This is a genomic window from Albidovulum inexpectatum (assembly GCF_002927635.1).
Classification (GTDB): Bacteria; Pseudomonadota; Alphaproteobacteria; order Rhodobacterales; family Rhodobacteraceae; genus Albidovulum; species Albidovulum inexpectatum.
On the sequence record NZ_PRDS01000002.1, the window covers coordinates 283,806 to 454,586 of the forward strand.

158 protein-coding genes, 4 tRNA genes and 1 pseudogene (1 of these 163 cut by a window edge) are annotated in these 170,781 nt (G+C 63.8%); 64 read left to right on the forward strand and 99 right to left on the reverse strand.

Translation table 11 applies throughout. The features are described from left to right. The 6 genes from uvrA to LV82_RS04685 form a co-directional block, all read right to left on the reverse strand. On the reverse strand, nucleotides 1-712 hold the 5' end (the start) of the coding sequence (uvrA, locus tag LV82_RS04655; RefSeq protein WP_104069545.1) for an excinuclease ABC subunit UvrA. It extends 2,147 nt beyond the left edge of the window; the window shows 712 of its 2,859 coding nt (coding positions 1-712); its start codon is at nucleotides 710-712; its stop codon lies beyond the left edge, outside the window. A gap of 201 nt (nucleotides 713-913) precedes the next feature. Beyond that, nucleotides 914-2,308, reverse strand: coding sequence for a dihydrolipoyl dehydrogenase (gene lpdA / locus LV82_RS04665; protein ID WP_104069547.1), 1,395 nt, complete (start codon nucleotides 2,306-2,308; stop codon nucleotides 914-916). Nucleotides 2,309-2,399: 91 nt separating this feature from the next. Then, nucleotides 2,400-2,972 carry a DUF924 family protein gene (locus LV82_RS04670; RefSeq protein WP_104069548.1) on the reverse strand — a complete coding sequence of 191 codons (573 nt, stop codon included), beginning with the start codon at nucleotides 2,970-2,972 and terminating at the stop codon, nucleotides 2,400-2,402. A 74-nt stretch (nucleotides 2,973-3,046) separates the two neighbouring features. Next, a complete protein-coding gene (locus tag LV82_RS04675; protein ID WP_104069549.1) occupies nucleotides 3,047-4,402 on the reverse strand; it encodes an MFS transporter in 1,356 nt (451 codons plus the stop codon). 79 nt (nucleotides 4,403-4,481) lie between these two features. After that, entirely contained in the window at nucleotides 4,482-5,543 is a 1,062-nt protein-coding gene (gene queA / locus LV82_RS04680; protein WP_104069550.1) for a tRNA preQ1(34) S-adenosylmethionine ribosyltransferase-isomerase QueA, read from the reverse strand. Beyond that, nucleotides 5,540-8,821, reverse strand: coding sequence for a YhdP family protein (locus tag LV82_RS04685; protein ID WP_146065122.1), 3,282 nt, complete (start codon nucleotides 8,819-8,821; stop codon nucleotides 5,540-5,542). Before LV82_RS04685 ends, queA begins: the two co-directional genes overlap by 4 nt. A gap of 118 nt (nucleotides 8,822-8,939) precedes the next feature. Between LV82_RS04685 and bcp the strand changes: the two genes are divergently transcribed. The 4 genes from bcp to LV82_RS04705 all read left to right on the forward strand — a co-directional run bounded on the left by bcp (nucleotide 8,940) and on the right by LV82_RS04705 (nucleotide 12,371). Next, on the forward strand, nucleotides 8,940-9,401 hold the full coding sequence (bcp, locus tag LV82_RS04690; protein WP_104069552.1) for a thioredoxin-dependent thiol peroxidase: 462 nt from the start codon (nucleotides 8,940-8,942) through the stop codon (nucleotides 9,399-9,401). Beyond that, complete coding sequence (locus LV82_RS04695) at nucleotides 9,398-10,237, forward strand: ferritin-like domain-containing protein (protein ID WP_104069553.1); 840 nt, start codon at nucleotides 9,398-9,400, stop codon at nucleotides 10,235-10,237. Before bcp ends, LV82_RS04695 begins: the two co-directional genes overlap by 4 nt. 300 nt (nucleotides 10,238-10,537) lie before the next feature. Continuing rightward, nucleotides 10,538-11,845: a M23 family metallopeptidase gene (locus LV82_RS04700; protein WP_104069554.1), complete on the forward strand. Its 1,308-nt coding sequence runs from the start codon at nucleotides 10,538-10,540 to the stop codon at nucleotides 11,843-11,845. Further along, the gene (locus LV82_RS04705) at nucleotides 11,835-12,371 is read left to right on the forward strand and encodes a polymer-forming cytoskeletal protein (RefSeq protein ID WP_104069555.1); all 537 of its coding nucleotides are present in this window, start codon (nucleotides 11,835-11,837) and stop codon (nucleotides 12,369-12,371) included. Before LV82_RS04700 ends, LV82_RS04705 begins: the two co-directional genes overlap by 11 nt. 59 nt (nucleotides 12,372-12,430) lie before the next feature. Here LV82_RS04705 and LV82_RS04710 read toward each other — a convergent pair whose 3' ends face one another. From LV82_RS04710 to LV82_RS04730, 5 genes are all read right to left on the reverse strand, one after another. After that, nucleotides 12,431-13,234, reverse strand: a complete 804-nt coding sequence (locus tag LV82_RS04710; RefSeq protein WP_104069556.1) for a DUF2189 domain-containing protein — start codon at nucleotides 13,232-13,234, stop codon at nucleotides 12,431-12,433. A gap of 135 nt (nucleotides 13,235-13,369) precedes the next feature. Then, on the reverse strand, nucleotides 13,370-14,497 hold the full coding sequence (gene prfB / locus LV82_RS04715) for a peptide chain release factor 2 (protein WP_104069557.1): 1,128 nt from the start codon (nucleotides 14,495-14,497) through the stop codon (nucleotides 13,370-13,372). Between the two features lie 92 nt (nucleotides 14,498-14,589). Then, on the reverse strand, nucleotides 14,590-17,145 hold the full coding sequence (locus LV82_RS04720) for a penicillin-binding protein 1A (RefSeq protein ID WP_104069783.1): 2,556 nt from the start codon (nucleotides 17,143-17,145) through the stop codon (nucleotides 14,590-14,592). 80 nt (nucleotides 17,146-17,225) lie between these two features. After that, nucleotides 17,226-18,431: an N-acetylmuramoyl-L-alanine amidase gene (locus LV82_RS04725; RefSeq protein WP_104069558.1), complete on the reverse strand. Its 1,206-nt coding sequence runs from the start codon at nucleotides 18,429-18,431 to the stop codon at nucleotides 17,226-17,228. Continuing rightward, complete coding sequence (locus LV82_RS04730) at nucleotides 18,428-19,585, reverse strand: pyridoxal phosphate-dependent aminotransferase (RefSeq protein WP_104069559.1); 1,158 nt, start codon at nucleotides 19,583-19,585, stop codon at nucleotides 18,428-18,430. The genes LV82_RS04725 and LV82_RS04730 overlap by 4 nt, the downstream gene beginning before the upstream one ends. 125 nt (nucleotides 19,586-19,710) lie before the next feature. Here LV82_RS04730 and LV82_RS04735 point away from each other — a divergent pair, with 125 nt between their 5' ends. Both LV82_RS04735 and LV82_RS04740 read left to right on the forward strand, forming a co-directional pair. Next, nucleotides 19,711-20,454 (forward strand): DsbA family protein, encoded by a 744-nt coding sequence (locus tag LV82_RS04735; protein ID WP_104069785.1) that lies wholly within the window; start codon nucleotides 19,711-19,713, stop codon nucleotides 20,452-20,454. Between the two features lie 114 nt (nucleotides 20,455-20,568). Then, nucleotides 20,569-22,602 (forward strand): ASKHA domain-containing protein, encoded by a 2,034-nt coding sequence (locus LV82_RS04740; protein WP_104069560.1) that lies wholly within the window; start codon nucleotides 20,569-20,571, stop codon nucleotides 22,600-22,602. An 18-nt stretch (nucleotides 22,603-22,620) separates the two neighbouring features. On the opposite strand, the gene LV82_RS04745 is transcribed toward LV82_RS04740, so the two are convergent. From LV82_RS04745 to hemA, 4 genes are all read right to left on the reverse strand, one after another. Further along, on the reverse strand, nucleotides 22,621-24,432 hold the full coding sequence (locus tag LV82_RS04745) for an ABC-F family ATP-binding cassette domain-containing protein (protein WP_104069561.1): 1,812 nt from the start codon (nucleotides 24,430-24,432) through the stop codon (nucleotides 22,621-22,623). 46 nt (nucleotides 24,433-24,478) lie between these two features. Next, the gene (gene ispG, locus LV82_RS04750; protein ID WP_104069562.1) at nucleotides 24,479-25,603 is read right to left on the reverse strand and encodes a flavodoxin-dependent (E)-4-hydroxy-3-methylbut-2-enyl-diphosphate synthase; all 1,125 of its coding nucleotides are present in this window, start codon (nucleotides 25,601-25,603) and stop codon (nucleotides 24,479-24,481) included. A gap of 74 nt (nucleotides 25,604-25,677) precedes the next feature. Continuing rightward, complete coding sequence (locus tag LV82_RS04755; RefSeq protein ID WP_245873068.1) at nucleotides 25,678-26,943, reverse strand: helix-turn-helix domain-containing protein; 1,266 nt, start codon at nucleotides 26,941-26,943, stop codon at nucleotides 25,678-25,680. Nucleotides 26,944-27,073: 130 nt separating this feature from the next. Further along, nucleotides 27,074-28,297, reverse strand: coding sequence for a 5-aminolevulinate synthase (hemA, locus tag LV82_RS04760; RefSeq protein ID WP_104069788.1), 1,224 nt, complete (start codon nucleotides 28,295-28,297; stop codon nucleotides 27,074-27,076). Between the two features lie 200 nt (nucleotides 28,298-28,497). Between hemA and LV82_RS04765 the strand changes: the two genes are divergently transcribed. Then, on the forward strand, nucleotides 28,498-29,880 hold the full coding sequence (locus LV82_RS04765; protein WP_104069563.1) for a M20/M25/M40 family metallo-hydrolase: 1,383 nt from the start codon (nucleotides 28,498-28,500) through the stop codon (nucleotides 29,878-29,880). Between the two features lie 111 nt (nucleotides 29,881-29,991). Here the strand turns inward: LV82_RS04765 and LV82_RS04770 are convergent. The 7 genes from LV82_RS04770 to LV82_RS04795 all read right to left on the reverse strand — a co-directional run bounded on the left by LV82_RS04770 (nucleotide 29,992) and on the right by LV82_RS04795 (nucleotide 34,421). Further along, nucleotides 29,992-30,068 (reverse strand) — tRNA-Asp (locus LV82_RS04770). A gap of 40 nt (nucleotides 30,069-30,108) precedes the next feature. Continuing rightward, a tRNA-Asp gene (locus tag LV82_RS04775) sits at nucleotides 30,109-30,185 on the reverse strand. Between the two features lie 267 nt (nucleotides 30,186-30,452). Continuing rightward, nucleotides 30,453-30,528 (reverse strand) — tRNA-Val (locus LV82_RS04780). A 54-nt stretch (nucleotides 30,529-30,582) separates the two neighbouring features. Further along, complete coding sequence (locus tag LV82_RS14750) at nucleotides 30,583-30,795, reverse strand: hypothetical protein (RefSeq protein WP_146065123.1); 213 nt, start codon at nucleotides 30,793-30,795, stop codon at nucleotides 30,583-30,585. 123 nt (nucleotides 30,796-30,918) lie between these two features. Further along, nucleotides 30,919-30,993: transfer RNA gene (locus LV82_RS04785), tRNA-Val, on the reverse strand. A 200-nt stretch (nucleotides 30,994-31,193) separates the two neighbouring features. After that, the gene (gene lon, locus LV82_RS04790) at nucleotides 31,194-33,599 is read right to left on the reverse strand and encodes an endopeptidase La (protein ID WP_104069564.1); all 2,406 of its coding nucleotides are present in this window, start codon (nucleotides 33,597-33,599) and stop codon (nucleotides 31,194-31,196) included. A 213-nt stretch (nucleotides 33,600-33,812) separates the two neighbouring features. Further along, nucleotides 33,813-34,421: a helix-turn-helix transcriptional regulator gene (locus LV82_RS04795; protein WP_104069789.1), complete on the reverse strand. Its 609-nt coding sequence runs from the start codon at nucleotides 34,419-34,421 to the stop codon at nucleotides 33,813-33,815. A 114-nt stretch (nucleotides 34,422-34,535) separates the two neighbouring features. On the opposite strand from LV82_RS04795, the gene LV82_RS04800 reads away from it, so the two are divergent. Continuing rightward, on the forward strand, nucleotides 34,536-35,021 hold the full coding sequence (locus LV82_RS04800; protein ID WP_104069565.1) for an autoinducer binding domain-containing protein: 486 nt from the start codon (nucleotides 34,536-34,538) through the stop codon (nucleotides 35,019-35,021). A gap of 11 nt (nucleotides 35,022-35,032) precedes the next feature. Here LV82_RS04800 and tgt read toward each other — a convergent pair whose 3' ends face one another. Then, the gene (gene tgt, locus LV82_RS04805) at nucleotides 35,033-36,163 is read right to left on the reverse strand and encodes a tRNA guanosine(34) transglycosylase Tgt (protein ID WP_104069566.1); all 1,131 of its coding nucleotides are present in this window, start codon (nucleotides 36,161-36,163) and stop codon (nucleotides 35,033-35,035) included. A 116-nt stretch (nucleotides 36,164-36,279) separates the two neighbouring features. Between tgt and LV82_RS04810 the strand changes: the two genes are divergently transcribed. The 4 genes from LV82_RS04810 (at nucleotide 36,280) to LV82_RS04825 (ending at nucleotide 39,096) form a co-directional block, all read left to right on the forward strand. Beyond that, nucleotides 36,280-36,645 carry an SUF system Fe-S cluster assembly protein gene (locus LV82_RS04810; protein ID WP_104069567.1) on the forward strand — a complete coding sequence of 122 codons (366 nt, stop codon included), beginning with the start codon at nucleotides 36,280-36,282 and terminating at the stop codon, nucleotides 36,643-36,645. Between the two features lie 63 nt (nucleotides 36,646-36,708). Beyond that, nucleotides 36,709-37,083, forward strand: coding sequence for a HesB/IscA family protein (locus LV82_RS04815; RefSeq protein ID WP_104069568.1), 375 nt, complete (start codon nucleotides 36,709-36,711; stop codon nucleotides 37,081-37,083). A 76-nt stretch (nucleotides 37,084-37,159) separates the two neighbouring features. After that, on the forward strand, nucleotides 37,160-37,903 hold the full coding sequence (gene tpiA, locus LV82_RS04820; RefSeq protein WP_104069569.1) for a triose-phosphate isomerase: 744 nt from the start codon (nucleotides 37,160-37,162) through the stop codon (nucleotides 37,901-37,903). Between the two features lie 5 nt (nucleotides 37,904-37,908). Beyond that, the gene (locus LV82_RS04825; protein WP_425427728.1) at nucleotides 37,909-39,096 is read left to right on the forward strand and encodes a cytochrome P450; all 1,188 of its coding nucleotides are present in this window, start codon (nucleotides 37,909-37,911) and stop codon (nucleotides 39,094-39,096) included. Between the two features lie 5 nt (nucleotides 39,097-39,101). On the opposite strand, the gene LV82_RS04830 is transcribed toward LV82_RS04825, so the two are convergent. Continuing rightward, nucleotides 39,102-39,563 (reverse strand): Lrp/AsnC family transcriptional regulator, encoded by a 462-nt coding sequence (locus LV82_RS04830; RefSeq protein ID WP_104069570.1) that lies wholly within the window; start codon nucleotides 39,561-39,563, stop codon nucleotides 39,102-39,104. 143 nt (nucleotides 39,564-39,706) lie between these two features. Between LV82_RS04830 and LV82_RS04835 the strand changes: the two genes are divergently transcribed. The 5 genes from LV82_RS04835 to LV82_RS04855 all read left to right on the forward strand — a co-directional run bounded on the left by LV82_RS04835 (nucleotide 39,707) and on the right by LV82_RS04855 (nucleotide 43,700). Then, on the forward strand, nucleotides 39,707-40,012 hold the full coding sequence (locus LV82_RS04835) for a DUF2849 domain-containing protein (RefSeq protein WP_104069792.1): 306 nt from the start codon (nucleotides 39,707-39,709) through the stop codon (nucleotides 40,010-40,012). Continuing rightward, nucleotides 40,005-41,675, forward strand: a complete 1,671-nt coding sequence (locus LV82_RS04840) for a nitrite/sulfite reductase (protein ID WP_104069571.1) — start codon at nucleotides 40,005-40,007, stop codon at nucleotides 41,673-41,675. Before LV82_RS04835 ends, LV82_RS04840 begins: the two co-directional genes overlap by 8 nt. Next, the gene (locus LV82_RS04845) at nucleotides 41,665-42,435 is read left to right on the forward strand and encodes a phosphoadenylyl-sulfate reductase (protein ID WP_104069572.1); all 771 of its coding nucleotides are present in this window, start codon (nucleotides 41,665-41,667) and stop codon (nucleotides 42,433-42,435) included. The genes LV82_RS04840 and LV82_RS04845 overlap by 11 nt, the downstream gene beginning before the upstream one ends. Then, the gene (locus tag LV82_RS04850; protein ID WP_104069573.1) at nucleotides 42,432-42,803 is read left to right on the forward strand and encodes a DUF934 domain-containing protein; all 372 of its coding nucleotides are present in this window, start codon (nucleotides 42,432-42,434) and stop codon (nucleotides 42,801-42,803) included. Before LV82_RS04845 ends, LV82_RS04850 begins: the two co-directional genes overlap by 4 nt. A 69-nt stretch (nucleotides 42,804-42,872) precedes the next feature. Continuing rightward, entirely contained in the window at nucleotides 42,873-43,700 is an 828-nt protein-coding gene (locus LV82_RS04855) for a ferredoxin--NADP reductase (RefSeq protein ID WP_170063352.1), read from the forward strand. 72 nt (nucleotides 43,701-43,772) lie between these two features. Here LV82_RS04855 and LV82_RS04860 read toward each other — a convergent pair whose 3' ends face one another. Continuing rightward, a complete protein-coding gene (locus LV82_RS04860) occupies nucleotides 43,773-44,507 on the reverse strand; it encodes a translation initiation factor 3 (protein ID WP_104069574.1) in 735 nt (244 codons plus the stop codon). Nucleotides 44,508-44,726: 219 nt separating this feature from the next. Between LV82_RS04860 and infC the strand changes: the two genes are divergently transcribed. Beyond that, the gene (gene infC / locus LV82_RS04865) at nucleotides 44,727-45,215 is read left to right on the forward strand and encodes a translation initiation factor IF-3 (RefSeq protein ID WP_245873069.1); all 489 of its coding nucleotides are present in this window, start codon (nucleotides 44,727-44,729) and stop codon (nucleotides 45,213-45,215) included. A 73-nt stretch (nucleotides 45,216-45,288) separates the two neighbouring features. After that, entirely contained in the window at nucleotides 45,289-46,065 is a 777-nt protein-coding gene (locus LV82_RS04870) for a 23S rRNA (adenine(2030)-N(6))-methyltransferase RlmJ (RefSeq protein WP_104069576.1), read from the forward strand. A gap of 33 nt (nucleotides 46,066-46,098) precedes the next feature. On the opposite strand, the gene LV82_RS04875 is transcribed toward LV82_RS04870, so the two are convergent. Genes LV82_RS04875 through LV82_RS04885 form a run of 3 tightly spaced genes read right to left on the reverse strand, consistent with a single transcriptional unit; the run spans nucleotide 46,099 to nucleotide 49,776 of the window. Next, the gene (locus tag LV82_RS04875; protein ID WP_104069577.1) at nucleotides 46,099-46,890 is read right to left on the reverse strand and encodes an FAD binding domain-containing protein; all 792 of its coding nucleotides are present in this window, start codon (nucleotides 46,888-46,890) and stop codon (nucleotides 46,099-46,101) included. Nucleotides 46,891-46,905: 15 nt separating this feature from the next. Continuing rightward, nucleotides 46,906-49,278 (reverse strand): xanthine dehydrogenase family protein molybdopterin-binding subunit, encoded by a 2,373-nt coding sequence (locus LV82_RS04880; RefSeq protein ID WP_104069578.1) that lies wholly within the window; start codon nucleotides 49,276-49,278, stop codon nucleotides 46,906-46,908. Between the two features lie 12 nt (nucleotides 49,279-49,290). Beyond that, a complete protein-coding gene (locus LV82_RS04885; protein WP_104069579.1) occupies nucleotides 49,291-49,776 on the reverse strand; it encodes a (2Fe-2S)-binding protein in 486 nt (161 codons plus the stop codon). Between the two features lie 152 nt (nucleotides 49,777-49,928). Between LV82_RS04885 and LV82_RS04890 the strand changes: the two genes are divergently transcribed. Next, the gene (locus LV82_RS04890; RefSeq protein ID WP_104069580.1) at nucleotides 49,929-50,987 is read left to right on the forward strand and encodes a glycosyltransferase family 2 protein; all 1,059 of its coding nucleotides are present in this window, start codon (nucleotides 49,929-49,931) and stop codon (nucleotides 50,985-50,987) included. Between the two features lie 191 nt (nucleotides 50,988-51,178). Then, nucleotides 51,179-52,102 carry a phosphoadenosine phosphosulfate reductase gene (locus LV82_RS04895; protein WP_104069581.1) on the forward strand — a complete coding sequence of 308 codons (924 nt, stop codon included), beginning with the start codon at nucleotides 51,179-51,181 and terminating at the stop codon, nucleotides 52,100-52,102. Nucleotides 52,103-52,106: 4 nt separating this feature from the next. On the opposite strand, the gene LV82_RS04900 is transcribed toward LV82_RS04895, so the two are convergent. Next, complete coding sequence (locus tag LV82_RS04900; protein WP_104069582.1) at nucleotides 52,107-52,412, reverse strand: hypothetical protein; 306 nt, start codon at nucleotides 52,410-52,412, stop codon at nucleotides 52,107-52,109. Between the two features lie 110 nt (nucleotides 52,413-52,522). Beyond that, nucleotides 52,523-53,398 (reverse strand): DUF2189 domain-containing protein, encoded by an 876-nt coding sequence (locus LV82_RS04905; protein ID WP_104069796.1) that lies wholly within the window; start codon nucleotides 53,396-53,398, stop codon nucleotides 52,523-52,525. Nucleotides 53,399-53,602: 204 nt separating this feature from the next. On the opposite strand from LV82_RS04905, the gene pyrC reads away from it, so the two are divergent. The 7 genes from pyrC (at nucleotide 53,603) to LV82_RS04940 (ending at nucleotide 60,104) form a co-directional block, all read left to right on the forward strand. Further along, entirely contained in the window at nucleotides 53,603-54,646 is a 1,044-nt protein-coding gene (gene pyrC, locus LV82_RS04910; RefSeq protein WP_104069583.1) for a dihydroorotase, read from the forward strand. 42 nt (nucleotides 54,647-54,688) lie between these two features. Continuing rightward, complete coding sequence (locus tag LV82_RS04915; RefSeq protein WP_104069584.1) at nucleotides 54,689-55,369, forward strand: orotate phosphoribosyltransferase; 681 nt, start codon at nucleotides 54,689-54,691, stop codon at nucleotides 55,367-55,369. Nucleotides 55,370-55,542: 173 nt separating this feature from the next. Then, on the forward strand, nucleotides 55,543-57,030 hold the full coding sequence (locus LV82_RS04920; RefSeq protein WP_104069585.1) for a replicative DNA helicase: 1,488 nt from the start codon (nucleotides 55,543-55,545) through the stop codon (nucleotides 57,028-57,030). A 50-nt stretch (nucleotides 57,031-57,080) separates the two neighbouring features. Next, nucleotides 57,081-58,127 carry an alanine racemase gene (alr, locus tag LV82_RS04925; protein WP_104069586.1) on the forward strand — a complete coding sequence of 349 codons (1,047 nt, stop codon included), beginning with the start codon at nucleotides 57,081-57,083 and terminating at the stop codon, nucleotides 58,125-58,127. Beyond that, nucleotides 58,124-58,909: an MlaE family ABC transporter permease gene (locus tag LV82_RS04930; protein ID WP_170063353.1), complete on the forward strand. Its 786-nt coding sequence runs from the start codon at nucleotides 58,124-58,126 to the stop codon at nucleotides 58,907-58,909. The genes alr and LV82_RS04930 overlap by 4 nt, the downstream gene beginning before the upstream one ends. Continuing rightward, entirely contained in the window at nucleotides 58,906-59,652 is a 747-nt protein-coding gene (locus LV82_RS04935; protein ID WP_104069588.1) for an ABC transporter ATP-binding protein, read from the forward strand. Before LV82_RS04930 ends, LV82_RS04935 begins: the two co-directional genes overlap by 4 nt. Continuing rightward, complete coding sequence (locus LV82_RS04940; RefSeq protein ID WP_104069589.1) at nucleotides 59,649-60,104, forward strand: paraquat-inducible protein A; 456 nt, start codon at nucleotides 59,649-59,651, stop codon at nucleotides 60,102-60,104. Before LV82_RS04935 ends, LV82_RS04940 begins: the two co-directional genes overlap by 4 nt. Here the strand turns inward: LV82_RS04940 and LV82_RS04945 are convergent. Together LV82_RS04945 and LV82_RS04950 are read right to left on the reverse strand one after the other, a co-directional pair. After that, the gene (locus tag LV82_RS04945) at nucleotides 60,096-61,496 is read right to left on the reverse strand and encodes a bifunctional enoyl-CoA hydratase/phosphate acetyltransferase (RefSeq protein WP_104069590.1); all 1,401 of its coding nucleotides are present in this window, start codon (nucleotides 61,494-61,496) and stop codon (nucleotides 60,096-60,098) included. The genes LV82_RS04940 and LV82_RS04945 overlap by 9 nt on opposite strands. A gap of 71 nt (nucleotides 61,497-61,567) precedes the next feature. Next, nucleotides 61,568-63,412, reverse strand: coding sequence for a PHA/PHB synthase family protein (locus LV82_RS04950; protein WP_211289167.1), 1,845 nt, complete (start codon nucleotides 63,410-63,412; stop codon nucleotides 61,568-61,570). Between the two features lie 129 nt (nucleotides 63,413-63,541). On the opposite strand from LV82_RS04950, the gene radA reads away from it, so the two are divergent. The 4 genes from radA to LV82_RS04970 all read left to right on the forward strand — a co-directional run bounded on the left by radA (nucleotide 63,542) and on the right by LV82_RS04970 (nucleotide 67,629). Further along, a complete protein-coding gene (radA, locus tag LV82_RS04955; RefSeq protein WP_104069797.1) occupies nucleotides 63,542-64,912 on the forward strand; it encodes a DNA repair protein RadA in 1,371 nt (456 codons plus the stop codon). A 15-nt stretch (nucleotides 64,913-64,927) separates the two neighbouring features. Beyond that, nucleotides 64,928-65,533 (forward strand): CvpA family protein, encoded by a 606-nt coding sequence (locus LV82_RS04960; protein ID WP_104069593.1) that lies wholly within the window; start codon nucleotides 64,928-64,930, stop codon nucleotides 65,531-65,533. Between the two features lie 105 nt (nucleotides 65,534-65,638). Continuing rightward, nucleotides 65,639-67,099 (forward strand): amidophosphoribosyltransferase, encoded by a 1,461-nt coding sequence (gene purF, locus LV82_RS04965; RefSeq protein WP_104069594.1) that lies wholly within the window; start codon nucleotides 65,639-65,641, stop codon nucleotides 67,097-67,099. 11 nt (nucleotides 67,100-67,110) lie between these two features. Beyond that, on the forward strand, nucleotides 67,111-67,629 hold the full coding sequence (locus LV82_RS04970) for a DUF1284 domain-containing protein (protein WP_245873070.1): 519 nt from the start codon (nucleotides 67,111-67,113) through the stop codon (nucleotides 67,627-67,629). 20 nt (nucleotides 67,630-67,649) lie between these two features. Here the strand turns inward: LV82_RS04970 and LV82_RS04975 are convergent, their stop codons facing one another. Next, nucleotides 67,650-68,240 (reverse strand): biotin transporter BioY, encoded by a 591-nt coding sequence (locus LV82_RS04975; RefSeq protein WP_104069596.1) that lies wholly within the window; start codon nucleotides 68,238-68,240, stop codon nucleotides 67,650-67,652. Between the two features lie 112 nt (nucleotides 68,241-68,352). Here LV82_RS04975 and LV82_RS04980 point away from each other — a divergent pair, with 112 nt between their 5' ends. From LV82_RS04980 to LV82_RS04995, 4 genes are all read left to right on the forward strand, one after another. Continuing rightward, nucleotides 68,353-69,006, forward strand: a complete 654-nt coding sequence (locus LV82_RS04980) for an SDR family NAD(P)-dependent oxidoreductase (RefSeq protein ID WP_104069597.1) — start codon at nucleotides 68,353-68,355, stop codon at nucleotides 69,004-69,006. Nucleotides 69,007-69,083: 77 nt separating this feature from the next. Further along, a complete protein-coding gene (gene surE, locus LV82_RS04985; protein ID WP_104069599.1) occupies nucleotides 69,084-69,869 on the forward strand; it encodes a 5'/3'-nucleotidase SurE in 786 nt (261 codons plus the stop codon). Then, on the forward strand, nucleotides 69,866-70,507 hold the full coding sequence (locus LV82_RS04990) for a protein-L-isoaspartate(D-aspartate) O-methyltransferase (RefSeq protein ID WP_104069600.1): 642 nt from the start codon (nucleotides 69,866-69,868) through the stop codon (nucleotides 70,505-70,507). Before surE ends, LV82_RS04990 begins: the two co-directional genes overlap by 4 nt. A gap of 61 nt (nucleotides 70,508-70,568) precedes the next feature. Then, nucleotides 70,569-71,738, forward strand: a complete 1,170-nt coding sequence (locus tag LV82_RS04995) for a LysM peptidoglycan-binding domain-containing protein (RefSeq protein WP_104069602.1) — start codon at nucleotides 70,569-70,571, stop codon at nucleotides 71,736-71,738. Between the two features lie 57 nt (nucleotides 71,739-71,795). On the opposite strand, the gene LV82_RS05000 is transcribed toward LV82_RS04995, so the two are convergent. The 4 genes from LV82_RS05000 to LV82_RS05015 are packed head-to-tail and all read right to left on the reverse strand — an operon-like array spanning nucleotide 71,796 to nucleotide 74,194. Continuing rightward, nucleotides 71,796-72,641, reverse strand: coding sequence for an ATP-binding protein (locus LV82_RS05000; protein WP_104069603.1), 846 nt, complete (start codon nucleotides 72,639-72,641; stop codon nucleotides 71,796-71,798). Next, complete coding sequence (gene tatC / locus LV82_RS05005) at nucleotides 72,641-73,531, reverse strand: twin-arginine translocase subunit TatC (protein ID WP_104069605.1); 891 nt, start codon at nucleotides 73,529-73,531, stop codon at nucleotides 72,641-72,643. Before tatC ends, LV82_RS05000 begins: the two co-directional genes overlap by 1 nt. Continuing rightward, nucleotides 73,528-73,944, reverse strand: a complete 417-nt coding sequence (gene tatB / locus LV82_RS05010; protein ID WP_104069606.1) for a Sec-independent protein translocase protein TatB — start codon at nucleotides 73,942-73,944, stop codon at nucleotides 73,528-73,530. The genes tatC and tatB overlap by 4 nt, the downstream gene beginning before the upstream one ends. A gap of 34 nt (nucleotides 73,945-73,978) precedes the next feature. Then, the gene (locus LV82_RS05015) at nucleotides 73,979-74,194 is read right to left on the reverse strand and encodes a twin-arginine translocase TatA/TatE family subunit (protein WP_104069608.1); all 216 of its coding nucleotides are present in this window, start codon (nucleotides 74,192-74,194) and stop codon (nucleotides 73,979-73,981) included. Nucleotides 74,195-74,363: 169 nt separating this feature from the next. Between LV82_RS05015 and LV82_RS05020 the strand changes: the two genes are divergently transcribed. After that, a complete protein-coding gene (locus tag LV82_RS05020; protein ID WP_170063354.1) occupies nucleotides 74,364-75,029 on the forward strand; it encodes a helix-turn-helix transcriptional regulator in 666 nt (221 codons plus the stop codon). A 9-nt stretch (nucleotides 75,030-75,038) separates the two neighbouring features. Here the strand turns inward: LV82_RS05020 and LV82_RS05025 are convergent, their stop codons facing one another. Together LV82_RS05025 and LV82_RS05030 are read right to left on the reverse strand one after the other, a co-directional pair. Continuing rightward, on the reverse strand, nucleotides 75,039-76,118 hold the full coding sequence (locus LV82_RS05025) for an ABC transporter ATP-binding protein (protein ID WP_104069610.1): 1,080 nt from the start codon (nucleotides 76,116-76,118) through the stop codon (nucleotides 75,039-75,041). A 94-nt stretch (nucleotides 76,119-76,212) separates the two neighbouring features. Next, nucleotides 76,213-76,992 carry an SDR family oxidoreductase gene (locus LV82_RS05030; RefSeq protein WP_104069612.1) on the reverse strand — a complete coding sequence of 260 codons (780 nt, stop codon included), beginning with the start codon at nucleotides 76,990-76,992 and terminating at the stop codon, nucleotides 76,213-76,215. Nucleotides 76,993-77,135: 143 nt separating this feature from the next. Here LV82_RS05030 and LV82_RS05035 point away from each other — a divergent pair, with 143 nt between their 5' ends. Beyond that, nucleotides 77,136-78,143, forward strand: a complete 1,008-nt coding sequence (locus tag LV82_RS05035) for a Hint domain-containing protein (protein ID WP_104069613.1) — start codon at nucleotides 77,136-77,138, stop codon at nucleotides 78,141-78,143. A gap of 46 nt (nucleotides 78,144-78,189) precedes the next feature. Here LV82_RS05035 and LV82_RS05040 read toward each other — a convergent pair whose 3' ends face one another. Then, the gene (locus LV82_RS05040; RefSeq protein WP_104069615.1) at nucleotides 78,190-78,558 is read right to left on the reverse strand and encodes a nuclear transport factor 2 family protein; all 369 of its coding nucleotides are present in this window, start codon (nucleotides 78,556-78,558) and stop codon (nucleotides 78,190-78,192) included. 114 nt (nucleotides 78,559-78,672) lie between these two features. On the opposite strand from LV82_RS05040, the gene LV82_RS05045 reads away from it, so the two are divergent. Next, nucleotides 78,673-80,280, forward strand: a complete 1,608-nt coding sequence (locus tag LV82_RS05045) for a peptide chain release factor 3 (protein WP_104069616.1) — start codon at nucleotides 78,673-78,675, stop codon at nucleotides 80,278-80,280. Here the strand turns inward: LV82_RS05045 and LV82_RS05050 are convergent. Further along, a complete protein-coding gene (locus tag LV82_RS05050; RefSeq protein ID WP_170063355.1) occupies nucleotides 80,277-81,080 on the reverse strand; it encodes a glycosyltransferase family 25 protein in 804 nt (267 codons plus the stop codon). The two genes, LV82_RS05045 and LV82_RS05050, sit on opposite strands and share 4 nt — an antisense overlap. Nucleotides 81,081-81,243: 163 nt before the next feature. Between LV82_RS05050 and LV82_RS05055 the strand changes: the two genes are divergently transcribed. Beyond that, nucleotides 81,244-82,794, forward strand: coding sequence for a DEAD/DEAH box helicase (locus LV82_RS05055; RefSeq protein WP_104069617.1), 1,551 nt, complete (start codon nucleotides 81,244-81,246; stop codon nucleotides 82,792-82,794). Between the two features lie 90 nt (nucleotides 82,795-82,884). Here LV82_RS05055 and LV82_RS05060 read toward each other — a convergent pair whose 3' ends face one another. The 26 genes from LV82_RS05060 to LV82_RS05185 form a co-directional block, all read right to left on the reverse strand. Beyond that, nucleotides 82,885-84,570 carry a ribonuclease J gene (locus tag LV82_RS05060; RefSeq protein ID WP_104069619.1) on the reverse strand — a complete coding sequence of 562 codons (1,686 nt, stop codon included), beginning with the start codon at nucleotides 84,568-84,570 and terminating at the stop codon, nucleotides 82,885-82,887. Then, on the reverse strand, nucleotides 84,567-85,340 hold the full coding sequence (locus LV82_RS05065) for a type III pantothenate kinase (protein WP_104069620.1): 774 nt from the start codon (nucleotides 85,338-85,340) through the stop codon (nucleotides 84,567-84,569). Before LV82_RS05065 ends, LV82_RS05060 begins: the two co-directional genes overlap by 4 nt. A 12-nt stretch (nucleotides 85,341-85,352) precedes the next feature. Further along, nucleotides 85,353-86,123: a biotin--[acetyl-CoA-carboxylase] ligase gene (locus tag LV82_RS05070; protein ID WP_104069622.1), complete on the reverse strand. Its 771-nt coding sequence runs from the start codon at nucleotides 86,121-86,123 to the stop codon at nucleotides 85,353-85,355. Further along, nucleotides 86,113-87,552, reverse strand: a complete 1,440-nt coding sequence (gene nuoN / locus LV82_RS05075) for an NADH-quinone oxidoreductase subunit NuoN (protein WP_104069623.1) — start codon at nucleotides 87,550-87,552, stop codon at nucleotides 86,113-86,115. The genes LV82_RS05070 and nuoN overlap by 11 nt, the downstream gene beginning before the upstream one ends. Before the next feature lie 12 nt (nucleotides 87,553-87,564). After that, nucleotides 87,565-89,103 (reverse strand): NADH-quinone oxidoreductase subunit M, encoded by a 1,539-nt coding sequence (locus tag LV82_RS05080; protein WP_104069624.1) that lies wholly within the window; start codon nucleotides 89,101-89,103, stop codon nucleotides 87,565-87,567. Continuing rightward, on the reverse strand, nucleotides 89,103-91,208 hold the full coding sequence (gene nuoL / locus LV82_RS05085) for an NADH-quinone oxidoreductase subunit L (protein WP_104069626.1): 2,106 nt from the start codon (nucleotides 91,206-91,208) through the stop codon (nucleotides 89,103-89,105). Before nuoL ends, LV82_RS05080 begins: the two co-directional genes overlap by 1 nt. Nucleotides 91,209-91,214: 6 nt before the next feature. After that, nucleotides 91,215-91,520: an NADH-quinone oxidoreductase subunit NuoK gene (gene nuoK, locus LV82_RS05090; RefSeq protein ID WP_104069627.1), complete on the reverse strand. Its 306-nt coding sequence runs from the start codon at nucleotides 91,518-91,520 to the stop codon at nucleotides 91,215-91,217. A gap of 87 nt (nucleotides 91,521-91,607) precedes the next feature. Then, nucleotides 91,608-92,216 carry an NADH-quinone oxidoreductase subunit J gene (locus tag LV82_RS05095; protein WP_104069628.1) on the reverse strand — a complete coding sequence of 203 codons (609 nt, stop codon included), beginning with the start codon at nucleotides 92,214-92,216 and terminating at the stop codon, nucleotides 91,608-91,610. After that, nucleotides 92,213-92,620: a carboxymuconolactone decarboxylase family protein gene (locus tag LV82_RS05100; RefSeq protein WP_104069630.1), complete on the reverse strand. Its 408-nt coding sequence runs from the start codon at nucleotides 92,618-92,620 to the stop codon at nucleotides 92,213-92,215. Before LV82_RS05100 ends, LV82_RS05095 begins: the two co-directional genes overlap by 4 nt. Continuing rightward, nucleotides 92,617-93,111 (reverse strand): NADH-quinone oxidoreductase subunit NuoI, encoded by a 495-nt coding sequence (gene nuoI, locus LV82_RS05105; RefSeq protein ID WP_104069631.1) that lies wholly within the window; start codon nucleotides 93,109-93,111, stop codon nucleotides 92,617-92,619. Before nuoI ends, LV82_RS05100 begins: the two co-directional genes overlap by 4 nt. A gap of 1 nt (nucleotide 93,112) precedes the next feature. Next, nucleotides 93,113-94,150, reverse strand: coding sequence for an NADH-quinone oxidoreductase subunit NuoH (gene nuoH / locus LV82_RS05110; protein ID WP_104069633.1), 1,038 nt, complete (start codon nucleotides 94,148-94,150; stop codon nucleotides 93,113-93,115). Between the two features lie 149 nt (nucleotides 94,151-94,299). Continuing rightward, nucleotides 94,300-96,333: an NADH-quinone oxidoreductase subunit NuoG gene (gene nuoG / locus LV82_RS05115; RefSeq protein WP_104069634.1), complete on the reverse strand. Its 2,034-nt coding sequence runs from the start codon at nucleotides 96,331-96,333 to the stop codon at nucleotides 94,300-94,302. A gap of 106 nt (nucleotides 96,334-96,439) precedes the next feature. Next, nucleotides 96,440-97,735, reverse strand: a complete 1,296-nt coding sequence (nuoF, locus tag LV82_RS05120) for an NADH-quinone oxidoreductase subunit NuoF (protein ID WP_104069636.1) — start codon at nucleotides 97,733-97,735, stop codon at nucleotides 96,440-96,442. Next, entirely contained in the window at nucleotides 97,735-97,977 is a 243-nt protein-coding gene (locus LV82_RS05125) for a DUF5337 domain-containing protein (RefSeq protein ID WP_104069637.1), read from the reverse strand. Before LV82_RS05125 ends, nuoF begins: the two co-directional genes overlap by 1 nt. After that, nucleotides 97,961-98,662 (reverse strand): endonuclease, encoded by a 702-nt coding sequence (locus tag LV82_RS05130; RefSeq protein ID WP_104069639.1) that lies wholly within the window; start codon nucleotides 98,660-98,662, stop codon nucleotides 97,961-97,963. The genes LV82_RS05125 and LV82_RS05130 overlap by 17 nt, the downstream gene beginning before the upstream one ends. Before the next feature lie 36 nt (nucleotides 98,663-98,698). Then, the gene (locus LV82_RS05135; RefSeq protein ID WP_104069640.1) at nucleotides 98,699-99,850 is read right to left on the reverse strand and encodes an NADH-quinone oxidoreductase subunit E; all 1,152 of its coding nucleotides are present in this window, start codon (nucleotides 99,848-99,850) and stop codon (nucleotides 98,699-98,701) included. Beyond that, nucleotides 99,850-101,070 carry an NADH-quinone oxidoreductase subunit D gene (locus LV82_RS05140; protein ID WP_104069642.1) on the reverse strand — a complete coding sequence of 407 codons (1,221 nt, stop codon included), beginning with the start codon at nucleotides 101,068-101,070 and terminating at the stop codon, nucleotides 99,850-99,852. The genes LV82_RS05135 and LV82_RS05140 overlap by 1 nt, the downstream gene beginning before the upstream one ends. After that, entirely contained in the window at nucleotides 101,070-101,675 is a 606-nt protein-coding gene (locus LV82_RS05145) for an NADH-quinone oxidoreductase subunit C (protein ID WP_104069643.1), read from the reverse strand. Before LV82_RS05145 ends, LV82_RS05140 begins: the two co-directional genes overlap by 1 nt. Nucleotides 101,676-101,687: 12 nt before the next feature. Continuing rightward, on the reverse strand, nucleotides 101,688-102,221 hold the full coding sequence (locus tag LV82_RS05150; RefSeq protein WP_104069645.1) for a NuoB/complex I 20 kDa subunit family protein: 534 nt from the start codon (nucleotides 102,219-102,221) through the stop codon (nucleotides 101,688-101,690). Between the two features lie 99 nt (nucleotides 102,222-102,320). After that, nucleotides 102,321-102,686: an NADH-quinone oxidoreductase subunit A gene (locus LV82_RS05155; RefSeq protein WP_104069647.1), complete on the reverse strand. Its 366-nt coding sequence runs from the start codon at nucleotides 102,684-102,686 to the stop codon at nucleotides 102,321-102,323. A gap of 164 nt (nucleotides 102,687-102,850) precedes the next feature. After that, on the reverse strand, nucleotides 102,851-103,651 hold the full coding sequence (locus LV82_RS05160) for a crotonase/enoyl-CoA hydratase family protein (protein ID WP_104069648.1): 801 nt from the start codon (nucleotides 103,649-103,651) through the stop codon (nucleotides 102,851-102,853). Next, the gene (locus tag LV82_RS05165; RefSeq protein ID WP_104069650.1) at nucleotides 103,648-104,520 is read right to left on the reverse strand and encodes a hydroxymethylglutaryl-CoA lyase; all 873 of its coding nucleotides are present in this window, start codon (nucleotides 104,518-104,520) and stop codon (nucleotides 103,648-103,650) included. Before LV82_RS05165 ends, LV82_RS05160 begins: the two co-directional genes overlap by 4 nt. Further along, entirely contained in the window at nucleotides 104,513-105,172 is a 660-nt protein-coding gene (locus LV82_RS05170) for a glutathione S-transferase family protein (protein ID WP_104069652.1), read from the reverse strand. The genes LV82_RS05165 and LV82_RS05170 overlap by 8 nt, the downstream gene beginning before the upstream one ends. Beyond that, the gene (locus tag LV82_RS05175) at nucleotides 105,169-107,118 is read right to left on the reverse strand and encodes an acetyl/propionyl/methylcrotonyl-CoA carboxylase subunit alpha (protein WP_104069653.1); all 1,950 of its coding nucleotides are present in this window, start codon (nucleotides 107,116-107,118) and stop codon (nucleotides 105,169-105,171) included. Before LV82_RS05175 ends, LV82_RS05170 begins: the two co-directional genes overlap by 4 nt. A gap of 34 nt (nucleotides 107,119-107,152) precedes the next feature. Continuing rightward, nucleotides 107,153-108,757 carry a carboxyl transferase domain-containing protein gene (locus tag LV82_RS05180; RefSeq protein WP_104069655.1) on the reverse strand — a complete coding sequence of 535 codons (1,605 nt, stop codon included), beginning with the start codon at nucleotides 108,755-108,757 and terminating at the stop codon, nucleotides 107,153-107,155. A gap of 4 nt (nucleotides 108,758-108,761) precedes the next feature. Then, on the reverse strand, nucleotides 108,762-109,925 hold the full coding sequence (locus LV82_RS05185; protein ID WP_104069656.1) for an isovaleryl-CoA dehydrogenase: 1,164 nt from the start codon (nucleotides 109,923-109,925) through the stop codon (nucleotides 108,762-108,764). Between the two features lie 142 nt (nucleotides 109,926-110,067). On the opposite strand from LV82_RS05185, the gene LV82_RS05190 reads away from it, so the two are divergent. Next, the gene (locus LV82_RS05190; RefSeq protein WP_104069658.1) at nucleotides 110,068-110,529 is read left to right on the forward strand and encodes a CreA family protein; all 462 of its coding nucleotides are present in this window, start codon (nucleotides 110,068-110,070) and stop codon (nucleotides 110,527-110,529) included. Between the two features lie 22 nt (nucleotides 110,530-110,551). Here the strand turns inward: LV82_RS05190 and LV82_RS05195 are convergent, their stop codons facing one another. Next, on the reverse strand, nucleotides 110,552-110,911 hold the full coding sequence (locus tag LV82_RS05195; protein ID WP_104069659.1) for a hypothetical protein: 360 nt from the start codon (nucleotides 110,909-110,911) through the stop codon (nucleotides 110,552-110,554). 112 nt (nucleotides 110,912-111,023) lie between these two features. Then, nucleotides 111,024-111,686, reverse strand: a complete 663-nt coding sequence (locus LV82_RS05200; protein ID WP_104069661.1) for an HAD-IA family hydrolase — start codon at nucleotides 111,684-111,686, stop codon at nucleotides 111,024-111,026. Between the two features lie 106 nt (nucleotides 111,687-111,792). Here LV82_RS05200 and glmU point away from each other — a divergent pair, with 106 nt between their 5' ends. From glmU to moaA, 4 genes are all read left to right on the forward strand, one after another. Further along, nucleotides 111,793-113,154, forward strand: coding sequence for a bifunctional UDP-N-acetylglucosamine diphosphorylase/glucosamine-1-phosphate N-acetyltransferase GlmU (glmU, locus tag LV82_RS05205; protein ID WP_104069663.1), 1,362 nt, complete (start codon nucleotides 111,793-111,795; stop codon nucleotides 113,152-113,154). Nucleotide 113,155: 1 nt separating this feature from the next. Next, nucleotides 113,156-114,970 carry a glutamine--fructose-6-phosphate transaminase (isomerizing) gene (gene glmS, locus LV82_RS05210; protein WP_104069664.1) on the forward strand — a complete coding sequence of 605 codons (1,815 nt, stop codon included), beginning with the start codon at nucleotides 113,156-113,158 and terminating at the stop codon, nucleotides 114,968-114,970. Then, a complete protein-coding gene (locus LV82_RS05215) occupies nucleotides 114,967-115,578 on the forward strand; it encodes a DNA alkylation repair protein (protein ID WP_104069666.1) in 612 nt (203 codons plus the stop codon). The genes glmS and LV82_RS05215 overlap by 4 nt, the downstream gene beginning before the upstream one ends. 62 nt (nucleotides 115,579-115,640) lie before the next feature. Next, entirely contained in the window at nucleotides 115,641-116,642 is a 1,002-nt protein-coding gene (moaA, locus tag LV82_RS05220; protein WP_104069667.1) for a GTP 3',8-cyclase MoaA, read from the forward strand. Nucleotides 116,643-116,718: 76 nt separating this feature from the next. On the opposite strand, the gene lepA is transcribed toward moaA, so the two are convergent. Together lepA and zapE are read right to left on the reverse strand one after the other, a co-directional pair. Beyond that, nucleotides 116,719-118,518: a translation elongation factor 4 gene (gene lepA / locus LV82_RS05225; RefSeq protein WP_170063356.1), complete on the reverse strand. Its 1,800-nt coding sequence runs from the start codon at nucleotides 118,516-118,518 to the stop codon at nucleotides 116,719-116,721. A 58-nt stretch (nucleotides 118,519-118,576) separates the two neighbouring features. Next, nucleotides 118,577-119,689 (reverse strand): cell division protein ZapE, encoded by a 1,113-nt coding sequence (gene zapE, locus LV82_RS05230; RefSeq protein ID WP_104069669.1) that lies wholly within the window; start codon nucleotides 119,687-119,689, stop codon nucleotides 118,577-118,579. A 121-nt stretch (nucleotides 119,690-119,810) separates the two neighbouring features. Here zapE and LV82_RS05235 point away from each other — a divergent pair, with 121 nt between their 5' ends. Beyond that, a complete protein-coding gene (locus tag LV82_RS05235; protein WP_104069670.1) occupies nucleotides 119,811-120,842 on the forward strand; it encodes a hypothetical protein in 1,032 nt (343 codons plus the stop codon). On the opposite strand, the gene upp is transcribed toward LV82_RS05235, so the two are convergent. The 5 genes from upp to LV82_RS05260 are packed head-to-tail and all read right to left on the reverse strand — an operon-like array spanning nucleotide 120,843 to nucleotide 125,438. Next, nucleotides 120,843-121,475: a uracil phosphoribosyltransferase gene (gene upp, locus LV82_RS05240; protein WP_104069672.1), complete on the reverse strand. Its 633-nt coding sequence runs from the start codon at nucleotides 121,473-121,475 to the stop codon at nucleotides 120,843-120,845. It abuts the gene before it with no gap. Then, nucleotides 121,468-122,457: an adenosine deaminase gene (locus tag LV82_RS05245; RefSeq protein WP_104069673.1), complete on the reverse strand. Its 990-nt coding sequence runs from the start codon at nucleotides 122,455-122,457 to the stop codon at nucleotides 121,468-121,470. Before LV82_RS05245 ends, upp begins: the two co-directional genes overlap by 8 nt. A gap of 59 nt (nucleotides 122,458-122,516) precedes the next feature. Further along, nucleotides 122,517-123,725 (reverse strand): phosphopentomutase, encoded by a 1,209-nt coding sequence (locus tag LV82_RS05250; RefSeq protein WP_104069675.1) that lies wholly within the window; start codon nucleotides 123,723-123,725, stop codon nucleotides 122,517-122,519. Continuing rightward, nucleotides 123,725-125,032: a thymidine phosphorylase gene (locus LV82_RS05255; RefSeq protein ID WP_104069676.1), complete on the reverse strand. Its 1,308-nt coding sequence runs from the start codon at nucleotides 125,030-125,032 to the stop codon at nucleotides 123,725-123,727. Before LV82_RS05255 ends, LV82_RS05250 begins: the two co-directional genes overlap by 1 nt. 1 nt (nucleotide 125,033) lies before the next feature. Then, nucleotides 125,034-125,438, reverse strand: a complete 405-nt coding sequence (locus LV82_RS05260; protein ID WP_245873071.1) for a cytidine deaminase — start codon at nucleotides 125,436-125,438, stop codon at nucleotides 125,034-125,036. A gap of 119 nt (nucleotides 125,439-125,557) precedes the next feature. Here LV82_RS05260 and LV82_RS05265 point away from each other — a divergent pair, with 119 nt between their 5' ends. The 4 genes from LV82_RS05265 to LV82_RS05280 all read left to right on the forward strand — a co-directional run bounded on the left by LV82_RS05265 (nucleotide 125,558) and on the right by LV82_RS05280 (nucleotide 133,039). Continuing rightward, entirely contained in the window at nucleotides 125,558-127,837 is a 2,280-nt protein-coding gene (locus LV82_RS05265; protein WP_104069679.1) for an NADP-dependent malic enzyme, read from the forward strand. A 219-nt stretch (nucleotides 127,838-128,056) separates the two neighbouring features. Further along, nucleotides 128,057-129,955 (forward strand): propionyl-CoA synthetase, encoded by a 1,899-nt coding sequence (locus tag LV82_RS05270; RefSeq protein WP_104069680.1) that lies wholly within the window; start codon nucleotides 128,057-128,059, stop codon nucleotides 129,953-129,955. Between the two features lie 205 nt (nucleotides 129,956-130,160). Beyond that, nucleotides 130,161-131,669, forward strand: coding sequence for an ATP-binding protein (locus LV82_RS05275; RefSeq protein ID WP_170063357.1), 1,509 nt, complete (start codon nucleotides 130,161-130,163; stop codon nucleotides 131,667-131,669). Next, nucleotides 131,666-133,039 carry a sigma-54-dependent transcriptional regulator gene (locus LV82_RS05280; RefSeq protein ID WP_104069683.1) on the forward strand — a complete coding sequence of 458 codons (1,374 nt, stop codon included), beginning with the start codon at nucleotides 131,666-131,668 and terminating at the stop codon, nucleotides 133,037-133,039. The genes LV82_RS05275 and LV82_RS05280 overlap by 4 nt, the downstream gene beginning before the upstream one ends. A gap of 4 nt (nucleotides 133,040-133,043) precedes the next feature. Here the strand turns inward: LV82_RS05280 and LV82_RS05285 are convergent, their stop codons facing one another. Continuing rightward, the gene (locus LV82_RS05285) at nucleotides 133,044-133,811 is read right to left on the reverse strand and encodes an NAD kinase (protein WP_245873072.1); all 768 of its coding nucleotides are present in this window, start codon (nucleotides 133,809-133,811) and stop codon (nucleotides 133,044-133,046) included. Between the two features lie 211 nt (nucleotides 133,812-134,022). On the opposite strand from LV82_RS05285, the gene glyA reads away from it, so the two are divergent. Beyond that, nucleotides 134,023-135,318: a serine hydroxymethyltransferase gene (glyA, locus tag LV82_RS05290; RefSeq protein WP_104069686.1), complete on the forward strand. Its 1,296-nt coding sequence runs from the start codon at nucleotides 134,023-134,025 to the stop codon at nucleotides 135,316-135,318. 63 nt (nucleotides 135,319-135,381) lie between these two features. Here glyA and LV82_RS05295 read toward each other — a convergent pair whose 3' ends face one another. Further along, complete coding sequence (locus LV82_RS05295; protein ID WP_104069688.1) at nucleotides 135,382-135,753, reverse strand: hypothetical protein; 372 nt, start codon at nucleotides 135,751-135,753, stop codon at nucleotides 135,382-135,384. Between the two features lie 76 nt (nucleotides 135,754-135,829). Here LV82_RS05295 and LV82_RS05300 point away from each other — a divergent pair, with 76 nt between their 5' ends. Then, nucleotides 135,830-136,603, forward strand: a complete 774-nt coding sequence (locus tag LV82_RS05300) for an alpha/beta fold hydrolase (protein ID WP_104069689.1) — start codon at nucleotides 135,830-135,832, stop codon at nucleotides 136,601-136,603. Here LV82_RS05300 and LV82_RS05305 read toward each other — a convergent pair. Together LV82_RS05305 and LV82_RS05310 are read right to left on the reverse strand one after the other, a co-directional pair. Further along, nucleotides 136,595-136,777, reverse strand: coding sequence for a hypothetical protein (locus tag LV82_RS05305; protein WP_104069691.1), 183 nt, complete (start codon nucleotides 136,775-136,777; stop codon nucleotides 136,595-136,597). The two genes, LV82_RS05300 and LV82_RS05305, sit on opposite strands and share 9 nt — an antisense overlap. A gap of 67 nt (nucleotides 136,778-136,844) precedes the next feature. Further along, the gene (locus tag LV82_RS05310) at nucleotides 136,845-137,129 is read right to left on the reverse strand and encodes a hypothetical protein (protein ID WP_245873073.1); all 285 of its coding nucleotides are present in this window, start codon (nucleotides 137,127-137,129) and stop codon (nucleotides 136,845-136,847) included. 403 nt (nucleotides 137,130-137,532) lie between these two features. Here LV82_RS05310 and LV82_RS15100 point away from each other — a divergent pair. Then, nucleotides 137,533-137,885: pseudogene (locus LV82_RS15100) on the forward strand (DUF1810 domain-containing protein); the annotation flags it as partial. Between the two features lie 20 nt (nucleotides 137,886-137,905). Here LV82_RS15100 and LV82_RS05320 read toward each other — a convergent pair. The 6 genes from LV82_RS05320 to LV82_RS05345 form a co-directional block, all read right to left on the reverse strand. Next, nucleotides 137,906-139,114: a M20 aminoacylase family protein gene (locus LV82_RS05320; RefSeq protein WP_104069694.1), complete on the reverse strand. Its 1,209-nt coding sequence runs from the start codon at nucleotides 139,112-139,114 to the stop codon at nucleotides 137,906-137,908. A 78-nt stretch (nucleotides 139,115-139,192) separates the two neighbouring features. Continuing rightward, nucleotides 139,193-140,524: an NAD(P)/FAD-dependent oxidoreductase gene (locus LV82_RS05325; RefSeq protein ID WP_104069695.1), complete on the reverse strand. Its 1,332-nt coding sequence runs from the start codon at nucleotides 140,522-140,524 to the stop codon at nucleotides 139,193-139,195. A 3-nt stretch (nucleotides 140,525-140,527) separates the two neighbouring features. Beyond that, nucleotides 140,528-141,346 carry an ABC transporter permease gene (locus LV82_RS05330; protein WP_104069697.1) on the reverse strand — a complete coding sequence of 273 codons (819 nt, stop codon included), beginning with the start codon at nucleotides 141,344-141,346 and terminating at the stop codon, nucleotides 140,528-140,530. Then, complete coding sequence (locus LV82_RS05335) at nucleotides 141,343-142,239, reverse strand: ABC transporter permease subunit (protein ID WP_104069698.1); 897 nt, start codon at nucleotides 142,237-142,239, stop codon at nucleotides 141,343-141,345. Before LV82_RS05335 ends, LV82_RS05330 begins: the two co-directional genes overlap by 4 nt. Before the next feature lie 11 nt (nucleotides 142,240-142,250). Beyond that, nucleotides 142,251-143,390: an ABC transporter ATP-binding protein gene (locus LV82_RS05340; protein WP_104069699.1), complete on the reverse strand. Its 1,140-nt coding sequence runs from the start codon at nucleotides 143,388-143,390 to the stop codon at nucleotides 142,251-142,253. 63 nt (nucleotides 143,391-143,453) lie between these two features. Continuing rightward, the gene (locus LV82_RS05345; RefSeq protein WP_104069701.1) at nucleotides 143,454-144,536 is read right to left on the reverse strand and encodes a polyamine ABC transporter substrate-binding protein; all 1,083 of its coding nucleotides are present in this window, start codon (nucleotides 144,534-144,536) and stop codon (nucleotides 143,454-143,456) included. A gap of 161 nt (nucleotides 144,537-144,697) precedes the next feature. On the opposite strand from LV82_RS05345, the gene LV82_RS05350 reads away from it, so the two are divergent. From LV82_RS05350 to LV82_RS05365, 4 genes are all read left to right on the forward strand, one after another. Further along, complete coding sequence (locus LV82_RS05350; RefSeq protein WP_104069702.1) at nucleotides 144,698-145,372, forward strand: GntR family transcriptional regulator; 675 nt, start codon at nucleotides 144,698-144,700, stop codon at nucleotides 145,370-145,372. A gap of 124 nt (nucleotides 145,373-145,496) precedes the next feature. Beyond that, complete coding sequence (locus LV82_RS05355) at nucleotides 145,497-146,897, forward strand: aspartate aminotransferase family protein (protein ID WP_104069704.1); 1,401 nt, start codon at nucleotides 145,497-145,499, stop codon at nucleotides 146,895-146,897. Nucleotides 146,898-146,902: 5 nt separating this feature from the next. Continuing rightward, the gene (locus LV82_RS05360; RefSeq protein ID WP_104069705.1) at nucleotides 146,903-148,204 is read left to right on the forward strand and encodes an NAD(P)/FAD-dependent oxidoreductase; all 1,302 of its coding nucleotides are present in this window, start codon (nucleotides 146,903-146,905) and stop codon (nucleotides 148,202-148,204) included. Nucleotides 148,205-148,410: 206 nt separating this feature from the next. Then, nucleotides 148,411-149,478: a YeeE/YedE family protein gene (locus tag LV82_RS05365; protein WP_104069707.1), complete on the forward strand. Its 1,068-nt coding sequence runs from the start codon at nucleotides 148,411-148,413 to the stop codon at nucleotides 149,476-149,478. On the opposite strand, the gene LV82_RS05370 is transcribed toward LV82_RS05365, so the two are convergent. The 4 genes from LV82_RS05370 to LV82_RS05385 all read right to left on the reverse strand — a co-directional run bounded on the left by LV82_RS05370 (nucleotide 149,393) and on the right by LV82_RS05385 (nucleotide 154,455). Then, nucleotides 149,393-150,703 carry a DUF3422 family protein gene (locus LV82_RS05370; protein ID WP_425427729.1) on the reverse strand — a complete coding sequence of 437 codons (1,311 nt, stop codon included), beginning with the start codon at nucleotides 150,701-150,703 and terminating at the stop codon, nucleotides 149,393-149,395. The genes LV82_RS05365 and LV82_RS05370 overlap by 86 nt on opposite strands. A gap of 172 nt (nucleotides 150,704-150,875) precedes the next feature. Next, nucleotides 150,876-152,309, reverse strand: coding sequence for a Re/Si-specific NAD(P)(+) transhydrogenase subunit beta (gene pntB / locus LV82_RS05375; RefSeq protein WP_104069710.1), 1,434 nt, complete (start codon nucleotides 152,307-152,309; stop codon nucleotides 150,876-150,878). A gap of 13 nt (nucleotides 152,310-152,322) precedes the next feature. Continuing rightward, on the reverse strand, nucleotides 152,323-153,897 hold the full coding sequence (locus tag LV82_RS05380) for a Re/Si-specific NAD(P)(+) transhydrogenase subunit alpha (RefSeq protein WP_104069711.1): 1,575 nt from the start codon (nucleotides 153,895-153,897) through the stop codon (nucleotides 152,323-152,325). Nucleotides 153,898-154,014: 117 nt separating this feature from the next. Continuing rightward, nucleotides 154,015-154,455 carry a methyltransferase family protein gene (locus tag LV82_RS05385; RefSeq protein WP_104069713.1) on the reverse strand — a complete coding sequence of 147 codons (441 nt, stop codon included), beginning with the start codon at nucleotides 154,453-154,455 and terminating at the stop codon, nucleotides 154,015-154,017. 149 nt (nucleotides 154,456-154,604) lie between these two features. Between LV82_RS05385 and kynU the strand changes: the two genes are divergently transcribed. Further along, a complete protein-coding gene (gene kynU / locus LV82_RS05390; protein ID WP_104069714.1) occupies nucleotides 154,605-155,801 on the forward strand; it encodes a kynureninase in 1,197 nt (398 codons plus the stop codon). A gap of 4 nt (nucleotides 155,802-155,805) precedes the next feature. Here the strand turns inward: kynU and aroB are convergent, their stop codons facing one another. After that, nucleotides 155,806-156,924 (reverse strand): 3-dehydroquinate synthase, encoded by a 1,119-nt coding sequence (gene aroB / locus LV82_RS05395; protein WP_104069716.1) that lies wholly within the window; start codon nucleotides 156,922-156,924, stop codon nucleotides 155,806-155,808. Continuing rightward, nucleotides 156,921-157,493 carry a shikimate kinase gene (locus LV82_RS05400; RefSeq protein ID WP_104069804.1) on the reverse strand — a complete coding sequence of 191 codons (573 nt, stop codon included), beginning with the start codon at nucleotides 157,491-157,493 and terminating at the stop codon, nucleotides 156,921-156,923. Before LV82_RS05400 ends, aroB begins: the two co-directional genes overlap by 4 nt. A 141-nt stretch (nucleotides 157,494-157,634) precedes the next feature. Here LV82_RS05400 and LV82_RS14860 point away from each other — a divergent pair, with 141 nt between their 5' ends. The 4 genes from LV82_RS14860 to LV82_RS05415 all read left to right on the forward strand — a co-directional run bounded on the left by LV82_RS14860 (nucleotide 157,635) and on the right by LV82_RS05415 (nucleotide 161,627). Then, nucleotides 157,635-157,772, forward strand: a complete 138-nt coding sequence (locus LV82_RS14860) for a hypothetical protein (RefSeq protein ID WP_170063358.1) — start codon at nucleotides 157,635-157,637, stop codon at nucleotides 157,770-157,772. After that, nucleotides 157,759-159,315, forward strand: a complete 1,557-nt coding sequence (locus tag LV82_RS05405) for a hypothetical protein (protein ID WP_104069717.1) — start codon at nucleotides 157,759-157,761, stop codon at nucleotides 159,313-159,315. The genes LV82_RS14860 and LV82_RS05405 overlap by 14 nt, the downstream gene beginning before the upstream one ends. Before the next feature lie 3 nt (nucleotides 159,316-159,318). Further along, nucleotides 159,319-160,257, forward strand: a complete 939-nt coding sequence (locus tag LV82_RS05410; RefSeq protein ID WP_104069719.1) for a site-specific tyrosine recombinase XerD — start codon at nucleotides 159,319-159,321, stop codon at nucleotides 160,255-160,257. A gap of 71 nt (nucleotides 160,258-160,328) precedes the next feature. After that, nucleotides 160,329-161,627 carry an HlyC/CorC family transporter gene (locus LV82_RS05415; protein ID WP_104069720.1) on the forward strand — a complete coding sequence of 433 codons (1,299 nt, stop codon included), beginning with the start codon at nucleotides 160,329-160,331 and terminating at the stop codon, nucleotides 161,625-161,627. Nucleotides 161,628-161,682: 55 nt separating this feature from the next. Here LV82_RS05415 and LV82_RS05420 read toward each other — a convergent pair whose 3' ends face one another. Next, nucleotides 161,683-163,230, reverse strand: a complete 1,548-nt coding sequence (locus LV82_RS05420; RefSeq protein WP_245873074.1) for a helicase HerA-like domain-containing protein — start codon at nucleotides 163,228-163,230, stop codon at nucleotides 161,683-161,685. 426 nt (nucleotides 163,231-163,656) lie between these two features. On the opposite strand from LV82_RS05420, the gene LV82_RS05425 reads away from it, so the two are divergent. Then, on the forward strand, nucleotides 163,657-164,280 hold the full coding sequence (locus LV82_RS05425) for an invasion associated locus B family protein (protein ID WP_245873075.1): 624 nt from the start codon (nucleotides 163,657-163,659) through the stop codon (nucleotides 164,278-164,280). A gap of 57 nt (nucleotides 164,281-164,337) precedes the next feature. Here the strand turns inward: LV82_RS05425 and LV82_RS05430 are convergent, their stop codons facing one another. Genes LV82_RS05430 through LV82_RS05445 form a run of 4 tightly spaced genes read right to left on the reverse strand, consistent with a single transcriptional unit; the run spans nucleotide 164,338 to nucleotide 168,657 of the window. Then, on the reverse strand, nucleotides 164,338-165,546 hold the full coding sequence (locus tag LV82_RS05430) for a beta-ketoacyl-[acyl-carrier-protein] synthase family protein (protein ID WP_104069723.1): 1,209 nt from the start codon (nucleotides 165,544-165,546) through the stop codon (nucleotides 164,338-164,340). Beyond that, a complete protein-coding gene (locus LV82_RS05435) occupies nucleotides 165,543-165,842 on the reverse strand; it encodes an acyl carrier protein (RefSeq protein ID WP_245873076.1) in 300 nt (99 codons plus the stop codon). Before LV82_RS05435 ends, LV82_RS05430 begins: the two co-directional genes overlap by 4 nt. Continuing rightward, the gene (gene lpxD / locus LV82_RS05440; RefSeq protein WP_104069724.1) at nucleotides 165,817-166,956 is read right to left on the reverse strand and encodes a UDP-3-O-(3-hydroxymyristoyl)glucosamine N-acyltransferase; all 1,140 of its coding nucleotides are present in this window, start codon (nucleotides 166,954-166,956) and stop codon (nucleotides 165,817-165,819) included. Before lpxD ends, LV82_RS05435 begins: the two co-directional genes overlap by 26 nt. Nucleotides 166,957-166,992: 36 nt before the next feature. Next, a complete protein-coding gene (locus tag LV82_RS05445; RefSeq protein ID WP_104069809.1) occupies nucleotides 166,993-168,657 on the reverse strand; it encodes a L,D-transpeptidase family protein in 1,665 nt (554 codons plus the stop codon). A 311-nt stretch (nucleotides 168,658-168,968) separates the two neighbouring features. On the opposite strand from LV82_RS05445, the gene mepK reads away from it, so the two are divergent. Further along, nucleotides 168,969-169,538, forward strand: a complete 570-nt coding sequence (mepK, locus tag LV82_RS05450; RefSeq protein WP_104069810.1) for a peptidoglycan L,D-endopeptidase MepK — start codon at nucleotides 168,969-168,971, stop codon at nucleotides 169,536-169,538. A gap of 72 nt (nucleotides 169,539-169,610) precedes the next feature. Here mepK and LV82_RS05455 read toward each other — a convergent pair whose 3' ends face one another. Both LV82_RS05455 and LV82_RS05460 read right to left on the reverse strand, forming a co-directional pair. Then, nucleotides 169,611-169,946 (reverse strand): phasin family protein, encoded by a 336-nt coding sequence (locus LV82_RS05455; protein WP_104069726.1) that lies wholly within the window; start codon nucleotides 169,944-169,946, stop codon nucleotides 169,611-169,613. A gap of 498 nt (nucleotides 169,947-170,444) precedes the next feature. After that, nucleotides 170,445-170,781, reverse strand: a 337-nt coding sequence (locus LV82_RS05460; protein ID WP_146065125.1) for an integrase core domain-containing protein, incomplete at its 5' end; no start/stop codon positions are given.

Genomic DNA, 170,781 nt, shown 5'->3' on the forward strand with positions numbered 1-170,781 from the left:
CCAGAATGGCGATCCCGTCGGCCAGGTTCAGCGCCGTGCGGAAGGAATCGGCAAGGCGCGTTTCGATCCCCTCGCGAACGACGATGCGGTCGACGACGACGTCGATATCGTGGCGGAACTTCTTGTCCAGCGTGGGCGGCTCATCCAGATCGTGGAATTGTCCATCGACCTTGACGCGCTGAAAGCCCTGCTTGCGCAGCTCGACGAATTCCTTGCGATATTCGCCTTTTCGGTCGCGCACGATCGGGGCAAGCAGATAGGCCCGGGTGCCTTCCGGAAGGGCCATGACCGCATCGACCATGTCCTGGACCTGCATCGCCTCGATCGGTTTGCCTGTGGCCGGGGAATAGGGTGTGCCCACGCGCGCGAACAACAGTCGCAGATAGTCGTAGATCTCGGTCACCGTGCCGACCGTCGAGCGCGGGTTCTTCGAAGTCGTCTTCTGTTCGATCGAAATGGCAGGGCTCAGGCCCGTAATGTGATCGACATCGGGCTTGCCCATCATGTCAAGGAACTGGCGCGCATAAGCCGACAGACTTTCGACATAGCGCCGCTGTCCCTCGGCATAGATCGTGTCAAAAGCCAGGGATGATTTGCCCGATCCTGACAGACCCGTGATGACCGTCAGCTGATTGCGCGGAATATCGACATCGACATTCTTGAGGTTGTGTTCACGCGCGCCGCGTACCTCGATGAATTTCTGTTCGGCCATGCTGCCCCCGGGGATTGCGCGTTAACACATAATGGATGGCGGCCGAGTCTCCAAGCCGGAAGGCGGCACAAATCACGAACATTCGCGGATCGGCAACCGGACCGGCCAAATTCCGGTGGCATGGCATGGCAACGCACACGCGAACGGAAAGGCCCCGCGCCCGGGTCCGGGCAACGGGGCCTTCAGGCAATTCTTCGGGTATCAGAAGTGGATTGCGCGCCCGTAGGCATCCAGAACGGCCTCGTGCATCGCCTCCGAAATCGTCGGATGCGGAAAGACCGTGTGCATCAGGTCTTCCTCGGTGGTCTCGAGCATGCGGGCAACGGTATAGCCCTGTATCATCTCGGTGACCTCAGCCCCCACCATGTGCGCGCCCAGAAGCTCTCCCGTCTTCGCATCGAAGACGGTCTTGATCATGCCTTCCGGTTCGCCAAGAGCAATCGCCTTGCCATTCCCGATAAAGGGGAACCGGCCAACACGCACGTCAAAGCCTGCTTCCTTGGCCTTGGCTTCAGTCAGGCCCACGCTCGCGATCTGCGGATGGCAATAGGTGCAGCCGGGAATCGAGTTGGGCTTGATCGGATGCACCTTCTTGCCCGCAATCAGCTCGGCCACCATGACGCCCTCGTGGCTGGCCTTGTGGGCAAGCCAAGGCGCGCCCGCAAGGTCGCCGATGGCATAGACACCCTCGACACCCGTGCGGCAATATTCATCGGTCACGACATGGGTGCGATCGATCTTCACGCCCAGAGCCTCAAGCCCCAGCCCCTCGACATTTCCGACGATCCCGACAGCCGAGATTACGGTATCGAATTCCCGCGTCTCGACCTTGCCGCCGGTTTCGATATGGGCGGTGACCTTCCCCTTGGCCCGGTCCAGCTTCCTGACCGTGGCCTTTTCCATGATCGTCATGCCCTGCTTGACGAACTGCTTTTTTGCAAAGGCGCTGATTTCCGCATCCTCGACGGGCAGGATACGGTCCATGACCTCGACCACGGTCGTCTCGGCCCCAAGCGTGTTATAGAAGCTGGCAAACTCTATCCCGATTGCGCCAGAGCCGATGACCAGCAGCTTTTTCGGCATGCGCGGCGGCATCAGCGCGTGCTTGTAGGTCCAGACCAAGTCGCCATCAGCCTCGAGCCCCGGCAATTCGCGCGCCCGCGCGCCGGTGGCCAGAATGATATTCTTCGCGGTGTAATCCTCGGTTCCCTTATCGGTCTTGACCGAGACCTTGCCACGGGCCGGAACGCTTGCCTGCCCCATGATGACCGTGACCTTGTTCTTCTTCAGCAGATGCCCCACGCCACCGGACAGCTGCTTGGCCACGGCGCGCGAGCGCTGGACGACCGCATTCAGGTCGTATCCCAGGCCTTCAGCCTTCAGCCCGAATTCCTTGGCCCGGTGCATCAGGTGAAACACTTCCGCCGAGCGCAGCAGCGCCTTGGTCGGGATGCAGCCCCAGTTGAGGCAGATGCCGCCCAGATGCTCACGCTCGACCACCGCGGTCTTCAGGCCCAGTTGCGCGGCGCGGATTGCGGCCACATAGCCACCCGGCCCTGCACCGATCACGATCACGTCGAAGTTGTTTGCAGACATCCGATCCTCCCACTGGGAAAAATTGGTTTGGTACTAAACTATCTGGTGCCGACAAACAATGCACGTAACGTCACCCCGCCATGCGCAATCGTCATGACTGAAGCGACCGAACGATCGCACCATAGCCACCAGAGGCCATGAACTCCTCTTCCTCGGGCGGGGATTGCCTGCCCAGGGCAGCATTGCGAAAGGGAAAGCGGCCGAAACGCCGGATGATCTCGCGGTGGGCGCGGGCATGCAGGGCGTATTCGCCGCCGCCTCCGGACATGCGCGTCTCGATCAGCTCGACGGCGCGGTCCTGATCGGCCAGGTTCTCGCTGTGCTCGAACGGCATGTAGAAGAAGATCCGTTCGGGCTCGTCGATCTTCAGGTCCAGGTCGTGGGCGACGGCATCCCGCGCCGCGCGCAGGGCCAGCGGGTCGGTAGCGAATGCTTCGGGCTTGCCGCGGAACATGTTGCGCGGGAACTGGTCCGTCAGGATCAGGAAGGCCAGAACGCCACGCGGGCCATTGCACCAGTAATCCAGCTCGCCTTTTCGGGCTGCCTCCCACAGTGCCAGAAAACGGTGGCGGATTTCCTCGTCCAGCTGCGGATCGCTGGCATACCACCCCGTTGGCCCGACCTCGCGCAGCCAGAATTCAACGACAGACTCGGCTTCGGACATCGCTTCCTCCCATCGACGTTCGACCGTTGATGGATGGTCGCAGGATTCCCGTCACAAGGCCAGAAAAACGCGCATCAGCCGATCTGGTGAGGGCCTTCGGTCTTTGCCACCTCCCCATCCTGATCGGCCGGGGTCCCGTCCGCGGCGCGCTCGGCTTCCGCTTCGCGTTCCGCCTCGCGCTCCGCCTCTGCGGCCTCTTGCGATTCCGAGGCGATCTCCATCGCCGTTTCGACGGCGACGATACCCGCCGTGGGCACCAGTGGCGTGAAGGTGCCCGTCTGTTCAGTCGCCGGCGCCGGTCGGCGGGTCATCCGCCATGCGGCATAGCCAGACATGAGGATGAAGAGACAGGCAAGGAAGAAGAAGAACCCTTCGGGCCCCATCCAGCCCATGATCCAGCCGGTCACAAGCGGTCCGCCGATCGCGCCCACCCCATTGATGAAGATCAGACCCGCAGAGGCGGCCGGCATGTCCTCGACGCTCAGAAAGTCATTGGTATAGGCCACAAGCAGCGAATACAGCGGGTTCGCCATGCCCCCGATAATGGCCCCAAGCAGGACCAGCAGCCCGAAATCGAAATCCGCGAATGCGGGCAGGGCCGAGGCGATCCCCCCAGCCAGGGAAAGCACCAGAACCAGCACACGCCGATCCATCCGGTCCGAGATCCAGCCTATTGGGTATTGCGACAACAATCCGCCGACATAGATCGACGCGATGAACGTCGAGATCTGCGCAACGCTCAACCCGGCCAGCGATCCCCAGACCGATGCCATGCCGAACAGCGCCGAGAAAACCCCTCCCAGCAGGAAGATGCCCACGCATCCCAGCGGAGAGATTCGGTAAAGTTCGACGAAACTCAGCGGCTTGGTCAACTCAAATCGCGGCGCCGGTCCGGCCGACAGAAGGATGGGCGTGAATGCGATCGACACCAGGATCGAGGGAATCACGAACAGCAGATAGCCCGACGGATCGCCCGCATTCATCAACAGCTGGGCCGCGATGATGCCCAGCATCTGCATGATCATGTAGGCCGAAAGCGCCTGCCCGCGCGTCTCGTTCGTCGAGGCGTCGTTCAGCCAGCTTTCGGCGGTGATGTAGACTCCCGAAAACGAAAAGCCGATCATGACCCGCATCAGCGACCACGCGATCCAGTCGGGCGCGACCGCATAGGCCACCAGAACCGCCGAGATCAGCGAGCCCAGCGCCGCAAAGACCCGCACGTGACCGACCCTGCGGATCAGCCTGGGCGTCGTTCGACTGCCGAACAGGAAGCCCACGAAATAGGCCGACATGACGATCGACATCTGCGTCGTCGAGAATCCCTCGATGGCGCCGCGGATACCCAGAAGCGTCCCCTGGACGCCATTGCCGATCATCAGCAGCATCATGCCCAGAAGCAGGGCCCAGGAATTGCGCAAAACACTCAGCATCGGCGGCGTCCGTTTCAGGAGAGCGGAAATGTACTACCAGATGACGACACGATCGGCCGCAGCAGCGACCGGTGGGCGGTCAATTCCGCCCTTCTGGCAGCAATAGCGAGGCATCGCCATAGGAAAAGAAGCGATACCGGTTGCGGACCGCGTGATCATAGATCCGGCGAATCCGATCCATCCCCATCAGGGCGGAAACCAGCATCATCAGGGTCGATTTCGGCAGGTGAAAATTCGTCATCAACCCGTCGGTCACGCGAAAGCGATACCCCGGATAGATGAAGATGTCGGTCTCGCCCTGCCAGGGATGCATCAGCCCATCCGGGTCTGCCGCGCTTTCGATCAGACGCAACGCGGTGGTCCCCACCGGGATGACGCGCCCGCCCGCGGCGCGCGTGGCGTTGATCTCGGCCGCGGCTTCGGCACTCACCTCGCCCCATTCGGCATGCATCTTGTGCGTCGTCACGTCCTCGACCTTGACCGGCAGGAAGGTTCCGGCCCCGACATGCAGGGTCACATGCGTGAAGGCGACACCGCGTTCGGCCAGACGGGCCAGAAGGTCGTCATCGAAGTGCAACGAGGCCGTGGGGGCTGCGACCGCGCCGGGGCGGCGCGCAAAGACGGTCTGGTAATCCTCGCGGTCCTGTTCGTCGGGAGCGCGGCGCTGGGCAATGTAGGGCGGCAGGGGCATGGCGCCGGCCTGCGCCAGGGCGGCGTCGAAATCCTCACCCTTCAGGTTGAAGTCCAGCTCGGCCCGCCCGTCGTCAATGGACACGACATGGGCCGTCAGGCGATCCGAGAAACGGATCTCTTCGCCCTGACGCAGCTTGCGCAACGGCCGGACCAGGGCCGACCAGCGGCCGTCGGGGCGTGGCTCGGCCAACGTCACCTCGATCCGGGCAATGGCCTCGCCCTGCGGCGTCTGTCGCGCGCGCGTGCCCGTCAGGCGGGCGGGAATGACCTTGGTGTCGTTCAGCACCAGTCGGTCGCCTGGTCCCAGAAGATCGACAAGGTCGCGCACATGCATGTCGCGAATCCTGTCACCCTCGGCAACCAGAAGCCTTGCGGCGGGACGCGGACGAATGGGCCGCGTCGCGATCAGCTCCTCGGGCAGGTCGAAATCGAAATCGGACAGTTTCATTCGCTCTCCACCGGCTTGAGGCCACGGAACAGTTCACGCAATGGCCCCGGCATCAGGATGGACAGCGGATTCACGCTGACGCGCGGCCGTTCGACCGTGCCCGTCACGCGGTAATTGAAGCCGAACATCCCCTCGCCCCTGCGCGTCATGCCTTCGCCGATCTGATTGACAAGATAGACAGGCGATATCGTTCCCTGAACGTCCACCGCCCGCGCGCGCAGGTCATAGACCCCTTCGGCCGAGATGCCAAGAGAAGGCCCGACAGCCGAAGCCCGGCGGATCACGACCTGATCGGGTGTCAGATCGAAGATTGCGGCGATGCTGTCGAATGGCAGGCCGGGACCGGCCAACTGATCCAGCAGCCCCACGACAGAAATCGCGCTAAGCAGCGAGGCCAGAACGGGCGCATCGACGACCCGCATATCCTTCAGCCGAAGATCGCCCCGCCACGCGCCCCCTGTGCGCGGCGTGAGGCCCAGATCCAGCGTCCCGCCAAGACCACGCTGGAACAGGCCAGCATCCCTCAGGACCCTTCCGGCATCCCCGGCCCGGATGCGGATGGCGGTTCGCCCGGCCTCTGGCGCCAACTGCCCGGAAATCTCTGCACCACCATTGACCGATGCGGAAAACGCGCCCGATAGCCCGCCCTGCGACGAAAGATCGCCACGAAAATCCGTCAATGACAGCTTTTCTCCGACACGCACGCGATCCAGGCTGACGGTCATCGGCGTCGCGGGTCCGGTTGCGCCGCCAAGCCGAGGCAGGTTACGCAGATCCAGCACTCCGCCCCGAATGATGACGGCGGGCGGACGTCCCGCGCCCCGTCCGACCAGATCGACGGCGCCCGCAAACCACGACCCGATTCTCAGCTTGTCCAGCCGAAGACGCTCCAATCCGCCTGCCGAGGCAAGCGACAAGGCGCCCGATGCCTCGAAACCCGGCGCGGAAAGGGAAAGCGAGTCGATCCGCGCCGGTGTTGTCAGCAGGCCCGCCATCCGGAATGCGCCCGTGCTGCCTGCAGCCTTTGACCAGCCAATCTGCGGAATCGACAAGCCGATTCCCTTGAGGTCCGAGATCAGCTCGAACCGCGCGGGTTGTCCCCTTGTCAGCGCCAGGTCGATCTGCCCCGTGCCCTTGCCGCTGAGAAAACCATCCGGCAGAGCGATCTTCAACGCCTTCAGGGCGGGTGGCGAAATCTCGATCTCGCCGGTCAACTCGCTCTTGCCACGGTATTCAGGGCCAAAGCGCTGTCGCCATGACGCCGTTACCGGAATTTCGGCAAAGCGTGCCGCACCCGAGATCTCGAGCCCCGCGCGATCGGCGCGAACCCGCAGGCTTTTCGCCGTCAGCTCACGTCCCGGCACGATCCGGTCTGACCTGACATCCGTCAGCTCGCCATCGACGGTGATGCTCACGTCCTGCGGCCTGACCTTTGGCACCATCCGGAACTCCAACTGCGTGGTCAGTCGCGCACGCCCTTCGGCCAGCTCCACCGGACGGTCGGACTTCTTGAGAAACTCGAACGGCTTCTGGTCCAGGATCCAAAGCGCCGCCGTCACGCTGCTGTCGGTGCGGATCGTGAACTGCGCCAGGGCGGGCTTTTCGCGCAGGTTGGGCACATGCATCACGCTGTCGGAAAGATCGATCCGGCCGCCTTGCTGCGCCATGACATGGCCGGAATTCACGACCAGGGTATAGGCATCGTCCGCGATGACCCCATGTCCCGATCCTTGCCGGATCAGGGGCATCGCGCGCAGGAAACGAACCTCGGCATCATAGAATTCCCAGCCCAGATACAGGCGGGGGTCGTGCCCGGGCATGGCGCGGTAGGCACCCTGAAGGTTGAACATCTGACCCGCAGCCACATTGTCGGCCAGCCATTTCCGGGTCTTCGGCTTGACGGCGATCGGCCACAGCGCCAACAGACGATCGGTCGTGATCTGGTTGATCTGGCTATCCACGGAAACGGTCCAGCCCTTTTCGTCTGCACCGACCCGCCCCCGTGCAGTGATGCGATCGCGATCTTCGATCAGCGTCAGCTGGCCGATTTCCAGGCTGAAGGGGTCCAATCGCAACCGGAAATCGAACTGGCCCTGGTGAAACTCGACAGGTTGCTGGAAGACACCTTCGGGGTCCACCTGCAGGCCGCCGATTTCCACCTGCGACACCAACGCGCCGGGCCAGGCGCCGTCAAAATCGCGCAACCAGGTCGTTGCCTTGGCGCGCGCGCGCAGCGCCGGGCCATCCAGCGCGATCTCGTCAAATCGCAACTGGGCGCGTTCGGGATCATAGGCCATGCGCAGGATCACGCGATCGAAAGGAACCGGTGCGGCCTCGGGCGTCGGCCGCAACGCACCTGCCGCCAGGTCCAGCCGGCCGGACAGGCCAAGATAGCGTCCGCGTTCATCCAGGCCGGTCGTCAGCCGGCCAGAGATCGGCGCATCCAGGGCAGCCAGAAAGGCAAGCGCCGGCGATTGCACGGACAGATCGCGGGACCTGACGCCAAAGATCTCGATCGACAAAGTCGTTCGGGGCGAACCCTTGTGGCGCTCGAACTGCAGTTCCGCCCGCGACACCCGGTCAGCAGCACCCGGGACATCCGTTCCGAAATTCGATCCGATCTCGATCCGCAGGGCTTCGTCATCCTGCGTCAGACGCAGCCGCCCGCGGCTCGTGGCCCAGACCCGTCCCGTGCGCATGTCATCCAGCCGCAGGTTCAGATCATCGATCGTGATGTCCTCGATCCCCGAAAGAACCGAACGATCGAAGACGTCGCCCGCCAGCTTCAGAAATTCGGCCGGGCTGAACGAGACGATCGGAATCGCCGTTCCCAGCGACAGATCCAGTCTGCCGTCGGCAAGACGCCGCAATGCGAACCGCGCGCCGCGCACCCTCAGAAACCTGGGCTCGACCCGCCCGCTCAGCAATGGTCGCATGTGCAAGCCCAGTCGCGACTCGGGCAAAAGGGCGATGCGCGCGCCGGCCGGGCTTGTCAGCTCGATGTCATTGAACCGTACCCGCGGGACAAGACGTTCATCCACGCCCAGCGAGATCGCCCCGATCCGCACATGAGCCGTATCGCCCAGGGCGGCATTCAACCGCGTCTCCAGACGTTCGACCACCCATCCGGGGGCCGGCAACCGAAATCCCGACACACCCAAGGCGATCAGGGTTCCAACCGTCACGACCAGGGCAAGCATCAGCCACAGCGAGAACCACCCCGCCTGCCGGTGGATCGGCTTCCTGCCCCCGGACCGCGCTCTGGCCGCCTTGCTCAACGGAAATGCCCGCCCTCTTGCTGGCCCCCTCGTCGGGCCCTTCTTGTCCCCATTCCTTTAACTTTCCGGGAAAGCGACTAAAACACAAGGCAACGTGATCCAGTCTCAGGAGGCAAAGATGCTCAATCCCGGTGATCCGGCCCCCGATTTCACGCTGCCCGCCACTGGCGGCGGATCAATCAGCCTGTCCGAATTGCTGCCACGAAAGGTCGTGCTGTATTTCTATCCCAAGGACGACACGCCGGGCTGCACGACCGAGGCGCTGGATTTCACGCGCCTGGCAACGGAATTCGAACAGGCCGGCGCCGTCGTCGTCGGAATTTCGAAGGATTCCGTTGCCAAGCACGACAAGTTCGCCGCCAAGCACGGACTGAACATCATCCTTGCGTCGGACGAAGATGGCGACACATGCGAACGCTACGGCGTCTGGGTCGAAAAGAACATGTATGGACGCAAGTACATGGGGATCGAGCGTACGACCTTCCTGATCGGGGGCGACGGGCGCATCCTGCGGATATGGCCCAAGGTCAAGGTCAAGGGCCATGCCGAGGAGGTTCTGCAAGCGGTGCGCGAAGCATGAAGACGCTGGCCGAAATGGCGGTCGAGGTCCTGACCACCGCCGACGGACGCGAAAAGACGGCCCTGTCGCATGCGCATGCCGCGACATGGCGCGCGGCCCGTGCCGAGGGCCGCGTGATCGAGATCGGTCATGCCACACCTCCCCTGCGTCCGGCTCGGCCCGAGCGGCCGGAATTGCTGCCCCCGCGCGATGTGCCGCGACGTCGTCCCGGCACGAAACAGGGCCGGATCGCGCTGCTGCACGCGCTGGCCCATATCGAGTTGAATGCCGTCGATCTGCACTGGGACATCATCGCGCGGTTCACCCATGTACCCATGCCCCCCGGATTCTACGACGACTGGGTGAAATCCGCGGACGAGGAGTCCAAGCACTTCAATCTGCTGTGTGACTGCCTGGAATCCATGGGCAGCCATTATGGCGCCCTGCCCGCCCATGCCTTCATGTGGCAGGCCGCCGAGGACACCGCGGCAGACCTGATGGGGCGGCTGGCGGTTGTCCCCATGGTGCTGGAAGCCCGTGGGCTCGACGTCACCCCCGGCATGATCGAGATCTTCCAGAAGGCCGGCGAAGACGACGCCGTCGCAGCACTGCGCACGATCTATGCCGAGGAGGTTGGCCATGTCGCCTATGGCGTCAAGTGGTTCAACTGGCTGTGCGGCCGCGATGGCCTGGACCCGAAGGACGTCTTTCACAGCCTTGTCCGCAAGTATTTCCGTGGCGCGCTGAAGCCGCCCTTCAACGAAGAAAAGCGTGCCGAGGCGGGGCTTCCCCCCGACTTTTATTGGCCCCTTGCCGAAGAGGTCGCCGACGCGCCCGGAACGGCTGCGTTCCGCTGACCCGCCGCATGTCAGCCATGTCGGCGGAATCCTGCCAAAACGGGCGGGATTCCGCAGACAGCACTGCATTTCATATCGAAACCGTTGCACGCGCGCATCACCGTTGCTAAGCGCGTCTTGACGCTTGATGCACGGTCCGGCGACCGGACGGGAATGCATCGCGTTTGGGGATGGAGGACTTCCGGCGGCTCGGCTGTCGCGCGTCTTTGGGGACGGTCCTCTTTCATAACGAGGTGAAGGAAAAGGGCCCACCCGGGAATGGAAGATCGGGCAAGGGTCTGGGGCTACAGGGGGTGAAGTTTGCCGGCACGGATCTTGCATCGCGCCAACGTCGCGCTGGAACGCTGGCTGCCAGAGCAGCGTCTTTTCCTGCGTTCGGATGAAGGAACCCGTTTCATTCGTCTGCGGCCGCTGACCCAGGCGGGCGTGCTGGCAGGATCGGCCTGCCTGGTTGCCTGGGCGATCGTTGCGACGGCGATCCTGCTTTTCGACACGATCGGACAGGACAACGCGCGCGAAAGATCGCAACGTGAGCTGGCCAATTACGAGGCCCGTCTGGAAGCCCTGTCGCGCGAACGTGACAAGCGGGCCGAAGAGGCCGCCGCCGCGCAGGAACGTTTCGCGATCGCGCTTCGCCAGGTGTCGCAGATGCAGTCCGCCCTTCTGGCCTCCGAAGAGCGCCGTCGCGAACTGGAAAAGGGCATCGGCGTCATCCAGGCCACGCTGAAACGCACCGTGCGGGAACGCGATGCCGTGCGTGAGCAGCTCGCAGCCCTCGAAGCCAAGGATGAGCCGCGCCTTGCCCAGGCGGAAAATGCGCAGGAGACGGTCGAAACCGTCGCCTATCTGACGGATGCACTGTCACAAACCGCCTCGCAGCGTGACGAGATGGCCCGGGCGGCCAGCGAGGCGCGCGCCGAGGCGGATCGCATAGCCTATGACAAACGCCTGCTGGAAGAACGCCACAACGAGATCTTTGCCAGCCTTGAAGAGGCCGTGACGATCTCGATGGAGCCGCTGGACAAGGTCTTTGCCTCGGCGGGGCTGAATGCCGACGATCTCATTCGTCAGTTGCAGCGCGGCTATTCCGGCCAGGGCGGCCCCCTGGGACCCCTGCTGCCCGCCGTCAGCGACATCGACGACCCGGACATGCAGCGTGCCCGCAACATCATCCAGAATCTGGACCGCATCAACCTGTATCGCCTGGCGGTCGAAAAGACACCTCTCACCATTCCCGTACGCGGCTCGTATCGATACACCTCGGGCTTCGGGCGCCGCTGGGGACGAATGCATGAAGGCGTGGATCTTGCCGGCCCGATCGGCACACCGATCCAGGCGCCGGCCGATGGGGTCGTCGTATTCGCCGGCCGGCAGTCCGGCTATGGCAACCTGATCAAGATCCGCCACGAATTCGGTATCGAAACCCGATACGGACACCTGTCACGGATCCGGGTAAAGGTCGGGCAAAAGGTCTCGCGCGGCGAGGTAATCGGTGATATGGGGAATACCGGACGTTCGACCGGCCCCCATCTGCACTATGAGGTCCGCGTCAATGGCAAGCCAGTCAATCCGATGACGTTCATCAAGGCGGCAAGAAATGTTTTCTAGAAGCAAGATCCACGCCCCCGGCCCCAAGGCCGCACAGGAACCCGAAAAGGCAAGTGCCGTTGCGCCCAGCCCCGCAAAGGCAGCGGCGGATTATGCTCCGACCACGCCAAAGGCGAAGCCTCCGGCCTCCGTTCTGTCGGCGGACCTGACGGTCGTGGGCAATATCCGCACGACGGGCGACATCCAGATCGAAGGCACCGTCGAAGGCGACGTGCGGGCGCATCTGCTGACCATTGGCGAGAATGCCCGGATCAAGGGCGAGATCGTCGCCGACGATGTGGTCGTGAATGGCCGGGTCATCGGTCGCGTGCGCGGCCTGAAGGTCCGCCTGACCTCGACCGCGCGGGTCGAGGGCGACATCATTCACAAGACCATTGCGATCGAATCCGGCGCCCATTTCGAAGGCTCGGTTCAGCGCCAGGAAGATCCGCTGTCCCTTGGCACCGCCAAGGCGAACGGCATGGCGGCCGCAGCTTCGGGCAAAGGCGCCGCGCCGGAAAGCAGAACGACGAACGCAACGCAATAAGTCGCGATTATCCGGATAGTTCGAACGGGGGCGCCTCTGGTCGCCCCCTTTCTGTTTGGCTAGCCGGTACCAACTGCCGTGGAAGACTTCGACGGCATCAGCCTGCGGTACATGTGCCATGTCGCATGGCCTAGAACGGGCAGCACGACGAAAAGGCCCAGAAACAGCGGCAGCATTCCAACGAACAAGAGCCCCGCGATCACGATGCCCCAGACGATCATCGTGCCCGGATTTTCCTGAACCGCACGCACCGAGTGGATCATTGCGGTCACGAAATCGACCTCGCGCTCCAGCAGAAGCGGCAGCCCAGCCACCGTGACGGAAAACAGTACCGCGGCAAAGGCCGCGCCGATTGCCCCGCCAACCAACAACATCAGGGGGCCGTTTCCTGTCAGGAACAAGGTGAACGGGTCGTTGCCCGGGGTAAACCCGCGCAGCCCCAAAAACAGCGCAAAGATCGCATGCGCCACAAAGACCCAGAACAGGAAAATGACCACGATCACGGCCGCCATGGCCGGGATCTGCCGGTCTCTCTGGGCAAAGACCACGCCCAGAACGCCCGGCCAGTCCAGGGGTTCGCCGCTCTCGATCCTGCGGCTGACCTCGTACAAGCCGACGGCCGCGAATGGCGCCAGAAGCGGAAAGCCAACCGCAACTGGCGCAAGCCACCAGATTTGCCCGGCAAGCGCGTAGACATAGTAAAGGATCAAGCCGCCCGCGACATAGACCGCACTGAAGAACAGGCCGAACAGCGGCGCCCTCAGGAAATCCCTCAGCCCGAGCCGCAGGACTTCGCGAATGTCTGATATTTCGACCCGGCCGATATCCGGCAGCGGGTCAGGACCGCGCAATGTCTGATCCATGGCCTCCTCCCCTGTCCACGGCACAGCCATGTTACGGCGGCGGTATTCGGATCGACAAGCGGCTTGCGTGGCCAAGCCCGCGAATTGCCGTTCTCCGGTGGCCAATCTACGCCACACGTGCCCAAGCGAGCACGATCAGTCCTGCGTCTGGGCCTCGGCTCGGCTCTTGCCGGCAACCTTCATGGCCAGCGTTGCCGCCATGAACGCATCCAGATCACCGTCCAGCACGCCCTGCGTATCCGAGGTTTCGTGACCCGTGCGCAGGTCCTTTACCATCTGGTAGGGGTGCAGGACGTAAGAACGGATCTGGTTGCCCCAGGCGGCTTCGCCCTTTGCCTCGTGCTGGGCCGCGATCTCGGCGTTGCGCTTGTCCAGTTCCAGCTGGTACAGGCGCGCCTTCAGCGCGGCCATCGCATTTGCCCGGTTCTGGTGCTGCGACTTTTCCGAACTGGTCACGACGATGCCGGTCGGAATATGCGTGATCCGCACCGCCGAGTCGGTCGTGTTCACGTGCTGACCGCCCGCGCCAGAAGACCGGAACGTGTCGATGCGGATATCAGAGTCCGGAATGACGATTTCGATATTGTCGTCCACGACCGGATAGACCCAGACCGAACAGAAGGATGTATGCCGCCGTGCCGAGGAATCGAACGGCGAGATGCGCACCAGCCGGTGAACGCCCGATTCCGACTTCAGCCAGCCATAGGCATTGGGCCCCGAGATCCGGTACGTGGCGGAACGGATGCCGGCCTCCTCGCCCGGGCTCTCCGACATCAGCTCGACCTTATAGCCCTTCTTCTCGGCCCAGCGCACATACATGCGTGCCAGCATTGCCGCCCAGTCGCAGCTTTCCGTACCACCGGCGCCGGCATTGATTTCAAGGAAAGTGTCATTGCTGTCGGCCTCGCCATCCAGAAGGGCCTCCAGCTCCTTCTGCTCGGCAAGGGTCTTCAGCTCGCGCAGGGCGTTCTCGGCCTCTTCGACGACTTCGCTGTCGCCTTCGGCCTCGCCCATTTCGATCAGTTCGACATTGTCGTTCAGGTCCCGTTCGATCCGGCGATAGGTCTCGATCTGGTCCAGCAGCATCTGCCGGTCGCGCATCAGCTTCTGCGCGCGCTCGGGATCGGACCACAGATCGCCATCCTCGATCATCGCGTTCATTTCTTCCAGCCGATGTTCGGCCGTCTCCAGGTCCATCCGTTGACCCAGCAGGTTCAGCGATTTGCGGATCGAATCGACGATGTTTTCAATTTCGGCGCGCATGTCTGCGTGTCCCTTCGGAATGTCTTGGCGCGGGTGATAGCCGAGCAGCCCGCCACCGACAAGGGGACGGGCTGCTCGGGCCGTCCGGCCGGTCAGTACAGCCCGCCCGAACTGACGGTGCCGAAATCCGCCTTCTTCGGGATGACGGCCTTCTTGCCGCTTGACGTCGTGACGGTCGTATCACCCTCGTCGCCGCCCAGCTCTCCATAGGAATACAGCGGCAGGTTCTGCCCCATGGCAAAGCCGCCATCGACCATCGCGCCTATACCGAAGATGGGCTCCATCCCGTCGCGGAAGAATTCGGCCTGGACATAATCGCCTTCGGCATCGTCCGGCAGGCGTTCGCCCGTGAATCGGTTGATCTTGATGAAATGCCCCCCGGGCGGAACCTTGAACTCGCTGCCGCCATATTTCTTGACGGCCTCCTGCATGAAGGCGTTGAACACCGGCACGCACAGCGTCCCACCATAGGCCCCGCGCCCAAGCGAGCGTGGCTGGTCATAGCCCATGTAGCAGCCGGCCACGATGTTCGAAGTGAAGCCGATGAACCAGACATCCTTGGCGTCGTTCGTGGTTCCCGTCTTGCCCGCGGTCGGAACCGGCAGATTGACCCCCTTGCCCGAGCCACGCTGCACGACCCCCTGCAGCATCGAAGTCAGCTGATAGGCCGTAACCGGGTCCATGACGCGTTCGCGGTTCGATTCGATCCGCGGCGCCCGACCCGGCGGCAGGTTCGGATCGGCACAATCCAGGCATTTGCGCCGGTCATGGCGATAGACCGTCTTGCCCCAGCGGTCCTGGACCCGGTCCACAAGGGTCGGCTCGACGCGCTCGCCCCCATTGGCGAACATCGCATAGGCGGCCACCATCTTGAACAATGTCGTCTCTTGCGCGCCCAGCGAATTGGCCAGATAGGGCTCCAGCCTGTCATAGACGCCAAAGCGCTCTGCATAGCGGGCGACCGTATCCATGCCGACTTCCTGCGCGACGCGGATCGTCATCAGGTTTCGCGACTGTTCGATCCCGGTGCGCAGCGGGGTTGGTCCATAGAACTTGTTCGACGCGTTCTTGGGCCGCCAGACGCCTTCGGGCGTGTCCACCTCGATCGGTGCATCGACCACGATGGTCGCGGGGGAAAAACCCGAATCCAGCGCCGCCGCATAGACGAACGGCTTGAAGGCCGAGCCCGGCTGGCGCATCGCTTGGGTTGCCCGGTTGAAGACCGAGGATTGATACGAAAACCCGCCCTGCATGGCGATGACCCGCCCGGTATGGACATCCATGGCCATGAAGGCGCCCTGCACTTCGGGCACCTGCCGCAGCGACCACCGCTTGAATGTCCCGTCCTTGTCGGTCAGGGCGGTGACCAGCACCACATCGCCGACCGAAACCAGATCGCCCGCGCGCTTGGCCTTGGGGCCCAGCCGGCCATCCGCCTGGCGCTTGCGCGCCCAGGTGACGTCCTCGGCCGGTATCCAATGGCCGTCATCGTCATCCGATACGCCTTCGATCCCGATACGGGCGGATCTTTCGCCAACCTCCAGCACGACCGCGGGAAGCCATCCGGGGATGTCGCGGGGCACGTCAACCTCGGCCAGCGCCGAGCGCCAGCGCGTTTCATCCGCAAGCTCTTCGGCCGGGATCGTGCGCCGCGTTCCCCGCCAGACGCCAAGATTGCGGTCGTATTTCTCCAGCGCTTCCTGCAATGCGCGCGCGGCTTGCAGCTGCATCTCGGGGTCCACGGTCGCGCGGATCGTCAGGCCGCCACCAAAGAATTCCTCGGCCCCGAAGCTCTTGGACAGCTGGCGCCGGATCTCGTCGGTGAAATAGTCGCGCGGCGGCAGGTTCGACTTGAACGAAGGATAGTCGCCGCCCTGCACCGTGCGCAGCGGCTGGGCCTGCGCGCGCTTCATCGTCTCGGCATCGATATAGCCGTTCTGGTACATCTCGCGCAGAACATAGTTGCGCCGGGCGATCGCGGCCTCGCGGTTCTTCACCGGGTGATAGGAATAGGGCGCCTTGGGCAGGGCAGCCAGATAGGCGGCCTCCTCCACCGTCAGTTCCGACAGCGTCTTGTTGAAATAGGTCTGCGCGGCCGATGCGACGCCGAAGGACAGATAGCCAAGATCGATCTCGTTCAGATAGAGTTCCAGGATCTTGTCCCGTGGCAGGGTGTTGACCAGCCGGTTGGCCAGGATCATCTCCTTGATCTTGCGTTCGACCGTGCGTTCCCCGCCCAGCAGGAAGTTCTTGGCGACCTGCTGGGGAATGGTCGAAGCCCCGCGCAGCGTCTGGCCGCGGGTCCGTATTGCGTCCCAGATCGCCCCGGCGATGCCGCGCGCATCAAACCCCTGATGCGAATAGAAATTCTTGTCCTCGGCCGAGATGAAGGCCCATTTCACGATATCGGGGATGTCCTCGATCGGGGCGAATATCCGCCGTTCGGTCGCGAATTCGTCCATCAGCCGGCCTTCGCCGGAATAGATGCGGCTGATCGTCTTGGGTGTGTATTGCGCAAGATATTCGTGATCCGGCAGGTCGCGGCTGTAGATCCAGAAGACCCCGCCGATCGCAAGCGCGGCAAAGAACAGGCCGGTCACGATCCAGCTGAAGATGCCACCCAGAAAGGACAGGATGAAACGGGTCACGTGGTGCACACTCCTGAAGAAACACGCTGTCTATATAGGCGCGATCGGGTCGGGTCAAAACAACTTGTCCCGAACTTCCCCTAACGGCGCAGACGGGCCGTGCGTTCCCGCTCGTCCTGGACCCAAAGCAGGATCGCGTCGCGGATCGCGGTCTGGAACCGCGCGCGCCATTGCGGATCGGTCAGATGCGCCCGGTCGCGCGGCGAAGACAGAAAGCCCACCTCGATGAGAAGCGACGGGAAATCGGGCGCCTTCAGGACCGAGAACGCCGCGCCGCGCACCGGCCGGCGGTGCATGCCGATCCGCGCATGCCGCAAGGCATCGGCCAGGCCCTGGGCCAGTCGCTCTGTCCTTGGGCGCGTTTCAGTGCGCGCAAGGTCCATCATGACCAGGGCCAGGGCATCGTCCTGCCGCGCAAGGTCCACCCCGGCAAGCAGATCAGCCCGGTCATGGCTTTCGGCCAGATGCTCGGAAGCCGCGTCGCTTGCGCGCCGGGCAAGCATGTAGATCGTCGCACCCGTTGCCTCGCCCTGCTTCAGCGAATCCGCATGAAGCGACAACATCAGGTCCGCACCGACGGTCCGGGCGCGCGTGATGCGTTCGTCCAGCGCCACGAAGGTATCGCTGTCCCGCGTCAGGTACACATCGACCCCCGCAGCACGCAGCACTTCGGCCAGCTCTTTCGCAAATCCCAGCATCAGTTCGGCCTCGGTCAGTCCCGCGGCCTGTGCGCCGGGATCGACGCCGCCATGGCCGGGATCAAGCGCGACCACGATCCTGTCTTTCTCGCCCCGCATTGCGGCGTCCCCGGTTGTATCGGGATAGTCCCATCGCGCGGCCTCGGCGGCGGCGGCCACGGCGTCCTGCACGAAGAGCTCCCATTCCCTGGGTTCAAGCCGCAGCGAGAGCCTCGCCCCGTCCCGCACCTGCGCCATCGTCGCGCTGGCGATGCGGAACGGCGCGGGCAGCGGCAGCGCGATCCGCGACCAGCCATCGCGAATCGAACGAATGCCGGCCGGCCCGAGCGGCGATACCGCCAGCCCCTGCAGCGCGACGGGATCGACATCGCGAAGATCGACGACGAGGCGCAGCGGATCGGCCAGTACATAGACACGGAACGGCGTCCGTCGCGGCAGATCAAGGACAACGGAAAGATCACCATCGACACGCGCGACCTGCAGGCTTTCCGGCGCCAGCAATGGCCGCGTCTCGGCCAGCGCGGCAAGGGGCATGATCAGGGACAGCCCCACCGCAAGCACGAATGCCAGCACCACGCGCATCGTCATCGCGCCGCCTGGCCCCGAAACCTTTCCATGAATGCCGCCAGACGCGACAGACCCTCTTCGATTTCCTCGGTCGAGCGCGCATAGGAAAGGCGCAGCGTGTGTGACCCGCGAACCGGGTCGAAATCCAGCCCGGGCGTCACTGCCACGCCGGCCTCATCCAGGATCCGCGCCGCAAGGGACAGGGAATCGTCGGTCAGGTCGGACACATCGGCATAGATGTAGAACGCGCCATCCGGCGGCGCGATCCGGCCCAAACCGATACGCGGCAAGGCGTCCAGCATCAGCGCGCGATTGCGCGCATAGACGGCGCGATTGGCTTCCAGTTCGTCGATGCAGTCCAGCGCGGCCAGTGCGGCAACCTGGCTGGCATGGGGGGGACAGATGAACATGTTCTGCGCCAGCCGTTCGATGACGCGCACATGATCTTCGGGCACGACCATCCAACCGACGCGCCAGCCGGTCATCGAGAAATATTTCGAAAACGAATTGATCACATGCACGTCGTCGCTGATCTCCAGCGACGAGACGGCCCGATCGCCGTAATGCAGGCCGTGATAGATCTCGTCCGAGATGAAGGCCACGTCACGCTCTTGCGCGGCCCTGATCAGGGCCGACAGGGCCTCACGCCCCAGCATGGTTCCCGACGGATTTCCGGGCGAGGCCACGATCAGCCCGCGCACGTCGTCGGGAATCTGGTCCGGCCGCGGCTGGTAACGGTCTTGTGGCTCGGTCGGAATCCCGACCGGTGTCAGCGACAGGGCGCGCAGGATCTGACGATAGGACGGATATCCCGGCTCTCCCAGCGCCACGCGATCTCCGGCGTCGAACAGCGCCGTAAAGCCAAGCAGGAACGCCGCGGACGATCCGGCGGTGACCACGACACGGCCGGGGTCCAGATCGATCCCGTACCAGCGTCGATACAGATTCGCGATACCCGCCCGCAAAGCGGGCAGCCCCAGAGCGACCGTATAACCCAGCGCGTCACGCTCCAGCGCCCTTGCAAGCGCGCGCCGCGCAGCAGCGGGGGCCGGCGTCGAGGGCTGGCCGACCTCCATGTGAATGATATGGCGTCCAGCGGCTTCCGCCTTGCGGGCGGCCTCCATGACGTCCATCACGATGAAGGGATCGACCATTCCACGGCTTGAAACCCGCATGCCTGCCTCTCTATGCTGCGCGTCGAAACGGGGTTTTCTTTTCAGTCGTGCGTGACAAGGTCAATGGCACAGGCCTGAAGGCCCCGCAACATCTGCCGCGCCCCGGCGCAAAGAAGGAACACGGAATGAGATCACTCGCTCTGGCCGCGATCGTGGCAATGACGGTCGGCCCCGCAGCCGCACTGGACCTGAAGAACATGACCGACGCCGAGCGCGAAGCCTTTCGCGCCGAGGTGCGGGCCTATCTTCTGGAGAACCCCGAGGTTCTGAGTGAGGCCATAGCCGTGCTGCAGGACCGCCAGGCCGAACAGGCGGCGCGGCAGGACAGCACCCTGATCCAGGCAAATGCCAAGGACTTGTTTTCAGACCCCGATGATTTCGTCGGTGGCAATCCGCAGGGCGATATCACGGTGGTCGAATTCATCGACTATCGCTGCGGCTATTGCCGCAAGGCCCATGCCGAGGTGAAGGAGCTGATCAACAGCGACGGCAATATCCGCTATATCGTCAAGGAATTCCCGATCCTTGGCGATCAGTCGGTGATTGCGTCGCGCTTTGCCATCGCCGCCTTGCGTGAACTGGGGCCCGAAGCCTATGAAAAGATCAAGAACGGTTTCTACGAAAGCTTCCGGGGCGAGGTCACGGTTGAAACGCTGGAATCCTTCGCCCGCGATCTGGGGATCGACCCCGCGCCCGTGATCGCCGCGATGGACAGCCCCGACGTGACGCGGATCATCAAGGAAAACCACATGCTGGCCCAAAGGCTGCAGGTGTCCGGCACGCCGACGTTCGTCATGGGCGACCAGATGCTGCGCGGCTACGCGCCGCTCGAGACGATGCGCCAGATCGTGGCCGAAGAGCGGGGCTGAGCACACCGTTGCCGCAATGACGCGGTTGAACGACAAAGCGGCGCGGAAGCCCTGTTGCGCGCCGCCCCAGCCGCTAACCTGACGGCCAGGAAACGCGTATCCGGACATGCAAACATGAGCAACGATCCCCTGGTGATCTTCATGCCGTCGGGCAAGCGTGGGCGCTTTCCCGTCGGTACACCCGTTTTGACGGCGGCAAGGCAGCTGGGCGTCGATCTGGATTCGGTGTGCGGCGGCCGCGGCATCTGTTCCAAGTGCCAGGTCGAGCCAAGCTTTGGCGAATTCCCCAAGCATGGCGTGACGGTCAGCCCGGACGCGCTGTCTCCCCGCAACGAGGTCGAGGATCGCTACGATCGCATCCGGGGGCTGAAGCAGGGTCGGCGCCTGGGCTGTCAGGCCCGCATTCAGGGCGACATCGTCATCGACGTCCCCCCGGAAAGCCAGGTTCACCGCCAGGTCATCCGCAAGGCCGCCGACAGCCGCACGATCGTCATGGACCCGGCAACCCGGCCCTACTATGTCGAGGTCGCCCAGCCGGACATGCACGAACCCTCGGGCGATTTTCAGCGCCTTGCAGCCGCGCTGAAGGAACAATGGGACATTTCGGGCGTGACCGCCGATACCGCGCTGCTTCACCGGCTGCAGCCGGCCCTGCGCAAGGGCGAATGGAAGGCAACCGTCATCCTGCACCGCGACCATCACGGCACGCCCCGCATCCTGGATATCCATCCCGGCTTCTGGGAAGGGCGCCTGTATGGTCTGGCAATCGATCTTGGCTCGACCACGATCGCGGCCCATCTGTGTGACCTGCGCAACGGCAAGGTGCTGGCCTCGTCCGGGCTGATGAACCCGCAGATCCGCTTTGGCGAAGATCTCATGAGCCGGGTGAGCTATGCGATGATGAACCCGGGCGGAGACGCCGAGATGACCCGGGCCGTTCGTACGGCGATCAACGGGCTGGCCGAGTCCATCGCAACCGAAGCCGGAGTCGATCCGCGCAACATCGTCGAAACGGTATTCGTCTGCAATCCGGTCATGCATCACCTGCTGCTGGGCATCGACCCGGTCGAGCTGGGACAGGCGCCCTTTGCACTGGCGACCTCTGAAAGCCTGACCATTCCGGCGCGCGATCTGGATCTGCACGCGGTCCATCCCCAGGCGCAGGTCTATATCCTGCCCTGCATCGCGGGCCATGTCGGCGCGGATTGTGCGGCCGTGGCGCTGGCCGAAGAGCCCTACAAGTCCGACGACATCGTCCTGATCGTCGATGTGGGCACGAATGCCGAAATCCTGCTGGGCAATCGTGAACGGGTTCTGGCCTGTTCCTCGCCCACCGGCCCCGCGTTCGAAGGCGCACAGATCTCCTCGGGCCAGCGCGCCGCGCCCGGCGCGATCGAACGCGTCGAGATCGACCCCGTGACAAAGGAACCACGCTTCAAGGTCATCGGCTGCGATCTGTGGTCCGACGATCCGGGATTTGCCGCGGCCACGGCGCAAACCGGGATCACGGGCATCTGCGGCTCGGGCATCATCGAGGTCGTGGCCGAGATGCGCATGGCCGGGATCGTCGACGCAGGCGGATTGATCGGATCGGCCGAACAGACCGGGACGGCGCGTTGCATCCCGCAGGGGCGAACCCACGCCTATGTGCTGCACGACGCGACAGCCGAAGGCGGCCCGCTGATCATGGTCACACAGGGCGATATCCGCGCCATCCAGCTTGCGAAATCGGCGCTTTATGCCGGGGCGCGGCTTCTGATGGACGAGCTGGGCATCGACCGGGTGGACCGCATCGTTCTGGCGGGTGCCTTCGGGGCGCATATTTCGCCAAAACACGCGATGGTCCTGGGCATGATCCCCGATTGCCCTCTCGACAGGGTCTCATCGGCGGGCAACGCGGCGGGTACCGGGGCGCGCATCGCATTGTGCGACATCTCGGCCCGCGCACGGATCGAAGAAGAGGTCCGACGGATCCTCAAGGTCGAAACCGCGATCGAGCCGCGCTTCCAGGAACATTTCGTCGCGGCAAATGCAATCCCGCACGCAACCGATCCGTTCCCGGAACTGACAAAGGTCGTCACCCTGCCCCGGGTTTCCTTCAACACCGGCGGCGCGGGCGAAGGCGGCCGGCGGCGTCGACGCGGTTGAACGATCAAGCGGGCGGCCCTACGAGGCCGCCTTTTCCTCGAGCGCCAGCCATTCGTCCTCGGCCGCGCTCAGCGCCGCCTGCCGCTCGGCCAGCAATTCGGTCGCGCGGCGGAATTTCTCGGGCGACTTCTGGAACAGTTCGGGGTCGGACAGCAGCTGCGACAGTTTCGCGATCTCGGCTTCCAGCTTCTCGATGACTCCGGGAAGTTCATCCAGCCGGTGGCGTTCGGTAAAGGTCAGCCCCCGACTTTCCCGGCGCGGCTTTTCGGCGCGGGGCGTGGCCGGGGCAAGCGCCTTCCTTGATGACGTCTGTTCCTCGGCGGGGCGTCGCTGTGCCTGATAGTCGCTCCATCCCCCGGCATAGATGGTGGCGCGGCCGTCCCCCTCCATTGCAATCGTGGTTGTCGTGACGCGGTCGATGAAGTCGCGGTCGTGGCTGACCAGCAGCACCGTTCCGTCGTATTCGCCCAGAACGTCCTGCAACAGGTCCAGCGTCTCGACATCCAGATCGTTGGTCGGCTCGTCCAGAACCAGCAGGTTCGACGGGCGCGCCATGATCCGCGCCAGAAGCAGCCGGGCGCGCTCGCCACCCGACAGGGACCGGATCGGAGCACGGGCCTGCGCCTCGTCGAACAGGAAGTCCTTCAGATAGGCCACAACATGGCGCGGCTGGCCACGCACCATGATCTGATCCGCCCGGCCGGAGACCCGCAAATCGGGGTCACTGACCAACCCCTCCCACAATGTCATCTCGGGATCCAGTGTGGCACGGGCCTGATCCAGAACGGCAATCTGCAGGTTCGTGCCCAGGCGCACCTCGCCCGTGTCCGGCGGCAGCTGCCCGATCAGAATCTTCAGCAGCGTGGTCTTGCCCACACCGTTCGGTCCGACAAGCGCAACGCGATCGCCGCGCATCACGCGCAGATCGAAGGGGCGCAGGATCTGGCGATCCCCGAAGGATTTCGAGATTCCCTTGGCCTCGATCACCATGCGGCCTGACGTGCGGCCCGAATCCAGCGCCATGTCCGCAGTCCCCTGGCGCCGGATCATCGCGGCGCGTTCGGCCCGCATCTGGGCCAGAGCCCGCAGACGTCCCTGATTGCGCCGCCTGCGGGCCGAAATGCCCTCGACCGCCCAGCGGGCTTCGGCCTTGATGCGGCGCTCCAGCTTGTGGCGCGCTTCGTCCTCCTGCGCCCAGACGCGGTCGCGCCATTCCTCGAACGTGTCAAAGCCTTCCTCGTTGCGCCGGACCATGCCCCGGTCGATCCACAGCGTCACCCGGGTCAGCGCGCGCAGAAAGGCGCGGTCGTGGCTGATGATGACATAGGCCGCGCGGGTCGAGCGCAGATGTTCTTCGAGCCAACCGATGGCCTGGATGTCCAGATGGTTGGTGGGCTCGTCCAGAAGCATCAATTCGGGCTCTTGCGCCAGCAGACGGGCAAGCGCCGCGCGACGCCTTTCCCCGCCCGAAGCCGAGATCACGGGCATGGAAGGATCGAATTTCAGGCCCTCGGCCACCGCTTCGACGCGCCACGACTCGCCCGGCGCCAGACCCGCGGCCGCGAAATCGCCCAGCGTGGCGAAGCGTGACAGGTCCGGCTCCTGCTCCATGTAGCCGACCGTTACGCCGGGCGGCACGATCCGTTCGCCGCGGTCGGGTTCGACAAGACCCGCCATGACCTTCATCAGCGTGGATTTCCCCGATCCGTTGCGCCCCACCAGGGCGATCCGGTCACCGGGATGCACGACAAGATCCAACCCGTCGAAAACGGGATTTCCGCCAAAGGTCAGGGCGATGTCGGAAAGCTGCAGAAGCGGTGCGCGTGCCATGTGGCTCAGCTAATGCCTCGGATCGGGCGGGTCAACGCCGGCTGGCCTACTCGGCCGCCTGTGCGGTCTGCGCCTCGATTTCCGCAGCCCGCTTTTCGACCAGCTCGACGATATGGTCGATCATCTGATCGTTCGACATCCTGTGGCTCTGCTTGCCGGCCAGATAGACCATGCCATTCCCCGCGCCGCCGCCGGTAAAACCGATATCGGTCATCAGCGCTTCGCCCGGGCCATTGACCACGCAGCCGATGATGGACAGGCTGATCGGTGTCTTGATATGCGACAGGCGCTGTTCCAGGATTTCAACGGTCTTGATCACATCGAAACCCTGACGCGCGCAGGACGGGCAGCTGATGATCTGAACGCCACGGGTGCGCAGCCCAAGCGCCTTGAGGATTTCGTACCCGACGCGCACCTCCTCGACCGGATCGGCCGAAAGCGACACGCGGATCGTGTCGCCGATCCCCGCCCAAAGCAGGTTTCCTAGCCCGATCGCCGACTTGACCGTTCCGGTCATCAGGCCGCCCGCTTCGGTAATGCCCAGATGGATCGGGGCATCGGTCGCCTCGGCCAAGGCCTGGTAGGCCGCCGCGGCCAGGAACACGTCCGAGGCCTTGCAGCTGATCTTGAACTCGTGAAAGTCGTTGTCCTGCAGCAGCTTGATATGGTCGAGCGCGGATTCGACCATCGCTTCGGGACAGGGTTCGCCGTATTTGTCCAGCAGATGCTTTTCAAGACTGCCCGCATTCACGCCGATGCGGATCGAACAGCCATGGTCGCGCGCGGCGCGGACGACTTCGCGTACCCGCTCGGGCGAACCGATATTTCCCGGATTGATCCTCAGGCAGGCTGCTCCGGCCTCGGCGGCCTCGATCGCGCGACGGTAATGAAAGTGGATGTCGGCCACGATCGGAACGGGACTTTCACGCACGATTTCGCGCAGCGCGCGGGTCGAGTCCTCGTCGGGTGTCGAGACGCGGACAATATCGGCGCCGGCTTCGGCGGCGCGCTGGATTTGGTCGATCGTCGCGCGCACATCGGTCGTCAGCGTGTTCGTCATGGTCTGGACCGAGATCGGCGCATCGCCGCCAACGGGAACGGTGCCGACCATGATGCGCCGGGACTTGCGCCGCTCGATATTGCGCCAGGGACGGATCGGATTATGAGTCATGTCGAAAGCTGCCCGCGCTGTTGCGTCCTTGGGATAAAACGACGGGCCGTCAAAGGCAATCGCCCTGCCCTGCGCTATTGTGCCGGTGCCTGTGCCGTCTGCTGCGCGGCCGTATCGGATGCGTCGGCGACAGCGACGAACTGCGCAAGGTCCGAATCCTGCGCAATGTCTGCCACCGCATAGGTTTCTGTGACCGCATCGGGCGCCAGCACGACGTTCTTGGTCACCACGCCACGCTTGCCGACCGGACCGTAGGTCTGACCCGCCACGACGAAATACAGCGCACCGGATTCGCCCACGCGCAGTGTCGGGGGCTCCTCGCTGGGCGGGATCGCGAATCTCTCACCCGCGTCCAGGATCTTTTCCAGAAGGATGGAGCCATCCGCCGCCGTCACGCGCACCCATGCCGGACGTACGGCCAGCAATTCGACACCTGGCGGCCCGGGTTGAACGACCTGGGGGCTGGGGTCCTGCACAGGCGCGTTCTCGGCAACCGCAAGCGTTCCCTGTTCGCCTTCGTCGACGACGTCATCCCGAGCGACCAGCAGGCCGACCGTGCGCGGGTCGATCGTGGCGATCGGCGCATCGCGTTCGACAAGGACGGGAACATCCAGCGCCTCGGGGCGATAGAGCCGGTCGAAGGCATCTGCCGTCACCGGATCGGCATCGGCAAACCGGCTGTCCTGCAGGCCCAGCCCGTCTTCAACGGATGTTGCCGGAAGCGATTCGGAAATTCCCGCCAGCGGGCCGATGTCGGCGACGACACCCGGCGCCTGATCGACGGGTGCCAGCGTCACCTTCTGGACTTCCTGAAGAACCTTCCAGCCGCCATAGCCAATGCCCCCGATCAGCGCGATCAGGACCAGAATCGAACCGATGGCACCCGGCTGGATACCATCGAACAGAGGCTCTCCTCGCGGAACGAAGACAGCGTTTGGGTTGGCCAGGGGATCATGCCCCACACCGCGCTGCGCGGTCTTGCGCCTTTGGGCCGAACCACCATTCGCGCGGCCCGCGATCGCGATACCGGGATCTGGGTCGAATCCGGATTCCTCGCAGAAACGCCTGAAGGCCCAATCAGGATCCATTCCAAGATAGCGCGCATAGGACCGGACATACCCCGCGACGAAGCCCGGCGTCTCGAACGCGGTCATGTCGGCATTCTCGATCGCCGCGATGTAACTGGCCTTGATCTTGAGATCGCGCTGCACGTCCAGCAGGGACTTGCCCAGAGTGGCGCGTTCCCCGCGCATGACATCGCCCAGCCGAAGTTCGTAATCATCGAACCCTTTCGGCCCGCTGTCTGCCTGCACAGAAGGAAAGGCTTTCCGCCCGATCATGCCCACTGCCCCGTGCCGTTTCGTATCATCCGGACGCATCCCCAAAAGATCGGCGATTCGCCGATCACGCCCTGGACCCATTGGGAATCTGATAACACAGGCGCGGGCGAATTGCGACCGCCCGCGTATGTCAAGCCGACATTTCGGCGCGATTCAGCGCACAATGCGACCACAGCTTGTCCATCGCCCGGACAAGGTGGTCGATGTCGTCCAGCGTGTGCACGGGCGACGGGGTAAAGCGCAGCCGCTCGGTCCCCCGCGGCACGGTGGGGAAGTTGATCGGCTGGACATAGATCCCGTAATGCTCCAGCAGCATGTCCGAAATCTTCTTGCAGTGGACCGGGTCGCCGACATGGACCGGAACGATATGCGTTCCGTGATCGATGATCGGCAGCCCCAAAGCCTTCAGCCGGGTCTTCAGAACATGGGCATGTTCCTGGTGTTTGTCCCTCAGATGCTGCGCGGTCTTGATATAGCGGACCGACGCGGCCGCCCCCGCCGCGACAGCAGGCGGCAACGAGGTGGTAAAGATGAAGCCCGGCGCATAGGACCGGATCGCATCCACCATCTTGGCGGTCGAGGCGATGTAACCGCCCATCACGCCATAGGCCTTTGCCAGCGTCGCATTGATGATGTCGATGCGCCCCATCAGGCCCAGCTTTTCCGCAATTCCGGCACCGCGGGGGCCATACATGCCGACCGCATGCACCTCGTCCAGATAGGTCAGCGCGTTGAATTCCTGGGCAAGGTCGCAGATCTCCTCCATCGGGCAGATGTCGCCATCCATCGAATAGACGGATTCGAACGCGATCAGCTTCGGCGCGGCCGGGTCGTCGGCCGCCATCAGTTCCCGCAGATGCGCGACATCGTTGTGCCGGAAGATGCGCTTGGCCCCGCCATTGCGGCGGATTCCCTCGATCATCGAGGCGTGATTGAGCTCATCCGAATAGATGATCAGGCCGGGGAACAGCTTGGGCAGGGTCGAAAGCGTCGCGTCATTGGCGATATAGGCCGAGGTAAAGACCAGAGCGGCTTCCTTGCGGTGCAGGTCGGCCAGCTCGGCCTCCAGCCGCTTGTGATAGACTGTGGTGCCCGAGATGTTGCGCGTACCGCCCGACCCCGCGCCGGTCGCCTCCAGCGCCTCGTGCATCGCTTCCAGCACGACGGGATGCTGCCCCATGCCCAGATAGTCGTTCCCGCACCAGACGGTGATGTCACGTTCGCTGCCATCGGGCCGGACCCACTTGGCCCTGGGAAACTGACCCTTGCGCCGCTCGATATCGATGAAGGTGCGGTAGCGGCCTTCGTCGTGAAGCCGCTGGATCGCGCTGTCGAGCAGAGCGTCATAGTTCATGTCCATCTCCCGGCACTTGTCCTGTTCTGTCGAGGCATCATGCCTGCCAGCAATATACCGCACCTTGATACGCATCAAACAAATGGAATGCGAGCGCGCATTTTGACGCGCATCGCGATTTTCGCCCCGAAGGCGCCCGCTGGACTTCGCCGGATACGCTGATACCGTGCGCCAGCCAACCCGAAAATGGGAAGATTCCAATGAAAGTTGAAGACGTCCTTGCCCGAATCGACGCGAACCTTCCGCAGGCGATCGACCGCTTGTTCGGATTGCTGCGCATACCCTCCATCTCGACCGACCCGGCCTATGCCGCGCATTGCCGCGAGGCCGCGGACTGGCTTGCGAACGAACTCTCGGCCTTGGGCTTTGACGCATCGGTCCGCCCAACGCCCGGGCATCCGATGGTCGTTGCGCATTCGGGCGGCACGGGGCCGCGCATCCTTTTCTATGGCCATTACGACGTCCAGCCCGTGGACCCTATCGACCAGTGGCACAGGGATCCCTTCGACCCGGCAATCGAAGAGACACCGAACGGCCCGGTGATCCGTGCGCGCGGCGCCTCCGACGACAAGGGCCAGCTGATGACCTTCATCGAAGCCTGTCGCGCCTGGAAAGAGGTGCATGGCAGCCTGCCGCCCAACCTGACCATCTTCCTGGAGGGCGAAGAGGAGTCAGGCTCGCCGTCCCTGGTTCCGTTCCTTGAGAAGCACAGGGAGGAACTGCAGGGACGGATTGCGCTGGTCTGCGACACGTCCATGGTCGCGCCTGGCGTGCCCTCTATCGCGTCACAACTGCGTGGGATGCTGAAGGATGAATTCACCATCCACGGGCCGCGCGTTGATCTTCACTCGGGCCATTACGGCGGCCCTGCCCTGAACCCCCTGCGCGAGATGGCCCGGATCGTCGCCTCGTTCCACGACGACGAAACTGGGCGCGTCGCGGTCAAGGACTTTTACGAGGGGGTCCACGAAGTCCCCGCCGAACTTCTACAGCAATGGGAAAACTGCGGCTTTGACGAACGCGAATACCTGGAATCGATCGGCATGACGATGCCGCACGGCGAAAAGGGATATTCCACGCTGGAGCAGCAATGGGCCCGGCCGACGCTGGAAATCAACGGCATGTGGGGCGGCTACCAGGGCGCGGGATCCAAGACCGTCATCCCCGCAACGGCGCATTGCAAGCTGACCTGCCGCCTGGTTGGCGACATGGACCCCGACAAGGTTCGCGCGCGCATCCGCGCCCATGTCGAGGCGCGCCTTTCACCCGACGCGCGCGTCACCTGGGACCAGGATCTGGACGGCGCGCCGGCCTCGGTCATGGATACGTCGCGCCCCGAATTCCAGGCAGCCCGCGAGGCCCTGTCCGAGGAATGGGGCCGCGAAGCGGTCTTCGTCGGCATGGGCGGTTCAATTCCGATCGTCGGCATGTTCAAGCAGCTTTACGGCATGGAATCGCTGCTTGTGGGCTTTGCCAACGATGACGATGCAATCCACAGCCCGAACGAGAAATACGACGTCAAGAGCTTTCACAAGGGCATGCGGTCCTGGGCACGGATCCTTGGACGCCTCAACGCGGACTGAACCGCTCGGGCCGGCCAGATCGGCCGGCCCGAGCGCATTGGCGACGTGCACGGAAAGCGGCCAAGCGCGTACGCAACTTGCTGTCTGCTTGAGATCAAAGGGGGAAGGAAGTGGCGCGGTTGACGGGGCTCGAACCCGCGACCCCCGGCGTGACAGGCCGGTACTCTAACCGACTGAGCTACAACCGCGCTTTCCCTTCCGGGCAGGCTCTCGGGCGATCCAGGGTGGTGGCGCGGTTGACGGGGCTCGAACCCGCGACCCCCGGCGTGACAGGCCGGTACTCTAACCAACTGAGCTACAACCGCTTGTCCACCCGCCCGGATCGCCGCCCGAGCGTGGGAGCGTAATAGGCATATCGGCCGTGGGCGTCAAGCGGTCTTGCAGCAGATTTTCACCGAAAAAATTTGCGGAACATCGACCGCCTGCCGCGTGAAACATGCCTCGCAGCGCGGACCGTTGCCACTACGCCGCAATTCGGGCCGCCCGAACGCCAAAGCGACCCGCGAACGCCAACTGCCGTGACCATCTGGCCGGGCACAACCTGGCCATTTCTTGTTTTGAATACAAGCAGATGGTGGGTCGTGAGGGACTCGAACCCCCGACATCTTCGGTGTAAACGAAGCGCTCTACCAACTGAGCTAACGACCCGCTTTGGAGGCGTGGTTTAACCGCTTGGCCCGGCAGGGGCAAGGGGCGGAGCACCTATTCCCCAATGGCGCCGCGAAGCCCGATTCCCGCCAGACCGGCATTGATCAGAACATAGGGCGAGGCATCGCCAAAGGCCGCACTGATCGCGCGCGCCCAGTCATCAAGATGGTGCACGGGCTCAAAGGCCAGGAAAAGCCCCGCCGCCAGCGGCATGACCGATGCAATCCACGTCAGGGACCAAGGTTTGAAGTATCGCGCGCACCTCATTGCATCCTCCGCAGTGATTCCCGATCAGCGCAGGGAACCACGCAGCAATTCAGCAATCGTGAAACGACCGCACGGGCAAGGCGTCAGGGATGCAACGCTTTCGAAGGCAGAAGACTGAAGGGATGGTGGGTGATGAGAGATTCGAACTCCCGACATCTTCGATGTGAACGAAGCGCTCTACCACTGAGCTAATCACCCAACGAGCGGCTAGTTAGCCCCAATTTCCGACGCTTTCAAGAGGGGATGACGACGTTTTTCGCATCCCCCCCTGCCCCCGCATGGCTGCGCGCATGGCGATCATGGCATGCACCGGTTTTCCGTCAGTTCGCCTTCCAAATGGAAATGCGCCCCCGCTCGACAGGGGCGCATTCCGGTTTTCTGCATCGATCTCGCGCGGCTCAGTGCGCGGTTGCAATCGCCTCGGCGGCGCGTTCGGCCGCGGCGGCTTTCGCGGCCGCCTCTTCGGCTTCGGCGTCCCACTCGATCGGCTCGGGCATCCGAACCAGAGCGTGCTTCAGAACCTCGCGCACATGGCTGACCGGGATGATCTCCAGGCCCTGCTTCACGTTCTCGGGGATCTCGGCCAGGTCCTTTTCGTTTTCCTTCGGAATGAGGACCGTTTTGATCCCGCCGCGCAGAGCGGCCAGCAGCTTCTCCTTCAGCCCGCCGATGGCCAGCACGTTACCCCGCAACGTGACCTCGCCGGTCATCGCGATGTCCTTGCGCACGGGAATGCCCGTCAGCACCGAGACAATCGACGTCACCATCGCAACGCCTGCCGAAGGCCCGTCCTTGGGCGTGGCGCCCTCGGGAACGTGGACGTGGATGTCGATCTTCTCGAACAGGGTCGGCTTGATCCCGATCTCGGGGCTGATCGCCCGGACGAAGCTCGACGCCGCGTCGATGGATTCCTTCATCACGTCGCCCAGCTTGCCGGTGGTCTTCATCCGCCCCTTGCCGGGCAGCTTCAGCGCCTCGATCGACAAGAGGTCGCCGCCGACGCTCGTCCAGGCCAGGCCGGTGACGACACCCACCTGATCCTCCTGCTCGGCCAGACCATAGCGGTACTTCTTCACCCCCAGGAACTCTTCCAGGTTATCCGGCGTGACGACGACCTTGTCGGTCTCCTTGCGCACGATCCGCGTCAAGGCCTTGCGGGCCAGCTTGGCAATCTCGCGCTCGAGGTTCCGAACACCGGCTTCGCGGGTGTAATGGCGCACGATCGCCATAACCGCTTCATCCGTGACCGAGAATTCGCCCTTCTTCAGACCGTGGTTCTTGACCTGCTTGGGGATCAGATGCTGCTTGGCGATCTGCAGCTTCTCATCCTCGGTATAGCCGGCCAGCGGGATGATCTCCATCCGGTCCATCAGCGGCTCGGGCATGTTATAGCTGTTGGCCGTCGTGACGAACATCACATCCGACAGGTCATATTCGACCTCCAGGTAGTGATCGACGAAGCTCGAGTTCTGCTCGGGGTCCAGGACCTCAAGCAGGGCCGAAGCCGGATCGCCGCGGAAGTCCTGACCCATCTTGTCGATCTCGTCCAGAAGGATCAGCGGGTTCGTGGTCTTGGCCTTCTTCAGCGCCTGGATGATCTTGCCCGGCATCGAGCCGATATAGGTCCGCCGGTGGCCGCGGATCTCGGATTCATCCCGCACGCCGCCCAGGCTGATGCGGATGAACTCGCGCCCCGTGGCCCGCGCCATCGACTTGCCAAGGCTGGTCTTGCCGACGCCCGGGGGGCCGACAAGGCACAGGATGGGACCCTTCAGCTTGGCCGAGCGCTGTTGCACGGCCAGATACTCGACGATCCGCTCCTTGACCTTTTCCAGGCCATAATGATCCGCATCCAGGATCTGCTGCGCGCGCGACAGGTCTTTCTTGACCCGGCTCTTGACCCCCCAGGGCAGGCTCAGCAGCCAGTCCAGGTAGTTGCGCACGACCGTGGCCTCGGCCGACATCGGCGACATAGAACGCAGCTTCTTCAGCTCGGCCTCGGCCTTTTCGCGAGCCTCCTTCGAGAACTTGGTGTTCTTGATCTTCTCGGCCAGCTCGTTCAGCTCGTTCTGGTCGTCGCCATCTCCCAGCTCGCGCTGGATGGCCTTCATCTGTTCGTTCAGATAATATTCGCGCTGCGTCTTCTCCATCTGGGACTTGACGCGCGACTTGATCTTCTTCTCGACCTGAAGGACGCTCATCTCGCCTTCCATCAGGCCATAGACCTTCTCAAGCCGCTCGGCGATGTCCAGCGTCTCCAGCAATTCCTGCTTCTGCGCGACATCGACACCCAGATGCCCGGCCACAAGGTCGGCCAGCCGCGCGGGATCGGTGGTTTCCGACACGGCCGACAGGGCCTCTTCGGGCACGTTCTTCTTGATCTTGGCGTAGCGTTCGAAATCCTCGCTGACGGTACGGACCAGCGCCTTCATCACCGCCGGGTCGCCGGGCTTTTCTTCCAGCTTCTCGATCTCGGCCTCGAAGAACGAAGGATTTTCCAGGAACCGGGTGATGCGAACGCGCTCACGCCCCTCGACAAGCACCTTGACGGTGCCGTCAGGCAGCTTCAGCAACTGCAATACATTGGCCAGAACGCCGGTCTTGTAGATCCCGTCAACGGTCGGGTCGTCCTGCGTCGGGTCAACCTGCGAGGACAGCAGGATCTGCTTGTCCTCGCGCATGACCTCTTCCAGCGCCCGCACGGATTTCTCGCGGCCGACGAACAGCGGCACGATCATGTGCGGGAACACCACGATATCGCGCAGGGGCAATACCGGGTAACTGGTGGATTTTGCTTCGTTCATGTGCGTTTCCTTTCGCGCAAGAGAGTTCCGGCCCCATTCCCGGCAGCCATTGCTCTCTCCGGTTTGGAACATAGTTAGGCGTCCTTGCCGGCCGGTTCAACCATGCAAAGCCACTCACGTTTTCGTGCCGACCACAATCTGCAGGGGCATGAAACACGCCGGCCACAAGATCAGCCATGCAGCCAAGCCCTTCACAAGCGCCTTGCCGCAGGATCAGATCAGACCATGGGCAACGGCGGTCGAGACAGCCTGGCTGGCGGTCTTGGCGCGCAGCTTTGCCTTAGCAGACTTGATGCGCTGCTTGATCGCGCCATCCGTGACACCCAGCTGCGCCGAGATTTCCTTGATCAGCTGGCCCGACCGCATCATCCGCAACACCTCGATCTCGGCCTCGGTCAGGTTGGTCGGGGGCGCGGTCAGTTCATGCAGCTTGCGCAGCCGCGACTCCAGCTGATGGATCTCTTCGTCGGTGAACTCGCGATCCGACCGCGCAAAGGAACCAAAGCTGCGCTGGCCTTCAACGCCGGTCGAAGGCAACGAAATGGCAACACCATAGCGCAACCCGAATTTCTGAGCCTGCATCATGACCCGGCGCGGGTCCGGCAGTCTCATCTCGCTCCACCTGGTCCAACCGAAATTCGAATAGACCCAGCGCATCACCGGGTCCTGGAACATGAACCCCTCTCGCGTGTACAGATCCACCCACCCGTCCGGCAGGGCATTGTGTTCAGCCACCGGAAAGGCAAACCCCACCCGCAGAGCGATATAGAACCCTGCCGGCGCCAAGGTACGAAATGCGGCCCTGCCTTCAGGGTTGTTCATGAAAGGTTCATTTTCAGCATCTGCGCGCGCCTGATCCAACTGCAGCTCAAGGTTGTCTAGCTTCCGAGCATATGCCATGGGGAGGAGTTAAGAAAGGGTTGTGGACTGTGCAAGATGACAAGTGGTGAAAGTGTCAGTGCAATACTGAAACGGCTGCATGTGGCAAGCCCGTCCGGTTTCGCGATCGGCTTGCACATCACCTATACGACACCGCGCTACATGTTTCAAAGCTATCCGCGCGAATGGCTGGACGCCTATTCGCGCCAGGGTCTGCTGATGCGGGATCCCACGGTGAACTGGGGCTTCGCCAATCGCGGCTGGGTCCGCTGGTCGGCTTTGGCCAACGACGATCCCGACGGCGTCATGCGCATGGCGGCCGAACACGGCATCAATTTCGGCGTGGTCATCTCGACACTGCGCGGCGGCAGCCGCACCATTGCAAGCTTTGCGAGGCCTGAACGCGAATTCACCGATGACGAGATCGCCGCCATCGAAGAGGATCTGGGCCGCCTGCATGATGCGACGCTGAAAGCGCCGTTCCTGTCGCCCAGCCTGCATGAAATGCTGCGCCAGATGTCGATCTACCTGACGCATGGCTGAGACCATCTTTTCTAGATTGGCTCGATGTCGCCTTCGGCGCGCAACCGGTGGAATTCTGACACAAAGGCATCCAGCCGGCCTTCGGCGATGGCATCGCGCAGGCCCTGCATCAGTTCCTGATAATAGTGCAGGTTGTGCCAGGTCAGCAGCATGCCGCTGATCATTTCGCCCGCGCGAAAGACGTGGTGCAGATAGGCGCGGCTGTAGTTCCGGCAGGCCGGGCAGGTACAGTCTTCGTCCAGCGGCCGGGGGTCATCGGCATGGCGGGCATTCTTGATGTTGACCTGGCCGCGCCGCGTCCACGCCTGGCCGGTGCGCCCCGACCGCGTAGGCAGAACGCAGTCCATCATGTCCACCCCGCGCTGGACCGCGCCGACGATATCGTCGGGCTTGCCGACCCCCATCAAATAGCGCGGCTTGTCGGCCGGCAGCATCTGGGGCGCATAGTCCAGGACGCCGAACATCGCCTCCTGCCCCTCGCCCACGGCCAATCCGCCGATCGCGTAGCCGTCGAAACCGATGACCTTCAGCGCCTCGGCCGATTCCTCGCGCAGCTCGCGATTGACACCGCCCTGCTGGATCCCGAACAACGCATGTCCCGGCCGGTCGCCAAAGGCAGCCTTTGACCGCTCGGCCCAGCGCATCGACAAGCGCATCGCGCGGGCGACCTCCTCGTCCGGCGCGGGCAAGGCGGGGCACTCATCGAAACACATGACGATGTCCGAGCCCAGAAGGCGCTGGATTTCCATGCTGCGCTCGGGCGTAAGCACGTGTTTCGACCCGTCGATGTGGCTGGAGAAGGTTACCCCCTCCTCGGTCAGCTTGCGCAGGGCGGCAAGGCTCATGACCTGAAAGCCGCCCGAATCCGTCAGAATGGGGCCATGCCAGTTCATGAACTTGTGCAATCCGCCAAGCCGCGCGATGCGTTCGGCCGTGGGGCGCAGCATCAGATGATAGGTGTTGCCCAGGATGATATCGGCCCCCGTGGCCGCCACGCTTTCGGGCAGCATTGCCTTCACGGTCGCCGCGGTGCCGACGGGCATGAAGGCCGGCGTGCGGATCTTGCCGCGCGGCGTCGTTATGACGCCGGTGCGCGCCTTGCCATCGGTGGCACGAAGCTCGAATGTAAATGCGCTGGTCATGGGCCGGCCTCTTACATCGCGCCACGCGTCAGGGAAAGTCCCGATATCAGGCCAGCGCCCTTTACGGCGCCAGTCGAATTCCCTATCTAATCGGTCGGGAAACCAAGGAGAGGCCCATGTCCACCGCCGAGACGAACCCGATCGAAGGCACGCCGCTGATCAAGCCGTCCACAACGGATCATCCGCTGTATGAAAAGGTCGTCGAGGCCTGTCGCACCGTCTATGACCCGGAAATTCCCGTCAACATCTACGATCTGGGCCTGATCTACACGATCGAGATCTCGCCCGAAAACGAGGTGCGGATCATCATGACGCTGACAGCCCCCGGATGTCCGGTGGCAGGGGAAATGCCGGGTTGGGTCGCCGATGCCGTCAACGCGGTCGAGGGCGTCAAGCAGGTCGATGTCGAAATGACCTTCGAGCCGCAATGGGGTATGGACATGATGTCGGACGAGGCGCGGCTGGAACTGGGCTTCATGTAGGCCATGACTTGAGAACCGGGCCCCGCGGGCCTAGATTCCCGTCAGGCAAGAGGAAGACACGGCATGTTCGGCATTCCCGGCAAGGCAGCAGTCACATTGACACCGCGCGCGGCGGCGCGGATCCGCAAGCTCATGGAGCGTGACGGAGCATATGGCCTGCGGCTGGGCGTCAAGAAGGGCGGCTGCGCGGGCATGGAATACACGATGGAATTTGCCGCCGAAGCCGGCCCCATGGACGAGATCGTCGAACAGGACGGCGCGCGCGTCATGATCGCGCCCATGGCGCAGATGTTTCTCTTCGGGACCGAGATCGACTACGAAACATCGCTTCTTGAAAGCGGCTTCCGCTTCAACAACCCGAACGTGGCCGAGGCCTGCGGTTGCGGCGAGTCGATCAAGTTCAAGGACATGCCGCAGACGGACGCCTCCGGCGGCTAGATCGATCTGCCGCCTTGACGGGAAGTCTTCGGCCTGCATTCATGCCGCCCGATGATGTCATTCGGGGAGGAATGGAATGCGCCGCAAGCTTGCCGCCGGAAACTGGAAGATGCATGGACTGGCCGCCGATCTGGACCAGGTCGATGCCCTGTCCGTCGCGCACCCTGCCCCGGAATGTGACATCCTGATCTGCCCGCCGGCCACCCTGATCGCAAGAATGGCCGAACGCGCCGCCGGATCGGCCATTCACGTTGGCGGCCAGGATTGCCACCACGCTGATGCGGGCGCCCATACAGGCGAAATCTCGGCCCCGATGCTGGCCGATGCCGGGGCGACCCATGTGATACTGGGCCACTCGGAACGGCGCGCCGATCATGGCGAAAGCGATGCGCTGGTTCGCGCAAAGGCCGAGGCCGCCCACCGCGCGGGCCTGACCGCGATCATCTGCGTCGGTGAAACCGAGACCGAGCGGGATGACGGCCGGACGCTGGACGTGATCGGCACGCAATTGTCCGGCTCGCTGCCCGCGACGGCGCGGGCCCAGAATACCGTCATCGCGTACGAACCCGTCTGGGCCATCGGCACCGGCCGCACGCCCAGCGCCGAACAGATCGCCGAGGTTCACGCCCATCTGCGCGCGCGACTGGTGGAACTGATCCCGGGGGGCGACGATGTCAGGCTGCTCTATGGCGGATCGGTCAAGCCGTCGAACGCGGCACAGATCTTCGCGATCCCGAATGTCGATGGTGCGCTTGTGGGCGGCGCTTCGCTGAAGGCCGCAGATTTCAGCGCCATCATCACGGCACTCGAAAACGCCTGATCGCCATGCTGCCCGGCCTTTCGCAGTCACCGACCGAGGACGCCTTCGTCCAGAACCCCTATCCGTTCTACGATCGCGCCCGCGCGCTGGGGCCGCTGTTTCACTGGGCGGACTATGACCTGACCTGCTCGGCCTCGGCGACCGTCGTCGGCGCCATCCTGCGTGACCGCCGCTTCGGCCGCGAAACGCCGGCTGAACTGAAGACCCCCGAGCCAGAGCACCTTGCCCCGTTCTACGACGTCGAACGCCACTCTCTGCTGGAACTGGAACCGCCCAGCCACACGCGCCTGCGTTCGCTTGTATTGCGGGCCTTTACCTCGCGGCGCATCGCCGGCCTTGCCCCGGAAATCGAACGCCTTGCGCATGACCTGATCGATGCGGCGCCCGAGAGTGAATTCGATCTGATCCGCCACTTCGCCCAGCCCCTGCCGGTCATCATCATTGCGCGGCTGCTTGGCGTTCCCGAAACGCGCGCCGACGATCTTCTGGCCTGGTCGAACGCGATGGTCGCGATGTATCAGGCCCGCCGCAGCCGTGAAATCGAAGATGCCGCAGCCAAAGCCGCGGCCGAGTTTTCCGACTTCCTGCGTGAGCTTGTCGAACAGCGCCGGAATGCCCCTGCCGATGACCTGATCACCCAGCTGATCCGTGCCGAGACCGAGGACGGAAAGCTGACGACCGACGAAATGATCGCGACCTGCATCCTGCTGCTGAATGCGGGGCACGAGGCGACCGTGCACACGATCGGCAATGGCGTGAAGGCGCTTCTGGAACATGGCATGGGGCGCGACATGCTGGCGCCCGACCGCGTCGAGGCTACGGTCGAGGAGATCCTGCGCTTCGATCCACCGCTGCATCTGTTCACGCGCTGGGCCTATGAAGATGTCGAGATCGCGGGCCACAGCTTCCGCCGCGGCGACCGTGTCGGCTGTCTGCTTGCGGCCGCCAATCGGGATCCGGCCGTCTGGGACGAACCCGATCATTTCGTGCCCGACCGGCCCTTGAAGCCCAACCTGTCATTTGGCGCCGGCATCCATTTCTGCGTCGGGGCGCCGCTTGCGCGGCTGGAGCTGCGCATCGCCCTGCCCGTGCTGTTCGACCGCCTGCCCGGACTGCGCATCGCGCAAGCCCCGCGCTATGCCAACCTGTATCACTTCCACGGGCTGCAGCAGTTGATCGTGTCGCGCGAATAGATCCGTCAGACCGGCAGGATGGTGGTGAACTTGATCTCCTCCATGCTCAGAAGGGCGGTCACGTTGTAGATCTTCACCTCCGAGATCAGCGCCTGGTAGAACTGATCATAGGCCCGGGCATTCTTCACGCGCACCTTCAGGATATAGTCGATATCCCCAGCCAGCCTGTGCGCCTCCAGCACCTCGGGCCGGGCGCGCAGCGTGGCCAAAAACTTGCGCTGCCATTCGGCCTCGTGCTCGGACGTGCGGATCAGAACGAAGAAGCACGCCTCCAGCCCCAGCGCCTCGGCATCCAGCAGAACCGTCTGCCGGGCGATGATCCCGGCGTCCTTCATCTTGCGAATCCGGTTCCAGACCGGGGTCTTGGATGACCCGACCTTGCGCGCGATCTCGTCCAGCGACTGCGACGCGTCCTGCTGCAGCTCGACAAGGATTTTCCTGTCAATCTCATCCAGTCGGACCGACATTCCGGTTTCCTTTCATCATTCGCAAATTCGTTTCGAACGATCCGTTTATCAGAACATTTTTCCTTATTTGCAACATGCAATGGCCAATTATTGGGATTTTATCCTATATTTGACGTCACCAATCGACAGACAGGATGACCGCCATGGCACGCAAGTTCACGCCAAAGATCGTGACCGCAAACGATTTGATCGAGGGCGACGTCGTCTATCTGACCGCGGATGATCGCTGGAGCCGCCTGCACGAAGAAGCCGAGCTGATCGAGGACGAAGCCCACGCCCAGCTGCGGCTTCTGTTCGCGCAAGCCCAGCCGGACCGGGTCGTCGGCCCCTATCTGGCCGATGCCCTGCCCGGGCCGAACGGTCCCGAACCCGTCCATTTCCGCGAGGCATTCCGCACCCGCGGCCCGTCCAACTATCCCCACGGCAAGCAGGAAGCGCGTCATGTATAAGTACAACGATTTCGACGAGGCCTTTGTCCGCAGCCGCGTCGCCCAGTTCCGCGCGCAGGTTCAGCGCCGCCTTGACGGCAGCCTGACCGAGGAAGAATTCCGCCCGCTGCGCCTGATGAACGGGCTGTATCTGCAACTCCACGCCTACATGCTGCGCGTTGCCATCCCCTATGGCACCTTGCGGCCCGATCAGATGCGCCAGCTGGCCCATATCGCGGACCGCTGGGACAAGGGCTATGGCCATTTCACCACGCGCCAGAACATCCAGTTCAACTGGCCGCGCCTGGTTGACGTGCCCGATATCCTGGATGCGCTGGCGGATGTGCAGCTGCACGCGATCCAGACCAGCGGCAACACGATCCGCAACGTCACCGCGGACCATTTCGCCGGCGCCGCCGCCGACGAAATCGAAGACCCGCGCCCCACGGCCGAACTGATCCGGCAATGGTCGACGGACCATCCGGAATTCCAGTTCCTGCCGCGCAAGTTCAAGATCGCCGTCAGCGGGGCCCGCCATGACCGAGCCGTCACACGCGCCCATGACATCGGGCTGCGGATCGTCAGGAACGACGCCGGTGAAACCGGATATGAGGTGATCGTGGGCGGCGGCCTTGGCCGCACCCCGATGGGGGGCAAGGTGATCCGGCCCTTCCTGTCCAAGGCCGACCTTCTGCCCTATCTCGAGGCGATCGTCTCGACCTACAACCTGATGGGGCGGCGCGACAACAAGTACAAGGCGCGCATCAAGATCACCGTCTTCGAAAACGGGCTGGATGCCTTCCGCGATGCGGTCGAGCAGCGCTTTGTCGAAACGCGCCGGGCCTTCACCGGCGCCGACCAGGATCTGCTGCGTCGAATCGAGTCCCATTTCGCGCCGCCCGCCTTCCGCAATGCGCCCGAAGATCCCTATCACGAGGCGCGCGAGCGCGATCCGGTCTTCCGCGCATGGACGGACACGAACCTGACTGCCCACCGTGCGCCCGGCTATGCGATCGTGACTGTTTCGCTGAAGGCGCACGGTTCGACGCCCGGGGACGCGACCTCGGCCCAGATGCGCCTGCTGGCTGACCTGGCGGAAAGATACGGCCATGGCGAGCTTCGCGTAAGCCACGAACAGAACATCGTCCTGCCCCATGTGCACAAGTCCGACCTGCCGGCGCTTCATGCCGCGCTGAAGACTGAAGGCCTGCACACGGCGAATGTGGGGCTTGCCTCGGACATCATCGCCTGCCCCGGGATGGATTATTGCGCCTTGGCTACCGCCCGGTCGATCCCCGTCGCCCAGGGCATCGCGACGCGCGTCCGCGAGATCGGGCTGGAGGAAGAGCTGGGCCCGCTGAAGATCAAGATCTCGGGCTGCATCAATGCCTGCGGCCATCACCATGTGGGCCATATCGGCATCCTTGGCCTGGACCGTGCGGGGGTTGAAAACTACCAGATCACGCTGGGCGGCGACCATACCGAGACCTTCGCCATCGGCGAACGCGTCGGGCCGGGTTTCGCCTATGACGAGATCGTTCCGGCGATCGAACGCCTGCTGCGGACGTATCTGGAACTGCGCGAAGACCCTTCGGAAACCTTCATCGAGGCTTATCGGCGCGTCGGCCCCGCGCCGTTCAAGGCCGCGCTCTATCCAGACGAGGCCAATCGCCATGCCGCTTGACAAACCGGACCTGACGATTGCCGAGCGCGTGGAACGGCTGAATGCGCGCTATCGCCACCATTCGGCGACCTCGGTGCTCGAACACGCGCTGATGGATCCCGAGCTGGGACATGTCGCGTTGGTTTCGTCCTTCGGGGCCGAATCGGTCGTGCTGTTGCACATGGTTTCGGTGATCGCGCCGGGCACACCGGTCATCTTCATCGATACCCGCATGCTGTTCCCGGAAACGCTGGACTACCAGCGCGAGCTTGCCGAGAAGCTGAACCTGACCGACATCCGCACGATCCGGGCCGATCAGCGCCAGATCGTGGCAAACGACCCCGACCGCCTGCTGCACCAGCGCGATCCCGACGCCTGCTGCCATCTGCGCAAGGTGGTTCCGCTGGAACACGCGCTGCAGGGCTTCGACGGATGGATCACCGGGCGCAAACGCTATCAATCGGGCACACGCGCCGCGCTCGATTTCTTCGAGGCCGAAAATGACACGCGCATCAAGGTCAACCCCCTTGCCTATTGGGGGCGCGAGGATATCGAAGATTACATCGTCAACAACCGCCTACCGCGCCATCCACTGGTTTCGCGCGGCTATCCCTCGATCGGCTGTGCACCCTGCACCAGCCCCGTGCGAGAAGGCGAAGACCCGCGCGCGGGCCGTTGGCGTGGCCGCGACAAGCAGGAATGCGGCATCCATTTCGTCAATGGCCGGGTCGTGCGCGGCCCCCTGCCGAAGGTTGGCGACAGCAAGGAGACAGCAGCATGAGCGTGATCGTGCGCGACGACGGCTTCCATGCCGACGACTTCGATGGCAATGCAATCGACATTGCCCAGGATACGCGGCCCGATGACCTGCCGACCAGCTTTGAGGGGATCGACATGATCCGGATCCCCTTCCCAAGCTTTGCGGACGGCCGCGGTTTCACCTTGGCGCGCCTGTTGCGCCGGCGCGGCTTTGCCGGCAGGCTGCGCGCCGTGGGTCACGTGATCGCCGATCAATACGCCATGGCAAGGCGCTGCGGCTTTGACGAGGTCGAGATTTCCGACGAGCTCGCCCAACGCCAGCCGCAGGATCAGTGGCTGTTCCGCGCAAACTGGCGCGACCACGACTATCGGTCGCAGATGGGTGCCTGAAAGCAGCCTTTTCCTCAAACCGAAACACGAATAGAAGGGGGGCGGACGCGCGCACGCCCCGCAACCACGATGAATGAATTGAGCACCGTGAACGATATCGCAGCAAAATCCGTCCGCACCCTGCCGGATGCCCAGACCGTCACCCATGTCCACCACTGGACGGACCGCCTGTTCTCATTCCGTGTCACGCGACCGAAATCCCTGCGCTTCCGGTCTGGTGAATTCGTGATGATCGGCCTGCCCGACGAGAACGGCAAGCCGATCCTGCGGGCCTATTCGATCGCCTCGCCCTCATGGGACGAAGAGCTGGAATTCTACTCGATCAAGGTTCCGGACGGGCCGCTGACCTCGCGGCTTCAGCACATCAAGCCCGGCGACCAGATCATCCTGCGTCCCAAGCCCGTGGGCACCCTGGTTCTGGACGCGCTCTTGCCCGGCAAGCGGCTGTGGTTCCTGGCCACGGGCACCGGCATCGCTCCCTTCGCCTCGCTCATGCGCGACCCGGAGACCTATGAAAAATACGACCAGGTCATCATGATGCATACCTGCCGCGAGGCGGCCGAGCTGGAATATGGCCGCCAGCTGGTGGAAAGCTTGCCCGACGACCCGCTGATCGGAGAATTCGTCGGCGACAAGCTGAAATACTACCCCACGACGACGCGGGAGCAGTTCCATCACATGGGCCGGATCACCGACAATCTGCGCAGCGGCAAGGTGTTCCAGGATCTGGGCCTGTCGCCGATGAATGCCGCGGACGATCGCGCGATGGTCTGCGGCAGCCTGGCCTTCAACCTGGACGTCAAGGCGATCCTCGAGGAATTCGGGCTTCGCGAAGGTGCCAATTCTGACCCAAAGGAATACGTGGTCGAAAAGGCATTCGTTGGCGACGGTATCTGACCGACCCAGGACGACGGAAATGCAAACGGGCGCCGGAATTCCGGCGCCCGTCCACTTTTCGGTTTGCAGACCTTACAGGCCCAGGGCCGCCCGCACCTGGGCCAGCGCGCTTTCAAGCAGTTGCGGATTGTTCCGCGCCGCCTCGACGGTCGACTTCAGGGTCGCCTTGACGCTTTCGGGCAGCGAAGAATTGTCGATCGCCGCATTCACCTTGTCCGCGTCGAAGGTCGCGGGATCAAGAGCCGCACCCAGATCCCCGGCCGCATCCGCCCCGGACTCGACGGCGGCATCTGCCGCCTCGCCGGCCTGGTCGGCCATTTCGGAGGCCGCATCACCGGCCGCATCCATGGCCTCGGCCCCGGTCTCGGCGGCCTGGTCCGCCATGTCCGCTGCGCCTTCGGTCAGCGCATTCGCGGCATCGCCAGCAGCTTCCATCGCGGTATCCGCAGCCTCGGTCGCGGCATTGACGGCTTCGGTCGCGGCCTCGCCAACGGCATCCATGGCCTCTTGACCGGCCTCGCCTACGGCTTCGGCGGCGGCGCCGACTGCGTCGGCTGCGTCACTGGCAGCCTCTTCAGCCGCCTGAGCGGCCTCTTGCGCGGCGCTGGCGGCCTCTTCGGCGGCCTTCGCGGCGGCTTCCTCGGCTGCCTGGGCTTCTTCCCGCGCGCGGGCCTCGGCCTCGGCCGCGGCCTGCTCCGCCGCCTGCTGGGCGGCGGCTTCCTCGGCTTCGCGCTGGGCGTTTAGGTACATGTATCCGCCTCCGGCAAGTACCAGAACGACAAGGGCGATCAAAACATTACGATTCATTTCAGACTTTCCTGGTTGGTTCGATCACTGGGATCGGCCCCTGAATGCCAGATTGTGTATCGGAAGCCCAGAGGAACCGACATCCGCGCGCGAAACCGGCTTGAATCGGCCAGCCAGCAAGACTAATTTGGCGCGCATCGACGGTTTCACAACAGAAGGAACAAAGCCATAGCCCGCAGACCGCATTACGCCCCGCCGACCCGTGACACGGGACCGCGCGTGAACGATCGGATTCGCGCCCCGGAAATCCGCCTGATTGGCGCAGAGGGCGAAAATCTTGGCGTCGTCACCCCCGCAAAGGCGCTTGCCCTTGCCGAGGAGGCCGGACTCGACCTGGTGGAAATCTCGCCCAACGCGAAGCCGCCGGTCTGCAAGATCATGGACTACGGCAAGTTCAAGTACGAACAGCAGAAAAAGGAAGCCGAAGCGCGCAAGAACCAGAAGGTGATCGAGGTCAAGGAAGTCAAGTTCCGCCCCGGCACCGACACGCATGACTATCAGGTCAAGATGCGTAACGTTCAGCGCTTCCTGGAAAACGGAGACAAGGTAAAGGTCACCTTGCGCTTCCGTGGCCGCGAAATGGCCCACCAGGAGCTTGGCCTTGAACTGCTCAAGCGCGTGGCGGCCGATGTCGAGGAAATCGGCAAGATCGAGAACATGCCAAAGCTGGAAGGCCGCCAGATGGTGATGATGATCGGCCCGAAATAAGGCCACAGACATTGGCGACAGGGCCCTCCCGTGGCGGGAGGGCTTTTTCATTCCCGCATCCGTGGAGGCCGCGATGCTGTCCTACCAGCACCTGTATCACGCCGGGAATCCGGCCGATGTGCACAAGCACGCGGCTCTGGCGTCGATTCTCGATTACCTGACCCGCAAGGACAAGCCGCTGACCTATATCGAAACGCATGCGGGCCGCGGATTGTATGACCTCTCTGCCCCCGAAGCGCGCCGCACGGGTGAGGCCGCGGCCGGAATCCTACGCCTGCAGGACCGGTTCCCGCCGGATCATCCCTATCTTCGCGTGTTGCGTCACGCTCGCGCTCAAAACGGCCCGAATGCCTATCCCGGCTCTCCGCTCATCGCTGCCATGATGCTGCGCCCCGAGGACAGGCTGCACCTGGCAGAACTTCACCCGCGCGAACATGCGGCGCTGACCCGGGCGATGGCGCCATTCCGAGTGGATCTTCGCCGAGAGGATGGCCTGCGCATGGCCGTTGCCCTGACCCCGCCAGAACCCCGCCGGGGCATTCTGCTGATCGATCCCAGTTTCGAGATCAAGACCGAATACGACACGCTGCCCCGGCTGATCGCCAGGCTTCACAAGCGATGGAATGTCGGGATCATCGCCCTGTGGTATCCGATCCTGAAATCGGGGCTGCACAAGCCGATGCTGGCCGCGCTGGAGTCGGCCGGCCTGCCGGGCACCCTGCGACACGAAGTCGGGTTCCCCCCCGTGCGCGAAGGTCACGGCATGATCGGATCGGGCCTGTTCATCGTGAACGCCCCGTTCGGCACCGATCATGCCCTGGCCCGGATCGATCAGGTCTTTGCGTCCTGACGCCGCAGGCCCGGGGGCGGGCCTGCGGTTTGCTCACTGCGCCCGGGCCACCGCGCGGCGCGTCATGACACGCACAAGATTGGCGCGGTATTCCGGGGTCCCATGCAGATCGCCGATCATGCCGTCGGCCGAAACGGACAGTCCGTCCACGGCCTCGGGCGAGAAACTGGCGCCCAGCGCCTCCTCGGCCTCGCGCCAGCGGAAGACGCCGCCTTCGGACGCGCCGGTGATCGCCACCCGTACACCATCGGCGAACTTCGCCACGAAAGCGCCGGTCAAGGCAAAACGCGACGCGGGCTGTTCGAACTTGGCATAGGCCGCGGCTTCGGGAACGGGGAAGCGGATCTCGGTAATGATTTCTCCCGGCTCCAGGGCCGTGGTGAACATGCCCTGAAAGAAGTCATCCGCCGCGATCTGACGCGTATTTGTGACGATCGTGGCCCCCGAGCCGAGCACGCCCGCCGGCCAGCACGCCGATGGGTCATTGTTGGCAAGGCTTCCGCCGATCGTACCGCGATTGCGCACGGCAGGATCGCCGATACCACCGGCAAGCGCCGCAATGGCAGGATAGATCGCGGCCGTCTCACGCGCGATCTCAGCATGGGTCGTGGCCGCCCCGATGCACACGGCACCGTCATCGGCGCGACAGACGCCCTTCAGCTCGGGGATACCCGTCAGACTGACCAGAACGCTTGGCGCGGCCAGCCGCTGTTTCATGGACGGGATCAGCGTCTGGCCACCGGCCAGCGGCATGGCCTCGTCCCGCGACAGGGCCGCAATGGCGTCCTGAAGGGTGGTGGGCTTGACGAAGTCGAAATTGTACATGGCCTCTCTCCCTTCTCAGCGTTGCATCGCCGCCCAGACGCGCGCGGGCGTCAGGGGCATGTCGATATGGGTGACATGGGTATATCCGCCACGCTGCAACGCATCGATCACGGCATTGACCACCGCAGGCGGCGAGCCGATGGCTCCGGCTTCGCCGCAGCCCTTCACGCCCAGCGGGTTGTGCGTGCAGGGCGTCGCGCAGGAATGATCGACCTTGAAGAAGGGCAGATCATCCGCCCGCGGCATCGCATAGTCCATGAAGCTGCCGGTCAAGAGCTGTCCGTTCTCGTCATAGACCGCCCCTTCCAGCAAGGCCTGGCCTATCCCCTGGGCCAGGCCGCCATGGACCTGCCCCTCGACGATCATCGGGTTGACGACATTGCCGAAGTCATCCGCCGCCGCAAAGGAACAGACCGTGACCTTGCCCGTCTCGGGATCGACTTCGACCTCGCAGGCATAGGCCCCGGCGGGATAGGTGAAGTTCGACGGATCGTAAAAGGCCGTCTCCTCCAGGCCCGGCTCGATTTCCTCCAGCGGATAGTTGTGCGGCACATAGGCCGCCAGGCAGACATCGCCCCAGGCAACGGACCGGTCGGTACCCGCCACGCTGAACTTGCCGTCCTTCAGCTCGATATCGGCTTCGGAGGCCTCAAGCAGATGGGCCGCGATCTTCTTCGCCTTCGCGATGATCTTCTGCGTCGCCCGCACGATGGCCGACCCCCCGACCGCCAGCGAGCGCGAACCATAGGTACCCATGCCCATCGGCGTATTGGCCGTATCACCGTGCACGATCTCGACCATGTCCTCGGGGATGCCGATCATGTCGGCCACGACCTGGGCAAACGAGGTCTCGTGCCCTTGCCCATGGCTGTGGCTGCCCGTCATCACGACCAGGCCGCCGGTCGCATTCACCCTTACGGTGGCGCTTTCATACAGGCCGGCGCGCGCGCCAAGCTGTCCGACAAGGTTCGAGGGGGCGATGCCGCAGGCCTCGATATAGCAGTTGACGCCCAGCCCCCGCAGAAGACCGCGCTTCGCGCTTTCCTCGCGCCGCTTCTCGAACCCCGCGATGTCGGCGATCTCGATCAGCTTGTCCATCGTGGCGTCATAGTTGCCCGTGTCGTAGACCACTGCGACCGGCGTCTGGTACGGGAACTGGTCCGGTTTGATGAAGTTCTTGCGACGGATCTCGATCGGGTCGATGCCCAGCTCGCGCGCGGCCTTGTCGATCACGCGCTCCAGCTGATAGGTCGCCTCGGGTCGTCCGGCGCCGCGATAGGCGTCAACCGGAACGGTGTTGGTGAACACGGCCTTTACATTCACATAGATCAGCGGCGTGCGATAATTGCCGGCCATCAAGGTGCCGTGCAGCCATGTCGGGATCGAGGGCGCGAATGTCGAAAGATAGGCGCCCATATTGGCATGGGTTTCGGTGCGGATTGCCTGGAACTCGCCGTCCTTGGACAATGCCAGCTCGATCCGGGTGACGTGATCGCGGCCATGGGCATCGGTCATGAAGGCCTCGGATCGCGTTGCGGTCCATTTCACGGGCCGGCCCAGCACCTTGGCCGCCTGCGTGACGAAGGCTTCCTCGACATAATGGAAGATCTTCGAGCCAAAGCCACCGCCGACATCGGGGGCGACGACCCGCAGCTTGTGTTCCGGGATCGACAGGACGAAGGCCCCCATCAACAGGCGGATCACATGGGGATTCTGGCTGGTCGTGTACAGCGTGTGATCGCCCGTCGCGACGTTGTAGTCGCCTACCGCACAGCGCGGCTCCATCGCGTTCGGCACCAGCCGGTTGTTGACCAGCTCGAGCGTGGTGACGTGATCGGCCTTTGCAAAGGCCTCGTCCACGGCGGCGCGGTTCTCCTCGACAAAGCCCCAGTCATAGCAGAGGTTCGAGCCCAGATCGTCATGCACCAGCGGCGCACCTTCGGCCAGCGCCGCCTTCATGTCGATGACGGCGGGCAGTTCCTCGATATCCACGATAACGGCCTCTGCCGCGTCGCGCGCCTGTTCGGGCGTCTCGGCAACGACCGCCGCGATCGCGTCGCCGACATAACGCACCTTGCCTTCGGCCAGGATCGGATGCTTGGGCTCGCGCATCGGTTGGCCGTCGCGACCCGTGACCAGCCAACCGCAGGGCACGCCGCCCTTGTCGGCGAAATCGGCCGATGTGAACACCTTCAGAACACCCGGCATCGCCTCGGCCTCGGCCGTGTCGATCTTGCGGATGCGGCCATGCGCGACCTGCGAGCGGACGAAGACGGCATAAGCCTGTCCTGGAAGGTTGATGTCATCGGTATAGCGACCCTTGCCAGTCAGAAAGCGCACATCCTCGCGCCGCTTCATCGGCGCACCTATTCCGTGATCCTTGGGCATGATTCCCTCCCCTTATTCAGCGGCCAGGGCCGAGACATCCTGGCCCGACGCGGCCAGAATCGCCTTGACGATGTTGTGGTAGCCCGTGCAGCGGCAGATATTGCCCTCCAGCGCGTCGCGAATTTCCTGCGGGCTGGGACGCGGATTTTCGGCCAGCAGCGCGGTGGCCGTCATCACCATGCCCGGCGTGCAGAAGCCGCATTGCAGGCCATGATGGTCCTGAAACGCCTTCTGAACCGGGTTCATGCCGCCATCCGCAGGCGTGACGCCCTCGATCGTCGTGACCTCGGCGCCATCGGCTTCGGCCGCCAGCATCGTGCAGGATTTCACGGCCTTGCCATCGACATGAACCACGCAAGCGCCGCATTGCGAGGTGTCGCAGCCGACATGGGTTCCCGTCAGCCCCAGCCCTTCGCGCAGGAACTGCACCAGCAAGGTTCGGCCCTCGACCTCGCGCATTACCTGACGGCCATTCACCGTCATCGTCACTTGTGGCATGTATTCCTCCCTGTCAGCGTCGCGATCGTTCGTCGTGCGATCGTGGATACTAAACCACGGCTTTCGGATTCTGAGAACAGTCTTGCGCCTGTTGCCCCCTGCCCTGGCCGTGTTATCGCATTGCCAACAGCCAAGACCGGAGAGACGCGCGCATGACCCAGCCCCGCTCAGACAGGATCCTGGCCATCCTGACGGTGCGAAACGAAGGCGCCTTTCTGCTGGAATGGCTGGCCCATCACCGCGCCTGCGGCTTTACCGATTTCCTGGTCATCTCGAATGACTGCGAGGATGGAACGGACCTGATGCTGGACCGGTTGCAAGAGCTGGGACAGCTGACCCACCTGCGCAATGACGGCCCCCACGACAAGGGGCCGCAATGGTCGGCGCTGAAGCTGGCCAATGGGCACGATCTGCGCCGGCGGGCCGACTGGATCGCGGTGCTGGACATCGACGAATTCGTCAACATCCATGCGGGCGACCGCACGATCGGCGCGCTTCTCTCCGCCCTGCCCGAGGCCGATGCCATTACATTGACATGGCGCCTGTTCGGCAATGCCGGAATCCGTGACTTCCTCGATCTGCCCGTGCGCGAACAGTTCACCCGCGCCGCGCCCGCGATCATGGGGTGGCCCTGGCGGGCCGCGATGTTCAAGACGCTGTTCAGGAATGACGGCACTTATGCGCGCCTTGGCGTGCATCGCCCGCGCGGCCCGGACAAGTCACGACTGGCCGGCTGTCGCTGGTTCGACGGCTCGGGTCGGCGTCTGGGCGGCGCCTTTCTTCGCTCTCGCATCTTCTCGCATTATGGGCGCGACAATTACCGACTGGTGCAACTCAACCATTATGCGTTGGGGTCGATGCAGTCCTATGTGCTGAAATGCGATCGCGGGCGCGCGAACCGCGATGCCTCGGCATTCGATCTGTCCTACTGGGTCGAACGCAACTTCAACCAGGTCGAGGACCGTTCGATCCTTGCACTGGATGACAAGGTTCGCGCAAACCTGTCGGCGCTGAGGTCAGATCCCGGTCTTGCGGCACTTCATGACCGGGCCGTCGCCTGGCGGCAGCAGCGTTTCGAACAGCTGATGTCCGAGGAACAATGGCGCGCATTGTTTGGCCGGTTGCTCATGACCCCGCCAAGCCGCGTTCTGTCGCCCGAGGAACACAGCCTGATCACGGGTCACGCCCTGCGCGCGCGGAAACAGAGCTGAACGCGTCCCACCATTCATCGGGCTTCGGGAAACGGTCCCGTTCCGGAAGAGCCAAATCACTTGCATTTTTGGACAGGTTTGGCGCTGGGAACTTGCCCTTTCGCCTTGCGATTGATCAAATTGCGGCAGGTGGGGGGAATTGGTGCGCGATGCAAGGTAACGGTAGCGCCGCATTCGGTGCGCGGCAGAAGATGCAAGCCGATCCGTTCGCGCGGATCCGCAGGGCTGCGGGCGAAGGTCTGACCCTTCGTCCGCTGGGTCGATCGCACGCCGCGTTGTTTCGTGACGGCAGCCGAACGCTTCTGGTCAGCTTCGAAAGCCTCGACGACATTGTGCGGCTCGATGACGACGGCCTGCCTCTTGGCCTGCAGATCGCGCAGGATCGCGGATTTTCATACCTTGGAATACTTGCCGCCACCCAAAGCTGGTACCGGCTGCGCGCCCTGTATGACCTTTTCGACCGGCTGGACGATGCAGACTGGTTTGGCCGCTTTGACCGCGTGGTCTTTTATGGCGCGGGAATGTCCGGCTATGCCGCCGCCGCCTATTCGGTGGTCGCACCCGGAGCGAATGTCATCGCCATTCAGCCCCAGGCCACCCTGGATCCCCGCGTCGCCGGGTGGGACCCGCGATTCATCGAGATGCGCCGCACCAGCTTCACCGACCGATACGGCTATGCGCCAGAGATGATCGACGCCGCGGCATCCGTTCACATCCTGTTCGACCCCGAACAGAACCTGGATTTCATGCACGCCGCCTTGTTCGTGCGGCCCAATGTGCACCTGTTGCAATGCCGCAATCTGGGTCGCCGAATCGCGCCGGCCCTGCACCGGATGGCGATCCTGCGCCCGCTGATCGAGGCTGGCTGTGAAGGTCGGCTGGACGAAGCGCTGTTCTGGCAAATGTATCGGGCGCGACGCGGCTACCTTCCCTATCTTGAGAGCCTGGCCCAGAAGCTGCGCCACGAAGGCCGGCCATATCTGGGCGCGCTTCTGTGCCGCAACGTGGAATCGCGGTTCGATGCACCCGAATTCCGCGCCCTGCGGGCCGAGTTCGAAGGCCAGCTGAGCGCTGCCGGAAAGCCCATTCCCCCGGCACCGGGACCAAGGATCTAGACGCTCAGCAGCGATACGCCACTGCATGAACGACATAGACATCCTGTCCGGGCGAGACCGGATCGAACACGACCGTGTTCGCGCCCGCAGCCTGCGCATCGGCCATGATCTTGTTGCGGGCATATTTCAGCCCCGGCCCCGAGAACAGGCCATAGGCCTGCGGGACCATCCGAAAGTCCGAGACATACGTGCATTGCGCGACCTCATCGGCACGCGCCTCGCGCATCCCGGCGACACCGACCAGACCCGGATCGGGTGTGCACGCCGAAGCCGCGACGAAACCGCCCCAGAACAAGTATTTGATCTTCATTCTTCAACTGCCCGACAAGTTTTCTGATGATGTCCACAGGCTGCACCCGCCCATCGTCTTCGGCAAGGGGGGCGCTACGGCTCGCGTCCGGATCGGCAGACAGCCGCCGTTCACGACGGCCAGTTCGACGGCGGCTCGACCGCCCTGCGATACAGATGCCAGGTCGCATGCCCCAGGATCGGCAGGACCGCGATCAGGCCCAGCAGGAACGGCAAGGATCCGATGACCAGCAAGGCCGTGACCATCAGCCCCCACAGGGCGATCTCGACCGGGTTCCTGCGCGCCACCCGGACCGAGGTCAGAACCGCAACCGTCAGACCGACCGGACGGTCGATCAACATCGGAAACGACACGACGCTGGTCGCCAGCACGATCAGTGCAAAGATGAACCCGACCGGAATGCCGATTGCAATCATCGCCCAGCCCTGCGGCGTGGTCAGAACCTCGTTCAGGAAGGGGCCCAGGCCTCGCGGGACATCCGGCCCCATCGTCGCCAGGAAGATCCCATAGGCGGCCAGAATCCACGCAAAGAAGATCGCCAGATGCCACAGCCCCAGGGCAAGGATCGCTCCGATCCGCGGCGAGGCCAGAACCTTCAGCGCGTCCGACCAGCCGGCCTTGCGACCCGCTTCACGCTCGCGGCTCATCTGGTACAGCCCGACCGCCGCCGCGGGGCCGATCAGCGCAAAGCCCGAGATCAAGGGAAAGATCAACGGGATCAGCCCCCTGTTCAGGGCCATCCAGACCAAAATTGCCCCGATGATCGGATACAGGATGCACGCCATCATCACATCCGTGCGTAGCGCGGCGAAATCGGCCAGCCCGTGCCGCAGGGCTTGTCGAAGATCGTCAACCGTGAGTCTGCGCACGTCCGGCGGGGTTGTCTCGACCCCCGCAATCTCGCGTGCGACCAGACGCGCCTCTGCGCCCGCTTCCTGCACCACCCGCGTTCCCCAGGTCAGGGGATTTCCGATTGTCTTGGCCATGGCGTCCTCCCGCATTGCCCGTGACAGGCCGCGCATCCCGGGATGACCATGCCGCGGGAACGCGGCGCCATTACAATCTACCACAGCCCCGGCCGCGTCGCACACACGAAGCCGAGAGCAACGCCCGACGCTCCGGCCCCCAAATCGGGTCTGGCGGCGCACTGATCGGTGGAAACGACGCAACAATCGGTGTAGTTGGCGGACATGGAAAAGACTCTCCGCATCCGACGCCCGGACGACATGCACCTGCATCTGCGCGATGGCGCGATGCTTCATGCCGTCCTGCCAGAAACCGCGCGCCATTTCGCCCGCGCGATCGTCATGCCGAATCTCGTGCCGCCCGTGGTCACCTCGACCCAGGCCGCCGCCTATCGCGAACGTATCCTTTCCGCCCTGTCTCAGGGCGCGGATTTTCGTCCGCTGATGACGCTGTATCTGACCGAGGCAACCGACCCCGACGACGTTGCCGCGGCCCACGGGGCGGGAATCATCCACGCGGTCAAGCTGTATCCCGCGGGCGCGACCACGAATTCCCAGTCCGGGGTGCGCGACTTCGACCGCGTGCGCGGTGTGCTGGAACGCATGGCCGAGATCGGCCTGCCGCTTTGCGTGCACGGCGAAGTCACCGACCCCGAAATCGACATCTTCGACCGCGAGGCCGTCTTCATCGACCGGGTCCTTGATCCGATCCGGCGCGCGACCCCGGGCCTGCGCGTCGTGATGGAGCATGTGACGACCAGCGACGCGGTCGACTATGTCCTGTCCGGGGACGAGACACTGGCGGCGACGATCACGACCCATCACCTGATCATCAACCGCAACCATATCCTGGCCGGCGGAATTCGTCCGCATTATTACTGCTTGCCCGTGGCCAAGCGCGAGTCCCACCGGCTGGCCCTTCGCAAGGCCGCGACCGGGGGCAATCCGCGCTTCTTCCTTGGCACCGACTCGGCCCCGCATCCCGATCACCGCAAGGAAAGCGCCTGCGGCTGCGCGGGCTGTTTCACGGCGACGAACACGATGTCGATCCTTGCCCATGTCTTCGAGGAGGAAGGCGCTCTGGATCGGCTGGAACCCTTCACATCGCTGAACGGGGCCGCCTTCTATGGGCTGGAGCCGAATCAGGGCCACCTGACCCTGACCCGCAGGGATGACCCCGTCCGCTGGCCCGAAAAGATCGACACCGGCGACGGCCCGGTTACCGTTTTCGACCCCGGTTTGCCGATCCATTGGCATGTCGATGACTGACCCGGCCGGCCCGTGCCCGCCAAGACAACAAGAGGACCCCAGATGATCCCCAGCTCGTTTCCCGCCAAGGAAGAGATCGCCCGCCTGACCGCCCGCATGCTGCTGGATATCCGGGCGGTCCATTTCAATGCCGAAACGCCCTTCACGCTGGCATCTGGCCTTCCCTCTCCAACCTATATCGACTGTCGGCGGATCATCTCGTTCCCCCGCGCGCGCTCGATCCTGATGGATTTCCTTGCCGTCACCGTGATGCGCGAAGCCGGGCCCGAAGCCTTTGATTCCGTCGCGGGCGGGGAAACCGCGGGCATTCCCTTTGCCGCGCTTCTGGCCGAACGGCTGGGCCTGCCCATGACCTATGTGCGCAAGAAGCCAAAGGGCTATGGCCGCAACGCCCGGATCGAAGGCGTGATGAACGAAGGTGACCGCGTCCTGCTGGTCGAGGACCTGACGACCGATGGCGGGTCGAAACTGTCCTTCGTGGATGCCATCCGCGACACGGGCGCGCAATGCGCACATACGGCGGTGGTGTTCTATTACGGCATCTTCCCCGAAACGATCGACAGGCTGCAATCCCATGGCGTGGCCCTGCACCACCTTTGCACCTGGTGGGATGTCCTGGCCGAAGCGCGCGAATCGAAGACCTTCGACGACGACACGCTGCGCGAGGTGGAAACCTTCCTGACCTCGCCACGCGCCTGGCAAGAGGCACACCGCACGGATTGATCCCGCCACGACCCGCCGCCCTGCCAGATCCGACCACGCAATATTGACAGAATGCCCCACGCCATCACAAGATATGGTGGCGCAGGTTATCCACAGGTCATCCACAGGGATATACAATTTGCGTGGCGGTCGCTGATCGCGCATATCCCTGAACCCAAGGACAGGGGACAGACATGACCGAAGTGACGACTCTGCGGGCGGCCGACCCCGCCCCCACGACCGAGGCGCTGCCGCACAATATCGAGGCCGAGCAGCAGTTGCTGGGCGCGATCCTGACCAACAACGACGTCTATGACCGCATCGCGTCGCTGGTGAAGCCCGAACACTTCTTCGAACCTGTTCACCAGCGCATCTACGAGGTCGCCATCGCGCGTATCCAGAAGAATGCGCTGGCCTCGCCCGTGACGCTGAAGGCTTATTTCGAGGATGACGAAGGGCTCAAGGCCCTTGGCGGCCCGGCCTATCTGGTGCGTCTGGCCGGCGCGGCCATCTCGGCCTACGCCGCGCGGGACTATGCGCAGATGATCCACGATCTCGCCGTGCGGCGCGAGCTGATGCGGCTGGGTCAGGACATTACCGAACGGGCGCGGACGATCTCGGTCGATGACGACCCGAACGAACAGATCACCCAAGCCGAACAGCGCCTCTACAAGCTTGCCGAACAGGGCGCATCGGAAAAGGGTTTCGTGTCCTTCCTGAAGGCCACGACCGAGGCCGTTCAGACCGCCCTTGCCGCCTATCAGCGCGACGGCGGGCTGGCGGGCATCTCGACCGGGCTGATCGACCTGGACAAGAAGCTGGGCGGGCTGCACCCTTCCGACCTTCTGATCCTTGCCGGTCGGCCTTCGATGGGGAAAACCTCTCTGGCCACCAATATCGCCTTCAACATCGCCAAGGCCTACAAGAAAGGCATTCGTCCCGACGGGACGGAAGGCGCGATCTCGGGCGGCGTCGTGGGATTCTTCTCGCTGGAGATGTCGGCCGAGCAGCTGGCCGCGCGGATCCTGTCCGAAGCGTCCGAAGTGCCCAGCGAACAGATCCGCCGTGGCGACATGACCGAGGCCGAGTTCCGCCGCTTCGTCGAGGCTGCCAAGGCGCTGGAGGCCTGCCCGCTGTATATCGACGACACGCCCGCCCTTCCGATCAACCAGGTGATCGCGCGCTGCCGGCGCCTGAAACGGACGCATGGTCTGGACGTGGTCTTTGTCGACTATCTTCAGCTGCTGCGCGGCACGTCACGCACCGACAACCGCGTGCAGGAGATTGCCGAAATCTCGATGGGGCTGAAGGCTCTGGCCAAGGAACTCAACATCCCCGTCGTCGCCCTGTCGCAGCTGTCGCGGCAGGTCGAGAACCGCGAGGACAAGCGCCCGCAGCTGTCGGACCTGCGCGAATCGGGCTCGATCGAGCAGGATGCCGACGTCGTCATGTTCGTGTTCCGCGAAGAGTATTACCGCGAACGCGAAAAGCCCGCCGACCACGATCTCGAGGCCATGGCCAAGTGGCAGGAGATCATGGAACAGGTCCATGGCAAGGCCGAAGTCATCATCGGCAAGCAGCGCCACGGCCCGATCGGCACGGTCGAGCTGTCATTCGACGGCCGCTTCACGCGCTTTGGCAACCTCATCAAGCCGTGGCAACAGGGGGCCGAGGGCAGCTGATCGCGCCCGCCCCCTTGCCTTGCCGTGGGACGGCTGCCAAAACAGCGCGCATGGCACAGGCTGACCTCCATATCGATCTTTCCGCGATCGCCGAAAACTGGCGCGCCTTGGCCCGCGCCTCGGGCCCGGCCGAGACCGCCGCCGTGGTCAAGGCAGATGCCTATGGGCTGGGCGCGGACCGCGTGGCCCCCGCCCTTGCCGCCGCCGGAGCGCGCAGCTTTTTCGTCGCCCTTGCCGAAGAGGGCGCCGCGTTGCGGGCGACCCTTGGCGACGGGCCAAGGATCTTCGTGCTTTCCGGACATATGGAGGGCGATGCGCAGCCAATCGCGCAGGCCGGCCTGATCCCGGTGCTGAACTCGCCCGAACAGCTGACCCGTCATTTCCAGTCCCTGCCGGGCCACCCGTTCGGCATCCAGCTGGACACCGGAATGAACCGGCTGGGATTCGAGGAAGACGAATGGCGCGCCGTGTCGGCCGAGGCCAGCCGCGCCGGGCCAACCCTGATCATGTCGCATCTGGCCTGCGCCGACGAACCGGGCCACGCGATGAATGCCCGCCAGCTTGCGGTCTTTCGCCGCATGACGAATGGAATCGACGCCCCGCGTTCGCTGGCGGCAACCGGCGGCATCCTGCTGGGCCGCGACTATCTGTTCGACCTGACGCGCCCCGGGATCGGACTGTATGGCGGAATGCCCTTCGCGCAGGCGCGGCCTGTCGTGCGCCTCTCCCTTCCCGTCATCCAGACGCGCTGGGTCGAGCCGGGCGAAACGGTGGGCTATGGGAATACCTGGACCGCGCCCGCGCGGCGCAGGATCGCAACGCTTGGCGCGGGCTATGCCGATGGGCTGATCCGCGCGATGTCGGGCCGCGCGCGCGTCTTTGACGGCGACACGCCCTGCCCGCTGGTGGGACGGGTCTCGATGGACATGATCGCAGCCGACGTGACCGATCTGCCGGGAATTCCCGACCGCATGGACATTCTTGGGCCTCGTCAGGGCGTGGACGATCTGGCACGGGCTGCCGGCACGATCGGCTATGAAATCCTGACCTCGCTGGGCGCGCGCTATCGCAGAATGCATATCGGAGGGGCCGAATGACCGCCCTTTTGACACCTCTTGGAATGGCCGGGCGCATGGTACTGGCCGCTCTCGCGGCCATCGGCCGCATGGCGATGTTTGCCGCAAATGGCGTGGTCCATATCTTCCGCCCGCCCTGGTATCCGGGCGAGTTTCTGAATGCCTTGATCCAGATCGGCTGGCTCAGCCTGCCGGTGGTCGGCCTGACCGCGCTGTTCACCGGCGGGGCGCTGGCGCTGCAGATCTATGCCGGCGGGGCGCGTTTTTCCGCGGAATCGGTCGTGCCCTCGATCGTCGCGATCGGCATGGTGCGCGAGCTGGGGCCGGTTCTGGGTGGATTGATGGTGGCGGCCCGCGTGGCGTCGTCCATCGCCGCCGAGATCGGAACGATGAAGGTCACCGAACAGATCGACGCGCTGGTCACGCTGTCTACGCATCCGATGAAATACCTGACGGCCCCGCGCCTTGTGGCAGCAACGCTTGCCGTTCCGGTTCTTGTCGCCGTCGGCGATTCCATCGGAATCCTTGGCGGCTATCTGGTCGGGGTGAACCGGCTGGGCTTCAACCCCGCGACATACCTGGCCAATACACGCGAATTCCTCGAACTTTCCGACGTCGTCTCGGGCCTGTGGAAGGGTGCGGCATTCGGTTTCATCGTTGCTCTGTCGGGCTGCTTTCATGGCATGAATTCGGGACGCGGCGCACAGGGCGTCGGGCGGGCGACGAAATCGGCCGTCGTGGCGGCTTCGGTGATGATCCTGGCCGCCAACTATGTCCTGACAGAGGTCTTCTTTTCCGCATGATCGAGCTGCGTGACATCCGCAAGAGCTTTGGCGCGAACCATGTGCTGCGCGGCGTGAACCTGACCGTTCCCGCGGGGGAAAGCATGGTGATCATTGGCGGATCGGGTACCGGCAAATCGGTCCTGCTGAAATGTATTCTGGGTCTGGTGCCACCGGACGGCGGCCAGATCCTGATCGATGGCCTGTACGTCGAGAAAAGCGACCGCGAGGCCTTTCTGGCCCGCTTCGGCATGTTGTTTCAGGGGGGCGCGCTGTTTGATTCCCTGCCCGTCTGGCAGAATGTGGCCTTCCGTCTGTTGCGCGGGCATTCCCGCCGTCCGCGCGCCGAGGCCCGCGAGATCGCAATCGAGAAGCTGCGCCGCGTTGGCCTGAAACCGGAAGTCGCCGACCTGTATCCGGCCGAGCTTTCGGGCGGGATGCAAAAGCGCGTCGGATTGGCCCGCGCCATCGCCGCCGAGCCCGAGATCATCTTCTTTGACGAACCCACGACGGGCCTTGACCCGATCATGGCGGGCGTCATCAACGAACTGATCCGCGAGATCGTGTCCGAGATGGGCGCGACCGCCATCACGATCACGCATGACATGAGCTCGGTCCGCGCGATCGCCGACCGCGTGGCGATGCTGCACGAGGGCATCATCCAGTGGACCGGCCCAATCGAAGAGCTGGACACGACGCCCGACCCCTATGTGCAGCAATTCATCCATGGCCGCGCGGAAGGCCCGATTCCGGCGGTGCGATGACGCGCGCCGGAGAAAACGCGCTGCGGCTGGTCAATCTTGCGCTGTTGGTTCTGTTCCCCATTGCCTGGTTCGCCCCGATGCTTCGGGCCGGGATGCTGCCCTTGTTCGGGCTGGATGAGATTTCTGTCATCAGTGCGCTGCAATCGCTTTGGGAAACCGATCCGGCGCTGGCGCTGGTCGTGACCGTTCTTGCCATCTTCGTGCCGTGGATGAAGGTCATCGGCACGGCGCTGGTTCAGTTCGGGCTCGCCTCGGCCCGCCTTGCGCCGGCGTTGCATGTGCTGGGCCGGTTGGCGATGGCGGATGTGTTCCTGGTCGCGCTGTATATCGTGCTGGCAAAGGGCGCAGGCATCGGCCGGGTCGAAACGGCCTGGGGCCTCTATCTCTTTACCGGCTGTGTTCTGGCCAGCCTGTTCGTGTCACACGCGCTGCGACAGGTCCGCTCAGACTGAACCCGGCAGCTGGACCGCATGGGCGACCACCAGTTGCGCCATTGCGCACGAGGCCAGGCGTGACAGGACGCCATCGGCACGACTGGTCAGGACGATCGGGACCCGCGCGCCCATCACGATCCCGGCCGATTCCGCGCCTGCCAGATAGACCAGCTGCTTGGCAACCATGTTGCCGGCCTCGAGATCCGGCACCACAAGGATATCCGCCCGCCCCGCAACCGGCGAGACAATCCCCTTTGCCCGCGCCGCCCGTTCCGAGACCGCATTGTCAAAGGCCAGCGGCCCGTCCAGAACGCCGCCCGTGATCTGCCCCCGGTCAACCATCTTGCACAGGGCCGCGGCCTCGATCGTTGCGGGCAGCCTGGTATAGACAGTCTCGACCGCCGACAGGAGCGCCACGCGCGGTTCGACGATCCGCAACGCATGGGCCAGATCGATGGCGTTCTGCACGATGTCGCGCTTGGTATCCAGATCGGGCTGGATGTTGATCGCGGCATCGGTCACGAACAACAGCCGCGGGTAATGCGGAACATCCAGCGCAAAGATATGGCTCATCCGCCGCTCGGTGCGCAGGCCGGTGTCGCGCGCGACGGCCGCCGACATCAGTTCGTCCGTGTGCAGCTTGCCCTTCATCAGCGCCTGCACCTTGCCGGCACGCGCAAGCGAAACGGCCGTCTCGGCGGCGGCGTGGCTGTGTGGCGCATCCACGATCTCGACCCCGTCCAGCGACAGCCCGGCCTGTTCTGCCGCCGTCTCGATCCTGGCACGCGGGCCGACAAGAACCGGCTGGATCATCCCCTGCGAGGCCGCCTCGATCGCGCCGCCCAGCGAGAGCGCGTCGCAAGGGTGGACAACAGCCATGCGGATCGGCGCCAGATCATGAGTCGCCGCGATCATCTGGTGAAAGTGCGCGGCCGGCGCGTGCAACTCTCCGTTGACCGGCATCGCGCGCGGTCTTCGGATCTTGGCTTCGGGGGCAAGGACCTCGATTTCCCCCTCGATTGCCGTCTCGCCGGAATCAAGCCGCCCGACACAGCGCAAGGTCACGCGCCGATCCGCAGCTTGCTTGTCGATCACCTCGACCTCGACTTCCAGCCGGTCGCCGGGACCGATGGGGCGCAGGTAACGAAGACGCTGCCCGACAAGCCGCGTGCCCGGGCCGGGCAATTCGGTCGCCACGACCGAGGCCACGAGAACGCCACCCCACATGCCATGCGCGATCATTCCCTGAAACAGGCTCGACTTCGCATAGTCATGGTCGATATGGGCCGGGTTCGCTTCGCCCGTGAGTTGCACGAAAAGATCCAGATCGGCGTTCGACAGACGACGCGTCAGGCGTGCGCTGTCGCCGATGGCCAGTTCGTCGAACGTCCTGTTCTCGATGAATTGCATTCACGTCCCTTCCGCGCGGAGATTGCGCCATGCGCGCATGAATTGGTCCGAATTTCAACCGCTCGCCGCGCCTATCGCAGCATGACATAGCGCCCGGGCGCGTCCTCCATCGCCGGATATTCGGCATTGCCCATTGGCGGGGGCGCAACCGGGGTCCCCGAATGCGCGGCAAGCCACGTGACCAGTTCAGGCCACCACGACCCCTCGCGTTCGGGCGTCTCGGCCAGCCAGCGATCGGGGTCCAGATACTGGTCGGATTCGGTCTGCCTGCGTATCCGGTAGTGGCGGCGCGGGTGGCCGGGCTCGGACACGATGCCGGCATTGTGCCCGCCATTGGTCAGGATGAAGGTGATCTCGGTATCGGCCTGCAGGTGCATCTTGTAGACCGACCTCCAGGGGGCGACGTGATCGCTTTCGGTGCCCACCATGAGGATCGGAACGCGAATGTCGCGCAGGGCCACGGGGCGTCCCTCGACCAGATAGCGGCCCTCGGCCAGATCGTTGTTCAGATACAGCTTGCGCAGGTATTCCGAATGCATTCGGTAGGGCATCCGCGTGGCATCGGCATTCCATGCCATCAGGTCGTTCATGCGCGGCGGCTCGCCCATCAGATAGTGACGCAGGATTCGTGACCAGATCAGATCGTTCGATCGCAGCATCTGGAATGCGCCGGCCATCTGGCGTGTCTCCAGATAGCCCTTCTCCCACATCATGTCTTCGAGGAACGCGATCTGGTCCTCGTTGATGAACAGCTTCAGCTCACCAGCCTCGGTAAAGTCGGTCTGTGCTGCCAGCAGGGTCATCGTGGCAAGCCGGTCATCCCCGTCGCGTGCCATCGCGGCCGCCGCGATGGACAGAAGCGTTCCCCCAAGGCAATAGCCGATCGCGTGGACATTCGGCGCGCCCGTGATGGACTGCACGGCGTCCAGCGCGGCCATCACGCCCAGTTTGCGATAATCCTCCATCCCCAGATCGCGGTCGCCTGCGTCGGGGTTCTTCCACGAGATCATGAAGACGGTGAAGCCCTGCCCGGTCAGATACCGGACCAACGAATTGTGCGGCGAAAGATCCAGGATGTAATATTTCATGATCCAGGCCGGCACGATCAGGATGGGCTCGGGCCTGACCTTGTCGGTGGCCGGCGCATATTGGATCAGCTCGATCAGGCGATTGCGCAGCACGACCTTGCCCGGCGTCACGGCAAGGTTTTCACCGACGCGATAGTTTTCGGCCCCGGCGGGTTTCTCGCCGCGTATCGTCCGCAGCGTGTCGGCCATCAGGTTGTTCCAGCCCCGGACAAGGTTCAGCCCACCGGACTGAAGCGTGCGCTGCACGACTTCGGGATTCGTCCACGCAAAGTTCGAGGGCGACCATGTATCCAGGATCTGACGCGCGGTGAATTCGACGACCCGCTCATGCTGCGGCGTGACACCCCGCACGCCCGTGGTCGCATTGTGCCACCATTGTTGTGTCAGCAGAAAACCCTGGGCCATGGCATTGTAGGGCCAGGCATTCCATGCCGGGTCGGCAAAACGCCTGTCCTGTGGCAATGGCGTGATGCAGGGCGCCGTCTGCTCTGTGCGCAGCGCACAGCTTGTCAGCCAGGCGGCATAGCGCTGTGCCTTGCGCGCGGCCTTTGCCCCCAGCTGCATCTGCTTGCCCGGGGACAGTGCCAGATGCATCGCCCAATCGGCCCAGGCCTGCGTCAGGGCGGTCGGCGAAAGGCCGCCAGTCAGGGTCGCGATCTGGGCGTTCAATCCGCGGTCGAGATCCTGAAGAAAGGTATCGGTGGCAACCGAAGTCGCGCTCGTCTCCTCGGGGCTGGGCTGGGGCATCGGGTCGCGCAAGACGCCTGCGGCAGGCTTGCTTGTGCGACCCGTACCGGCGTCTTTCCGGCTCGATGTCCTTGCCGTCATGATCCTGCCTCCCTTGCACTGCAACCTGCCCCTGATTTGGGTGGCCTGTGATGGCATGCAAGACACGCAGGCGCATTGATGCGCGTCAAGCCACTTGCGACCGGGGCGGCGGTTGTGCAGGAAACATGCATGGCGAAGTCTTCCTCCTCCTCCTTCGTGTGCAATGATTGCGGTGCGGTCCACAAGAAATGGGCCGGGCGCTGTGACGCCTGCGGCGCGTGGAACAGCATCGTCGAGGAGGCGCCCCTGTCGGCCGGGCCAAGGACGGCCGGCCTGGGCGCCGGCCGCGGACGCAGGATTGCGCTGTCCAGCCTTTCCTCGGCCGAAGAGCCGCCGCCAAGGACGATGTCGGGCCTGCCCGAACTGGACCGCGTTCTGGGCGGCGGGCTGGTGGCCGCCTCGGCAACGCTGGTCGGAGGCGATCCGGGCATCGGCAAATCGACACTTCTGCTGCAGGCCGCGGCAGCCTTCGCGCGGCAGGGCCTGTCGTGCCTTTACGTATCCGGGGAAGAGGCCGCCGCCCAGGTGCGGATGCGCGCGCGCCGGCTGGGCCTTGCGGATGCGCCCGTGCAACTGGCGGCCGAAACTTCGTTGCGCGACATACTGACGACTTTGGACGCGCTGCGCCCCGATCTTGCGATCATCGACTCGATCCAGACGATGTGGGCGGACAACGTCGATTCAGCCCCCGGTTCGGTAACTCAAGTGCGCGCCGCCGCGCACGAGCTGGTCAATTTCGCCAAACGGCGCGGCACATCCGTCATCCTGGTGGGCCATGTCACTAAGGATGGACAGATTGCAGGCCCGCGCGTGGTCGAACACATGGTCGATACGGTCCTGTATTTCGAAGGCGAACGCGGCCATCAGTTCCGCATCCTGCGCGCGGTCAAGAACCGCTTTGGCCCCGCCGACGAGATTGGCGTGTTCGAGATGACCGGCGCGGGGCTCAGCGAGGTGGCAAACCCATCGGCCGTGTTCCTGTCGGATCGTGGCCAGGCGACGCCGGGATCGGCCGTCTTTGCCGGCATCGAGGGCACCCGCCCCGTGCTGACCGAGATCCAGGCGCTGGTCGCGCCCTCGCCGCTTGGGACGCCCCGGCGCACCGTCGTGGGGCTGGATGCGGCGCGCCTGTCCACGATACTTGCGGTGCTGGAAGCGCGTTGCGGCATTCCCTTTGCCGGGCTTGACGTGTTTCTCAACGTCGCCGGCGGCATGCGCGTCACCGAACCAGCCGCCGATCTGGCCGTGGCCGCTTCCCTGTTGTCCGCGCGTGAGGACGTCGCGCTGCCGCCAGACATGGTCATTTTCGGCGAAATCAGCCTCTCGGGGGCGCTTCGTCCGGTCACGCAAACCGAAAACAGGTTGAAAGAGGCGCAAAAACTTGGTTTCACACAGGCGATTGCGCCGGAAAAAAGCAAGCAGACCGCTGTTCAGGGCATACGGGTGCGCAAGATGCCCGACCTGATCACATTCGTTGGCGACGTATTCGCCGCCGGCTGAGCAAGGAGCGAGGGCATGGAAGGTTTCACCATCGTTGACGCCGTGGTGGCGGTCGTCATTCTGGTTTCTGCGATCCTGGCCTATGGCCGTGGTTTCGTGCGCGAGGTTCTGGCAATCGCCGGCTGGGTCATCGCCGCGATCGTGGCCTATACCTTTGCGCCACAGGCCGAACCGCTGGTCAGCCAGATCCCGGTTCTGGACAAGTTCCTGGGAGACAGCTGTGAGCTGTCGATGGTTGCGGCCTTTGCGGGCGTGTTTGCGCTGGCGCTGATCGTGATGGCGATCTTCACGCCGCTGTTTTCGTCCGCGGTTCGCAATTCGGCGCTTTCCGGCCTGGATCAGGCGCTGGGATTTCTCTTCGGCGTGGCGCGCGGCATGCTGCTGGTGGCCATCGCCTTCGTGGTCTATGACCGCGTGCTGGCTGACGCGACGATCCCCGTGGTCGAGAAATCCCGTTCCGCGGCCGCCTTCTCGTCGGTTCAGGACCGCCTGAACGAAGCCGTGCCCGAGGACGCCCCGCGTTGGGTCATGGAGCGTTACCAAGGCCTGGTCGGCGCATGCGGCGCGCCGGTCCAGACGGAAGCCGGCCCCACCCTGATCACGCCCCCGCAGTCCAACTGAGCTGTGCGAGATTGTGACAACAGCCGGGTAACCAGGACGTGACACGCGGGCGCAAAACGCCTAAATGAAAGTCCGAACACGCATCCCCGGATTCGGAGCAGGCCCATGCGCCCCTTCCTGAGCCACCCCTTCGACGACGACAAGTTGAAGGAGGAGTGCGGCGTCTTTGGCGTCATCGGCGTAAGCGACGCGGCCAGTTTCGTCGCCCTTGGTCTTCATGCACTGCAACATCGCGGACAAGAGGCCGGCGGTATCGTCAGCTATCACCCCGAACACGGCTTCAACTCGGCCCGGCGCTTTGGCTATGTGCGGGACAATTTCACCCGAACCGATGTCATGGCCACCCTGCCCGGCAGCCTGGCCATCGGCCATGTGCGCTATTCCACCGCGGGGTCAAAGGGCGCGACGGCGATCCGCGACGTGCAGCCCTTCTTCGGCGAATTCTCGATCGGCGGCTGCGCGATTGCGCACAATGGCAACCTGACCAATGCCGCCCAGCTGCGGCGCGAGCTGATCGACCGCGGGGCGATCTTCCAGTCATCCTCGGACAGCGAATGCATCATCCACCTGATGGCGCGATCGATGCAGCGTACGCTGTCCGAACGCATCAAGGACGCACTGCGCCATGTCGAGGGCGCATTCTCGGTCATCGCGATGACACGAACCAAGCTGATCGGCGTGCGCGATCCGCTGGGCGTGCGTCCGCTTGTGCTGGGGCGCATCGGCGAAGGCTATGCCCTGTCGTCGGAAACCTGCGCACTGGACATCATCGGCGCGGAATTCATCCGCGAGATCGAGCCCGGTGAAATGGTCGTCATCGAAAAGGGCGAAATCCATTCCTCGCGCCCCTTTGCGCCCGCAAAGCCACGCTTCTGCATCTTCGAGCATGTCTATTTCTCGCGCCCTGATTCGATCCTTGGCGGCCGGTCGGTATATGAAACGCGCCGCCAGATCGGCGTCGAACTGGCACGCGAAGCCCCCGTCGAGGCGGATCTGGTCTGTCCCGTGCCCGATTCCGGCACCCCGGCGGCGATCGGATATGCCGCCGAATCCGGCATTCCCTTTGGCATGGGGATCGTGCGTAACCAATACATGGGCCGCACCTTCATCGAACCGACCGAACAGATCCGCAACATGGGCGTGCGGCTGAAGCTGAACGTCAATCGCGCCCTCGTGCGCGGCAAGCGGATCGTTCTGGTCGATGACAGCGTCGTGCGCGGGACGACAAGCCGCAAGATCAAGGACATGATCCTGGATGCCGGCGCGGCCGAGGTGCATTTCCGCATTGCCTCGCCCCCCACGGCATGGCCGTGCTTCTATGGCGTGGATACGCCCGAACGCAGCAAGCTTCTCGCCGCCTCGATGTCCGAAGAGGAGATGCGGGAATGGATCGGCGTGGACAGCCTGAAATTCGTCTCTCTCGACGGGCTGTATCGCGCGGTCGGCGAAACGCAGGGCCGCAATCGCGAATGCCCGCAATATTGCGATGCCTGCTTCTCGGGTGAATATCCCATCGCCCCTTCGGATCAGATCGCCAAGGGCTTTCAGATCAAGGCAGCCGAGTAAGGGGAACAGCCGTGGGCGCAGACGGCGTGGCAGCGCGCAAGGACGACAGGCCCATCCGCTTCCGACCCCATCACTTCCTGTGTGCGCTTGGATTCCAGGGCAAGGGCTACTCGGACCGCTTCACCGCGAACATGGCCGCGATCGTGGATGGCCGGCTGCGGGCGCCGGGTGGCGATGATCTGGAAATTCAGGTCATCGGTGCCGCGGACGACATTTGCGCCCCCTGCCCCAAACGCATCGGCCGTGCCTGCACCACCGAATCGCGCATTCGTGTTCTGGACCGCGCCCATGCCGCCGCGCTGCGGCTTGCCCCGCGTGAAATCCTGACCTGGGGCGAGGCCAAAGCCCGCATTCTGGCCCATGTGCCGCCCGGCAGTCTGAAAAACCTGTGCCGTGGATGCCAATGGGAGCCGCTGGGCCTTTGCGAAGCAGCCTTGGCCGATCTTCACCGCAGCTGCTCCAGCCTGAACGCCGATGCGACCGGGCCAGAGGCCGAAAGCAAAACGCCGCCCGAAGGCGGCGTTCGCTGAAATCATCGTCTTTTCGGCTGTCAGGCCCGACGCCCCTTCAGCGCAGCCCAGCCACCGGACACGACCAGCGCGGCCAGAACCGCCTTCACAGCATCGCCCAGCAGGAACGGCGCCATGTAGTACTGCCAGATCATGGCGAAATTGTCCGCGCCCCATTTCGAGGCATCCAGACCCAGAAGCTCGGCCAGAGCCATCGCCCAAGCCACACCGGGAACGTAGAGCAGCGCCGAGGCCAGAATGCACACAGCCGCAGTCGCCAGCACGCCGCGCACACCCCGATCGGCAGCATAGCCAACCATCCAGGCCATGAAGACAAAGCCGACCAGGAAGCCGGCGGTCGGGCCGAAGAAGGCCGCGCCATTCGCGCCATTGGCAAAGACCGGCAGGCCCATCGCGCCCTCGACCAGATAGGCCAGCACGGTGGCCGCGCCAAGCCGCGCGCCATAGGTCAGGCCAACGATCAGGATGGCCAGCGTCTGCAGCGTCATCGGCACCGGAATCATCGGCACCGAGATCTGCGCGGCGATGGCAATGAACAAGGACCCGCCCAGCACCATAAGCGCGCGGACGGGCAGCGACTGCGAGGGCGCAAGAGCCTTTGCAAGCGTCATCGACTGTATCCTTCCCTAGGGGTTCTTCATCGCGCGCAATGTTGCCGCAGGGCGCGGTCAAGTCAATGAATTGTTGTTGTCATCCGCGGCGGCTGGTGGCAATGCAGGCCGCATGAACGATACCGATACGAAAATTGCACTCGTCACCGGCGCGTCTCGCGGGCTGGGCTTTGCCATGGCACGCGAACTGGCCGCGCGCGGCTATCACGTCCTGGCCGTCGCCCGCACCGTTGGCGCGCTGGAAGAGCTGGACGATCGCATCCGCGAGACCGGCGGCAGCGCCACGCTTGCACCTCTCGACATCACCGATGACAGAGCGATGGCCCATCTGGCGCGTTCGATCATGGAGCGCTGGGGCCGGCTGGACTTTTGGGCGCATTGCGCGATCCACGCAGCCCCCCTGACGCCCGCGGGCCATCTGGACCCTAAGGATTTCGACCGATCGGTCGCATGCAACATGCGGGCGACGGCTTCGCTGATCCCGATGCTGGAACCGTTGCTGCGCGCCTCGGGCGGCAAGGCGCTGTTCTTCGATGACCCGCATGAGGGCGAAAAGTTCTTTGCCACCTATGCCGCGACCAAGGCCGGACAGATTGCGCTGGCGCGCGCCTGGGCAGCCGAATCCGAACGGATCGGTCCGCGCGTCATCATTGCGCGCCCCGATCCCATGCCCACGGCAACCCGCGCCCGCTTCTTCCCCGGAGAGGATCGCGCGCAGCTCTCTGACCCGGCATCTCAAGCGCGCCGGATCCTGGACGCCCTGTGATCCGGCGGCTTTACGCGCCTTTCCCTGTCGTCTAATCAGAACCTGCGGCCAGCCCGGCCGGCTTGGGGAAAACGGTCATGCGCATCCTGATCACGAACGATGACGGCATCAATGCGCCGGGGCTCGAGGTTCTGACCGAAATCGCCAATGCGATCGCGGGCCCGGATGGCGAGGTATGGACCGTCGCGCCCGCCTTCGAACAATCCGGCGTTGCGCATTGCATCAGCTATACCCATCCGATGATGATCGCCCGGTTGGCCCCGCGCCGCTATGCGGCCGAGGGCAGCCCGGCGGACTGCGTTCTGGCCGGTATCTATGACGTGTTGCAGGGCGGGCGGCCGGATCTGGTTCTGTCCGGCGTCAATCGCGGCAACAACGCGGCCGAGAACGTGCTGTATTCCGGCACGGTCGGCGGTGCCATGGAAGCCGCGCTGCAAGGCGTGCCGGCGATTGCTCTCAGCCAGTTCATGGGGCCCGAGACGCAGGACCTGGAAGATCCATTCGAAGCCGCGCGCGTCCACGGCGCCGATGTCGTGCGCCGCCTGCTGGATCGCGCGATATGGGACCGCGATGACTATCGGCTGTTCTACAATGTGAATTTCCCCCCCCTGCCCGCGGCCAGGGTCAAGGGGATGAAGGTTGCCGCGCAGGGCTATCGCACGGATACGTTCTTTGGCGTCGAGCCGCATATCTCGCCATCGGGGCGCAAGTTCCTGTGGATCACCGGCGGCCCGCAGCACAAGCCGACGGCACCCGGCACGGATGTGGCAGTGAACCTGGATGGCTGGATCTCGATCACGCCGATGCGGGCCGATCTGACGGCGCATGACGTTCTGTCCGATCTCGAGGCGCGGCTGGGATGAACGACATCTCTGAACGCAAGATGCGGTTCCTGTACGCGTTGCGATCGCGCGGCGTCACGGATTCGCGGGTGTTGACGGCGATGGAGCAGATCGACCGGGGTGCCTTTGTGCGCGGCATCTTTGCCGAGCGCGCCTATGACGATACGCCGCTGCCCATCGCCTGCGGCCAGACGATCAGCCAGCCTTCCGTCGTGGGCCTGATGACCCAGGCGCTCGAACCGGGGCCGCGCGACAAGGTGCTGGAGGTCGGCACGGGCTCGGGATACCAAGCTGCGGTGCTCAGCCTGCTTGTCCGGCGCGTATATACCGTCGATCGCCATCGCCGCCTGGTGCGCGAGGCCGAAGAGGTCTTTCGCAAGCTGGATCTGACCAACATCACCACGATCGTCGGCGATGGCAGTCACGGCCTGCCCGATCAGGCGCCCTTCGACCGCATCATCGTGACAGCCGCAGCCGAGGACCCGCCCGGCCCCCTATTGGCGCAACTCAAGGTCGGGGGTATCATGGTCGTGCCGGTCGGCCAGTCCGATACCGTGCAGCATCTGATCAAGGTCCGCCGGCTGGAAACGGGCTATGACTACGAAGAGCTGCGGCCGGTGCGCTTTGTCCCGCTGATCGAGGGCGTGGCGCAGGACTAGACAGACCCGGTCAGGCAAACACATAACGCCCGCAAAGGGCGAACAGTACGAGGAACGAGCAATGACCCATCCCCGCCAAGGAACTCTGCTGCGCGCCATGGCCCTGGCCGGGTCGGTGCTTGCACTGGCCGCCTGCGAATCCGACGGCAATTTCGATTACGACCTGCGCAATTTCGGCAGCGTCGGCTTGGACACCACGGCCGCCGCTCGCGCGGCCCAGCCGCGTCCGCAGCCGGATTCGCGCGGGGTGATCACCTATCCCAATTACCAGATCGCAATCGCGCGTCCGGGCGATACGGTCGCCACCGTCGCGAACCGCATCGGCATCTCGCCCGGCGAGCTTGCCCGCTATAACGCGATCCAGCCCGACACGCCCCTGCGCACGGGCGAGGTTCTGGCCCTGCCCGTCCGCGTACCCGGCGAGCTGACGACCGCACCGGCCTCTGGTACGGGCACGGGTGGCCGGATCGATGTCACGACCATTGCCTCGTCGGCGATTGACCGGGCCGAAGGGCAAGCCGGCACCGCCGCGCAGCCGAGCAGCGCCCCGCTTGCGCCCGAACCCGTTCGCCACCGCGTCGCGCGTGGCGAGACAGCCTATTCCATCGCGCGGCTTTACAATGTGCCCGTGAAGGCATTGGCAGACTGGAACGGCCTTGGCCCCGATCTTGCGCTGCGCGAGGGGCAGACGCTGATCATTCCCGTCACGACGGCGACGCCACCCGCGCCCACCCAGGTCGTGACACCGCCCGGCACCGGATCGCCAACCCCCGTTCCGCCATCGGCCACCAAGCCCTTGCCACAGGAAAAGACCGAGCCCGCGGCCAAGCCGGTGGAAAAACCGAAGCAGCCCGATCTGGGATCTCAGCAGACCGCGGCCTCGAACGCGCGGCTGGCGATGCCCGTTCAGGGCAAGATCATCCGCGGCTATTCCGAAAAGACCAAGGGCATCGACATCGCCGCGGCAGCCGGCACACCCGTCAGGGCGGCCGAAGCGGGCCAGGTGGCGGTCATCACCAAGGACACGAAGGAAGTCACCGTCATCGTGCTGCGGCATGAAGGCAACCTGCTGACCTTCTATGCCAATGTCGGCGATGTGAAGGTGAAGAAGGGCGACCGGGTCAGCCGCGGGCAGGTGATCGCGACGGTTGCCAATACCGACCCCGCCTTCCTGCGCTTTGGCGTCAGCGAAGGGGCAAACAGCGTGGACCCCACGCCCTATCTGAAATGAAACAGCCCCCGGCGCGCGGCCGGGGGCGCATCATGCGCGTCGCAATCGGGTCCCGGATCAGTTCAGGCGAATCCCGCGCCGCCCGGCCAGATCGGTGAAGAACTGCCAGGCCACCCGGCCCGAGCGCCCTCCGCGCGTGGCCTGCCATTCGATTGCCTCGGCGCGCAGCGTGGCGTCATCGATATCGACACCATAGGCATCGCAATAGCCGCGGATCATCGCCAGGTATTCGTCCTGGCTGCAGGGATGGAACCCCAGCCACAGGCCGAAACGATCGGACAGCGAGACCTTTTCCTCGACGGCTTCGGACGGATTGATCGCGGTCGAGCGCTCATTTTCGATCATGTCTCGGGGCATGAGGTGGCGACGGTTGGAGGTTGCGTAAAAGATCACGTTCTCGGGCCGCCCCTCGATCCCGCCATCCAGCACGGCCTTCAGCGACTTGTAATGTTGATCGTCATGGCTGAACGACAGATCGTCGCAGAACAGGATGAAGCGGTGCTGCCGCGCGGCTCGCAGGTGATGCAGAAGGCGTCCGACCGACGGCAGATCCTCGCGTGACAGCTCGACGATCTTCAGCGGCAATCCCTGGCGCAGGACCTCGGCATGGACGGCCTTGACCAGCGAGGACTTGCCCATACCGCGCGCGCCCCACAATAGCGCATTGTTGGCCGGAAATCCGCGCGCGAACTGCAACGTATTGGCCAGCAGCGCGTCGCGTGCACGTTCGACCCCGACAAGCAGCGACAGATCGACCCGCGAAACCTGTGGCACTGGCTCCAGACGCTCGGGAGAAACATGCCAGACAAAGGCGTCGGCCAGCGCGAAATCCGGATCGCGCGGCGGCTGTGGCGCAAGCCGTTCCAGCGCCTCGGCGATACGGGTCAGCAGATCATCCCTCATCAGTGGACTTCATCCTCGTCCGGGTCATCGAACAGGCTTTCGTTTTCGCCGATGATGCCGTCCCTGCGAGCCTCTTCGTCCTTTTTCCGCTCGACCCAGGCAACCAGCAGGATCGATATCTCGTACAGGCCATAGACCACGCTGAACAGCATCACCTGCGTCGTCACATCGGGCGGCGTCACGATCGCGGCCACGGTCAGGATTCCCACCACCGCATATTTGCGCACGGCCCGAAGCCCGCGCGACGAGGCCAGTCCCGCCTTTCCCATCAGCGTCAGCAGCACAGGCAGCTGGAAGCACAGGCCGAAGGCCACGATCATCTTCAACGTGATGTCCAACGTCTCGTTGACCTTGCCGTTGAAGACGATGTCGATCCCGGTTGACGGCGATTCCCCCGGCGCCTGATCGCCAGAGAACGCAGCGGCAAAATAGGACGGCAGATCCGCAAAGCCCAGGAAGAACCGCATGGCAAGAGGCACGACGATGAAATGGGCAAAGGCCGCGCCCAGCAGGAACAGGACCGGCGAGGCGATCAGGAAAGGCAGAAATGCCTGTTTTTCGTTCCGATACAGGCCCGGCGCCACAAACCGCCACATCTGGTAGGCGATCACGGGGAAGGACAGCGCCAGCCCCCCCACCATCGAGATGCGGATCAGGGTGAAGAAATATTCCTGTGGCGCCGTGTACTGCATGATCGGGTTTTCATTGCCCAGATCGCGCATCGTCTTTTCTATCGGGATCAACAGAAAATCCAGAATCGCGCTGCCGAAGGAAAAGCAGATGACCATGCCGACCAGAAAGGCGGCAAGCGACCACAATATCCGCGTGCGCAGCTCGGCCAGATGTTCGACCAGGGGCGCTGTCGTGTCGTCGATGTCGTCGGTGCTCATGCCGTGCCCTTGTCAGAGCCCTGATCCGGTTCGGCGCGCGGTTCCGCCCTGGCCGGTGCGGTCCGCTCGGCCTTCTCGGCCGCCTTGCGATCGGCCAGCGCCTGGGTCGCCGGCCCCTTCGGCCGCGAGGCCTTGGCCGGGTCCCACTTCTCGAAGCTTTCGGCGGCGCGATCCAGCGCATCCAGCCCCAGCGACTTGCGCGAGGTCATGTTGCGCAGCTCATCAGCGGTTTCCTTGACGCCGGTTTCCTTGGCCGCATCGTCCATGGCGCGCTGGAACTCGCGCCCCATGGCGCGCGCCTTGGCCGTGAAGCGCCCAAGCGTGCGGAACATCGCGGGCAGATCCTTGGGCCCGACGACGATCAGCGACACGACGCCGATCAGCAGAAGTTCGCTCCAGCCGATGTCAAACATGGGTCCGCGCCGGTCCTTTCAGGCCAATGGTGGATTACACCTTGTCCTTGTCCGCTTGCGGCGAGACGTCACGCGCCTCGTCCGCCTTGGCGTGCTCGATCTCGTCGGCACCCTCCTTGACGCCCTTCTTGAAGGCGGTGATGCCCTTGCCGATCTCGCCCATCAGCGCGGAGACCTTGCCGCGCCCGAACAGGACCAGAACCACCACAGCGATCAAAAGCAGACCGGGAAGCCCTATGTTGTTCAGCATGTCTCTCTCCTCCTAGGGCGCCGTGCGCGCCCGCATCTCGGCTACCAGGATTTAGTATCAACCCCGGCCCTCTCAAAGCGGCAAATGGCCCACCAAGGGCAGATCCATGGTTGCGCCCCCGCCACTCCTGACAGTATTCTGTCAGTTGCCGCCAGAACGAGAAAGGCCAATGCCCCGAAACGACCGCCTCTTCCGACTACTTCAGATCCTGCGCGATGGACAGCTGCACCGCGCCGCGGACCTTGCCCGCGAGCTGGGCGTTTCCGAACGCACGATATGGCGCGACATGGCAACCCTGGCCGAGCGCGGGCTGCCCATTCATGGCGAACGCGGCGTGGGCTATGTCCTGCGCGACCCGATCACGCTTCCGCCGCTCGCCCTGTCCCGCGACGAAATGGAAGTCCTGCGGCTTGGGCTGGCACTGGTCGCGGCGGGGGCCGATCCGGTCCTGTCCCGCGCGGCGGCCACTTTGCGAGCCCGCATTTCGGCCGTCGCGCCGCTTGACGCCAGCGAAACCGGGGCCGACACGTTTGTCTTCTCCAGCCCCGAAGCCGCGCGCGCCGCCCCGCATCTGGGCCTCATCCGTCGGGCGCTGCGCGAACATCTGACCCTCAGCCTGGCCTGTGGCGAAGCCGATCCGATCCGCATACGGCCCTTGCACCTGGAGTTCTGGGGAAAGGCATGGACACTGGTCGCCTGGAGCGACTCTCATAATGATTTCAAGGTTTTTCGCGTCGATCTTGTCAGTTCGGTCAAGCATGACGGCGGGGCATTCCTGCCCGAGCCAGGCAAAAGCGTCGAGGACTATCTTGCGCGCATCGTCACGCGACCATGACGGAACGGCTCAGTCCCTGCGAGGAAAGACAAAACAGCGATCGCGTCGGATCATCAGCCACATCACCGTTCCGGGCTTTGGCAGGAACACGGCGGGCACGGTTGCCTTGAGGCGCTCGCCCCCGGGATCGGTGCGAAACTCCACCAGGCTCTCGCGCCCCATGAAGCGGGCGCGCTCGACCACGGCGCGGGCGGGCACACCATCGGTCGGGGTCGGATTGGGCCCGCGCCCATTGCGGTCAAAATCGATCTTCAGGTGCTGGGGCCGGATGACGATATCGACCTCGGTCCCGTCCGGCAGGCCGGGTGTCAGGAACTCGCCGAATGGAGTCTGCGTCAGCGCCCCCTGAACTGTTCCGCGCAAGACATTGATATCGGAAAAGAAAGCGGCCGCTTCACGATCGACGGGCGCATTATAGATATTGTATGGCGCGCCACGCTGGACGATACGGCCCTTGCGCATCAGCAGGATCTCGTCCGCCATGCGCATTGCCTCATGCGGTTCATGCGTGACCAGAAGGACGGCGGTGCCCTCCTCCTTCAACAATTCCAGCGTGTCATCCCGAATGCCATCGCGCAGCCTTTCATCAAGGCCCGAAAAGGGTTCGTCCATAAGAAGGATACGGGGCCGGGGCGCCAGCGCGCGGGCCAGAGCGACGCGCTGCTGCTCGCCGCCCGACAGCTCATGCGGGTATTTCGGACCGAAGCCCGACAGGGAAACGCGCTCCAGAAGCTCCTCGACCCGGCGTGTGCGGTCGCCCTCCTTCAGTCCGAAGGCGACATTCTCGGCCACCGTCAGATGCGGAAACAGGGCGAAGTCCTGAAACATCAGCCCGATGGCGCGGCGTTCGGGCGGTACGCGAAAGACCGTGTCGCAGACCAGTTTGCCATCGACATGGATGGTGCCCTCGTCCTGCATGTCGACGCCCGCGATCATGCGCAGCGTGGTGGATTTGCCGCACCCCGATGGGCCAAGCAGACAGCTGACCTGCCCGGCCTCGATCGAGAAGGAGACGTCATCGACCACGGTCTGGCCGTCGAACCGGCGGGTAAGGTTGCGGACTTCCAGTCTAGGAGGGGCGCTGCTCAAGGTTGTGCCTGACTGTTATGGTCGGATTTTCTGCCCCCTCAGATAGCAACGCGACCGCCCCGCCGCAAGGCAGGGCGGTCGGGATTTCCCGTTTTCACAGCGTGGCGTTGATTGCGCCGCCATCCAGAAGGATGTTCTGCCCGACGATGAAGCCCGCATGCACCGAGCACAGGAATGCGCACATCGCGCCGAATTCCTGCGGCGTACCATAGCGGCGGGCCGGTATCGTCGCAGCCCGGCGGGCACGTGCCTCGTCGATCGTGATGCCTTCGGCCTTGGCCACGGCCTCGTCCAGCGCATCAGCGCGATCGGTCGCATGGATGCCCGGCAACAGGTTGTTGATCGTGACGCCATGCGGGGCAACCTGGCGCGCGGTGCCCGCGACAAAGCCCGTCAGCCCCGTCCGGGCGGTGTTCGACAAGCCCAGCTGGGGAATCGGCGCCTTGACCGAACTGGACGTGATGTTGACCACGCGCCCCCAGCCACGCTGGATCATTCCCGGCAACAGCGCCTGCATCAGGGCAATCGGCGTCAGCATGTTGGCGTCGATCGCCTTCAGGAAATCCTCGCGGCTCCAGTCAGACCACATGCCCGGAGGCGGCCCGCCGGCATTGGTGACAAGGATATCCACGTCGGCCGCAGCCTGAAGAACCTGCTCGCGGCCCTCGATGGTGGTGATGTCTGCCGCGACCGGCGTCACGCTGACACCATGGCGGGCAGCGATCTCGTCCGCGGCGCGCTGCAGACTGTCGGCATTGCGCCCATTGATGACCAGATCGACCCCGGCCTCGGCCAGGGCTTCGGCGCAGCCCCGACCCAGTCCACGGGAGGAGGCGCAGACCAATGCGCGTTTTCCGGCGATTCCAAGATCCATGTTCGATGCTCCGTCTTGCCTTTCAAGCAACAATAGCGCGCAGAGCGCCCGAGGAAAGCCTGTATTGCACTGCCGCGTTGACGCGCGCCATGGCTTGGGTCTACTCGGGTCCGACCGATCCACTCCCAGCCCGATGATACTGCATGACCGGCATCGCACCCATGACACCGCCCCACATTGCCCGTGTCTATGCGGCGACGGCCTTTCGCGTGCATGTCGGGGCGAATCTTGGCGACCCGATCGGTGCGCCGGAATGCTGCGAACCCGGCGACATCTACCGCCTTGCCCGGGATGCGGTTGCCCTGCAACTTGCCCTGAACCCGACAGCCGGGGAAAACGGCGACCAGCGGATCACGGTCGGATCCGAGCTTGGCAGCCCGGGAGACCCGGTGCGCCTGCTTGCCCGCGTCATGCTCATGGCCGAGGATGGCGACACCGTGCAGGTGCTGGTCCTGCGGCACATGCCTTCGGCGCAGGAGATGATCCTGCCCCTGTCGCCCCTGGTCGCACGGCTTGACTATACGCTGATCGAGATCGCGCAGGATGTCAGCGATCTGCCCGTGACCGATATCGCCTGTGCCGCATTCGCCGCGGGGACACGGATCACCCTGCCCGACGGAGCACAGATACCGGTCGAGCGGCTGAGCGTCGGCAACACCGTGCTGACCCGCGATCATGGTGCCCAAGCCATCCGGTGGATCGGCAAGGTCACGCTGCGCGCCGCGGGTCCATTTGCGCCGGTCGTCATCCCGTCCGAACATCTGGGCAATCTGGGTGACCTTGTGGTCAGCCCCTTTCACCGGATCTTCCTGTACCAACGGGGGCCGGACAGGGTCGGCGGCTGCGCCGAGGTGCTGGTTCAGGCCCGCCACCTCGTGGACGACGATCGCATTCGCCGTCGCGAGGGCGGTTATGTCGATTATTACAGCCTGATCTTCGACAGGCATGAAATCGTTTATGCCGAAGGGATACCGGTCGAAAGTCAGATGATCAGCGAGACGACGATGTCGCGTCTGCCGCCCGATCTGGCGGCCGAAATCCGCAAACGGTTTCCCGGCTTGTCACACAAGGCGAGTTTTGCCACCGAGATCGGGCGCGAGGAACTCGACCGCGCCCTGCACCGCGCGCTGGGAGACATTGCCACACATTGAAGCGCCTTGCCCCCGGCGGACAGGTTCGGCGGTGGGCGTCATCCGATCAGCCGATTCCGAAGAATTCTTCGCGCGTGATCTTGCCATCCGGTACGTGATAGATCGCGACCTCGCGCATCTTCATGCGCTTGCCCGATTCCCGTTCTGTCGCATCAACCGTAAAGATGACGGCGAAACGATCATCGCCGTGCAGGAACGGCCCTTCTACAGCCGCGTCGTGCAGCTCGAAGGCAGAGTTCCACCATTCGTGCTTGGCCTTGATCCCGTCGATACCCCTGACCTCGCGACCCTCGCCGGAATAGTCGGCCGCCTCGACCGAGATGGCGTCGGGGTGATACAGCCGCCCCAGGTTTTCCAGCTCCTTGCCGGTGCGGCATCCATCGACCAGCCTGTCTGCAATATCTTTCAGTGTCATGGTGGTTGCCTTTCCGTTGTCATGCGGCAAGGCTAGCATGAAACATTCACACGGCCGCAAAAAAGGCCACGCGCCTGCTTCCCCTTCGCCTTCACCCGGCGTATATCCGCGCGCATGCCGAACGATCTGTCAAATCGCCCCACCCTGCCCGCCGAGATTGCCCGGCGGCGCACCTTTGCCATCATCAGTCACCCCGATGCGGGCAAGACGACACTGACCGAAAAGTTCCTGCTGTATGGCGGCGCCATCCAGCTGGCGGGACAGGTTCGCGCCAAGGGCGAAGCGCGGCGCACCCGTTCGGACTTCATGAAGATGGAGCAGGAACGCGGCATTTCCGTCTCGGCCTCGGCCATGTCGTTCGACTATCAGGAATGGCGCTTCAACCTGGTCGACACCCCCGGCCACAGCGACTTTTCGGAAGACACGTATCGCACGCTGACGGCTGTCGATGCCGCCATCATGGTGATCGACGGCGCCAAGGGCGTCGAAAGCCAGACCAGGAAACTGTTCGAGGTCTGCCGCCTGCGCGACCTGCCGATCCTGACCTTCTGCAACAAGATGGACAGGGAAAGCCGCGACACCTTCGACATCATCGACGAGATCCAGCAGAACCTGGCCATCGATGTCACGCCCGCAAGCTGGCCCATCGGCATGGGGCGCGACTTCATCGGCTGCTATGACATCCTGAACGACCGGCTTGAACTCATGGATCGGGCCGACCGCAATCGCGTGGCTGAATCCATCCGCATTGACGGAATGGACGATCCCAAGCTGGCCGAGCATGTGCCGCCCCACCTTCTGGAGCAGCTGCGCGACGAGCTGGAAATGGCGCGCGAATTGCTTCCGCCCTTTGACCACAAGTCGTTCCTTGAGGGCCATCTGACGCCGATCTGGTTCGGTTCGGCCATCAACTCGTTCGGCGTGAAAGAGCTGATGCAGGGTATCGGCAAGTACGGCCCACCGCCGCAGCCGCAAAAGGCAGCCGAACGCCAGATCCTTCCGGAAGAGGAGAAGGTCACGGGCTTTGTCTTCAAGGTCCAGGCCAACATGGACCCCAAGCACCGTGACCGCGTCGCCTTTGTCCGGCTGGCCTCGGGTCACTTCCAGCGGGGGCAGAAACTGTTCCATGTACGCTCGAAGAAGGCCATGACGGTTGCCAACCCGGTGCTGTTCCTGGCCTCGGACCGCGAACTGGCCGAGGAAGGCTGGGCGGGAGACATCATCGGCATTCCCAATCATGGACAGCTGCGCATCGGCGATGCCCTGACCGAAGGCGAATCCCTGCGCTTTACCGGCATTCCATCCTTTGCGCCCGAACTGCTGCGCACCGCGCGCGCGGGCGACCCGATGAAGGCCAAGCACCTGGAAAAGGCGCTGATGCAATTCGCCGAGGAAGGCGCGGCCAAGGTCTTCAAGCCGGCGATCGGCTCGGGCTTCATCGTCGGCGTCGTGGGGGCGCTGCAATTCGATGTTCTGGCAAGCCGAATCGAGTCGGAATATTCCCTGCCGGTGCGCTTCGAGGCATCGCAATTCACCTCGGCCCGCTGGGTTACGGGACCCAAGACCGACGTGGAGCGGTTCGTCGCGGCCAACAAGGGCCATATTGCCTATGACAATGACGGCGACATCGTCTATCTGACGCGCCTGCAATGGGATATCGACCGGATCGAGCGCGACTTCCCCACTCTGCGCCTTGCCGCGACAAAGGAAATGCACAGCTAGTCGGGCTGATCGGCAAAGCGCATCTCGATCCGAGCGCATTCGCCGCGCGCGATTTCACGCGCTAGACGCGAACGCACGACCCAGTCGCGAAGGCGACGGGTCCAGGGGCGCGGCATCTCGGCCAGACGTTCCGCCCGTCGCTGGGGGACGATGTCGGAGCTGAACCCTGCGATGTCATGCAAGACAGGTGCGGGATTGATGAAACCCGGCCGCAGCAGGCGAAAGCCCAGATTGGCCTCGCGACCGAACAGGGCGTGATCGACCGGAACCGCAAGTCGCGGAAATCGCTGACACATCAGCGCTGCGCCCTGGGGCGAAATCGCATAAGCCGCCGTTCCCAGGAACGTACTGCGCAGACGATACAACCGCATGCCCCAAGGCAGATCGGCCATGACACGCCCCGCGACGAACCGGCGGCTGTTCTGGGGGCCGGGCCAGTATTCCAGCTTTATCGCCCCCATGTCGTGTTCGCGCATCATGCGCCCCAGGTCCAGCCGCACGATTTCCGCAAACGCCGGGGACAACCGGGCATCGTCCTCCAGAATGATCGCCGGCGCACCCTCATCGGCAATTCGTAGCCAGATCGACTGGTGGGTCAGCGTGCAGGCAACATCCCCAAGCGTTGCGGGAAAGTCGCGCGCAAGCGCCCCCGCGTCAAAGCGGCTGCGCAGGACTTCCCCTTCCCTGCTCGCATCCACGGCCTCGATGCGCCGCGCTTCAAGCCCCAGTTCGGCAAGCTGCGCGGACATGAATGCCCATCGATCGGACCGGCGGCCAAGATTGATGACGTAAAGGCGCATGATCGCTGAACACCTTGGGAATATTGGCCCCGAATCCGGGCAAGATTGACCTTTGTCGGGATTTGCAGTAACTGCAAGTCGTCCACATCCGGTGGACATCCGCCGGGGCGCCCGGAAACTGCGTCCCTTACCTGCGGTCTGAAACCGCGCAAACTGGACGCTCATGACAAAATTTACTGACCTGAAGCTGGACCCAGCGGTCCTGAAAGCCATCGAAGAAGCCGGCTACGAAACCCCCACGCCAATCCAGGAACAAGCCATCCCCCCCGCGCTGGAGGGTCGCGATGTGCTGGGCATCGCCCAGACGGGAACGGGCAAGACGGCAAGCTTCACGCTGCCGATGATCACGCTCTTGTCCAAGGGTCGGGCACGGGCGCGGATGCCGCGCAGCCTAGTCCTGGCACCGACGCGCGAACTGGCCGCGCAGGTGGCCGAGAACTTCGACATCTATGCAAAATACACGCGCCTGACGAAGGCACTGCTGATCGGCGGTGTCAGTTTTGGCGAACAGGAACGCCTGATCGACCGAGGCGTCGATGTCCTGATTGCCACGCCCGGGCGTCTTCTGGACCATTTCGAACGCGGCAAGCTCTTGCTGACCGGCGTTCAGATCATGGTCGTGGACGAAGCCGACCGCATGCTGGACATGGGCTTCATCCCCGATATCGAACGTATCTTCCAGCTGACCCCATTCACCCGTCAGACCCTGTTCTTCAGCGCCACGATGGCGCCTGAAATCGAACGGATCACCAACACCTTCCTGCAGGCCCCCGTCCGGGTCGAGGTTGCCCGTCAGGCGACGACTTCGGAAACGATCGAGCAGCGCCTCGTCGAACTCACCCCGACCCGAAAGGATCAGACCGCCAAGCAGAAACGAGAGCTGCTTCGCGCGCTGATCAAGGCCGAGGGTGACGCGCTGAGCAACGCAATCATCTTCTGCAACCGCAAGACCGAGGTCGATATCGTCGCCAAGTCCCTGAAGAAGCACGGCTTCAACGCAGCCCCCATTCATGGCGACCTGGACCAACGCCAGCGCATGCAGACGCTGGACGGCTTCCGCGACGGAACGCTTCAGTTCCTGGTGGCCTCTGACGTGGCCGCGCGCGGCCTTGACATCCCCGCGGTCAGCCACGTGTTCAACTTCGACGCCCCCAGCCATGCCGAGGATTACGTCCACCGCATCGGCCGGACGGGCCGTGCGGGCCGCAAGGGCGTTGCGATCACCATCGCAACGCCGGCCGACAAGAAATATGTCGATGCGATCGAAAGCCTGGTGAAATCGCCCATCCCGCGGGCACCGCTGCCCGAAGGCTTTGCCCCCTCGGCCGCATCTGAACGTGCGCCGGAGAAAGGCGAAGAAAAGCGAAAGCGCAGCCCGCGCCGCTCTGCCGAGCGGGATCGGCCGATCAAATCGCATGGGCACGAAGCGCCCACGACGCCGATCGAGCAGCCGCCGGCGGCCGTGGCCGAACGCGACAGCACACCAGGCTCCGACGCGGCAAAGCCCGCCGCCGAAAGCCCGGCTAAGCCGGCAGAGGCGGTCCAGGCGAACCGCGCGCCCGAACGCAAGTCTGATCGCGGCCGCACCCGCAAGGACAACAAGTCGTCCGACCAGCGCAATGGAAAGAACCGCGGTGACCGTACGCCCGTCGTCGGCATGGGCGACCATGTGCCCGAATTCCTGATGCGCGAGTTCAGGCCGTCCAAGTCGTAACGTCAAACCTGGCCCACGCCGGGCAGATGGATGAAAAAGGGGCGCCGGATCGGCGCCCTTTCCGTTTTTCTTTCTTGGTATGGCTGGACGTCAATCCTCCGCCGAAAGGCGGCTTGTCACCACCGTCACCTCGGGCTTCTTGCCGATTTCTTCCATCGCGGTGCGGCGAACGATCCGCTTGACGACTTCCTCGATCTTGTCGTCCTCGCGTAATGTCTTTTCATCGGCCGTATCGAAGAACCGGTTCAGGTCCGCCTCGATCTCCTCGGCCAGGAGCGCGCCTTTGCGCGTGCGTTCGGGCAGACCCATGATTTCCACCCAGACATCGCCGATCGGCTGATCGTCCTCGTCAAGGATCAGCGTCGCAAGCACATGGCCGTTCATGGCCATGCGGATTCGGTCACGCACGACGCCGTCAAACGCGCCGATCAATCCATAACCATCCAGATAGGTCCGGCCGGCTTCGACTTCGCCGGCGAATTTCGGTTCGTCGCCCGTCAGGTCCACGATCTTGCCATTCACGGCCAGGGCGGCCGGAATGCCCTTTTCCTGCGCGATGCGGCAATGTTCACGCAAATGGCGGTGTTCGCCGTGCATGGGCAGGATGATCTTCGGCTGCAAAAGGTCGTGAATGACCTCCAGATCCGGCCGGTTTGCATGGCCCGACACGTGGTAGAGGCCGTCGCGATCATCCATGACGTCCACGCCCAGTTCGGAAAATGCATTCATCACGCGAATGACTGCCCGTTCATTGCCCGGGATGGTCTTGGACGAGAACAGGAACAGGTCACCCTCGCGCATTTCGAGCCCCATGTATTTCCCACGCGACAGGGCGGCCGAGGCCGCGCGTCCCTCGCCCTGGCTGCCCGTGACGATCAACATCAGATCCTGGCGCGGCGTATCAACGGCCTCCTCGGGCGTGATCAGCTGGGGGAAATCCGTCACGATACCGGTTTCAACCGCGGCTGTCAGCATCCGCCGCATGGCGCGGCCAAGCAGGCAGACCGATCGACCTGCCGCCCGCCCCGCCTCGGCCAGGGTCTTCAGGCGCGCAACGTTCGAGGCAAAGGTCGTCGCAACCACCATTCCCTTTTGCGAGGCGATGAGCTCCTTCAGCGGCTGGGCAAGCGTGGCCTCGGACCGGCCGGGATGCAGCGAGAACACGTTGGTGGAGTCACAGGCCAGCGCCTTGACGCCCCGGGATTCTTGCCCGATCTGGCGCCACAATTCCCGGTCAAAGGGTTCGCCGACCACCGGCGTCTCGTCCAGCTTGAAGTCGCCCGTATGCACGATACGGCCGGCAGGCGTATCGATGACCAACGCCGAACTTTCGGGGATCGAATGACTGACGGGAACGAATTGCACCTTGAAAGGACCGGCATCAACCACGTCGGGGCGCGGTCCGACGACATGGATCGCATCGGTTGGCTGGCTGTAATCCTCCATCTTCATCCTGGCAATGGCCGCCGTGAACTGCCGGGCATAGACCGGCGCGCGCAGCTTGGACCACAACAGCCCGATTGCCCCCACATGGTCTTCATGCGCATGGGTGATGAAGATCGCCTCGATCCGGTCGGCATTGTCGGCCAGCCAGTCGACATCGGGCATGATCAGGTTCACGCCCGGCGTCGTGTCCATGTCCGGGAAAGTGACGCCCAGATCGACCACGATCAGTCTTTCCTTGTCGGCCGGACCATAGCCATAGACATAGGCGTTCATGCCGATTTCTCCGGCACCGCCCAGCGGTATGTAGATCAAGCGGTTCTTCGCGCTCATTTTTCTTTCCTGTTGTACGCGTGGATCAGGACCAGACCATGCATGGTCAGGTCATCCTCGACACTGTCGAATATATCCGTTCCCTGGCCGAACAGCGGCGCAAGCCCACCGGTCGCGATGACCTTCATCGGACGGCCGCGTTCCTGCCGGATCTGCCGAACGATGCCTTCGACCAGACCGACATAGCCCCAGTAGATTCCGGCCTGCATGCAGGCCACCGTGTTGGTACCGATGACGCTGTTGGGGCGCGTCACATCGACATGCGGCAGCGCAGCCGCCGCGGCGTGCAGCGCCTCTAGCGATGTATTCACACCGGGCGAAATCACGCCACCGATATAGGCGCCATCGGTATCGACGACATCGAAGGTCGTCGCGGTCCCGAAATCGACGATGATGATGTCGCCTCCGTGCCGGTCAAACCCCGCAAGCGCATTCACCAGGCGGTCGGGCCCGACGGTCGTGCCCTCGTCGACACGGGGCGCAACCGGCAAGGCACAATCGGGCTTGCCCACGACCAGCGGGCGGCAATTGAAATACCGATCGCACAGGACGCGCAGATTGAACACGACGCGCGGTACGGTCGAGGAAATCACGCAATCGGTGATGTCGACCGGCACGCCGTGATGCTGCATCAGGGTCGAAAACCAGACGAAATACTGATCCGCCGTCCGTTGGTGTTCGGTCGATGTGCGCAGGGTGCAGCGGAATTTCTCGCCGTCCCAGACCGAGAAGACGGTATTCGTATTGCCGCAATCGACGCACAACAACATGAACGGTCCCTTTCAGAAGTAGATATCGGCCGCGGGAATGTGCCGCCTGCCCTGCGCCGTGGCAAGCACCAGGGCGCCGCTATCCGAGATCGTTTCGAACGTGCCCGACACGGTCTCGTTCGGCAGGCGCGCGGTGACTGGCTGTCCCAGGCGGGCCGCGCGCGCAAGCCAGGCCGTTCGGATGGGGCCAAACCCGTATTCGCGAAGCTGCCGATCATGCCGATCAAAGCTGCGGGCCAGCGCCGCAAGGAAGGACTCTGGCGTGATGCGGATGCCCGTTTCCTTCAGGACGGAAACCGGCGCCATGGCACCGGGTTCGACCGCCTCGGGCGGCGGCGCCGCGATCAGGTTGACGCCGATCCCGATCATCAGATGACCAACCGTGCCGCCCTGCCCCGCGCTTTCCAGAAGGATGCCCGCAACCTTGCCCCCGTTCAACAATACGTCGTTGGGCCATTTGAGGCTGATGGCGGAACCTGCCTCGGTCAGCTGCTCCAGCGCGTCCGCCACCGACAGGGCGGCAACGAAACTGCGTAGCGCCGCCTCGTCGGGCCCACATTCGGGTCTCATGATCAGGGTCGCGGCGAAATTTCCTGCCGGACTGATCCAGGCACGCCCGCGTCGGCCGCGGCCGGCTGTCTGGCGACGCGCCATGATCCAGGTCGGCTGCAGCACCGAAGCCGCGCGGCGCGCGGCTTCGGCATTCGTGCTGTCGACTTCTTCCAGAACGACCCGATCCACCCCGGCGGGCCAGGCCGAACTGGCGACCGGATCACCGGACAAGGGCTTCGGCTGCGGCTGCAGCCGCCCCTTCGACGCCGAACATTCCGGCCACGCCCAGCACCATGACCGCCGCAGACGCCATCAGCAGGCCCCATTGAACCGGCGTCATGCGTGTATCCAGAGCGTCGGTTTCGGTCCCGAAATACATGTAATAGACGATCCGCAGATAGTAGTAGGCGCCGATCACCGATGCGATCACGCCGAGGACCGCAACCAGCGACAGACCCGCATCCACGGCCGCCACAAGAACACCGTACTTGGCAAAGAATCCAAGCATCGGCGGAACGCCAGCAAGACTGAACAACAAGACCAACATGGCCAGCGCCTTGCCCGGTTCCCGACGCGCATACAGGTTCAGCGCCTGAATGTCGGTCACGGGCGTTCCGTCACGCTCCATCGACAGGATGAAGGCGAATGTTCCGATATTCATGGTCACGTAGATGGCCATGTAGATCAGCATCGCCTGAACGCCCGTCTGGGTGCCCGCGGCAAGCCCGATCAGGGCAAAACCCATATGCGCGATCGAGGAATAGGCCATCAGGCGCTTGATGTTACGCTGGCCGATCGCGGCGATGGCGCCAAGAAACATCGACAGCACTGCCATAACGGCGATGACCTGGCTCCAGTCAGCGACCGCGGCGCCAAAGGCGTCATGGACGAGACGCGCGAACAGCCCCATGGCGGCAACCTTCGGCGCAGTCGCAAAGAACGCGGTCACAGGCGTGGGCGAACCTTCATAGACATCGGGCGTCCACATGTGGAACGGCACCGCCGAGACCTTGAAGGCAAGACCCGTGATCATCAGGACAAGGCCAAAAAGCAGACCCAGCGATACGTGACCATTCTGGATCGTCGCGATGATACCGTCGAACAGGGTCGTGCCGGTAAAGCCATAGGTCAGCGACGCGCCGTAAAGCAGCAGACCCGAAGACAGCGCCCCCAGCACGAAATATTTCAGCCCGGCTTCGGTCGAACGCACGTTGTCACGCCGGAAGGCGGCAACGACATAAAGCGCCAGCGACTGAAGCTCCAGCCCCATATACAGGGCCATCAGATCGCCCGCCGACAGCATCACCATCATGCCGGTCACCGCGAATGCGATGATCAGCGGATATTCGAACCGGGCAAGTCCGCGCCGTGTCATGTAGTCTTGGCTCATTGCCAGAACGGCCGCCGCCGACAACAGGACCGTGACCTTTCCGAACCGCGCAAACGCGTCGTCGCGGAACATGCCGCCAAAGGCCACGCTGTCACCGGGCTGTGACAGACCGATCCATGCTGCAAGGCCGATGAAGACGGCTGCGGTCGTCCAGGTCAACATCGAGGCCAGCTCGTCCTTGCCCGTATAGACCGCACCAAGAAGGGCGGCCATGGCATACAGGACCAGAACCACCTCGGGCAGGATTGCGGAGAAATCGGCAGAGATCATCGCGTGTCGTCCTCAGTGGCTGGCCAGCTGCACCCCGGCTTCGGCCGGAATGGCAGCGTGGTAGTTGGAGATCAGGGCCTCGACCGACGGACCGATGATGTCGGTCACCAGGCTGGGATAGATGCCAAGGATCAGGGTCATCGCGACCAGTGGCGCAAATGTCGCCTTTTCCCGCGCGGTCATGTCGGTAATGGCCTTCAGGCTTTCCTTGATCAGGTCACCAAAGACCACCCGGCGATACAGCCACAGCGCATAGGCGGCCGACAGGATAACGCCCGTGGCGGATACGAAGGCCACCCAGGTGTTGACCTGAAAGATGCCCATCAGCGTCAGGAACTCGCCCACGAAACCGCTGGTCCCCGGCAGGCCGACATTGGCCATCGTGAAGAACATGAAGACCAGGGCATAGCGCGGCATCCGGTTCACAAGCCCACCATAGGCATCGATGTCACGGGTATGCATGCGGTCATAGATGACGCCGACACACAGGAACAACGCGCCCGAGATGAAGCCGTGCGACAGCATCTGGAAGATCGCGCCATCGACACCCTGCTGGTTCGCGGCGAAGATCCCCATCGTCACGTACCCCATATGGGCCACGGACGAATAGGCAATCAGCTTCTTCATGTCCTCCTGCGCCAGTGCGACCAGCGATGTATAGACGATCGCGATCGCCGACAGCCAGAACACGACACCGGACATCAGATCCGAGGCCACCGGGAACATCGGAAGGCTGAAGCGCAGGAAGCCATAGCCCCCCATCTTCAGAAGGATCGCGGCCAGGACGACCGAACCGGCCGTCGGAGCCTGAACGTGCGCATCCGGCAACCAGGTATGGACCGGCCACATCGGCATCTTGACCGCGAAGCTGGCAAAGAAGGCCAGCCACAACAGCAGCTGCACGCCGCCAACGACCCGCAGGCCAAGCACCTCGATCGTCTCGGACGAAAACTGATGCGTCAGCAGTGTCGGGATGTCGGTCGTGCCGGCATCGACATACATGGCGATCATCGCCACCAGCATCAGAACCGAACCAAGGAAGGTGTACAGGAAGAACTTGAAGGCCGCGTAGATGCGGTCCTTGCCGCCCCAGATCCCGATGATCAGGAACATCGGGATCAGCCCCGCCTCGAAGAACAGGTAGAACAGCACCAGGTCCAGGGCGACGAAGACGCCGATCATCAGCCCTTCCAGCACAAGGAAGGCGATCATGTACTCCTTGACCCGAACCGTGACGTTCCATGCCGACAGGATCGTGATCGGCATCAGGAAGGTCGTCAGCAGCACGAACAGCACCGAAATGCCATCGACGCCGACCTTGTATTTCAGGCCCATGATCCAGTCGTGCTCCTCGACGAACTGGAATCCGGTATCTGCGGGATCAAAGCCCGCCAGGACGAACAACGAGATCAGGAATGTCGCTGTCGTCGCGATCAGGGCCAGCCACTTGGCATTCGCCTGTGCCGCGGCATCGTCGCCCCGCAGGAACAGCGCCAGGATCGCCGCTGCCACGATGGGCAGGAAGGTGATGATGGAAAGCAGGTTTTCCATTAGTGAGCGCCCCCCGAGAGCGTCATCCAGGTCAGAAGGATCGCGATGCCGATGACCATCGCGAAGGCGTAGGTGAAGATGTAGCCCGACTGGGCCCGGCTGGCCCAACGCGTCAGCGTCGGCACAAGACCCATCGCCACACCGTTGATCGTGCCGTCGATGACCGCACCGTCGCCCTTCTTCCACAACAGGCGGCCAAGCGCCAGCGCCGGGCGAACGAAGATCGCGTCATAGATCTCGTCGAAATACCACTTGTTCAGCAGGAAGCGGTACAGGATCGGCTGCTGAGCAGCCAGACGACCCGGAATGGACGGATCCTTGATGTAGAAGGTCCAGGCAAGCCCAAGGCCGATCAGCATGGCGATGAAGGGCGACAGCTTGACCCAGACCGGCGAATGGTGCGCACGATCCAAAACTTCGTTCGAAGCCTCGGACATGTAGATCGCCCCAATCGCGGGATGCGCGGCACCGGCCATATGCGCCGTGGTTTCTTCGCCTTGGACCGCTTCACTACCGTGGCCCGCCTCGGCCATCGCTGCGGGCTCCCCTGGGGCGACCTCGGCCTCAGCGGCAGCGTGGTGCGGCATGGCAAAGAACTCGGTCATCCGTTCGTGGTCGCCAAAGAACGGCTTGTACCACAGCATCCCGGCAAAGATCGCGCCAAGTGCCAGAACGCCGAGCGGAACGGTCATGACGGGCGGGCTCTCATGCGCATGGTCATGCGCGTGATGGTCGCCACGCGGGCTGCCATAGAAGGTCATGAACATCAGCCGCCACGAATAGAAGCTGGTGAACAACGCCGCGATGACAAGCGCCCAGAAGGCAAAGCCGTTGCCCGACGCAAAGGCGCTTTCGATGATCGCATCCTTCGACAGGAAGCCGGCAAAGCCGAAATGGGTCAGCGGGATACCCACGCCGGTGATGGCCAGCGTCCCGATCATCATGGCCCAGAAGGTAATCGGCAGCTTTGCGCGCAGGCCGCCGTAATTCCGCATGTCCTGTTCGTGATGCATGGCATGGATCACCGAGCCGGCACCAAGGAACAGCATCGCCTTGAAGAAGGCATGCGTGAAAAGGCGGAACATCGCGGCGCCATAGACACCCGCGCCGGCGGCAACGAACATGTAACCAAGCTGCGAGCAGGTCGAATAGGCAATCACCCGCTTGATGTCGTTCTGCACCAGACCCACGGTCGCGGCAAAGAAGGCAGTGGCCGCGCCAATATACATCACGAAGCTCTTGGCCTCGGGCGCGTATTCGAAGAGCGGCGACATCCGACAGACGAGGAAGACGCCCGCGGTGACCATCGTCGCGGCGTGGATGAGCGCCGAAACGGGTGTGGGGCCCTCCATGGCGTCCGGCAACCACGTGTGCAGGAACAGCTGGGCCGACTTGCCCATCGCGCCGATGAACAGAAGGAAGGCCAGCAGGTTCGCCGCGTTCCAGTCGGTCCACAGGAAGCGCATCTGAGTTTCGGCCAGGGCGGGAGCCGCAGCGAAGATATCGTCCATCTTGATGCTGTCGACTAGGTAAAACAGGCCGAAGATCCCAAGGGCAAAGCCAAAGTCGCCAACCCGGTTGACGATGAATGCCTTCATCGCGGCCGCATTCGCGCTGGACTTGCGCCAGTAGAACCCGATCAGAAGGTACGAGGCAACGCCGACGCCTTCCCAGCCAAAGAACATCTGCACCAGGTTGTCCGACGTCACCAGCATCAGCATCGCGAAGGTGAAGAAGGACAGATAGGCAAAGAAACGCGGCCGATAGACTTCGCCTTCGCGCCAGTTCTCGTCATGGGCCATGTAGCCCCAGGAATACAGGTGAACCAGCGCCGAAACCGTGGTGACGACGATCAGCATGATCGCCGTCAGCCGGTCCAGCCGGATCGCCCAGGCCGTGTCCAGCGTGCCCGAGCGGATGAAATCCAGGATGTGGACCTGCTGGGTCGTGCCATCGAAGCCAAGGAACACGATCCAGGAAAGCAGGCAGGACAGGAACAGAAGACCGGTCGTTACGACCTGGGCGCCCGTCTCGCCGATCACGCGCCAGCCAAAGCCTGCGATGATCGCCCCGACCAGCGGCGCAAAGAGGATGATCGTTTCCATGGCGCCTTACCCCTTCATCACGTTGACGTCTTCGACGTCGATGGTGCCGCGGTTGCGGAAGAAACACACCAGGATGGCCAGACCGATCGCGGCCTCGGCCGCCGCGACCGTCAGCACGAACATGGTGAAGACCTGCCCCACCAGATCTCCCAGATGGGCCGAGAACGCGACCAGGTTGATATTCACCGACAGAAGAAGAAGCTCGATCGACATCAGGATCACGATGACATTCTTCCGGTTAAGGAAAATGCCGAAGATGCCGATCACGAACAAAGCGGCGGCGACGCCCAGATAATGTGTCAGTCCGATCATTCCCGTCCCTCCGAGGCGGTTTGTTTGCCCCGCAACGTCATTCTCATCTGGCCCGCGAATGCATCCCGCAGGCCGCCCGTGGCAGGTTTACAGCCCCTGCCCCGGCTTCACGTCCTTGAGCTCCAGCGTCTTGGCCGGATCGCGCCACATCTGCGCCAGCACGTTCTGGCGCTTCACGTCCTTGCGGTGGCGCAGCGTCAGGACGATCGCGCCGATCATCGCAACCAGCAGAACCAGACCGGCCAGCTGGAACAGCAGGATATAACGGTCATAAATCAGCAGCCCCAGCGCAGCGGTGTTCTGCACGCCCTCCGGCACGGGTGCCGCGCGCATGTCCATCGCGGTTTCGGCCGATTGCCACGCGCCAAAGGCAATGCCCAGCTGCATCAGGATCACGACACCGATCAGAAGTCCCAAAGGCATGTAGCGCGCCATTTCACCCTTCAGCTCGGCAAAGTCGATGTCCAGCATCATCACCACGAACAGGAACAGCACCGCGACAGCCCCGACATAGACGATGACCAGCAGCATCGCGACGAACTCGGCCCCGAGCAGGACAAACAGTCCCGCGGCCGACAGGAACGCCAGGATCAGCCAAAGCACCGAATGAACCGGGTTGCGGCTGAGAACCACCATCAGACCCGCCGCCACCGCCGAAATGGCGAAGAGGTAGAAGGCGAAGACCGTCACGCTCATGCGTCATCTCCCATCTCGTCAAAGACCTTCTGCGCAATTTCCAGCGCGCGGGTCATGGCGGGTATCCCGCCGAACATGCTCATCTGCAGGATCACCTCGGCGATCTCGCGCCGGGTGGCCCCGGCTTCGATCGCGTGGCGCACCGCCAGCCGCAACTGGGGTTCCGCCTGGGCCCCCAGCACCGTCAGAGCCGCGATCGTCACCAGAAACCGCGTGCGCGCATCCAGACCTTCGCGGTTCAACGTCTTGCCAAACCAGATCTCCAGCATCTCGGCCGGGATCGTGGGCACGAGCTTGTCGATCTCGACGCCCTGGAAGTGCTCAAGCGCCGGATTGAACGCACGCGCCATTTCCTGCCCCTGCTCGAGCATCTGCGCAAACAGTTTCTGGAAGGCGTCTGTCATCTGTAGGGCGCGTCCAGTTCGATGTTGCGGGCGATCTCGGCTTCCCAGCGCTCGCCGTTCTCCAGCAGCTTCTGCTTGTCGTAGAACAGCTCTTCGCGCGTTTCGGTGGCGAATTCGAAGTTCGGCCCCTCGACGATGGCGTCCACCGGGCAGGCTTCCTGGCAGAATCCGCAATAGATGCACTTCGTCATGTCGATGTCATAGCGCGTGGTGCGGCGGCTGCCGTCCTCGCGCGGCTCGGCGTCGATGGTGATCGCCTGCGCGGGGCAGATTGCCTCGCACAGCTTGCAGGCGATGCAGCGTTCTTCGCCGCTGGGGTACCTGCGCAGCGCATGTTCGCCCCGAAAACGTGGCGAAAGCGGCCCCTTTTCATGCGGATAGTTGATCGTTGCCTTCGGCGCAAAGAAGTATTTCAGGCCCAGCCGGAACCCCTTGATGAAGTCCCACAGCAGGAAATACTTGATCGCGCGGCCATAATCGATGTTCGCCATCTCAGCCCCCAATCGCCCAGCGGGCCCAGAATCCGCCAAGCACCTCGAATTTCGCCAGGAACGACACGATGACCACCCAGCCGATCGACAGCGGCAGGAACACTTTCCAGCCGATGCGCATCAGCTGGTCATAGCGGTAGCGCGGCACGATCGCCTTGACCATGGCGAACATGAAGAAGAACACCCACATCTTGGCGACCATCCACCACCAGCCATCCGGCAGGAACGGAATGGGCGACAGCCACCCGCCGAAGAACAGGATGCTCATCAGCGCGCACATCAGGAAGATCGCGATATATTCGCCGGCCATGAACAGCAGGAATGGCGTCGATGAATATTCGACCTGATAGCCCGCCACGAGTTCCGATTCCGCCTCGGGCAGGTCAAAGGGCGGGCGGTTCGTCTCGGCCAGGGCCGAGATGAAGAACAGTGCCACCATCGGCAGATGCGGCAGCCAGTACCAGTTGAACAGGCCCAGCGATCCCTCTTGTGCGTGCACGATATCCGTCAGGTTCATCGAACCGGTCGAAATGATCACCCCGATGATGATCAGGCCCAGAGAGACTTCGTAGGACACCATCTGCGCCGCCGAGCGCAGCGAGCCAAGGAACGGATATTTCGAATTCGATGCCCATCCACCCATGATGACGCCGTAGACTTCCAGCGACGACACCGCAAAGACGAACAGGATCGCGACGTTGATGTCGGACAGGACCCAGCCTTCATCGAACGGGATCACGGCCCAGGCCAGCATGGCCAGGACGAAGGACATCAGTGGCGCCAGGAAGAAGACGAACTTGTCCGCCCCCGCGGGTACCACGATTTCCTTGACGACATATTTCAATGCGTCGGCCACCGATTGCAGCAGGCCAAAGGGGCCAACCACGTTCGGACCCTTGCGCATCTGGACAGCGGCCCAGATCTTACGGTCGCCATAGACCAGGAACAGCAGCGACAGCATCACAAAGGCGATGATGCCCAGGCCCTGCACCACGATCAGCAGGAAGGTTCCCAAAGGTGTTGCCAGAAAGTCTGCCATGTCTGTCCCCGTTTACGTCCGTAGCCGGACGATCGTGATTTGACCCGCCAATTTCCGTCTGACCGTTCGCGCGCTGTAAAGCGCATCGCGCGTCCGAATGCCAGACCCAAGTGCCCACTTGTGCCGGGCCATTGTCATTGCACCCGCCATCATTCCGCCGCCATCGGCCGCGCCGCCCGAGACCGTGCCAGAGCAGACAGTTCGGCCATCAGCTGAGAGGCGCGCGCGACCGGATTGGTCAGATAGAAGTCCTTGATCGAATTGACGAAATCGGCACTTGCGGGCGCCGCCAAGGGCAGCGGCTGCCAGTCGTTTTCCGGCACCTCGTCGATATTGGCCAAATGCGGATGAGCGGCAAACAGCGCACGGCGCAGCTCGATCAGCGAATCCCACGGTTGTGTCGCATCCATCTGGCCCGAAAGCGCACGCAGGATCGCCCAGTTCTCCTTGGCCTCGCCGGGCGGGAAGCCGGCGCGGAACGCAAGTTGGGGCCGCCCTTCGGTATTCACGAACAGGCCGTTCTCTTCGGTCCAGGCGGCCGCCGGCAGGATGATGTCTGCCCGATGCGCACCGCGATCGCCATGGCTGCCCTGATAGATCACGAACGGACCGCCATCCTCGTTGCGCGCGATGTCGATCTCGTCCGCGCCAAGGTTGTAGATGACATCCGCATCCTCGGTCGCCGCAGCCATGCCGCCCTCGGTCACGGCGCCGACATCCATCGCGCCGACACGACCGGCCGCGGTATGGAGAACCAGAAGCTTGGCGCCCATCGCCTCGGCGGCTTTCATGGCCTGGGACAGGACGGCCTCGCCATCGGCTTCGCGCAGCGCCCCCTGCCCCACGATGACGATCGCCGGGACATCGCGCTTGTCGGAATGGTCCGCACGCGCGAACTGAACCAGCGCGTCGCGACCGGTTCCAAGATGGGTATAGTCATATGTCAGGTCCGCCGGCTGGCCGATCAGCGCAACCGAGCCGCCGGCCGCCCAGGCCTTGCGGATCCGCGCGTTCAGGACCGGCGCCTCGTCACGCGGATTCGTGCCGACCAGCAGGATCATGCGCGCCGTGTCGATATCCTCGATCCGGGCCGTTCCGACATAGGCCGAGCGGTTGCCCGCGGGAAGTTTCGCGCCGTCGGTGCGGCATTCAACCTGGCCGCCCTGACGTTCGACCAGTTCCTTCAGGGCAAAGGCCGCCTCGACCGGAGCCAGATCGCCGACCAGGCCGGCAAGCTTCTTCGCGCCCTTGATCGCGCGGGCGGCGGCGGTCAGGGCCTCGTCCCAGCTGGCCGGCCGCAGCTTGCCGTTCTCGCGGATATAGGGGCGGTCGAGGCGCTGCCGACGCAGGCCGTCCCAGACAAAGCGCGTCTTGTCCGAGATCCATTCTTCGTTCACGCCGTCATGGTTGCGCGGCAGGATGCGCATGACCGTGCGGCCCTTGGTATCGACGCGGATATTGCTGCACAGCGCATCCATCACGTCGATCGTCTCGGTCTTGGTCAGCTCCCACGGGCGCGCGGTGAAGGCATAGGGTTTCGATGTCAGCGCCCCGACCGGGCACAGATCGATGATGTTGCCCTGCAGGTTGGAATCGATCAGCTTGCCCAGATAGGTCGTGATCTCGGCATCCTCGCCGCGGCCGGTCTGGCCCATGTCGAAGACGCCCGCGACCTCGGTGGTGAAGCGAACGCAACGCGTGCAACTGATGCAGCGCGTCATCGCCGTCTTGACCAGCGGACCCAGATCCAGATCCTCCGAAGCGCGCTTCGGCTCGCGATAACGCGAGAAGTCCACGCCATAGGCCATGGCCTGGTCCTGCAGGTCACATTCGCCCCCCTGGTCGCAGATCGGGCAATCCAGAGGGTGGTTGATCAGCAGGAACTCCATCACCCCTTCGCGTGCCTTCTTCACCATGGGTGAATTCGTGCGCACGACGGGCGGTTCGCCGTTCGGGCCGGGCCGCAGGTCACGAACCTGCATGGCGCAGCTTGCCGCGGGCTTGGGCGGACCGCCGACGATCTCGACAAGGCACATGCGGCAGTTGCCCGCAATCGACAGCCGTTCGTGATAGCAGAAACGCGGGATCTCGATCCCGGCCTGCTCGCACGCCTGGATCAGGGTCATCGAGGGATCGACCTCGAGTTCGATGCCGTCGATGATGATCTTGCGCAGGTTCGACATCAGACACTCTCCGTGGAAATTCGGGACGACGGCATCGACGTCGCTGGCCGGTCGGAACCAGGGCCGGCGATCGGTGCCGCGCGATATGTCGGGCTACCCGTCATCGTCACTCTGCCGCCACAGCCGAGATGCGGCCCGTCTTGCGCGCCTTGATGCGGTCTTCGATCTCGTCGCGGAACTGGCGGATCAGCCCCTGGATGGGCCATGCCGCGGCATCACCCAGCGCGCAGATCGTGTGGCCCTCGACCTGCTTGGTGACGTCCAGAAGCATGTCGATCTCTTCGATCTCGGCTTCGCCGCGTACCAGACGGTCCATCACCCGCATCATCCAGCCCGTACCCTCTCGGCAGGGCGTGCACTGGCCGCAGCTTTCATGCTTGTAGAATTTCGACAGACGCCAGATCGCCTTGATGATGTCGGTGGACTGGTCCATCACGATGACCGCCGCCGTGCCAAGGCCCGAACGCTGCTCGCGCAGCCAGTCGAAATCCATGATCGCGTCATCGCATTGCTCGGCACGCAACAGCGGCACCGAGGAACCGCCCGGGATCACGGCCTTGAGGTTCTTCCACCCCCCGCGCACACCGCCGCAATGCCGCTCCAGCAGCTCCTTGAGCGGGATCGACATGGCTTCTTCGACGACGCAGGGATTGTTCACATGCCCCGAGATCGCGAACAGCTTGGTGCCCGAGTTGTTCGGACGGCCGAAGCTGGCGAACCAGTCGGGACCGCGCCGCAGGATCGTCGGAACGACGGCGATCGACTCGACGTTGTTGACCGTCGTCGGGCAGCCATAGAGGCCCGCACCCGCCGGGAACGGCGGCTTCATGCGCGGCATGCCCTTCTTGCCCTCGAGGCTTTCAAGAAGCGCGGTTTCTTCGCCGCAGATATAGGCGCCCGCCCCGTGGTGCAGGAAAAGGTCGAAATCCCAGCCCGAGCCACAGGCATTCTTGCCGATCAGACCGGCCTCATAGGCCTCGTCGATCGCGGCCTGCAGCGCCTCGCGCTCGCGGATATATTCGCCGCGGATATAGATATAGCAGGTATGCGCCCCCATCGCGAAGGACGCGATCAGCGCGCCTTCGATCAGCGTGTGCGGATCGTGGCGCATGATTTCGCGGTCCTTGCAGGTCCCGGGTTCGGATTCATCGGCATTGATGACCAGATAGGCCGGACGACCATCCGATTCCTTGGGCATGAAGGACCACTTCAATCCCGTGGGGAAACCCGCCCCGCCACGCCCGCGCAGACCCGAATCCTTGATCTGCTGGATGATGGTGTCGCGGCCGCGCGCCAGGATCTCCTTGGTGCCGTTCCAATGCCCGCGCTTGCGCGCGCCGGCAAGCGAACGGTCATGCATCCCATAGAGGTTGGTAAAGATCCTGTCCTGATCTTTCAGCATCACTTGTCCTCATTCCCCAGGGGCCGCCTTTGCCGCCGCCAGATTCGCCATGTCACCGCCAGCGCCCAGATGAACGCCGCAATTGCCGCCATGTCGAACAGGAAGGCATAGCGCGGCTGCCAGCCGGCCTGCCCACCTATCCATTGCGCCGCAAGCCAGATCACCATGGTCGCGGCGATCACCACCGCAACCAGCCTGCCCTGACACGCCAGCGCCTTGTTCTGCTCAGACGGCGTCGTCATCGTCACCTCGATAGAGCTCGCCCCGATCCACACGTTCCGAGAACGCGGTCTCTTCGCCGCGCGCCAGAAGACGCGCCTGACGTACCCATTCATCCCGCGTGATGCGCCCACGGAAAGCGCCCAGCTTTTCATCCACCTCGGCGATATCGCGTGCGGTCCATGCAGCGATCTGGTCGAAGTGCCACACGCCCAGCTCGTTCAGCAGGGTTTCAAGCTTGGGCCCGATGCCCTTGATCTTCTTCAGGTCATCGGCGTTCCCATCCCTTGGCGCAGGCAGGAATTCGGCCGATCCGACCGGCTCCTCGCTGCCTCGTGCCATTGCCCCTTCAAGGGTCGAGGAGGCGAAAAGCGGGTCCTGCGCCTCAGCCTGCGCCACGCCTTCAGAGGTCGCCGCAGCACCCGATGTCCCCTGCGGGTTTTCGGGTTCTTCCGAGGATGCACTGCCTGCTGCATCCTGCGCCACGGACGATGCGGAGTATGTCACCGCATCATTCTCGTCCACCGGGTTGCAAAATGCCCAGACAAGGAACAATCCCAATACGATTGCCAGAATGGCACCCAGCAGGACCGAAAGCAGGAAGCCCATCTTTGGAACCAGCAACAGCATCAATGCCAGCAGCAGGCCCGCGGCGATCGCCACGGCCCAGGCATTCCTGCGGCAATTCGTGCTGTGATGGTCAGGCATTCCCCATTTCCCCGATCTCGTCGATGAGTCTTACATTCAGTAAACGTCGCCCTCTTCCACGCGCTTCGAAAACTCGGTTTCGCCGCCTTCGGCCAGAATGCGCGCCTGTTCGATCCACCGGTCGCGCGTTGCCCGGCCGCGGAAGCCATCCAGATGATCATCCACCCAGGCGAGTTCGGCCTCGCTCCAGCTTGCGATCTGGTCGAAATGCCAGATCCCCAGGCTGTGCAGCAATTCCTCGAGCTTCGGCCCCACGCCCTTGATCTGTTTCAGATCATCCGGCCTGCCGTCGCGGGGACCTTCCAGCGCCGGAGGCCGGGTGCCCACGACGCCGTCGGACAGTTCCGGCTTTGCAACCGACTCGGCCCGTGCCTGCTGTACGGTCACACCGGTTTCGTCGACGGGCTTGCCCTTTGCGGGCTTGGGTTCGTTCTTCTGCGCGCCAGGCTCGGGCCGTTCAGGGCGCGACGCCGTGCCGCCCTTGCCCAGCCACGGCGTGAGGATCGGAACCTCGGTTCCGTCAATGCGCTTTACCGTGTCTCCCAGATCCACGGCGCGTTGCACCGAGGCATTGTAAGGCGCGCGGCCTTCGGCATGGTCCTTGAGCGTGGTCAGCCCCGATTTGGGCTCGGACGCATAGCGACCGTTTTGCGGCCCCGGAACGGGGACCTTGCCCGCCGCCAGTTCATCGATGATCTCGGCCAGACGATCGGCCGTCAGATCCTCGTAATAGTCCTTGCCAATCTGGGCCATCGGCGCATTGGCGCAGGCCCCGAGGCATTCGACCTCTTCCCAGCTGAACTTGCCGTCGGCAGACAATGTATGAGGCGTGGGCGCGATCTTTTCCTTGCAGACCCGGATCAGGTCCTCGGCCCCGCAGATCATGCAGGACGTGGTGCCGCAGATCTGGATATGTGCAACACTGCCAACGGGCTGCAGCTGGAACATGAAGTAGAAGGTCGCAACCTCCAGCGCCCGGATATAGGGCATGCCCAGCATGTCGGCGACATATTCGATCGCCGGACGGGTCAGCCAGCCCTCCTGCTCTTGCGCGCGCCACAGAAGCGGAATGATCGCGCTGGCCTGGCGGCCTTCGGGATATTTCGAGATCTGCGCGCGGGCCCATTCCAGGTTCGCGGGTGTGAATTCAAAGCTTTCCGGCTGAACCGGATGAAGACGGCGAAGCATCAGCGATCGATCTCCCCGAAAACGACGTCCATCGTGCCGATGATCGCGGCCACGTCGGCCAGCATGTGGCCCTTGGCCATCCAGTCGATGGATTGCAGGTGAAGGAAGCCCGGCGCGCGCAACTTTGCGCGGTAGGGCTTGTTGGTGCCGTCGGCGACAAGGTAGACGCCGAACTCTCCCTTCGGCGCCTCGACGGCGGCATAGACCTCGCCAGCGGGCACGTGGAAGCCCTCGGTGTAAAGCTTGAAGTGATGGATCAGCGCCTCCATCGAGGTCTTCATGTCGCGCCGGCGCGGCGGAGCGATCTTGCCCCGGGCCAGCACGTCGCCCTGTCCGTCGGGTGCACGAAGTTTTTCGATCGCCTGAAGGATGATCCTGGTCGACTCGCGCATCTCGGCCATGCGGACAAGGTAGCGGTCATAGCAGTCGCCGTTCTTGCCGACGGGGATCTTGAAGTCGAATTCGTTGTAGCACTCATAGGGCTGGGCGCGACGAAGATCCCACGCCATGCCCGATCCACGCACCATCACGCCAGAATAGCCCCAGCGCAGCGCGTCTTCCGGCGTCACGACACCGATATCGACGTTACGCTGTTTGAAGATGCGGTTCTCGGTCAGCAATCCCTCGAGGTCGTCAAGCACTTTGGGGAAGGCGTGCGCCCATTCCTCGATATCGTCGATCAGATCCGGCGGAAGGTCCTGATGCACGCCGCCGGGCCGGAAATAGGCCGCATGCAGGCGCGCACCACAGGCGCGCTCATAGAAGACCATCAGCTTCTCGCGCTCCTCGAAGCCCCAGAGCGGCGGGGTCAGGGCGCCGACGTCCATGGCCTGCGTGGTCACGTTCAGCAGGTGGTTCAGGATCCGCCCGATTTCCGAATACAGCACCCGTATCAGCTGGGCGCGACGCGGCACCTCGACCTTGCACAGCTTTTCGATCGCCAGACACCAGGCATGTTCCTGGTTCATCGGCGCGACATAATCCAGCCGGTCGAAATAGGGCAGATTCTGCAGATAGGTGCGGCTTTCCATCAGCTTTTCGGTGCCACGGTGCAGAAGCCCGATATGGGGGTCGCACCGCTCGACAACCTCGCCGTCCAGCTCCAGCACAAGGCGCAGAACGCCGTGCGCCGCCGGATGCTGGGGCCCGAAGTTGATGTTGAAATTGCGGATGCGCTGTTCACCGGTCAGCGCGTCCTCGAAACCCTTGGAGCCGTCCATCATTTCGCCCCCTGTTTTTCGTCGCCGGGCAGGATGTATTGCGCGCCCTCCCAGGGCGACATGAAGTCGAATTGCCGGTATTCCTGGGTCAGCTTCACGGGCTCGTAGACCACGCGCTTGAGCGCCTCGTCATAGCGCACCTCGGTATAACCGGTGGTCGGGAAATCCTTGCGCAGGGGAAAGCCGCGAAAGCCGTAATCGGTCAGGATCCGGCGCAGGTCGGGATGGTCCGAGAAGATGATCCCGAACATGTCGAATACCTCGCGCTCGAACCAGTTGGCCGAGGGATGAACCGACGTGATCGAGGGCACCATCTCGTCCTCGCGCACATGCAGCCGCACGCGGATTCGCGCGTTCTGCTGCATCGACAGGAAATGGTACACGACATCGAAGCGCTGGACCCGCTCGGGATAGTCCACGGCCGTGATGTCCACCAGCGTCGTGAAACGGCACGTCGCATCGTTGCGAAGAAACTCGACGAAATCGACGATCCGCGAGGTCGCGACCGTCACGGTCAGCTCATCATGAGCGATCCGCGTCTCGATCACGTCATCGGGGCGTTTCAGCTCCAGATGCGCGGCCAGTTCCTGAAGGTCTTGCGCCATGTCCCGGTCTCCTCAACGAACCAGCGTGCCGGTGCGGCGGATCCTGCGCTGCAATTGCAGGATGCCGTAAAGCAGCGCTTCGGCGGTCGGCGGACAGCCGGGCACATAGATGTCCACCGGCACGATGCGGTCACAGCCGCGCACCACCGAATAGCTGTAATGGTAATAGCCCCCGCCATTGGCGCACGATCCCATCGAGATCACATAGCGCGGCTCGGGCATCTGGTCATAGACCTTGCGCAGGGCGGGCGCCATCTTGTTGGTCAGCGTCCCGGCAACGATCATCAGGTCCGATTGACGCGGGGATGCGCGCGGCGCCGTACCGAAACGTTCAAGGTCGTAGCGCGGCATCGAGGTGTGCATCATCTCGACCGCGCAGCAGGCCAGACCGAAGGTCATCCAGTGAAGACTGCCGTTTCGGGCCCAGTTGATGATGTCCTCGGTCGTGGTCAGCAGGAATCCCTTGTCCTGCAGCTCGCGGTTCAGCGCCTGGGTGGCCACCTCACGATCGGGGCCGGCCGAATACAGGTTGGTCGAGACGCTCATGTCCACTCCTCGCAGCAAGTCCCCGTCAGATATACGACCGGGCCCGCTTCCTTGGTTCAACTGACGCAGGAATCGCCCGCGCCCGGCGGCGATGGGGCATCAAGCCCAGTCCATCGCCCCCTTCTTCCATTCATAGGCAAAGCCGACCGTCAGGACGGCCAGAAACACCATCATAGACCAGAAGCCCACCATCGAGACATCCTTGAACGCGACCGCCCAGGGGAACAGGAAGGCGACCTCGAGATCGAAGATGATGAACAGGATCGAAACGAGATAGAAGCGCACATCGAACTTCATGCGCGCATCGTCAAAGGCATTGAAGCCGCATTCATAGGCCGACACCTTTTCGGGGTCGGGGTTGCGGACCGCGATGATCGCAGCGGCAAGGATCAGCACCAGCCCCAGCGCCAGCGCCATTCCCAGAAAGATGAGAACGGGAAGGTATTCGCGCAGAAGATCTTCCATGATGGCTCCCCTGTTGCATGCGCGACAACGAGGCCGGCATGTGACGTGGCTGTGCCTCGTTTACTCCTGCCTCCCCTGATGGTCAACCGAAGCCGCGCCCAAAGAGCCGCGCCGAGACACGGTGTATTTTCATGCCGCTGCCCGCCCCGCGCTGTCAGGAGCCGTCAGCCTTGTGTTGGACCGCGCTTCCAGCTGGGCGCGCGCTTTTCGAAGAAGGCCGCGATTCCCTCGGCAGCTTCGGCGCTTTCCCAGCGCTGAACCAGGGCCTTGATCGTCATCGCCACGACCGAATCGTCGATCGGTGCGCCAAGGCGTCTGACCAGCGCCTTGGCTTCGGCGACTGCGCCCGGCGCGCAGGAAAGGTAGGGTTCGATCTCGGCATCCACGGCATCGTCGAGATCGCCGGGCGCCACGACCCGCGCCAGCAGTCCAAGCTGCACGGCCTCCTCGGCCCCGAACAGACGGCCCGACATGAAGACTCGTCGCGCCATGGATTCGCCCATGCGGGCCACAACATAAGGACCGATGGTCGCGGGAATCAGGCCAAGCCGAGTCTCTGTCAGGCCAAAACGCGCATCATCGACCCCCACGGCCACGTCACAAACCGAGATCAGCCCGATCCCGCCGCCAAACGCATTGCCGTGGACACGCCCGATCACGGGGCGGGGACAGCGATTGACCGCCCCCAGCATCGCGGCAAGGCGGCCCGCCTCGGCCGCGCGGGTCGGACCGTCGGCCCGCATCTGCTGTTGCATCCAGCCCAGGTCGCCGCCCGCGCAAAAGCTGGGGCCTTCGCCCGCCAGAACCACGACCCGAACCGACTCGTCGCAGCCCAGCGCGTCGATCGCCTGGGCAATCTCGGCGATCATCTGCGCGGACAGGGCATTGTGCTTCTGAGGTCGGTCCAGCACCAGGCGCGCGATGCCACGCGAATCGCATTCGACGCGTATTGTCTCGAAGGTCATGTGTCTTGCTCCTGCCCTCTGGACCTCATGGCGCGCGCCATGACGGCGGCCCGTTCCACCAGCCCCAGATCCAGCCCCGTTTCAAAACCTCGCCGCGCCAGATGTGCGGCGACGGATTCGGTTGCGACATTGCCCGCGGCTCCGGGCGCATAGGGGCAGCCGCCCAGGCCCCCGACGGCGGCATCGAAAATCCGCAAACCGCGCTCCAGCGCCGCATCGATATTGGCCAACGCCCGGCCGGCCGTGTCGTGGAAATGCCCGGCCAGACGTTCGGCCGGCATCTCCTGCAAGACCGCCTGCAGCATCGCATCCACGGTCTCGGGCCTGCCCTGGCCGATCGTGTCGCCCAGCGAGACCTCGGCACAGCCCAGTTCGCGCAACGCAGCGACAACCTGCGCCACCGAGGCGGGCGCGACCGGCCCGTCATACGGGCAGTCCGTCACCACCGAGACATAGCCGCGCAAGGGAATACTATCGTCCTGCGCGGCCGCGGCCACGGGGGCAAGACGCTCGAGGCTTTCGGCAATCGAGCAATTCAGGTTGGCCCGACTGAAACCTTCCGAGGCAGAGACGAATATCGCCACCTCGTCCGCGCCCGCTGCGCGCGCAGACTGATAACCGCGCAGGTTCGGCGCCAACGCCGCATAGCGTACGCCCGGCACGCGCCGGATACCGGCCAGGACCTGGGCGCCATCTGCCATCTGCGGCACCCATTTCGGGCTGACGAAGCTCGCCACCTCGATCCGCCGAAATCCCGCCTGCGAAAGACAATCGACCAGGCGGATCTTGTCTTCCGTCGGTATGAAGCGCGGTTCGTTCTGCAACCCGTCGCGCGGGCCGACCTCGACGATTTCGACGTATTCAGGCATCGGTCAGCTCGTAGAAGTCGCGGTCATAGAAGTTCGCGCCGCCATCGCGTTCGCGCGCCGCGCGAAAGGCAGGGCGATCGGCACAGCGTGCAAGATACGCGCGGATGTTCGGCCACGGATCGAACCGCACGAAATGCGGGGCCGCCAACAGGTTGTAGCCCATCATCGTGTCGGCCCCCGAAAAGCCGCCGGCCAGCAGCCAGTCCTGCTGGCCCAGGACCCGATCCAGCGGGCGAAGCGTCAGTTCCAGCCGCCGCGTATCCAGTTTGATCAGGGTCGGCGAACGCATCGAGGGGTCGCGCAGAAAGACCCACTGCATGTTCAGATTGGCGATCAGATGCGCCATCGTCTCGGCATAGTGGATCCATTCCAGGAAACGGGGCCGTTCAGGATGACCAGGCCCGCGGCCAAAGCCATGTTCGGGACGCGTCTCGCACAGATATTCCGTGATCGCGCCGCTTTCGAACAGCGTCAGGCCATCGATCTCGAGCGCGGGGACACGCCCGGCCGGCGATCTTTCCAGAAAGTCCGGCCGACGAAGAGAGCCGTCGGGAATCGCGTATGGGACAATCTCGAAGTCCAGCCCCATCTCGGTCAGCAGCCAGAGCACGCGGAAGGACCGCGTGAAGGGGACATGATGCAGGCGGATCATGCGCTCTGCTCCTGCTCGATACGGACCAGGGCCGCACCTGCCTCGACCTGCGTCCCGGGCGCGGCAAGGATCTCGGCCACGATGCCGTCACAGGACGCGTGCAGCGTGTGTTCCATCTTCATGGCCTCCAGCACGGCCAGACGATCGCCGCGCGATACCGGCTGTCCGGTTTCGACGAAGACAGCCTTTACGACGCCCGGCATGGGCGACAGCGTCAGCCCGGATTCCGTCGCGCCCTCGGAAGCGCGCGCAAGCGGGTCGGGAATGTCGAAGTGGTGGACGCCGCCCTGCGCATCGAACAGGCTGACCCGCGCGCCATCGGAAACGATGCGAATATCCAGAGGCCGCCCATCGATCCACCAGCGATCCCCCCTCAGCCGGCACTCAGACGCATGATCGTCAAGGAACACGCGGATATGGCCCGGGGCCAGGACCTCGATCTGGGCGGCGTGGTTTCCAAAGGCGACGTGGCGGCGCAGCGGGGCCCAGAGCGCAAATCCTGAAAGCGGCGCACCGCCATCGGCAAGCCCGGCGGCAGCGATCGCGGCCAGCGACAGGATGCGCGGATCGGGTTCAGGCGTCGCGGTCAGCGCGGCAAGGTCCCGGCCGATCAGCCCGGTATCGACCTCGCCACGCGCAAAACCGGGATGTGCGCTCAGCGCATGCAGGAAAGACAGGTTGGTCACAAGCCCCGCGACCTCTGTCCGGCCAAGCGCACGGCGCAGCCGTGCAAGCGCGATCTCGCGCGTTGGGCCGTGGGCAATGATCTTGGCGATCATCGGGTCATACCAGGGGCTGACGCTGTCGCCTGCCCGGACGCCGGTATCGACGCGAATTCCGTCCGCGTCCTCGGGGAAGTACAGATGGTCGATCCGACCGGTCGCGGGCAGAAAGCCCGCGGCTACGTCCTCGGCATAGAGCCGCGCCTCGAAGGCGTGGCCGGACAGGGAAATCTGCTGTTGATCCAGGGGCAGCGGCTCGCCGGCCGCGACGCGCAGCTGCCATTCGACAAGGTCGATGCCCGTTATGGCCTCGGTCACTGGATGTTCGACCTGCAGCCGGGTGTTCATCTCCATGAACCAGAACCGATCCGGCCGCAGACCCTCGGACCCGTCCACGATGAACTCGACCGTCCCCGCCCCGCTGTATCCGATTGCCTCGGCGGCGCGCACGGCCGCCTGCCCCATGGCGGCGCGCATCTCGGGCGTCATGCCGGGCGCCGGGGCCTCCTCGATCACCTTCTGGTGGCGGCGTTGCAGGGAACAATCGCGTTCGAACAGATGCACGGCACGGCGGCCGTCACCAAAGACCTGGACCTCGACATGGCGCGGCTTGCGGATGTATTTCTCGATCAGGACCGCGGGGTTGCCAAAGGCGGTCTGCGCCTCGCCCCGAGCGGATTCCAGCGCGGACAGAAAGTCCTCGGGGCGCTCGACCAGACGCATGCCCTTGCCGCCGCCGCCCGCGACGGCCTTGATCAAGACCGGCCAACCGATCGCTTCGGCCGCGCCGAAAAGATGTTCGGGGTCCTGATTGTCGCCGTGATAGCCCGGGACGACGGGCACGCCGGCCCGTTCCATAAGCGCCTTGGCCGCATCCTTCAGCCCCATCGCCCGGATCGCATCGGCCGAAGGGCCGATGAATGTCAGCCCCGCATCCGCGACGGCCTGCACGAAATCGGGATTTTCCGACAGGAAGCCATAGCCCGGATGGATCGCCTGCGCCCCGGCTTGCAGCGCAGCGGCGATGATCGCATCGCCACGCAGATAGCTTTCGGCCGGGCGTGCACCACCGATATGGATCGCATCATCGGCCAGCGCGACATGCATCGCATCCGCGTCGGCATCCGAATAGACCGCCACGGTGCCGATCCCCAACTTGCGACAGGTGCGAATGATGCGCACGGCGATCTCGCCCCGGTTGGCGATCAGGATCCTGTCGAACATCAGCCTTGCCCCCGAACAATCATGACCATTGGCCCTACATCCGGAACACGCCAAAGCGTGTTGGTCCGATCGGCGCATTCAGCGCGGCCGACAGCGACAGGGCCAGCACCTCGCGGCTCTTGCGGGGGTCGATGATCCCGTCATCCCACAGGCGCGCACTGGCATAAAGCGGGTGGGATTGTCGTTCGAACATCTCGATCGTCGGGCGCTTGAATTCGGCTTCCTCCTCGGCGCTCCAACGACCACCCTGGCGCTCGATCGCGTCGCGCTTGACGGTGGCCAGAACGCCCGCGGCCTGTTCCCCGCCCATCACCGCGATGCGTGAATTCGGCCAGGTCCACAGGAAACGGGGCGAATAGGCGCGCCCGGCCATGCCGTAATTGCCGGCCCCGAAGCTGCCGCCCACGATCATCGTGATCTTGGGCACCGAGGTGGTGGCGACCGCGGTCACCATCTTGGCGCCGTGCCGCGCGATGCCTTCGTTTTCGTATTTCCGGCCGACCATGAAGCCGGTGATGTTCTGCAGAAAGACCAGTGGTATCCCGCGCTGGCTGCACAATTCGATGAAATGCGCGCCCTTGATGGCGGATTCGGAAAACAGAACGCCGTTGTTGGCCACGATCCCGACGGGAATCCCCATGACATGGGCAAATCCCGTGACAAGAGTTTCACCGTAGCGCGGCTTGAATTCGTCGAACCGCGACCCGTCAACGATGCGGGCAATGACTTCGCGTATGTCATAGGGGGTGCGCAGATCGGGTGGAACCAGACCAAGGATCTCTTCGGGGTCATAGGCCGGATCTTCAGGCGATTGCAGCACAACCGTCTGCGGCTTGCGACGATTGAGCTGGGCGACAGCGCGGCGCGCAAGCGCCAAGGCGTGGGCATCGTCCTCGGCCAGGTAGTCGGCAACGCCGGACAAGCGCGTATGCACATCGCCCCCGCCCAGTTCTTCGGCGCTGACCACCTCGCCCGTGGCCGCCTTCACCAGCGGCGGACCGGCCAGGAAGATCGTACCCTGCTCACGCACGATGATCGAGACATCGGACATGGCCGGCACATAGGCCCCACCCGCCGTGCACGAGCCCATGACGACGGCGATCTGGGCAATGCCAGCCGCGCTCATCCGCGCCTGATTATAGAAGATGCGCCCGAAATGATCCCGGTCGGGAAAGACCTCGTCCTGGTTGGGCAGGTTGGCGCCGCCGGAATCGACCAGATAGATGCAGGGCAAATGGTTCTGCTCGGCAATCTCTTGGGCGCGCAGGTGCTTCTTGACGGTCATCGGGTAATAGGTGCCGCCCTTCACGGTGGCGTCGTTCGCCACCACCATGACCTCTTGCCCCATGACGCGGCCGATGCCGGCAATCACGCCCGCGCAGGGGGCGGCGCCATCGTACATCCCATGCGCCGCCGTCGCGCCGATCTCCAGAAAGGGCGATCCGGGATCAAGCAGGTTGGCGACACGCTCGCGCGGCGGCATCTTGCCCCGAGACACATGCCGGGCAAGCGCCTTCTCGCCGCCCCCCGCCGCGGCATGCGCAGCGGCCCGGGCAACGGTTTCGATCATCGCCAGATGCGCCGCACGATTGGCGCGGAACGTCTCTGACCCAGTAAGATCCGAGGAGGCGAGTTTCATCCCCCTACTCCATCGACTTCATCAGCTCGCGCCCGATCAGCATGCGGCGAATCTCGCTGGTGCCTGCGCCGATCTCCATCAGCTTGGCATCCCGGAAGAGCCGCGATACCGGCGTTTCGTTCATGAAGCCCATGCCGCCCATGGCCTGCACCGCCTGATGGGCGACCTTCATCGCCTCTTCCGAGGCGTAAAGCACACAGGCCGCCGCGTCCTGCCGCGTCACCTGCCCCCGGTCGCAGGATGCCGCAACCGCATAGACATAAGCACGGGCCGAGTTCATCGCGGTATAGATGTCGGCGATCTTGCCCTGCATCAGCTGGAAGTTGCCGATCGGCTGACCGAACTGCTTGCGGGTCGCCAGATAGGGCATGATCTCGTCCATGCAGGCGGCCATGATGCCCAGACCGATCCCGGACAATACGACCCGTTCGTAATCCAGCCCCGACATCAGCACCGCGACGCCGCGATTTTCCTCGCCCAGAACGTTTTCGAAGGGCACCTCGACATCGTCGAAGATCAGCTCGGCCGTGTTCGAGCCCCTCATGCCCAGCTTGTCGAAATGCTGGCTGGTCGAAAATCCCTTCATCGATTTTTCGACGATGAAGGCGGTGATGCCGCGGGCACCCGCCTCGGGATCGGTCTTGGCATAGACGACCAGCGTCTGGGCGTCCGGGCCGTTGGTGATCCAGAACTTGGTGCCGTTCAGCACATAGTAACCATTGCGCTTTTCGGCCCGCAGCTTCATCGACACGACATCCGAGCCCGCGCCCGTCTCGGACATGGCCAGCGCGCCCACATGTTCGCCGGAAATCAGCGGAGGCAGATACTTGCGCTTCTGCGCATCCGTTCCGTTCAGGTTGATCTGATTGACGCACAGGTTCGAATGCGCGCCATAGGAAAGGCTGACAGAGGCCGAAGCGCGGGCGATTTCCTCGACCGCGACGACATGGGCCAGATAGCCCATCCCCGCGCCGCCATATTCCTCGGGAACGGTGATGCCCAGCAGGCCCAGCTCTCCCATCTCGCGCCACAGCTCGGCGGGAAAGTCGTTCTTGCGGTCAATCTCGACCGCAAGCGGCTTGACCCGGCTCTGCGCCCAGGAATGCACCATCTCGCGCAGCGCTTCGATCTCGTCGCCAAGGTGAAAGTTCATGGATGCGGTGAACATGGCCCCTCCCGCCAGAACTGAACATACGTTCAATTCATACGCCGCGCGCCGAGTCGGGTCAAGCGACACGACGGAACACTTTGGCCCCGTTCGGGGTTGTGGCAGGGTGGCACCCCGCACGCGATGAATTCAGGAGCACACGATGCCCGCAAAACCCCTGCTGCTTGCCGCAGCCGCAACATTGTTCGCATGGCCTCTGCATGCCGAAGTCGTCGGCAAGGTCGGCGTGGACTGGGTCGGCAACGATATCATCATCGAGGCCATTCCCGACCCTGGCGTAAAGGGCGTAACCTGCCATGTGGCCTATTTCAGCCGCTCGATCATCGACCGGCTGAGCCAGGGCAACTGGTTCGAGGATCCGTCGTGGTCGGCACTGGACTGCCGCCAGACCGGCCCCATCGAGATCGGCGACATCGACCGCGACAGGAACGGCGAGAAGATCTTCTCGGAGGGGACCTCGCTGATCTTCAAGTCGCTGAGGGTCACAAGGATCTACGACGAACGCAATCGCACATTGATCTATCTGGCGCATGCCAACGAACTGACCCAGGGTTCGGGCAAGATGTCGATCTCGACGGTGCCGCTCTTCGACGCCGCACAGTAGAGAATGCCGGCGCGAGACGCCTTCAGAAGCGCAATTTCGTGCGCCGCGGAGGCGTTTCGCTGCCCATGACGATGATCAGCCCGAATACCAGCGGCACGATGAAGACCGTCAGATCGGGCGCGCCGTGACCCAGACTCGCGATATGGCCGGACATGGCGCTCCAGAACCAGAAAACCGCTTGCGCGCCAAACGCCGCCACACCAAGCAAGGCGGCCCGGCGACGATGCGCGAAAATGGCCGCCAGCAGGATCGGGAAGGCGGTCCACGCCATCTCGAAGGCGCCCACATCGACATTGCCGAGGCGGCGGGCAGCGACGTGCTCGGCCAGGGCGGGAATCATCAGGCTGATCGCAAACAGCGCGAGAAGGGTCAGGCGGGACATTGGCAGATCTCCTGTCAGCAGCCGGAACCCTGTTCGGGGCGTAGCGCGCAGACAAGAAGCCGACCGGAAGGCACCCGTCGCGCGCAGAAGCCTGCCGATGGCCAGGAATGGCTCAGGCAAGAATCCGCTTGGCAAGCGCCCCCAGCCCGTCGAAATGGTCAAGCATTGCATCCGGGTTCAGCCGCGCGATTCCCGGCCCCTCTGGCCCGAAGGACACCATGACGACCGGGACGCGCGCCGCGCGAGCGGTCAGAAGATCCGTCTCGGTGTCGCCGATCAGGAAGGACCGCGCAACATCCCCGCCCACCACATCAACCGCCCGCCGATACGGCGCCGGATCGGGTTTGCGCACGGGCAGCGTGTCGGCCCCCACCAGCGCGCCGAAGAGGTCCAGCACTCCCAGATGCCGCAGCAGGATACGTGCCAGCCGTTCGGGCTTGTTCGTGCAGATGGCGGTGCGATACCCCGCGCGCAGCAGCGCCTCGACCGCCTCGGCTGCTCCGGGATACAGCTGCGTATGATTGGCGATACCCTCTTCGTAGGCCTGCAGCAGGACGGGATAATCCGCCTCGACCTCGGCCTCGCCACCGATACCCAGCCGCCGATAGCCCAGCCGCAGCATCGCGCGCCCGCCATGAAAGGCCGTCAATGCATCCGCCACCGGATCCAGTACATCGCCATGCCCCCTGCGCCGGAAACAGGCGTTCGCCGCCGCGATCAGATCGGCCGAGGTATCGGCCAGTGTTCCATCCAGATCGAAGACGATCGTTCCCATGTTTCTCTCCTGCTGTAACCTGGCGTAAGGAGATGTGATGCCGCCACCCCTTGCGACCCGCCGGGTCATGGGTAAAACCTGCGCAACCCCAAGGGAAGACGAATTCATGAGCAGATCCACCGCACTTGTCATTCTGGCCGCGGGCCAGGGCACACGCATGAACTCGGACCTGCCGAAGGTCCTGCACAAGCTGGCGGGGGCGCCTGTCCTCGCTCACGCGATGCGCGCAGGCGCCCAGATCGAGCCCGATCGCACGATCGTCGTCACTGGGCACGAGGCCGAGCAGGTCGAGCAAGCGGTGCGCGAATTCGACGAAGCCGCCATCTGCGTGCGCCAGACGGAACAGCTGGGCACCGGTCACGCCGTGGCACAGGCGCTGCCCGCGCTGGAAGGTTTCAGCGGACGGGTGATCATCCTGTACGGCGACACGCCGCTGGTTCGGCCCGAAACCCTGCAGGCGCTGGCCGACAACCCCGCCGAGATCGCGATCACGGGCTTTCACGCGGCCGACCCGCGCCGCTACGGCCGGCTGATCACCTCGGATCGGGGTCTTGAGCGCATCGTCGAATTCAAGGATGCAAAAGATGAAGAACGCGCCATAAGCCTTTGTAATGGCGGCATGATGGCGGTGTCATACCCGCTTCTGGCCGAATTGCTGGCAGAGATGAAGAACGACAATGCGGCCGGAGAATACTATCTGACCGACCTGGTTTCCCTGGCCCGGGCCAGAGGTGCCCAGGCGGCCGTCGTGATGTGCAAGGAAGACGAGGTCCTGGGCGTCGATACCCGCAGCCAGCTTGCCCGCGCCGAAGCCCTGTTCCAGGCGCGCGCCCGGGCCGAGGCGCTGGAGAACGGCGTCACGCTGACCGCACCTGAAACCGTGTTCTTCGCGTTCGATACCGTCATCGGCCGCGACGCCATCGTTGGCCCCAATGTCGTCTTCGGTTCCGGCGTGACGGTCGAATCCGGGGCCGAGATCCGCGCCTTCTGTCATCTCGAGGGTTGCCACATCTCGCGCGGGGCGACGGTCGGGCCTTTCGCCCGGTTGCGTCCCGGCGCGGAACTGGCCGAGGATGTGCATGTGGGCAATTTCGTCGAGATCAAGAACGCAATCCTCGACGAAGGCGTCAAGGTCGGCCATCTCAGCTATCTGGGCGATGCCCATGTGGGCGAGCACACGAATATCGGCGCGGGTACGATCACCTGCAACTATGACGGGGTGATGAAGCACCGCACCGAAATCGGTGCGCGCGCCTTCATCGGATCGGACACGATGCTTGTGGCCCCCGTGCGTATCGGCGCGGGCGCATTCACGGCCACTGGATCGGTGATCACGCAGGACGTGCCTGCCGAGGCTTTGGCCATCGCCCGCGCGCGTCAGGAAAACAAGCCGGGCTTTGCCACGCGCCTTGTCGAGAAACTCAAGAAAGCCAAGGCCGCCCGCGCGGCCCGGCGGGAGCTGAACTGACATGTGCGGTATCGTCGGAGTACTGGGCAACCACGAAGCCGCCCCGATTCTGGTCGAGGCTCTGAAACGACTGGAATATCGCGGCTACGATTCGGCTGGGATCGCGACGGTCAACAATGGCCGCCTGGATCGTCGCCGCGCGGTGGGAAAGCTGGTGAACCTGTCGGACCTTCTGGTGCACGAACCTCTGCCCGGCAAGGTTGGCATCGGCCATACGCGCTGGGCCACGCACGGGGCCGCGACGCTGGGCAACGCCCATCCGCATGTGTCGGGTCCCGTCGCCGTCGTCCATAACGGCATCATCGAAAACTTTCGCGAGCTGCGCGAGGAACTCGCCACCAACGGCCTGCGCTGCGAAACCGATACCGACACCGAAATCGTCGCCCTTCTCGCGCGGCATTACATGGATCAGGGCCTGCCCCCACGCGAAGCCGCCCGCAGGACGATCCATCGCCTGCGCGGCGCCTTTGCCCTGCTGTTCCTGTTCGAAGGCGAAGACGACCTGCTGATCGCGGCACGGCAGGGGTCGCCTCTGGCCATCGGTCATGGGCAGGGTGAAATGTTCGTGGGCTCCGATGCCATCGCTCTGGCCCCCCTCACCGACCGCATCACCTATCTGGAAGAGGGGGACCATGCCTTCATCACCCGCAGCGGTGTCGAGATCTTCGACGCGCAGGACCAGCCGGTGACGCGCGAACCGGTCAAGGTGAGCATCGATGCCGCGCGCATCGAAAAGGGCGGCTACAAGCATTTCATGGCCAAGGAAATCGCCGAACAGCCCGTGGTGCTTGCCGATGCCCTGCGCCATTACGTGCCCGGTGAACGCCTGAACCTGCCCGAGACGCTTGATTTCAGCAGCCTTGACCGGCTGACGCTGGTGGCCTGCGGCACGGCCTTCTATGCCTGCCAGATCGCCAAATACTGGTTCGAGACGCTGGCCGCCCTGCCCTGCGAGGTCGATATCGCTTCGGAATTCCGCTATCGCGAGCCGCCCCTGCCGCAGCGGTCGTTCGCGATCTTCGTCAGCCAGTCGGGCGAAACCGCCGATACACTGGCCGCGCTGCGCTATTGCCGGGGGCGTGTCGCGCGCGTCATTTCGGTCGTAAATGTCGAAACCTCGACCATGGCGCGCGAGTCCGATCTGGCATTGCCGATCATGGCCGGGCCGGAAGTCGGCGTTGCCTCGACCAAGGCCTTTACCTGCCAATTGGCGGTCCTGTTCCTGATGGCGCTCAAGGCCGGACTTGATCGCGGCACGATCGATCAGGACCGCTTGCGGCAGCTTCTCGATTCCCTCAACCGCCTGCCCGGCCTGATGAACCAGGCAATTGGCAGCGAGAGCGAAATCGCCCGCATCGCCGAAAGCGTGGCCGAGGCACAGGATGTCCTGTTCCTGGGCCGCGGGGCGATGTTCCCGCTGGCGATGGAAGGGGCGCTGAAACTCAAGGAAATCAGCTATATCCACGCCGAAGGTTACGCGTCGGGCGAACTGAAGCATGGCCCCATCGCGCTGATCGACAAGACTGTTCCGGTCATCGTCTTGGCGCCGCGCGACAGGCTGTTCGACAAGACCGTGTCGAACATGCAGGAGGTCATGGCCCGGCACGGCAAGGTCGTTCTGATCACCGACCGCGAGGGCGAGAACGCGGCCGCCGACGGCACCTGGCGCAGCCTGGTCATGCCCGAGGTGGCGCCCGAGCTTGCGCCGATCCTTTATGCCGTTCCGGCCCAGCTTCTGGCCTATCATGCAGCCGTGGCGAAGGGCACGGATGTGGACCAGCCGCGAAACCTTGCCAAATCGGTGACCGTCGAATGACGCCGGAACAGGCTCTGGCGCAACTTTCGGCACTGGTTCCCGAAGACGCCGCGCCGGGGCGGCACGAACTGGGCGTTCCGGCCGCGGCCCTGGATACCTGCGCGCGCGGCTGGCGCCAAAGCCTTGATCTGGGCACGCGGCTGCGGCTGGCCGATGCCCTTTGGCAGCAGCGATTTGCCGAAGCGCGGATCGCTGCCGCGAAACTGCTGACGCAGGCGCGGCTTGACGATGACACGGCCGTCTGGGAGCGGGTCCGTACCTGGCTGCCCGTGATCAACCGGCGCGACCTGGCTGATGCCGTCGCTGCGGTGGGGGAGCGGCGGTTGATCGCCCTGCCCGACCGTATGGACGAGGTCGAACGTTGGATTGCCGCGCCGCGTGGCTTCACCCGCCGCGCCGCCTTTCTGATGACGCAGCCCTGGGCACGGATGACTCATCCCAAACCCGCGGATATCGTGATCCGCGAGCGCGCCCTGGAATGGGCCATGCGCCTGAGAGCGGATCCAAGCCGCGAGGTACGCCACGCGGTCCAGACATGGCTGGCGCGCCTGAAACGCCACGATCCAGAGCGCGCAGCGGCCTTCGTCAGGGGCAAGCCGGGCGAATAGGTCGCAACCGAAAGTGCCGATTCTCCTTGTCGGGGAGACGCCCCGCTTCTACTGTTTGTCGCATGACCCCGCTGATAGATCCATTCGCTCGGCCGATCTCCTACCTGCGCGTTTCGGTGACGGACCGCTGCGACTTCCGCTGCACCTATTGCATGGCGGAACACATGCAGTTCCTGCCCAAGAAGGATCTGCTGACGCTGGAAGAACTCGACCGCCTGTGCTCGACCTTCATCCGGCTGGGCGTGCGCAAGCTGCGCATCACGGGCGGCGAACCGCTTGTACGGCGCGACATCATGACCTTTTTCCGCGGCATGTCGCGCCATCTGGACAGCGGCGCCTTGCAGGAACTGACGCTGACCACGAACGGGTCGCAGCTGGGCCGCTTTGCCGACGATCTGTATTCCTGCGGGGTCCGGCGGGTGAACGTTTCGCTGGATACGCTGGATCCGGCGAAGTTCCAGAAGATCACGCGCTGGGGCCGATTGCAGCAGGTGCTGGACGGGATCGAGGCCGCCAAGCGCGCGGGGCTTAAGATCAAGATCAATACCGTTGCGCTGAAGGACTTCAACGAGGACGAACTGTTCCCGCTGATCGACTGGTGCGCGGCACAGCGTTTCGACCTGACCTTCATCGAGGTCATGCCGATGGGCGAGATGGGAGAAGAGGTCCGGCTGGGCCAGTACTGGTCGCTGCAGGATCTTCGTACGCGGATCGAACAGCGTCACGCTCTGACCGACCTGGCCGAACGCACGGGCGGGCCCGCGCGCTATGTCCGCGTCGAGGAAACGGGCCAGAAGATCGGGTTCATCACGCCGCTGTCCCACAATTTCTGCGAAAGCTGCAACCGCGTGCGCGTGACCTGTACGGGCGAGCTGTATATGTGCCTGGGCCAGGAAGATCGCGCCGATCTGCGCGCGCCCCTGCGGGCATCGGTGGATGATGCCCTGCTGGAACAGGCGATCCGCGCAGCCATTGCGCGCAAGCCCAAGGGGCACGACTTCGACTATTCCCGTCAGGGCGTGAAGGGCCAGGTCAGCCGCCACATGAGTCACACCGGCGGCTAGGTGCCCGCCAGGCGGAATGGAAAACGCCCGGCGCGATCAAGGCCCGGGCGTTTTGCATTCAAGGATCGGCCGCAGATCAATTGTCCATCTTCAGCGCGTTGATGAATGCCTGCTGCGGGATCTCGACCTTGCCGAACTGGCGCATCTTCTTCTTCCCCGCCTTCTGTTTCTCCAGAAGCTTCTTCTTGCGCGTGACGTCACCGCCATAGCACTTGGCGGTCACGTCCTTGCGCAACGCGGGGATGGTTTCGCGCGCGATCACCCGGCCACCAATCGCAGCCTGAATCGGGATCTTGAACATGTGTCGCGGGATCAGCTCCTTGAGCTTTTCGCACATGACGCGGCCGCGCGCCTCGGCCCGATCGCGATGCACCATGATCGACAGAGCATCCACGGGCTCTTCGTTCACCAGGATCTGCATCTTGACCAGATTGTCCTCGCGGTAGCCGATCATCTGGTAGTCGAAGCTGGCATAGCCCTTGGTCACCGATTTCAGGCGATCGTAGAAGTCGAACACGACCTCGGCCAAGGGCAGGTCATAGACCACCATCGCCCGGTTGCCCGCATAGGTCAGGTCCAGCTGAATGCCGCGGCGATCTTGGCAAAGCTTCAGCACGTCGCCCAGATAGTCGTCCGGCACCATGATCGTGGCCTTGATGCGCGGCTCCTCGATGTGATCGATATGGGTCAGGTCGGGCATGTCCGCGGGGTTGTGCAGGTCGCGTACCGTCCCGTCGCGCATGTGGATCTTGTAGACGACCGAAGGCGCGGTGGTGATCAGGTCCAGCCCGTATTCGCGCTCCAGCCGGTCACGCACGACTTCAAGGTGCAACAGCCCCAGGAAACCCATGCGGAAGCCAAAGCCCAGCGCGGCAGAGGTCTCCATCTCGAAGGTAAAGGAGGCGTCGTTCAGCGCCAGTTTCTCGATCGCGTCGCGCAGATCCTCGAAATCGTTGGCATCGACCGGGAACAGGCCGCAGAAGACGACCGGGATCGACGGTTTGAAGCCAGGCAGAGGCGCATCACAAGGCTTCTTTTCATGGGTGATCGTATCACCCACGCGCGTGTCGCGCACCTGCTTGATCGAAGCCGTCAGCACGCCGATCTCGCCGGGTCCCAGTTCGGGGATATCCACCATCCTGGGCTTCAGGACGGCCAGCTTGTCGACGCCATAGACGGCGCCGGTCTGCATCATCTTGATCCGATCGCCCTTGCGGATCACGCCGTCGATGACCCGAATCATGACGACAACACCCAGATAGGGATCGTACCAGCTGTCGACCAGCATCGCTTTCAGCGGCGCGTTCCGGTCGCCCTTGGGCGCGGGCAGGCGATGCACGATCGCCTCGAGCACGTCGGGAATGCCCTGCCCCGTCTTGGCGCTGATCGGGATCGCGTCACTTGCATCGATGCCGATGACGTCCTCGATCTCGGCCTTGACGCGCTCGGGGTCGGCGGCGGGCAGGTCGATCTTGTTCAGCACCGGCACCAGCTCATGGTCGGCATCGATCGCCTGATAGGCATTGGCCAGGGTCTGCGCCTCGACGCCCTGGGTTGCGTCCACGACCAGCAGGCTGCCCTCGACCGCGCGCATGGAGCGCGAAACCTCATAGGCAAAGTCCACATGGCCCGGCGTGTCGATCAGGTTCAGGATATAGGTCTTCCCGTCCTTCGCCGGATATTCGATGCGCACCGTCTGAGCCTTGATCGTGATGCCCCGCTCGCGCTCGATATCCATGTTGTCCAGGATCTGGTCCTTCATCTCGCGCTCGGCGACGGTTCCGGTCAGCTGGATCAGCCGATCGGCCAGAGTGGACTTGCCGTGGTCGATATGCGCCACGATGGAGAAGTTTCGGATCTGAGAAAGCTCGGTCATGATCAGCGGGATATGCGCGGGATTTGATCGCCGGTCAATGGGGTGCGCGCATCGCCGGTCAGCCGCCCTGCGAAACCGGGGCCGTCTCCTCGATGGCCCAGTCAGCGGATTGCATCTCGCGCAACCGGCTGACCGTGCGTTCGAACTCGAACGCACCCTCGCCTTCGACATACAGCGATTCGGGCTCGGCCTCGGCCGAGCAGATGATGCGCACCCGCGCCTCGTATAGCGCGTCGATCAACGTCACGAAACGACGCGCCTCGTTGAAATTCTCGGCCGACAGGCGCGGGATCTCCTCGATGATCAGCACGCGCGTCGCTTCGGCAATGGCCAGGTAATCGGCAGGCCCCAAGGGGCGCCCGCACAGGTCCCAAAACCGCGCACGCGCGACACCCGCGTGATAGTCGGGCAACACGACCTCGCGCCCCTTGACGGTCAGCCGCAGCGGACCCTCGCCCCCGCCGCCGGTCAGCTCGGTCCAGATGCGGTCGATCCGGGCGCGCGCCTCGGCATTGGCGGGCGTGAACCAGACCTTTTCGCCCTGCAGACGATGACGGCGGTAATCCGTCTCGCTTTCGATCTGACGCACTTCAAGGTGACGTTTCAGAAGCGCGATGAAGGGCAGGAAAAGCTGACGGTTCAGGCCGTTCTTGTACAGATCGTCGGGCGGGCGGTTGGAGGTCGTGACCACCACCACGCCGCGGTCGAACAGCATCTGGAACAGCCGGCCCACGATCATCGCATCGGCAATGTCCGTGATCTGCATTTCGTCGAAGCAGAGCAGCCGCAGATCGTTGGCGATGCGTTCGGCCACGGGGCGGATTGCATCGTCAACGCCCGTCTTGCGCGCCTCGTGCAGGGCGGCCTGGACCTCTTGCATGAATGCATGGAAATGCACGCGCCGCTTTGCCTTGATGGCGACATTGGCATGGAACAGATCCATCAGCATGGATTTTCCGCGCCCCACACCACCCCACAGATACAGCCCTCGAACGGGCTCTGCCTTGCGCGCGAACAGGCCCGAAAGCAAGCCCCTGGGGCGCTTCTCGGCCGCTTCGACGGCGGCGCGGATGCGTTCGAATTCCGACAGCAAGGCACGCTGAGCCGCGTCCGGCCGGATTTCGCCCGCATGAACCTTTTCGTCATAGATCTGGGTCAGGGTCCGGGTCATGCCGCCAGATACCCCGCGCGGGATGAAAGGAAAAGACCGCACCTTCGTTCGATTGTCGCCCCCCGCGCAATCGGCTAACCTTTCCGCAATTGCATGAGGCAGCGAGCAGGCCCGCCCGCCGATGACGGCGTTGAAAAAATACTTGCGACTGGAATGCACGGGGCTTTGGCGCCCCAGCCCCGACGCCCAGCGGCGCGAGGTGCTGGTGTCTTTTGGCGATGCGACACTGATCCTGGCCGATATCAAGAGCGAACGCGCCCTGGGGCATTGGTCCCTGCCCGCCATAATCCGGCTGAACCCGGGCGAGACCCCCGCGCTCTATTCCCCGGGCGAGGATGCCGGCGAAGAGCTGGAGATCGAAGACGAAACCATGATCGATGCTCTGGAGCAGGTCGGTGCGCTGATCCGCGCGCGCGAGCCGCGCCCCGGAAGGCTGCGCATCATCCTGCTTGGGCTGATCGTGGCCGCCATCGCGGCTGCCGCGGTCTTCTGGCTTCCCGATGCGCTGATCCGGCACACGGCCGGCGCCCTGCCGCTGGCCAAGCGGCAGGAAATCGGGCGCATGGCCCTGGCCGACCTGACCCGGCTGACCGGTGCGCCCTGTGCCATGCCCGAAGGCCGCGCGGCGCTTGCCCGTCTGCGTGACCGGCTGCTTGGCCGCAGGGGCGAAATCGTCGTGCTGCGCGACGGCCTGCGTTCGCCGGCCCATCTTCCGGGCGGCCTGATCCTGTTGCCGCGCGCCCTGGTCGAGGCAGCCGACAGCCCGGACGTTGTCGCAGGCGCGATCCTGGTCGAGGACGAGCGCCGCGAGGCCAGCCAACCCCTGGCCCCGCTTCTTCGTCACGCCGGCATCATGGCGACGCTGAAGCTTCTCACCTCGGGAGAGCTTCCGGCCAGCGCGCTGCGCGGATATGGCGAGGTTCTGTTGTCACGTGCGCCGGCCCGATCCGCCTTTGCACCCGCGCGCGAGGAAGACCTGATCGCCCGCTTTGCCGAGGCCGAACTGCCACTGACTCCCTATGCGCGTCATGTGGACCCCAGCGGCGAATCCGTCCTGAAACTGATCGAAGCCGACCCGATGCGCGGGATCGTCACCGATCCGGCACTGGGCGACACGGACTGGGTCGCGCTTCAGGGCATCTGCATGGACTGACTATTTCGTGCCGAACATCCGGTCGCCGGCATCGCCAAGACCCGGCACGATATAGCCCTGCTCGTTCAGGCATTCGTCGATTGCGGCCGCCACGATCGGCACGTCCGGATGCGCCTCGCGCATGCGCGCGACTCCCTCGGGCGCGGCCAGAAGGCACATGAACCGGATGTTGCGCGCGCCGGATTTCTTCAGCAGATCGACCGCCGCGGCCGAGGAATTGCCCGTGGCCAGCATCGGGTCCAGCACGATGACAAGGCGATTTTCCAGCTCGCCCGGCACCTTGTAGTAGTACTGCACCGGCTGCAGCGTCTCTTCGTCGCGATACAGTCCCACAAAGCCCACGCGTGCCGCAGGGATCAGTTCCAGAACGCCATCCAGAAGACCATTTCCGGCCCGCAGGATCGAGATCAGCGCCAGCTTCTTGCCGTCGATCACCGGGGCATCCATCGGGCAAAGCGGCGTCTCGATCCGCTTTGTCGTCAATTCCATCTCGCGCGTGATCTCGTAGGCCAGAAGCTGGCTGATCTCGCGCAGCAGGCGGCGGAACGAATTGGTCGAGGTTTCCTTGTCCCGCATCAGGGTCAGCTTGTGCTGGACAAGCGGATGCGTGACGACCGTGACATGTTCAGGCATTGGCATTCTCCAGTCGCTTGAGGACGGCCGCGCGCGTCTGCTCATCGCAGAATGCGGCCCGGGCGGCGTTCAAGGCAAGCTCGGAGAGATCGGATTCGTCCCATCCGAACGTATCGACCAGCATCCGGTATTCCCGTATCATCGTCGTGTGGAAAAAGGGCGGATCGTCCGTCGAGACGGTGACCTTCACCCCCCTCTCGCGCAGCTTCTCGATGGGATGCGACCGCCAGTCGGGATAAACCCCCAGCGCGATGTTCGAACCGGGACAGACCTCCAGAACGATCCCCGCCTCTGCGATCCGTTCGACCAGCGCGAGGTCCTCGATCGCGCGCACGCCATGCCCGATGCGTTCGACGCGCAGATCGTCGATGACCGCCGCGACGCTATCGGGACCGCCCCATTCCCCGGCATGGGCCGTCAGCCGCAGGCCGGCTTCACGCGCGCAGTCGAACGACCACGCGAAATCGCGCGGTCGGCCCATCGTCTCATCCCCGGCCAGTCCGAAACCGGTGATGAAATCGCCCGCGGTCTCGGCCGCGCAAAGTGCCGTTTCGCGCGCCTTCTCGGGCCCGAAATGCCGAATCGCGGTCACGATACCGCGCATCTCGATTCCGTCCTGCCGACGCGCCTCCTCGGCGGCCTCGCGGATCGCGCCCAGGTAATCGCGCCAGGCCACGACGTCGCGGCCGCCGCAGAAATCAGGCGACAGGAAGCTTTCGACATAGATCACGCCCGAGTTCACGCATTCCTCCAGCACCGCGCGCGTCAGCCGGTAATAGTCCGCCGGCGTACGCAGCACCGAGGTCGCGGCCTCGTAGACCCGCAGAAAATCCCAGAAGTCGCGATAGGAATAGTTCCCGGACTCGTCAAAGATGCCCGATAGGTCTTCATTCCGTTCCTGCGCCATCGCGCGGATCAGCGCTGGCGGCGCGGCCCCTTCCAGATGCAGATGAAGTTCCACCTTGGGCAGGCTGTGGCTCATGCGTCGTGTCTCCCTGGATTTCGCGCTGTGTGCCCCCTGTCGGGGCAAGAGGCAAGTGGCTACAGGAAGCTGCGGCCCGGCCCTTGCGGGGCCACGCCAAGATGGGCGGCAACAGATGCCCCGACATCGACGAAGCCGACATGCCCGATTTCCCGCGCGCCAAGCCCCGATGCCACGATCGGAACCCGTTCCCGGGTGTGATCGGTGCCGATCCATGTCGGGTCGTTCCCGTGATCGGCCGTGAACAGCGCCAGATCGCCGGGTCTTAGAAGCTGCAGGAAGTCACCCACGCGCGCATCGAACCATTCCAGCGCGCGCGCATAGCCCGACACGTCACGCCTATGACCATAGGCAGAGTCGAACTCGACGAAATTGGCAAAGGTCAGCGAACCGTCCTCGGCCTGGCGCGCGGCCTCGATCAGGTGTTCGAGCAGCTCGGCATCGGTTCCCTTGCGCACATCGTCGATCCCGCGCATCGAAAAGATGTCGCCGATCTTGCCGATCGCATGGACCGGGCGACCCGCCGCATGAACCCAGTCGCACAAGGTCGGCGAAGGCGGTTCGATCGCGAAATCCCGGCGGTTCTTCGTGCGCCGGAAATTGCCGCAATCGCCCGTGAAGGGCCGCGCGATGACACGGCCGACCTTCATCGCATGCAGCGTGGGCGCGATATCGGCACACAGCTTCAGCAGCCGTTCGAGCCCGAAGCGTTCCTCGTGCGCGGCGATCTGGAACACGCTGTCGGCCGAAGTGTAGCAGATCGGCCATCCGGTGCGCATGTGCTCTTCGCAATGCTCCGCGATGATCGGCACGCCCGAGGCATGGCAATTGCCCAGCGTGCCCTCGGTCCCGGCCAGGCGCGCGACCTCTTTCATCAGCCATTCGGGAAAGGCGGGAACCGTGTCGGGGAAATAATGCCACTCCCACGGGACCGGCACGCCCGCCAGTTCCCAATGCCCCGAAGGCGTGTCCTTGCCCTTTGAAATCTCGGTCCCTGCCCCCCAAAGGCCCTGCGGGGTCGCGTCGAATCCGGGCATCGAGACGCCCGAGGCAAGCCGCACCGCCGCGCCAAGACCAACCCGGTCCAGATTGGGCATGCGAAGCGGGCCGGATCGCCCCTCTTCGGCGCGCCCCGCGGCGCAGGCTTCGGCGATATGGCCCAGCGTGTTGGCCCCCGTATCGGGCTGTCCCGCGTTGAAAAAGGCATCGGCATCCGGCGCGCCGCCGGCACCGACACTGTCCATCACGATCAGGAATGCGCGCGCCATCACCCGATCCTTTCATAAATCAACGGTGGTTCGTCGGCCTCGTCCGGCCCGACCCGGAAGGCACGGGTGACCTGCGCGGCCGCTTCCTCGGCATCGGCGATGCTCATGGCGTGGATCCGGGCCAGGGGCTCTCCCCGGTCCAGCTGTTCGCCAAGGGCGACGATCCCCGAAAGCCCCACGGCCGGGTTGACCCGGTCGGTTTCCTTCAGGCGCCCGCCGCCCAGATGCACCACCACCTCGCCCAGCGCGCGAGTATCTATGGCCTGGACGAAGCCCGCCTCGGGGCTGGTCACTTCCACCAGAACCGGCGCCGATGGCAGACGGTCGGGATAGCGTTCGACAAAGTCGGCGGGGCCGCCCAGTTCCCCCACCATGCGACCGAAGATCTCGGCTGCGCGGCCGGAATCCAGCGCCTCCTCGATCGCATCGGCGCCCTCTTCCGCATCCTCGGCCAGCCCGCAAAGCACAAGCGCCTCGGCCCCAAGGGCCACGGTCACGTCCCAAAGCGCCTGGTTGATGGTGGCGCCTGTCAAGGTCTCCATCACCTCCAGCACTTCCAGCGCATTGCCCGCGCAAGAGGCAAGCGGCTGGTTCATGTCGGTGATCAGGGCGGCCGTGGCGCAGCCCGCCCCATTCGAGGTGGATACAAGAGACCTGGCCAGCGCGCGCGCATCCTCAATCTCCTGCATGAAGGCGCCGCTGCCAACCTTGACGTCAAGGATCAACGCCTCGAGCCCCGCGGCCAGTTTCTTGGACAGGATCGAGGCCGTGATCAGGTCGATCGACTCGACGGTGGCGGAAATGTCGCGGATCGCGTAAAGCCGCCGGTCGGCCGGGGCGATGTCACCGGTTGCGCCGACAATCGCGCAGCCGATATCGGCCACGATGGCGCGCAGACGTTCGACCGTGACGCCGGTGCGATAGCCCGGGATCGATTCCAGCTTGTCCAGCGTGCCGCCGGTATGACCCAGCCCGCGGCCCGAGATCATGGGCACGTAGGCGCCGCAGGCCGCGAGCGCGGGCGCAAGCAGCAACGAGGTGCAATCCCCCACACCGCCCGTCGAATGCTTGTCCACGACCGGCCCGGGCAGCGACCAGTCCAGAACCTGCCCGCTGTCGCGCATCGCCAGCGTCAGGGAGACGCGGTCGGACTCGGACAGGCCGTTGAGAAAGATCGCCATGGCAAAGGCCCCGGCCTGGGCATCGGTCACCTCGCCCGAGGCAAGCCCCTTGGCAAACCACCGCGCCGCGGCCTCGCCCAAGCCCTTGCCATCGCGCACCGAGGCAATGATCGAACGCGCATCCATGTCAGCCCCGGTGCATGTGTTCGGCCGAAAATCCGCCCGGCAGCAATTCGGGCACAGTGGCCTCTGCGATCCGGCCCTCGGTCGTGGCCATGATGACGCGCGTTTCGGCGCCGGCAAATTCGGCAATCTTCTGGCGGCATCCGCCGCAGGGCGGAACCGGCGCCGGGCTGTCCGCTATGATTGCAATCTCGGCGATTTCGGTTTCACCGGCCGCGACCATGGCCGCGATGGCGCCGGCCTCGGCACAGGTGCCTTCGGGATAGGCGACATTCTCGACATTGCACCCCACATGGACATGGCCGGTGGGCGTGCGGATCGCGGCGCCGACCTTGAAGCCGGAATAGGGCGCGTGGGCATTTTCCCGTACGGCACGGGCTGCCTGGATCAGCGATTGGTCGTGTGACACGTGACTCTCCTTCATTGCGCCAGATGGTGCGCCGGGCCGATGCCGGATGCAAGGCCCCGCCCCTTTCGCCATGATGCCGAATGGTCTAAACCCTGCCGCAACGGAAACGGAGGTCGAACGTGGACGAGGCACGGCACGAAAACGCGCGGCAGGCGGCGCTGGACTATCACGAATTTCCCAAGCCCGGAAAGCTGGAAATCCGGGCAACCAAGCCCCTTGCCAACGGGCGCGACCTGTCGCGCGCCTATTCGCCGGGCGTTGCCGAGGCGTGCCTTGAAATCAAGGCCAATCCCACCAATGCCAGCCGATTTACGGCACGAGGCAATCTTGTGGCTGTCGTGTCGAACGGCACGGCCGTTCTGGGGCTGGGCAATATCGGCGCGCTGGCCTCCAAGCCGGTCATGGAGGGCAAGGCCGTCCTGTTCAAGAAATTTGCCAATATCGACTGCTTCGACATTGAGCTGAACGAAACCGACCCCGAGCGACTGGCCGAAATCATCTGCGCGCTGGAACCGACCTTTGGCGCGATCAACCTGGAAGACATCAAGGCGCCCGATTGCTTCATCGTCGAGAAGATCTGCCGCGAGCGCATGAACATCCCCGTCTTCCACGACGACCAGCACGGAACTGCGATCGTCGTGGGCGCGGCGGCGACGAATGCGCTGCGCGTCGCGGGCAAGAGATTCGAAGACATCAAGGTCGTGTCGACCGGTGGCGGCGCGGCCGGGATCGCCTGTCTCGACATGCTGGTCAAGCTGGGCGTCCGGCGCGAAAATATCTGGCTGTGCGACCTTGCCGGGCTGGTCTGGAAGGGGCGCGAAGAGCAGATGACCCCGCAGAAGGCGGCCTTTGCCCAGGACACCGATCTGCGGACACTCGATCAGGTGATCGAGGGCGCTGACCTGTTTCTTGGCCTGTCCGGGCCGGGGGTTCTGACACCGGACATGGTGCGCCGCATGGCGGATCGGCCGATCATCTTTGCGCTGGCCAATCCCACGCCCGAAATCATGCCCGAAGAGGCGCGCGCCGTTGCGCCGGACGCGATCATCGCCACGGGACGATCGGACTATCCCAACCAGGTCAACAACGTCCTGTGCTTTCCCTTCATCTTTCGCGGCGCCCTGGACGTGGGCGCCACGACAATCAATGACGAGATGAAGCTTGCCTGCGTGTCGGCCATCGCGCAGCTTGCCCGCGCCACGACCAGCGCCGAAGCCGCCGCCGCCTATCGCGGCGAGCGGCTGGCCTTTGGGCCCGATTACCTGATTCCCAAGCCCTTTGACCCGCGGCTGATTGGCGTCGTCGCGACCGCGGTGGCGCGCGCGGCGATGGAAACCGGCGTCGCCACCCGGCCGATCGCCGACCTTGACGCCTATCGCCAGCGGCTGGACGGGTCGGTCTTCCGCTCGGCCCTGATCATGCGGCCTGTCTTCGAATCCGCGCGCGCTGCATCGCGCCGGATCATCTTTGCCGAGGGCGAGGACGAACGCGTCCTGCGCTGCGCCAACGCGATGCTGGAGGAGACAACCGAACGCCCGATCCTGATCGGCCGGCCCGAAGTGGTCGAACGGCGCTGCGAGCGCGCCGGCCTGCCCATCCGCCCGGGCCGGGATTTCGAGATCGTGAACCCCGAAAGCGACCATCGCTATCGCGATTACTGGCAAAGCTATCATCAGCTGATGGCGCGTCGGGGCGTGACGCCCGATCTGGCCCGCGCGATCATGCGCACCAACACAACGGCCATTGCCGCCATTGCCGTTCATCGGGGCGATGCGGACAGCATGATCTGCGGCACATTCGGCCAGTATCTGTGGCATCTGAACTACATTACCCAGGTCCTGGCCCGGGATGGCTTCGCCCCGCAGGGCGCGCTGAGCCTGATGATCCAGGAAGATGGCCCCCTGTTCATCGCCGACACGCATGTGAATCCGGTTCCGACCCCGCAGCAGATCGCCACCGCGGCGATCGGGGCCGCCCGCCACGCGCGCCGTTTTGGTGTGACGCCAAAGGTGGCCCTGTGCTCGCAATCGACCTTCGGGAACCTTGACACGGATTCGGGTCGCCGCATGCGCGAGGCGCTGGCGATCCTGGACGCAACCGAGGTCGATTTCGCCTATGAAGGCGAAATGTCGGCCGATGCAGCGCTGGACCCCGATCTGCGCGCGCGCATCTTCCCCGACAGTCGGCTGGAGGGTCCGGCCAACATCCTGATCTTTGCCTATACCGATACGGCCAATGCCGCGCGCAACATGCTGAAGATGAAATCCGGCGGGCTGGAAGTCGGCCCCATCCTGATGGGCATGGGCAACCGCGCACATATCGTGACGACCTCGATCACGCCCAGGGGGCTGCTGAACGTCGCCGCGATCGCCGGGACCCCGGTTTCGGCGTACGGATAGAGCCGGACGGATTCGCACCACGGCCTCTTGGCGGCGGGCGGAATTTGCAAAGTTCCGCCCGTTTTGCCTTTTGGATCAAGGCATTTTGGATTGTTTGCAAAACTCGTTGGCCTGATCTGCAAAACATTGTCGCAGCAGAGGCTTCGATAACGGTAACAAGATTGCCCGAAAGGCTTCCCTCGCGTAACACCATGACGGACTCGAGGAGGAGGCAAGAACATGGGCTATGCCGAAACATATCAACGCTGGAGATCCGATCCCGAGCGGTTCTGGATGCAGGCCGCCGAGGCAATAGACTGGGAGCGCAAACCGACGCGGGCGCTGTTCGATGAACGGTCGCCAATCTACGAATGGTTCTCGGACGGCCTGGTGAACACGTGCTGGAACGCGGTGGACAGGCATGTCGCGGCCGGCCGCGGCGACCAGCCGGCAATCATCCATGACAGCCCGATCACCGGAACGAAATCCGTCCTGACCTATGCGGAATTGCAGGACCGTGTCGCACGGCTCGCCGGGGCGTTGCAGGCACGCGGTGTGGAAAAGGGCGACCGGGTCGTGATCTACATGCCAATGGTGCCCGAGGCGCTGGTCGCCATGCTGGCCTGCGCGCGGATCGGGGCGATTCACTCGGTCGTCTTTGGCGGTTTCGCCGCGCATGAGCTGGCGGTGCGTATCGATGATGCGAAACCGAAGGCGATCATCGCGGCCTCGTGCGGGATCGAGCCGGGCCGTGTCGTGGAATACAAGCCTCTGGTCGATTCCGCGATCGAACAGGCCCAGCACAAGCCCGACTTCACCATAATCCTGCAGCGCGATCAGGCCCGCGCCGACATGATACCCGGCCGCGACCTGGATTGGCACGAAGCCCAAGAGGGGATCGAACCCGCCCCGTGCATTCCGGTCGAGGGCAATCATCCCGTCTATATCCTTTACACCTCGGGTACGACCGGAGCGCCGAAAGGCGTCGTCCGGCCCACGGCGGGCCATCTGGTCGCCCTGAACTGGACGATGCGAAACATCTATGACGTCGGCCCGGGGGACGTGTTCTGGGCGGCCTCGGATGTGGGTTGGGTCGTGGGCCACAGCTATATCTGCTATGGCCCCCTGATCGCGGGATGCACGACCATCGTCTTCGAGGGCAAGCCGGTGGGCACACCCGACGCGGGCACGTTCTGGCGCGTCATCGCCGAGCATGGCGTGCGCAGTTTCTTCACCGCCCCCACGGCCCTGCGCGCGATCAAGCGTGAAGATCCCGAAGGCAAGCTGATCGGACAATATGACCTGTCCGGCCTGCGCGCATTGTTCCTTGCGGGCGAGCGCGCGGACCCCGACACCGTTCAGTGGGCGCAACGCCATCTGAAAGTCCCGGTCATCGATCACTGGTGGCAGACCGAAACCGGCTGGGCCATAGCGGCCAACCCAATCGGGATCGAGGAACTGCCCGTGAAGATCGGCAGTCCGTCGGTTGCCATGCCGGGCTATGACGTGGAGGTGCTGGACGAAGGCGGCCACCCCGTCCCGCCGGGCACGCTGGGCGCGATTGCCGTGCGCCTGCCGCTTCCGCCGGGCACCCTGCCCACGCTGTGGAATGCCGAAGAGCGGTTCCGCAAGTCCTATCTGTCGCACTTTCCCGGCTATTACGAGACGGGGGATGCGGGTTATATCGATGAAGATGGCTATCTCTACATCATGGCGCGCACCGATGACGTCATCAATGTCGCGGGCCACCGCCTGTCCACGGGCGCGATGGAAGAGGTTCTGGCCAGCCATCCCGACGTGGCCGAATGCGCGGTCATCGGGGTCGCCGACGATCTGAAGGGCCAGGTGCCGCTGGGCTTTCTGTGCCTGAATGCCGGATCGAACCGCAAGCCCGACGAGGTTGTCGCCGAATGCGTTCGCCTGGTGCGCGAGCAGATCGGCCCCGTGGCGGCCTTCAAGCAGGCGGTCGTGGTCGATCGCCTGCCCAAGACGCGGTCCGGCAAGATCCTGCGCGGAACCATGGCCAAGATCGCCGATGCACAGGACTTCAGGATGCCGGCCACGATTGATGATCCCGCGATCCTCGACGAAATCCGCGAGGCCCTTGGCGCGCTTGGATACCCCAGATCAAAGCGGTGACCGGCGATATCCGCCGATGGGGCCGGGCCGACGCGCCCGGCCCTTGCCTTTGATCGCAAACCCCATCCGAATGGGTCGAAACCTGACGAATCGGACAGGTTGGCCCATCGCCCGTCGTTCTTTAAATACAGGGCATATGCAACCATCGGGTGTATCGTGTGCCGTTTCGATTTCCAGTGTTCCGCGAACTGTCCGGGGGTTTCCCGTGCGGGGTGACGATCTGACCAATCAGCCGCAATCCGAAACCGATGCCCGCATGGCGCTGCTTGGTCACGATCTGCGCGCGGCAGTTTCCGACATTCTGGGCGGATTGCGCTTGATCGAGACAGACCGTCTGGAGCCGGACATGCGATTGCAGATGGGCCGTGTGCGCAGCGCGGCCGACACGCTGGCATTGCTGCTGGAAGACGCGCTCGCAGCCCTGGTTGACCCGAACGACGCCAAAAGCGACCATGCCGAGGCGCTTCGTCTCAACACACTCTTGCGCGACATCGAGATGCGATGGTCCGGCCGGGCACAGGAAAAGGGTCTGCGCTTCGTTCTGGAACGCGATCCCGAAACCCCGGATCTGGTCGCGCTGGAGCGGATCGCGCTGGAGCGCATCCTGTCGAACCTGTTGTCCAACGCCATCAAATACACCGACGAAGGCGCCATCCGGCTGCGCGCAAGTGTCGGTCAGGACGGGGCCCTTGTGTTTTCAGTTACGGACGATGGTCCGGGCTTTGCCAAAGAGGCCCTGCAACGCCTGTTCGAGTTCGGCGGCAGACCCGAAGGCGCCGCGCGGCCGGGTCAGGGTCTGGGACTGCACATTTCCCATCGGATGGCCCAGCGCCTTGGCGGAGAAATAACTGTCGTCAACCTGCCCGACCACGGTGCATGCGTCACGCTGACCCTGCCGCGCACGGCCTGGGGGATGGCCGCCGCCGAGGATGTCCCGCCCCTTCCCGACCTGTCCGGCCTGCGAGTGCTGGTGGCCGAAGACAGCGCAACCAACCGCCTGCTGATCGAAAGGATGCTGGCGCATCTGGGCGCGGTCTCCGTTGGCGTCCGGGACGGGATCGACGCATTGGAACGTCTGGAGCGCGACGACTTCGACCTGGCGCTGATCGATATCGAAATGCCCCGCCTGAACGGGATCGAGGTCATGCGGGCGATCCGCGAGTCGCGTGGGGCCAGGCTGCCCATCGTGGCCATCACGGCCTATGTGCTGCGGGCAAATCGCGAGGCGATCTATGCCGCGGGCGCCGACGCGATCCTGGCAAAGCCATTGGGCGGGCTGGATTCATTCGGCCAGGCTCTGGCTCGGGTCGTGGGCCGTCATTCACCACCCCCCCGGCCATCGACCACAGCGGGCGAGTCTGTCGCCTTTGACCGCGCAACCTTTGATCGGCTGATCGAGATTGCCGGGCCCGACGGGCGCCAGGAATTGCTGGATCGTCTTGCATCGGATCTGCGCAACACCGAACGCGATCTGGTGGCGGCCCTGAAGGCCGACGACCGGGCCACGATCCGTTCCGCGACCCATGTGCTGATTGCGCTGGCCGGTGCGGTTGGCGCACGCTGCCTGCAGCATCAGGCACAGGACCTGAACCAGGCCGCGCATCGCGGCGACGGGACGATTGCCGAGCAGACCGGCAAGCGGCTGCTGGCCGATCTGGACCGCCTGATCCATTTCATCGACGACGAGCGTGCCAAAGGCGGGATGCGGACATGACCGATGCGCCGCTTCTGCTGATCGAGGATACGCCCTCGCTGCGGCTGGTCTATCGCTCGGTCCTGCAATCGGCCGGCTACACGGTTGTCTGCGCCTCTGACGCCCAAGAGGGGATGGCGGCCTTTCGCAAGCATCGCCCGCATGTGGTTCTGCTGGACCTCGTGCTGCCCGATCGGGATGGCCTGACCCTGATGCGCGACATGCTGCGGGCCGACCCTTCGGCCAATGTCATCGTCATCACGGCAAATGGTTCGATCAACAAGGCGGTCGAGGCCATGCGTGCCGGAGCGCACGACTTCCTGGTCAAACCGTTCGACGAGTCACGCCTGCTCTCGGCGGTCGAGAATGTCTCCCGCGCCGCACGACCCGAACCCGCAGGAGCATCGCGATCGGACGCGCCGCCGGGAGAATTCATCGGCACTTCGCCGGCCATGCAGCAGGTCTATGGCCGCATCCGTTCCGTTGCCCGATCCATGGCAACGGTCTTCATCACCGGCGAAAGCGGGACGGGAAAGGAACTTTGCGCCCAGGCGATCCACGCGCTCTCCAGCCGCTCCAGCGGGCCCTTCGTGCCGCTCAATTGCGGGGCGATCCCGGCCGAGCTGATGGAGTCCGAAGTGTTCGGTCACGTCAAGGGCTCGTTCACCGGGGCGATCACCGACAAGCAGGGGGCCGCCGCCGCGGCCGATGGCGGCACGCTGTTTCTGGACGAAATCTGCGAACTGGATCTGAACCTGCAGACGAAGCTTCTGCGTTTCCTTCAGACCTCGATGATCCAGCCGGTCGGCGCAACGCAGGCGCGCAAGGTGAATGTGCGCATCATCTGCGCCACCAATCGCAACCCGATGGAAGAGGTGCGGCGCGGCCGTTTTCGCGAAGATCTCTATTACCGTCTTCATGTCGTACCGATCCACATGCCCCCGCTGCGAGATCGCGGCCGGGACGTCGTCGCGATCGCCGAGGCTGCCCTGAGGGACTTCGCGCGCGAGGAACGGCGGGGCTTCATGCGCCTGCATCCCGACGTGGCAAACCTGTTTCAGCGGCTGCGCTGGCCCGGGAATGTGCGCCAGCTGCTGAACGTGATCCGCCATGTCGTCGTTCTGAATGACGGGCTGGAGGTCACGCCCGAGATGCTGCCCATCGAATTGCATCACGAGGCCGAGCCCGGAGCATATGCCGCCGACGAAACCGGCCCTTCGATGACGCTTGACGGGCTGATCGGAAAGACCCTGGCCGAAATCGAACGCATGGTGATCGAGGAAACGATCGAACGCCATGGCGGGTCGGTGCCCAAGGCGGCGCGGGTATTGGATGTCTCGCCTTCAACCCTGTACCGCAAGATCGAGGCGTGGAAGCGCGACGAACGCTAGGCGCCTACAGGAACTGCTCGCGGATCAGCCTTTCTTCCAGGCCGTGCCCGGGGTCGAACAGGATCCGGTGGCGGATCGACGGTTCGGAATGGACATCCACCGACACCACGTCGCGCACCGAGCGGCCATCGGCATCGGCCATGACCGGGCGCTTCTCGGGTTCGAGAACATCGAAACGGACATGGGCCGTCTTGGGAAGAAGCGCCCCGCGCCAGCGTCTGGGCCGAAAGGCGGCCATCGCCGTCAGCGCAAGGATATCGGCCCCGATGGGCAGGATGGGACCATGGGCCGAGTAATTGTAGGCCGTGGACCCGGCGGGCGTACAGACCAGCGCGCCATCGCAGACCAGCTCCTCCATCCGCACCTTGCCGTCCACGCTGATGCGCAGCTTGGCCGCCTGCGGTCCCGCGCGCAACAGGGAAACCTCGTTGATGGCCAGCGCCTCATGCACGTCGCCATTGCGATCGACGGCACACATTGCAAGGGGGTTGATGACGGCTTCCTCGGCCCGGGCTAGCCGTTGCGGCAGATCCTTTTCGGAATATTCGTTCATCAGGAAACCGATCGTGCCGCAATTCATGCCATAGACCGGCAGGTCCATCGACTGTGTCCCGTGCAGCGTCTGCAGCATGAACCCGTCGCCGCCCAGCGCCACGATGACATCCGCCTGATCCAGAGGCGCCGATCCGTATCGACTGGTCAACCGCTTCAGCGCCCGCTGCGCGGGTTCGGTCTCGCTTGCAAGAAATGCTATCTTGAGTGGTTCTGCCACGCCCTGCCCCCGTTTGTCACTTGGCATTGATCCACGGCTCCGCCCGCATTGACAAGCCCCCGCCACACAGGACGACACGACACCGGGCCGGGCAAAAGTTTCCGATAGTGAACGCCGCTTCGTTGCCATGCGACGACTGGTCGGATTCCGTCCTTCCTGCCTGCCATGTAGTCCGCTACAACGCAGCCAACCGAAGCCTGAGGAGTGATCCATGAACGCCCCGCAACGCGATACCGGATTTTTCGACCAGCCCCTGTCCTCGCGCGATCCCGAATTGTGGGCCTCGATTCAGGGCGAACTGGGCCGTCAGCGCGAAGAGATCGAACTGATCGCGTCCGAGAACATCGTCAGCCGCGCCGTGATGGAGGCTCAGGGTTCTGTCCTGACGAACAAATACGCCGAAGGCTATCCCGGGCGGCGCTATTATGGCGGCTGTCAGTTCGTCGACATCGCCGAGGAACTGGCGATCGAGCGCGCCAAGCAACTGTTCGGCTGCAAGTTCGCCAATGTTCAGCCGCATTCGGGCAGCCAGGCCAACCAGGGCGTGTTTACCGCGCTGTTGAAACCCGGGGACACCATCCTCGGCATGAGCCTCGACGCAGGCGGTCACCTGACACATGGAGCCAAGCCCAATCAGTCCGGCAAATGGTTCAACGCAATCCAGTACGGCGTTCGCAAGCAGGACAGTCAGCTTGACTACGATCAGGTCCGGGCGCTGGCGCAGGAACACAGGCCGAAGCTGATCATCGCGGGCGGCTCGGCCATTCCGCGGCAGATCGACTTTGCACGGTTCCGCGAGATCGCGGACGAGATCGGCGCGTGGCTGATGGTGGACATGGCCCATTTCGCGGGCCTCGTCGCGGGTGGCGTCCACCCATCGCCCTTCCCACATGCCGATGTCGTGACCACGACCACGCACAAGACCCTGCGCGGGCCCCGCGGCGGCATGATCCTGACGAACAACGAAGAGATCGCCAAGAAGGTCAACTCGGCCATTTTCCCCGGCATCCAGGGCGGGCCGCTGATGCATGTCATCGCCGCCAAGGCCGTCGCCTTTGGTGAAGCATTGCGGCCGGAGTTCAAGACCTATGCAGCACAGGTCGTGCGCAACGCCCAGGCCCTGGCGGACGAGCTGATGAAGGGCGGGCTGGACATCGTGACCGGCGGCACGGACACCCATGTGATGCTGGTCGATCTGCGGCCGAAAAAGGTCAAGGGTAACGACACCGAAAAGGCCCTGGGTCGCGCCCATATCACCTGCAACAAGAACGGCATCCCGTTCGACCCCGAAAAACCGACCGTGACTTCGGGCATTCGTCTGGGCACCCCCGCCGGCACGACCCGTGGCTTTGGCGAGGAAGAATTCCGCCAGATCGCCCGAATGATCATCGAGGTAGTCGATGGCCTTGCGGCGAATGGGGCCGAGGGCAACGCCGAGGTCGAGGCCAAGGTGCGCGCCGAAGTCGCCGCGCTCTGCGCGCGCTTCCCGCTCTATCCCGACCTGTGAATCTCAATCATCATGGACTGCGGCCTCTGCATACCGGCGGGGGCCGCTTTCCATTTCCGGCGGTCACTGCGGCCCACGCCATGCCAACCAGGCAATGACCAGCACCAGCACCCCGAACACGGCTCGGCCCATCGCCGAAAGCGCGTCGAGGACGATAGCCCGCCGGCGCTCTCGGGCCCCCAACGGGCGCAGGTAACGCATGCAGGTCCGATAGGCGCGATCGGTCCGGTTTCGGTCGACCATCAGGCGCAACCGCGGATGCCGGTCCATGGCGGCGGCTTGGATCAATTCATCGGCCGCACGGCGGATACGGGCCGGCAACTTGCGTCTTGCGCGCGCCACGGCTGCATCCGGACTGCCCGCCTTGACGCCCAGCCGGGCCGCAATCAGGCGCGCCACCTCCTCTGCCTGCCGTTCGACCGAACCTTGCATCATGTGACCCTCCCCTCTCGACTTAGCGCATGAACATGGGCACTGGAAGTGGCCGCGGCACTGCGTTAGGTCTGAGGCCATGTTGAACTTCGACGAATACGGGGCGACGAACCCGGGCACGCCGATCATGATCGTGCACGGCCTGTTCGGCTCGGCGCGCAACTGGGGCGCGATCGCGCGCCGCCTTGCCAGCGATCATCGCGTGATCGTTCCCGACATGCGCAATCACGGGCGCAGCTTCCATGCCGACACGCATCGATACGAAGACCTCGCGGCCGATCTGGCCGAGCTGATCGAGCATGTCGGCGTGCCGGTCGACCTGGTGGGGCACTCGATGGGTGGCAAGGCCGCGATGCAGCTTGTCCTGACACGACCGGACCTGCTTCGCCGCCTGGTCGTCGCGGACATTGCGCCGGTCGGCTACGGGCACAGCCAGTCGCACCTGATCCGGGCCATGCGCAATCTTGACCTGAATGGCCTGACCCTGCGCAGTGAGGCCGACAAGCGACTCGCTGCCGATATCGAAAGCCCGCAGGTACGGGCCTTTCTTCTTCAATCTCTGGACCTGAAGTCAGACCCGCCGCGATGGCTGTTGAACCTCGACGTGCTGGACCGCGAAATGCAGCACATCACCGGATGGCCGGGCACGCAGGGCCGGTTCGAAAAACCAACGCTGTTCCTTGCCGGCGCAAATTCGGACTACGTCTTGCCGCAGCATCGTGACACGATCAAAGACCTGTTCCCGCATGCCGTGATTGCACGGATTGCCGATGCGGGCCATTGGCTGCACGCCGAAAAGCCGCGCGAATTCGAAGACGCGGTCCGGACCTTCCTGTCTACGGCTTCAGTCTGATTCCAGTCGGCGCGCCACGACCCACGCAACTGGAACCGCCAGCAGGGCGCCAATCGCTGCGGCAACGATGATTGACCACATGTCAACCATCCCGACGGTCAGAACCGCGATGATACCCGCCCCGGCGAGAGTGACGCCGGCAAGCGTATAGATGATGAAAAACAGGCGCAGCATTCGTCAGCCTCCAACGTCTTGACGCCTGCACCTTAACAGCGTGAATCCGTGCCGGATTTGACCCTGGTCAAACGCAATCAAGGTCGAAACGGGCAACTCCGGTATCGCCGGGCAACCGTGTTCGCATGGAGTTGGGAACCACCCTGCATCCGGTCGCCCTTTCCGCCACCTGTCGCATCAGGGCCGGCACATGCGCCCGTTGGGCACGGGGCAGGTAATTCATTCGCACGACCTCGACTTCGCTGCCCTTGTGATACACGACAAAGTCGATACCGTCCAAAGTCAGATCATGACGCTCGGCGCCGAAGAAATCGGGCGCGGGTGAAACGCAGGCGCCAGTGAAAAGAATCAAGAAGCATATCCATCGCATGGGACGAGTGTCCTGCCAGATGGTTAACCAAATCTTTGCGCGGGAGGACTTGACCGGGACCCAGCGGAAATTCCCGGCGCCGGCCGAACAGATATGCGTGCGATTGAAAAGCCCGAAGCCATCCGGAAAGAATAAGGGCCTGCAGTTTCCTGCAGGCCCTGATACTGTTTCAAAATACCCAACAGTCCACTCGGAATTACACCACTATCTCGGTAACCGTCACCACTTACTACCCTCTATAGGTGTATTAAAGCTTCGTTCATCATAAGAGGGAACTAGCATTTTGGGACATGTCCAAATGGACAAGTCCCGCCCAGCAAAGGACCGGATTGGTTGAGTATTCCAGGCGATTGGTGGAAACTTTCCCGCAAGTGGGGTGGGCCGCATGGGGTTTGAACATCATATCGATGCCCAACGCAACACCTTTGAGCGTGCGCTTGAGGAATTGCGCTCGGGCCGCAAGCAGGGTCACTGGATGTGGTTCATTTTTTTTCGCAGCTTCGCGGGCTTGGCCGTTCGGAAATGGCGAACCGTTTCGGCCTGCGGGATCTGGAGGATGCATGCGCCTACGCCGCCGACCCGGTGCTGGGCCCTCGTCTGGCCGAGGCATTCCACGTAATCCTGTCACACCCAACGGTAAGCGCCGAGCAGATTCTGGGCGAAGTCGACGCGATGAAGCTGCGATCCTGCGCCACGCTGTTTGCCTGCTGCAACGACACCCGGATCGCACCGCTGGCGCGCGAGGTTCTGCACAGATTCTATCGCGACATACCTTGCCCGCTTACGTTGCAGATGCTGTCCAAGGACGAAAGCGGCATCCGCTGTTCGATCAGGTCCGCCCAGAATGAACAGCCGGCGGGCATTATCTCGTCGTTGAAATCGTATTCAGGGTGATGCAGCATCGGCCCCGAGCCGTTGCCAACAAGAATATAGGCGCCGGGGCGTTCCTCGAGCATATAGGCGAAATCCTCGCCAGCCATGATCAGCGGTGCCTCGGCACATTCGCCCGCAACCCTGCGCGCGACCTCGGCGGCAAATTCGGTCTGCTCTGGCGCATTCACCATGACGGGATAGCCTGGCATGTAATTCAGCTCGGCCCGTGCGCCAAAGGCCTGGGCGATCGAACGGGCAATCTGTCCAAGGCGTTCCTGTGCGATGGCACGGGTTGTCTGGTCCAGACTGCGCACCGTGCCTTTCAACAATGCCTTCTGAGGGATCACGTTATAGGCGTCACCGTCGGTTTCGAAGCTGGTAATGCTGACCACCGCCTGTTCGGTGGGATCGATATTGCGGCTGACAATGCCCTGAAGCGCAACGACGATATGGGCCGCGACCAGGGTCGTGTCGATTGCTTCATGCGGACGCGCGGCATGACCGCCCCTGCCCTCGACCTCGATCTCGAACTGGTCGGCGGCGGCAAAAAATGGCCCCGGGCGAATGGCAAAACTGCCCGCCTGCATGCCGGGCCAGTTGTGCATCCCGTATATTTCCTGGATACCGAAACGCTCCATCAATCCGTCGGCGCACATCTCGCGCCCGCCGCCGCCGCCCTCCTCGGCGGGCTGGAAGACGACGATTGCCGTGCCATCGAAATTGCGGGTCTCTGCCAGGTATCTGGCTGCCCCCAGCAGCATGGTCATGTGTCCGTCATGCCCACAGGCATGCATGCACCCTGGCACGGTCGAGGCATGGGGTCTTTCGACCGCTTCCTCGATCGGCAAGGCGTCCATGTCGGCGCGCAGGCCGATCACCCTGCCCTGGCTGTCACGCCTTCCCCGAATGATGCCCACGACCCCGGTCCGGCCGATCCCCTCGACCACCTCGTCGACGCCGAATTCGCGCAGCAGCTCGGCCACGCGCGCGGCCGTACGATGCGTTTCGAACATCAGTTCGGGATGCGCGTGGAAATCATGCCTCCAGGCAATGAGCTCTGGCAGAAGATCGGCAAAGCGGTTTCGGATGGGCATACGGGCACTCTCCGGCATGGGCGACTGGGCGCAGATCGTCTGGCAAATTGCGCCGGGCCGCAAGGGGGCGCGACAGGATCAGAACCGATCCCGCAGCCCGTACCAGGCATAGGCAACCGGCAGGACAAGCCTGCGCCACGCGCCACCCGGGATCGGTCGTGCCGGCGCGGCCATGACGGCAGGACTCCGACCGCGCCCAAGCGCCAGATCGGCCAGCAGCCTGCCCGCAAACGTGCCCATGGCCACGCCGTTGCCGTGATATGCAAACCCGGCCCAGGCGGAAGGCCAGTCGCCAATCGGTCCCACATGCGGAACAAGGTCGCGCGACAGGCATACCAGACCGGACCAGTAAAAGGGCGTCTCGACCCGCGACCAGGCCGGGAACATTCTTTCAAAATCGCGCCGCAGCATGGCGCGCATCCGGGCCTGGGCAGCGGGACCGGCAAGGACGCCTCCGCGCATGCCGAACAGGAAGCGGCGATCGGGCATCAGTCGGAAATAGTGCAGCAGATTCCGCGTATCGTAGGCCATCAGATCGGTGGTCCAGCCCTGGGCGGAAAGCTCGGACTCGGTCAACTGCCGTGTCACAAGGATTGCCGATTGCGCGGGCAGATAGCGCCCCGCCATCCAAGGCGGGACATCCTCGCTGGAATAGCCATTCGTGGCGACGATCAGGCGTCTTGCCACAAGACACCCGTCCTGCGTGCGCAGCCGATAGGTATCGGCCTGACGCTCGATGCCAAGGACCGGACTGTCCTCATGCAGGATCGCACCATGCCGCCTGGCCGCCTTCGCAAGGCCGAGGGCGTATTTCAACGGATTGAGCGCAAACCCCATCGGGTAGAGGAGCCCGCCATGAAAGGCCGGGCTTGCCATGCCCCGTGAGGCCAGCTCCGAGGGCGTGAGCAGTTCGCAACGCAGGCCATGGGCGGACTCGAACACCGCCTGTTCATCGCGAAGCGCCGCGAGATCCCTGGGTCGGTGGGCCAGCATGACCTCGCCGTCGCGGGAATGGACATCGGCCTCGATGCCATTTTCCTGCAACAATTGCTGGACAAGTGCGATGGCCTCGCGCTGGGCCGCATTCCACTCATCCAGCGCCTGACTGCCGAAGCGGCGCAAGATCGCGCCGTCCGAAGCCTTTGCGCCACCAAGGCAGCAAAAGCCTCCGTTTCGACCCGACGCGCCAAAGGCGATACGGCCCGCCTCGACCACCACGACGTGGGCGCCGGCCTGCGCCAGATGCAGGGCCGCCGACAGCCCGGTATATCCCGCCCCCACGATGGCGACATCGGCCCGTGCTTCTTCGGTCAACGGGCCGTCGAATTCGGGGCGCCGGACCGTCCGATCCCACCAGCATGCCTCGACCGGACCCCGACCATAGGCATGCGGCTCGTAAATGCGGCGCATGGTTCAGGCCCGCGCCGCAGCCTGCTGGTCAGCCTCTCGCATGGCAATGGACCGTTTCGAGATCAGCGAGGCGGTGATGACCGCAGCCGTCACCAGTCCGATCAGGATCGTGGAGAGGGCGTTGATCTCGGGGCTCACGCCCAGGCGGACCGACGAGAAGATCTTCATCGGCAGCGTCGTCGAGGATGGTCCGGCGGTAAACGACGCGATAACGAGATCGTCCAGCGACAGCGTGAAGGCCAGAAGCCATCCCGAGATCACGGCGGGCGCGATGATCGGCAGGGTCACCAGCCTGAAAGCCTGGAACGGTGTGCAGCCCAGGTCCAGCGCGGCTTCCTCAAGTGACCGGTCGAAGGTGACAAGCCGCGACGAGACCACGACCGAGACATAGCACATCGTGAAGGTCGTATGCGCCAGGGTAATGGTCATCACCCCGCGGTCCAGCCCGATCGAGATGAACAGAAGCAGAAGCGAAAGACCCGTGATCACCTCGGGCATGACAAGCGGCGCATAGATCATGCCGGAAAACAGCGTCCGGCCGGGAAAGCGCCCCCCGCGCACCATCGCATAGGCCGCCATCGTGCCCAGGATCGTTGCAAGCGTCGACGACATGACGGCGACCTTCAGCGTGACCCACGCCGCATCCAGGAAGGCCTGATTGCGAAACAGCTCACCATACCACTTGGTCGAGAAACCGGCCCAGACGGTGACCAGCTTGGATTCGTTGAACGAGAAGATCACCAGGATGACCATGGGCAGATAAAGGAATGCAAAGCCCAGGGTCAGCGCGGTGGCGTTGAACCAGGAAAACCGGCGGTTCATTGGTCGGCCTCCCTCTGCTTCTGCTCGTTGCGCTGGAACAGGATGATCGGGACGATCAGGATCGCCAGCAGCACCACCGCCACGGCCGAGGCCACCGGCCAGTCACGGTTCGCGAAGAATTCCTCGTAAAGCGTCTTGCCGATCATCAGGGTCTCGTTCCCGCCAAGGATCGAGGGAATGACGAATTCTCCGATCGCCGGGATGAACACCAGGAAACAGCCCGCGATGACGCCCGGCCGCGACAACGGGAAGGTTACCAGCCAGAAGGCCGACAGGCGTGAACAGCCCAGATCCTCGGCCGCCTCGATCAGCGACGTGTCCAGCTTCTCCAGCGCCGAATAGATGGGCAGGATCATGAACGGCAGATAGGTATAGACGATACCGATATAGACGGCCTTGTTGGTATTCATGATCGCTAGGGGTTCATCGATCAGGCCCAGCCACATCAGGGTCTGGTTCAGGAAGCCTTCGGTCGACAGGATGCCAATCCAGGAATAGACCCGGATCAGAAAGCTGGTCCAGAATGGCAATATGACCAGCATCATCAGCGTCGGGCGCCATTCCTCGGGCGCGCGGGCCATGCCATAGGCAATCGGGTAGCCCACCAGCAGCGTGATCGCCGTCGAGATCGTCGCGATCTTCAGGCTGGACAGATAGGCCGTGTAATACAACGGATCCTGCGCAAGGAACGCGAAATTCTCGAAGTCCAGCGCACCGAAGAATTCGACGAGTCCCTGCCAACCCTGCGACAGGTCAAGTTGTGGCGTATAGGGCGGAATCGACAGCGCATAGTCCGACAGCGCGATCTTGAACACGATCGCAAAGGGCACGAGGAAGAAGAAGAAAAGCCAAAGATAGGGCGTGGCAATCAGCAGGACCCGGCGCCAGTTCATGCCAATCCCCCTCAGCCCGGCAGGACGATGCCGGCGGTATCCGTGAAGGACAGCCAGACCGTATCGTCCCATGTGATGTCCCGGTTCGCGATGCGGCGAGCATTGGTCATCTGCGCCTTGACCATCAATCCGCCCGCGACCTCGACCTTGTAGGTCGAGATGTTGCCCAGATAGGCAATGTCATGCACCCGCCCCTGAATCACGTTCGCCCGATCCGTTGGCCTGCCCTTCGAGATAAGGACCTTTTCCGGGCGGATGGCAAAGTGAACTTCGGCGCCCGGCGACGGCGGGTCGGCCGCCTCGGCGAGGATCTCGGGCTGGCCCTCGGCCCAGGCAATGGACACGCGGCCGCCAGCCTGCGGCGTGGCGCGTCCGCGGATGATGTTCACCTCGCCAATGAAGTCGGCCACGTAGACCGAATTCGGGCTCTCATAGATCCGGTCGGGCGTATCCACCTGCACGATCCGGCCATGGTCCATGACGGCGACACGGCTGGCCACGGTCATGGCTTCTTCCTGGTCGTGCGTGACGATGACAAAGGTCGTGCCGGTGCGCTCCTGAATGTCCATCAGCTCGAACTGGGTCTCCTGGCGCAGCTTCTTGTCCAGCGCGCCCAGGGGTTCGTCCAGCAGCAGAAGCTTGGGCGCCTTGGCCAGGCTGCGCGCAAGGGCCACGCGCTGGCGCTGCCCGCCCGAGATCTGGTGCGGCTTGCGGCGCGCGAATTTCTCGAGCCGCGTCAGCTTCAGCATCTTCTCGACCCGTTCGGCGATCTGCTCCTTTGGCAGTCCATCGCGCCGCAGACCGAAGGCGATATTGTCCCAGACATTCAAATGGGGGAACAGCGCATAGCTCTGGAACATCATGTTGACCGGGCGACGGTTGGGCGGAACCGGCACGATATCCTGCCCGTCCAGCAGGATCGTGCCTTCGCTGGGCGATTCAAACCCGGCCAGCATCCGCATCAGCGTGGTCTTGCCACAGCCCGAAGGCCCAAGCAGGGCAAAGAACTCCCGCCGGTAGATATCCAGCGTCAGATTGTCGATCGCGATAAAGTCGCCAAAGCGCTTGGTGACGTTTCCAAACCGGATCAGGGGCTTTTCGTCGGGGTCATTCCAGGGGGCAAAGACGGGCCGATTGGCGGGCTGGGCCATGATGTCCTCGTGTTCGGGAAAGCCCCGCGCCGGCTGGCGCGGGGCCGTGTCAAGACTGACCGATCAGGTGCCGGACTTGATCTTGGTCCACATCCGGGTGGCAAGCCGGTTGGTCTTCGAATCCCACGGCGAGACGGTGTAAAGGTTCTGCAGTGTCTCCTCATCGGGATAGATCGCCGGATCCCCGATGACATCCTCGTTCAGGTACTGCTGGCTCGTCTTGTTGCCGTTGGCGTAATAGACATAGTTCGACGCCGCGGCCGCATTTTCAGGGTCCATCATGAAGTTGATGAACTTGTGCGCCCCGTCCGGGTTTGGTGCATCCGCGGGGATCGCCATCTGGTCGAACCACATCAGCGCGCCTTCCTTGGGAATGTGATACTCGATCTCGACGCCGTTGTCGGCCTCGGCGGCACGGTCGCGCGCCTGCAGGATGTCACCCGACCAGCCGAACGCGACGCAGATATCGCCATTCGCCAGGGCGTTGATGTACTCGGACGAATGGAACTTCTGCACGAAGGGGGCCACGGCCGTCAGGACCGGTTCGGCCTTCTGGATCGTCTCCCAGTCCTGGGCATCGGGATCTTCACCCAGATACTTCAGCGCCGCCGGGATCATCTCGGTTGGGGCGTCAAGGAAATGCACGCCGCACTGGCTGAGCTTTTCCATGTTCGCCGGATCAAAGACCAGGGCGAGCGAGTCGACCGGCGCATCCTCGCCCAGAACTTCCTTGACCTTGTTGATGTTCACGCCGATCCCGGTCGTGCCCCACATGTAGTTGACCGAATATTCGTTGCCCGGGTCATACTTCGCCGTGCGCTCCATCACCACGTCCCACATGTGGACGATATTGGGCAGCTTGGACTTGTCCAGCTTCTGGAAGACGCCGGCCTGGATCTGCCGCTGCAGGAAGGTTCCCGTGGGAACGACGACGTCATAGCCGGAATTGCCGGCCAGCAGCTTGGTTTCAAGCAGTTCGTTCGAATCGAAGACGTCGTAGATCAGGTCGATCCCGGTCTCCTTCTCGAACTTCTCCAGCAGCGATTCGTCGATGTAGTCCGACCAGTTGTAAACGTGGACCTCCTCGGCCCCGGCGATGGACGCCGCTGCAAGGCAGGCCGCCATCGTCATCCCCAAAGTACGCATGTTACCTCCTGTGTTCTGTTGGACCGCCGGCCACCCCTGACCGTCGCTCTTCCCCGGAACAGTTTGATCAAATTTGGCGCGTCGATCAAGTTGGCATTCCGGGCATGCCCCATCTATCATGGACGGAATGAATTTCGCATATTCGCCGACAAGGGCAAGGGATGAAAGAAATCACCGATCCGACAGCCGACGGCAAGGTTCCCACGCACGTGGTGACCTATCGCCGGCTGCGAGACATGATTCTGTTCGGTCAGCTTGCACCGGGACAATCGGTCACGATTCAGGGCCTGACCTCTCTGCTGAACGCGGGCATGACGCCCGTGCGCGAGGCGATCCGGCGTCTGACGGCCGAGGGCGCGCTGGAATTTCTGGGCAACCGCCGCGTTGTCGTGCCGCAGCTGACCCAGTCGCAACTGGACGAGCTGGCCCATGCACGCCTGTCGATCGAACCAAAACTTGCGAAGATCGCCGCACAATACATTGATGACGATGATATAATCATTCTGAAAGAGCGCGATCTGGAAATCGACCAGGCCATCGCGACGGGGGACATTCACCGCTATCTGTTGAACAATTATCAGTTCCACTTCACCCTGTATGAGCGCGCCGGCGCGCCAATCCTTCTGTCGCTTGCACGCATGCTTTGGCTGCGTTCCGGCCCGTCATTGCGCGTCGTATGCGGCAGGTTCGGAACCGCCAATCTGCCCGACCGGCATTCGGACACGCTTGCAGCCCTGCGCGCTCGCGATGGCGACCAGGCCGCGGCGGCCATCGCCGCCGATATCGAACAGGGAATCGAGCAGGTTCGCCAGTCCCTCGTGGTCGATTCAATTTGATCAAATGCCGTTGACTTCAGCGTCTTTGATCATATCCTGAGCAAAGGACGAACCCGGCCCGGCCCCGTCGCGGCCCGCCGATTCGCGAAATCATCCGAATTCCCAGCCACAGATGGGGTCAGTCATGACGAAGATCACGAACCACCTGCCCACGGCGGAGCTTCAGGCGCTGGACGCGGCGCATCACATGCATCCCTTTACGGATGACGCTGCCCTGGCAAGAAAGGGCGCCCGCATCATCACGCGCGGCAAGGGCGTCTGGCTGACCGACAGCGACGGGCACGAGATCATCGACGGCATGGCCGGGCTCTGGTGCGTCAATATCGGCTATGGTCGGCGCGAACTGGCCGAAGTTGCCGCGCGGCAGATGGAAGAGCTTTGCTATTACAATACGTTCTTTCAGACATCCCATGTGCCGGCCATCGCGCTGGCGGCAAAGATCGCACAGCTTGCGCCCGGCGATCTGAACCATGTCTTCTATGCCGGCTCGGGCTCCGAGGCGAACGATACGAATATCAGGCTTGTCCGCCGCTATTGGGACGTCAAGGGCCAGCCCCAGCGAAAGGTCATCATCAGCCGCAAGAACGCCTATCACGGCTCGACCATGGGCGGGGCCAGCCTTGGCGGAATGTCGGGCATGCATGCCCAGGGCGGCCTGCCCATCCCCGACATCGTGCATATCAACCAACCTTACTGGTGGGGCGAAGGCGGCGACATGACGCCCGAGGAATTCGGGATCGCCCGCGCGCGCGAACTGGAGCAGAAGATCCAGGAAATCGGCGCCGACCGGGTCGCCGCCTTCATCGCCGAGCCGATCCAGGGCGCGGGCGGCGTGATCGTTCCGCCCGAAACCTACTGGCCCGAGATCCAGCGCATCTGCGACGAATACGGTATCCTGCTGATCGCCGACGAGGTCATCACGGGCTTTGGCCGCACCGGAAACTGGTTCGGCAGCCAGACGATGGGCATCCGGCCGCATATCATGACGATCGCCAAGGGCCTGTCGTCGGGCTATGCCCCGATCGGCGGATCGATCATCTGCAATGAGGTCTATCGCACGGTGGCCGAGTCGGGCGAGGACTTCAATCACGGCTATACCTATTCGGGACACCCGGTCGCCTCGGCGGTGGCGCTGCGCAATCTCGAGATCATCGAGGATGAGGGCATCATCGATCACGTGCGCAACGTCGCTCACCCCTATCTGGCCGAGAAATGGAAGGGCCTGACCGAACACCCCCTGGTCGGCGAAGCCCAGCTTGTGGGCCTGATGGGGTCGATCGCCCTGACGCCGGACAAGGAGCGCCGGGCGCGCTTTGCGGCCGAGCCCGGGACGGTCGGTTATCGCTGCCGCGAGCGCTGTTTTGCCAATGATCTGATCATGCGCCATGTCGGCGACCGCATGATCATCGCGCCCGCGCTGGTCATCCGCCCCGAGGAAATCGACATCCTGATCGAACGCGCATGGAAGTCGCTGGACGAATGCTATGCCGAGATCAAGGCAGAGGGGCTTCTGAAGGCGGCCTGAACGGCATGGACATTCTGACAGCAAATGACCAGCCGGGGGAATACCCGCGTTCGTGGTATGCGGAAACGGCGGTTCCGCCCGGCCCCCTTGCCCCGGCAGAAGGCGAGATCCGATGTGACGTCTGCGTGGTCGGGGGCGGTTATACCGGATTGTCGGCCGCGCTGCATCTGGCCGAGCGTGGTTATGACGTGACGCTGGTCGAGGCCCAGCGGGTCGGCTTTGGCGCCTCCGGTCGCAACGGCGGTCAGGTCGGCACGGGCCAAAGGCTGGAGCAGGACGAGCTGGAAAAGCTGGTCGGCCTGGATCATGCGCGCAAGCTTTGGGATATCGCCCAGGAGGCCGTCGCCCTGACGCGCGATCTGGCCGCGCGACACGCACCGGATGCGGGCTTTGCGCCGGGCATCATCCATGCCTGCCACCGCGCGCGCCTCGTGCCCCATGCGCATGCCTATGCCGAGAAGATGGCGCGTGACTATGGCTATGATCAGATCCGTCCCCTTTCGCGCGAAGAGCTGCGCCATCTGGTCAACTCCCCCGCCTATCACGGCGGGGACATCGACATGGGCGGGGGGCATCTTCATCCGTTGCGTTATGCATTCGGACTGGCGCGTGCGGCACGCGCGGCCGGCGCACGGATCATGGAAATGTCACGCGTAACGCGGATCGAGCCCGGAGCGCGGGTCGTGCTGCACACCGACAAGGCGCGGATCTCGGCCGAACATGTCGTGCTGGCATGCAACGGCTATCTGGGCGGGCTGCAGCCCGAAGTCGCCAGGCGGGTCATGCCGATCAACAATTTCATCATCGCGACCGAACCGATGGACCCCGCCGCGCAGGAGGAAATTCTGCGCAACAACCACGCGGTTGCGGATACCAAGTTCGTCGTCAACTATTTCCGCTTTTCGCATGATCATCGTCTGCTTTTCGGCGGATCGGAGAGTTACGGCTATCGGTTTCCGCGGGATATCGCCGCGCTGGTGCGTCGTCCGATGCTGGAAATCTTCCCACAGCTGAAAAATGTCCGCATCACCCATGCCTGGGGCGGGACGCTGGGCATCACCATGAACCGGATGCCGCATTTCGCCCGCATCCGCGGGAATATCCTGTCCGCTTCCGGATATTCCGGCCATGGCGTTGCGATGGCGACCATGGGGGGCAGGCTTCTGGCCGAGGCCATTGCCGGCCAGGCCGAGCGTTTTGACGTCATGGCCAGTGTTCCCTCACGCCCCTTCCCCGGCGGCACCTCGCTTCGGTGGCCGCTGCTTGTCCTGGCGATGGTCTGGTTCTCGCTGCGCGACCGGCTCTAGGCCCAAAAAAGAACGCCCTTCCGCCACGGCATGCGGTGGGGTTGACCATGATCCGGGTTTCGCTTCTGCAAGCGGCCTCCATCTTTGTGCGCCACGAATTTTCGAAACTTTGTTCTGGCTTTTCCGGTCATACTACCCGCGATTGGGATTAATTCGTCGCATTCAAACATGTATATGGGACGAAATTCCATATCGGGACATGACCAATGCTTGAACAGCTCGGACTGGACTCTCTGGACCCCCGCAGCGCCTCGGTGCTGCTTGGGATTCTCATCGGCCTTGCATTCGGAGCCCTTGCCGAAGTCACCCGCTTTTGCCTGCGGCGCGCGATCGTTGTTGATGCGCCGGACCGCCGAAGCGCACAAGGCGTCTGGGCCATTGCCTTTGCAGTGGCCATTGCCGGAATGCAGATTGCCACCGGCCTCGGCCTTGTCGATCTGAGCGAGCATCGCTTCCTTGCCCCGGATCTGCCGGTTTTGGCAATCGTGGTCGGCGGGTTGCTGTTTGGCGCGGGAATGGTCCTGACACGCGGCTGTGCTTCGCGTCTGACCGTGCTGGCCGGCACGGGGAACCTGCGCGCCCTGACCGTGATGATCGTCTTTGCCATTGCGGCACATGCCACGCTGAAGGGTGTGCTCGCCCCGGTCCGGACGGCGCTTGGCAGCATCATCCTGCCCGTCGGGGAAGCCGCCTCGCTTGGCGCGGTTCCCGGTGGGCCGATCGTGGCAACCGCCGTCCTGTCCTTGTTCGGGATATGGCTTGCGCTGCGCTCGGGCGCCGCACCGCGCATGCTGTTCCTCGCGGCATTGCTGGGGGCGCTGGTTCCGCTTGGCTGGTTGGGCACCGGTCTGGTTCTGCAGGACGAATTCGACCCGATCGCGGTCGAAAGCCTGTCCTTCACCCTGCCCGCGGCCGAATCTCTGTTCTGGGTCATTGCCTCCAGCGCGGTCCCCGCGGGATTTGGAACCGGCCTGTTTGGGGGCGTTCTCGTCGGAGCGGCTCTGCTCTCGTTGATCGGTGGCCGCTTTCGCTGGCAGGGCTTCAGCACACCGCGAGAGATGGGCCGCTATCTGACCGGCGGCACACTGATGGGTGTTGGCGGCGTGCTGGCGGGTGGGTGCACGGTCGGAGCCGGGCTGTCCGGAGCCTCGACCCTGTCCGTTGCGGCTCTGCTGGCGCTGGGCGCAATCATCCTTGGTGCACGTCTTGCGGACCGGGCGTTCGATGCATCTGCCGCCGGATCCGCCGCACAAGCAGCCACACGGCCAGCATGACCGGCGGCACCAGGGTCGCCGTCAACATCCCCTTCGCGACGCCCAAGGGATCGGCCAGGGGATAGGCCAGATAGGCTGCAAGGTTGACGGCGTAATAGCTGATGGCGACGACCGAAAGCCCCTCGACCGTATGTTGCAGCCGCAGAGCCAGGTCGGCACGCCGATCCATGCTTTCCAGCAGCCGCTGGTTCTGGGCCGACCTTTCGACATCGACCCGCGCCTGCAGCAATTCGGCGGCCCGCGCCGAGCGTGCCGCCATCTGCTCCAACCGGCGTTCGGCGGACTTGACCGTCCGCATCGCCGGGTCATAGCGGCGCATCATGAATTCCGCGAAAGTCTGGCGCCCATTGAAGCGACTTTCGCGCAATACTCCGATGCGCTGATTGACAATTGCCTCGTAAGCGCCGGTCGCGCCGAAGCGAAACGTGTTGCGCACCGCCAGCATCTCCAGCTCGGCCGATATCTGCAGCAGCGCGTGAAGCGTCTCTTCGGCATCGGTATCCCTGTTGGACATGCGCGACACCAGGTCCGACAGGCGGGGGTCAATTGCATTCAGCTGGGCATTCAGCTGACGCGCACGCCCCAGCCCCAGCATCGACATCGTGCGATAGGTTTCGATTTCGCACAGCCGCTGCACGATGCGGCCGACGCGCCGCGAACCGGTCCCGGGACGAACGAAAACGGCAAAGCGCATATGCCCGGCCGGATCGATCTGAAAGTCGGTCGCGACGATCGCAGCCTCGTCAAGGACCCACGAACAGGCCAGACTTTCAGGCACGAACCACTGTTCAAGGCGCTCGCGGACGATGCCCAGATCCTCGGGAAGGGTTTCGATGCGCATGAGGATTGACACGATCCGGCAGCCCGGCGCGCGCGACAACCAGTCGGCAGGAAAGACCTCGGCTTCCGCGGGCGAAAAGGCCCTTTCGCCGACACCCTTGGCATGGGCCGTGTAGGTGACGAATTCGGTATGGCTTTCCCATTTCAGCTCATGCCGCCCGATACGGGCCGAATGATGCGTGGCGTCTTCGGGCGGATGCGCGGCGCCATGGCGGTCAAGCAGTTCCAGAAGATGCGCCCGATCCGCCGCGCGGTCGCGCGTATGCGCGTTCTGCGGCTGCTTGATCGCCAGATAGACCGCATGCGAGGGAACCTCGATGGACGGAAACGGGCGGGCGTGAAGTTCGTTCACAAGCGCATAGCGCAGGGGATGGTCCTGAATCATGGCCAGTCTGGGTCCTCAAGATCTGCCCACAGAGTAGCGTGCCGAACGGCAAGTGCACCCAAGCCTTGGCGTTCCCAAAGGCACACAATGGCATACTTGCATTCCTGCAACGCCCCGGAACGCAAACGCCCCGCCACTGGGGCGGGGCGCAGCGCATGCAATCCCGGGCCGATCAATCGATCAACGGCAACAGGCTGTCGATCGACTTCTTGGCGTCGCCATAGAACATGCGCGTGTTTTCCTTGTAGAACAGCGGATTCTCGATACCCGAATAGCCGGTGCCCTGCCCGCGCTTCAGTACGATCACCTGCTTTGCCTTCCAGACCTCCAGCACCGGCATTCCGGCGATGGGACTGTTGGGATCTTCCTGCGCGGCCGGGTTCACGATGTCATTGGACCCGATCACGATGACGACGTCCGTTTCGGGGAAGTCGTCGTTGATCTCGTCCATTTCCAGCACGATGTCGTATGGAACCTTGGCCTCGGCCAGAAGAACGTTCATGTGCCCCGGCAGACGACCGGCCACCGGATGAATGGCAAAGCGCACGTTCTTGCCCTTGGCCCGCAGCTTGCGGGTCAGTTCGGCGACCGAGTTCTGCGCCTGCGCCACCGCCATGCCATAGCCCGGCACGATGATGATGCTGTCAGCATCGTTCAGCGCGGCCGCCACGCCTTCGGCGTCGATCGCGACCTGTTCGCCCTCGATCTCTTGCGCGGGGCCACTTGTATTGCCAAAGCCGCCCAGGATCACGCTGATGAACGACCGGTTCATGGCCTTGCACATGATGTAGGACAGGATCGCACCCGACGAACCGACAAGCGCGCCCGTGACGATCAGCAGGTCATTGCCCAGGCTGAAACCGATCGCCGCCGCCGCCCAGCCGGAATAGCTGTTGAGCATCGACACCACGACCGGCATGTCCGCACCGCCGATGCCCATGATCAGGTGATAGCCGATGAACAGTGCGGCCAGCGTCATCACGACCAGCGGCAGCGCGCCGCCGCTGTTGAAATACCAGATCATGCACAGCAGTGACAATGCGGCCGCCCCGGCATTCAGGGCATGGCCGCCGGGCAGCTTTTCGGCCTTCGAGCTGACCTTGCCCGCAAGCTTGCCAAAGGCAACGACCGAGCCGGTGAACGTCACCGCGCCGATGAAGATGCCCAGAAACAGCTCGACCCTCAGGATATTGATCTCGACCTGCGTCTTGTGCGCCAGAACCGCGGCAAAGCCCTTGAGCCCTTCGCGCGCAGCCTCGTCGATGGCCAGAACGCGGCCAAGTTCCAGATGAGCGTTGTAGCCCACGAAAACCGCTGCCAGACCGACCAGCGAATGCATTGCCGCAACCAGCTGCGGCATTTCGGTCATCTGCACACGCTTGGCAATGTACCAGCCGATGACGCCGCCCGCGGCGATCAGGACAAGCGACAACAGCCACAGACCCGAACCCGGGCCGGCAAGCGTGGCCAGGACGGCCAGCGCCATGCCGATGATGCCATACCAGACGGCGCGCTTGGCGCTTTCCTGGTTCGACAGGCCACCCAGCGACAGGATGAAAAGAACCGCCGCAACGACATAGGCGGCCGTGGTGAAACCGGTAACCATCTGCGCGGCCTCCTTATGATTTCTGGAACATTGCAAGCATCCGGCGCGTCACCAGGAACCCGCCAAAGATGTTGATTCCGGCCATGAAGACCGACAGCGCGGCAAGGATGACCACCAGGGCCGACCCCGATCCCACCTGCATCAGGGCGCCAAGAATGATGATCGACGAGATCGCGTTGGTGACCGCCATCAGCGGGGTGTGCAGCGAATGCGCCACGTTCCAGATGACCTGGAAGCCCACAAAGACCGCCAGCACGAACACGATGAAATGCTGCATGAAGCTGGCCGGGGCCACGGAGCCGACTGCCAGCAGCGCAGCGCCGCCAACGCCCAGAAGGATCGCCTGACGCTTGGTCTGTTCGCGGAATTCGGCCATTTCCATGGCGCGGCGCTCTTCCGGCGTCAGCTCGCGGGGCTTTTCCTTGGGCTTGGGCGCGGCAATCGCCTTCACCTTTGGCGGCGGCGGTGGGAAGGTGATTTCGCCTTCATGTGTCACCGTGGCCGAACGGATCACGTCATCTTCCATGTTGATGACGATCTGGCCGTCCTTGTTCGGCGTAAGATCCGACAGCATGTGCCGGATGTTGTTCGAATAAAGCGAGGACGATTGCGACGCCATTCGGCTGGGGAAGTCCGTATAGCCGATGATGGTCACACCGTTTTCGGTGACGATCTTTTCGTCCGGCCTGGTCAGCTCGCAATTGCCGCCCCGCTCGGCCGCAAGGTCCACGATGACCGAGCCGCGCTTCATCGCCTTGACCATGTCCTCGGTCCACAGCTTCGGCGCATCGCGCCCCGGGATCAGGGCCGTGGTGATCACGATGTCCATTTCGGGCGCCAGTTCGCGGAACTTTTCCAGCTGCTTCTGGCGGAACTCTTCCGATTGCGGGGCCGCATAGCCGCCCGTCGAGGCCGAATCCTGGTTCGAATCCTCGAAGTCCAGATAGACGAAATTCGCCCCCATGGATTCGATCTGCTCGGCCACTTCGGGGCGCACGTCGAAGGCATAGGTGATCGCGCCAAGGCTGACCGAAGCGCCGATCGCGGCAAGCCCCGCAACGCCCGCGCCGACGACCAGGACCTTGGCAGGCGGCACCTTGCCCGCCGCCGTCACCTGACCGGTAAAGAAGCGGTCGAAGTTGTTCGCGGCCTCGATCACGGCACGATAGCCCGCGATATTGGCCATCGAGGACAGGGCATCCATCTTCTGCGCGCGCGAGATCCGTGGCACCATGTCCATCGCGATGATCGTCGCGCCCTGCTTGGCGGCCAGCTCCATCAGCTTCTTGTTCTGCGCTGGATAGAAGAACGAGATCAGGATCTGCCCCTTGCGCAGGCGCTTGACCTCGGTTTCGGTGGGTGGGCGGACCTTGGCGACGACATCCACCGCCTTGTACAGCGCGGCCGCCGTCTTGATGACCGTGACACCCGCCGCCTCGTAGGCGGCATCTTCAAAGCCCGCCGCGGCCCCGGCGCCGGATTCGATGAAACATTCATGGCCCAGCTTGCGGATATGGGTGGCCGATTCCGGCGTCAGCGCGACCCGCGCCTCGCCCTTGGCCACTTCCTTTGGCACTCCGATCTTCACCTGGTTCGTCCTCCTGTTCAGCGGATCCTTGGCGTTACTTCGGTAGGGCAAGACTGCCCGATGCGCAACATTCTTGCCCACGAATGCTGCGACGCGGCAACGATATTTGCAGTTTTGTCACAACCAACGTCGCGTCGTGGCGCGATAGGCTTCGAACTCTTCTCCGAACTGGCGCGCAAGGCGTTCCTCTTCGTCACGAATGAAGCGCCGGTCGATCACCCACATGAAAACCGCAACCAAAGGCAGGGCCAGAAGAGCATTCCACCCGAAATACAGCCCCGTCAGCAGCACCGCATCGGCAAGGTATATCGGGTTGCGGGTCAGTCGAAACACGCCTCCGGTCACCAATGCGCTTGGGTCGCGACGGGGAATGACCGTCGTTCGGGCAAACAGCATCTGCAGGGCGGCCAGCCCCATCAGGACCACGGCCAGAACGACAAGGACCATCCCGATCACCGCGTTCCACGCGAACTGAACAGGCCAGAGTAAACCGATCAGCCAACCGGCAAAGGCAAAGCCAGCCAGCCAGACCGGCGGAAAATCAACCTCTTTCGCCATGGCGCGGTCCCTCCCCAAACTGCTGCCTCAAGCTCGGACACGAAAGGTGTTCGCATTTCGCGCCAAAGGCAAGGACGACGCTGCGCTCTTGCCTCGCGCCCCGGCCGCGGGCAGTCTCCGCCCTCGGATGGACCATGTGGACCTGTGCAATGACAACCGACTTCGCCGCGACCCGTGCCCTATTCGATCTGCCCGAAGGCATCATCTATCTTGACGGCAATTCCCTGGGGCCGCTTCCGCGCGCCGCAATCGAGCGTTTGGACAGGACCGCTCGGGCCGAATGGGGACAGATGCTGATCACCGCATGGAACCGGGCGGGATGGATGGATATGCCGCGCAGGCTGGGCGACCGTATCGGGCGACTGATCGGGGCGCCGCACGGAACTGTCGTTCTGGGTGACACGCTTTCCATCAAGGTGCATCAGGCGCTTGCCGCCGCATTAGAACTGCGCGCCGACAGGCAGGTCATCCTGACCGACAGCGGCAATTTCCCATCGGACATCTACATGGCGCAAGGGTTGATCCGAACCCTGGGCCGGGGCCATGTCCTGCGCGTGGTCGAACCCGAGGAAGTCGCGGATGCGATCACCGAAGAGGTTGCCGTTCTGATGCTGACCGAGGTCGATTATCGGACCGGGCGCATGCACGACATGGCCGGACTGACCGATCGCGCTCATCAGGCAGGTGCGCTGACCCTCTGGGATCTGGCCCATTCGGCTGGCGCGATTCCGGTGGATGTCACCGCCGCCGGGGTCGATTTCGCGGTCGGCTGCACCTACAAGTACCTGAACGGCGGGCCCGGCGCGCCGGCATTCATTCACATGGCACCAGACCTCGCGGATCGGGTTCGTCCGGCCCTGTCCGGCTGGCTGGGGCATGAGGCGCCATTTGCGTTCGATCCCGATTACCGCCCAGCACAGGGAATCGACCGGATGCGCGTCGGAACGCCTCCGATCCTGCAGATGGCCGCTCTCGATGCCGCGCTGGACGTCTGGGACGGCGTGGACATGTCCGACATTCGCACAAGGTCGATAGAGCTGTCGCAGGCCTTCATCGCCGGGGTCGAAGCCGCCTGCCCCGAACTTGTCCTTGCATCGCCGCGCGATCCGCTTGCCCGCGGCAGTCAGGTCAGCTTCAGGCACCCTGAAGGATATGCGATCATGCAGGCGCTGATCGCAAATGGCGTGATCGGCGATTTCCGCGCGCCCGACATTCTGCGGTTTGGTTTCACGCCACTTTACCTGTCGCCGGAGGATATCCGGCGGGCCGTGGAAATCCTGGCCGGGATCATGCACAACCGCGCGTGGGACCGGCCGGAATATCGCCGCCGCGCCAAGGTGACCTGAACGCTCAGCCCCGCCCCATCGACCGGGACAGAACCGACAGGACAGACTCGCGCGGGACATCCGAAGTCACGAAAGCCGCGCCGATATCGCGCGCAAGCACGAAGCGCAGCCGGCCATCGATCACCTTCTTGTCCTGCCCCATCAGCTCCAGCAAGGTCTGAGGTTCGGGCAAGTCGCCCGGAATGTCGGTCAGATCGCATTTCATGCCCATCGCCCGCAGATGGGCGCGCACGCGGCTGGGGCATTCCTGGGGGCACAGGCCCAGATCCTGGCTCAGCTGGAAGGCCAGCGCGCAGCCGATCGCCACGGCCTCGCCATGCAGAAGACGGTCCGAATAGCCGGTCGCCTTTTCCAGCGCATGGGCAAAGGTATGGCCAAGGTTTAGCAGCGCCCGGTCACCCTTTTCGGTTTCGTCGCGCTCGACGATCCGCGCCTTCATCTCGACCGAGCGCCGCACGGCCCTGCGGCGCAATTCCCGGTCACCGCGCGCAAGCGCCGGCCCGTTCTGTTCCAGCCAGGCAAAGAAGTCCGCATCGCCCAGAAGGCCGTATTTCACGACCTCGCCATAGCCGGCAAGGAAGTCACGCGGCGCCAGCGTATCCAAAACCCCGATATCGGCCAGCACCAGAGAGGGCTGGTGAAACGCCCCGATCAGGTTCTTGCCATGGACCGAGTTGATGCCGGTCTTGCCGCCGACCGAGCTGTCGACCTGCGCGAGAAGGCTGGTCGGGATCTGAACGAAACGGACCCCGCGGCGCAAAACGGCCGCGGCAAACCCCGCCAGGTCGCCGATTACGCCGCCCCCCAGTGCGATGACGATGTCGCGCCGTTCGATACGTTCGGACAGAAGCCAGTCCACCGTGCGAGAGAACTGCTCCCACCCCTTGGTCGCCTCGCCCGGAGGCAAGGCAAGTGCCGGGCTGTCGATCCCCTGCAATCCGCTGCGAAGTGTATCCAGATGCAATGCAGCCACGTTCTCGTCCGTCACGATCGCGACGCGCGGGCGCGACAAGAGCGGCGCGATGAAGTCCCGGGCGCGCGCGACCAACCCGTCACCGATCAGGACGTCATAGCTGCGCGCGCCAAGTGCCACATGAACGGTGTCGGGCGGTGTCGTCTTCATGCCGTCTCCAGTATGTCGGGCCGCGTGGCGAGCGTCTCGATCACCTTGCGGGCCATGTCGTCGATGGAATAATGGGGCCGCGCCTCGACCGTCAGGCCAGCCTGGGCATAGATCGGCTCGCGCGCTGCCAGAAGCTCGGCCAGCGTCCGGCGCGGATCGGGCGTGCGCAACAGGGGCCGAGTCGTCTTGTGGCGAACGCGCGACCACAACAGGTCAAGATCGGCCTTTAGCCAGACCGCCACGCCATGGCGCGCGATTTCCTCGCGATTTCGCTCCGCCAGGAACGCGCCGCCCCCCGCAGACAGGATGCAGGGCGGACCGGCAAGCAGTCGGGACAGGACCTCTGATTCGCGCGCGCGGAAAAACGCCTCGCCATCGCGCTCGAAGATTTCGGCGACGGTCATGTTCGCGGCGCGCTCGATTTCCTGATCGGAGTCCACGAATGGCACGCCCAGCATCCTGGCAAGCGCCGTTCCGACCGCCGTCTTGCCCGCCCCCATCATGCCAATCAGCACCACGGTGCGCTTCAACCTTGGCTTGGCGGGTCTATTCTGTCGCTTGGCCGGCATCGTCTTGCCCAATCGTGATTCATGTGCCCTGAATGGCGTGAACTTGCCGGAAATGCCATATATAATCCGCGACAAGGCGCCAATCGGCAGCGCGGCAGACACGCAAACAAGACCAACAGGCAGGACGAGACAGGAAATCAAATGATACGAATATTCAAGGCATTGGTCGTATTGGCGGTGCTCGTCCTGATCGGCGTCACGATCTACGCCTATCTGGGCGACATGCAGCCTGAACGCCGCGAAGTCCGCGAGCCGGTAGAGCTGAATGTGGGGCAGTAAGGGCACGTCGGCATGCGCGGCGGCGCTGTGGCTTGCGCTTGCGCCGCCGGCGCTGGCGCAGGACGACCAGCCGCTTTCGGCAATCGACTGGCTGTCGCGGTCGGTTTCGGGCCCGGCGCCGGCCCTTCCCAGCCCGGTCATTGCCCCGCCGGTGACCACAAGCGCAACGCCATCGACGATCGTCGTGCGCCCGATCGACGGGCCCACACTGGACGGTCTGGGCCTGATACCGGCGTCGCGCGCAGGACTGCCAAAGGATCTTTGGGGAACCAGCCCGTCCGCCGAAATCGCGCGCCTGATCCGTGCCGAGCGGGTCGACACCCTGCCCGCGATTCAGTCGCTTCTGTATTCGCTGTTGCTGGCCGAGCTTTCCCCGCCAATGGATGCGGATGGCACGGGCGCCGTCTTCCTGGCGCGGGTGGACAAGCTGCTGGACATGGGCGCGCTTGACCAGGCACTCGCCCTGCTGGAGATGATCGACGACCCCGCGCCAGAGGTCTTTCGCCGATGGTTCGACATTGCGCTTCTGACGGGAAACGAGAACCGCGCCTGCGCAATGATGTTGAAATCCCCCCAGATCGCGCCGACCTTTCCCGCGCGCATCTTCTGCCTCGCGCGATCGGGCAACTGGAATGCGGCGGCCCTTTCGCTGCGCACTGGCGAGGCGCTTGGCTTCATCGAGCCGGACATGGCCGAGCTGCTGGCGCGGTTTCTTGACCCCGACCTTTTCGAGGGTGAGCCCGATGCCCCGATGCCCGAACGCCCCTCGCCACTGGTCCTGCGGCTGATGGAGGCGATCGGCCAGCCGATACCGACGACGCGGCTGCCCGTTGCCTTTGCCCATGCCGACCTGCGCCCGAATGTCGGATGGAAACCCCGCCTTGAAGCGGCCGAAAGGCTGGCGCGCACGGGCGCGATCGAGCCGGCGCGCCTGTTTGCGATCTATGCCGAACGTTCGCCCGCGGCATCGGGCGGAGTCTGGGAACGTGTGCGCGCCGTTCAGGATTTGAGCCGGGCGCTGGACAAGGGCGATCGGGACGGCGTTGCACGGGCGCTGCCGACCGCCTGGCAGAAAATGGAAGAGGTCGAGCTCGAGGTTCCCTTCGCGAATGAATTCGGCGCACGTCTTCTTGATCTTGACCTGTCGGGCGCGCCGGGACGCCTGGCCTTTCGCATTGCCTTGCTCTCGCCCGAATCCGGGCGCGCGGCGAAGGCCCTGCCCGATACGGCGACGCAGACCGACAGGTTCCTTGTGGCACTCGCCAACGGCAGGCCCCAGGGTGCAGCCCCGCCAAACCAGATCGGCGCGGCCGTGCAGGCGGCCTTTGTGTCCGGATCACCGCTGTCAGACCGCTTCATCCGCCTGATCGCCGAGGGCCGCCTGGGCGAATCGATCCTTCTGGCCATCGACAACATCACCGACGGCGCGCGCGGCGATCTGCGCGAGGTCACCCAGGGCCTGACCCTGCTGCGCCATGTCGGTCTTGAACAGGTCGCGCGCCGGGCCGGGATCGAACTGATCCTGCTGGAGCGCCGGGGCTGAAGCATGGACGCTGACACGCGATGGATCCAGACATTCCTGGAGGCACAGGCCGCAGAGCAAGGCGCGGCGCGCAACACGCTGCTTGCCTATGGGCGGGATTTGCGCGACTTCGCAGGCTGGCTGGGCGCACGCGGCCGCACCTTGGCCGATGCCGCACGAGGGGACGTCGAAGCCTATCTGATCTCGTGCGAGGCCGAGGGGCTGTCGCAGGCCACGCGCGCGCGACGGCTGTCTGCGATACGTCAATTGTATCGCTTTGCCCATGACGAAGGCTGGCGCGCGGACAACCCGGCAATCCGCATTTCGGGGCCCGGCCGCCGCAAGGCCCTGCCAAAGGTTCTGAGCACCGAAGAGGTCGAAGCCCTTCTTGCACACGCGCGCCGGCACGGGCGGGACCGGCGCGAGATGTTGCGCAATGCCTGCCTGATCGAGCTGCTCTATGCGACCGGCATGCGCGTGACCGAACTCGTCTCGCTTCCCGTGGCGGCGGTGCGGGGCGACCCGGCGATGATCCTGGTGCGCGGCAAGGGCGGCAAGGAGCGCATGGTGCCCCTGTCAGCGCCGGCGCGCCGGGCGATTGCCGCCTGGCTGGCCGAACGCGACGCAGCCGAAGAAGAAGCGCGGCAAACGACCGGCGCCGCACCCAGCCGTTTCCTGTTTCCCGCACGGGGGCAGGCCGGGCACATGACGCGGCAGGCCTTCTTCCTGCTGCTGCGAGACATCGCCGCCGCAGCAGGCATTCGCCCCGAACGCGTCTCGCCCCACGTACTGCGCCACGCCTTTGCCACGCATCTTCTGGCCGGGGGCGCGGATCTTCGGGCCATCCAGATGATGCTGGGCCATTCGGACATCTCGACGACCGAGATTTATACCCATGTCCTGGACGATACGCTGCGCGACCTGGTCCTGTCCCGCCACCCCTTGGCCAAGGACGACGGCTGAGCGCTCTTGAATGCGCGCCTTCGACCACCCATAACCGGCGCGATGCGGCGCACTGACAAAGGGGACAACCGATGACGGTATCCTTCGACCCAAGCCTGTGGCTGACTGCGGCGGCCATTCTGGCCCTGTTGCTTGTTTCGGCGTTCTTCTCGGGCTCTGAGACGGCGCTGACCGCCGCTTCTCGCGGCAAGCTGAAGGCCCAGGCCGACAAGGGCGACAAAGGCGCCGAGGTTGCACTGGAGGTCAAGGAGGACGGCGAGCGCCTGATCGGCGCGATCCTTCTGGGCAACAACGTGGCCAATATCCTGTCGGCCTCGCTGGCAACCGCGCTGTTTTCCCGGCTGTTCGGCGCGAACGGCGTCGCTGTCGCCACGCTGGTAATGACGGCCCTGGTCCTGGTCTTTGCCGAGGTTCTGCCCAAGACCTATGCCATCACCATGCCCGAAACGGCCGCCGCGCGCGTCGCGCGGCCGATCCGGCTGCTGATCCGGGTGCTCAGCCCGATCGTGTCGGTCGTGCGCGCGCTGGTGCGCGGCATGCTCAGCCTGTTCGGTGTGCGTGCCGACCCCGACAGCCACATCCTGTCGTTCCGCGACGAGATCATGGGAGCCCTGGCAATCGGCCATTCCGAAGGCACGGTGGACAAGGAGGAACGCGACCGGCTTCTGGGCGCGCTGGACCTGCATGAACGCACGGTCGAAGAGATCATGCTTCACCGCAGCCAGATCGAGATGATCGATGCCGATGCCGCACCGGATGCGATACTTCGGTCGGTGCTGGCCTCGCCCCACACAAGGCTGCCACTCTACAGGGGCGAGCGCGACAACGTCGTGGGCGTGATCCATGCCAAGGATCTGTTGCGTGCGGTCGAAAAGCTGGTCCGGGGCGAGGACGGAAACCTGTCCTCGATCCGCGATCTCGACATCATGTCGATCGCAAAGCCCCCCTATTTCGTCCCCGAGACGACACCCCTGGACGAACAGATGCGTGAATTCCTCAAGCGGCGGACGCATTTTGCGCTGGTCGTCGACGAATATGGCGACCTGCGCGGATTGATCACGCTCGAAGACATCATCGAGGAAATCGTGGGCGAAATCGCGGACGAATTCGACACCGACCCCGAACATCCGATCAAGCGCACCGAGTCGGGGGACTATATCGTGGATGGTGCGATGACGATCCGCGACCTGAACCGCGCGCTGGACTGGAACCTGCCGGATGACGAGGCCAATACCGTAGCCGGCCTGGTCATTCACGAAGCTCAGATGATCCCGAACGAGGGACAGGTCTTTTCCTTCCACGGCTACCGGTTCGAGGTTCTCAGCCGCAAGGAAAACCGGATCACGCGGTTGAAGATCCGTCCGCTGTAGGAGGCTGCAGGAAATCGTGGAAACGGGGCGCCCGCGGCGCCCCCTTGGCGTGCTGTCAGCGTGACTTGAACAGCGACCCCAGGATACCGCGGACCAAGGCCTGGCCCGTCTTGGTGCCCAACTGACGCACAAGGCTTTTGCCAAAAGCCGTGGCAAGGCTGTCGCTGCGCGACGACCGGCGGCGCGAGCTTGACCGGCCCGTTGTCCGATCCTCGTAACGGCGCGTCTCGCGCGCGCGGCGCTCCTCCTCCTTCAAGCGCTCCTCCTCGGCTTCGGCGCGTGCGGCTTCCTCGGCCGCGGCCCTGGCGCGGGCCTGAAGCCGCTCGAAGGCAGAGTCGCGGTCGATCGACTTTTCGTATTTCAGGCCAAGATCGGATTGGGCGATGATCGCGCGGCGTTCTTCGTCCGGGATCGGGCCCAGTCGGCTGGCCGGGGGACGGATCAGGGTACGCTCGACCATACCCGGGATACCCTTGGCCTCCAGAAAGGACGTCACGGCTTCGCCCGTTCCGACTTCCTTGATTGCCGTTTCGGTATCGAAGCGCGGATTGGGCCGATAGTTCTGCGCCGCGCGGCGCAGGGCCTTCTGGTCCTTGGCCGTGAAAACGCGCAGGGCGTGCTGGATCCTGTTGCCCAGCTGGCTGAGCACATCCTCGGGCACGTCATCGGGATTCTGGGTGATGAAATACACCCCCACGCCCTTCGAGCGGATGAGACGGGCAACCTGTTCGACCTTGTCGATCAACGCCTTGGGTGCGTCGTCGAACAGAAGATGGGCTTCGTCAAAGAAGAAGACGAATTTCGGACGCTCGGGGTTGCCGACCTCGGGCAGCTCTTCGAACAGCTCTGACAGAAGCCACAGCAGGAATGTCGCGTAAAGCCGCGGCGAGGCCATCAGCTGATCGGCGGCAAGGATGTTGATCTGGCCGCGACCTTCGTGATTGCGCCGCATCATGTCTGCCAGGTCCAGCGCGGGCTCGCCGAAAAGGTTGGTGCCGCCCTGGTTTTCCAACACCAGAAGCTGCCGCTGTATCGCACCGACCGACGCTTTCGAAATATTGCCGTAACGCAGCCCGACCTCGCTTGCGTTGTCGCCCAGCCACACGAGCATCGCCTGAAGGTCCTTGAGGTCCAGCAGCGGCAGTCCTTCCTCGTCCGCAATGCGGAAGGCGATATTCAGCACGCCCTCCTGCGCATCCGTCAGGTCCAGAAGCCGCGCCAGCAGAAGCGGACCCATTTCCGTCACGGTCGTGCGGATCGGGTGCCCCTTTTCGCCGAACAGATCCCAGAACGTGACCGGAAAGGATTGGTATTGCAGGTCATAACCGATCGTCTGGGCGCGTTTCATGAACGCGTCGTGCAGCTTGAAGCTCTCCGACCCCGGCATGGCCAGGCCTGCAAGGTCGCCCTTCACATCGGACAGGAAAACCGGCACTCCGGCGGCCGAAAAGCTTTCCGCCAGAATCTGCAATGTTACCGTCTTGCCCGTCCCGGTAGCGCCGGCGATCAATCCGTGGCGATTGGCATATTTCAGCAAGAGCTCTTGTGGCTCCTTGTAGCCCTCGCCCCCACCACCGACAAAGATCCCGTCTTCGGTCAACACGTCGCTTGCTCCGTTCTTCGCTGCGTTCGGCGCCACAATACAATCTTAACCTCAATGTGCCACAGTGATCTGACATCCAGGGCGGTGGGGTCCGCGCAGGATGTGCGATGTTCCTCCCTGACGGACTGGCCGCGCCGAAAAATGGCGCGGCCCTTTTCTTGCGCTGAACACCGCCATGCGGCACGAAAATTCCTGTTGACGCAAGCAGGCCAAGCCACTAGCGTTCCCATCAATGACTAAGTCGGCCAGTCCGACAGGGAGCGAAAGATCCGAGAAGGGCCCCACCGGGGCCCTTTTTGATTCCACCGACGCCCGCCTCGGCCCATTGGCAAAAAGCCGCAACCGCGCGGATTTGCGCGCTGACACGCCCCGCGGCAGATGGTATCCATCGGCCGGAAACCATCCGAGCAGACGGAAGAAACAAGCATGACCATATTTGTCCGCAGCGTGACCCTCGCCGCCATGATGGGGCTTGCCCTGCCCGCGATTGCGCAGGAAGCCGCACCTGAAACCACGCAGGGCGAGGCTGCGCAGACCACCCCGCAGGACGCGCCGAAAGTGCCCGAGCCCTATGTCAAGGAAACCTTCGGCGACTGGGAGCTTCGCTGCGTCAAGCTGGCCGAAGACAAGCCCGAGAGTTGCCAGCTGTATCAGCTGCTGAAGGACAAGCAGACGGGCAACCCGATCATGGAGATCACCATGATCGCCCTGCCGCAGGCCAAGGATGCGCCCAAGGACCAGCCGGCCCCGATCGCCGGGGCGACCGTGATCGTTCCGCTCGAGACGCTGCTGACCCAGAAACTGAACATCACGGTAGACAACTCGGAACAGACGCGCCGCTTCGATTTCACCTTCTGCGCCGAGGTGGGTTGTGTCGCCCGCATCGGGCTTACCAAGGAGGATGTGGATGCGTTCCGCCGCGGCAAGGTGGCGACGATCTCGGTCGTTCCCGTTGCCAATCCGAATGTGACCGTGGACGTGGATCTGTCGCTGAACGGTTTCACGGCGGGGTTCGAGGCTGTCAGCAAGGCCAATGCCGCGCAGCAGTGATCTTCGGAATCGATCCTGTCACGCCGCCCTGGACGGGCGGCGTTTTCCTTTGCTCCATCAGGCCCGTTTCAGCGCGAGAACCGCGTTCAGGCCACCAAAGGCAAAGGAATTGGACAGCGCCGCATCGATCCGCGCCTGACGCGCCGCGTTGGGCACCACATCCAGATCGCATTCCGGGTCTGGCCTGTCGAAATTGACCGTGGGCGCGATCACGCCATCGCGCAAGGCCAGAATACAGGCCAACAGCTCGACCGCGCCGGTTGCACCCATCACATGCCCGTGCATCGCCTTGGTCGATGACACCATCACGCTGTCGGCTTGATTGCCAAGGGCCGCGCGCAATGCGGCGCATTCGATTCGGTCATTGGCCGACGTGCCGGTGCCATGGGCGTTGACGTACCCCACCGCTTCGGGTGCAAGCCGGGCGTCCAGCAATGCCGCGCGGATCGCCTGCTCGGCCCCCTGCTGGCTGGGCATGACGAGATCGGCGGCATCGGCGGTCATACCAAAGCCTGCAATTTCGGCCAGGATCACGGCTCGGCGCCGGACCGCGTGCTCCCATGCCTCGAAGACAAAGACCGCTGCGCCCTCACCCATCACCATGCCGTTCCGGCTGGCTGAGAAAGGGCGGCATCCGTCCGGGGACATCACGCGCAGGCCTTCCCAGGCCTTCAGGCCACCGAAGGTCAGCATCGCCTCGGCCCCGCCGGTCAGAACAACATCCGCCATGCCGCAGCGGATCATCTGAAAGGCCAACCCCATCGCGTGATTGGCCGAAGAACAGGCCGTCGAGATCGTCATCGTCGGACCTCGCAGGCCGAAACGCATGCCGACGTGAGACGCCGCCGCATTGGCCATCAGCCGCGGGATGGTAAAGGGGTGTGCCCGATTGCGTCCTTGCTGATAGACGGCGCGATAGCTGTCATCCGAAGTCTCGACCCCGCCGCCGGCGGTCCCCAGAATGACCCCCGCGCGCGGTACCAGAGATTCATCGACCTGCAACCCGGCCGATCGCATGGCTTCATCCGCCGCGATCAGGGCGAATTGTGCAAAGCGGTCCAGCATCGCAAGATCGCGCGCCCCGAAATGATCCTCTGGCCTGTAATCCCTGATCTGGGCGCCGATGCGGATCTGCAGCCGGTCAAGGTCACGCAGTTCCAACGGGCCGATCGCGGAACGGCCATCGGCCATCGCAGCCAGCGTTTCGGGAACATTCCGACCCAGCGCATTGATGGTCCCCGCGCCGGTGATGGCGACGCGTCTCATCCGTTCCCGTGCGCGAGCAGATCCGTGACAGCGTCGATCACGTCCTGGACCGTGTCAAGGCGCAGTCCGGCGGTATCCGTTTCGTTCGCGTTGAATGGGACGGTGATGTCGAATGTCTCTTCGATGGCAAAGATCGTTTCGACCAGCGCCATCGAGTCCAGCCCCAGCGCCTGAAGCGAGACATCGGGACCAACGTCATCGATCGGGACAACCGCCTGGCGGGCTATGATGTCGCGCACCTGATCGGCGATCCCGTCCGCAGGCATCAGTTCAGTCGTCATGGAATGTCTGGTCATCACGGGCCTCCTTGCGCCCGTTCTGCACCCTGCCTGTAACGGCTTCACGAAGCTCGGCCACCTGCGCGAACAACCTGTCCAGGCGGCGAATGTTCTTCCATGCCTTTATGTGGGTGTCCATCTTCAGCGCCGGATAACCCAAGAGCACCCGTCCGGCCGGCGCGTTTGACATGATCTTGGTCGCGCCACCCGCGATCACCCCATCGCCTACAAAGATGTTGTCGGCAACTCCGCATTGCCCACCCAGCACGACCCTGTCCCCGATCCGTGCCGAACCGGCGACGCCCGTCTGACCGCACAGCAGACAATCCTGCCCCACGATGACGTTGTGACCCAGATGGACGAGGTTGTCGAGCTTCGTGCCATTTCCGATCCGTGTCGCCCGAATCGTGCCCGAATCGATCGTCGCATTGGCGCCGATCTCGACATCGTCGCCGATTTCCACGCCTCCAAGAGAGTGTATCCGCAGCCATTTCTGGTCGGCCTTTCCGCCCGATGTCTGGCCCAGCGTTTCACGCACCTCTTCGACGGCAGATTTCTCGGGCGTGACGAACGAAAAGCCATCCGACCCGATCACCGCGCCCGGCTGGCAGATGAAACGGTCACCGATACGGACATTGCGTCCGATACGGACACCGGCATGGATCAGCGCATCGGCACCGATCTGGCTGCCCTCGCCGATTGTCACCTGCCCGGCAATCCGGGCATTCGGTCCGATCCGCACGCCCGAGCCGATGATCGTGTAGGGCCCGATGGACGCGCCCACGCCGATCTCCACGCCTTCGCCAAGGATGACCGTCGGATGGATCCCCGGCGCGATTGCCGGACCCGGATCAAGCTGCCGTGTCAGGGCCGACATCGCAAGGCGCGGACGCTGCACGAAGATGGCAGCCTGCAACCCAAGCACGCGCCAGTCCGCCCCGTCCCACAGGATGGCCGCACGGGCGCGGCCCTTTGCAAGACCGGCTGCATATTTCCGATCCATTGCCAGCGCCAGATCCTCGGGCCCGGCCTCGGCAGGCTCGGCCGCGCGACGGACCCTCAGGTCAAGATCGCCCTCGGCTCGCGCGCCCAGGGCCTGGGCGATCTGGGCTATGGTATGGACCTCGGTCATCGTGGACACTCCCATCCAAGGATTGCCACGACGGGTTTAGCCCCGCAGCGCGTCGAACTCCAGACCGGCGGCGCGAAGCGCATCAAAAATCCGCCCATCACGGCCATAGACGTCGCGTCGGAAACGCACCTGGCCGAACCGATCGGGCCAGGCGGTGAAATAGACGATGTGCACCGGGACGGGCTGTTCCAGAGGCACCGTCGTTTCCCGGCCCGTACGCAGGTGCCTGTGGAATTCGACCTTGGGGTCATCGCTTTGCCGCTCGAGCAGGACATAGGCGAATTCGAAGGGCTGACCCAGCCGGATGCAGCCATGAGAGAACGCCCGGACCTCACGCGAGAACAGCGACTTGGACGGCGTGTCGTGCAGATAGATGTTCCACGGATTGGGGAACATGAACTTCACCAACCCCAGCGCATTGTCGTCATCAGGCGGCTGAGACATGTTGAAGGGAAAGTTGCGCGCGGTGAATTGCGTGAAATCGACTTTCGAACGGTCGATGACGCGCCCCCTGCGGTCGGTGATCCTGAGATGGCGAACCGCATTCGGGTTCTTCTTCAGCTTCGGCAGGTATTCCTTGACCGCGATCGAGCGCGGCACATTCCAGGTCGGATTGATGACCATGTACTCCATCAGATCCGAGAATTCCGGGCTGCGCCTGTCGGGTTGATCCTTGCCGACCACGGTGATGGTCTCAAACCGCTGCTTGCCGTCGTCGATGACCTTTGCAGTAAAGTCGGGGATGTTGACCCAGACGTGACGTTCACCCAGATCCAGCCCGTTCATCCAGCGCAGCCGCTCGAGCGCCACCAGGACCGAGCGCAGACGCTCCTCGGGCCCGACATTGATTTCAGCAAGGGTCGAGGGGCCGGCGATACCATCGGGTGTCAGGCCATGATCCAGCTGGAATTGCTGAACGGCCTTCTGGATCTCGCGTTCATAGACGGCGCTCAGAGTAGGCCGCAGATAGTCCATGCGAATCAGCCGATCGCGCAGCGCGACGACACGTGCCCCCGTGTCCCCCGGGGCCAGCTTCTTGCCCCCCGGCACGGCAGGCCCCCATCCCCCCGCTGCGATAACCTCGCGCAGGTCCAGCATTGCCCGACGCAGTTGATCGTATTGCGGCACCTGCGGCGCAAGGGCGCGCAGGTAGGCCCGCGGCTCTGACCGGGCAAAATCCTGTAGCAGTTTCAGCGGGTCGAGGCGCGGAACTTCGCGCACTATGCCCGGATCCACCTTTGCAGGCGTCAAGACGCCGGAATGCAAGGCCCTTGCATAGTCCAGAAAGGCCGCGCTCATCGCGACCTCGAGTTGCGCCCGGTCGGCCTGCGTCTGCATCGCCCCCAACCTGGCCAGCAGATCGCGGGAACGCGGCGCGAATGACGGCAGGCCATGCTCCTCGGCCCGCTCAAGCGCAGAGATCAGGGCGCCGCGGCGTACCTGGGCCTCCGGTGCCGTCCAAAGCGCGGCATAGTCGTGCTCGCGATAGAACCGGGCGATTGCCGGTCTTCCTGCCGCGGCCTCGGCAAGGGCCAGCCGGTACGAAAGATCGGGAACCCGAAGCGCCTTCTCTTCCTGCGCAGCCACGGGCTGAACAATGCCCGCCCCCAGCGCCACACCCAGCGCGATGGCGGCCGCGCGCGATACGCGGCGGACCACCCAACCCCGTGTGGACAAGAACCCGATCAATCCCAGTGACATGCCTGCACCCGAAAACCACTTGTGGTTGGATTCTCGGGCATTTCGGTGACCAAGTCCATCGACGGGCATGGCGCCGATCTCCGGGTGCGAAACGTTGTCGCATTTCGGCAACGCCGGCCAAAGATCCTGAAAACCGCCAATCCACACCGCGATTTGAGCAAATTCCCGCCGATCACATCGTCGCGATGGAACAAATTCGGCCTTCCGTGTTGGCCCGCCGCGCCTGTCGTGCCATAAAGGTGGCGCACTTGGGGACAGTCGAGATCAAGCCGCTGCAAAAGCTGGCACATTTTGGGACAGGCAACCTGACCATGACCGATAACGCTTCGAACGGATTCACCCGTCGCGGATTGCTTGCGGCATTCGCGGCCACCGCGGTCACGGCCGCACCGACCTATGCCAATGCCTTCGGCTTTCTGCGCGGCGCAGGCGATGTGCGGCGCATCCGCATGTATTCGGGACGTACGGGAGAAAGCATCGATACGATCTATTGGATCGATGGCGAATACATTCCCGAAGCCCTGAACGAGATCACCTATTTCATGCGGGATTGGCGCACGGGGACCACGAAGGACATCGATCCCCGCACCATCGATATCGCCGTCGCCGCACACCGACTGCTGGACGTCAACGAACCCTACATGCTGCTGTCGGGCTATCGCTCTCCGCAAACGAATGCGATGCTGCGGTCGCGCTCGCGTGGCGTGGCAAGGAACTCACTGCACATGAAGGGGCAGGCTGCCGATCTGCGCCTTCGCTCGCGCTCGGTCAGCCAGATCTATCGTGCTGCCACTGCCTGCAATGCCGGTGGAGTCGGCAAATACTCGCGCTCGAACTTCGTGCACATGGATTGCGGACCGATCCGCACCTGGGGCGCGTAACCGAATAATCCCTGCGCCAAGCCGCCGAATTGGGCCCCGCCATGCGGGGCCTTTCGCGTTTTTCGGGCGAATTCAGATCGGCGTGTTGTCCTTGTCGCGCTTGTGCAGGTGACGCTCAAGCGCATCATGCATGACACGATTGCCGATATTGACGACCTTTCCGGTCTCTTCGGCGTAATCCTCAAAGGCCCTTTGCAGGAAGTCCAGATGGATCTGCATCAGTTTCGCCGGGTCGGTGCAGCCCAGCATCTGCTGCTGTGTTGCAAGGTCCAGGGCCAGGCGATTCGAAACGAACTGCATCAACTCGGTGCCGATTTCGCCCATCCCTTCGAACAACGCCGTATAAAAGGCCATGACATCGGCAAAATCGGGCATTCCCGGCATTTTCGCCTTTGGATGTTCGGGCATGATCTCTCCTCCTTTGACACCTTTACTATGCCACAATTGGGGCCCTCCAGCCTTGATCTTGCGCAAGATTGCCGCGCGCAACCTTGAAAACAGGCCCAGCTGACGCACGTATCGAAGATCTGCACCCGGGAAAGGATCCGCGCCTGACTGCCAAGGCTCCCGAATGGCTTGAACGGTCGCTCAAGATCGCTGAATTCGAAGGTTCGTGCATCGACCCGTCATGCACGACCTGCGGCATGAGAGAGCTGCGCCTGATGTTGCACGGGCCTCTTGACGTCTCGCACGAAGACGTTCCGAGCCCCACGCCGGAGGAGGACGACGAGGACGAGGAGGATCTTATCTGGATGATGGTGCGCGACCTTCCGGGCGATTCAGTACCTCTGCAGCGAATGCGATCCCTGTGTTTACAATTGGCCAATATCCGGAGACAGCGCCAAGAGGCACAGAACAGGCGCCGGCAGCAGGTGAAGGAACTGGAACAAACACTAGAGTGTTCACTTAACCTTCTTGACTTACGAATGACATGACGGTTTCGATGGGCCGTCTGCCCTGGTTTCGGTAGCCCAGATGCGGGCGCTCGGTGTTGTAGTGCACCAGCCAGGCGTCGAGATCGGCCTGAAGCGCTTCCACCGTCTCGTAAAAGGTCTCGCGCATCTTCACCCGGAAGAACTCGTCCAGCACGGTGCGGTTGAAGCGCTCGACGAAGCCGTTGGTCTTGGGGCTGCGGACCTTCGTTCGGCGGTGCTCGATCCCGTTCAGGTCGAGGTAGAGCTCGTAGGGGTGGTTCTCGGTGCCGCAGAACTCGCGGCCATTATCCGTCAGCACGGCCTTCACC

Coding starts and splice junctions, on each gene's coding strand:
- LV82_RS05235 (WP_104069670.1), top strand. CDS start 119,811: ATGACGGCGTTGAAAAAATACTTGCGACTGGAATGCACGGGGCTTTGG.
- LV82_RS05355 (WP_104069704.1), top strand. CDS start 145,497: ATGACGAAGATCACGAACCACCTGCCCACGGCGGAGCTTCAGGCGCTG.
- pntB (WP_104069710.1), bottom strand. CDS start 152,309: ATGGTTACCGGTTTCACCACGGCCGCCTATGTCGTTGCGGCGGTTCTT.
- LV82_RS05410 (WP_104069719.1), top strand. CDS start 159,319: ATGGACGCTGACACGCGATGGATCCAGACATTCCTGGAGGCACAGGCC.
- LV82_RS04950 (WP_211289167.1), bottom strand. CDS start 63,412: ATGACGGCAAGGACATCGAGCCGGAAAGACGCCGGTACGGGTCGCACA.
- LV82_RS05300 (WP_104069689.1), top strand. CDS start 135,830: ATGTTGAACTTCGACGAATACGGGGCGACGAACCCGGGCACGCCGATC.
- mepK (WP_104069810.1), top strand. CDS start 168,969: ATGACCGATAACGCTTCGAACGGATTCACCCGTCGCGGATTGCTTGCG.
- LV82_RS04740 (WP_104069560.1), top strand. CDS start 20,569: ATGAGCAACGATCCCCTGGTGATCTTCATGCCGTCGGGCAAGCGTGGG.
- lpxD (WP_104069724.1), bottom strand. CDS start 166,956: ATGACCGAGGTCCATACCATAGCCCAGATCGCCCAGGCCCTGGGCGCG.
- LV82_RS04815 (WP_104069568.1), top strand. CDS start 36,709: ATGTTCGGCATTCCCGGCAAGGCAGCAGTCACATTGACACCGCGCGCG.
- LV82_RS05180 (WP_104069655.1), bottom strand. CDS start 108,757: ATGAAACTCGCCTCCTCGGATCTTACTGGGTCAGAGACGTTCCGCGCC.
- LV82_RS05185 (WP_104069656.1), bottom strand. CDS start 109,925: ATGTTCACCGCATCCATGAACTTTCACCTTGGCGACGAGATCGAAGCG.
- LV82_RS05305 (WP_104069691.1), bottom strand. CDS start 136,777: ATGCTGCGCCTGTTTTTCATCATCTATACGCTTGCCGGCGTCACTCTC.
- lpdA (WP_104069547.1), bottom strand. CDS start 2,308: ATGTCTGCAAACAACTTCGACGTGATCGTGATCGGTGCAGGGCCGGGT.
- LV82_RS05255 (WP_104069676.1), bottom strand. CDS start 125,032: ATGGATGCGCGTTCGATCATTGCCTCGGTGCGCGATGGCAAGGGCTTG.
- LV82_RS05325 (WP_104069695.1), bottom strand. CDS start 140,524: ATGCGCCGCATTTACGAGCCGCATGCCTATGGTCGGGGTCCGGTCGAG.
- LV82_RS04960 (WP_104069593.1), top strand. CDS start 64,928: ATGGAAGGTTTCACCATCGTTGACGCCGTGGTGGCGGTCGTCATTCTG.
- LV82_RS04880 (WP_104069578.1), bottom strand. CDS start 49,278: ATGCCCAAGGATCACGGAATAGGTGCGCCGATGAAGCGGCGCGAGGAT.
- LV82_RS04675 (WP_104069549.1), bottom strand. CDS start 4,402: ATGCTGAGTGTTTTGCGCAATTCCTGGGCCCTGCTTCTGGGCATGATG.
- LV82_RS05140 (WP_104069642.1), bottom strand. CDS start 101,070: ATGGACGGCTCCAAGGGTTTCGAGGACGCGCTGACCGGTGAACAGCGC.
- LV82_RS04850 (WP_104069573.1), top strand. CDS start 42,432: ATGAGCGTGATCGTGCGCGACGACGGCTTCCATGCCGACGACTTCGAT.
- LV82_RS05215 (WP_104069666.1), top strand. CDS start 114,967: ATGACGCCGGAACAGGCTCTGGCGCAACTTTCGGCACTGGTTCCCGAA.
- LV82_RS05345 (WP_104069701.1), bottom strand. CDS start 144,536: ATGCGTACTTTGGGGATGACGATGGCGGCCTGCCTTGCAGCGGCGTCC.
- LV82_RS05000 (WP_104069603.1), bottom strand. CDS start 72,641: ATGAGGGATGATCTGCTGACCCGTATCGCCGAGGCGCTGGAACGGCTT.
- LV82_RS04945 (WP_104069590.1), bottom strand. CDS start 61,496: ATGCAATTCATCGAGAACAGGACGTTCGACGAACTGGCCATCGGCGAC.
- LV82_RS04695 (WP_104069553.1), top strand. CDS start 9,398: ATGAAGACGCTGGCCGAAATGGCGGTCGAGGTCCTGACCACCGCCGAC.
- LV82_RS04735 (WP_104069785.1), top strand. CDS start 19,711: ATGAGATCACTCGCTCTGGCCGCGATCGTGGCAATGACGGTCGGCCCC.
- LV82_RS05335 (WP_104069698.1), bottom strand. CDS start 142,239: ATGAACTGGCGCCGGGTCCTGCTGATTGCCACGCCCTATCTTTGGCTT.
- LV82_RS04980 (WP_104069597.1), top strand. CDS start 68,353: ATGAACGATACCGATACGAAAATTGCACTCGTCACCGGCGCGTCTCGC.
- LV82_RS04810 (WP_104069567.1), top strand. CDS start 36,280: ATGTCCACCGCCGAGACGAACCCGATCGAAGGCACGCCGCTGATCAAG.
- LV82_RS05280 (WP_104069683.1), top strand. CDS start 131,666: ATGACCGATGCGCCGCTTCTGCTGATCGAGGATACGCCCTCGCTGCGG.
- LV82_RS04995 (WP_104069602.1), top strand. CDS start 70,569: ATGACCCATCCCCGCCAAGGAACTCTGCTGCGCGCCATGGCCCTGGCC.
- LV82_RS05045 (WP_104069616.1), top strand. CDS start 78,673: ATGCCGAACGATCTGTCAAATCGCCCCACCCTGCCCGCCGAGATTGCC.
- LV82_RS05295 (WP_104069688.1), bottom strand. CDS start 135,753: ATGATGCAAGGTTCGGTCGAACGGCAGGCAGAGGAGGTGGCGCGCCTG.
- LV82_RS05200 (WP_104069661.1), bottom strand. CDS start 111,686: ATGGGAACGATCGTCTTCGATCTGGATGGAACACTGGCCGATACCTCG.
- LV82_RS04765 (WP_104069563.1), top strand. CDS start 28,498: ATGAAAGTTGAAGACGTCCTTGCCCGAATCGACGCGAACCTTCCGCAG.
- nuoI (WP_104069631.1), bottom strand. CDS start 93,111: ATGGCGAACATCGATTATGGCCGCGCGATCAAGTATTTCCTGCTGTGG.
- LV82_RS05100 (WP_104069630.1), bottom strand. CDS start 92,620: ATGACAGACGCCTTCCAGAAACTGTTTGCGCAGATGCTCGAGCAGGGG.
- LV82_RS04705 (WP_104069555.1), top strand. CDS start 11,835: ATGTTTTCTAGAAGCAAGATCCACGCCCCCGGCCCCAAGGCCGCACAG.
- LV82_RS05055 (WP_104069617.1), top strand. CDS start 81,244: ATGACAAAATTTACTGACCTGAAGCTGGACCCAGCGGTCCTGAAAGCC.
- glmS (WP_104069664.1), top strand. CDS start 113,156: ATGTGCGGTATCGTCGGAGTACTGGGCAACCACGAAGCCGCCCCGATT.
- LV82_RS05370 (WP_425427729.1), bottom strand. CDS start 150,703: ATGATTCAGGACCATCCCCTGCGCTATGCGCTTGTGAACGAACTTCAC.
- LV82_RS05030 (WP_104069612.1), bottom strand. CDS start 76,992: ATGGATCTTGGAATCGCCGGAAAACGCGCATTGGTCTGCGCCTCCTCC.
- LV82_RS05330 (WP_104069697.1), bottom strand. CDS start 141,346: ATGAACCGCCGGTTTTCCTGGTTCAACGCCACCGCGCTGACCCTGGGC.
- purF (WP_104069594.1), top strand. CDS start 65,639: ATGCGCCCCTTCCTGAGCCACCCCTTCGACGACGACAAGTTGAAGGAG.
- LV82_RS05020 (WP_170063354.1), top strand. CDS start 74,364: ATGCCCCGAAACGACCGCCTCTTCCGACTACTTCAGATCCTGCGCGAT.
- LV82_RS05065 (WP_104069620.1), bottom strand. CDS start 85,340: ATGTTGTTGTGCGTCGATTGCGGCAATACGAATACCGTCTTCTCGGTC.
- alr (WP_104069586.1), top strand. CDS start 57,081: ATGGCACAGGCTGACCTCCATATCGATCTTTCCGCGATCGCCGAAAAC.
- LV82_RS05040 (WP_104069615.1), bottom strand. CDS start 78,558: ATGACACTGAAAGATATTGCAGACAGGCTGGTCGATGGATGCCGCACC.
- LV82_RS04875 (WP_104069577.1), bottom strand. CDS start 46,890: ATGTACAATTTCGACTTCGTCAAGCCCACCACCCTTCAGGACGCCATT.
- nuoK (WP_104069627.1), bottom strand. CDS start 91,520: ATGATCGGACTGACACATTATCTGGGCGTCGCCGCCGCTTTGTTCGTG.
- zapE (WP_104069669.1), bottom strand. CDS start 119,689: ATGACCCGGACCCTGACCCAGATCTATGACGAAAAGGTTCATGCGGGC.
- LV82_RS04755 (WP_245873068.1), bottom strand. CDS start 26,943: ATGATCGGGCGGAAAGCCTTTCCTTCTGTGCAGGCAGACAGCGGGCCG.
- LV82_RS05165 (WP_104069650.1), bottom strand. CDS start 104,520: ATGCCTGAATACGTCGAAATCGTCGAGGTCGGCCCGCGCGACGGGTTG.
- LV82_RS14750 (WP_146065123.1), bottom strand. CDS start 30,795: ATGAGGTGCGCGCGATACTTCAAACCTTGGTCCCTGACGTGGATTGCA.
- LV82_RS05340 (WP_104069699.1), bottom strand. CDS start 143,390: ATGGCCCAGCCCGCCAATCGGCCCGTCTTTGCCCCCTGGAATGACCCC.
- LV82_RS04845 (WP_104069572.1), top strand. CDS start 41,665: ATGCCGCTTGACAAACCGGACCTGACGATTGCCGAGCGCGTGGAACGG.
- LV82_RS04895 (WP_104069581.1), top strand. CDS start 51,179: ATGCAAGCCGATCCGTTCGCGCGGATCCGCAGGGCTGCGGGCGAAGGT.
- glmU (WP_104069663.1), top strand. CDS start 111,793: ATGAGCAGATCCACCGCACTTGTCATTCTGGCCGCGGGCCAGGGCACA.
- LV82_RS05035 (WP_104069613.1), top strand. CDS start 77,136: ATGACCGGCATCGCACCCATGACACCGCCCCACATTGCCCGTGTCTAT.
- LV82_RS04905 (WP_104069796.1), bottom strand. CDS start 53,398: ATGGCCAAGACAATCGGAAATCCCCTGACCTGGGGAACGCGGGTGGTG.
- LV82_RS04730 (WP_104069559.1), bottom strand. CDS start 19,585: ATGCGGGTTTCAAGCCGTGGAATGGTCGATCCCTTCATCGTGATGGAC.
- LV82_RS05270 (WP_104069680.1), top strand. CDS start 128,057: ATGGGCTATGCCGAAACATATCAACGCTGGAGATCCGATCCCGAGCGG.
- LV82_RS04930 (WP_170063353.1), top strand. CDS start 58,124: ATGACCGCCCTTTTGACACCTCTTGGAATGGCCGGGCGCATGGTACTG.
- LV82_RS05350 (WP_104069702.1), top strand. CDS start 144,698: ATGAAAGAAATCACCGATCCGACAGCCGACGGCAAGGTTCCCACGCAC.
- LV82_RS05155 (WP_104069647.1), bottom strand. CDS start 102,686: ATGGAAGATCTTCTGCGCGAATACCTTCCCGTTCTCATCTTTCTGGGA.
- LV82_RS04835 (WP_104069792.1), top strand. CDS start 39,707: ATGGCACGCAAGTTCACGCCAAAGATCGTGACCGCAAACGATTTGATC.
- tgt (WP_104069566.1), bottom strand. CDS start 36,163: ATGACCAGCGCATTTACATTCGAGCTTCGTGCCACCGATGGCAAGGCG.
- tpiA (WP_104069569.1), top strand. CDS start 37,160: ATGCGCCGCAAGCTTGCCGCCGGAAACTGGAAGATGCATGGACTGGCC.
- glyA (WP_104069686.1), top strand. CDS start 134,023: ATGAACGCCCCGCAACGCGATACCGGATTTTTCGACCAGCCCCTGTCC.
- LV82_RS04990 (WP_104069600.1), top strand. CDS start 69,866: ATGAACGACATCTCTGAACGCAAGATGCGGTTCCTGTACGCGTTGCGA.
- LV82_RS05405 (WP_104069717.1), top strand. CDS start 157,759: ATGTGGGGCAGTAAGGGCACGTCGGCATGCGCGGCGGCGCTGTGGCTT.
- LV82_RS04725 (WP_104069558.1), bottom strand. CDS start 18,431: ATGACGATGCGCGTGGTGCTGGCATTCGTGCTTGCGGTGGGGCTGTCC.
- nuoG (WP_104069634.1), bottom strand. CDS start 96,333: ATGTCGAACCTGCGCAAGATCATCATCGACGGCATCGAACTCGAGGTC.
- LV82_RS05455 (WP_104069726.1), bottom strand. CDS start 169,946: ATGCCCGAACATCCAAAGGCGAAAATGCCGGGAATGCCCGATTTTGCC.
- LV82_RS05415 (WP_104069720.1), top strand. CDS start 160,329: ATGACGGTATCCTTCGACCCAAGCCTGTGGCTGACTGCGGCGGCCATT.
- LV82_RS04975 (WP_104069596.1), bottom strand. CDS start 68,240: ATGACGCTTGCAAAGGCTCTTGCGCCCTCGCAGTCGCTGCCCGTCCGC.
- LV82_RS04855 (WP_170063352.1), top strand. CDS start 42,873: ATGAATGAATTGAGCACCGTGAACGATATCGCAGCAAAATCCGTCCGC.
- LV82_RS05320 (WP_104069694.1), bottom strand. CDS start 139,114: ATGCCCATCCGAAACCGCTTTGCCGATCTTCTGCCAGAGCTCATTGCC.
- tatC (WP_104069605.1), bottom strand. CDS start 73,531: ATGAGCACCGACGACATCGACGACACGACAGCGCCCCTGGTCGAACAT.
- LV82_RS05170 (WP_104069652.1), bottom strand. CDS start 105,172: ATGATCCGCCTGCATCATGTCCCCTTCACGCGGTCCTTCCGCGTGCTC.
- LV82_RS04830 (WP_104069570.1), bottom strand. CDS start 39,563: ATGTCGGTCCGACTGGATGAGATTGACAGGAAAATCCTTGTCGAGCTG.
- nuoH (WP_104069633.1), bottom strand. CDS start 94,150: ATGGCAGACTTTCTGGCAACACCTTTGGGAACCTTCCTGCTGATCGTG.
- LV82_RS05435 (WP_245873076.1), bottom strand. CDS start 165,842: ATGACCAGACATTCCATGACGACTGAACTGATGCCTGCGGACGGGATC.
- tatB (WP_104069606.1), bottom strand. CDS start 73,944: ATGTTTGACATCGGCTGGAGCGAACTTCTGCTGATCGGCGTCGTGTCG.
- LV82_RS05250 (WP_104069675.1), bottom strand. CDS start 123,725: ATGGCGCGCGCATTCCTGATCGTGATGGACAGTGTCGGTGCCGGCGGC.
- nuoF (WP_104069636.1), bottom strand. CDS start 97,735: ATGCTGAAAGATCAGGACAGGATCTTTACCAACCTCTATGGGATGCAT.
- prfB (WP_104069557.1), bottom strand. CDS start 14,497: ATGCGCGCCGAAATTGAAAACATCGTCGATTCGATCCGCAAATCGCTG.
- LV82_RS04900 (WP_104069582.1), bottom strand. CDS start 52,412: ATGAAGATCAAATACTTGTTCTGGGGCGGTTTCGTCGCGGCTTCGGCG.
- LV82_RS04940 (WP_104069589.1), top strand. CDS start 59,649: ATGACGCGCGCCGGAGAAAACGCGCTGCGGCTGGTCAATCTTGCGCTG.
- radA (WP_104069797.1), top strand. CDS start 63,542: ATGGCGAAGTCTTCCTCCTCCTCCTTCGTGTGCAATGATTGCGGTGCG.
- LV82_RS04795 (WP_104069789.1), bottom strand. CDS start 34,421: ATGAACAACCCTGAAGGCAGGGCCGCATTTCGTACCTTGGCGCCGGCA.
- LV82_RS05135 (WP_104069640.1), bottom strand. CDS start 99,850: ATGCTTCGCCGTCTTCATCCGGTTCAGCCGGAAAGCTTTGAATTCACA.
- LV82_RS05175 (WP_104069653.1), bottom strand. CDS start 107,118: ATGTTCGACAGGATCCTGATCGCCAACCGGGGCGAGATCGCCGTGCGC.
- LV82_RS05050 (WP_170063355.1), bottom strand. CDS start 81,080: ATGCGCCTTTACGTCATCAATCTTGGCCGCCGGTCCGATCGATGGGCA.
- LV82_RS05445 (WP_104069809.1), bottom strand. CDS start 168,657: ATGTCACTGGGATTGATCGGGTTCTTGTCCACACGGGGTTGGGTGGTC.
- LV82_RS04915 (WP_104069584.1), top strand. CDS start 54,689: ATGATCCCCAGCTCGTTTCCCGCCAAGGAAGAGATCGCCCGCCTGACC.
- LV82_RS04710 (WP_104069556.1), bottom strand. CDS start 13,234: ATGGATCAGACATTGCGCGGTCCTGACCCGCTGCCGGATATCGGCCGG.
- LV82_RS05125 (WP_104069637.1), bottom strand. CDS start 97,977: ATGACGACGCCGTCTGAGCAGAACAAGGCGCTGGCGTGTCAGGGCAGG.
- LV82_RS04745 (WP_104069561.1), bottom strand. CDS start 24,432: ATGGCACGCGCACCGCTTCTGCAGCTTTCCGACATCGCCCTGACCTTT.
- LV82_RS04840 (WP_104069571.1), top strand. CDS start 40,005: ATGTATAAGTACAACGATTTCGACGAGGCCTTTGTCCGCAGCCGCGTC.
- LV82_RS04860 (WP_104069574.1), bottom strand. CDS start 44,507: ATGAATCGTAATGTTTTGATCGCCCTTGTCGTTCTGGTACTTGCCGGA.
- LV82_RS05150 (WP_104069645.1), bottom strand. CDS start 102,221: ATGAGCGTCTCGACCAACCTGTATTCGGCCGGCCCCGATCGTGAGGTG.
- surE (WP_104069599.1), top strand. CDS start 69,084: ATGCGCATCCTGATCACGAACGATGACGGCATCAATGCGCCGGGGCTC.
- LV82_RS04800 (WP_104069565.1), top strand. CDS start 34,536: ATGACAAGTGGTGAAAGTGTCAGTGCAATACTGAAACGGCTGCATGTG.
- bcp (WP_104069552.1), top strand. CDS start 8,940: ATGCTCAATCCCGGTGATCCGGCCCCCGATTTCACGCTGCCCGCCACT.
- LV82_RS05425 (WP_245873075.1), top strand. CDS start 163,657: ATGACCATATTTGTCCGCAGCGTGACCCTCGCCGCCATGATGGGGCTT.
- LV82_RS05145 (WP_104069643.1), bottom strand. CDS start 101,675: ATGGCGCAAGACCTTCAGGAACTGGCCGCGCATCTGGAGCTGAAACGC.
- queA (WP_104069550.1), bottom strand. CDS start 5,543: ATGAAACTGTCCGATTTCGATTTCGACCTGCCCGAGGAGCTGATCGCG.
- pyrC (WP_104069583.1), top strand. CDS start 53,603: ATGGAAAAGACTCTCCGCATCCGACGCCCGGACGACATGCACCTGCAT.
- nuoL (WP_104069626.1), bottom strand. CDS start 91,208: ATGGAAACGATCATCCTCTTTGCGCCGCTGGTCGGGGCGATCATCGCA.
- aroB (WP_104069716.1), bottom strand. CDS start 156,924: ATGAAGACGACACCGCCCGACACCGTTCATGTGGCACTTGGCGCGCGC.
- LV82_RS05430 (WP_104069723.1), bottom strand. CDS start 165,546: ATGAGACGCGTCGCCATCACCGGCGCGGGGACCATCAATGCGCTGGGT.
- hemA (WP_104069788.1), bottom strand. CDS start 28,297: ATGAACTATGACGCTCTGCTCGACAGCGCGATCCAGCGGCTTCACGAC.
- LV82_RS05080 (WP_104069624.1), bottom strand. CDS start 89,103: ATGGAAAACCTGCTTTCCATCATCACCTTCCTGCCCATCGTGGCAGCG.
- LV82_RS05130 (WP_104069639.1), bottom strand. CDS start 98,662: ATGCCTGACCATCACAGCACGAATTGCCGCAGGAATGCCTGGGCCGTG.
- LV82_RS05360 (WP_104069705.1), top strand. CDS start 146,903: ATGGACATTCTGACAGCAAATGACCAGCCGGGGGAATACCCGCGTTCG.
- upp (WP_104069672.1), bottom strand. CDS start 121,475: ATGCCTGAACATGTCACGGTCGTCACGCATCCGCTTGTCCAGCACAAG.
- LV82_RS05400 (WP_104069804.1), bottom strand. CDS start 157,493: ATGCCGGCCAAGCGACAGAATAGACCCGCCAAGCCAAGGTTGAAGCGC.
- nuoN (WP_104069623.1), bottom strand. CDS start 87,552: ATGATCTCTGCCGATTTCTCCGCAATCCTGCCCGAGGTGGTTCTGGTC.
- LV82_RS05190 (WP_104069658.1), top strand. CDS start 110,068: ATGCCCGCAAAACCCCTGCTGCTTGCCGCAGCCGCAACATTGTTCGCA.
- LV82_RS05385 (WP_104069713.1), bottom strand. CDS start 154,455: ATGGCGAAAGAGGTTGATTTTCCGCCGGTCTGGCTGGCTGGCTTTGCC.
- kynU (WP_104069714.1), top strand. CDS start 154,605: ATGACAACCGACTTCGCCGCGACCCGTGCCCTATTCGATCTGCCCGAA.
- lepA (WP_170063356.1), bottom strand. CDS start 118,518: ATGACCGAGCTTTCTCAGATCCGAAACTTCTCCATCGTGGCGCATATC.
- LV82_RS04670 (WP_104069548.1), bottom strand. CDS start 2,972: ATGTCCGAAGCCGAGTCTGTCGTTGAATTCTGGCTGCGCGAGGTCGGG.
- LV82_RS05245 (WP_104069673.1), bottom strand. CDS start 122,457: ATGAGCCACAGCCTGCCCAAGGTGGAACTTCATCTGCATCTGGAAGGG.
- LV82_RS14860 (WP_170063358.1), top strand. CDS start 157,635: ATGATACGAATATTCAAGGCATTGGTCGTATTGGCGGTGCTCGTCCTG.
- LV82_RS04870 (WP_104069576.1), top strand. CDS start 45,289: ATGCTGTCCTACCAGCACCTGTATCACGCCGGGAATCCGGCCGATGTG.
- LV82_RS04920 (WP_104069585.1), top strand. CDS start 55,543: ATGACCGAAGTGACGACTCTGCGGGCGGCCGACCCCGCCCCCACGACC.
- LV82_RS05095 (WP_104069628.1), bottom strand. CDS start 92,216: ATGAGCGTGACGGTCTTCGCCTTCTACCTCTTCGCCATTTCGGCGGTG.
- ispG (WP_104069562.1), bottom strand. CDS start 25,603: ATGACTCATAATCCGATCCGTCCCTGGCGCAATATCGAGCGGCGCAAG.
- lon (WP_104069564.1), bottom strand. CDS start 33,599: ATGAACGAAGCAAAATCCACCAGTTACCCGGTATTGCCCCTGCGCGAT.
- LV82_RS05015 (WP_104069608.1), bottom strand. CDS start 74,194: ATGCTGAACAACATAGGGCTTCCCGGTCTGCTTTTGATCGCTGTGGTG.
- LV82_RS04890 (WP_104069580.1), top strand. CDS start 49,929: ATGACCCAGCCCCGCTCAGACAGGATCCTGGCCATCCTGACGGTGCGA.
- LV82_RS05060 (WP_104069619.1), bottom strand. CDS start 84,570: ATGAGCGCGAAGAACCGCTTGATCTACATACCGCTGGGCGGTGCCGGA.
- LV82_RS05195 (WP_104069659.1), bottom strand. CDS start 110,911: ATGTCCCGCCTGACCCTTCTCGCGCTGTTTGCGATCAGCCTGATGATT.
- LV82_RS05160 (WP_104069648.1), bottom strand. CDS start 103,651: ATGACCTTCGAGACAATACGCGTCGAATGCGATTCGCGTGGCATCGCG.
- LV82_RS04935 (WP_104069588.1), top strand. CDS start 58,906: ATGATCGAGCTGCGTGACATCCGCAAGAGCTTTGGCGCGAACCATGTG.
- LV82_RS04825 (WP_425427728.1), top strand. CDS start 37,909: ATGCTGCCCGGCCTTTCGCAGTCACCGACCGAGGACGCCTTCGTCCAG.
- moaA (WP_104069667.1), top strand. CDS start 115,641: ATGACCCCGCTGATAGATCCATTCGCTCGGCCGATCTCCTACCTGCGC.
- LV82_RS05365 (WP_104069707.1), top strand. CDS start 148,411: ATGCTTGAACAGCTCGGACTGGACTCTCTGGACCCCCGCAGCGCCTCG.
- LV82_RS04885 (WP_104069579.1), bottom strand. CDS start 49,776: ATGCCACAAGTGACGATGACGGTGAATGGCCGTCAGGTAATGCGCGAG.